This is a genomic window from Pseudomonas sp. AC355 (genome assembly GCF_979258205.1).
Window position 1 is genome coordinate 4942835 of record NZ_OZ409843.1, and the last position, 230686, is coordinate 5173520.

General features: G+C 60.9%; 187 protein-coding genes, 2 tRNA genes, 10 pseudogenes and 2 riboswitches (2 of these 201 cut by a window edge). Of the genes and pseudogenes, 122 read left to right on the forward strand and 77 right to left on the reverse strand.

The genetic code is table 11. From position 1 onward, the window contains the following. Positions 1 to 289, forward strand: partial view of a hypothetical protein gene (locus ACZ0AI_RS23000; protein ID WP_463563842.1) — the 3' portion only. 53 nt of this gene lie to the left of the window's left edge; the window shows 289 of its 342 coding nt (coding positions 54–342); its start codon lies beyond the left edge, outside the window; it ends in the stop codon at positions 287 to 289. A 121-nt stretch (positions 290 to 410) separates the two neighbouring features. Next, positions 411 to 1175 carry a YdcF family protein gene (locus tag ACZ0AI_RS23005; RefSeq protein WP_463563843.1) on the forward strand — a complete coding sequence of 255 codons (765 nt, stop codon included), beginning with the start codon at positions 411 to 413 and terminating at the stop codon, positions 1173 to 1175. A gap of 155 nt (positions 1176 to 1330) precedes the next feature. On the opposite strand, the pseudogene lnt reads toward ACZ0AI_RS23005, so the two are convergent. From lnt to miaB, 5 genes and pseudogenes are all read right to left on the reverse strand, one after another. Further along, a pseudogene (gene lnt / locus ACZ0AI_RS23010) lies at positions 1331 to 2849 on the reverse strand (apolipoprotein N-acyltransferase). Between the two features lie 55 nt (positions 2850 to 2904). Beyond that, entirely contained in the window at positions 2905 to 3741 is an 837-nt protein-coding gene (locus ACZ0AI_RS23015) for an HlyC/CorC family transporter (RefSeq protein ID WP_225834744.1), read from the reverse strand. Between the two features lie 25 nt (positions 3742 to 3766). Continuing rightward, positions 3767 to 4225, reverse strand: coding sequence for an rRNA maturation RNase YbeY (gene ybeY, locus ACZ0AI_RS23020; RefSeq protein ID WP_463563844.1), 459 nt, complete (start codon positions 4223 to 4225; stop codon positions 3767 to 3769). Next, on the reverse strand, positions 4222 to 5241 hold the full coding sequence (locus ACZ0AI_RS23025) for a PhoH family protein (RefSeq protein WP_463563845.1): 1020 nt from the start codon (positions 5239 to 5241) through the stop codon (positions 4222 to 4224). The genes ybeY and ACZ0AI_RS23025 overlap by 4 nt, the downstream gene beginning before the upstream one ends. Before the next feature lie 120 nt (positions 5242 to 5361). After that, positions 5362 to 6696, reverse strand: a complete 1335-nt coding sequence (miaB, locus tag ACZ0AI_RS23030) for a tRNA (N6-isopentenyl adenosine(37)-C2)-methylthiotransferase MiaB (RefSeq protein ID WP_463563846.1) — start codon at positions 6694 to 6696, stop codon at positions 5362 to 5364. A 211-nt stretch (positions 6697 to 6907) separates the two neighbouring features. Between miaB and ACZ0AI_RS23035 the strand changes: the two genes are divergently transcribed. After that, a complete protein-coding gene (locus ACZ0AI_RS23035; protein ID WP_463563847.1) occupies positions 6908 to 7231 on the forward strand; it encodes a DUF1820 family protein in 324 nt (107 codons plus the stop codon). Between the two features lie 60 nt (positions 7232 to 7291). On the opposite strand, the gene ACZ0AI_RS23040 is transcribed toward ACZ0AI_RS23035, so the two are convergent. From ACZ0AI_RS23040 to ACZ0AI_RS23055, 4 genes are all read right to left on the reverse strand, one after another. Beyond that, positions 7292 to 7840, reverse strand: coding sequence for a tetratricopeptide repeat protein (locus ACZ0AI_RS23040; RefSeq protein WP_463563848.1), 549 nt, complete (start codon positions 7838 to 7840; stop codon positions 7292 to 7294). Positions 7841 to 8111: 271 nt separating this feature from the next. After that, entirely contained in the window at positions 8112 to 9401 is a 1290-nt protein-coding gene (gene hemL, locus ACZ0AI_RS23045) for a glutamate-1-semialdehyde 2,1-aminomutase (RefSeq protein ID WP_463563849.1), read from the reverse strand. A gap of 22 nt (positions 9402 to 9423) precedes the next feature. Continuing rightward, positions 9424 to 10068 (reverse strand): thiamine phosphate synthase, encoded by a 645-nt coding sequence (gene thiE, locus ACZ0AI_RS23050; RefSeq protein WP_463563850.1) that lies wholly within the window; start codon positions 10066 to 10068, stop codon positions 9424 to 9426. Continuing rightward, positions 10068 to 10904, reverse strand: coding sequence for a bifunctional hydroxymethylpyrimidine kinase/phosphomethylpyrimidine kinase (locus ACZ0AI_RS23055; protein WP_463566007.1), 837 nt, complete (start codon positions 10902 to 10904; stop codon positions 10068 to 10070). Before ACZ0AI_RS23055 ends, thiE begins: the two co-directional genes overlap by 1 nt. A 429-nt stretch (positions 10905 to 11333) precedes the next feature. On the opposite strand from ACZ0AI_RS23055, the gene ACZ0AI_RS23060 reads away from it, so the two are divergent. The 3 genes from ACZ0AI_RS23060 to ACZ0AI_RS23070 all read left to right on the forward strand — a co-directional run bounded on the left by ACZ0AI_RS23060 (position 11334) and on the right by ACZ0AI_RS23070 (position 16424). Beyond that, positions 11334 to 13745 (forward strand): hybrid sensor histidine kinase/response regulator, encoded by a 2412-nt coding sequence (locus ACZ0AI_RS23060; RefSeq protein WP_463563851.1) that lies wholly within the window; start codon positions 11334 to 11336, stop codon positions 13743 to 13745. Positions 13746 to 14085: 340 nt separating this feature from the next. Then, positions 14086 to 15462 carry an iron-containing redox enzyme family protein gene (locus ACZ0AI_RS23065; protein WP_463563852.1) on the forward strand — a complete coding sequence of 459 codons (1377 nt, stop codon included), beginning with the start codon at positions 14086 to 14088 and terminating at the stop codon, positions 15460 to 15462. Between the two features lie 17 nt (positions 15463 to 15479). Further along, positions 15480 to 16424 (forward strand): methyltransferase, encoded by a 945-nt coding sequence (locus ACZ0AI_RS23070; protein ID WP_463563853.1) that lies wholly within the window; start codon positions 15480 to 15482, stop codon positions 16422 to 16424. Between the two features lie 37 nt (positions 16425 to 16461). Here the strand turns inward: ACZ0AI_RS23070 and dapC are convergent, their stop codons facing one another. Beyond that, positions 16462 to 17658, reverse strand: a complete 1197-nt coding sequence (gene dapC, locus ACZ0AI_RS23075; protein WP_463563854.1) for a succinyldiaminopimelate transaminase — start codon at positions 17656 to 17658, stop codon at positions 16462 to 16464. 233 nt (positions 17659 to 17891) lie between these two features. Between dapC and ACZ0AI_RS23080 the strand changes: the two are divergent. Next, positions 17892 to 18899: pseudogene (locus tag ACZ0AI_RS23080) on the forward strand (HAMP domain-containing protein); the annotation flags it as partial. 90 nt (positions 18900 to 18989) lie between these two features. Beyond that, complete coding sequence (locus ACZ0AI_RS23085) at positions 18990 to 19754, forward strand: methyl-accepting chemotaxis protein (RefSeq protein WP_463566008.1); 765 nt, start codon at positions 18990 to 18992, stop codon at positions 19752 to 19754. Between the two features lie 135 nt (positions 19755 to 19889). Here the strand turns inward: ACZ0AI_RS23085 and ACZ0AI_RS23090 are convergent, their stop codons facing one another. Continuing rightward, the gene (locus ACZ0AI_RS23090) at positions 19890 to 22586 is read right to left on the reverse strand and encodes a [protein-PII] uridylyltransferase (RefSeq protein WP_463563855.1); all 2697 of its coding nucleotides are present in this window, start codon (positions 22584 to 22586) and stop codon (positions 19890 to 19892) included. Positions 22587 to 22631: 45 nt separating this feature from the next. Beyond that, a pseudogene (gene map / locus ACZ0AI_RS23095) lies at positions 22632 to 23433 on the reverse strand (type I methionyl aminopeptidase). A 265-nt stretch (positions 23434 to 23698) separates the two neighbouring features. Here map and rpsB point away from each other — a divergent pair. From rpsB to ispD, 23 genes and pseudogenes are all read left to right on the forward strand, one after another. Next, positions 23699 to 24442 (forward strand): 30S ribosomal protein S2, encoded by a 744-nt coding sequence (rpsB, locus tag ACZ0AI_RS23100; protein WP_463563857.1) that lies wholly within the window; start codon positions 23699 to 23701, stop codon positions 24440 to 24442. A 130-nt stretch (positions 24443 to 24572) separates the two neighbouring features. Next, positions 24573 to 25436: a translation elongation factor Ts gene (gene tsf, locus ACZ0AI_RS23105; RefSeq protein ID WP_463563858.1), complete on the forward strand. Its 864-nt coding sequence runs from the start codon at positions 24573 to 24575 to the stop codon at positions 25434 to 25436. A 187-nt stretch (positions 25437 to 25623) separates the two neighbouring features. Then, positions 25624 to 26367, forward strand: a complete 744-nt coding sequence (gene pyrH / locus ACZ0AI_RS23110) for a UMP kinase (RefSeq protein WP_225834708.1) — start codon at positions 25624 to 25626, stop codon at positions 26365 to 26367. After that, positions 26364 to 26921: a ribosome recycling factor gene (gene frr / locus ACZ0AI_RS23115; RefSeq protein WP_463563859.1), complete on the forward strand. Its 558-nt coding sequence runs from the start codon at positions 26364 to 26366 to the stop codon at positions 26919 to 26921. The genes pyrH and frr overlap by 4 nt, the downstream gene beginning before the upstream one ends. 16 nt (positions 26922 to 26937) lie before the next feature. After that, positions 26938 to 27702: a polyprenyl diphosphate synthase gene (uppS, locus tag ACZ0AI_RS23120; protein ID WP_463563860.1), complete on the forward strand. Its 765-nt coding sequence runs from the start codon at positions 26938 to 26940 to the stop codon at positions 27700 to 27702. Continuing rightward, positions 27702 to 28517, forward strand: coding sequence for a phosphatidate cytidylyltransferase (locus ACZ0AI_RS23125; protein ID WP_463563861.1), 816 nt, complete (start codon positions 27702 to 27704; stop codon positions 28515 to 28517). Before uppS ends, ACZ0AI_RS23125 begins: the two co-directional genes overlap by 1 nt. Beyond that, positions 28514 to 29707 (forward strand): 1-deoxy-D-xylulose-5-phosphate reductoisomerase, encoded by a 1194-nt coding sequence (gene ispC / locus ACZ0AI_RS23130; RefSeq protein WP_463563862.1) that lies wholly within the window; start codon positions 28514 to 28516, stop codon positions 29705 to 29707. The genes ACZ0AI_RS23125 and ispC overlap by 4 nt, the downstream gene beginning before the upstream one ends. Continuing rightward, positions 29704 to 31056, forward strand: a complete 1353-nt coding sequence (gene rseP, locus ACZ0AI_RS23135; protein WP_463563863.1) for an RIP metalloprotease RseP — start codon at positions 29704 to 29706, stop codon at positions 31054 to 31056. Before ispC ends, rseP begins: the two co-directional genes overlap by 4 nt. 73 nt (positions 31057 to 31129) lie before the next feature. Continuing rightward, positions 31130 to 33490: pseudogene (gene bamA, locus ACZ0AI_RS23140) on the forward strand (outer membrane protein assembly factor BamA). Between the two features lie 48 nt (positions 33491 to 33538). Next, positions 33539 to 34042 (forward strand): OmpH/Skp family outer membrane protein, encoded by a 504-nt coding sequence (locus ACZ0AI_RS23145; RefSeq protein WP_463563864.1) that lies wholly within the window; start codon positions 33539 to 33541, stop codon positions 34040 to 34042. Then, positions 34042 to 35103, forward strand: coding sequence for a UDP-3-O-(3-hydroxymyristoyl)glucosamine N-acyltransferase (gene lpxD, locus ACZ0AI_RS23150; protein WP_463563865.1), 1062 nt, complete (start codon positions 34042 to 34044; stop codon positions 35101 to 35103). The genes ACZ0AI_RS23145 and lpxD overlap by 1 nt, the downstream gene beginning before the upstream one ends. A 48-nt stretch (positions 35104 to 35151) precedes the next feature. Further along, on the forward strand, positions 35152 to 35592 hold the full coding sequence (fabZ, locus tag ACZ0AI_RS23155; RefSeq protein ID WP_042555181.1) for a 3-hydroxyacyl-ACP dehydratase FabZ: 441 nt from the start codon (positions 35152 to 35154) through the stop codon (positions 35590 to 35592). Further along, positions 35589 to 36365 carry an acyl-ACP--UDP-N-acetylglucosamine O-acyltransferase gene (gene lpxA / locus ACZ0AI_RS23160; RefSeq protein ID WP_463563866.1) on the forward strand — a complete coding sequence of 259 codons (777 nt, stop codon included), beginning with the start codon at positions 35589 to 35591 and terminating at the stop codon, positions 36363 to 36365. Before fabZ ends, lpxA begins: the two co-directional genes overlap by 4 nt. 3 nt (positions 36366 to 36368) lie before the next feature. Next, on the forward strand, positions 36369 to 37502 hold the full coding sequence (gene lpxB, locus ACZ0AI_RS23165; RefSeq protein ID WP_463563867.1) for a lipid-A-disaccharide synthase: 1134 nt from the start codon (positions 36369 to 36371) through the stop codon (positions 37500 to 37502). After that, positions 37502 to 38110 carry a ribonuclease HII gene (gene rnhB, locus ACZ0AI_RS23170; RefSeq protein ID WP_463563868.1) on the forward strand — a complete coding sequence of 203 codons (609 nt, stop codon included), beginning with the start codon at positions 37502 to 37504 and terminating at the stop codon, positions 38108 to 38110. The genes lpxB and rnhB overlap by 1 nt, the downstream gene beginning before the upstream one ends. A 76-nt stretch (positions 38111 to 38186) precedes the next feature. After that, positions 38187 to 41726 carry a DNA polymerase III subunit alpha gene (gene dnaE / locus ACZ0AI_RS23175; RefSeq protein ID WP_463563869.1) on the forward strand — a complete coding sequence of 1180 codons (3540 nt, stop codon included), beginning with the start codon at positions 38187 to 38189 and terminating at the stop codon, positions 41724 to 41726. A 245-nt stretch (positions 41727 to 41971) separates the two neighbouring features. Next, on the forward strand, positions 41972 to 42922 hold the full coding sequence (locus tag ACZ0AI_RS23180; protein ID WP_463563870.1) for an acetyl-CoA carboxylase carboxyltransferase subunit alpha: 951 nt from the start codon (positions 41972 to 41974) through the stop codon (positions 42920 to 42922). Between the two features lie 79 nt (positions 42923 to 43001). Continuing rightward, positions 43002 to 44327 carry a tRNA lysidine(34) synthetase TilS gene (gene tilS / locus ACZ0AI_RS23185; RefSeq protein ID WP_463563871.1) on the forward strand — a complete coding sequence of 442 codons (1326 nt, stop codon included), beginning with the start codon at positions 43002 to 43004 and terminating at the stop codon, positions 44325 to 44327. Positions 44328 to 44622: 295 nt separating this feature from the next. Then, a complete protein-coding gene (locus ACZ0AI_RS23190) occupies positions 44623 to 46254 on the forward strand; it encodes a CTP synthase (protein ID WP_463563872.1) in 1632 nt (543 codons plus the stop codon). A 3-nt stretch (positions 46255 to 46257) separates the two neighbouring features. Further along, positions 46258 to 47103 carry a 3-deoxy-8-phosphooctulonate synthase gene (gene kdsA, locus ACZ0AI_RS23195; protein ID WP_463563873.1) on the forward strand — a complete coding sequence of 282 codons (846 nt, stop codon included), beginning with the start codon at positions 46258 to 46260 and terminating at the stop codon, positions 47101 to 47103. A 149-nt stretch (positions 47104 to 47252) separates the two neighbouring features. Beyond that, positions 47253 to 48542, forward strand: coding sequence for a phosphopyruvate hydratase (eno, locus tag ACZ0AI_RS23200; RefSeq protein WP_463563874.1), 1290 nt, complete (start codon positions 47253 to 47255; stop codon positions 48540 to 48542). A 157-nt stretch (positions 48543 to 48699) separates the two neighbouring features. Beyond that, positions 48700 to 48978 carry a cell division protein FtsB gene (ftsB, locus tag ACZ0AI_RS23205; RefSeq protein ID WP_463566009.1) on the forward strand — a complete coding sequence of 93 codons (279 nt, stop codon included), beginning with the start codon at positions 48700 to 48702 and terminating at the stop codon, positions 48976 to 48978. Further along, complete coding sequence (ispD, locus tag ACZ0AI_RS23210; protein WP_463563875.1) at positions 48975 to 49685, forward strand: 2-C-methyl-D-erythritol 4-phosphate cytidylyltransferase; 711 nt, start codon at positions 48975 to 48977, stop codon at positions 49683 to 49685. The genes ftsB and ispD overlap by 4 nt, the downstream gene beginning before the upstream one ends. Before the next feature lie 123 nt (positions 49686 to 49808). Here the strand turns inward: ispD and ACZ0AI_RS23215 are convergent, their stop codons facing one another. Next, positions 49809 to 50132, reverse strand: a complete 324-nt coding sequence (locus ACZ0AI_RS23215) for an HPF/RaiA family ribosome-associated protein (protein ID WP_463563876.1) — start codon at positions 50130 to 50132, stop codon at positions 49809 to 49811. 111 nt (positions 50133 to 50243) lie between these two features. Beyond that, on the reverse strand, positions 50244 to 51131 hold the full coding sequence (locus tag ACZ0AI_RS23220; protein ID WP_463563877.1) for a LysR substrate-binding domain-containing protein: 888 nt from the start codon (positions 51129 to 51131) through the stop codon (positions 50244 to 50246). A gap of 135 nt (positions 51132 to 51266) precedes the next feature. Here ACZ0AI_RS23220 and ACZ0AI_RS23225 point away from each other — a divergent pair, with 135 nt between their 5' ends. Then, positions 51267 to 52379: an S-(hydroxymethyl)glutathione dehydrogenase/class III alcohol dehydrogenase gene (locus ACZ0AI_RS23225; protein ID WP_463563878.1), complete on the forward strand. Its 1113-nt coding sequence runs from the start codon at positions 51267 to 51269 to the stop codon at positions 52377 to 52379. Between the two features lie 45 nt (positions 52380 to 52424). Next, on the forward strand, positions 52425 to 53270 hold the full coding sequence (gene fghA / locus ACZ0AI_RS23230) for an S-formylglutathione hydrolase (RefSeq protein WP_463563879.1): 846 nt from the start codon (positions 52425 to 52427) through the stop codon (positions 53268 to 53270). Between the two features lie 56 nt (positions 53271 to 53326). Here fghA and ACZ0AI_RS23235 read toward each other — a convergent pair whose 3' ends face one another. Further along, positions 53327 to 53872 (reverse strand): Dps family protein, encoded by a 546-nt coding sequence (locus ACZ0AI_RS23235; RefSeq protein ID WP_463563880.1) that lies wholly within the window; start codon positions 53870 to 53872, stop codon positions 53327 to 53329. Positions 53873 to 54207: 335 nt separating this feature from the next. On the opposite strand from ACZ0AI_RS23235, the gene ispF reads away from it, so the two are divergent. From ispF to rpoS, 7 genes and pseudogenes are all read left to right on the forward strand, one after another. Continuing rightward, on the forward strand, positions 54208 to 54681 hold the full coding sequence (gene ispF, locus ACZ0AI_RS23240; RefSeq protein WP_463563881.1) for a 2-C-methyl-D-erythritol 2,4-cyclodiphosphate synthase: 474 nt from the start codon (positions 54208 to 54210) through the stop codon (positions 54679 to 54681). After that, entirely contained in the window at positions 54678 to 55736 is a 1059-nt protein-coding gene (truD, locus tag ACZ0AI_RS23245) for a tRNA pseudouridine(13) synthase TruD (protein WP_463563882.1), read from the forward strand. The genes ispF and truD overlap by 4 nt, the downstream gene beginning before the upstream one ends. Then, positions 55724 to 56476 (forward strand): 5'/3'-nucleotidase SurE, encoded by a 753-nt coding sequence (gene surE / locus ACZ0AI_RS23250; protein ID WP_463563883.1) that lies wholly within the window; start codon positions 55724 to 55726, stop codon positions 56474 to 56476. The genes truD and surE overlap by 13 nt, the downstream gene beginning before the upstream one ends. Positions 56477 to 56505: 29 nt before the next feature. Beyond that, positions 56506 to 57141, forward strand: a complete 636-nt coding sequence (locus ACZ0AI_RS23255; RefSeq protein ID WP_225839846.1) for a protein-L-isoaspartate(D-aspartate) O-methyltransferase — start codon at positions 56506 to 56508, stop codon at positions 57139 to 57141. 22 nt (positions 57142 to 57163) lie between these two features. Next, positions 57164 to 58093 carry a polyprenyl-phosphate transporter gene (locus tag ACZ0AI_RS23260; protein WP_463563884.1) on the forward strand — a complete coding sequence of 310 codons (930 nt, stop codon included), beginning with the start codon at positions 57164 to 57166 and terminating at the stop codon, positions 58091 to 58093. A gap of 91 nt (positions 58094 to 58184) precedes the next feature. Continuing rightward, positions 58185 to 59003, forward strand: a complete 819-nt coding sequence (locus ACZ0AI_RS23265) for a peptidoglycan DD-metalloendopeptidase family protein (protein ID WP_463566010.1) — start codon at positions 58185 to 58187, stop codon at positions 59001 to 59003. Between the two features lie 108 nt (positions 59004 to 59111). Beyond that, a pseudogene (gene rpoS, locus ACZ0AI_RS23270) lies at positions 59112 to 60121 on the forward strand (RNA polymerase sigma factor RpoS). A gap of 131 nt (positions 60122 to 60252) precedes the next feature. On the opposite strand, the gene mqo reads toward rpoS, so the two are convergent. Further along, the gene (mqo, locus tag ACZ0AI_RS23275; RefSeq protein WP_463563886.1) at positions 60253 to 61755 is read right to left on the reverse strand and encodes a malate dehydrogenase (quinone); all 1503 of its coding nucleotides are present in this window, start codon (positions 61753 to 61755) and stop codon (positions 60253 to 60255) included. 829 nt (positions 61756 to 62584) lie between these two features. Between mqo and ACZ0AI_RS23280 the strand changes: the two genes are divergently transcribed. After that, on the forward strand, positions 62585 to 63169 hold the full coding sequence (locus tag ACZ0AI_RS23280) for a YajG family lipoprotein (protein WP_463563887.1): 585 nt from the start codon (positions 62585 to 62587) through the stop codon (positions 63167 to 63169). A gap of 70 nt (positions 63170 to 63239) precedes the next feature. Here the strand turns inward: ACZ0AI_RS23280 and ACZ0AI_RS23285 are convergent, their stop codons facing one another. Continuing rightward, positions 63240 to 64403, reverse strand: coding sequence for a 1-acyl-sn-glycerol-3-phosphate acyltransferase (locus ACZ0AI_RS23285; RefSeq protein WP_463563888.1), 1164 nt, complete (start codon positions 64401 to 64403; stop codon positions 63240 to 63242). 151 nt (positions 64404 to 64554) lie between these two features. On the opposite strand from ACZ0AI_RS23285, the gene ACZ0AI_RS23290 reads away from it, so the two are divergent. The 4 genes from ACZ0AI_RS23290 to ACZ0AI_RS23305 all read left to right on the forward strand — a co-directional run bounded on the left by ACZ0AI_RS23290 (position 64555) and on the right by ACZ0AI_RS23305 (position 66535). Then, complete coding sequence (locus tag ACZ0AI_RS23290; RefSeq protein WP_463563889.1) at positions 64555 to 64737, forward strand: CPXCG motif-containing cysteine-rich protein; 183 nt, start codon at positions 64555 to 64557, stop codon at positions 64735 to 64737. Next, on the forward strand, positions 64737 to 64997 hold the full coding sequence (locus ACZ0AI_RS23295) for a putative signal transducing protein (protein ID WP_463563890.1): 261 nt from the start codon (positions 64737 to 64739) through the stop codon (positions 64995 to 64997). Before ACZ0AI_RS23290 ends, ACZ0AI_RS23295 begins: the two co-directional genes overlap by 1 nt. A gap of 37 nt (positions 64998 to 65034) precedes the next feature. After that, positions 65035 to 65652 (forward strand): SOS response-associated peptidase, encoded by a 618-nt coding sequence (locus ACZ0AI_RS23300; protein WP_463563891.1) that lies wholly within the window; start codon positions 65035 to 65037, stop codon positions 65650 to 65652. A gap of 67 nt (positions 65653 to 65719) precedes the next feature. Next, entirely contained in the window at positions 65720 to 66535 is an 816-nt protein-coding gene (locus ACZ0AI_RS23305) for a M48 family metallopeptidase (RefSeq protein ID WP_463563892.1), read from the forward strand. A 97-nt stretch (positions 66536 to 66632) separates the two neighbouring features. Here the strand turns inward: ACZ0AI_RS23305 and ACZ0AI_RS23310 are convergent, their stop codons facing one another. From ACZ0AI_RS23310 to ACZ0AI_RS23320, 3 genes are all read right to left on the reverse strand, one after another. Further along, a complete protein-coding gene (locus ACZ0AI_RS23310) occupies positions 66633 to 67220 on the reverse strand; it encodes a TMEM165/GDT1 family protein (RefSeq protein ID WP_463566011.1) in 588 nt (195 codons plus the stop codon). A 90-nt stretch (positions 67221 to 67310) separates the two neighbouring features. Then, a riboswitch (yybP-ykoY riboswitch) is annotated at positions 67311 to 67465 on the reverse strand. A gap of 61 nt (positions 67466 to 67526) precedes the next feature. After that, positions 67527 to 68525: a methyltransferase gene (locus tag ACZ0AI_RS23315; protein WP_463563893.1), complete on the reverse strand. Its 999-nt coding sequence runs from the start codon at positions 68523 to 68525 to the stop codon at positions 67527 to 67529. A 75-nt stretch (positions 68526 to 68600) separates the two neighbouring features. Further along, positions 68601 to 69566 (reverse strand): 2-hydroxyacid dehydrogenase, encoded by a 966-nt coding sequence (locus ACZ0AI_RS23320; RefSeq protein ID WP_463563894.1) that lies wholly within the window; start codon positions 69564 to 69566, stop codon positions 68601 to 68603. Positions 69567 to 69712: 146 nt separating this feature from the next. Between ACZ0AI_RS23320 and ACZ0AI_RS23325 the strand changes: the two genes are divergently transcribed. After that, positions 69713 to 70342, forward strand: coding sequence for a LysE family transporter (locus ACZ0AI_RS23325; protein WP_463563895.1), 630 nt, complete (start codon positions 69713 to 69715; stop codon positions 70340 to 70342). Between the two features lie 32 nt (positions 70343 to 70374). Here the strand turns inward: ACZ0AI_RS23325 and ACZ0AI_RS23330 are convergent, their stop codons facing one another. After that, entirely contained in the window at positions 70375 to 71550 is a 1176-nt protein-coding gene (locus tag ACZ0AI_RS23330) for an acetyl-CoA C-acyltransferase (RefSeq protein ID WP_463563896.1), read from the reverse strand. A gap of 187 nt (positions 71551 to 71737) precedes the next feature. Here ACZ0AI_RS23330 and ACZ0AI_RS23335 point away from each other — a divergent pair, with 187 nt between their 5' ends. The 6 genes and pseudogenes from ACZ0AI_RS23335 (at position 71738) to ACZ0AI_RS23360 (ending at position 80258) form a co-directional block, all read left to right on the forward strand. Continuing rightward, positions 71738 to 73420, forward strand: a complete 1683-nt coding sequence (locus ACZ0AI_RS23335; RefSeq protein WP_463563897.1) for a fatty acid--CoA ligase — start codon at positions 71738 to 71740, stop codon at positions 73418 to 73420. A 226-nt stretch (positions 73421 to 73646) separates the two neighbouring features. Beyond that, positions 73647 to 75599, forward strand: a complete 1953-nt coding sequence (locus tag ACZ0AI_RS23340; RefSeq protein WP_463563898.1) for a DUF1302 domain-containing protein — start codon at positions 73647 to 73649, stop codon at positions 75597 to 75599. 28 nt (positions 75600 to 75627) lie between these two features. After that, positions 75628 to 76996: pseudogene (locus ACZ0AI_RS23345) on the forward strand (DUF1329 domain-containing protein). 326 nt (positions 76997 to 77322) lie between these two features. Beyond that, the gene (locus tag ACZ0AI_RS23350; RefSeq protein ID WP_463563899.1) at positions 77323 to 77967 is read left to right on the forward strand and encodes an MBL fold metallo-hydrolase; all 645 of its coding nucleotides are present in this window, start codon (positions 77323 to 77325) and stop codon (positions 77965 to 77967) included. 128 nt (positions 77968 to 78095) lie between these two features. Then, positions 78096 to 78752 carry an OmpA family protein gene (locus ACZ0AI_RS23355; protein WP_463563900.1) on the forward strand — a complete coding sequence of 219 codons (657 nt, stop codon included), beginning with the start codon at positions 78096 to 78098 and terminating at the stop codon, positions 78750 to 78752. Positions 78753 to 78935: 183 nt separating this feature from the next. Then, complete coding sequence (locus ACZ0AI_RS23360; protein ID WP_463563901.1) at positions 78936 to 80258, forward strand: GGDEF domain-containing response regulator; 1323 nt, start codon at positions 78936 to 78938, stop codon at positions 80256 to 80258. Positions 80259 to 80262: 4 nt separating this feature from the next. On the opposite strand, the gene ACZ0AI_RS23365 is transcribed toward ACZ0AI_RS23360, so the two are convergent. From ACZ0AI_RS23365 to ACZ0AI_RS23380, 4 genes are all read right to left on the reverse strand, one after another. Continuing rightward, the gene (locus tag ACZ0AI_RS23365) at positions 80263 to 81162 is read right to left on the reverse strand and encodes an acyltransferase (protein WP_463563902.1); all 900 of its coding nucleotides are present in this window, start codon (positions 81160 to 81162) and stop codon (positions 80263 to 80265) included. 135 nt (positions 81163 to 81297) lie between these two features. Next, positions 81298 to 83391 carry a phosphate acetyltransferase gene (gene pta, locus ACZ0AI_RS23370; protein ID WP_463563903.1) on the reverse strand — a complete coding sequence of 698 codons (2094 nt, stop codon included), beginning with the start codon at positions 83389 to 83391 and terminating at the stop codon, positions 81298 to 81300. 14 nt (positions 83392 to 83405) lie between these two features. Continuing rightward, positions 83406 to 84590, reverse strand: a complete 1185-nt coding sequence (locus tag ACZ0AI_RS23375; protein ID WP_463563904.1) for an acetate kinase — start codon at positions 84588 to 84590, stop codon at positions 83406 to 83408. Between the two features lie 10 nt (positions 84591 to 84600). Beyond that, positions 84601 to 84999 carry a DUF3565 domain-containing protein gene (locus tag ACZ0AI_RS23380; RefSeq protein ID WP_463563905.1) on the reverse strand — a complete coding sequence of 133 codons (399 nt, stop codon included), beginning with the start codon at positions 84997 to 84999 and terminating at the stop codon, positions 84601 to 84603. On the opposite strand from ACZ0AI_RS23380, the gene ACZ0AI_RS23385 reads away from it, so the two are divergent. Continuing rightward, positions 84892 to 85377, forward strand: coding sequence for an FKBP-type peptidyl-prolyl cis-trans isomerase (locus ACZ0AI_RS23385; protein WP_225834595.1), 486 nt, complete (start codon positions 84892 to 84894; stop codon positions 85375 to 85377). The genes ACZ0AI_RS23380 and ACZ0AI_RS23385 overlap by 108 nt on opposite strands. 137 nt (positions 85378 to 85514) lie before the next feature. Continuing rightward, complete coding sequence (locus ACZ0AI_RS23390; protein WP_463563906.1) at positions 85515 to 85997, forward strand: glutathione peroxidase; 483 nt, start codon at positions 85515 to 85517, stop codon at positions 85995 to 85997. 67 nt (positions 85998 to 86064) lie between these two features. Here the strand turns inward: ACZ0AI_RS23390 and ACZ0AI_RS23395 are convergent, their stop codons facing one another. After that, positions 86065 to 87270, reverse strand: coding sequence for a glycosyltransferase family 4 protein (locus ACZ0AI_RS23395; RefSeq protein ID WP_463563907.1), 1206 nt, complete (start codon positions 87268 to 87270; stop codon positions 86065 to 86067). A gap of 39 nt (positions 87271 to 87309) precedes the next feature. Further along, a complete protein-coding gene (cysZ, locus tag ACZ0AI_RS23400; protein ID WP_463563908.1) occupies positions 87310 to 88077 on the reverse strand; it encodes a sulfate transporter CysZ in 768 nt (255 codons plus the stop codon). Between the two features lie 244 nt (positions 88078 to 88321). Here cysZ and trxB point away from each other — a divergent pair, with 244 nt between their 5' ends. Beyond that, on the forward strand, positions 88322 to 89269 hold the full coding sequence (trxB, locus tag ACZ0AI_RS23405) for a thioredoxin-disulfide reductase (protein ID WP_463563909.1): 948 nt from the start codon (positions 88322 to 88324) through the stop codon (positions 89267 to 89269). 93 nt (positions 89270 to 89362) lie between these two features. Here trxB and ACZ0AI_RS23410 read toward each other — a convergent pair whose 3' ends face one another. From ACZ0AI_RS23410 to metG, 5 genes are all read right to left on the reverse strand, one after another. After that, positions 89363 to 89542: a PA3496 family putative envelope integrity protein gene (locus tag ACZ0AI_RS23410; RefSeq protein WP_225834585.1), complete on the reverse strand. Its 180-nt coding sequence runs from the start codon at positions 89540 to 89542 to the stop codon at positions 89363 to 89365. Between the two features lie 107 nt (positions 89543 to 89649). Further along, entirely contained in the window at positions 89650 to 90288 is a 639-nt protein-coding gene (gene nth / locus ACZ0AI_RS23415) for an endonuclease III (RefSeq protein WP_463563910.1), read from the reverse strand. 31 nt (positions 90289 to 90319) lie between these two features. After that, positions 90320 to 91660 (reverse strand): RnfABCDGE type electron transport complex subunit B, encoded by a 1341-nt coding sequence (locus ACZ0AI_RS23420; RefSeq protein ID WP_463563911.1) that lies wholly within the window; start codon positions 91658 to 91660, stop codon positions 90320 to 90322. 166 nt (positions 91661 to 91826) lie between these two features. Then, positions 91827 to 92630, reverse strand: coding sequence for a DUF4349 domain-containing protein (locus tag ACZ0AI_RS23425; RefSeq protein ID WP_463563912.1), 804 nt, complete (start codon positions 92628 to 92630; stop codon positions 91827 to 91829). Between the two features lie 235 nt (positions 92631 to 92865). Continuing rightward, positions 92866 to 94914, reverse strand: a complete 2049-nt coding sequence (gene metG / locus ACZ0AI_RS23430; RefSeq protein WP_463563913.1) for a methionine--tRNA ligase — start codon at positions 94912 to 94914, stop codon at positions 92866 to 92868. A 152-nt stretch (positions 94915 to 95066) separates the two neighbouring features. Between metG and ACZ0AI_RS23435 the strand changes: the two genes are divergently transcribed. Both ACZ0AI_RS23435 and apbC read left to right on the forward strand, forming a co-directional pair. Beyond that, positions 95067 to 95759: an OmpA family protein gene (locus ACZ0AI_RS23435; RefSeq protein WP_463563914.1), complete on the forward strand. Its 693-nt coding sequence runs from the start codon at positions 95067 to 95069 to the stop codon at positions 95757 to 95759. Positions 95760 to 95855: 96 nt separating this feature from the next. Next, positions 95856 to 96950, forward strand: coding sequence for an iron-sulfur cluster carrier protein ApbC (gene apbC / locus ACZ0AI_RS23440; protein WP_463563915.1), 1095 nt, complete (start codon positions 95856 to 95858; stop codon positions 96948 to 96950). 104 nt (positions 96951 to 97054) lie between these two features. Here apbC and ACZ0AI_RS23445 read toward each other — a convergent pair whose 3' ends face one another. After that, positions 97055 to 97264, reverse strand: a complete 210-nt coding sequence (locus tag ACZ0AI_RS23445) for a cold-shock protein (RefSeq protein WP_042555234.1) — start codon at positions 97262 to 97264, stop codon at positions 97055 to 97057. Between the two features lie 328 nt (positions 97265 to 97592). On the opposite strand from ACZ0AI_RS23445, the gene dcd reads away from it, so the two are divergent. Together dcd and ACZ0AI_RS23455 are read left to right on the forward strand one after the other, a co-directional pair. Beyond that, positions 97593 to 98159 carry a dCTP deaminase gene (gene dcd, locus ACZ0AI_RS23450; RefSeq protein ID WP_463563916.1) on the forward strand — a complete coding sequence of 189 codons (567 nt, stop codon included), beginning with the start codon at positions 97593 to 97595 and terminating at the stop codon, positions 98157 to 98159. A gap of 301 nt (positions 98160 to 98460) precedes the next feature. Beyond that, positions 98461 to 98688, forward strand: coding sequence for a hypothetical protein (locus ACZ0AI_RS23455; RefSeq protein ID WP_463563917.1), 228 nt, complete (start codon positions 98461 to 98463; stop codon positions 98686 to 98688). Between the two features lie 9 nt (positions 98689 to 98697). Here the strand turns inward: ACZ0AI_RS23455 and ACZ0AI_RS23460 are convergent, their stop codons facing one another. The 11 genes from ACZ0AI_RS23460 to ACZ0AI_RS23510 all read right to left on the reverse strand — a co-directional run bounded on the left by ACZ0AI_RS23460 (position 98698) and on the right by ACZ0AI_RS23510 (position 112653). Next, a complete protein-coding gene (locus ACZ0AI_RS23460; RefSeq protein WP_463563918.1) occupies positions 98698 to 99552 on the reverse strand; it encodes an ABC transporter ATP-binding protein in 855 nt (284 codons plus the stop codon). A 10-nt stretch (positions 99553 to 99562) separates the two neighbouring features. Further along, positions 99563 to 100408, reverse strand: coding sequence for a nitrate ABC transporter permease (gene ntrB, locus ACZ0AI_RS23465; RefSeq protein WP_463563919.1), 846 nt, complete (start codon positions 100406 to 100408; stop codon positions 99563 to 99565). A 15-nt stretch (positions 100409 to 100423) separates the two neighbouring features. Further along, positions 100424 to 101755, reverse strand: a complete 1332-nt coding sequence (locus tag ACZ0AI_RS23470; protein WP_463563920.1) for a CmpA/NrtA family ABC transporter substrate-binding protein — start codon at positions 101753 to 101755, stop codon at positions 100424 to 100426. Positions 101756 to 102222: 467 nt separating this feature from the next. Beyond that, positions 102223 to 103521 carry a nitrate- and nitrite sensing domain-containing protein gene (locus ACZ0AI_RS23475; RefSeq protein ID WP_463563921.1) on the reverse strand — a complete coding sequence of 433 codons (1299 nt, stop codon included), beginning with the start codon at positions 103519 to 103521 and terminating at the stop codon, positions 102223 to 102225. A gap of 83 nt (positions 103522 to 103604) precedes the next feature. Continuing rightward, positions 103605 to 104351 carry a uroporphyrinogen-III C-methyltransferase gene (gene cobA, locus ACZ0AI_RS23480; RefSeq protein WP_463563922.1) on the reverse strand — a complete coding sequence of 249 codons (747 nt, stop codon included), beginning with the start codon at positions 104349 to 104351 and terminating at the stop codon, positions 103605 to 103607. Positions 104352 to 104389: 38 nt separating this feature from the next. Next, complete coding sequence (locus ACZ0AI_RS23485; RefSeq protein ID WP_463563923.1) at positions 104390 to 107143, reverse strand: nitrate reductase; 2754 nt, start codon at positions 107141 to 107143, stop codon at positions 104390 to 104392. Continuing rightward, a complete protein-coding gene (locus ACZ0AI_RS23490; RefSeq protein WP_463563924.1) occupies positions 107143 to 108408 on the reverse strand; it encodes an NAD(P)/FAD-dependent oxidoreductase in 1266 nt (421 codons plus the stop codon). Before ACZ0AI_RS23490 ends, ACZ0AI_RS23485 begins: the two co-directional genes overlap by 1 nt. A gap of 435 nt (positions 108409 to 108843) precedes the next feature. After that, on the reverse strand, positions 108844 to 111315 hold the full coding sequence (locus tag ACZ0AI_RS23495) for a penicillin acylase family protein (RefSeq protein WP_463570132.1): 2472 nt from the start codon (positions 111313 to 111315) through the stop codon (positions 108844 to 108846). Positions 111316 to 111497: 182 nt separating this feature from the next. Then, positions 111498 to 111950 carry a DUF2489 domain-containing protein gene (locus tag ACZ0AI_RS23500; protein ID WP_463563925.1) on the reverse strand — a complete coding sequence of 151 codons (453 nt, stop codon included), beginning with the start codon at positions 111948 to 111950 and terminating at the stop codon, positions 111498 to 111500. Beyond that, complete coding sequence (locus ACZ0AI_RS23505; RefSeq protein ID WP_463563926.1) at positions 111940 to 112149, reverse strand: SEC-C metal-binding domain-containing protein; 210 nt, start codon at positions 112147 to 112149, stop codon at positions 111940 to 111942. The genes ACZ0AI_RS23500 and ACZ0AI_RS23505 overlap by 11 nt, the downstream gene beginning before the upstream one ends. Positions 112150 to 112155: 6 nt before the next feature. Continuing rightward, complete coding sequence (locus ACZ0AI_RS23510) at positions 112156 to 112653, reverse strand: LEA/WHy family protein (RefSeq protein ID WP_463563927.1); 498 nt, start codon at positions 112651 to 112653, stop codon at positions 112156 to 112158. 217 nt (positions 112654 to 112870) lie between these two features. On the opposite strand from ACZ0AI_RS23510, the gene ACZ0AI_RS23515 reads away from it, so the two are divergent. After that, positions 112871 to 113413 carry a hypothetical protein gene (locus ACZ0AI_RS23515; RefSeq protein ID WP_463563928.1) on the forward strand — a complete coding sequence of 181 codons (543 nt, stop codon included), beginning with the start codon at positions 112871 to 112873 and terminating at the stop codon, positions 113411 to 113413. Positions 113414 to 113421: 8 nt separating this feature from the next. On the opposite strand, the gene ACZ0AI_RS23520 is transcribed toward ACZ0AI_RS23515, so the two are convergent. Together ACZ0AI_RS23520 and ACZ0AI_RS23525 are read right to left on the reverse strand one after the other, a co-directional pair. Continuing rightward, positions 113422 to 113901, reverse strand: coding sequence for a YchJ family protein (locus ACZ0AI_RS23520; RefSeq protein ID WP_463563929.1), 480 nt, complete (start codon positions 113899 to 113901; stop codon positions 113422 to 113424). A gap of 2 nt (positions 113902 to 113903) precedes the next feature. Then, complete coding sequence (locus ACZ0AI_RS23525; RefSeq protein ID WP_463563930.1) at positions 113904 to 114401, reverse strand: DUF6231 family protein; 498 nt, start codon at positions 114399 to 114401, stop codon at positions 113904 to 113906. Positions 114402 to 114845: 444 nt separating this feature from the next. Here ACZ0AI_RS23525 and ACZ0AI_RS23530 point away from each other — a divergent pair. The 3 genes and pseudogenes from ACZ0AI_RS23530 to ACZ0AI_RS23540 all read left to right on the forward strand — a co-directional run. Beyond that, a pseudogene (locus ACZ0AI_RS23530) lies at positions 114846 to 115202 on the forward strand (OmpA family protein); the annotation flags it as partial. A gap of 152 nt (positions 115203 to 115354) precedes the next feature. Next, positions 115355 to 115654, forward strand: a complete 300-nt coding sequence (locus tag ACZ0AI_RS23535) for a DUF1145 domain-containing protein (protein WP_463563931.1) — start codon at positions 115355 to 115357, stop codon at positions 115652 to 115654. Beyond that, a complete protein-coding gene (locus ACZ0AI_RS23540; protein WP_463563932.1) occupies positions 115647 to 116411 on the forward strand; it encodes a collagen-like protein in 765 nt (254 codons plus the stop codon). Before ACZ0AI_RS23535 ends, ACZ0AI_RS23540 begins: the two co-directional genes overlap by 8 nt. A 50-nt stretch (positions 116412 to 116461) precedes the next feature. Here the strand turns inward: ACZ0AI_RS23540 and ACZ0AI_RS23545 are convergent, their stop codons facing one another. Further along, positions 116462 to 116926 carry a CopD family protein gene (locus tag ACZ0AI_RS23545; protein ID WP_463563933.1) on the reverse strand — a complete coding sequence of 155 codons (465 nt, stop codon included), beginning with the start codon at positions 116924 to 116926 and terminating at the stop codon, positions 116462 to 116464. A gap of 256 nt (positions 116927 to 117182) precedes the next feature. Here ACZ0AI_RS23545 and dinG point away from each other — a divergent pair, with 256 nt between their 5' ends. The 16 genes and pseudogenes from dinG (at position 117183) to ACZ0AI_RS23625 (ending at position 136007) form a co-directional block, all read left to right on the forward strand. Beyond that, on the forward strand, positions 117183 to 119327 hold the full coding sequence (gene dinG / locus ACZ0AI_RS23550) for an ATP-dependent DNA helicase DinG (protein ID WP_463566197.1): 2145 nt from the start codon (positions 117183 to 117185) through the stop codon (positions 119325 to 119327). A gap of 314 nt (positions 119328 to 119641) precedes the next feature. Then, positions 119642 to 121884: pseudogene (locus ACZ0AI_RS23555) on the forward strand (beta-agarase). A 47-nt stretch (positions 121885 to 121931) separates the two neighbouring features. Further along, entirely contained in the window at positions 121932 to 123077 is a 1146-nt protein-coding gene (locus tag ACZ0AI_RS23560) for a serine hydrolase domain-containing protein (RefSeq protein WP_463563934.1), read from the forward strand. Positions 123078 to 123261: 184 nt separating this feature from the next. Then, positions 123262 to 124005: an OmpA family protein gene (locus tag ACZ0AI_RS23565; RefSeq protein ID WP_463566013.1), complete on the forward strand. Its 744-nt coding sequence runs from the start codon at positions 123262 to 123264 to the stop codon at positions 124003 to 124005. Between the two features lie 48 nt (positions 124006 to 124053). Next, on the forward strand, positions 124054 to 124701 hold the full coding sequence (gene pdxH / locus ACZ0AI_RS23570; protein WP_463563935.1) for a pyridoxamine 5'-phosphate oxidase: 648 nt from the start codon (positions 124054 to 124056) through the stop codon (positions 124699 to 124701). A gap of 48 nt (positions 124702 to 124749) precedes the next feature. Further along, on the forward strand, positions 124750 to 125856 hold the full coding sequence (locus ACZ0AI_RS23575) for a sugar diacid recognition domain-containing protein (RefSeq protein ID WP_463563936.1): 1107 nt from the start codon (positions 124750 to 124752) through the stop codon (positions 125854 to 125856). A gap of 147 nt (positions 125857 to 126003) precedes the next feature. Beyond that, on the forward strand, positions 126004 to 127362 hold the full coding sequence (locus tag ACZ0AI_RS23580; protein WP_463563937.1) for a GntP family permease: 1359 nt from the start codon (positions 126004 to 126006) through the stop codon (positions 127360 to 127362). Positions 127363 to 127416: 54 nt separating this feature from the next. After that, positions 127417 to 128559, forward strand: coding sequence for a glycerate kinase (locus ACZ0AI_RS23585; RefSeq protein WP_463563938.1), 1143 nt, complete (start codon positions 127417 to 127419; stop codon positions 128557 to 128559). A 161-nt stretch (positions 128560 to 128720) separates the two neighbouring features. After that, a complete protein-coding gene (locus tag ACZ0AI_RS23590; RefSeq protein WP_225834497.1) occupies positions 128721 to 129185 on the forward strand; it encodes an outer membrane lipoprotein in 465 nt (154 codons plus the stop codon). A gap of 499 nt (positions 129186 to 129684) precedes the next feature. Further along, a complete protein-coding gene (locus ACZ0AI_RS23595; RefSeq protein ID WP_463563939.1) occupies positions 129685 to 132477 on the forward strand; it encodes a monovalent cation/H+ antiporter subunit A in 2793 nt (930 codons plus the stop codon). Further along, entirely contained in the window at positions 132477 to 132803 is a 327-nt protein-coding gene (locus tag ACZ0AI_RS23600) for a Na+/H+ antiporter subunit C (RefSeq protein ID WP_042555263.1), read from the forward strand. The genes ACZ0AI_RS23595 and ACZ0AI_RS23600 overlap by 1 nt, the downstream gene beginning before the upstream one ends. Next, positions 132803 to 134305, forward strand: a complete 1503-nt coding sequence (locus tag ACZ0AI_RS23605) for a monovalent cation/H+ antiporter subunit D (RefSeq protein WP_463563940.1) — start codon at positions 132803 to 132805, stop codon at positions 134303 to 134305. Before ACZ0AI_RS23600 ends, ACZ0AI_RS23605 begins: the two co-directional genes overlap by 1 nt. Continuing rightward, a complete protein-coding gene (locus tag ACZ0AI_RS23610) occupies positions 134302 to 134805 on the forward strand; it encodes a Na+/H+ antiporter subunit E (RefSeq protein ID WP_463563941.1) in 504 nt (167 codons plus the stop codon). The genes ACZ0AI_RS23605 and ACZ0AI_RS23610 overlap by 4 nt, the downstream gene beginning before the upstream one ends. Further along, positions 134790 to 135059: a K+/H+ antiporter subunit F gene (locus ACZ0AI_RS23615; protein WP_463563942.1), complete on the forward strand. Its 270-nt coding sequence runs from the start codon at positions 134790 to 134792 to the stop codon at positions 135057 to 135059. The genes ACZ0AI_RS23610 and ACZ0AI_RS23615 overlap by 16 nt, the downstream gene beginning before the upstream one ends. Before the next feature lie 13 nt (positions 135060 to 135072). Then, positions 135073 to 135406: pseudogene (locus ACZ0AI_RS23620) on the forward strand (Na+/H+ antiporter subunit G). 94 nt (positions 135407 to 135500) lie between these two features. Then, on the forward strand, positions 135501 to 136007 hold the full coding sequence (locus tag ACZ0AI_RS23625; RefSeq protein WP_463563943.1) for a GNAT family N-acetyltransferase: 507 nt from the start codon (positions 135501 to 135503) through the stop codon (positions 136005 to 136007). On the opposite strand, the gene ACZ0AI_RS23630 is transcribed toward ACZ0AI_RS23625, so the two are convergent. After that, a complete protein-coding gene (locus tag ACZ0AI_RS23630; RefSeq protein ID WP_463563944.1) occupies positions 136004 to 137614 on the reverse strand; it encodes an NAD(P)/FAD-dependent oxidoreductase in 1611 nt (536 codons plus the stop codon). The genes ACZ0AI_RS23625 and ACZ0AI_RS23630 overlap by 4 nt on opposite strands. 198 nt (positions 137615 to 137812) lie before the next feature. Here ACZ0AI_RS23630 and ACZ0AI_RS23635 point away from each other — a divergent pair, with 198 nt between their 5' ends. Next, positions 137813 to 138442, forward strand: a complete 630-nt coding sequence (locus tag ACZ0AI_RS23635; RefSeq protein WP_463566014.1) for a DUF998 domain-containing protein — start codon at positions 137813 to 137815, stop codon at positions 138440 to 138442. Between the two features lie 62 nt (positions 138443 to 138504). Here ACZ0AI_RS23635 and rlmF read toward each other — a convergent pair whose 3' ends face one another. Beyond that, positions 138505 to 139482 (reverse strand): 23S rRNA (adenine(1618)-N(6))-methyltransferase RlmF, encoded by a 978-nt coding sequence (gene rlmF, locus ACZ0AI_RS23640; protein ID WP_463563945.1) that lies wholly within the window; start codon positions 139480 to 139482, stop codon positions 138505 to 138507. Between the two features lie 199 nt (positions 139483 to 139681). Between rlmF and ACZ0AI_RS23645 the strand changes: the two genes are divergently transcribed. Then, complete coding sequence (locus ACZ0AI_RS23645; protein WP_463570103.1) at positions 139682 to 140149, forward strand: bacteriohemerythrin; 468 nt, start codon at positions 139682 to 139684, stop codon at positions 140147 to 140149. 254 nt (positions 140150 to 140403) lie between these two features. On the opposite strand, the gene ACZ0AI_RS23650 is transcribed toward ACZ0AI_RS23645, so the two are convergent. From ACZ0AI_RS23650 to ACZ0AI_RS23675, 6 genes are all read right to left on the reverse strand, one after another. Then, positions 140404 to 142233, reverse strand: a complete 1830-nt coding sequence (locus ACZ0AI_RS23650) for an SLC13 family permease (RefSeq protein WP_463563946.1) — start codon at positions 142231 to 142233, stop codon at positions 140404 to 140406. 79 nt (positions 142234 to 142312) lie between these two features. Further along, positions 142313 to 142609, reverse strand: a complete 297-nt coding sequence (locus ACZ0AI_RS23655) for a winged helix-turn-helix domain-containing protein (protein ID WP_463566016.1) — start codon at positions 142607 to 142609, stop codon at positions 142313 to 142315. A gap of 133 nt (positions 142610 to 142742) precedes the next feature. Next, on the reverse strand, positions 142743 to 145574 hold the full coding sequence (locus tag ACZ0AI_RS23660; RefSeq protein ID WP_463570104.1) for a valine--tRNA ligase: 2832 nt from the start codon (positions 145572 to 145574) through the stop codon (positions 142743 to 142745). A gap of 129 nt (positions 145575 to 145703) precedes the next feature. After that, positions 145704 to 146108, reverse strand: coding sequence for a DNA polymerase III subunit chi (locus ACZ0AI_RS23665; RefSeq protein ID WP_463563947.1), 405 nt, complete (start codon positions 146106 to 146108; stop codon positions 145704 to 145706). A 7-nt stretch (positions 146109 to 146115) separates the two neighbouring features. Then, entirely contained in the window at positions 146116 to 146535 is a 420-nt protein-coding gene (locus tag ACZ0AI_RS23670; protein WP_463563948.1) for a DNA polymerase III subunit chi, read from the reverse strand. 66 nt (positions 146536 to 146601) lie between these two features. Next, positions 146602 to 148101 (reverse strand): leucyl aminopeptidase, encoded by a 1500-nt coding sequence (locus ACZ0AI_RS23675; RefSeq protein ID WP_463563949.1) that lies wholly within the window; start codon positions 148099 to 148101, stop codon positions 146602 to 146604. 750 nt (positions 148102 to 148851) lie between these two features. Between ACZ0AI_RS23675 and pmrG the strand changes: the two genes are divergently transcribed. The 3 genes from pmrG (at position 148852) to lptG (ending at position 152092) form a co-directional block, all read left to right on the forward strand. Then, positions 148852 to 149622, forward strand: a complete 771-nt coding sequence (gene pmrG / locus ACZ0AI_RS23680; protein ID WP_463563950.1) for a lipopolysaccharide core heptose(II)-phosphate phosphatase PmrG — start codon at positions 148852 to 148854, stop codon at positions 149620 to 149622. A gap of 303 nt (positions 149623 to 149925) precedes the next feature. Beyond that, complete coding sequence (gene lptF, locus ACZ0AI_RS23685) at positions 149926 to 151038, forward strand: LPS export ABC transporter permease LptF (protein WP_463563951.1); 1113 nt, start codon at positions 149926 to 149928, stop codon at positions 151036 to 151038. Beyond that, the gene (gene lptG / locus ACZ0AI_RS23690) at positions 151031 to 152092 is read left to right on the forward strand and encodes an LPS export ABC transporter permease LptG (protein ID WP_463563952.1); all 1062 of its coding nucleotides are present in this window, start codon (positions 151031 to 151033) and stop codon (positions 152090 to 152092) included. Before lptF ends, lptG begins: the two co-directional genes overlap by 8 nt. Positions 152093 to 152206: 114 nt before the next feature. On the opposite strand, the gene ACZ0AI_RS23695 is transcribed toward lptG, so the two are convergent. The 3 genes from ACZ0AI_RS23695 to ACZ0AI_RS23705 all read right to left on the reverse strand — a co-directional run bounded on the left by ACZ0AI_RS23695 (position 152207) and on the right by ACZ0AI_RS23705 (position 153427). After that, positions 152207 to 152701, reverse strand: a complete 495-nt coding sequence (locus ACZ0AI_RS23695; protein ID WP_463563953.1) for an RDD family protein — start codon at positions 152699 to 152701, stop codon at positions 152207 to 152209. Between the two features lie 88 nt (positions 152702 to 152789). Continuing rightward, entirely contained in the window at positions 152790 to 153002 is a 213-nt protein-coding gene (locus ACZ0AI_RS23700; protein WP_010486675.1) for a cold-shock protein, read from the reverse strand. A gap of 340 nt (positions 153003 to 153342) precedes the next feature. After that, positions 153343 to 153427, reverse strand: a tRNA-Leu gene (locus tag ACZ0AI_RS23705). A gap of 113 nt (positions 153428 to 153540) precedes the next feature. Here ACZ0AI_RS23705 and queA point away from each other — a divergent pair. From queA to ACZ0AI_RS23735, 6 genes are all read left to right on the forward strand, one after another. After that, positions 153541 to 154590: a tRNA preQ1(34) S-adenosylmethionine ribosyltransferase-isomerase QueA gene (queA, locus tag ACZ0AI_RS23710; protein ID WP_463566017.1), complete on the forward strand. Its 1050-nt coding sequence runs from the start codon at positions 153541 to 153543 to the stop codon at positions 154588 to 154590. Positions 154591 to 154604: 14 nt separating this feature from the next. After that, positions 154605 to 155720: a tRNA guanosine(34) transglycosylase Tgt gene (tgt, locus tag ACZ0AI_RS23715; RefSeq protein ID WP_463566018.1), complete on the forward strand. Its 1116-nt coding sequence runs from the start codon at positions 154605 to 154607 to the stop codon at positions 155718 to 155720. A 39-nt stretch (positions 155721 to 155759) separates the two neighbouring features. Beyond that, a complete protein-coding gene (yajC, locus tag ACZ0AI_RS23720) occupies positions 155760 to 156089 on the forward strand; it encodes a preprotein translocase subunit YajC (RefSeq protein ID WP_225834455.1) in 330 nt (109 codons plus the stop codon). Positions 156090 to 156303: 214 nt separating this feature from the next. Further along, positions 156304 to 158172, forward strand: a complete 1869-nt coding sequence (secD, locus tag ACZ0AI_RS23725; protein ID WP_463563954.1) for a protein translocase subunit SecD — start codon at positions 156304 to 156306, stop codon at positions 158170 to 158172. Between the two features lie 9 nt (positions 158173 to 158181). Next, entirely contained in the window at positions 158182 to 159102 is a 921-nt protein-coding gene (secF, locus tag ACZ0AI_RS23730) for a protein translocase subunit SecF (protein ID WP_463563955.1), read from the forward strand. Positions 159103 to 159226: 124 nt separating this feature from the next. Further along, complete coding sequence (locus tag ACZ0AI_RS23735) at positions 159227 to 159772, forward strand: glycine zipper 2TM domain-containing protein (protein ID WP_463563956.1); 546 nt, start codon at positions 159227 to 159229, stop codon at positions 159770 to 159772. A gap of 96 nt (positions 159773 to 159868) precedes the next feature. Here ACZ0AI_RS23735 and suhB read toward each other — a convergent pair whose 3' ends face one another. Continuing rightward, complete coding sequence (gene suhB, locus ACZ0AI_RS23740) at positions 159869 to 160684, reverse strand: type III secretion system regulator SuhB (RefSeq protein ID WP_463563957.1); 816 nt, start codon at positions 160682 to 160684, stop codon at positions 159869 to 159871. A 143-nt stretch (positions 160685 to 160827) separates the two neighbouring features. On the opposite strand from suhB, the gene trmJ reads away from it, so the two are divergent. From trmJ to ACZ0AI_RS23845, 21 genes and pseudogenes are all read left to right on the forward strand, one after another. After that, positions 160828 to 161595 carry a tRNA (cytosine(32)/uridine(32)-2'-O)-methyltransferase TrmJ gene (trmJ, locus tag ACZ0AI_RS23745; RefSeq protein ID WP_463563958.1) on the forward strand — a complete coding sequence of 256 codons (768 nt, stop codon included), beginning with the start codon at positions 160828 to 160830 and terminating at the stop codon, positions 161593 to 161595. Continuing rightward, complete coding sequence (gene cysE / locus ACZ0AI_RS23750) at positions 161588 to 162367, forward strand: serine O-acetyltransferase (protein WP_463563959.1); 780 nt, start codon at positions 161588 to 161590, stop codon at positions 162365 to 162367. The genes trmJ and cysE overlap by 8 nt, the downstream gene beginning before the upstream one ends. Positions 162368 to 162515: 148 nt before the next feature. Then, entirely contained in the window at positions 162516 to 163013 is a 498-nt protein-coding gene (gene iscR, locus ACZ0AI_RS23755; RefSeq protein ID WP_463563960.1) for a Fe-S cluster assembly transcriptional regulator IscR, read from the forward strand. Between the two features lie 45 nt (positions 163014 to 163058). Further along, positions 163059 to 164273, forward strand: a complete 1215-nt coding sequence (locus ACZ0AI_RS23760) for an IscS subfamily cysteine desulfurase (RefSeq protein WP_463563961.1) — start codon at positions 163059 to 163061, stop codon at positions 164271 to 164273. 42 nt (positions 164274 to 164315) lie between these two features. After that, positions 164316 to 164702, forward strand: coding sequence for a Fe-S cluster assembly scaffold IscU (iscU, locus tag ACZ0AI_RS23765; RefSeq protein WP_002552476.1), 387 nt, complete (start codon positions 164316 to 164318; stop codon positions 164700 to 164702). 12 nt (positions 164703 to 164714) lie between these two features. Further along, positions 164715 to 165038 carry an iron-sulfur cluster assembly protein IscA gene (gene iscA / locus ACZ0AI_RS23770; protein ID WP_463563962.1) on the forward strand — a complete coding sequence of 108 codons (324 nt, stop codon included), beginning with the start codon at positions 164715 to 164717 and terminating at the stop codon, positions 165036 to 165038. Then, positions 165038 to 165565 carry a co-chaperone HscB gene (hscB, locus tag ACZ0AI_RS23775; protein WP_463563963.1) on the forward strand — a complete coding sequence of 176 codons (528 nt, stop codon included), beginning with the start codon at positions 165038 to 165040 and terminating at the stop codon, positions 165563 to 165565. Before iscA ends, hscB begins: the two co-directional genes overlap by 1 nt. Positions 165566 to 165619: 54 nt before the next feature. Then, positions 165620 to 167485, forward strand: coding sequence for a Fe-S protein assembly chaperone HscA (gene hscA, locus ACZ0AI_RS23780; protein ID WP_463563964.1), 1866 nt, complete (start codon positions 165620 to 165622; stop codon positions 167483 to 167485). Between the two features lie 3 nt (positions 167486 to 167488). Beyond that, a complete protein-coding gene (gene fdx / locus ACZ0AI_RS23785) occupies positions 167489 to 167830 on the forward strand; it encodes an ISC system 2Fe-2S type ferredoxin (RefSeq protein ID WP_463563965.1) in 342 nt (113 codons plus the stop codon). A gap of 15 nt (positions 167831 to 167845) precedes the next feature. After that, a complete protein-coding gene (gene iscX, locus ACZ0AI_RS23790) occupies positions 167846 to 168046 on the forward strand; it encodes a Fe-S cluster assembly protein IscX (RefSeq protein WP_463563966.1) in 201 nt (66 codons plus the stop codon). A 140-nt stretch (positions 168047 to 168186) separates the two neighbouring features. Continuing rightward, on the forward strand, positions 168187 to 168618 hold the full coding sequence (gene ndk, locus ACZ0AI_RS23795) for a nucleoside-diphosphate kinase (protein WP_463566201.1): 432 nt from the start codon (positions 168187 to 168189) through the stop codon (positions 168616 to 168618). A gap of 24 nt (positions 168619 to 168642) precedes the next feature. Then, complete coding sequence (gene rlmN / locus ACZ0AI_RS23800) at positions 168643 to 169791, forward strand: dual-specificity RNA methyltransferase RlmN (RefSeq protein WP_463563967.1); 1149 nt, start codon at positions 168643 to 168645, stop codon at positions 169789 to 169791. Between the two features lie 10 nt (positions 169792 to 169801). Beyond that, positions 169802 to 170566: a type IV pilus biogenesis/stability protein PilW gene (pilW, locus tag ACZ0AI_RS23805; protein WP_463563968.1), complete on the forward strand. Its 765-nt coding sequence runs from the start codon at positions 169802 to 169804 to the stop codon at positions 170564 to 170566. Next, entirely contained in the window at positions 170563 to 171564 is a 1002-nt protein-coding gene (locus tag ACZ0AI_RS23810) for a RodZ domain-containing protein (RefSeq protein ID WP_463563969.1), read from the forward strand. Before pilW ends, ACZ0AI_RS23810 begins: the two co-directional genes overlap by 4 nt. Before the next feature lies 1 nt (position 171565). Next, entirely contained in the window at positions 171566 to 172678 is a 1113-nt protein-coding gene (gene ispG / locus ACZ0AI_RS23815; RefSeq protein ID WP_463570107.1) for a flavodoxin-dependent (E)-4-hydroxy-3-methylbut-2-enyl-diphosphate synthase, read from the forward strand. Between the two features lie 20 nt (positions 172679 to 172698). Continuing rightward, a complete protein-coding gene (hisS, locus tag ACZ0AI_RS23820) occupies positions 172699 to 173988 on the forward strand; it encodes a histidine--tRNA ligase (RefSeq protein ID WP_463563971.1) in 1290 nt (429 codons plus the stop codon). 33 nt (positions 173989 to 174021) lie between these two features. Continuing rightward, positions 174022 to 174660, forward strand: a complete 639-nt coding sequence (locus ACZ0AI_RS23825) for a tetratricopeptide repeat protein (protein ID WP_463566019.1) — start codon at positions 174022 to 174024, stop codon at positions 174658 to 174660. After that, positions 174653 to 175804: an outer membrane protein assembly factor BamB gene (bamB, locus tag ACZ0AI_RS23830; RefSeq protein WP_463563972.1), complete on the forward strand. Its 1152-nt coding sequence runs from the start codon at positions 174653 to 174655 to the stop codon at positions 175802 to 175804. The genes ACZ0AI_RS23825 and bamB overlap by 8 nt, the downstream gene beginning before the upstream one ends. 116 nt (positions 175805 to 175920) lie before the next feature. Then, a complete protein-coding gene (gene der / locus ACZ0AI_RS23835; RefSeq protein WP_225834412.1) occupies positions 175921 to 177393 on the forward strand; it encodes a ribosome biogenesis GTPase Der in 1473 nt (490 codons plus the stop codon). A gap of 258 nt (positions 177394 to 177651) precedes the next feature. Beyond that, positions 177652 to 178330 (forward strand): annotated as a pseudogene (locus tag ACZ0AI_RS23840) (type 1 glutamine amidotransferase domain-containing protein). Between the two features lie 87 nt (positions 178331 to 178417). Then, positions 178418 to 179044, forward strand: coding sequence for a glutathione S-transferase family protein (locus tag ACZ0AI_RS23845; RefSeq protein WP_463563973.1), 627 nt, complete (start codon positions 178418 to 178420; stop codon positions 179042 to 179044). A 4-nt stretch (positions 179045 to 179048) separates the two neighbouring features. On the opposite strand, the gene ACZ0AI_RS23850 is transcribed toward ACZ0AI_RS23845, so the two are convergent. Continuing rightward, positions 179049 to 180518: an efflux transporter outer membrane subunit gene (locus tag ACZ0AI_RS23850; protein WP_463563974.1), complete on the reverse strand. Its 1470-nt coding sequence runs from the start codon at positions 180516 to 180518 to the stop codon at positions 179049 to 179051. Positions 180519 to 180608: 90 nt separating this feature from the next. On the opposite strand from ACZ0AI_RS23850, the gene ACZ0AI_RS23855 reads away from it, so the two are divergent. From ACZ0AI_RS23855 to ACZ0AI_RS23875, 5 genes are all read left to right on the forward strand, one after another. Then, a complete protein-coding gene (locus ACZ0AI_RS23855) occupies positions 180609 to 181223 on the forward strand; it encodes a TetR/AcrR family transcriptional regulator (protein WP_463563975.1) in 615 nt (204 codons plus the stop codon). 79 nt (positions 181224 to 181302) lie between these two features. Beyond that, positions 181303 to 182409: an efflux RND transporter periplasmic adaptor subunit gene (locus ACZ0AI_RS23860; RefSeq protein WP_463563976.1), complete on the forward strand. Its 1107-nt coding sequence runs from the start codon at positions 181303 to 181305 to the stop codon at positions 182407 to 182409. Then, a complete protein-coding gene (locus ACZ0AI_RS23865; RefSeq protein WP_463563977.1) occupies positions 182406 to 185486 on the forward strand; it encodes an efflux RND transporter permease subunit in 3081 nt (1026 codons plus the stop codon). Before ACZ0AI_RS23860 ends, ACZ0AI_RS23865 begins: the two co-directional genes overlap by 4 nt. A 42-nt stretch (positions 185487 to 185528) precedes the next feature. Continuing rightward, positions 185529 to 186821, forward strand: a complete 1293-nt coding sequence (gene fabF, locus ACZ0AI_RS23870) for a beta-ketoacyl-ACP synthase II (RefSeq protein WP_463563978.1) — start codon at positions 185529 to 185531, stop codon at positions 186819 to 186821. After that, the gene (locus ACZ0AI_RS23875; RefSeq protein ID WP_463563979.1) at positions 186818 to 188056 is read left to right on the forward strand and encodes a multidrug effflux MFS transporter; all 1239 of its coding nucleotides are present in this window, start codon (positions 186818 to 186820) and stop codon (positions 188054 to 188056) included. The genes fabF and ACZ0AI_RS23875 overlap by 4 nt, the downstream gene beginning before the upstream one ends. Before the next feature lie 355 nt (positions 188057 to 188411). On the opposite strand, the gene ACZ0AI_RS23880 is transcribed toward ACZ0AI_RS23875, so the two are convergent. Beyond that, positions 188412 to 190193, reverse strand: coding sequence for an NACHT domain-containing protein (locus ACZ0AI_RS23880; protein ID WP_463563980.1), 1782 nt, complete (start codon positions 190191 to 190193; stop codon positions 188412 to 188414). 609 nt (positions 190194 to 190802) lie between these two features. On the opposite strand from ACZ0AI_RS23880, the gene ACZ0AI_RS23885 reads away from it, so the two are divergent. Continuing rightward, positions 190803 to 192917 carry a TonB-dependent siderophore receptor gene (locus ACZ0AI_RS23885; protein ID WP_463563981.1) on the forward strand — a complete coding sequence of 705 codons (2115 nt, stop codon included), beginning with the start codon at positions 190803 to 190805 and terminating at the stop codon, positions 192915 to 192917. 12 nt (positions 192918 to 192929) lie between these two features. Here the strand turns inward: ACZ0AI_RS23885 and ACZ0AI_RS23890 are convergent, their stop codons facing one another. The 14 genes from ACZ0AI_RS23890 to ACZ0AI_RS23955 all read right to left on the reverse strand — a co-directional run bounded on the left by ACZ0AI_RS23890 (position 192930) and on the right by ACZ0AI_RS23955 (position 207852). Continuing rightward, a complete protein-coding gene (locus tag ACZ0AI_RS23890) occupies positions 192930 to 193727 on the reverse strand; it encodes an ABC transporter ATP-binding protein (protein ID WP_463563982.1) in 798 nt (265 codons plus the stop codon). After that, positions 193724 to 194776 (reverse strand): FecCD family ABC transporter permease, encoded by a 1053-nt coding sequence (locus ACZ0AI_RS23895; protein ID WP_463563983.1) that lies wholly within the window; start codon positions 194774 to 194776, stop codon positions 193724 to 193726. Before ACZ0AI_RS23895 ends, ACZ0AI_RS23890 begins: the two co-directional genes overlap by 4 nt. A 6-nt stretch (positions 194777 to 194782) precedes the next feature. Then, positions 194783 to 195889 carry an ABC transporter substrate-binding protein gene (locus ACZ0AI_RS23900; protein WP_463563984.1) on the reverse strand — a complete coding sequence of 369 codons (1107 nt, stop codon included), beginning with the start codon at positions 195887 to 195889 and terminating at the stop codon, positions 194783 to 194785. Between the two features lie 188 nt (positions 195890 to 196077). After that, positions 196078 to 196151 (reverse strand) — tRNA-Gly (locus ACZ0AI_RS23905). Positions 196152 to 196249: 98 nt separating this feature from the next. Next, positions 196250 to 197134 (reverse strand): alpha/beta fold hydrolase, encoded by an 885-nt coding sequence (locus ACZ0AI_RS23910; protein WP_463563985.1) that lies wholly within the window; start codon positions 197132 to 197134, stop codon positions 196250 to 196252. Between the two features lie 169 nt (positions 197135 to 197303). Then, positions 197304 to 197996: a pseudouridine synthase gene (locus tag ACZ0AI_RS23915; protein ID WP_463563986.1), complete on the reverse strand. Its 693-nt coding sequence runs from the start codon at positions 197994 to 197996 to the stop codon at positions 197304 to 197306. A gap of 6 nt (positions 197997 to 198002) precedes the next feature. Beyond that, on the reverse strand, positions 198003 to 198200 hold the full coding sequence (locus tag ACZ0AI_RS23920) for a cysteine-rich CWC family protein (protein WP_463566202.1): 198 nt from the start codon (positions 198198 to 198200) through the stop codon (positions 198003 to 198005). Next, the gene (locus ACZ0AI_RS23925; protein ID WP_463563987.1) at positions 198197 to 199672 is read right to left on the reverse strand and encodes a sensor domain-containing diguanylate cyclase; all 1476 of its coding nucleotides are present in this window, start codon (positions 199670 to 199672) and stop codon (positions 198197 to 198199) included. Before ACZ0AI_RS23925 ends, ACZ0AI_RS23920 begins: the two co-directional genes overlap by 4 nt. 108 nt (positions 199673 to 199780) lie before the next feature. Beyond that, positions 199781 to 203449, reverse strand: a complete 3669-nt coding sequence (uca, locus tag ACZ0AI_RS23930; RefSeq protein WP_463563988.1) for an urea carboxylase — start codon at positions 203447 to 203449, stop codon at positions 199781 to 199783. 295 nt (positions 203450 to 203744) lie between these two features. Next, positions 203745 to 204380, reverse strand: a complete 636-nt coding sequence (locus ACZ0AI_RS23935) for an urea amidolyase associated protein UAAP2 (RefSeq protein ID WP_463563989.1) — start codon at positions 204378 to 204380, stop codon at positions 203745 to 203747. A gap of 10 nt (positions 204381 to 204390) precedes the next feature. Then, a complete protein-coding gene (locus tag ACZ0AI_RS23940) occupies positions 204391 to 205119 on the reverse strand; it encodes an urea amidolyase associated protein UAAP1 (protein WP_463570110.1) in 729 nt (242 codons plus the stop codon). Between the two features lie 10 nt (positions 205120 to 205129). After that, a complete protein-coding gene (locus ACZ0AI_RS23945; RefSeq protein ID WP_463563991.1) occupies positions 205130 to 205900 on the reverse strand; it encodes an ABC transporter ATP-binding protein in 771 nt (256 codons plus the stop codon). Then, positions 205897 to 206712, reverse strand: a complete 816-nt coding sequence (locus ACZ0AI_RS23950; RefSeq protein WP_463563992.1) for an ABC transporter permease — start codon at positions 206710 to 206712, stop codon at positions 205897 to 205899. Before ACZ0AI_RS23950 ends, ACZ0AI_RS23945 begins: the two co-directional genes overlap by 4 nt. Positions 206713 to 206784: 72 nt before the next feature. Next, entirely contained in the window at positions 206785 to 207852 is a 1068-nt protein-coding gene (locus ACZ0AI_RS23955; RefSeq protein WP_463566203.1) for a putative urea ABC transporter substrate-binding protein, read from the reverse strand. A 67-nt stretch (positions 207853 to 207919) separates the two neighbouring features. Continuing rightward, positions 207920 to 208026, reverse strand: a riboswitch (guanidine-I (ykkC/yxkD leader). Between the two features lie 334 nt (positions 208027 to 208360). Between ACZ0AI_RS23955 and ACZ0AI_RS23960 the strand changes: the two genes are divergently transcribed. The 3 genes from ACZ0AI_RS23960 (at position 208361) to lapD (ending at position 211730) form a co-directional block, all read left to right on the forward strand. After that, on the forward strand, positions 208361 to 208813 hold the full coding sequence (locus ACZ0AI_RS23960) for a hypothetical protein (protein WP_463563993.1): 453 nt from the start codon (positions 208361 to 208363) through the stop codon (positions 208811 to 208813). Between the two features lie 331 nt (positions 208814 to 209144). Further along, positions 209145 to 209780 carry a cysteine protease LapG gene (gene lapG / locus ACZ0AI_RS23965; RefSeq protein WP_463566021.1) on the forward strand — a complete coding sequence of 212 codons (636 nt, stop codon included), beginning with the start codon at positions 209145 to 209147 and terminating at the stop codon, positions 209778 to 209780. An 18-nt stretch (positions 209781 to 209798) separates the two neighbouring features. Further along, positions 209799 to 211730 (forward strand): cyclic di-GMP receptor LapD, encoded by a 1932-nt coding sequence (gene lapD / locus ACZ0AI_RS23970; protein WP_463563994.1) that lies wholly within the window; start codon positions 209799 to 209801, stop codon positions 211728 to 211730. Here the strand turns inward: lapD and ACZ0AI_RS23975 are convergent, their stop codons facing one another. Next, complete coding sequence (locus ACZ0AI_RS23975) at positions 211731 to 212069, reverse strand: tryptophan synthase subunit beta (protein ID WP_463563995.1); 339 nt, start codon at positions 212067 to 212069, stop codon at positions 211731 to 211733. It lies immediately after the preceding gene. A 73-nt stretch (positions 212070 to 212142) separates the two neighbouring features. Next, positions 212143 to 227478 carry an Ig-like domain-containing protein gene (locus ACZ0AI_RS23980; RefSeq protein ID WP_463563996.1) on the reverse strand — a complete coding sequence of 5112 codons (15336 nt, stop codon included), beginning with the start codon at positions 227476 to 227478 and terminating at the stop codon, positions 212143 to 212145. 312 nt (positions 227479 to 227790) lie between these two features. Between ACZ0AI_RS23980 and ACZ0AI_RS23985 the strand changes: the two genes are divergently transcribed. Then, positions 227791 to 229137, forward strand: a complete 1347-nt coding sequence (locus ACZ0AI_RS23985) for a TolC family outer membrane protein (protein ID WP_463563997.1) — start codon at positions 227791 to 227793, stop codon at positions 229135 to 229137. 33 nt (positions 229138 to 229170) lie between these two features. Beyond that, positions 229171 to 230686, forward strand: the 5' portion of a protein-coding gene (locus tag ACZ0AI_RS23990) for a type I secretion system permease/ATPase (RefSeq protein WP_463563998.1). Its footprint extends 641 nt past the window's final position; 1516 of the gene's 2157 nt are visible here — the first part of the coding sequence; it begins with the start codon at positions 229171 to 229173; its stop codon lies beyond the right edge, outside the window.

Genomic DNA, 230686 nt, shown 5'->3' on the forward strand with positions numbered 1-230686 from the left:
GGAACGGCTGACTTCAGCACTTGATGAAGCCAGCAGCCTGGCGCGTTTATCCGCAGAGCCGCCGGCTGAAATGGAGGTGCGTGGGTTGTCTACTGCCGAGCTGGCACTGATCACCGCTTACCTGGCCAATGATCACGACTGGCTGAAGGATTGGCATGCCACCGCTGCACAGCAATATTCGTCTGCCGTGGTGTTTTCTGAGCCTATTCGACCACCGTTCAAGCGTCAGTCGCTCTTCTCTTGTGGGCAGCACTGGCATGCCTCTGCTGTGCTCTTACGCGATGCGTAACGTGCCGCTAATCGCCTGTTCGTAGATTTCGTCTGGCTGCCTTCATCACATTCAAAGGTGCCTCGGCTTGCGCTGAAACGCGAACAGACCCTAGGCTTCGACCCTTTTGTGGAGGTGCTCGATGCCGTTTCGCTACATGCTCAAGCAATTCTTCATGCCGCCCGGCATTCTCCTGCTGCTGCTCATGCTCGCCTGGTTTCTGCGGCGGCGCTTTCCGCGACTGGCGGCAGGCTGTTTCGCTATCGGGTTGGGTGGGTTGTGCTTGATGAGCCTACCGGTGACGGTGGAGTGGACGGCGCGACTGATCGAGCGTGAGCCTGCTTTGCTTGCGCAGCAGTGGGCTCAATTGGCGCAACGTGCGGACGCTATCATCGTCTTGGGTGGCGGGCGGGAGTCTGCAGACCCAGCGTGGGACGGTGATCAGCCCAGTGCCATAGCGTTGGAGCGTACCCGCTATGCGGCGCGTCTGGCCAAGGCGTCCGGGTTACCGGTGCTGACCACGGGCGGGCTGCATTTTGGGCGACCGCCGAGCGAGGCAGCGCTGATGGCTGAGGTGATGCGCGAGGATCTGAGTGTCGAGGTGCGCTGGCGCGAAGAGCGCAGCCGTACCACCTGGGAGAACGCAGTGGAAACTGCCGCCATACTCCAGCCTGAAGGTATCAAACGTGTGGTACTGGTCACCCAGGCCTGGCATATGCCCCGCTCGCGCTGGAGTTTCGAGCAGGCAGGCTTTGAGGTGGTGGCTGCGCCGGTGGGGTTTATCGGCGTGCCCAATGACCGCCCGCTAGGCGGTTGGCTACCAGAGGGCAAGGCTTTCTGGCAAAGCACCTTGCTGCTCAATGAAGTGATCGGTTCCCTTGCCTACCCACTGGTCTATGGGCGTTAAGCCGGTACTGGCACAGATGTGGCGGAAGCGGCCGTTCGTTGTGGGGCGCCAATTGGTGGGCTGAAGCCCACCCTACCCAAGATACGCGGCTGTAGGGTGGGCTTCAGCCCACCAAATCGAACGTCCGCTTTCGCCTTATGGCCGTCGTTGAGCCGTTACGCCACACCCTTGCGGCGTCGGGCCAAAGCCCAGCCCAACAGCAGGGTACACAGGATGATCAGTGGCCAAGAGCGCCATTGCAGGTACGGCGTCAGGTGCTGCATGGGCTGCACTTCACCGTAGAGGGTGCCTTGTTCGAACTGCGGCAGGCGCTCGGTGATGCGGCCGAAGGGGTCGATCAGCACGGTCACGCCATTATTGGTGGCACGGATCATCCAGCGGCCGGCCTCCAGCGCGCGCATCTGGGCCATCTGCAGGTGTTGCAGCGGGCCGATCGAGGTGCCGAACCAGGTGTCGTTGCTCACCGTTAGCAGCAGATCGCTCTGCGCGGAGAGGTTGGCGGCGAACTCGGGGTAGACCACTTCGTAGCAGATGAATGTCGCGATGCGATGCCCTTTGGCCTCCAGCAGTGGTTGATCGGCCGCGCCGCGGGCGAAATCGGACATCGGCAGGTCGAAGAAGGCGATCAGGCCGCGCAGCACTTCCTGCAGCGGTACGTACTCACCGAAAGGTACCAGCCGTTGTTTGAGGTAATCGCCGCTACCCTGGCCGACCACGCTAACGCCATTGTAGTAGCGCTGTTCGCCACGCTCGTTGGGCTGACGGATCGGCACGCCGGTAATCAGTGCACTCTGGCGGTCGCTGGCGAAACGATCCATCACGCTGAGATAGCCAACGGCTTGTTCCTTGAGCACCGGCACTGCGGTTTCCGGCCAGATCAGCAAATCGGTCGGTTTACTGCTGAAACTCATGTCGCGGTACAGCGCGAGTTGCGCATTGAGCTGTGCCGGATCCCACTTGAGGTTCTGTTCCACGTTGCCCTGAATGGCCGCAACGCTGAGCGGCTCGCCTGCCGGCGCCGGTCCAGGCGTGACCCTTGAGCAGCGCGCCGCTCAGCCAGGTCGCGATCAACAGGCCGAGTGCTGCAGCCAGTTGCGGCTTATGCCGATAGAGCCGCGTCAGGTTGACCAGCAGCGCCGCGCTCAGCGCCAACGCAAAGGACAACAGCCACACACCGCCCACTGGCGCGAGACCAGCCAGCGGGCCGTCGAGTTGGCTGTAACCGGCGTAGAGCCACGGGAACCCGGTGAGGAACCAGCCACGAAAAGCTTCCTGGACGACCCACAAGGCAGCGAACGTCAGGGCGTCCGTTACCGGCGATGCATTGCGGCGCAGCACTAGCGCCCACAGCCAGCCCAGCAGAGCAAAGAACAGACCGAGGCCGGCAACGAAACCCAGGGTCAGGAACGCCGCCAGAGGCGGTGAGGCTGCGCCGTAGTCGTGAATGCTCACGTACACCCAGCTGGTGCCGGAGGCGAATAGGCCGAAACCGTACCACCAGCCGCGCCACGCGGCCTGGCGCGGTGTCAGGTCGCGCAGTCCGCAGTAGAGCAAGGCGATCGACAGCAGCACCAACGGCCAGATGCCGTAAGGCGCCAGGGCAAGGGTGGTAAGTGCGCCTGCGAGGAGGGCGACCAGATTGCCGGGCCAGCCGGGGCGGAACAGTCGATTCATCGGGATGCTCGTGAGGGGAGTGAGAGGCGCCCTGTTTACAGGGCGCTACAACGCGTCAGCGGGCCAGCGGCGTTAGACGCAGCAGATGCACGCGGCGGCTGTCGGCATTCAGTACGCGGAAGCGGAACTCGCCGATCACCGTCACTTCGTTACGCTTGGGCAGGTGGCCGAAGGCGCTCATCACCAGGCCGCCGACGGTGTCGAACTCGTCGTCGGAGAAGTCGGTGGTGAAGGCTTCGTTGAAGTGGTCGATAGGCGTCAGCGCCTTGACCAGGAAGTCGCCGCTGGGCAGCGGTTTGACGTAGCTGTCTTCCTCGACGTCATGCTCGTCCTCGATGTCGCCGACGATCTGCTCGAGCACGTCTTCGATGGTCACCAGGCCGGCGACGCCACCGTATTCGTCGATCACCACGGCCATGTGGTTGTGGTTGGCGCGGAACTCGCGCAGCAGCACGTTGAGGCGCTTGGACTCTGGTACGAAAGTCGCCGGGCGCAGCATGTCGCGGATGTTGAAGTCGGGCTGGTCGGCTAGCAGCAGCGGCAGCAGATCCTTGGCGAGGAGGATGCCGAGCACGTCATCGAGGGTTTCGCCAATCACCGGATAACGTGAGTGCGCCGCTTCGATGATCACCGGGAGGAATTCTTTGGGAGACTGGCTGGCCTTGATGGTGACCACCTGGGAGCGCGGCACCATGATGTCGCGAACCTGCAGATCCGCGACCTGGATGGCGCCTTCGACGATGGCCAGGGCCTCGCTGTCGAGCAGTTTGTTCTGGTGCGCATCGCGCAGAACTTCCAGCAGTTCCTGGCGGTTCTTCGGCTCATGAGCAAAAGCCTGGGTCAGTTTATTCAACCAGGACTTCTGCTCGTTGCTCGATCGGTCTTCGCTCATGGGGGTTTACTCGGGATCCTTGCTTCTATTCGTCGCCGGCATACGGGTCGGGATGACCCAGCTCGGCGAGCAATAATCGTTCCAGCGCTTCCATCTCCTCGGCTTCCTCATCATCGATGTGGTCGTAGCCGAGCAGGTGCAGGCAGCCGTGTATCACCAGATGCGCCCAATGCGCCTCCAATGTCTTGCCTTGTTCGATGGCTTCGCGCTCGACCACTGGTACGCAGATCACCAGGTCGCCAAGCAGCGGGATATCCAGCAAATCATCAGGTACATCGGCGGGAAAGGACAATACGTTGGTGGCGTAGTCCTTGTGTCGCCAGGTGTGATTGAGCTCGCGGCCTTCGGCCTCGTCGACCAGGCGGATGGTCAGTTCCGAGTCTGCCGTGCGCTGGCGCAGGGCCAACTCACACCAGGCTTGAAAGGCACCCTCGGCGGGTAACTGGTCGCCGTCACTGGCGACCTGCAGATCCAGTTCGATCATGTGTCTGACCTGGCACCCGGGTCGTTGTCCGCCGGGCGGCGGTCGAAGGGCTTATGTTCGGTTTCGAAGCGCTCGTAAGCCTCGACGATGCGCTGCACCAGTGGGTGGCGCACTACGTCCTTGGGTTTGAAGTGAGTGAAGCTGATGCCCGGCACGCCATTGAGTACCTCGAGCACGTGAGTCAGGCCACTCTTGGTGCCGCGCGGCAGGTCGACCTGGGTGATGTCGCCGGTGATCACTGCCGTGGAGCCGAACCCGATACGGGTCAGGAACATCTTCATCTGTTCCATCGTGGTGTTCTGGCTCTCATCGAGAATGATGAAGCTGTTGCTCAGCGTGCGGCCGCGCATGTAGGCCAGCGGCGCGACCTCGATCACCTGCTTTTCGATCAGTTTGGCAACCTGCTCGACACCCAGCATCTCGTAGAGCGCGTCGTACAGCGGGCGCAGGTAAGGGTCGATTTTCTGCGACAGGTCGCCAGGCAGGAAGCCCAGCTTCTCACCGGCCTCGACCGCCGGGCGTACCAGCAGGATGTGGCGGATCTGCTCGCGTTCCAGTGCATCGACCGCGCAGGCCACGGCCAGGTAAGTCTTGCCTGTACCTGCCGGGCCGATGCCGAAGTTGATGTCGTGGTCGAGGATCGCTTTCACGTAAAGCTGCTGGTTGGCGCCACGCGGACGAATCATGCCCTTGCGGGTGCGCAAGGCGATGTGGGTGTGGGCGCTGGGGTTGTTCAGCTCCTCGATACCTGATTCTTGCAGGAACAGGTGCACTGTATCCGGCGATAGCTCGGCGCTGTCGGTTTCGCGATACAGGCGACGTATCAGGTTCTCGGCAGAGGTGGTTTGCCCTGGCTCGCCGAGCAGCTCGAACTGATTGCCGCGGTTACGGATCTCGACGCCCAGGCGTGATTCGATCAGGCGCAGATGCTCGTCGAATTGCCCGCTGAGGTTGGCGAAGCGCTTGGCTTCAAAGGGTTCGAGGGTGAAACGATGAGGTTCTATGGATGTATTCAAAGTTGTATTTTGGCCGCCAGTCGGCTGAGTTGAAGGCAGAGAATAGCGCTAGCCGTCGCCGGGGGAAAGCACGGTCGATGACCGTGCTGCGCTGGTGGCATGTTCTAGGGCGTCCTGCGCTCAGTGGCGCTCGATCAGCGTGCCACGCAATGAATGCGGCATCGCCTCGTCGATATGCACATCGACGAACTGGCCGATCAGCTGCGGGTTGTCACATGGGAAGTTGACGTAACGGTTGTTCTCGGTACGGCCCTGCAGCTTGCCGGGATCCTTTTTCGAGAAGTCGTTGACCAGAATGCGCTGCACGCTGCCGACCATGCGTCGGCTGTTTTCGAAACCCTGCTGGTTGAGGCGATTTTGCAAAATTTTCAGGCGCTGCTTTTTCACTTCTTCCGAGGTGTTGTCGACCAGATCGGCCGCCGGGGTACCGGGGCGCGAGCTGTAGACGAAGGAGTAGGAGAAGTCGAAACCGACCTCTTCCACCAGCTTCATGGTTTGCTCGAAATCTTTCTCGGTTTCGCCGGGGAAGCCGATAATGAAGTCCGAACTGATGACGATATCCGGCACTGCAGCCCTGAGCTTGCGGATACGCGACTTGTATTCCAGCGCGGTGTGGTTGCGCTTCATCGCCGCGAGAATACGGTCGGAGCCCGATTGCACCGGCAGATGGAGGAATTTCACCAATTCAGGGATCTCGGCATGGGCCTTGATCAGCGCGTCGGAGAACTCCAGCGGATGGCTGGTGATGTAGCGAATGCGGTCGATGCCATCGATAGCTGCGACCAGGTACAGCAATTCGGCGAAGTCGGTGATACCGCCTTCGCGATTGGTACCCCGGTAGCCGTTGACGTTCTGGCCAAGGAGGGTCAGTTCGCGCACGCCGTTTTCGGCTAGATGGATGATTTCGGTCAGCACATCGTCCAGTGGGCGGCTGACTTCCTCACCGCGGGTGTAAGGCACCACGCAAAAGGTGCAGTACTTGCTACAGCCTTCCATCACGGACACGAGCGCGCTGGGGCCGTCGACGCGTGGCTCGGGCAGACGGTCGAACTTCTCGATCTCGGGGAAGGAAACATCCACTTGAGCGATCCTGGTGCTGCGTGCCGCATCGATCATCTCTGGCAGGCGATGCAGGGTCTGTGGGCCAAAAACCACGTCGACATAGGGCGCGCGATCACGAATCGCCGCGCCTTCCTGGCTAGCCACGCAGCCGCCAACGCCGATCACCAGATCCGGGTTCTCCAGCTTCAATTCACGCCAGCGGCCCAGTTGAGAGAACACCTTGTCCTGGGCTCTTTCGCGGATCGAGCAGGTATTGAGCAGGATGATGTCGGCGTCTTCCGCGCGCTCGGTCACTTCCAGGGCCTGATGCTCGCCCAGCAGGTCGACCATGCGCGAGCTGTCGTACTCGTTCATCTGGCAACCGTGGGTTTCGATATAGAGCTTCTTGGTCATGGCACTGCCTGGAATAATTGGAAAATAGTGCGAGGGATTTTTAACGTCGCGGTAGCGAGGGCCCGCCTGTAGCCGGCCATAAATATGACCGTTCATTATAAGGGCCTTGGCCGACCGAGGCCACAAGCTATGGACAAGAGGAGGCGACCTCGTGCCCAGTAGGCGTGCTAAGATTCGCGCCCTCTTATTGACTGCCAGCCAATAGCTACCCATGACCAAGCGTGAACCGATCTACAAGGTGATTTTCCTCAACCAGGGCCAGGTGTTCGAAATGTACGCCAAGCAGATCTTTCAAAGTGATCTGTGGGGGTTTCTGGAAATCGAGGAATTCGTCTTTGGCGAGCGCACCCAAGTGGTCGTCGATCCCAGCGAAGAAAAGCTCAAGGCCCAGTTCGATGGCGTGGTGCGCAGCTTCGTGCCCATGCATTCGATCGTGCGCATCGATGAAGTCGAACGCCTGGGTACGCCGAAGATCAGCGAGGCCAAGGGCGGCGGTAATATCATGCCGTTCCCCATGCCGATGCCTGATAAATAAGCAACAGGCTGCAGGCTGCTGGCAACCCGTTGGTTGTGACGGGAGCCTGCCTGGCGTGACTTATTTCAGTGGGGCGAAAGGCGACAGGCCGTCGGCGGCCTGCAGTTCCTGCAGATAATTGCGGAAAATCTGCCCCAGCACTTGGGTGGCGACTTCGAGCTCGGCTCTTGGCATTTGCAGCGATACTTCGTCGGCGCTGTCCATGGCTTCGTCTGAGCCATTGACCGCGGCCATCTTCAGCACGATATAAGCCTGCACGTTATTGGCGGCCACACCTTCGCCACGGAAGAACATCATGCCCAGGTGATATTGCGCCTGCGCATGGCCTTGCAGCGATGCGCGCTCGAACCAGTTGAGTGCCTGGGGAAGGTCGCGCTCGGTAGCCCTGCCGTCGTAATAAAACTCGCCAAGCTCGTACTGCGCCTGAGCATCACCGCCTTCGGCAGTCTGCTGGCAGGCCTGCAAGGCGTCGGGCAGGTCTTCGGGGGCGACGTTCAGCGAACAGCTACCGGTCGCCGGGATCAGCAATGAGTTTCCGTCCGCCAGTGCAAGCAATGGCAGCAGGAGCAACAGGCAGCCCAGAGACAGGGTGCGGCCGGTGCGCTTCATGAAGATCCGAATACCTCGAGGTGCTGACAGGGTGGATGACGGCGAAGCAAATGCGTCCGCCATCACATTATGAAATAAGCCGCACCGTTCTTACAAAGTGTTTGGCGCCTTTTCTGCCCCATCGTGGCGCGCATCGACCGCTGTTAGCTGCGAATTGCGCCCCGATGCGGCTAAAACCGGCGGCTGATGCCTTATAGAGGATCAGCCGCAGAGCCACATGCTCGACCATTATGCGCGCGAATCAAGAAAAGCCGCGCATGCACGATCGAGATCACGCCTGCTTGAGGCTAGCGAACGCGCGTTCGGCGGCGTCCAGAGTCAGTTTCAGCTCGGCTTCGCCGTGGGCGATGGAGGTGAAACCTGCCTCGAACGCACTCGGTGCCAGGTACACGCCGCCTTCCAGCATCAGGTGGAAGAAGCGCTTGAAGCGTTCTGCATCGCTGGCCATTACGTCGTCGAAGGTGACGATGTCGTCGGCGCCGCTGAAATACAGGCCGAACATGCCGCCCGCCTGAGTGGTGACGAAGGGGATGCCGGCCGCATCGGCGCGCTCCTGCAGGCCCTGCAGCAGCTTGCTGGTGTAGTCGCTCAGTTCGGTATGGAAGCCCGGGCGGCTGATCAGCTTCAGGGTGGTCAGGCCGGCGGCCATGGCCAGCGGGTTGCCGGACAGTGTACCGGCCTGGTAGACCGGGCCGAGCGGGGCGATACGCTCCATGATCGCGCGCTTGCCACCGAAGCAGCCCACCGGCATGCCGCCACCGATGATCTTGCCGAAGGTCGACAGGTCCGGCGTGACGCCGTAATGCGCCTGGGCGCCGCCAAGGGCGACGCGGAAGCCGGTCATCACCTCGTCGAAGATCAGCACTACGCCGTGCTTGTCGCACTGCTCACGCAAGCCTTCAAGGAAGCCTGGCGCTGGCGGTACGCAGTTCATGTTGCCGGCGACCGGCTCGACGATGATGCAGGCGACCTCGCTACCGACCTTGCCGAGCATCTCGGCGACCGCGTCGATGTCGTTGAAAGGCAGGGTCAGGGTGTGCTTGGCGAAAGCCGCCGGCACGCCCGCCGAGTTCGGCACGCCCTGGGTCAAAGCGCCGGAGCCGGCTTTGACCAGCAGGCTATCGGAGTGGCCGTGGTAGCAGCCTTCGAACTTGATGATGCTGTCACGGCCGGTGTAACCACGGGCCAGACGAATGGCGCTCATTGTCGCTTCGGTGCCGGAGCTGACCATGCGCACCATTTCCATGGATGGCACCAGTACACAGACCAGATCGGCCATCTCGGTTTCCATGGCGGTCGGCGCGCCGTAGGAGAGGCCATGGTCGAGCTGACGGCGTACCGCGTCGAGCACTTCGGGGTGGCTGTGGCCAAGAATCATCGGGCCCCAGGAACCCACGTAATCGACATAGCGCTTGTCGTCCTCATCCGTCACGTAGGCGCCTTCTGCGTGCTTGAAGAACAGTGGCGTACCGCCCACGCTCTTGAAGGCGCGAACCGGCGAGTTGACGCCACCGGGGATGTGTTTCTGGGCGTTGGCGAAGAGGATTTCGGAGCGTGACATGGTAGAGCCTCTTGGAAATGAATTAGGCCGATTGGAACAGGGCGCTGAAGGCATGCGCGCGGCGCTCCACTTCGGCAGCTGAATCCGCGGCGAACAGGGCGTGGATCACCGCGATCATGCTGGCGCCCCTTTCGATCAAGGGGGCGGCGTTGTGCAGGTCGATGCCACCGATGGCGACGATCGGCAACTGCACGCGTGCCTTGGCGCTGGCCAGCAGGTCGAGCGTGGCCGCTGGTGCGCCGGGTTTTGTGTGGGAATTGAAGAAGCGCCCGAAGGCCACGTAGCTGGCGCCTTCGCGGGCAGCCTGTTCAGCCAGATCCAGGCGCGCGTGGCAGGTGCCGCCGATGACCGCCTTGCGTCCGAGCAGGGCGCGGGCCACGGCCAGCGAACCATCTTCCTGGCCCAGGTGCAGGCCGACACCCAAACGGGCGGCCAGCTCGGCGTCGTCATTGATGATCAGCGCCGCGCCGTAGCGTTCGCAGAGACCACGCAGGGCCTCGGCCTCGCGCAAGCGGCGGGCTTCATCATCGGACTTGTCGCGGTATTGCAGCACGCGTGCACCGCCAGCCAGGGCCGCCTCGACATAGGGCAGCAGCTTGCCGCCAGCGAGCAGTTGGCTATCGGTGATCGCGTACAGACCCCTTAGCTTGGCGCGGCGGGCGGGCATCAGGAGAGATCCAGCGGCAGGCGGCGAGGGATGAACTGGCCGCGGCCCGGTTGCTCGGCGTCGCGCAGGGTACGCCAGGTGTAATCCAGGGCGGTTTCGACTGCGCTGATAAGGTCTTGTCCCAAAGCTATTCGGCCAGCGAGGGTGCTGGCCAGGGTGCAGCCGGAACCGTGATAGCTGCCGGGCAGGCGTGGGCAGGTGAAGGTGTGCTGGCTGCCATCGCGCAGGTACAGACGGTTGTGCACCACATCGCTTTCGTCGCCATGGCCACCGGTGATCAGCAGGTGGCGGATGTGCGGCAGCAGCTTGTCCGCACATTCGTCAGCCGTGCCGTCTGGCAGTTCGGCGAGGATGCGTGCTTCCGGCAGGTTGGGCGTGGCGATGGTGGATACTGCGAACAACCGCTCACGCATGGCGAAGCCGACTTCGTCCTTGCCTAGCGCTCCGCCGCCGCCGGCACGCAGTACCGGGTCGCAGACCAGCGGCACACCCGGCAGTTTGTCCATGATCATCAGAACCGTCTCGACCATTTCCACCGAGCCGAGCATGCCCAGCTTGACCGCCGCTACCGGCATGTCGGCGATCACCGCATGGGCCTGGGCCAGCACCCAGTCGCGGTCGAGTACGCGAAAGTCGCTGACGTCGACGGTGTCCTGCACGGTCAGTGCGGTCACCGCAGGAGCCGCGTGGCAACCCTGGGCCAGCAGCGCTTCGATATCGGCCTGCAGGCCAGCGCCGCCGCTCGGATCGTGACCGGAGAGGCACAGTACCACTGGGCGCGAGGGGGCGAGTTGGGTAGTGCTGCGCGCATAATCAGGAATGCCGAAATCGATCATCTGTGTCACGGGTTCCGGTTGACGGGTACGGCGGCAGGCGCAGTACCTGGTTGATCGGGGTTCGCCGCAGCGGTTAGCTGGCGGCGTTTTCGTGGGGCGCGAGCTTAACATTTAATGAGTTACGGTGAGGCTGGATAGTCTCGCCGCTCAGGTGAGAGGCCAGTGCTATCGATGCTCCGGCATCCTATGTTGGATTTACACGCATACTGGTGTGCTACCCATCGAATGCCTGGCGGAGGTCGCCGCCGAGGCTCTACTGCGCTTACCTGCACAATGTACTCCCCGATTTTTCGTCGCCGTAGCGCTTGCGATAAAGCGCTGGCAGACTCTAGAGTTGCCGGCATTCCTATTTCGAGCCGTGCAAGCCAGTATCATCAAGAGGGCGTGGGGCCTTACGGTACTGCTCGACACAGCCATTAGCGGGGCTGCATGCGTTTTTTTCTGATCATTCTTCTGGCAGTTTGCCCGGTATTGGCGAGTGCTGCGCGGCCGGCCGTGTTCGACGAGAACACACGTGTCTTGCCGCTTGGCCAGATGATGTCCGTGTTCGAGGACGTGCGTGGCGACAAGACCATCGACGACGTTACCTCCAGCGCTCTGCAAGGCAGCTTTCGTGACCACGATAAATCGGTGCTGAACGCGGGTTATTCCCGATCCGCGTTCTGGTTGCGGCTCGATCTGCATTACTTGCCCCAGGACGGCTCCGTATCCGCTCGCCACCATCAGCACTGGCTGCTGGAGCTGGCTTATCCGCCGCTGGATCGCCTGGAACTTTACGAGGTGGGGGCCGATGGCCGCTTCCACCTGACGCAACGCACTGGCGATGCGCTGCCGTTCTCCAGTCGGGAAATTCGCCAGAACAACTACCTGTTCCCCCTCGACTTCAAGCCGGATCAGGTGCGGCGCGTCTACCTGCGTATTGAAAGCCAGGGCTCGATCCAGGCGCCGCTAACCCTCTGGTCGCCCACCGCCTATCTGGAAGAGCAGCCAGCGCGCATCTACATGCTGGGCATCATCTACGGTGTGCTGCTGGTGATGCTGATCTACAACCTGTTCATCTTTATCAGCGTCCGCGATACCAGTTACCTCTATTACATCCTCTATATCGCCTCGTTCGGGTTGTATCAGGTGTCAGTCAACGGTGCAGGTATCGAGTTCTTCTGGCCCGACAATCCCTGGTGGGCGAATGTTGCTACTCCATTCCTGATTGGCGCCACGGCACTGTTCGGCTGCCAGTTCGCCCGCAGCTTCCTGCAGACCTGCGAACACAGTCCTTGGATCGACCGCTGCCTGTTGCTGTTGATGCTCTGGGGCGCGGCGGTGATGGTGTTGGCGTTGACTGCCAGCTATGCCGTGTCACTGCGTCTGGCCACAGTTCTGGCGCTGGTGTTCACCCTGGTGGTGTCCGTCGCCGGGGTGTTGGCCTGGTTGCGCGGCATGCGGGTGGCGCGTTACTTCATCATCGCCTGGACGGCCTTTCTGCTCGGTGGCGTAGTCAACACGCTGATGGTGCTGGGCTACCTGCCTAATATGTTCCTGACCATGTACGCCAGCCAGATCGGCAGTGCGATCGAAGTCGCCTTGTTATCGTTGGCGCTGGCCGACCGTATCAACGCAATGAAGGAGGAGCGTGCGCGCATTTTGCAGAGTGCCACGGCCAAGCTGGAAGCGCTGAACCACGAGCTGGCCGACAGTAATCGCCTCAAGGACGACTTCCTGGCCACAGTGACCCATGAGTTGCGTACGCCGATGAACGGCGTTATTGGCTCCCTGGAGTTGATGCAGACCCTGCGCCTGGAACCGGAAGTCGAGCAATACCAGAAGACCGCGACGCGTTCGGCGCGGGACATGATGCAGATGGTCAGCGACATCCTCGCGCTCACCGAGTTGCAATCTGGCAGGCTCTATCCACGGCGCGAGACGTTCAGCTTGCGTGGCATGCTCGATGGGGTGTGCGCCAATTACGAAAGTCGCGCCCGTGACAAGGGTTTGGCCTTCGCTCTCGACCTGGATGAGCACCTGCCCGATACCGTGGAAGGGGATGCGGTAAAGCTGGCGCAAGGGCTTGGCTATCTGCTGGATAATGCCATCAAGTTCACGGCGGCTGGCAAAGTTCGCCTACGTGTACGTGGTAATGGCGAGGCGACGCTCGAGAGCTTGCCACTGAGCTTCGAGGTGATCGACGCCGGGATAGGCTTGGAGAATGTCCGCGAAACGGATCTGTACCGCCGCTTCCATCAGCTCGACACCTCGATGACTCGCCAATACGGCGGCCTTGGTATCGGCCTGAGCATCTGCAGGCAACTGGTCGATTTGCTCGGCGGTAGCCTGGCGTATGAGCCCAATCGTGCTGGTGCGGGCGGTAGCATCTTTCGTCTGGATCTGACGCTTGCCTTGCCGGTGCACAAGGGCGGTAGCGAGCCGGTGGTGCGCCGCGCCAGTGGCAGCGCCGTGCGCACACCAGAGCAATGCACGGTGCTGGTGGTCGAGGACAATGCCATCAACCAATTAGTGATTCGTGGCATGTTGCTCAAGCTCGGTTACCGTGTGCGCACCGCCGACAACGGCAGCGAAGCCCTGGAGTGCCTGCAGCGCGAGTCGGTTGACGCGATGCTGCTCGACTGCCAGATGCCGGTGATGGATGGTTTCGCTACCTGCCGGGCGCTACGTCTATTGCCCGGTTGTGCCGAAATGCCAGTGCTGGCGATCACTGCCCATAGTCAGTCCGGCGACCGCGAGCGCTGCCTGGCCGCCGGGATGAGCGACTACCTGGCCAAACCGGTGAAGTTCGACGAGTTGCGTGTGCTGCTGCATGACTGGGTGCTATGCCGCTCTGCCTGAGCCTGGTGTAGCCTGGCGACTTACCACCCATCAACCAGCCCGGCTGCACGCGGCCTGGCTTTTTCGTCTCTGCGTTTCCAGTCCGCTGATCGGTCACCTGGCTGTTATCGCGACTGACTGCCTTGCGCTGTGGCCATGACGCCCTGTGTCGCTACCGCCTATCCCTCAAGTTGAATCTTTCTTCGCGCAGCCTCCTCCTTATTCCATAAGGCCAAGACTGATTCTCGGGTCGAGCAGACCTGCAAATCGGTAAGGCGGCCACCCATGGAATCACCTGAGCGCTGCTCTCGAACCCTCCGTTTCGAAAGCGCCTTTGAACTGCCCACGCAAGGCTCCGACCATGACCACATTAATGCCGATTTTCACCACGCCTCGAGAAAGCTACAGCTTTCTGCCATCCGGTCCTGCTCGCACCCTCTACGAACGACTGTTGCAGCCCCAATTGGCTGATGGCGCTTTGCATCAGGCGCGCGGTTTTCTTGAGGCGCAACTGGAGGAGAGTGAGCGGCTGGCTTGCGACATGCCGGCTCAGCCGGAGGCGCTGCTGAGCTGGATGCGCGAGGGCGCGCAGCGCACCACCCAGGCTTATGCGCAGTATCTGCAGGCGCGACGTCAGGGTGAGCCAAGGCGCTATTTCAGCAATCGCGCCCACGCCGTGTATTTCCTGCGTCATGTGGCGCCTACCAAATTGGTCGATGGTGCCTGGCTCTATGGCTTGTTCAAGCACTGGCAGGAGCCGAGGCTGCGGCCGCTTCTGCGTACTTACCTTGAGGAACTGGGCGACGGCGTTCCTGCCATGAATCATGTGGTGCTGTACAAGCAGCTACTCAGCCAGAACGGTTGCGACGAGCTGGCCGAATTGGAAGACGAGCATTTTCTTCAGGGCGCCCAGCAACTTGCACTAGGCCATCTGGCTGACGAGTACTTGCCTGAGGTGATCGGCTACAACCTCGGCTACGAGCAACTGCCCTTGCACCTGCTGATCACCAGCTACGAACTGACCGAGTTGGGGATCGATCCCTATTACTTCCAGTTGCATGTGACTATCGACAACGCCAGTACCGGCCATGCGCAAAAGGCTGTGCAGGCTGTTCTGGAGAACCTGCCGGTGGTCGGTGACCGCGAAGCCTTCTATCGACGGGTGATGCGTGGTTACCAGCTCAACGACCTGGGCGTCGGTTCCACCGCAGTGATCGCCGCGTTCGATCTCGAAGAGCAGTTGTTGGGCATGTTCGAGCGCAAGCGCGAAGTCGCCACGCAGGTGCATTCCGACTATTGCCGAATCGAGGGGCGCACCGTCAACGAATGGTTGAGCCAGCCAGGGCAGGTGCACGGCCTGCTCGAGGCGCTGGAGAGACGTGGCTGGATTCGTCGTAACGAAGACCCGCAAAACAGCCGTTTCTGGCAATTGGTGCAAGGCGATCGGGCCGCCATGTTCGGCGTGTTCAATGCTTACGAACAACAACTGCTGCATGACTGGATTGCCGGCCACTGGACGCCGCCGCGCAGCCGCGGCCGTAACCGTCGAAGCGCTGCACAACCCGGTGTCCCGCAAATGGGTGGTCTAGATGACGAAACCCAGGCCCTGCATGCAACCCTGCGTGCACTGCCGGCTGGCCAGCAGCCGGAAAAGTTGATCGAGTTGATGTCGCCCGCTAGCCACTTCACCCCCGCAGGGTTGCTGGCCACACGCCTGTTCAATGACTATCTCCAGTAACCGTTGTCGGAGCACCGATGCTTAACGAACCACAGCAGGCACTACTGAAACTCGGCCAGGCGCTCACCGCGCGAGGCTACCGATTTACCACTGGCACACCGCTGACCCATGAGCGCATCAATGGTCGCGCAGGCAACGCGCTGGCCCAGGATCTGCCTGGTGTGTTCGGCTGGAGCCGCCCCTTCGTGCCCGGCCTGGTCGGCGCCGATCTGCTTGAATTGATGCGCGCCGCAGGGGTGCTAATGGAGGAGGGTGAGCAGCTGCGCAGCACCGTGCGTTATTCCAGCCTGGGCGAGCAGTTGTTCGTGCACTCGCGCTACCCGACCACCCAGGCCGATGCGGTGTTCTTCGGCCCCGATACCTATCGTTTCGTGCGGGCGGTCGATGCCTTTCTCGGATCGCCGTCCACTGCAACGATCAGCCGTGCGGTGGATATCGGTTGTGGCGCCGGGCCGGGTGCGCAAAGCATCGCGCTGGCGCGTCCGGCGGCCGAGGTGCTGGCCGTTGATATCAATCCCCAGGCGCTTACCTACACCCGCATCAACGCTGCCCTCGCGGGTGCCGACAATCTCAGGGCTCAGCACAGTGACCTGCTCAGGGACGTGCAGGGCGAATTCGATCTGATCGTCGCCAACCCGCCTTACATGCTCGACAGCGAAAGCCGCGCCTATCGTGATGGGGGTGGTGAACTGGGGGCGGGATTGTCGCAGGCTATCGTCGAGGCCGCAGTGACCCGACTGGCGTCAGGAGGCAGTCTGCTGCTCTATACCGGTGTGGCGATGACCGCTGGCGGGGATCCGTTTCTCGCCTACATCCAGCGTACGCTGGGGGACTCCTCGCTGGCCTGGCGCTATGAGGAAGTCGACCCGGACGTGTTTGGTGAAGAGCTCTCGAAGCCGGGCTACGAGGACGTCGAGCGAATCGCTGCAGTGGTGCTCACCGTTACCCGCACGGTGAGTTGACGGCAGCAGCGCCGCCCCGGAGGCGGCGCCACGCAGATTAGGCCTTTTCGATGAAACGACGGATACGCCGTGCGGCTTCCACGCATTCCTCGAGCGGTGCGACCAGTGCCAGGCGCACGCGGCCACTGCCCGGATTGAAACCATCGACGTCCCGCGACAGATAGGAGCCTGGTACCACGGTCACGTGCTCCCGGGCGAACAGTGCACGGGTGAATTCGGCATCGTCGCCCGGCGTCTTGGCCCACAGGTAGAAGCCGCCATCCGGACGTTGCACGTCGAGCACGCCATCGAGGATTTCCAACACGGCCGCGAACTTCTCGCGGTACAGGTCGCGGTTGGCGCGTACGTGATCCTCGTCCTGCCAGGCGGCGATGCTGGCCAGTTGGGTTTGTACCGGCATGGCACAGCCGTGGTAGGTGCGGTACAGCAGGAAGGCCTTGAGAATCTCCGCGTCGCCCGCCACGAATCCCGAGCGCAGGCCAGGCAGGTTGGAACGTTTGGAGAGGCTGTGAAACACCACGCAGCGTTTGAAGTCGCTACGGCCCAGCTCGGCGCAAGCGGTCAGCAGGCCCGCCGGCGGGTTGTTCTCGTCGAAGTACAGCTCGCTGTAGCACTCGTCGGCGGCGATCACGAAGTCGTATTGGTCGGCAAGGGCGATCATCTTTTTCAGCGTTGCCACGGGAATCAGCGCGCCCGTCGGGTTGCCGGGTGAGCAGAGGAAGAGAATCTGGCAGCGCTGCCAGACCTCGGGCGCCACCGCATCGAAATCCGGGTTGAAGCCGTGTTCGGCCAGGCACGGCAGGTAATGCGGCTGGGTGCCGGCAAGCAGGGCGGCGCCTTCGTAGATCTGATAGAACGGGTTGGGGCTGACCACCAGGCCGTCGACATCACGCTGGGCGACGGTTTGGGTGAAGGCGAACAGCGCCTCACGGGTGCCGTTCACCGGCAGCACGTGGCGTGCGGGGTCGAGCCAGCCAGCCGGCACCTTGAAGCGCCGCTCGCACCACGTGGCGATGGCTTCGCGCAGTGGCGCAATGCCCAGCGTGGTCGGGTAGACGGCCAGCTGTTCGAGGTTGTCGGTCAGCGCCTGGGCGACGAACGCAGGCGAACGGTGCTTCGGCTCGCCGATGGACAGGGCGATGGGCGAACGGTCGGCGGCGGGCTGTACGCTGGCGAGCAGGGCGCGAAGTTTCTCGAACGGGTAGGGCTGCAACTGGGCGAGGGCGTGGTTCATGATGATCCGACGTGTCCTTTATAGGGCGGCGACAAAGTTGCCGACACTAGCATGCGAGACCGCCCTAGGAAATTCCCTTTTGCCCGTCCGATTACCATCAGTTTGGGTCGCAATGCTGATGCTTGATGCCCTCAAGGCTTATCGATTTAAGCCGATAGCCTGACCGTAAGCCGTATCCAGCCCTACTTTCAGCGAGACCCTCTATGCGCACCCTCAAGTTCAGTCACAAGATCATGCTGGCGGCGTCACTGGTGGTCATTGCGGCCTTTGCGTCGTTCGCGTTGTACAACGATTACCTGCAGCGCAACTCGATTCGCGACAACCTGGCCAACTACCTACACGATGTCGGCCAGGTGACCACCGGCAACATTACCCACTGGCTCAACGGTCGCATGCAGTTGCTGGATAACCTCGCCGAATCGGTTCAGGACGATAGCGCCACCGATCCGCTGGCCAGAAACCTGCAGCACCGCAGCATTGCATCCGCCTTTCTGTATGCCTATTTCGGTCAGGCAGACGGCACCTATACCCAGTTTCCCGCCAGCGAACTGCCCGCCGGTTATGACCCGCGTCAGCGCCCCTGGTACAAGAGCGCTGCGGGCAGTAGCGGCCCGGGGCTGACCGAGCCGTATCTGGCGGCCGATCCTCGTGACGGACTGCTGATCACCATTACCCGCCCCGTCAACGCTGGCGGTAGCCTGCAGGGTGTGGTGGGTGGCGACCTCAAGTTGCAGACCATCGACGAGATCCTCAATTCCTTCGATCTGGGGGGTATGGGCTATGCCTTCCTGGTCGACGACAAGGGCACGGTGCTGCTGCATCCAGACAAGAGTCTGGTGCTCAAGAAGCTGCCTGACCTGTTCCCCGGTGGCGCGCCGCGCCTTGAGTCGGGGCTGCAGGACGTAGCGGCCGTCGATGGCAGCGCGCGTATCGTCACCTTTCTGCCGGTGCAGGGCTTGGCAGGGGTGCGCTGGTACGTTGGTCTGTCCGTCGATCAGGGCAAGGCGTTTGCTGCCCTGCAGGAGTTCCGTCTCTCGGCGCTGATGTCCACTGTCATCGGGGTGATTGCCATCCTGCTGTTGCTCGGCGCACTGATCCGTATTCTGCTGCGCCCGCTGCATGTGATGAGCCACGCCATGAGCGGTATCGCCGAAGGTGAGGGTGATCTGACCCAGCGTTTGAAGGTCGACTCCGGCGATGAGTTCGGCGAGCTGGCGGGTGCCTTCAACCGCTTCGTCGAGCGTATCCACGAGTCGATCCGTGAAGTGGCCTCGACCACCCGGGAAGTGCATGCCCGAGTCAGTACCGTGGTGGGAGCGTCCAATGCCTCCATGGGCAACTCCAGCGAGCAGGCCGCGCGTACTGACAGTGTTGCCGCGGCGATCAACGAGCTTGGTGCGGCCGCTCAGGAAATCGCTCGCAACGCCGCTGATGCGTCGGTACAGGCCAGCGATGCTCGTCGTGATGCCGAAGAAGGGCAGAAGATGGTTGAGCGCACGCTGGGTTCGATGGGCGATCTGTCGGACAAGATCCAGGCATCCGGCAGTCACATCGAAGTGCTGAGCCAGAAGAGCAACGACATCGGTCAGATTCTCGATGTGATCAAGGGCATTTCCGAACAGACCAACCTGCTGGCGCTCAACGCTGCCATCGAAGCAGCGCGTGCGGGTGAGGCCGGGCGTGGTTTCGCCGTGGTCGCCGATGAAGTACGCAATCTGGCGCAACGCACGCAGAGCTCGGCGCAGGAAATCCAGCAGATGATCGAGCAGTTGCAGGCTGGTGCTCGTGACGCCGTGGCGACCATGGGCGAGAGCCGTCGCTTCAGCGATGACAGCGTACGCATCGGTGGTCAGGCAGGCGAGAACCTGCGTGGCGTGACCCGTCGCATCGGCGAGATCGATGGCATGAACCAGTCCGTGGCCACCGCCACCGAGGAACAGACCTCGGTGATCGAAAGCTTGAACATGGACATCACCGAGATCAACACCTTGAACCAGGACGGCGTACGTAACCTGCAGTCCAGCCTCAATGCTTGTACCGAGTTGGATCAGCAGGTCGAGCGCCTCAAACAACTGGTGGACAGTTTCAGGATTTGATCCGGAGGCAGCGGGCAGCGGCTGCGCTTTTGCAGGAGCCGCGCCCTTGCGGCGAGTGCATGAGCGATGCGGCGTTGCCGCAAACGATTCGCACCGAGGGCAACGCTCCTGCGGGGAGTCTGCCCTCAGGCTACGCTAGATGCTGATCTGTAGCGGGCTTGGGTTACTCGTCGCCGACAGCTTGGTGATGATGGTCTGCTGCAGGCGTGCGCAAAGTTCCGGGTCGGACAGCGGCTGGTTGTTGGCGTCGGTGACGAAGAACACGTCCTCTACGCGTTCGCCCAGCGTTGCGATCTTGGCGTTTTGCAGCGACAGGTCGAAGTCCAGGAATATCCTTCCGACCTTGGCCAGCAGGCCAGGGCGATCCGGCGCGGTCAGCTCCAGCACAGTGACTGGCCGCTGGGCGTCGTTGTGGATGGTCACCTGCGGTGCAAAAGCGAAGTGCTTGAGCTGCCGTGGTACGCGGCGCTGGATGATGTTGGGGTACTCGTCCGGGTGCTTCAGCGTATCGATCAGGCTCTGACGGATCTGCTTGATGCGCTGCGGATTATCGCCGATGGAGCCACCTTCCACTTCCAGCACGATGTAGGTGTCGAGGGTGAACTGGCTGGTCGAGGTGAGAATTCGCGCGTCGTGAATGTTTAGGTTCAACTGCGCCATGGCAGCCACCGTCACCGCGAAGAAATCATGCTGATCCGGTGCGTAGATGAAAATCTGCGTGCCGCCTTCGAACTCGCGCTGCGTCGTTTCCTTGACCAGCACCAGCGGGCCGGCGTCGCTCGGGTGCTGGAGGATCGCATCGGTGTGCCAGGCCACATCGCTGGCCGTGTGGCGCAGGAAATAGTCATCGCCCAGTTGCGACCATAGCTGCTCGACGTCATCGGAATCGGTTCCACCGCGTACCAGAGTGTCCAGCGCCGCGTTCTGGGTCAGACGAATCTGCTCTTCGCGCTCCACTGGATTTTCCAGGCCGCGACGCAAGGCCCGCTTGGTTTCCGTGTAGAGCTGGCGCATCAGGCTGGCACGCCAGGAGTTCCACAGGCTCGGGTTGGTGGCGTTGATGTCGGCCACGGTGAGCACGTAGAGATAATCAAGGTGAACCTGGTCGCCCACGAACGCAGCGAAGTCGTGGATCACCTGCGGATCGGACAGATCCTTGCGCTGGGCGGTGGTCGACATCGCCAGATGGTTCTGTACCAACCAGACGATCAGCCCGGTATCCCAAGCCGGCAAGTGGTGACGCTGGCCGAACGCTTCGGCATCGATGGCGCCGAGCTCGGAGTGGTCGCCGCCACGGCCCTTGCCGATATCGTGGTAAAGGCCGGCCAGGTAGATAAGTTCGGGCTTGGGCAGCTTGTCGATCAGTTTGCTGGCAAGGGGAAATTTTTCCGCTAGCTCCGGCCATTTGAACTTGCGCAGGTGCTTGATCAGGTTGAGTGTGTGGGCGTCGACCGTGTAGATGTGAAACAGGTCGTGCTGCATCTGCCCGACGATATGGCCGAACTCCGGCAAGTAGCGGCCGAGAATGCCGTAGCGGTTCATGCGGCGCAGATTACGGTGGATGCCCTGTTCGCACTTGAACAGCTCGATGAACAGGCTGGTGTTGCGAATATCCTTGCGGAAATCGTCGTTGATCAGATGGCGGTGATCGCGCAGCAGGCGGATGGTGTCGGCGCACACACCACTGAGATGCGGGTGCTGAGCCATTAGTACGAAGATTTCGATGATGGCGAACGGCGTACGCTTGAATACATTCGGGTGAGTGACTTCGATATAGCCGTCACGAACCTGGAAGCGGCTATTCAGCGGTGTGGCCGGGCCGCTTTCGCCGGCGCGCAGAATTTCTTCTTCGAAGTGCTGGTTGATCAGGTCACTCAGTTCCGCGATGGCCATCACTACCCGGTAGTACTTCTGCATGAAGCGTTCGATGGTGCGCTTGGTATCGCCCTCGTCGTAGCCGAGCAGTTCGGCCACCTTGCTCTGATGGTCGAACAACAGGCGGTCTTCGGCGCGCCCTGCCAGCATGTGCAGCGCATAACGCACCTTCCAGAGAAACTCCTGGGAGGAGGCCAGCAGGGTATATTCGCTTTCCAGCAGGAAACCCTGACCAACCATCGCGTGCAGATTGAGCGTGCCGAAGTGTCGACGTGCAATCCACAGGATGGTCTGGATATCGCGCAGCCCGCCGGGCGAGCCTTTGACGTTGGGCTCGAGGTTGTACTCGGTGTCGTTGTACTTGGCGTGTCGGCTTTTCTGCTCATTACGCTTGGCCAGGAAGAACTCCTGGCTTGGCCACATGTGTGCGCTGGAGGTGACCTCCTGCATGCGCCCACGTAGATGCTCGTGACCGGCAATGGTGCGGCTTTCCATCAGGTTGGTGATGACTGTCAGGTCGGCGCGGGATTCTTCGGCGCACTCGGCGACCGAGCGCACGCTTTGGCCAACTTCCAGGCCGATGTCCCAGAGCAGGGTGAGGAAGCCTTCGATCGCGTCGCGGAAAGTTTCCTGATCGTCACTGCCAAGCAGGATCAGCAGGTCGATATCCGAATACGGGTGTAGCTCGCCACGACCATAGCCACCTACCGCCAGCAGGGATATTTCGGCATCCGTGCTCCAGGAAAAACGATTCCAGGCCTCCAGAAGCATCTGGTCGGTGAACCAGGCGCGATCCTCGACCAGTCTGCGCACGTCGCGGCCGCTACGAAAGCGCGCGTCGAGCACGTCGTGGGCGCGGCGAATGGCTTTCTTGAAGGCGCCGATGGGGCTGGACTTGAGCGCCAGTTCCGCCTGGAACTGGCCACGATCGAACAACTCGGAGTCTACCTGCGGCATACGGCGGCCTTCCTTCTATCTATAGGCTATAGGCGTGGTTCGAGATCAGGGAGAAACGCGTGCGATGGTGTCATCGTCGCGCAGGGTGAAGATCTCGTAGCCGTCGGCGGTGACCAGTAAGGTGTGCTCCCACTGCGCGGACAACTTGCGATCCTTGGTGATCGCGGTTGCAGCCGTCACCCAGTACGCGAGTTTCTGCACGGCCCTGGTTAATCATCGGCTCGATGGTGAAGGTCATGCCCTCCTTGAGTTCCATGCCGGTGCCAGCGCGGCCGTAGTGCAGTACCTGTGGCTCCTCGTGAAATACCGAGCCGATACCGTGGCCACAGAATTCGCGAACCACCGAGAAACCATGCTTCTCGGCATGCTTCTGGATCACTTCGCCGATATCGCCCAGGCGGGCGCCGGGGCGTACCACTTCGATGCCTTTGTACAGGCATTCCTGGGTGATGCGTGACAGTCGCTCAGCCCACTCCGGAACGCTGCCCACGTGAAACATGCGGCTGGTGTCGCCGTAGTAACCATCCTTGATCACGGTAACGTCGATGTTCATCACATCACCGTCTTTGAGTGGCTTGTCGTTGGGGATGCCATGGCATACCACATGGTTGAGCGAGGTGCAGATGGACTTGGGAAACCCAGGGCGGCCTGGTGCGGCGCCGTAATTGAGCGGCGCGGGAGTAGCCTTCTGCACGTTGACGATGTGGTCATGGCAGAGGGTATTCAGTTCGTCCGTGGTGACGCCTGGCTTGACGTGCTCGGCGATCATCTCCAGCACTTCGGCGGCCAGGCGGCCAGCGATGCGCATTTTCGCGATTTCATCGGGCGTCTTGAGGGTGACGGTCATGGTGATCTCTGTATCTTTATATATAAGCGCGACATGGTAACAGTTTGCGCCTGGAACCTTGAAGTCGCAGGGCTACACTGGGGCAGTCGCAAGCCTGTTTGAGGCTGTAGCTTGGGGCCACTTTTTATGGTATAAAACGCGCCGCTTTACGGGGCAGACCCCGAAAGCTTAACCCCACACACGTGTCGACACGATTTCCTGGGTGCCCGCAAGGGTTGGAAATTGGGACGCGTGGAGGCCTAACCCGACTTATCAAGGAACTACCATGTCCCAAGTCAATATGCGCGATATGCTGAAGGCCGGTGTGCACTTCGGTCACCAGACCCGTTACTGGAACCCGAAAATGGGCAAGTACATTTTCGGCGCGCGTAACAAGATTCACATTATCAACCTTGAAAAGACCCTGCCGATGTTCAACGACGCCCTGGCGTTCGTTGAGAAGCTGGCCGCTGGCAAGAACAAGATTCTGTTCGTCGGCACCAAGCGTTCCGCCGGCAAGATCGTTCGCGAAGAAGCTGCTCGTTGTGGCTCGCCGTTCGTCGATCACCGCTGGTTGGGCGGCATGCTCACCAACTACAAAACCATCCGCGCCTCGATCAAGCGTCTGCGTGATCTGGAAGTGCAGTCCCAGGACGGCACTTTCACCAAGCTGACCAAGAAAGAAGCCCTGATGCGTTCGCGTGATCTGGAAAAACTGGATCGCAGCCTGGGTGGTATCAAGGACATGGGCGGTCTGCCGGACGCTCTGTTCGTCATCGACGTTGATCACGAGCGCATCGCGATCACCGAAGCCAACAAGCTGGGCATCCCGGTAATCGGCGTTGTCGATACCAACAGCAGCCCAGAAGGCGTTGACTACATCATCCCGGGTAACGACGACGCCATCCGCGCCATCCAGCTGTACATGGGTGCCATGGCCGACGCCGTGATCCGTGCTCGCAGCAACGCTGGTGGCGCTACCGAAGCGTTCGTCGAAGAAGCACCGGCTGCTGAAGCTGCCGAAGGCTAAGCGGTAACGCAGAGCATCTAGTGTTATGCGCTGCGCAAAAAGGGGGCTAGGCCCCCTTTTTGCCACTCACAGATTTGATCGTCTGTTATGACAGGCGATGGTTGAAGACCTACCAAAGAGGATTTTCAAAATGGCAGAGATTACTGCAGCCCTGGTTAAAGAACTGCGCGAGCGCACCGCCCAAGGCATGATGGAATGCAAGAAGGCCCTGGTTGCCGCTGGTGGCGACATCGAGAAAGCCATTGATGACATGCGTGCTTCGGGTGCCATCAAGGCCGCCAAGAAAGCTGGCAACATCGCCGCTGAGGGTGCTATCGCCGCTCGCGTCGAGGGTGGCCGTGGCGTGATCATCGAAGTCAATTCGCAAACTGACTTCCTGGCTCTGCAGGATGACTTCAAGGGCTTCGTCAAAGACAGCCTGAATGAAGCATTCACTCAGAATCTGAGCGACGTTGCGCCACTGATCGCTTCTCGTGAGTCTGCTCGTGAAACCCTGGTGGCCAAGTGCGGCGAGAACGTCAATATCCGTCGTCTGGCCGCTGTTGCTGGTGAAACCGTTGGTGCCTACCTGCACGGCCATCGCATCGGTGTTCTGGTCGTCCTGAAGGGCGGTAACGACGAGCTGGCCAAGCACGTTGCCATGCACGTCGCTGCCTCCAACCCGGCCGTTGTTTCGCCGGATCAGGTCTCGGAAGAGCTGGTTGCCAAGGAAAAAGAAATCTTCCTGCAACTGAACGCCGACAAGATCGCTGGCAAGCCGGAAAACATCGTCGAGAACATGATCAAAGGCCGTATCAACAAGTTCCTGGCCGAAGCCAGCCTGGTTGAGCAAGCCTTCATCATGGATCCAGAAGTCAAGGTCGGTGATCTGGTCAAGAAAGCCGGTGCTGAAATCGTTTCCTTCGTGCGTTACGAAGTGGGCGAAGGTATCGACAAGGGCGAGACTGACTTCGCTGCCGAAGTCGCTGCCCAGGTTGCTGCCAGCAAGCAGTAATAGGCCGCTCAGTTAGTGCCCCAGAAGAGGCTGCCCGCTCACGCGCGCGGCCTCTTTTTCAAATGGGCTTTTTTTCAAAGCGGCGGTAGGTGCCTCGGGCACCAACGGTCGTGAGCGCTGTCGAAGCGCTCAGCATGGGCGGGCCACGGGGCTCGCACGTTTTCTTACGCCGCAGGAGAGACTGGTAATGGCTCAGCAGGTGAGTGGTCGTCAACCGCGCTATAAGCGCATTCTGCTCAAACTTAGCGGCGAGGCCCTGATGGGGTCGGAAGATTTTGGTATCGATCCCAAGGTGCTGGATCGCATGGCGCTGGAAGTCGGCCAGTTGGTTGGTATCGGCGTGCAGGTCGGCCTTGTGATCGGTGGCGGAAACCTGTTTCGTGGTGCTGCGCTAAGCGCTGCCGGCATGGATCGGGTGACCGGTGATCATATGGGCATGTTGGCCACGGTGATGAACGCGCTGGCCATGCGCGACGCGCTGGAGCGCTCCAACATTCCTGCGCTGGTCATGTCGGCCATTTCGATGGTTGGGGTCACCGATCACTATGACCGTCGCAAGGCCATGCGCCACTTGAAAACCGGTGAGGTGGTGATTTTCGCCGCAGGCACTGGCAACCCATTCTTCACCACCGACTCTGCTGCCTGCCTGCGAGCTATCGAGATCGATGCCGATGTGGTGCTGAAGGCAACCAAGGTGGATGGTGTGTACACTGCCGATCCATTCAAGGATCCGCATGCGGAAAAATTCGATCGCCTCACCTATGACGAGGTGTTGGATCGCAAGCTGGGCGTGATGGATCTGACGGCCATCTGTTTGTGCCGTGACCACAATATGCCGCTGCGTGTTTTTAATATGAATAAGCCGGGCGCCCTACTGAATATCGTCGTGGGTGGCGCTGAAGGTACTTTGGTCGAGGGAAGCAAAGAATGATCAACGAAATCAAGAAGGACGCCCAGGCGCGCATGCAGAAGAGCGTGGAGTCGCTGGCTAACGCATTCAGCCGCATCCGCACCGGCCAGGCTCATCCGAGCATCCTCGGCGGCGTGATGGTGCCTTACTACGGCGCGGATACTCCGCTGAGCCAGGTTGCCAACGTGACCGTGAAAGACTCGCGCACCCTGCAGGTCGTGGCGTTCGAGCGCAGCATGCTGGCTGCCGTGGACAAGGCGATCCAGAGCTCCGGTCTGGGCTTCAATCCGACCAACCTCGGCGAGCTGCTGCTGATTTCCATGCCAGCACTGACCGAAGAAACCCGCAAGGGCTTCACCAAGCAGGCACGTGATGCGGCGGAGGACGGTCGTGTGGCAGTGCGCAATATCCGTCGTGATGCCCTGAGTCAGCTCAAGGATCTGGTCAAGGAAAAAGAAATCAGTGAAGACGAAGAGCGTCGCGCTGCTGACGATATCCAGAAGTTGACCGACAAGTTTGTGGCCGAAATCGAAGCTGCCGTTAAGCAGAAAGAAGCGGATCTGATGGCCGTCTGACGGCCAGGAAGTCGCCATGGACAATTCCAAAGTCGGTGCCGCGGTGATCGTTCCGCGGCACGTGTCGGTCATTATGGATGGCAATAACCGCTGGGCACGCAAGCGCCTGCTGCCCGGTGTGGCCGGGCACAAGGCGGGCGTCGACGCGGTGCGTGCGGTGATCGAGGTGTGCGCTGAGTCCGGGGTCGAGGTGCTGACTCTGTTCGCGTTCTCCAGTGAGAACTGGCAGCGGCCTGCCGAAGAAGTCGGGGCTCTGATGGAGTTGTTCCTCAGCGCCTTGCGTCGGGAAACGCGTAAGCTCGATGAGAACGGCATCAGTCTGCGTATCATCGGCGACCGCTCGCGTTTTCATCCTGAGTTGCAAGCCGCCATGCGTGAGGCTGAAGCCAAGACGTCGGGCGCGCCTGGCGAAAAGCGCTTCATTTTGCAGATCGCGGCGAACTACGGTGGCCAGTGGGATATCGCCCAGGCTGCCCAGCGGCTCGCACGAGAAGTTCAGGGTGGGCATCTGCAGCCTGAGGACATTACTCCGGGTTTGCTACAGAGCTGCCTGGTTACGGGCGAGTTGCCACTGCCCGATTTGTGCATCCGTACGGGTGGCGAGCATCGGATCAGCAATTTCCTGCTTTGGCAGATGGCCTACAGCGAGCTGTATTTCTCCGACCTGCTGTGGCCGGACTTCAAGCACGACGCCATGCGCGCAGCGCTGGCGGATTTCGCCAACCGTCAGCGGCGTTTTGGCAAAACCAGTGAACAAGTCGAAGCCGAGGCCCGCGCCTGATGCTCAAGCAACGAATCATTACGGCACTGATCCTGTTGCCGATCGCCCTTGCAGGGTTCTTCCTGCTCGAAGGTGACGCGTTTGCGCTGTTCATCGCCGCAGTGGTCGTGCTCGGTGCCTGGGAGTGGGCGCGCTTGGCGGGTTTCGCCGCGCAGCCGCTACGCATTGCCTACGCAGCGCTGGTGGCATTGTTGCTTTACTTGCTGCACGGGCTGCCGGCGCTGGCGCCCTGGGTGCTGGGTGTTGGTGTCCTGTGGTGGGTGTTCGCGACCTTCCTGGTACTCAATTACCCGGATAGCAGCCGTTATTGGGGCGGCTTGCCGGGTCGCCTGCTGATTGGCCTGCTGATTCTGCTACCGGCCTGGCAAGGCCTGGTGGCGATGAAGCAGTGGCCGCTTGCCAACTGGTTGATTCTGGCCGTGATGGCATTGGTCTGGGTGGCCGATATCGGGGCTTACTTTTCGGGCAAACGCTTCGGCAAGCGCAAGCTGGCTCCGCAGGTCAGCCCTGGCAAGAGCTGGGAAGGTCTGATTGGTGGCCTGTTGATGAGTTTGCTGCTGACCGTCGTGGTCGGCGTGTACCGTGACTGGTCATCCGCACAATTTCTTATGGCGCTGCCTGCTGCGGCTCTGGTCGTGCTGATTTCTGTGGTCGGCGATCTCACCGAGAGCATGTTCAAGCGCCAGTCTGGCATCAAGGACAGCAGCAATCTGCTGCCTGGCCATGGCGGCGTACTCGACAGGATCGATAGCCTGACCGCGGCGGTTCCGGTATTTGCCGCGTTGCTGCTGCTCGTGGGTTGGGGCACATTGTGAGCCAGGTACAACGCATTACCGTCCTTGGCGCCACTGGCTCGATCGGCCTCAGTACGCTCGACGTCATCGCGCGCCATCCATCGCGTTATCAGGTTTTCGCGCTGACCGCGTTCAGCCGGGTGGCTGAGCTGGAAGCGCTGTGCGTGACTCATCGGCCACGTTTCGCCGTCGTTGCGGATGTGCAGGCGGCAAACGACCTGCAGGCTCGCCTGCGCCTTGCTAGCCTAGATACTCACGTGCTGTTTGGCGAGGCGGGGCTGTGTGAGGTGTCGGCGCACGCTGAGGTGGACGCTGTGATGGCGGCCATTGTCGGTGCGGCGGGTCTGAAACCCACGCTGGCAGCAGTGGAGGCGGGCAAGAAGGTGTTGCTGGCCAACAAGGAAGCGCTGGTGATGTCCGGCGCGCTGTTCATGCGTGCGGTGCGCCAGAGTGGCGCGGTGCTGCTGCCAATCGACAGTGAGCACAACGCGATTTTCCAGTGCCTGCCTCGGGATTATGCCCGCGGCCTGCAGCCGGTCGGTGTGCGCCGCATCCTGCTGACCGCCTCTGGCGGCCCGTTCCGCGAAACCACGCCCGAAGCGCTGCACGCGGTGACTCCCGAACAGGCCTGCGCTCATCCCAACTGGTCGATGGGGCGCAAGATTTCCGTCGATTCGGCCAGCATGATGAACAAGGGCCTGGAGCTGATCGAGGCCTGCTGGCTGTTCGATGCGCGTCCTGATCAGGTCGAGGTGGTGATCCACCCGCAGAGCGTCATCCATTCACTGGTCGATTACGTCGATGGTTCGGTGCTCGCCCAGCTCGGCAACCCCGATATGCGTACCCCCATCGCCCATGCGCTGGCCTGGCCGCAACGCATCGATTCCGGCGTTGCGCCGCTGGATTTGCTCACGGTAGCTCGCCTGGATTTCCAGGCTCCCGACGACGTGCGCTTCCCCTGTCTGCGCCTAGCGCGCCAGGCGGCGGAGGCGGGCGGTAGCGCGCCAGCCATGCTTAATGCCGCGAACGAAGTGGCGGTTGCGGCGTTTCTCGAAAGGCGGATTCGCTTTACCGATATCGCGCGTATCATTGACGGCGTTCTCGAGGCCGAGCCGGCTGCCGCGGTCGAGTGCCTCGACGCCGTGCTGGAGGCCGACCGCCGTGCGCGGGAGTTGGCTGGGCAGTGGTTGAATCGCGGAGAGGTGGCATGAGCGCACTGTATATGATCGTCGGTACCCTGATTGCGCTCGGGGTGCTGGTGACCTTTCATGAATACGGTCATTTCTGGGTGGCCCGACGCTGCGGCGTCAAGGTGCTGCGCTTTTCGGTAGGCTTCGGTACGCCGTTGGTGCGCTGGCATGATCGCCAGGGCACGGAATTCGTGATCGCCGCCATCCCGCTTGGTGGCTACGTGAAAATGCTCGACGAGCGTGAGGGTGATGTGCCCCCGGCGCTGGCTGAGCAATCTTTCAACCGCAAGACCGTTGGGCAACGTATCGCCATCGTGGCCGCAGGCCCGGCAGCCAATTTCGCATTGGCGCTGGTGTTCTTCTGGTTGGTGGCCATGCTGGGCAGCCAGCAGGTGCGTCCGGTCATCGGTGCGGTCGAGGCTGGGAGCCTGGCTCAGGTCGCCGGCCTGCAAGCTGGTGAAGAGATCATGTCGGTCAACGGCAAGGCGACTTCGGGCTGGTCGGCCGTCAATCTGCAACTGGTGAGACGCCTCGGCGAAAGCGGTGAGCTGACAATTACTACCCGTCCTGTTGATGGCGGTGCAGACACGCTGCGCCGTATCGAGCTGGATAACTGGTTACGCGGCGCGAATGAGCCTGATCCGATCGCTTCTCTGGGCCTGCGTCCGTGGCGTCCAAGTCTGGAACCAGTGCTGGCCGAGTTCGATCCCGAAGGGCCAGCGCAAGCGGCCGGTCTGCAGGTTGGTGATCGCCTGCTGGCGCTGAACGAGAAGTCGCTGGTTGACTGGCAGGATCTGGTCGACCAGGTACGGGCATTGCCAGGGCAATCGGTGTCGCTGTCGCTGGAGCGTGGTGGGCAGCGTCTGGATGTGCCCGTCACCCTGGCGAGCCGTGGTGACGGTGAAGCGGCCAGCGGTTACCTGGGCGCCGGTGTCGCTGCTGCCCAATGGCCTGCGGACATGCTTCGCGAAGTCAGCTATGGGCCGCTGGAAGCCGTCGGTGAAGGGGTATCGCGAACCTGGACAATGAGCGTCCTTACCCTGGATTCACTTAAGAAAATGCTGTTCGGCGAGCTCTCGGTAAAAAACTTGAGCGGGCCGATAACCATTGCTAAAGTGGCGGGCGCTTCGGCCGAGTCAGGTCTCGGGGACTTCTTGAATTTCCTCGCCTACCTGAGTATCAGTCTGGGCGTTCTCAATTTGTTGCCCATCCCCGTGCTGGATGGGGGGCATCTGCTTTATTACCTGGTCGAGTGGGTGCGGGGTCGTCCCCTCTCCGAGCGGGTGCAGGGTTGGGGGATGCAGATTGGCATCAGTCTGGTTATCGGGGTGATGTTGCTGGCTCTGGTCAATGACCTTGGGCGCCTGTGACCTCTGCTGAATTACATATCTTTCGTCTCGAACGACTGATTTCTTATCGTTAGTTGGAATAAGAAAGGACTTCATGAAACGTCTGCTGCTACCTGCGGTGCTTGCCGCATTGATGATCGCCGAAGTTCACGCCGAGTCCTTCACCATCTCCGATATTCGCGTTAACGGCCTGCAACGCGTTTCCGCGGGCAGCCTGTTTGGCGCGCTGCCCTTGAACGTGGGCGAGTCGGCCGACGACCGCACGTTGGTCGAGGCGACCCGCGAACTGTTCAAAACCGGCTTTTTTCAAGATATCCAGCTTGGCCGTGATGGCAACGTGCTGGTTATTACCGTGGTCGAGCGCCCGTCGATTTCCAGCATCGAGATCGAAGGCAACAAGGCCATCAGCAGTGATGACCTGCTCAAGGGCCTGACCCAGTCCGGCTTGGCCGAAGGCGAGATTTTCCAGCGCGCGACCCTCGAAGGTGTGCGTAACGAGCTGCAGCGCCAGTATGTGGCTCAGGGGCGTTACTCCGCGGAAATCGACGCTGAAGTGATCCCGCAGCCGCGTAACCGCGTGGCGCTGAAGATCAACATCAACGAAGGCACCGTTGCGGCCATCCAGCACATCAACGTGGTGGGCAACAACGTCTTTTCCGATGAAGACCTCAACGATCTGTTCGAGCTGAAGACCACCAACTGGCTGTCGTTCTTCCGCAACGATGACAAGTACGCTCGCGAGAAACTCTCCGGTGACCTGGAGCGGCTGCGCTCCTATTACCTTGATCGCGGCTACATCAACATGGATATCACCTCCACCCAGGTGTCCATCACCCCGGACAAGAAACACGTCTACATCACTGTCAACGTCGATGAAGGCGAGAAGTACACCGTGCGTGACGTTAAGCTCTCCGGTGACCTCAAGGTGCCGGAAGAAGAAGTCCGTGCACTGCTGCTGGTCAAGGAAGGTCAGGTGTTCTCCCGTAAGGTGATGACCACCACCAGCGAGCTGATTACCCGCCGTCTGGGGAACGAGGGCTACACCTTCGCCAACGTCAACGGCGTGCCTGAGCCACACGATGACGACAACTCGGTATCGATCACTTTTGTCGTCGATCCGGGCAAGCGTGCTTACGTCAATCGCATCAACTTCCGTGGCAACACCAAGACCGAAGACGAAGTGCTGCGCCGTGAAATGCGTCAGATGGAAGGCGGCTGGGCTTCGACCTACCTGATCGACCAGTCCAAGGTACGTCTGGAGCGCCTGGGCTTCTTCAAGGAAGTTAACGTCGAGACCCCGCAAGTGCCGGGTACTGATGACCAGGTCGACGTCAATTACAGCGTCGAGGAGCAGGCTTCCGGTTCTATCACCGCTAGCGTCGGCTTCGCACAGAATGCCGGTTTGATCCTCGGTGGCTCGATCACTCAGAACAACTTCCTGGGTAGCGGTAATCGCGTCAGCCTCGGTCTGACCCGTAGTGAATACCAGAGCCGTTATAATTTCAGCTTCACCGACCCCTACTGAACCGAAGACGGTGTGAGCCTGGGTTACAACGCCTTCTACCGCACCACTGACTACGATGAACTCGATGTCGATGTATCCAGCTACTCGGTCGATAGCCTGGGCGCTGGTGTCAACATCGGTTACCCGATCAGCGAGACTGCGCGTCTGACCTATGGCCTGACCGTGCAGCAAGACGAAATCAACACCGGCCGCTACACCGTCGACGAGATTTTCGATTTCACCCGTCAGGAAGGCGAGAAGTACCTGAACCTCAAAGCTTCCGTCGGCTGGTCTGAATCCACGCTTAACCGTGGCGTACTGGCCAATCGTGGTCACTCGCAGAGCCTGGTGTTCGAAACCACCGTGCCGGGTAGCGACCTGTCGTTCTACAAGCTCGATTACCGTGGCCAGGTGTTCAAGCCGCTGAGCGATACCTACACCATGCGTTTCCATACACAGCTTGGTTATGGTGGTGCGTTCGGATCTACCAGCAAACTGCCGTTCTATGAGAACTACTACGCCGGTGGTTTCAACTCGGTACGTGGTTTCGAAGACAGCAGCCTGGGGCCGCGCAGTACGCCAAGCACCGGTACGAACGAAGGCACGCTGGCTGACCCGGATCAGGATCCGCTGCCGTTCGGTGGTAACGTACTGATCCAGGGTGGTGCGGAGTTGCTGTTCCCACTGCCGTTCGTCAAGGATCAGCGCTCGCTGCGTACCGCACTGTTCTGGGATGTGGGTAACGTGTTCGATACCGATTGCAGTTCCGGACAGAAACGGCGTGGCGACAGCTGCGACATCGATTTCGGTAACCTGGCCAGCTCGGTTGGTGTGGGTGTCACCTGGATCACCGCACTTGGCCCGCTGAGCTTCAGCCTGGCGATGCCAGTGAAGAAACCGGACGACGCCGATACTCAAGTATTCCAGTTCTCCCTCGGCCAGACGTTCTAAGCGTCTGCTCATGAATCACGAAGACAGTTTTTCTGCAGGAGTTGCACCGTGCGTAAGTTGACTCAACTGGTTCTGTTAAGCGCTGCTCTGCTGGCAACCCCGGCATTCGCGGAAATGAAGGTTGCGGTACTCAATTATCAGATGGCGCTGCTCGAATCCGACGCAGCCAAGCGTTATGCAGTTGATGCCGAGAAGAAATTCGGCCCACAACTGAACAAGCTCAAGACACTGGAAACCGATGCTCAGCGCATTCAGGATCGTGTCGTCAAAGACGGCGAGAAAATGCAAACTGCCGAGCGTGAGCGCCTTGAGCTGGACTTCAAGCAAAAGGCCCGCGATTTCCAGTTCCAGTCCAAGGAGCTGAACGAAGCCAAGGCTGCTGCTGACCGTGAGATGCTCAAGAAGCTCAAGCCCAACCTGGACAAGGCTGTTGAAGAAGTCATCAAGAATGGCAACTTTGACCTGGTGCTGGAGCGTGGTGCGGTGATCGATGTCAAACCCCAGTTTGATATCACCCGCCAGGTTATCGAGCGCATGAACCAGATGCGTTGATGATGTCCACACCTGTATTCACCCTCGGTCAATTGGCCGAGCGGTTGGGCGCCACCTTGCGTGGCGCTGCGGATCAGACGGTCGACGGGCTGGCAACCTTACAGGATGCCGGCCCGTCTCAGCTGACGTTCCTGTCGAATGCTCAGTACCGCAAGCACCTACCTAGCTGCGAGGCCGCTGCCGTGTTGCTCACTGCCGCCGATGCCGAAGGCTTCGCCGGCAATGCGTTGATCGTGGCCAATCCCTATCTGGCCTATGCGTCGTTGTCGCATCTGTTCGATCGCAAGCCCAAAGCAGCGGCGGGTATCCATCCCACCGCCCTGGTGGCTGACGATGCTCAGGTCGATCCGAGTGCCGCTATCGGGCCTTTCGTGGTGATCGAGAGTGGCGCGAAGATTGGTGCCAGCGTATCGCTGGGCGCGCACTGTGTGGTTGGCGCTCGCTCCGAGATCGGCGAAGGTGGCTGGCTGGCACCAAGGGTGACGCTGTACCACGACGTGCGCATTGGCAAGCGAGTGGTCATTCAGTCGGGCGCGGTGATCGGTGGTGAAGGCTTCGGTTTTGCCAACGAGAAGGGCATCTGGCAGAAGATCGCCCAGATCGGTGGTGTGACCATTGGCGATGATGTCGAGATTGGTGCCAATACCACCCTCGACCGAGGTGCGTTGTCAGACACCCGCATAGGCAACGGGGTGAAACTGGATAACCAGATCATGATCGCGCACAACGTACAGGTCGGTGACAACACGGCGATGGCTGCCTGCGTTGGTATTTCCGGCAGCACCTCGATCGGCAAGAATTGCATGATCGCCGGCGGCGTCGGCATGGTCGGTCATATTGATGTGTGTGACGGCGTATTCGTTACTGGCATGACCATGGTCACTCGCTCGATCAACGAGCCGGGCGCCTATTCATCCGGTACCGCCATGCAACCTGCAGCCGAGTGGAAGAAAAGCGTGGCGCGCATCCGCCAGCTGGACGACATGGCACGGCGCGTGAAGCAGTTGGAAAAACAGCTTAACGCCGTGACCTCGAGCGGGAATGCCTCATCTGATGCCTGAGCCTGCTGATGGCGGGCTCTCTTCTTTTTATTACGGGCTTCTCTGGAAATGATGGACATTAACGAAATTCGCGAGTACTTGCCGCACCGTTACCCGTTCCTGCTGGTGGATCGGGTTACGGATCTGGATCTTGAAGGCAAGAGCGTTCGTGCCTATAAGAATGTCAGCGTCAATGAGCCATTCTTCAACGGCCATTTCCCCGAGCATCCGATCATGCCTGGCGTCCTCATCATCGAGGCCATGGCACAAGCGGCCGGTATTCTTGGTTTCAAAATGATGGATGTGAAGCCGGCCGACGGTACGCTCTATTATTTCGTTGGCTCCGATAAGCTACGCTTCCGTCAGCCAGTAGTGCCTGGCGACCAGCTGATTCTTGAGGCCAAGTTTCTCAGCAGCAAGCGCAGCATCTGGAAGTTTGAATGCAAGGCCACGGTCGATGGCAAAGAAGTCTGCTCGGCCGAAATCATTTGTGCGGAACGCAAGTTATGAGTTTGATTGACCCTCGCGCCATCATCGATCCCAGCGCCAAGCTGGCAGACGACGTCGTCGTCGGCCCTTGGTCGATAATTGGGCCCGACGTAGAAATTGGCGAGGGCAGCGTGCTGGGTCCCAATGTGATCATCAAGGGGCCTACCCGTATCGGGAAGCACAACAAGATCTATCAGTTTGCCTCGCTCGGCGAAGACACTCCTGATCGCAAGTACAAGGGCGAGCCCACGCGACTGGTCATCGGTGATCACAATATCATCCGTGAAGGCGTGACCATGCACCGTGGCACCATTCAGGATCGTGATGAAACTACCATCGGTGACCACAACCTGATCATGGCCTATGCCCATATTGGCCATGACAGCGTCGTCGGTAACAACTGCATTCTGGTCAACAACGTGGCACTGGCTGGCCACGTGCACATCGGCGATTGGGCGATCCTTTCCGGCTATACCCTGGTTCATCAGTTCTGCCATATCGGTGCGCATGCCTTTGCCGGCATGGGGGCAGCGATCGGCAAGGACGTTCCGGCTTACGTAACCGTGTCTGGCAACCCTGCCGAGGCGCGCAGCATGAACTTCGAAGGCCTGCGCCGTCGTGGCTTCAGCTCCGAGGCCATGCAGGCCCTGCGTCGTGCTTACAAGATCGTCTACCGTCAGGGGTTCACCATCGAAGAAGCGCTGGTGGAGTTGGAAGACGTGGCCAATCAGTTCTCCGAAGTAGCGGTGTTCCGCGACTCCATCCTGACCTCCAGCCGCGGCATCACCCGCTGACCCATGGCTGAGGTATTGCGTGTCGCGCTGGTCGCCGGCGAGGCATCCGGCGATATTCTGGGTTCAGGTCTGATGCAGGCCTTGAAGGCACAGCACCCCAACGTAGAGTTCATCGGTGTCGGCGGCCCGCGTATGCAGGCCGAGGGGCTGGTCAGCGACTTTCCCATGGAGCGCCTGGCGGTAATGGGGTTGGTCGAGGTGCTTGGCCGTTTGCCCGAGCTGCTGTCGCGCCGCCGCCGCCTGATCGCCAGTCTGATCGAGCGCAAGCCTGATGTATTCATCGGCATCGACGCGCCGGACTTCACCCTGGGTGTAGAGCTCAAGCTGCGTCGTGCAGGAATTCGTACCGTGCATTACGTCAGCCCGTCGGTATGGGCCTGGCGGCAGAAGCGCGTACTAAAGATTCGCGAAGCCTGCGACCTGATGCTTACGCTGTTTCCCTTCGAAGCACAGTTTTACGAAGCGCATCAGGTGCCTGTGTGCTTCGTTGGTCATCCGCTGGCAGATGCCATCCCGTTGCAGGCCGACCGCACTGCGGCTCGCGAACTGCTAGGGCTACCTCTGGAGGCGCCCGTGGTGGCATTGCTGCCAGGTAGTCGCGGCGGTGAAGTGTCACGGCTGGGCAGTCTGTTTCTTGATGCGGCGGAGCGCCTGCGTGCACTGCGTCCGGGTGTGCGTTTCGTATTGCCTTGCGCCAGCCCCGAGCGTCGCCAGCAGCTTGAGCAGATGCTTGGCGGTCGTGATCTGCCGTTACAGTTGCTCGACGGTCGCTCCCACGATGCCTTGGCTGCCTGCGATGCGGTGCTGATCGCGTCTGGTACTGCGACGCTCGAGGCGCTGCTGTACAAGCGGCCGATGGTGGTGGCCTATCGCGTGGCGCCGATGACCTTCAGCATTCTCAAGCGCCTGGTGAAGAGCCCCTACATTTCGCTGCCCAATCTGCTCGCCCAGCGGTTGCTGGTGCCCGAGCTGATCCAGGATGCTGCCACTGCCGAGTCGCTGGCTCAGACGGTGTCACCGCTGCTGGTCGATGGCGACGTGCAGACCGAGGGCTTCGATGCCATTCACCGCACCCTGCGACGCGGCGCCTCCGAGCGCGCGGCTGCCGCAGTGCTCGATCTATTGGGGCGTCGCTGATGCAAATGGGCCTGGATTTTTCGACCGTCGAAGAACTGGTCGCCGGTGTCGACGAAGTCGGTCGCGGGCCGCTGTGTGGCGCAGTGGTTACTGCTGCGGTGATTCTCGACCCGGCGCGGCCGATCCTAGGCCTCAATGACTCCAAGAAGCTCAGCGAGGCCCGGCGCGAGAAACTGTTCGATGAAATTCGCGAAAAAGCCCTGGCCTGGTGCATCGCCCGCGCTGATGTGGAAGAGATCGACCGCCTGAATATCCTGCATGCCACCATGCTTGCCATGCAGCGTGCCGTCGAAGGCCTGAGCGTCACGCCGAAACTGGCGCTGATCGACGGCAATCGTTGCCCCAAGCTTTCCGTCCCCAGCGCGCCTGTGGTCGGTGGTGATGCGTTGGTGCCGGCTATTGCTGCTGCCTCGATCCTCGCCAAGGTCAGTCGTGATCGCGAGATGCGTGAGCTCGACGCGCTGTATCCGGGTTATGGCATCGCCCTGCACAAGGGCTATCCGACGCCCGTACACCTCGAGGCGCTGATGCGCCTGGGCCCGACTCCCATCCATCGGCGCTCCTTCGCGCCGGTACGCCGCTTGCTGGAAGCCACAAGCGGTAGCTGAGCGTACTCGGCCCGCTGTCCATCCTTCCAGTTGCGGTACAATCCGCGTTTTGTCGCTTTTCCTGCAGGGCTTCTTCATGGCTGTTTCTTTCGTTCATCTTCGCCTGCACACCGAATATTCCCTGGTCGACGGACTGGTTCGCGTCAAACCGCTGGTCAAGGCGGTTGCCGGCTTGGCAATGCCTGCCGTGGCCGTCACCGATATGAGCAACATGTGCTCGCTGGTGAAGTTCTACAAAGCTGCCATGGGCGCCGGTATCAAGCCGATCTGTGGCGCCGATATCTGGCTTGCCAGCGCCTACGAAGACGGCCCATTGACCCGCATGACCCTGCTGGCGATGAACCCCAAGGGCTATCGCAACCTCACCGAGCTGGTGTCGCGCGGCTGGAGTGAAGGGCAGAGCAATGATCTGGTGATCATCCAGCGCGATTGGGTGAAGGCTGCCAGCGAAGGCTTGATTGCCCTGTCCGGTGCCAAGGAAGGGGAGATCGGCCACGCGCTGCTCGACGGCGAACTGGCCAAGGCTGAAGCACTGCTTCTGGAATGGCAGGCGGTGTTTCCTGAACGCTTCTATCTGGAATTGCAGCGCACCAGCCGCGTCAACGACGAAGAGCATGTGCACGCAGCCGTGGCCCTGGCAGACAAGATGGGTGCACCTCTGGTCGCGACCAACGATGTGCGCTTTCTCAAGCAGGGCGATTTCGAGGCCCATGAAACCCGCGTCTGCATCGGTGAAAGCCGCATTCTCGACGACGCTCGGCGGCCACGTATCTACTCCGACCAGCAGTACCTGAAGTCGCCGGAAGAGATGGCCGAGCTGTTCAGGGATCTGCCCGATGCGCTGGAAAACACTGTCGAGATCGCCAAGCGTTGCAATATCGAGGTAACGCTGGGCAAGTACTTCCTGCCGGACTTCCCGGTGCCGGAAGGCATGACCATCGATGAATATTTCCGCAAGGTATCGTTCGATGGCCTGGATGAGCGCCTTGAGGTTCTGCTGCCCAAGGACACCCCGGACTACGACGCGAAGAAGCAGGTCTACATCGACCGTCTGAATTTCGAGCTGGATATCATCATCCAGATGGGCTTCCCCGGTTACTTCCTGATCGTTATGGACTTCATCCAGTGGGCCAAGAGCAACGGTGTGCCGGTAGGGCCGGGCCGTGGTTCAGGTGCCGGCTCGCTGGTGGCCTATGTGCAGAAGATCACCGACCTCGATCCGTTGGCCTACGATCTGCTGTTCGAACGTTTCCTCAACCCCGAACGTGTATCCATGCCCGACTTCGACGTCGACTTCTGCATGGATGGCCGTGACCGGGTGATCGATTACGTGGCCGAGAAGTACGGCCGTAATGCGGTAAGCCAGATCATCACCTTCGGCTCGATGGCGGCCAAGGCGGTGGTGCGCGACGTGGCGCGGGTGCAGGGCAAGTCCTACGGCTTGGCGGATCGTCTGTCGAAGATGATTCCGTTCGAAGTCGGCATGACCCTGGAAAAGGCCTTCGAGATGGAGGAGCCGCTGCGCGACTTCCTCAAGAACGACGAAGAGGCCGCCGAGATCTGGGACATGTCCCTGAAGCTCGAAGGCATCGTCCGCGGTACCGGCAAGCACGCCGGGGGGGTGGTGATCGCGCCGACCAAGCTCACCGACTTCTCGCCGATCGCCTGTGACGAAGAGGGCGCCGGCCTGGTGACCCAGTTCGACAAGGACGATGTCGAATCGGCCGGCCTGGTGAAATTCGACTTCCTTGGCTTGCGTACCCTGACCATCATCAAGTGGGCGCTGGAGACCATCCACCGCGACCAGCGCGCCGCGGGCGAGCCGGAAGAGAAGCTGGTCAACATCGATTTCATCCCGCTCGATGACAAGCCGACCTATCAGATGCTGCAGAAGGCTGAGACCACCGCGGTCTTCCAGCTCGAGTCGCGCGGCATGAAGGAGCTGATCAAGAAGCTCAAGCCCGACTGCCTGGAAGACATGATCGCACTGGTGGCGTTGTTCCGCCCCGGCCCGTTGCAATCGGGCATGGTGGACGACTTCATCAACCGTAAGCACGGCCGTGCCGAGCTGTCGTACCCGCACCCGGATTATCAGTACGCAGGCCTGGAGCCGGTACTCAAGCCGACCTACGGGATCATCCTCTATCAGGAACAGGTGATGCAGATCGCCCAGGTCATGGGCGGTTATACCCTCGGCCAGGCGGACATGCTGCGCCGTGCCATGGGTAAGAAAAAGCCCGAGGAAATGGCCAAGCAGCGCGGCGGTTTCATCGAAGGCTGTGCGAGCAACAATATCAGCGCAGACCTGGCGGGCAACATCTTCGACCTAGTGGAGAAATTCGCCGGTTACGGCTTCAACAAGTCTCACTCGGCTGCCTATGGTCTGGTTTCCTACCAGACAGCCTGGCTGAAGGCGCATTACCCCGCGCCGTTCATGGCTGCTGTGCTGTCGGCGGACATGCACAACACCGACAAGGTGGTGATCCTCATCGAGGAATGCCGCAACATGAAGTTGCGCATTGATCCGCCGGATGTGAACGCCTCCGAGTACAAATTCACCGTCAGTCATGACGCGAACAATGTGCCGCGGATTCTTTATGGCCTGGGCGCGGTCAAGGGCGTCGGCGAAGGCCCGGTGGAGGCCATTGTCGAGGCGCGCCAGGACGGTCCGTTCAAGGATCTGTTCGACTTCTGCTCGCGGGTCGACCTCAAACGCATCAACAAACGCACCATGGATGCATTGATTCGCAGTGGTGCGCTGGATCGCCTGGGCCCGCATTTTTACGACGAGATCAAAGCCTATCAGGCCAACATCGACCGTAACCGTGCGGTGTTGCTATCAGCGATGGAGGAGGCCGTTCAGGCCGCCGAGCAGACCGCGCGCAGCCATGACAGCGGCCATATGGATCTGTTTGGCGGCGTGTTCGCCAGTCCCGAGGCGGACGTTTACGCCAACCATCACCGCGCCAAGGAGCTATCGCTCAAGGAGCGCCTCAAGGGCGAGAAGGACACCCTTGGGCTGTACCTGACCGGCCACCCGATTGATGAGTATGAAAGCGAAGTGCGGCGTTTCGCTCGCCAGCGCATCGTCGACCTCAAGCCTGCACGGGATACCCAGACCGTCGCCGGCCTGATCGTCAACCTGCGGGTGATGAAGAACAAGAAAGGCGACAAGATGGGCTTCATCACCCTGGACGACCGTTCCGGGCGCATCGAAGCCTCGCTGTTCGCCGAAGCCTTTTCCAGCAATCAGGCACTGCTGCAGAGCGATGCCCTGGTGGTGGTGGAGGGGGAGGTCAGCAATGACGATTTCTCCGGCGGCATGCGCCTGCGCGCCAAGCGGGTGATGAGCCTGGAAGAGGCGCGTACCGGCCTGGCCGAGAGCTTGCGTGTGCGCGTCCAGGCCAGCGAATTGAAAGGTGATCGTCTACGCTGGCTGGGTGATCTGTGCCGCCGTCATCGTGGCGCCTGCCCAATTACCGTGGATTACACCGGCGCCGACGCGAAAGCCTTGCTGCAGTTTGGCGAGGACTGGCGAATCGACCCGGCCGACAGCTTGATTCAAGCTTTGCGTGACCAGTTCGGACGAGAAAACGTCTTCCTGCAATACCGCTAGAATTGCGGCGCTGAAATGCGGGGCCAAGGCTCCGCACGACGCCCGTGACACTGCATGATAGCCGCCGACGCGACCAAATCCCTGCGGGTTTGGCTGCCGAGCGAATGCCAAGGTGCATTTGCTGGCAGATTCGCTGCCGGAAGTGCCTTGCAAGTGTCGACCTGAATGCGCCTGTTCCTATAAGGTAGGCGCCAAATGGATACACGCTCCCCGGCCCTGTGGCCGTCGACGCATGACGGATGCCTATGAACCCGAATTATCTCGATTTCGAACAGCCGATTGCCGACCTGCAAGCCAAGATCGAAGAGCTTCGCCTGGTTGGTAATGACAACTCCCTGAACATCGGCGACGAAATCGCCCGTCTGCAGGACAAGAGCAGCACGCTGACTGAAAGCATCTTCGGCAATCTGACCAGTTGGCAGATCGCCCGGCTTGCTCGCCACCCGCAGCGTCCTTATACCCTGGACTATCTGCAGCACATCTTCACCGAGTTCGACGAACTGCACGGCGATCGTCACTTCTCCGACGACGCTGCCATCGTGGGTGGTGTTGCGCGCCTCAATGGCCAGCCGGCCATGGTCATCGGCCACCAGAAGGGCCGTGAGGTTCGCGAGAAGGTGCGCCGCAACTTCGGCATGCCGCGTCCAGAAGGCTACCGCAAGGCCTGTCGCCTGATGGAGATGGCCGAGCGCTTCAAGATGCCGATCCTGACCTTCATCGACACGCCAGGTGCTTATCCGGGCATCGATGCAGAAGAGCGTAACCAAAGCGAAGCCATTGCCTGGAACCTGCGAGTGATGGCGCGCCTAAAAACCCCGATCATCGCCACCGTAATCGGTGAGGGCGGTTCCGGCGGTGCATTGGCCATTGGTGTGTGCGACAGCCTGAACATGTTGCAGTACTCGACCTATGCGGTGATCTCGCCGGAAGGCTGCGCCTCGATCTTGTGGAAAACCGCCGAGAAGGCGCCGGATGCTGCCGAAGCCATGGGCATCACTGCCGAGCGCCTGAAAGGCCTGGGTATCGTTGACAAGGTGATCGCCGAGCCTCTGGGCGGTGCACACCGCGATCCGGCCGCTGCCGCCGAATCCATCCGCCAGACCCTCAGCGCTCAGCTTGAGGATCTCAGTACGCTCGACACCGACGCCCTGCTGGCGCGTCGCTACGAGCGCCTGATGAGCTACGGTATCGCCTGATGCCGGCGTGCCCTGCAGGCATGCGAGTTGCCGACCTGGCAATGCGCATGTCTGCAGGGGCGCTCCGCTAAACCGCAGCATGTCCTTCGAATCGGCTCTGCTTGCGCGCATCGCTGCGTGGCGTAAAGCATCGGCTTGGCGAGTCGCTTTCTCTGGCGGGCTCGATTCCACCGTGCTTCTGCATGCGCTGGCAATGGCTGCTCGAAGCCATGCGCTGCCACCCATTTCCGCTATCCATGTGCATCACGGCTTGCAGGCTGCGGCCGACGGCTGGCCGATGCATTGCCAGCGCTTGTGCGATGAGCTGGGCGTGCCGCTGCATGTCGAACATGTGCAGGTAGCGTCTGGTGCCAGCCTGGAGCAAGCTGCTCGTGACGCGCGCTATGCAGCGTTTTCCGCGCAGCTGAATCGGGGCGAGGTGCTGCTGCTCGCTCAGCATCAGGATGATCAGGCGGAGACCGTTCTCTATCGTCTGTTGCGCGGTGCTGGTGTGCGCGGGCTTGCTGCGATGGCGGCAAGTCGCCCGCTGGCCGCCGGGCATGCCGTTCGTCCTCTGCTGGCTGTACCACGCAGTGCGTTGGAGGCTTATGCCGAGGCATATGGCCTGCGCTGGGTGGAAGACCCTTCGAATGCAGACAGCGGCCTTGCTCGAAACTTTCTACGCCGGGAAATCCTGCCGCGCTTGCACAAGCATTGGCCTAAAGCGTCCCAGGTGCTGGCTCGTACGGCGGAGCATCAGGCCGAGGCGTTGGAGTTGCTGCAGGAGCTCGCCGAACTTGATTTGCAGCGAGCCCAAGCGTCGCCCGGTTTCGATTGGCTGGACGTTCCCTGTCTCGATCTGCAGGCGTTGCGCGGACTTTCCGATGCTCGTCAGCGCAACGTGCTGCGCCACTGGCTGGCAGATTTCACCCGCTTGCCCGATAGCCGCCATTGGCGGGGATGGTTCGATCTGCGTGATGCGGGGGCCGATGCCAGTCCAGTCTGGCGGCTGGAGAGCGGTGAGTTGCGCCGTCACGGCAGTTATCTGTTCTGGCTCAGTGCTGGCTGGGCTGCAGCCTGGTTGGGCCAGGCGCAGCCCTGGCCTCTGGTTGAGCAGCCACTGGCGTTGCCAGGTAATGGTCGCGTCTGGCTCGAGGGTGCCATACCGGTGGGCCGGTTGAGCGTCGGCTATCGTCAGGGAGGCGAGATTCTCGAGGTGCCAGGGCGCGGTCGGCGTGACCTCAAGCGTCTTCTGCAGGAGGCTGGCGTGCCCGAGTTCATTCGTGGGCGCATCCCGCTGCTGCTATGCGACGGACGGCCCGTGGCTCTCGCCAATCTGCTCGCCGGCCCCGGCTGCGGCACGCTTCACTGGCAGCCCGAGCAGATCGATCCGCCTCTTGATGGGGCTGTCGATTCTCGCGCGTAAGGGCCGGCTGCTGTAAGCGTGTCGCAGGTACGAAGCCCCAGGCTAGAGGCTTTTCGGGGTTGGATGTGCATCTCGTTTCAGCAGCTTTTGCCCTGCTTTGGGTTTCGCGTTCTTCCCCCCTCAGGACGTTTCCGGTAGACTACGCTCCCGTCTCTATTCAGGTATTCGCTGCTTCTTCAGAAGCGGTGGATGTTTGCTATTTGCCGGCATGGTTCGCCATGTTTGCTAAGGTGAACCAAGGCCTTCTCTGCTCCCCGGCGGCTCGACCGCCACTGCTGACTTCTTAGGGTTTTTCATGACGCGCTTCATTTTCGTCACGGGTGGTGTTGTTTCTTCATTGGGGAAAGGCATCGCCTCGGCATCCTTGGCGGCAATCCTGGAGGCGCGGGGCCTGAAGGTCACGATGCTCAAACTGGATCCCTACATCAACGTCGATCCGGGCACCATGAGCCCGTTTCAGCACGGTGAAGTGTTCGTCACTCACGACGGTGCCGAGACCGATCTCGACCTGGGTCACTATGAGCGGTTCATCCGCACCACGATGACCAAGAGCAACAACTTCACCACCGGCCGCGTCTACGAAGACGTGCTGCGCAAAGAGCGCCGTGGTGATTACTTGGGCGCGACCATCCAGGTCATCCCGCACATCACTGACGAGATCAAGCGCCGCATCATCAAGGGTGCCGGCGACGCTGACGTCGCCATGGTCGAAATCGGCGGTACCGTGGGCGATATCGAGTCGCAGCCGTTCCTCGAGGCGATCCGCCAGCTGCGTTTCGAAGTGGGCGCCAAGCGCGCCATGCTGATGCACCTGACGCTGGTTCCGTACATCGCCACCGCAGGCGAAACCAAGACCAAGCCGACTCAGCACTCGGTCAAGGAACTGCGTTCCATCGGCCTGCAGCCGGACGTACTGGTGTGCCGCTCCGATCACCCGATCGACCTGTCGTCGCGCCGCAAGATCGCCCAGTTCACCAACGTCGAAGAGCGCGCAGTAATCGCCCTTGAAGACGCCGACACCATCTACAAAATCCCGGGCATCCTGCACTCGCAGGGGCTGGATGATTTCGTCGTCGAGCGTTTCGCGCTGGAATGCCGCGGTGCAGACCTGTCCGAGTGGGATCGCGTGGTCGATGCCAAGCTGAACCCGGAAAAAGAAGTCAATATCGCCATGGTCGGCAAGTACATGGAGCTTCTGGACGCTTACAAGTCGCTGATCGAAGCGATGAGCCATGCCGGTATCAGCAACCGTACCAAGGTCAACCTGCGTTACATCGATTCCGAAGACATCGAGAATCAGGGTACTGCGCTGCTCGAGGGCGTCGATGCCATCCTGGTTCCGGGCGGCTTCGGCTTGCGTGGTGTGGAAGGCAAAATCACCACTGTGCAGTACGCCCGTGAGAACAAGATTCCTTACCTGGGTATCTGCCTCGGTATGCAGGTAGCCGTCATCGAATTCGCCCGTAACGTGCTGGGCTGGAGCGATGCCAACTCCACCGAGTTCGATATCGCCAGCAAGCACCCAGTGGTCGGTCTGATCACCGAGTGGCAGGACGCGACCGGCGCGACCGAGCAGCGTACCGAAGCCTCCGACCTTGGCGGCACCATGCGTCTTGGCGCCCAGGATTGCCAGCTGCTGAGCGGCTCCAAGGTTCATGACTGCTATGGCAAGGACGTGATCGTCGAGCGCCACCGCCATCGTTACGAAGTGAACAACAACCTGCTGCCGCAACTGATCGAAGCTGGCCTGAAGGTCACTGGTCGTTCGGGTGATGGCGCGCTGGTGGAAGTGGTCGAGAGCGCGGATCACCCGTGGTTCGTCGCCTGTCAGTTCCACCCGGAATTCACCTCCACGCCGCGTGACGGCCACCCGCTGTTCAGTGGCTTCGTCAACGCTGCACTGGCGCACCAAGCGAAGAAGGCCTGACCCATGGCTCAGAAGACCATCCGCGTTGGCGCGATCGATGTCGCCAACGACAAGCCGTTCGTGCTGTTTGGCGGCATCAACGTGTTGGAGTCCCGCGACCTCGCCCTGCGTGCCTGCGAAGAATACGTGCGGGTTACCGAGAAGCTCGGCATCCCTTATGTGTTCAAGGCAAGCTTCGACAAGGCCAACCGTTCGTCGGTGAGTTCCTTCCGTGGCCCGGGCCTGGAAGAGGGCATGAAGATCTTCGAGGAAGTGAAGAAGACCTTCGGCGTGCCGGTGATCACCGATGTGCACGAACCTCACCAGGCGCAGCCGGTGGCGGACGTTTGCGACATCATCCAGTTGCCGGCTTTCCTGTCTCGGCAAACCGATCTGGTGGTGGCCATGGCCAAGACCGGTGCGGTGATCAACATCAAGAAGGCGCAGTTCCTCGCGCCCCAGGAAATGAAACATATTCTCGCCAAGTGTGTCGAAGCCGGGAACGATCAGCTCATCCTCTGTGAGCGTGGTTCCTCCTTCGGGTACAACAACCTGGTGGTGGACATGCTGGGCTTCGGCATCATGAAGTCCTTTGAGTACCCGGTATTCTTCGACGTCACCCACGCTCTGCAGATGCCGGGCGGCCGTTCGGATTCCGCTGGCGGGCGTCGTGCCCAGGTGACCGAGCTGGCCAAGGCCGGCATGAGTCAGGGGCTGGCGGGGCTGTTCCTCGAGGCGCATCCGGATCCGGAAAACGCCAAGTGCGATGGCCCGTGTGCCTTGCGTCTCGACAAGCTCGAGCCGTTCCTGGCGCAGCTCAAGCAGCTGGATGATCTGATTAAGAGTCAGGATCCGATCGAAACCGCCTGATCGGCGTTTTTCACGGTTCGCTTATCTGTTTCACCGCCCGGCCTTTTGGCCGGGTTTGTCATGTCAGCCCGGTCTGCCGTTGATCGTGCCCGGTGCTGGCAGCCGAATGCAGCAGTGCGTTTTCGACAATTTCTGGAGAGCTTACAAGAATGGCAAAGATCGTCGACATCAAGGGTCGTGAGGTTCTCGACTCCCGTGGCAACCCCACCGTGGAAGCGGACGTAATCCTCGACAATGGCATCGTCGGCAGCGCCTGTGCGCCTTCCGGTGCCTCCACCGGTTCGCGCGAAGCGCTGGAACTGCGTGATGGCGACAAGAGCCGTTACCTCGGCAAGGGCGTTCTCAAGGCCGTTGGCAACATCAATGGCCCGATCCGCGATGCACTGCTGGGCAAGGATCCGGTCGACCAGAAGGCTCTGGACACGATCATGATCGATCTGGACGGCACCGAGAACAAAGCTACCCTGGGCGCCAACGCCATCCTCGCCGTCTCCCTGGCAGCCGCCAAGGCCGCCGCTCAGGATCAGGATCTGCCGCTTTACGCGCACATCGCCAACCTCAATGGCACTCCGGGCCAGTACTCCATGCCGGTGCCGATGATGAACATCATCAACGGCGGCGAGCATGCCGATAACAACGTCGATATCCAGGAATTCATGGTGCAGCCGGTCGGTGCGAAGACCTTCTCCGATGCGCTGCGCATGGGGACTGAAATCTTCCATCACCTGAAGGCTGTTCTCAAGGCCCGTGGCCTGAGCACGTCCGTGGGTGACGAAGGTGGCTTTGCGCCGAACCTGGCCTCCAACGAAGACGCGCTGTCGGCCATTGCCGAAGCCGTAGCCAACGCCGGTTACACCCTGGGCACCGACGTCACCCTGGCACTCGATTGTGCGGCCAGCGAATTCTTCGAGGACGGTAAATACAACCTGTCTGGTGAAGGCAAGTCGTTCGACGCCGAAGGCTTCGCTGACTACCTGAAAGGCCTCACCGAGCGCTTCCCGATCATCTCCATCGAAGACGGTCTGGACGAGTCCGACTGGGCTGGCTGGAAGATCCTCACCGACAAGATCGGCAGCAAGGTGCAACTGGTTGGTGATGACCTGTTCGTGACCAATACCAAGATTCTCAAGCGCGGCATCGACGAGTCGATTGGTAATTCGATCCTGATCAAGTTCAACCAGATCGGCACCTTGACCGAAACCCTGGAAGCCATCCAGATGGCCAAGGCCGCTGGTTACACCGCGGTCATCTCGCACCGCTCCGGTGAAACTGAAGACAGCACCATCGCCGATCTGGCTGTCGGCACTGCCGCTGGTCAGATCAAAACCGGTTCGCTGTGCCGTTCGGATCGCGTATCCAAGTACAACCAGTTGCTGCGTATCGAAGAGCAACTGGGCGCCAAGGCGCCGTACCGTGGTCGCGGCGAGTTCCGCGGTTAAGGTAGGTTTGCGTGGCGAGGTGGCCAACACCTCGCCCTGCGGATCCTGTCCAGATCTGCCGAGTCGACTTCACGGTCTTGTCCGATGCCGATGACGCAGGGAGAATCGACAGATGTCCGCAGCAGCGACCCTTTCTTATCCGAGTGCCTCACCTGCCATGCGTAGTCCCTACTGGCTGTTTCTCTTTCTCGTTCTGGTACTCGCGGGGCTGCAATATCGTCTGTGGGTAGGCGAGGGCAGTCTGGCGCAAGTTACTGATCTGCAGCATCAGATTGCCGATCAGGAAGGCGAGAACGAGCGTCTGCTCGAGCGTAACCGCATCCTCGAAGCGGAAGTGATGGAGCTGAAGAAAGGCATGGAAACCGTCGAAGAGCGCGCCCGCCACGAACTGGGCATGGTCAAGGATGGCGAAACCCTTTATCAGTTGGCTGAATGAACACACCTGATCTGCCGTCCTTCTGGGCGGTGATTCCGGCCGCCGGCATCGGCAGCCGCATGCGCGCCGACAAGCCAAAGCAGTATCTGCAACTGGCCGGCAAAAGCATTCTCGAACATACCCTCAATTGTTTTCTCGATCATCCGTGCCTGCGTGGCGTGGTGGTCAGCCTGGCCGAGGACGACCCGTTCTGGCCGAACCTGAGTTGTGCTCGCGACTCGCGCATCCACATTGCCAGCGGCGGTGCCGAGCGCGCCGACTCGGTGCTCAATGCGTTGCTGCGTCTGGGTGAGCTGGGTGCCAGTGAACAGGATTGGGTGCTGGTGCACGACGCCGCACGACCCAATCTGGCGCAGTCCGATCTCGATCTGCTGTTGGCCGAGTTGGCTGACGATGCGGTCGGCGGGCTGCTCGCCGTTCCCGCTCGGGATACCCTCAAGCGTATCGGCAGCGATGGACGCGTGCGCGAAACCATCGATCGCTCGGTCATCTGGCAGGCCTACACGCCGCAGATGTTCCGTCTCGGTGCCTTGCAACGCGCGCTCGCCGAAGCATTGGTTTCAGATGTCGCAGTGACCGATGAAGCCTCGGCCATCGAGTGGGCCGGTCAGTCGCCACGTCTCGTTGAAGGCCGGGCGGATAACCTCAAGGTCACCCGCCCGGAAGACTTGCACTATCTGGAGCGCCTGTGGCGCGGTCGGAGCTAACGCCGAATTAAGGCGATCCTGTAGGAACCCGCTTGCGGGCGAATGGCTCAGGCGGCACCGTCAATGCGGTAATGCCGCTATCAATCGTGCCGAGGCGGCGCTCCCACTGGCGGTGAACTGCTCTCAGTGAATCCACTTGTTGGCGTTCTTGCCAAGGTTGCGATCGAGCACACTGGTTAGCCTGTTCATGGCGCCGTCGATGGCCTGCTGCATTTCACAGGCATCGAAGGAAACCGACATGGGGTCGCGCCCCTTCATGCGCGCTTCTACCTTGCAGCGTTTGTCCTGAGGGCCGCTTTTCAGGGCGTTTTCGTCGGAGAGATGAATTTCCACGCGGGTGAGATATTCCTCATAGCGCTGTAACTTGTCTCGTACTCGACCTCGGATATCCGTCTTGAATGCCATCGAGGTGTCGACGTGTTTTCCGCTGTTGACCATGACCTGCATAACCATCTCCTCATGCTGGTGGGTTCGCAACGGCCCGAACAAGGGCCTCATGATTTACGACGGGGAGATGGCGACAGAGGTTCGCTGGCGGTTGTCACAGCATATGAGTGGCTAGGTGTATTCGACTCGTTGGCTCAAACCGTCACGTAACGCATCGATCAGTTGCCTGACCTTGGGCGACAGATGCCGTTGTTGCGGGTAGAGCGCCCACACCGCGGTATTAGGTGGCTGGTGATTGTCGAGCAGGGACACCAGGGCGCCACTGCGCAGGTGTTCGAGCACGTAATAGTCGGGTAACTGACACAGGCCCAGCCCGCCCAGCGCCGCATCCAGCACCGCCTGGCCGCTGTTGCAGCGCCAGTTGCCCTGAACCCGTTGCGAGGCTTCACGGCCGTCGAGCTGGAATGTCCAGACATCGCTGCTGCCCACCAGGCAATTGTGTCGAGCCAGCTCCGAGAGGCTGTGCGGGCGACCGTAGCGCTGCAGGTAATCAGGCGATGCGCACAGGTACATGCGTCGCGGCGCCAGGCGCGTGGCAAGCATTCGCGAGTCCTGCAGGCGACCCAAACGAATGGCGATGTCGAAGCCGTCCTGGAGCAGATCCAGGGTGCGGTTGCTCAATTCGATATCCACGGAAAGCCGCGGGTGGCGGGCGGCGAATGCGGTGACCAAGGGCACGATGAATCGCTCGCCGTAGGCCACCGCACAGGTCATGCGCAGCAGCCCCTTGGGCTCGCCGCCCAGATCACCAATCGCATTGAGCGCTTCCTCACGTGCATCCTGCAGGCGCTGGCAATGCTGCAGAAAGGTCTGGCCCGCCTCGGTCAGCGCCACTTTGCGTGTAGTGCGATAGAACAGCCGGGTATGCAGGCGTTCTTCCAGGCGGGCGATCTGTCGGCTCACCTGGGATGAGGACAGGCCCAGGCGTTCGGCTGCCGCCGTGAACTGGCCGCATTCCGCGACGGCGACGAATTCGTCCAGCCCCTCCCAGCGATTCATGTCTTTCCCCTGTTTACTTGGTAAATGGCTGATTGTCCCTGAATAGCAATAATGTTTTGCATTCTGCCTGATTATCTCTGTTCGCGTGTCTACTACACTCTCTCCCCATCGCTATCCCATCAGGAGATTCTGGACATGATCAAGTCGCGCGCCGCCGTAGCCTTTGCGCCCAACGAGCCGCTGAAAATCGTCGAAGTGGATGTCGAGCCGCCCAAGGCAGGGGAAGTGCTGGTGCGTATCGTCGCTACCGGTGTTTGCCACACCGACGCCTATACGCTGTCCGGTGCCGATTCCGAGGGTGTATTCCCCTCGATCCTCGGCCATGAAGGTGGCGGCATCGTCGAAGCCATCGGCGAGGGTGTGACGTCGGTGGCCGTGGGTGACCACGTGATCCCGCTGTACACGGCCGAATGCCGCAAGTGCAAATTTTGTCTGTCCGGCAAGACCAACCTGTGCAGCTCGGTGCGTGCCACCCAGGGCAAGGGCCTGATGCCCGACGGCACCTCGCGCTTCAGCTACAACGGCGAGCCGATCTACCACTACATGGGCTGCTCGACGTTCTCCGAATACACCGTGCTGCCGGAAGTCTCCCTGGCTGTCATTCCGAAGGAAGCGCCGCTGGAAAAGGTTTGTCTGCTGGGCTGTGGCGTGACCACCGGTATCGGCGCCGTGCTCAACACCGCCAAGGTGGAAGAGGGCGCCACCGTGGCCATCTTCGGTCTGGGTGGCATCGGCTTGGCAGCGATCATTGGTGCGAAGATGGCCAAGGCCTCGCGCATCATTGCCGTCGACATCAATCCGGCCAAGTTCGACGTGGCCCGCGAGCTGGGTGCGACCGACTTCGTCAATCCGAAGGATTACGACAAGCCGATCCAGGACGTGATCATCGAGTTGACCGATGGTGGCGTGGACTACAGCTTCGAGTGCGTCGGTAACGTGCAATTGATGCGTGCCGCACTGGAATGCGCGCACAAGGGCTGGGGTGAGAGCGTGATCATCGGCGTGGCCGGTGCCGGTCAGGAAATCAGCACCCGTCCGTTCCAGTTGGTGACCGGTCGCGTCTGGCGCGGTTCGGCTTTCGGCGGCGTCAAGGGTCGCACCGAGCTGCCGAGCTATGTGGAAAAGTCGCAGAGCGGCGAAATCCCGCTGGATACCTTCATCACCCACACCATGGGGCTGGAGCAGATCAACGACGCGTTCGATCTGATGCACGAAGGCAAGAGCATCCGCACTGTCATTCACTTCTGATTGAGCTAACCCGATGCGCCGAGTGCGCATCGGGCGGAGATGCCCATGACCCTTGAAATCGTTTCCAGCAACAAGAGCTTTGGCGGCTGGCACAAGCGCTACCGTCACCGCTCCACGTCGCTCAACTGCGACATGGTGTTCGCCGTCTATCTGCCGCCGCAAGCCGAGAAGGGCGCCAGGCTGCCGGTGCTCTATTGGCTTAGCGGGCTGACCTGTACCGACGAGAACTTCATGCAGAAGGCAGGCGCCCAGCGCATGGCTGCCGAGCTCGGCCTGATCATCGTCGCCCCCGACACCAGCCCGCGCGGTGATGGAGTGCCGGACGACGCCAATGGCGCCTACGACTTCGGCCTGGGTGCCGGCTTCTACGTCAACGCGACGCAGGAGCCTTGGGCGCGTCACTACCGCATGTACGATTACGTGGTGCAGGAACTGCCGGCGTTGATCGAGGCCAACTTCCCGGTATCGGATAAGCGCGGCATCGCCGGGCACTCCATGGGCGGCCATGGCGCGTTGATCTGCGCGCTCAAGAATCCGGGCCGTTACGCATCGGTCTCGGCCTTTTCGCCGATCACCAATCCGCTGAACTGCCCGTGGGGTGAGAAGGCGTTTTCCAACTATCTGGGGGAAGACCGTTCGCGCTGGCGCGAGTGGGATGCCAGCGTGCTGATCGCCGATGCGGCGGAGAAGTTGCCGATTCTGGTGGATCAGGGTGACCGCGACGATTTCCTCGATGGCCAGCTCAAGCCCCATGCGCTAGAGGCGGCGGCCAAGGCGGCGAACCATCCGCTGACCCTGCGTCTGCAGCCGGGGTATGACCACAGCTACTACTTCATCGCCAGCTTCATCGAAGATCACTTGCGCCATCATGCCGAGGCGTTGGCTCGCTGAATGAAAAAGGGCGCTGCCGGTTTAACCGGCAGCGCCCTTCTTTTTGCTGCTACAGATCACTCACCCAGGCTGGATCTCAGCATCCAGGCGTTCTGCTCGTGCACGCCGATGCGCGCTACCAGCATGTCGTGGCTGAACAGGTCACCGGCTTCTTCCGCCAGTTCAGCGAATTCGCTCATGCGCCGAGCCACTGCTTCGTTGTCCTTCACCAACTCGGCGATCATCTGCGCAGTCGGCTTGTGGGGCGCCTCGTTGTCGATGACGGTGAGCGCGCGGAAGGTTTCCCCGCCGGTTGGCGCCAGTTTGCCCAAGGCACGAATGCGCTCGGCGAGCTCGTCAGCGGCCTGATGGATTTCGTTGTACTGCGCGTCGGTCAGCTTGTGCAGACCATAGAAGTTCGAGCCTTGCACGTTCCAGTGCACGCCCAGGGTCTTGACGTACAGGGTGTAGCTGTCCGCCACCGCCTTGGTCAGTGCTTCAGCGACCTTCTCGCGGGCAGCGCCATCGACGCTGGTATTGATGGCCAGGCCATCACCCTTGAGTTTCTGTGCGCTGGCTTTCGCCTTGGTTTTTGCTGCTGTCGGTTTGCGTGCTACGGCCATGATGGTCTCCATGGTTGCTAGAAATGTTTTGCTACTTCTTGTCGACTATCGGTAGGCCGAGAACATTCCAACATTTTTGCGATAGAGAGTTTGCGAGGGCAGTGGAGGTGGTAGCTGCTTTGCGGTTTTCCTCTTTTTCACGTCGCCCGTACGCTCGCGCACTGACGCCATTAGCAACCCGTGCCGGAGTGCTACGTTTTGGCTCAGCGTGGAGATCACTGAAAATGGGTAGGCGGGAGTGGGTTTTATTCCATTGACTGCTTCAGCAGCCGGGCAAGTCCGCCTCCAGTTGTTCTTTCGGGTAGAATCGGCCTTTTTTGCGAGGGCGTCGGTTCATGCGGATTGGCCACGGTTACGATGTGCACCGCTTCGGCGATGGGGATTTCATTACCCTGGGCGGTGTGCGTATCCCCCACAAGTTCGGCCTGGTTGCCCACTCGGATGGCGATGTGGTGCTGCATGCCCTTTCCGATGCCTTGCTCGGCGCCGTGGCGCTCGGTGACATTGGCAAGCATTTCCCGGATACCGACCCTAACTTCAAGGGCGCTGACAGCCGTGTGCTGTTGCGCCATGTGCTGGGGCTGGTGCACGCCAAGGGCTGGAAGGTTGGCAACGTCGACGCCACCATCGAAGCTCAGGCGCCAAAGATGGCTCCGCATATCGAAGCGATGCGCCGGCTGATCGCCGAGGATCTGCAGGTCGAACTGGATCAGGTCAACGTCAAGGCCACCACCACCGAGAAGCTGGGTTTCGTGGGCCGTGAAGAAGGTATCGCGGTGCATGCCGTGGCCTTGCTGGTCAGCGCATGACCGAACTGGAACTGCTCGGCCCGTGGGCCTATGGCGAGCCCTGTGGACAGGCCGTACTGAAGGCGGTCGCCGAGGATTTTCAGGTCGACGAAGTGCTGGATATCGAATTGTCCGGTGCTGGCGAGCATCTGTGGCTATGGGTCGAGAAGCGTGGCCTGAATACCGAGGAGGCGGCAATCCGCCTGGCGCGTGCCGCCGGTGTGCCGGTACGAATGATCAGTTATGCCGGGCTGAAGGATCGCCAGGCGCTGACTCGGCAGTGGTTCAGCCTGCATTTACCCGGCAAGAGCGATCCCGATCTGGGTAAGGCTCAGGACGAATCCCTGGTGATCCTCAAGCAGGTTCGACATTCGCGAAAGCTGCAGCGCGGCGCCCATGCTGCCAATGGTTTCATCCTGCGCCTGACTGCCTTGCAGGCCGATCAGGCGGCGCTGGACGAGCGTCTGAAAACTATCGCCGCCCATGGCATCCCCAATTACTATGGTGCTCAGCGTTTTGGTTACGAGGGCGGCAACGTCGCCCATGCCCGGCATTTTGCCGAGCGCAAGGAGCTGCCGGAAAAGCGCAATGTACGTTCGCGGGTGCTTTCGGCGGCGCGTAGCTTCCTGTTCAACCGGGTGCTGGCCGAGCGAGTCGCCGCCGGTACCTGGAACCAGGCGCAACCCGGCGATCTACTGGCATTCACCGACAGCCGCAGTTTCTTCGCCGCCAGTGAGGCTGAGTGCCAGGATCCCCGTCTAGCCCAACTGGACTTGCATCCGACAGGGCCGTTATGGGGCGAGGGCGCATCGCCAGCAGGCGGAGCTACCCAAAATCTTGAGCAGAGCATTGGCGATGCCGAGTCGCAGCTGGCCATATGGCTCGCAGAAGCGGGCATGGCGCACGAACGGCGTATCCTGCGCCTCCCCATTAGCGGTTTGACGTGGCATTATCCCGAGCCTGACATTCTGCAACTGGAATTCGTCCTGCCGGCTGGATGTTTCGCCACTGCTCTGGTGCGCGAAATCGTCGACCTTTTGCCTGCAGGGCAGACGGACAACCCATGCGTATTCTGATTTCAAACGATGACGGCGTGGCCGCACCGGGCCTCGCCGCGTTGCACGCTGCGCTGGCTGATTACGCCGACTGCACGGTGATCGCTCCCGATGGGGATCGCAGCGGCGCGAGCAGTTCGCTGACCCTCGACCGCCCGTTGCATCCAAGTACTCTGGCCAACGGCTACATCAGCCTCAACGGTACGCCGACCGATTGTGTGCATCTGGGGCTCAATGGCTTGCTGCCCGAGGTCGCCGATCTGGTCGTGGCAGGTATCAACCTGGGCGCCAACCTGGGCGATGACGTGCTGTATTCCGGTACCGTGGCCGCTGCCCTCGAAGGGCGTTTTCTGGCCCGTCCAGCATTCGCCTTCTCATTGATCTCGCGTTCGACCGAGAACATGCCGACCGCTGCCTATTTTGCCCGTAAGCTGGTCGAAGCCCATGAGCACTTCGACCTGCCACCGCGCACGGTCTTGAACGTCAATGTGCCCAATCTGCCGCTCGAACATATCCGTGGCGTGCAACTGACCCGGCTTGGCCATCGTGCCCGTGCTGCTGCGCCGGTGAAGGTGGTCAACCCGCGTGGTAAGGAAGGCTACTGGATCGCCGCTGCCGGCGATGTGGAAGACGGTGCACCGGGCACCGATTTCCACGCCGTGATGCAGGGCTACGTTTCGGTTACCCCCTTGCAGCTTGATCGCACCTACCAGGACGGCCTGAACCGTCTCAAACCCTGGCTGGAGGGGCTGATGACATGAATCGGGAGCACGACCGCCACGGGATTGGCATGACCTCTCAGCGCACTCGCGAGCGCCTGATCCAGCGCCTTTACGATGAAGGCCTGTCGAACGCTCAGGTGCTCGAGGTGATTCGCCGCACGCCGCGCCACCTGTTCGTCGATGAAGCCCTGGCTCACCGTGCCTATGAAGATACGGCCCTGCCGATCGGCCATAACCAGACCATCTCGCAGCCCTACATGGTCGCGCGCATGAGCGAATTACTGCTCGCCGCCGGGCCGTTGGACAAGGTGCTGGAGATCGGCACGGGGTCGGGTTACCAGACGGCGATTCTGGCTCAACTGGTCGAGCGGGTGTTCACGGTCGAGCGTATTCAGGGATTGCAGGAACGGGCCAAGGAACGACTGGTCAAACTGAGCCTGCGCAACGTGGTCTTCCGTTGGGGCGATGGCTGGGAGGGCTGGCCAGCGCTGGCGCCCTACAATGGCATCATCGTGACGGCTGCCGCATCCGAAGTGCCTCAGGCCTTGTTGGATCAACTGGCCCCGGGCGGGCGTCTGGTCATTCCTGTTGGTACAGGCGACGTTCAACAACTGTTACTGATCATTCGTGAGGAGCAGGGTTTCTCTCGGCACGTACTCGACGCAGTTCGGTTCGTGCCGCTGCTTAACGGCCCGCTGGCCTGATTCAATCAATACGGAAGGATGCATGAAGAAAACGTTGTTGTTGTATGCCAAAGGGATAGCCATGGGCGCTGTCGACGTGGTGCCCGGGTTTTCCGGCGGCACCGTTGCCCTGATCACCGGTATATACGACAAGCTTCTCGCCTCGTTCGCGGCCTTACCCGAAGCGCTCATGCTGTTTTTTCGCGGGCGCGTCAAGGACGCCTGGCAGGCCTGTAACGCCAGCTTCCTTCTTGTGGTCATGCTTGGCATCCTCAGCAGCATCTTCACCCTGGCACGGGCGATCAGCTATCTGATGAGCGAGCACCCGGTGCCGTTATGGGCGTTCTTCTTCGGTCTGGTGCTGGTTTCTGTCTATCTGGTGGGGCGCGAAGTCAGTGTGTGGCGAGCCAACAGGCTGGTCTGCTTCGCGATAGGGCTGGCATTTGCGCTGTGGATCACGCTCGCTGTGCCCATGCAGCTTTCCGCAGACCCGCTGATGCTATTCATTGCCGGTGCCATCGCGATCAGCGCGATGATTTTACCGGGCATCTCTGGCAGCTTCATTTTGGTGTTGCTGGGGCTTTACCCAGTCGTGTTGGGCGCAATCAAGAATTTCGATCTGGCGGTACTGGCGATATTTTGTGCCGGCTGTGTGCTGGGGCTATTGATGTTCTCCAAGGTGCTGAGCTGGCTGTTGGCGCACATGCGTGACTTGACCATGGCCTTTCTGGCCGGGCTGATGCTTGGCTCACTGGTCAAGGTGTGGCCATGGAAACAGACGCTTACCTGGCAAACCAACCGTCATGGTGAATCGTTTCCCCTCGAGCAGGTCAATCTATTGCCTTGGCAGTTCGCTGACGTCAGTGGTGAGGAGGCGCAGTTGTTGCTGGCCATCGCTCTGAGTGGCTGCGCCATCGTGTTGGTGTTGGGTGTGGAATGGCTGGCGCGTCGCCGTCAGTTGGAAGAAGTCTGACGTTTCGGCGTTCGTTACAGGTCGCTCGAGGCCGTCTGCAAGGGAGATACGAGTGAGTTTCACAGCCAATCAAGGGCGCTATTCCTCGTGCATGCTACGCAACCTGCTGGCTCTGGCAGTGCTGGGTACCGTGCTGGCCGGTTGTGCCAGTTCGCACTCCGGTAATGTGCAGGTAGTGGATCGCAACAACGCTGCAGCACAGCGCCAACCGGTGACGTCTGGGCAATATCGTGTGCAACGAGGAGACACACTTTACTCGATCGCCTTCCGCTACGGCTGGGACTGGAAAGCGCTGGCTGCTCACAACGCAATTGCGGCCCCCTACATGATCCGCGTCGGTCAGGTGATTCGCTTCGGGTCGGGTAGCTCGAGCAGGTCGGTGGCGACTTCATCATCGTCTGCCAACACTCCGGTCGTGACTACGCCAAACCGGCCAACCACGCCGGTTCAGGCGCCTCCTGCGCAGACCACTACGCGGCCTTCAGCACCCGTCGTAGTAACGCCAGCGACCACGCCAGTGGAGCCCGTACAGCGTTCTGCATCGGGTTGGGCATGGCCTGCCAGTGGTGCGATTATCGGACGATTTTCCTCAAACGGTAGTTTGAATAAAGGCATTGATATAGCCGGGGAATTGGGACAGCCTGTCCTGGCTGCGTCTGGTGGATCCGTTGTCTACGCCGGGAGTGGGTTACGGGGCTACGGTGAATTGGTGATCATCAAACACAGCGATACCTACGTGAGTGCCTACGGTCACAACCGAAGGCTGTTGGTACGTGAGGGGCAGCAGGTCAAAGTCGGGCAACAGATTGCCGAGATGGGTTCCACGGGAACTGACCGGGTGAAGCTTCACTTCGAGATTCGCCGCCAGGGTAAGCCTGTAGATCCAATGCAATACCTGCCACGTCGTTGATCTGTCGCTCGTTCGCCCCTCATGTGGGATGGATGAGCTCAGGTGTTGCCAAGGAATAAGGCGCATCGGGGCTTGCTGGTCGAACTCAGCAAGGGACGGAATAATAAAATGGCACTCATTTCTAAAGAAGCGCCGGAGTTTGACATCGACGATGAAGTGCTCCTGATGGAGCCCGGCATCGATCTCGACGATGGGGCTGACGAGCAGGCAGGCAAAAAGACCACTGCACGTACCAAGGCCAAGCAATCCACCGGCAGCAAGCAACACAAGCATATCGACTACACCCGGGCGCTAGACGCCACTCAGCTTTACCTCAACGAAATCGGTTTTTCCCCCTGCTTACCCCGGAAGAGGAAGTGTTCTTCGCGCGTCTGGCGCAGAAGGGCGACCCTGCCGGCCGCAAGCGCATGATCGAGAGCAATCTGCGCCTAGTGGTCAAGATTGCCAGGCGCTACATCAACCGTGGGCTCTCCCTTCTAGACTTGATAGAAGAGGGCAATCTCGGTCTGATTCGGGCGGTTGAAAAATTCGACCCAGAGCGTGGTTTCCGGTTTTCCACCTACGCCACCTGGTGGATTCGGCAGACAATCGAACGGGCGATCATGAATCAGACTCGCACCATTCGTCTGCCCATCCATGTAGTCAAGGAGCTCAACGTCTACCTGCGCGCCGCGCGTGAACTGACGCAGAAGCTCGATCACGAACCGTCCCCTGAAGAAATCGCCAACCTACTGGAAAAGCCGGTGGGCGAAGTCAAGCGTATGCTCGGGCTCAATGAGCGCGTGTCCTCGGTGGATGTGTCGCTTGGCCCAGACTCTGACAAGACGCTGCTCGATACCCTCACCGATGATCGGCCTACCGATCCCTGCGAGTTACTGCAGGACGATGATCTTTCTCAAAGCATCGATCAGTGGCTCTCGGAGCTGACCGACAAGCAACGTGAAGTGGTGGTGCGCCGTTTCGGTTTGCGTGGCCATGAGAACTGTACGCTTGAGGAGGTTGGCCAGGAAATCGGTCTGACCCGTGAGCGGGTACGGCAGATCCAGGTGGAAGCACTCAAGCGTCTGCGCGAGATCCTCGAGAAGAACGGCCTGTCTGCTGACTCTTTGTTCCAGTAAACCCCGGCCTGCCAGGCCTTGTGCCAGTCAGCTCTGCTGACTGGCTTTTTATTGGGCGTGGTTTGCGCTGGCAGCTGTGCACAAAAAACGGCGCCTAAATAGGCGCCGTTTCTGTGTTCACGCTCGAGCGATCAAACCTGCTGCAGTTCTTGCAGTTGCAGTAGAGCGTCCGACTGCGACTGCACCGCACGATACTGCTCGGCATCGCTACTCAGCACGGCATAAGGTGCTGGGAAGATTTCGTGCAGCTTGCTGCTCCACTCTGCCGAAGCGGTCTTCTCGGGGAAGCAGCGGCGGATCAGGTCGAGCATGATCGAGACCGTCACCGACGCGCCCGGAGATGCCCCTAGAAGAGCGGCAATGGAGCCGTCCTTGGCCGCCACCAGCTCGGTACCGAATTGCAGAATGCCGCCTTTTTTGGCGTCTTTCTTGATGATCTGTACACGTTGGCCGGCAATCTCCAGGCGCCAGTCACTGGCCTTGGCTTCCGGGTAGAAGCCGCGCAGCGTATTGAGGCGTTGCTCCTGAGACTGCATGACTTCCTTGACCAGGTAACGAGTCAGGTCGAAGTTGTCGCGAGCCACTGCCAGCATCGGGCCGATGTTGTTGAGGCGTACCGACATGGGCAGGTCGAGGAACGAGCCCTTCTTCAGGAACTTGGTGGTGAAGCCGGCGTAGGGCCCGAACAGCAAGGACTTCTTGCCGTCGACGACGCGGGTGTCCAGGTGCGGCACCGACATGGGGGGCGAGCCCACTTCGGCTTGGCTGTACACCTTGGCCTGGTGCTGGTTGACCACTTCCGGATTGTCGCAGCGCAGCCACTGGCCGCTGACGGGGAAGCCACCAAAACCCTTGCCTTCCGGAATGCCCGACATCTGCAACAGAGGCAGAGCACCGCCGCCAGCACCAAGAAACACGAACCGGGCCTGGATCTCACGGTGAGTGCCGTTTTTTTGATCCTTGGTGATCACGCGCCAGCCTTGCTCGTTGCGCGTCAGGTCTGTAACTCGCTCGCTGCAGGTCACACTTGCGTTGCCCTGTAGCGCCAGGTAATCCAGCAGACTTTTGGTCAGCGCGCCGAAATTGATGTCGGTGCCATTGGCTACGCGGGTTGCTGCAATCGGCTCATTCGCGCTGCGGCCAGGCATCATCAGTGGCATCCACTGAGCCATGGTGTCGCGATCGTCGCTGTACACCATGTCTTCAAAGGCATGGTGTACACGCAGGGCTTCGAAGCGTTTCTTCAGATAATCGACACCTTTCTGGCCGCGCACGAAACTGAGGTGTGGAACCGAGTTGATAAAGGTCTTCGGCGAACCGAAGGTGCCTTTTTTGACCAGGTAAGCCCAGAACTGTTTGGATTCCTCGAACTGGGCGTTGATGCTCACCGCCTTTTTGATGTCGATGGAACCGTCAGCGGACTCGGGGGTGTAGTTGAGCTCGCACAGGCCAGCGTGGCCGGTACCTGCGTTGTTCCACGGGTTGGAGCTTTCCACCGCGCCGGAATCCATCGCTTCCACGATTTCCAGCTTGATGCCCGGATCGAGCTCTTTGAGCAGCACGGCCAGCGTTGCGCTCATGATGCCGGCTCCAACCAGCACTACATCTACAGCTTCGTAATCGTTCTGCGCCATTGCCACATCTCCAAAAAATCAGCGTCCAATCGATGGCCTTCGGCCTGGGCGTCGAGTGCGCCTGTCAGCGGTTGCAGAGCTGTCCTGGGGATCCGGGTGACGGGAGGGGGTCGCCTTGTCCTGCCGCAAGATGATTCATATGTTCGCCACACTCTTGTGAAGTTATTGAAACCGTTTTTTTCACGTTCTTTTGGAACGCGAACCTCAAAAGTTCATGTGCCTGTTGGGCCTTCCTCGGCGACAGATGTTCCGCGAAAACGCGAGAACCGCTGCATGGCGCGAAGAGGGCTGTCGATATCGAGCAGCACGAAGTGGGCGACTCTCTGTGGCGTTGCCGATGGCATGAAGTGCATCAGCGGTACGGCGAGGCCGATCAGGAGGCGTCCTTATAATCGGGGCGCGATTATAAGGCGAAAGTAAGAAAATTGATCGGCTGAGTATGACTTTTATTACGCACGCCGTTCGGCGCGCAAGCGTCGAGGTAGCTGTTCAACGCTGGATAAAGGCGCTTTCCGGGAGAGGCGAGTCAAGCCAGGTCAGGCGTTGTTCGTTGACCTCATACCATCTCGTAGGCCCCGGTGGCTGGGCGCTCTGTCGGAATGCACGGCAGATACCATGCTCGTCGAGGCAGGCAAAGATGCGGATTCGTGGGGGATTGGTGACGTTTTCCAGTCGTGTGCGCATCAAACAAACTTCCATCATGCAAAGCGACCAAAGTCTTATACCGGCAGCATGTGACAGGTACATGACCGGAACCGCGCTCACCCATTGCAGGTCGATTGGTTATACTTCGCGGCGCCTTATGCGCCCCCTCCATGGAGAACCGAATATGCATCGCCTGTTGTTTAGTCTGGTTGCCGTTATCAGTCTGGCTCTCGTCGGTTGTGCCCACAGCCCTCAACAACTCAGCCCGCAGCCCAAGCTCATCGGGTCTTTGACCCCAGTTGGTCAGGGCCAGCCTGTGGTCGTGCGTGTCGTTGACGGTCGCCCATCCCCGGTTCTGGGAACCCGTGGTGGGCTGTATCCGGAGACCAGCGCTATCAGCGTGACTGGCCAGGATGTACTGCCCAAGTTGCAGGCTCAGGCCGAAGCAGCGGTGCGCCTGTTGGGTTTCACTCCATCCGCTAACGCTTACAACGCGCCACAGCTGACCTTGACCCTGGCTGAGCTGAAATATCAGTCACCCAAAGAAGGTCTGTATGTCACCGAAGCTGACATGACTGCCACCTTCCGCGCCGACGTGCAGAACAGCAACCGTCGTTACAGCGGCCGCTACGGTGCATCCCTGAACCAGCGCTTTGGCATGGCGCCGAACCAGGAAACCAACACCAAACTGGTCAGTGACGTGTTGAGTGATGCGCTGACCCGAGCCTTCAAGGATCCGACCCTTTCGCAGATACTCAGCGGTCAATAAGTAAGTCGTGTTGCAAGAAAAAGCCCCGAGATATCGGGGCTTTTTCGTTTCTGCTGTCAGTGCCCAGCTATCAGAGAGGGATACCAGCCTTGATGCGATACTGATTGCGTACCGGCATGGCGTACTGCAGTACCAGATAGGGCTGCTGTTCGCTCGGGCAGTTGCTCAGGCGCTTTTGCCACTCCTCTTTGGCCGCAGCCAGTTCGTCAGTGTCGAACAATGCTTCGGCCGCCGGCACATCGAGCTGCGGATCACGTTCGCTCCACATGGCATACGCCAGGTAGTGCACGGGGAATAGGCGGTAGCCGGTGAGGATGTGCGCATCGGTGATGATCGCCAGTTGTTTGGCATCCTGGAAACCGCTGGTCAGCGGATCGCCAAAGTGCACGTGTACACGGCCTTTGTAGCCGGTGATGCCTAGGGCGATGCTCTTGTCATCTTCGCCTGGTTGTTTGGTGTAGCTACCGGTGGTCGCACGGGTGTACAGCTCAAGGGCCTTGGCCTGGTCGCAAGGATCATACTCGTAGCTGATCGACACCGGCGTCAGCTTGAGGCTGCCGATAACCTCGGCGAATGGCTCGTCCTTGCGGCTCATGTGGAACATCTTGAGAATCGCCGAATCGGTGCGGTCGTCACCGTCTTTGGCTCGGCCTTCGGCTTGAGCGATCCAGATCGACTCGCCATCGTTGCGAATCGAGTGGCTGATGTAGGCTGACAGCAATTGGTAAGCCGCCAGCTTTTCTCGGCGGCCACTGATCGAGCGGTGCACGATAAAGCTTTTGTTCAGACGCATCAGGTCGCTGACGAAGGGTCTCTGCAGCAAGTTGTCGCCGATCGCGATGCGTGGCGTTTTCAGCCCCGCGTGGTAAACCGCGTAGTTGACGAAGGCCGGATCCATGACAATGTCGCGGTGATTGGCCAGAAACAGATAGGCACTGCCGGACTTGAGGGTTTCTACACCCGAGTAGGTTACGCCATCGGTGGCTTTCTCGACGGTACGGTCGACGTAGGGCTCGATGGTGTCCTGCAGCGCGCTCACCGAATTGATGGCGCGGAACTGCGACCGCAGTCGATGAGCTATAAGAGGTTTGAGCAGCCAGCCGAATGATCCCGCCAAGCGCGGGAAACGAAACTGGGTAAGGATGTCGAGGAACGCATCGTCTGCCAACAGGCGCGCCAGAACGGCTGGAATTTCCGCGTCGGCGTAGGGTCGGATGCTATCGAATTCGCCCATCAATGATCTCTTGTGGTTGTCGCTGCGATTGAGAGGTTGAGCCCCTTCGAGGAGAGCGGTTGCTGTTCGAGCCTTTGAGGCGCAACGACAGCCGACCAGGGGGCAGCAATAGACCGCCGATTATACCCTGCAAGTCACAAGGAGGCGCCCTATGCTGGAAACACAGGATTACCAATGCCCTTATTGCGGTGAGCCGGTCGAAGCCGTACTGGATCTATCGGCGGGGGATCAGCAGTACATCGAGGACTGCCCGGTGTGTTGCCGGCCAATCGTCTTCTCGCTCAGTACCGATGGTGTGGATTGGCAACTGGACGTGCACGGAGAGAACGACTGATGAAGCGCATCTACGAGCCCCAGGATCTGATGGAGGGTGAGTTGTTAAAGGGCATGCTCGCCAGTGAAGGTATTCAGGTGCATCTGGTTGGCGGGCATCTGGTTGGTGCGGTAGGCGAGCTGCCGGCCTGTGGCTTGCTCGGGATGTTGGTTGAGGATGACGATGCTGAGCGCGCCCGTCAGTTGATCGGCGAGTACAATGGCGCGCAACCGCTGCCCGGTGACGAACCGGATAATTTTCAGGGTGTGTTGCTGTGTTAAGGCAGTGTCGCGCCCACTCCTCCTGATCGGGTCACTCATGAGTGGACGCTTTGCCCTGTTTCGCTGGACGCCTGCCTTTGCTGCGCTACCCGGTTTTCCCGTTGATCAACAGCCACACTGGAATTTTGCACCGGGCGCCCAGGTGCTGCTGCAGCGTGCCGACGGCGACCAGCGTTCGCTGGTGCGCGCTCGTTGGGGGCTGACGCCTCCCTGGCTCAAGGATTTGTCGAAAACGCCGGCTCATGCCCGCGCTGAGACGCTGGTCGATCAGCCCATGTTTCGCGAGGGCTTTCGCCTGCGTCGTGGGTTGATCCCGGCGAACGGCTTCTACGAGTGGCGCGGTGCCGCTCGCAAGCGGCCCTATTGGTTGAGTGGTCAGGACTCATTGCTTTTTTTCGCGGCCGTTTGGGAGGCCTACCCGGTCGAAGGGCATGTCTACCTCAGCACTGCCATGGTCACTCAGGCCGCCGCCACGCTGCGTCGCCCGCTGATTCTGAATGAGCAGGATCAACAGCGCTGGCTGGCCGTGGATACGCCAATGGAGCAGCTGCAGGCACTGCTCGTCGGTACGTCACCGGCACTGCGGGAACGCGTATTGAGCAACCTTGTCAATGATCCGAAGCTTGATGGCCCAGAGTGTCTTACGCCCGCCTGATCGCTCAACTTGCGAGCACCTCTAACAGCCCCTAGCATACGTCGCTCAGTTCTCAGGGAGATCCAGCATGAAATCGTCGTTGTCTTTCACTACTTTGGCTGCGGCCTTGCTGCTGGCGGGATGCCAGTCCGTTAACACCACCAGCGGTGGCGCAGTGGGTGTCGAGCGCAAGCAGTACATGTTCAGTGCGTTGTCGACCGATGAAGTCAACCAGATGTATGCCCAGTCCTACCAGCAGACGCTCAGCGAAGCGTCTACTCAGGGCGTGCTGGAGAAGAACAGCGCAGATGCCAAGCGTCTGCAGCGCATCGCCGACCGTTTGATCAAACAGGCGCCGCTGTTCCGTCCCGATGCCGCGCAGTGGCAGTGGGAGGTCAATCTGATCGACAGCCCGGAGCTGAATGCCAACTGCGGCCCGGGCGGCAAGATCATTTTCTACACGGGCATCATCGATAAACTGAAGCTTACCGATGACGAGATCGCCGCGGTGATGGGCCACGAGATTGCCCACGCTTTGCGTGAGCACGGTCGAGAGGCGATGTCCAAGGCCTATGGTGTGAACCTGGCCAAGCAGGGCGCTGCTGCGTTGCTGGGCGTAACGCCGGATAAGATGGCACTGGCTGACGCAGCGGTGAACTACGGTATGACGCTGCCTAACAGCCGTAGCAATGAGAACGAGGCTGACCTGATCGGCCTGGAGCTGTCGGCGCGGGGTGGATTCAACCCCAATGCCGCGGTCTCGCTGTGGGAGAAAATGGCCAAGGCCAGCGAGGGCTCGCCGCCTGAGTTCATGAGCACTCACCCGGCGTCATCAAGCCGCATCGCGTCGTTGCAGGCGGCCATTCCGAAGGTGATGCCGCTTTATCAGCAAGCGAAGAAGTGATCTAGGGCCTGTTGTCTTCATTGGATGACAGGCTGTAGCGCAGTGTTCAGTCGTTCGATGATAGCGGTGACCTGCGTCATCGCTAATGCGGGAGCGGTTAACTGCTTATAACACCACTCAAGAGCATCGCCTGGTAGGCCGCGTAGAGTGCCAGTGCCGCGAAGGCGGTAGCGGCCAGTCGACGAATCAGGTTGAGGGGCAGGCGATCTGCAGCGAAGTTGCCGGCCAGTACTACCGGTACGTTGGCGATCAGCATGCCCAGAGTGGTGCCGATGACCACCATGATGAAGTGCGGATACTGGGCGGCGAGCATCACGGTCGCCACCTGGGTCTTGTCGCCCATCTCGGCCAGGAAGAAGGCGATCAGGGTGGTCAGGAACGGGCCGTAGCGTTTCAGGTTGGAGCTTTCGTCATCGTCGAGTTTGTCTGGAATCAGCGTCCACAGCGCCACGATGATGAACGAGGCGGCGAGTATCCAGCTTAGCAGCGCGGGAGAGAGTAGCCCCGCGACCCAGTTACCGACTGCGCCGGCCACCAGGTGATTGGCCAGGGTGGCGACCACCATGCCCCAGATGATCGGCCACGGCCTGCGGAAGCGCGCCGCCAGCAGCAACGCAAGCAGCTGCGTCTTGTCGCCGATTTCCGCCAGGGCAACGATCAGGGTGGGAACGAAAAGAGATTCCAGCATCAGGTTTCCTAAAGGGGCGGGTAGACACGGCTATGACACGTACAGCCTTCCCGCCCCGGGTAAGGTGTTCGTGTCATAGGTCTTGTCAAACCCTGCGCGGCACTCGTGCTTGCTGTGGCCGAGTGGCGCAGACCCGTCTTGGCGGGTCTTGGGTCGCACGCACCATGGTCAGCTGACCAAGTATGTTGATGCATGCCGGGCGAGCTGGCGCTCGCGGGAGACTACTCCCCTAGGACGCGCGCATTCTGCCCAAGTAGGGCGCGTTGGGCAAGGCCTGCGCCGCTGTGCCGCAGGCCCGACGCTTCAGCGGCTGAGCGCTTGGTAGATGCGGAAACCCTCGGCATCGGCCAGGGTGTGGCAGGTGCCGATATGTTGCTCGATCAGCGGCGGGTATTTGAGGAAGCGGTTGGCCACCAGGCGAATCTGCCCACCCTTGCGCAGGTGTTTGCCGGCCTGACGCAGCAAGTCTTCGCTGGCCTGGTAATGGGTATGCACGCCCTGGTGGAACGGTGGGTTGCTGAGGATTGCGCTCAGCTCGGAGGGCGCCGCAGCGATGCCATCACCGCTGATGACGTCTGCTTCCAGGCCGTTCGCGGCCAAGGTCAGGCGACTGCTGGCGACGGCAAACGCATCGACGTCCAGCAGCGTGACGTGGCTGTCTGGATAGCGGCGTTTGAGTACCGCACCTAGCACGCCGGCGCCACAGCCGAAGTCCAGCAAGTGGCCGCTCGGCAGCTCGCTCAGGTGTTCGAGCAGCAGGGCGCTGCCGATGTCCAGCCGGCCGTGGCTGAATACCCCGGGAAGGGTGATCACCTCGAGCAGTCCGTCATCGAGCTGCAGACTGTAGTGCTGCGCCAGCGTGGAGAGATCCGGGATGGCAGGGGCCTGCTCCACACGCACTTGCCACAACTGGCAGTGGCGGGCGCTGTCGAGCTTGCGCGGCGTGCCGTAGGCGGCCATCTGTTTGGCAGCGCGCTCGACACCAGCGCGCTTTTCGCCGACCAGGTAGAGCACGCCGCCTGGCAGACGGGCAGCCAGAGCGTCGAGCAGGTAACCGGTCAGCTCGCGCGACTTGGGCAGAAACAGCACGGCAGAGTCGAAGCTGGCCTGCGGCGGGGTCACCCCAAAGCTGCTGCGCTCGGCGAAGCGAGTTTCGAGTCGGCCGTGGTCGCCTGCGTGCCAGCTCCAGCCAAGGGCTTGTGGCAGTTGCCCGAGCAGGTCATCGGCCGGGAGCCCCGCGAGCAGTATCGGGCCGTTGAACAGCTCGGCCTGACGCAGCAGCACTTCACTTCGCGGATCCATGAGATCTCCCCGGCAAAAGCGCGAAGGGTAGGGGCGCCGGCTTCAAGCTGCAAGCCCAAAGCTGGAGGCGAACCGTCAGTTCACTTGGCGCTTTGCCTGCCCTGACAGAAAGCCTGCCGCATTTTCCGCCAGTTGCCCGACGATCCGCTGACGCGCCTCGCGGCTGCCCCAGGCGCTATGGGGCGTGATAATCAGGCGAGGAATGTCGGCAGCCAGCAACGGGTTGCCATCACGGGGCGGCTCCTGAGTCAGCACATCGGTGGCTGCACCGCCGAGTTTGCCTGCACGCAGGGCGTCGGCCAGGGCCTGCTCGTCGATAAGGCCACCACGGGCGGTATTGATCACGAAAGCACCGGGCTTGAGCAAGTCCAGCTCGCGGGCGGTAATCAGGTTGCGGGTCTGCTCGGTCAGCGGGCAATGCAGGGTCAGTGCATCGACCTGGGGCAGCAGTTCGTCCAGCGGCAGGCGATCCGCCCGCGGCGGGCGGCCTGGCAACTGCCCGTAGAGCACGCGCATACCGAAGGCTTCGGCGAGCCGGGCAACGGCACCGCCGAGTTCACCATGACCGAGCATGCCCAGGGTCTTGCCTTCGAGTTCGACGATCGGATGGTCGAGCAGGCAGAACATCGGTGATTGCTGCCAGCGACCGGCGCGGATGTCGCGTTGGTAATCCGCCAGGCTGGTGGCCAGGGCGAGCAGCAGCGTGAGGGTGTGCTGCGCGACCGAGGGCGTGCCGTAACCCTGGCAGTTGCAGACGGCGACGCCATGGGCCCGGGCCGCGTCCAGGTCGACATTGTTGGTACCGGTGGCGGTTACCAGTACCAGCTCGAGATCCGGGCAAGCGGCGAGCACCGAGGCGTCGATCACTGCCTTGTTGACGATTGCCACGCGGGCGCCCTGCAGCCGTTCGAAGACCTGCTCCGACGTACTCCGCTCGTGCAATATCAGTTCGGCGAACTGCTCGCGCAGCGGGCTCATGTCCAGATCGCCGAGGTCGAGGGAACGGTAGTCGAGAAATACTGCGCGGCCGGTTTTGCTCATCAGCTGTACCTTTTCTGGCGGTCTTGTTGGGAAGTAAAGTGCAGCCTATCAGAACCTGTTCGCTGTCTGCGGCAGCTTGACCCACCCAAGGGTGAAGCTCGACCATTGAAGGCCGTCGACAGTTTGAAGCCCAATGCGGAGCCGCTATGTACTGGATGGAATTCTTCACCGTCGCCCTGATTCACCTGCTGGCCGTGGCCAGCCCCGGGCCGGACTTCGCCATCGTGGTGCGCGAAAGCGTGGCGCACGGTCGCCGCACGGGTGTGTTCTGCGCGCTGGGCGTAGGCATGGGGATTTTCGTTCACGTGGCGTATTCGCTGCTGGGGATCGGCCTGATCGTTTCCCAGTCCATCGTGTTGTTCAATGCCTTGAAGTGGTTGGCTGCCGCCTACTTGTTATACATCGGTTTCAAGGCGCTACGTGCCAGGCCGGCGACTGCGGATGCCGCGCAGAATCAGGCTCCAGCGGTTGCGCGAACGCCTCGCGGGGCCTTCGTCACGGGTTTCGTCACCAATGGCCTGAACCCCAAGGCGACGCTGTTCTTCCTGTCGCTGTTTACCGTGGTGATCAACCCACACACCCCGCTGCTGGTTCAGGGCGGTTACGGTGTCTACCTGGCCGTGGCCACCGCACTGTGGTTCTGCCTGGTCGCAATGCTGTTCAGCCATCAGCGGGTGCGTGATGGCTTTGCCCGCATGGGCCACTGGTTCGATCGCCTGATGGGCGCCGTGCTGGTCGGCCTGGGTATCAAACTGGCCTTCACCGAGTTGAAGTGAAGAGCGCAGGAGCGCTCCTCCTTCACTGAGCGCTAGATGATTTCCACGGCGATTGCCGTCGCCTCGCCACCTCCAATGCACAGCGAGGCGATGCCGCGCTTACCACCGGTTTGGCGCAGTGCGTTGATCAGCGTGATGATGATCCGCGAGCCGGTCGAGCCTACCGGGTGACCTTGGGCGCAAGCACCGCCGTAGATGTTCACCTTGGCATGATCGAGGCCGTGTTCACGGATGGCCAGCATGCTGACCATGGCGAAAGCTTCGTTGATCTCGAACAGGTCGACCTCGTCTTTCTGCCAGCCGGTTTTGCGCAGCAGGTTGCTGATGGCGCCGATCGGGGCGAGGGTGAACTCGCTGGGATCCTGGCTCTGCGTTGCGTGGGCGACGATTCGAGCCAGCGGCTTGAGACCGCGCGCCTCGGCCTGCTCGGCACTCATCAGTAGCAGCGCGCTGGCGCCATCGGAGATCGAGCTTGCGTTGGCTGCAGTGATGCTGCCGTCCTTGCTGAAGGCCGGCTTCAGGTTCGGAATACGGTCTATCCTGGCGCTCAGCGGTTGCTCGTCCTCGCTTATCTGCGTATCGCCCTGGCGGGTGCTCAGAGTGACGGGCACGATTTCATCGGCCAGCAGCCCGGCGGTCATGGCGTGCTGTGCGCGGCGCAATGACTCGATGGCATAGGCATCCATGGCTTCGCGTGTGATGCCATAGCTATCCGCGGTTTCCTGGGCGAAGGAACCCATCAGGCGGCCCGTGCGGGCGTCCTCCAGGCCGTCGAAGAACATGTGATCCTTGACCTCACCATGGCCCATGCGCAGGCCTCCACGTGCCTTCGGTAGAAGGTACGGGGCATTGGACATGCTCTCCATGCCGCCGGCGATCATTACCTCGTTACTGCCAGCCTTGATCAGGTCGTGGGCCAGCATCACCGCTTTCATGCCGGAACCACAGAGTTTGTTGAGGGTGGTGCAGCCTGTGGCGCTGGGCAGGCCGGCGGCCAATGACGCCTGGCGTGCCGGCCCCTGTTTGAGGCCCGCGGGCAGCACGCAGCCCATGATCACTTCCTGCACATCGGCTGGCGCGATACCGGCTTTGGCTACCGCTGCGCGGATCGCGGTAGCGCCTAGCTCCACGGCGCTGACTGTCGACAGGCTGCCCTGGAAGCCCCCCATAGGCGTGCGTGCGCCGCTGACGATGACAATATCTGACATGCTTTTACCTCGATCTTCAGGAATGGGGCGAAACAGGCACTGTGGTCTTGGGCTAGGGTTGAAAAGTCATCCTATCGACTAATTTGAGCGGGTTCGTGCTCGCGGTACTGTCGGCCGAGATGCCAAGACACACCCTGGTTTCGCTTCATATCGTCGCTACCCACAATAGTCCATAACAGGTGAGCCCATGCTGCAGACCCGCATCATTCCTCCCGCTGCCAATGCCCATCAATACCCGCTACTGATCAAGCACCTGCTGTTCTCTGGCTGTCGCTATGAGAAAACCCGCGAGATCGTCTATCGCGACACCTTGCGCTACAGCTACGCGACCTTCGCCGAGCGGGTGGCGCGTCTGGCCAACGTGCTGGGTCAGGCAGGGGTCAAGGCTGGGGATACGGTGGCGGTGATGGACTGGGACAGCCACCGCTATCTGGAGTGCATGTTCGCGGTGCCGATGATCGGTGCGGTGCTGCATACCATCAATATTCGCCTGTCACCCGAGCAGATCCTCTACACCATGAACCACGCCGACGACCGTTTCGTACTGGTCAACAGTGATTTCGTGACGCTTTACCAAGGCATTGCCGATCAGCTCACCGGTGTCACCGGCACGCTGCTGCTGACCGATGGTGACGACTCCCGTGCAGAACTGCCAAACCTGGTCGGTGAGTACGAGGCGCTGCTGGCTGCTGCCAGCCCGGCATACGAATTCGCCGATTTCGATGAGAACTCGGTGGCCACTACCTTCTACACCACGGGGACAACCGGCAACCCCAAGGGCGTGTACTTCACCCATCGCCAGTTGGTGCTGCACACCCTGTCCATGGCCTGCACCGTCGGCAGCCTGGACAGCATCCGCCTGATGGGTAGCGATGACGTGTACATGCCGATCACGCCGATGTTCCACGTGCATGCCTGGGGCGTGCCCTATGTCGCCACTTTGTTGGGGGTGAAGCAGGTTTACCCGGGCCGTTACGAGCCGGAAATGCTCTGCAAGCTGATCAAAGGCGAGCAGGTGACTTTCTCCCACTGCGTGCCGACCATCCTGCAGATGCTGCTCGGCGCCCCCGGTGCCCAGGGTTACGATTTCAAGGGGCTGAAGATCATCATCGGTGGCAGCGCCCTGAATCGCGCGCTGTATGACGCAGCTAAGGCGAGCGGCATCGAGCTCACAGCAGCCTATGGCATGTCGGAAACCTGCCCGCTGATTTCCTGTGGTTACCTCAACGAGGAGTTGCTTGCCGGCAGTGAAGACGAGCGCATCACCTATCGCATCAAGGCCGGCATCCCGGTGCCCCTGGTGGAGGCGGCGATCATGGACGCCGACGGCCAGCGACTACCAAACGATGGCGAAACCCAGGGTGAGCTGGTATTGCGCTCCCCCTGGCTGACCCAGGGCTACCACCGCGAGCCGGAAAAGAGCGAAGAGCTGTGGGCGCATGGCTGGATGCACACCGGCGATGTGGCGACCCTGGACGCCATGGGCTTCATCGACATTCGCGACCGCATCAAAGATGTGATCAAGACCGGTGGTGAGTGGATCTCCTCGCTGGAGCTGGAAGACCTGATAAGTCGCCATCCTGCAGTGCGTGAAGTCGCGGTGGTTGGCGTGGCCGATCCGCAGTGGGGCGAGCGGCCGTTCGCGCTGGTGGTGGCGAAGGAGGGGCAGGCGCTGGACGCGAGAATTCTCAAGGAGCACCTCACGCCTTTCGTCGAGCAAGGCCACATAAACAAGTGGGCCATTCCCACTCAGGTCGCGCTTGTTACCGAAGTTCCCAAGACCAGTGTGGGCAAGCTGGACAAAAAGCGTATTCGCGTCGACATCGCGCAATGGCAGGCAGCAGGAAGTGAGTTTCTGTCGACCCTGTAAGGCACGAATTTCAACGGCAAAAATGTGACTGATCAGTCAAACAAGCGTTTGGCTTGCTAATTGCTGGTTTCAAGCCATTCTTGGCTTGTCACGGATGGGACTGATCCGTCGAAACCTGCGAGCCAGAGTGTCTCGAGCACTGTAAAGCACTCTTTCGGGTGATCACTTGGCAAGGCTCGCTGGCTATAGTCAATCAGCCATAACAAAAACAAATGGAGTAGCGTCGATGACCAACACAACAAGGCCGTTCTGGCGTCTGGCAAAACTGCCGCTGGCCGTCAGCCTCGCATCAGCTCTCGCCAGTCCGGCATTCGCCGTCAATTTCAATATCGGGGAGATCGAAGGGCAATTCGATTCGTCGCTGTCGGTAGGGGCCAGTTGGTCGACGTCCAAAGCTGATAGCAACCTGATCGGTTCCAATAATGGTGGCGATGGCCTATCGCAGACTTCCGATGATGGTCATCTGAATTTCAGACGCGGGAAAACCTTTTCGAAAATCTTCAAAGGTATCCATGACCTCGAACTCAAGTATGGTGATACCGGTATTTTCGTCCGCGGTAAGTACTGGTACGACTTTGAGCTCAAGGATGAAGGCCGCGAGTTTAAAGATATTAGTGATTCCAATCGCAAAGAGGGTGCAAAGTCCTCTGGTGCCGAACTGCTCGATGCATTTGTTTACCACAACTACTCCATTGCTGATCAGCCAGGTTCGGTTCGCTTAGGCAAGCAGGTGGTGAGCTGGGGGGAGAGCACTTTCATTCTGAATAGTATCAATGCGATCAACCCCATCGATGTATCTGCATTTCGCCGCCCGGGAGCCGAAGTCAAAGAAGGTCTGATTCCGGTCAATATGTTCTACGTTTCGCAAAGTCTGACCAACAACCTGTCAGTCGAAGCGTTCTATCAATTGGAGTGGGATCAGACCGTAGTCGATAACTGTGGAACCTTCTTCTCGCAAGCTGATATCGCGGCAGATGGTTGTAACAATAACCTGGCGGTCTTATCGCCGGCATTGGGGCAGTTTTCACCCATAGCTGCGGGAGCGGGCTTTGGTTACCAAACAACTTCTGAAGGCGTCATCGTCCCTCGTTCTGGTGATCGCGATGCGCGAGATAGTGGTCAGTGGGGAACTGCGTTCAGATACTATTTCGAGCCGCTTGATACAGAGTTTGGCGCCTATTTCATGAACTACCACAGCCGGGCGCCTATTTTTAGTGCGCAGGGGGCCCCAGGGGCAGCTTATGCTGCAGCTACGGGGGTCGGACAAGCTGTAGGTGGTGCAGTTGCTGGGCAACTCATCGCGCAATGTGCTGCTTTGCCTCCTGCTAACCAACCAGCATGCTTTGCGGCCATTCCGGCTGCTGCAGCTGCAGCAGGCAGCGGTGCAGCGAGCGGGTTGGTAGCGGGTAATAGCAACTACTTCATGGAATATCCCGAAGATATTCAACTGTATGGCCTTAGCTTCTCTACCACCTTGCCTACTGGTACTGCTTGGAGTGGTGAACTCAGCTACCGGCCTAATGCGCCAGTACAACTGAATAGTACCGATATTCTTTATTCGGGTCTGACCCCGTTGGATCCGGATGTTTCGGTTCTCCCGGGCACCCCGGGTATGGATCAGCATGGTTATCGTCGCAAGGAAATCACTCAGTTCCAGACAACGTTGACGCACTTCTTCGACCAAGTAATGGGAGCGTCGCGCTTTACTCTGGTTGGTGAGCTCGGGGTAACTCATGTTGGCGGTTTGGAAAGTACTGACAAAGCACGTTACGGCCGCGATCCAGTATATGGCCCAGGCCCTTTACCTAATAACAGGTGTGCAACTCTGAACCAAAGTACTTTGGGCGGTGCTAGTGGCAAGAATGTTAGTCGCTACTGTGAGAATGACGGTTTCGTTACCAGCACCTCGTGGGGCTATCGCGCGCGCGCCATCTGGGAATATCCGGATGTTTTCGCTGGCGTGAACCTCAAACCCAATGTCGCCTGGTCTCATGACGTTAGTGGCTACGGCCCTAATGGTTTGTTCACTGAAGGTGCCAAGGCGGCTAGTCTCGGTCTGGATGCCGAATATCAGAACACCTATACCGCAAGCTTGGCTTATACAGACTTCTTCGGTGGCAAATACAACACTCTGGTTGACCGCGACTTCCTGGCCCTCAGCTTCGGTATGAGCTTCTAAGCGCCCGTATTCATAGGAAAATGCATTTATGAACACAACAAAAAGACTGTTACAGACCGGCGCTCTGACCTTGTCGCTGCTGGCCTGTGGCGTGATGGCGGCAGTGTCTTCGGACGAGGCGGCCAAGCTGGGTAGCACGCTGACGCCGCTCGGTGCAGAGAAGGCTGGTAATGCTGATGGCAGCATCCCGGCATCGAACAGGCGGGTTGCCGGTCAATGCGGGCGCCGTAGACGCTGGTGGGTTCCTGGCTGACCCGTTCCCTAACGAGAAGCCACTGTTCATCATCACGGCGCAGAACGTCGAGCAGTACAAAAACAAGCTCACACCTGGGCAATACGCGATGTTCAAGCGTTACCCGGAAACCTATCGCATGCCGGTGTTTACGACCCATCGGACGGCAACGGTTCCGGACAACATCATCGCTGCGACCAAAAACAATGCGACGAATACCACACTGCTGCCAGGCGGTAGTGGTTTGCAGAACTTCCAGATGGGCAATCCATTCCCCATCCCCAAGGACGGTCTAGAGGCGATCTGGAACCACATCACCCGCTACCGTGGTGCCAGCGTGCAGCGCAACGTGGTGCAGGTAACGCCGCAGGCCAATGGCTCGTTCAGCCCGGTCAGCTTGCAGGAGGAGTTTGCTTTCCGTGCGCAGATGCCCGGTGTCGATACCAGTCAGCCGAGCAATATCCTGTTCTACTTCAAGCAGCGGGTAACGGCGCCTTCGCGTCTGGCCGGCAACGTGTTGCTGGTGCATGAGACTATCGACCAGGTGAAGGAGCCGCGCATGGCGTGGCTGTACAACGCCGGCCAGCGTCGGGTGCGTCGTGCACCGCAGGTGTCCTATGACGGCCCGGGTACTGCAGCCGATGGCCTGCGTACCTCGGACAACCTGGATATGTACAACGGTTCGCCGGATCGTTATGACTGGCAGTTGCTGGGCAAGAAGGAAATCTACATTCCTTACAACAGCTACCGCATTGATTCGCCGAAACTGAAGTACAGCGATATCGTCAAGGCTGGGCACTTGAACCCGGATCTGACCCGCTATGAGCTGCACCGCGTCTGGCATGTGACCGCTACCTTGAAGCAGGGCGAGCGCCACATCTACGCCAAGCGCGACTTCTACATCGACGAAGATACCTGGCAAGCTGCTGCCATCGATCACTACGATGGTCGCGGCACACTGTGGCGTGTAGCTGAGTCTCACGCTCAGTATTACTACGACAAGCAAGTTCCCTGGTATGCCGTGGAGGCCATTTATGACCTGCTGTCCGGGCGTTACTTGGCTCTGGGTCTGAAGAACGAAGAGAAGCGTGCTTACCAGTTCGACTTCCCTGCTAAAGAAAGTGATTACACGCCGGCAGCGTTGCGTCAGTCTGGCGTTCGCTGATCCAGGTGAGTGATGGAAAAGCCGGCCTTGGGGCCGGCTTTTTCTTGCCTGCTGCAAATGTTTTGTATCGAACAGGAGTGTTTGCATACCGATTTCCGTGTGCGGCGCTGAAGGATTGCCACGGCTGTGCGATTCAGCGGCATTTGAATAATTCAGGCTGCGGATCCGACGCTCTGAAGAATCCGGGGCGGGGGGCTCAACTACCGGCTCATCGATCTACATCACCGCGGCCTCGTTCTTTTGATCCGAGCAAGGCTGCTCCACTGCCCGAATCCTTTGCGGCTAGAATCTGCGCTTGGCCCGCCAGCAGCTTTACAGGAACACCCATGCAAACCACACCGCCAGCTCTCATTCGCGAAACCTTCCCCGTCGGGCCTTTGCAGTGCAACTGCACCATCATTGGCGACCCACTGACTGGCAAAGCCATCGTGGTCGATCCAGGCGGCAATCCTGAGTTGATCATGGCGCGCTTGGAGGTGCTGGGCTTGAAGGTTGTGAGCATCATTCACACCCACGCTCATCTCGATCACTTTCTCGCCTCGGGGCAGATGAAAGAGAAAACCGGGGCGACGCTGCACCTGCACAAGGACGACCAGTTTCTCTGGGAGAACCTGGAGATGCAGTGCCAAATGTTCGGTGTGCCTTACACGCCTGTTCCTGCACCGGATCATTGGCTGGCGGATGACGAGGAATTGGCCTGTGGGTGTGGCGTCGCACTGCACACGCCGGGGCATACGCCAGGCTCCATGAGCTTCTGGTTTCCCGCGGCCAAGCTGCTGATTGCCGGCGATACGCTGTTCCGTCGAGGTATTGGTCGCACCGATTTGTGGGGCGGGGACTATGCCGCCATCGAACGCTCCATCAAGCGCCGTTTGTATAGCCTGGATGAGGACGCCACCGTAGTGACCGGCCATGGTGCGGACACTCGGTTAGGTGACGAGATGCGTGAAAATCCATTCGTGCGTGCTTGAAAAAACAAGCGTTTACAGATTTTTACCAGTTTGATTGTTAGGCTTGGTCGGGAACTTGGCCCTGTTTGGTGGCTCGAACCCGCGGGCAAAGGTCTGTTACTACACGCAACAATACAAAGGATTCGTTCATGAAGAAGTACCGCTTTCTGGTCGCCGCGACCGCTGTACTCGCCATTCTGTCCGGCTGTACGGCCAACCCCTATACCGGCGAAAGCCAGGCTGGCAAGGCCGGGATTTATGGTGGCGTTGGTGCCCTGGCAGGCGCCGCGGTTGGTGCCGCGACCTCTAGCAAGAAGGATCGTACCAAGGGCGCATTGATCGGTGCGGCCGTAGGTGGCGCCGCGGGCGGTGGCTATGGCTACTACGTCGATACCCAGGAAGCCAAGCTGCGGCAGCAATTGCAAGGCACGGGCGTTCAGGTGCAGCGCAATGGCGACGATCTGACCCTGATCATGCCAGGCAATATCACCTTTGCCAGCAACTCGGCGGACATCTCCGGTAGCTTCTACCCGACGCTGAATTCCCTGGTACTGACCTTCAAGGAGTTCAACAAGAACGGCGTGAACATCGTCGGTCATACCGATAGCACCGGTTCCGCTGACCTGAACCAGAACCTGTCAACGCGTCGTGCTCAGAGCGTGGCGTCGTACCTGTCGGCCAATGGGGTTCCAGCGTCGCGCATCTCTGCCTACGGCGCTGGCCCGAACCAGCCGATTGCCAGCAACGCTAACGAAGCGGGTCGCGCGCAGAACCGTCGTGTAGAGATCAATCTGCGTCCGCTGTAACGGCTGCAGGTTCATCTGAAAACCCCGCCTCGGCGGGGTTTTTCATGCCTGCGATTCTGCTCTCGTGTACGTGGATATGTTGCCGGGCGTGGCTAGACTGTGTGGAGCAATAGTCGAACGTCATGCGCGGTGGTCGATGTCGGGCACCCGCCTTGGTACGCAGTCGTGGCCATGGAGGTAGGTGTGCAGGATCAGGATGAGACGCTGGTAATCCTTGTCGTCGATGACCGCTGGGACAATCTGGAGGACATGCAGGAGCTACTGGAGGAGATTGGCCGGCCAGTGCATTGCGTCGACTCCGGTGCCAAGGCCCTTGAATTTCTGGCGCAAGGTCATGTGGGCCTGGTGCTGCTCGATGTGCAGATGCCACGCATGGACGGTTTCGAGGTGGCGCGGCGCATGCGTGATGATTCGCGCACGCGCTTCACGCCGATCATCTTCATCTCCGGGATGATCCAGACCGATGACGTTCTCAGTCAGGGTTACGGCGCCGGTGCGGTGGATTTCATTTCCAAGCCGGTGCAGCCGGCGATCCTGCTGCACAAGGTGCGGGCACTGCTCGAACATGAGCAGTATCGCAGCGGCCTGTTACGCCTGAGCCAGCAATTGGAGCGCGAGCGCGCCTTCAATGCGTCGATTCTGGACAACACCGCCGAAGGCATCATGGTGGTGGGGGACGATGGACGCGTGCGCTTCGCCAACCCGGCGATCACCAGAATGCTTGGCTGCCAGGATGGCGAACTTGCCGGCAGCGAGTTGCTGGCCTGGATCGATACACCTCGCGAGGAGCCCTGGCAGACATCGAGCTTCTACCAGCATTGGCAGCGTCGGGAAAACCTGCGCATGCATGATGCCAACCTGCGTACCCGGGATGGACATAGCGTGCCAGTAGCGCTGTCCTGCTCACCTTTGCCGGATGACCAGAGCGCGATGATTCTGCTTGCGCTGGACATGTCGGTGGTGCGCGACCTGCATCACCAGCTCGAGTCACTGGCCATCACTGATGCCTTGACGGGTTTGCTCAACCGGCGCGGATTCCTCCAAGAGCTACAGGCCGCTATTTCGCGTAACGAGCGCACGGGCCAGAGCGCCGCGTTACTTTATCTCGACCTGGATGGCTTCAAGCACATCAACGACACCCTGGGCCATGAGAGGGGTGATCAGGTGTTGCGTTGGGTCAGTGTGCAGCTCAAGACCTGCCTCAGGCCTTACGACCATCTGGCGCGGATTGGTGGCGACGAGTTCACGGTCATCATCGACAGCCTGGGCAGCCCGACTGATGCTGCATCCGTGGCAGAGAAGTTGATTGAGCAGGTGTCCAGCGAGCAGAGTTTTCAAGGCGAATTGTTCCGCCTTGGTGTCAGTATCGGTATTGCGTTATTGCCCGCCGATGGCAAAACCATCGAAGAGGTGATGCGCGCAGCAGATACCGCAATGTACGCGGCCAAGCGAGGAGGGAGGCGGCAATTCTGCTTTTACCGCTCCGATGTGCTTCCGGTGAGCTGAGTGCTTATGGATGCTGCTGATGCAACCGTGCCAACTGGGTGTCCTTGTCCTGCCAGAGAGCGTTGATCCATTGCTGGAATTCCTTGCGATAGTCTTCGTCCTGATCATAAGCGCGGCCGATGAAGTGCGCGGGGATCGGTAGCTGTTCGATGAGCACCACCACGTCCTCCAGTTGGCCGCTGAGCAGCGCCCAGAATCCCGGGCTGCCCTTGGGATAATGCAGGGTGACGTTGATGATGCCGTGCAGTTGCTCGCCCATGGCGTCGAGTACGAAGGCGAGGCCACCCGCTTTGGGCTTCAACAGATAACGGTAAGGCGACTGCTGTTCTCGGTGCTTGGCCGGAGTCAGCCGGGTGCCTTCTACGAAGTTGAAGATGCCCACCGGGTTGTTGCGGAACTTGGCGCAGGTGCGCCGGGTGGTCTGTAGATCCTTGCCCTTTTTCTCCGGGTGCCTGGCCAGGTATTCCTTGGAGTAGCGCTTCATGAACGGGAAGCCGAGCGCCCACCAGCACAGCCCGATCACCGGCACCCAGATCAACTCCTGCTTGAGGAAGAATTTCAGCGGGCGAATACGCCGGTTGAACAGGTATTGCAGCACCAGGATATCCACCCAGCTTTGGTGGTTGCTGGTTACCAGGTAGGAGTGCTGATAGTCGAAACCCTGCGCCCCTTCGATGTGCCACCGAGTGTTGCCCAGAAGCTGCATCCAGACCTTGTTGCAGCTGATCCAGCCTTCGTGGATGAAGGTCATCAGTCGGTCGCACCCGCGCTGTATTACAGTCAACGGTAGGATGATGCGCAGCAGCGTGACGGCAAACAGCGGCCAGCACCAGAACAGGGTATTGAGGGCTAGCAGGGCGCTGCCCAGCAGGCCGAGTAATGGGGCAGGCAGAAAGTGCAGCATGGACGCTCGAACCTCTTGCAGGTTGGGCCCCGTGCATGGCTGCGGGGCAATTTCCGCACAGGTTAACGATTGGTGATGGAACTGCAAGCCGATCCGAACGCGAGCCGCATTGGCCGCGTTCGAAGTGGCTGCACCTCACTGGCGCATGTTGGCGGCCTGAATGGCGGTGAGCGCGATGGTGAAGACGATGTCGTCGACCAGCGCCCCGCGGGACAGGTCGTTCACCGGCTTGCGCAGGCCCTGCAGCATAGGGCCGACACTGATGCAGTCAGCGCTGCGCTGCACCGCCTTGTAGGTGGTATTGCCAGTATTCAGATCGGGGAAAATGAATACTGTGGCGCGACCTGCCACCGGGCTGTTGGGAGCCTTCTGCCGGCCGACGCTCTCGATGGCCGCGGCGTCGTACTGCAAAGGGCCGTCGAGGAGCAGATCCGGGTTGGCCTGACGGGCCAGGCGGGTCGCCTCGCGAACCTTCTCCACTTCCTCGCCACTACCGGAATCCCCGGTGGAATAGCTGAGCATGGCCACGCGCGGAGGAATGCCAAAGGCTTGGGCCGAGCTGGCGCTTTGCAGCGCGATTTCGGCCAGTTGCTCGGCATTGGGATCCGGGTTGACCGCGCAGTCACCGTAGACCAGCACCTGATCCGGCAGCAGCATGAAGAACACCGAAGACACCAGGTTGTAGCCGGGTGCGGTCTTGATCAACTGCAAGGCCGGGCGAATGGTGTTTGCGGTGGTGTGCACGGCGCCGGATACCAGACCGTCGACCTCGTCCAGAGCCAGCATCATGGTGCCCAGCACCACCGTGTCTTCCAGTTGGGCGCTTGCCATGGGCGCGTTGAGGCCTTTGCCCTTACGCAGCTCGACCATCGGCTCGACGTAACGCTCGCGGATCAGATCCGGGTCGAGGATTTCCAGGCCTGGTGGCAGTTCGATGCCAAGTGCCTGAGCCACCGTATGGACTTCTTCGGGTTTGGCCAGCAGCACGCAGCGGGCGATACCACGAGTTTGACAGATGGCGGCAGCCTGTACGGTGCGAGGCTCCGCGCCTTCGGGTAGGACAATGCGCTTGTTCGCGGCCTTGGCCTGCTGCACCAGTTGATAGCGGAATGCGGGGGGCGAAAGGCGCAATTCACGAGGGCTGCCGCAGCGAGCAGCGAGCCAGTCGTGGTCGAGGTGGCTGGCGACGAAATCGGCGACCTTCTCGGCGCGCTCCTTGTCGTCGACCGGAATCTCCTTGTTCAGGCGATTCAGGTTGGTGGCGGTGTCGTAGGAGCCGGTGCTCACAGTCATCACTGGCAGGCCGCTTTGCAGCGCGCCACGGCACAGCTCCATGATGCGCGGGTCGGGAGCGAAGTCGCTGCACAGCAGCAGACCGGCCAGCGGCATGCCGTTCATGGCCGCCAGGCTGGCGGCGAGAATGATGTCGTCGCGGTCGCCCGGCGTGACTACCAGCGTGCCTGGCTTGAGCAACTGCACGGTGTTGGCCACGGCGCGAGCGCAGAGGACGATCTTCAGCATGCGTCGCTGTTCATAGTCGCCGGCGTTGAGCACGCGGGCACCAAGCAGTTCGGCGATATCGCGGGTGCGCGGTGCATTCAGTTCGTCGAGCCAGGGAATGCAGCCGAGTAGGCGGAATTCCGGGTGACGCAACAGCGACGAGTGTTCGCGCAGGCGTGCGGCGAACGCGTCCAGGCCGTCGTCACTGCGGACTTTGTTGAGGATCACCCCGAGCACCTTGGGGTCTTTCGGCCCACCGAACTGCTGGGCTTGGATTTCCACGCGGTCGCATAGCTCACTGAGGCTTTCCTGCTCCGGCGCGGAAACCAGGATCACGTCGGCATCCAGGCTCTTGGCCAGGTGGAAGTTGACCCGGGCCGCGTAACTGGCCTGGCGCGTTGGCACCATGCCTTCCACGATCACCACGTCCTTGTCCTTGGCGGCCTCTTGATAGAGGCTGATGATTTCCTCGAGCAGTTCGTCCAGATCGCCATCGCCGAGGCGTCGCTCGACATGGGCCAGGGCCAGCGGTTTGGGAGAATGCAAGCCGTGGGTTCGGGCAACCAGCTCGCTGGAGCGTTCCGGGCCGGCATCGCCCTGGTGCGGCTGGGCGATGGGCTTGAAGAAGCCGACCTTGAGGCCGGCGCGCTCAAGCGCGCCAACCAGGCCCAGGCTGATGGATGTGAGGCCGACGCCGAAGCCGGTCGGTGAGATGAAGAAGGTGTGCATGGGGTTCTCCGTGGTCAGTCGAGCAGCGCCAATGTGTCGAGGGCGATCTGGCGCTCTTCGTTGGTGGGCACCACCAGCACCCGAATATGGTCTTGCGCATGGATAGGGCCGCTGACGCCACGCAGGCAGCGCTCATTAGCGGTTTCGTCCAGTTTCAGGCCGAGCAGGCTCAGGTGTGCGACCGTCTTGCTACGAATTAGCGGTGAGTTTTCGCCGATGCCGCCGGTGAATATCAGCCCGTCCAGGCGCGGCAGAGCGCAGCTCATGGCCGCCAGGGATTTGGCCAGGCGATAGCAGAACACTTCGATGGCCAGGGTCGCGCCGGCATGCCCTTCATTACGGGCCTGTTCCAGGCTGCGCATGTCGTTGGACAGGCCGGATAGGCCAAGCAGGCCGCTATCGTGATTGAGCATGCGATCGATCTGCTCCAGGCTCCAGCCCAGCGTACGGGATAGATGGCTGTGCAGGTTGGGGTCGACATCACCGCTGCGGGTACCCATCACCAAGCCTTCCAGAGGCGTCAGGCCCATGCTGGTGTCGCGGCTCTGGCCGTTGACCACCGCGCAGGTCGAGCAGCCATTGCCCAGGTGAGCGACTAGCCAGGCGCTGTCGTCGACGGGCAGGCCGGTCAGCTCGGCTGCGCGGGCACTGACGAAACGGTGGCTGGTGCCATGAAAGCCGTAACGGCGCACGCCGTGGTCGCGGTACAGATTCTCCGGCACCGCGTAGCGGAAGGCATGCTCGGGCAGGCTCTGGTGAAAGGCTGTATCGAATACGGCAACCTGGGGCAACTGCGGGTACAGCGCCAGCGCCGCTTCGATACCCAGCAAGCCCGCTGGGTTGTGCAGGGGGGCCAGAGGCGCTACGGCACGAATCGCCGCGATCACTTGACCGTCCAGACGCTGGGCACTGGTGAAGTGTTCGCCGCCGTGCACCACGCGGTGGCCGATGCCATGCAGATGACCACCGGTGGCTTCCTGCACACGTTGCAGCAGATGAGCCAGAGCCGCGCGGTGGTCGTCTCTGGGAATCGCCTGGCTGTGCTTTATGTCATCGCGTTGCCAGTGCAGCACGGCGTCCGCACTGCCGAGACGTTCCGCCAGTCCGCTGATGGCGAACGTTTTCTGGTCGGGGTCGACCAGGGCGAATTTGATGGAGGAGCTACCGCAGTTGATCACCAGAATATTGCGTGCGGGCATTCAGAAGTCCTTAGCGTTCGGCTAGCGCTCCGACACACCAGCCACAGGTGAAGTTCGTGCCGATACGTGCGCGCCGTTGCGCGGCATCGAGCACCCAGGCGCGATTTTGCCAGGGAGGCTGATGGCGCAGGTGTTGAGTATGGCCACAAGATAAGACAGCCACCCAGTAGCCGTCGTGATCCTGCTCAAAACCGACCAGGGTAATGCCCGGTGCGGCCCGCCCGTCTGGGGTTGGGTCGCTTTCGCATCGTCCCTTGGTTACAATCTCACGTTCATTTTCCTCGAGCAAAAGGTTCGCCCCATGCAGATCGCCGCCAACAAGGCCGTTTCCATCGACTATACCCTGACCAACGATGCCGGTGAGGTAATCGATAGTTCCGCTGGCGGCGCGCCGCTGGTTTACCTGCACGGCGCTGGCAACATCATCGTCGGCCTTGAGAAGGCGCTGGTCGGCAAACAGGCCGGTGACGAAGTGAACGTCTCCGTCGAGCCCGAAGAAGCCTACGGCGAATATAGTGCCGAATTGGTCGCCACCTTGAACCGCTCGATGTTCGAAGGCGTCGATGAGCTGGAAGTCGGTATGCAGTTCCATGCCTCCGGCCCGGATGGCGGGATGCAGATCGTCACTGTCCGCGAGCTGGACGGAGACGACGTGATCGTCGACGGTAACCACCCGCTGGCCGGCCAACGCCTGACCTTCGCCGTCAAGATCGTCGACGTGCGTGATGCCAGCGCCGAAGAAGTCGCCCACGGTCACGTGCACGGCGAAGGTGGTCATCACCACTGATCCGTATGTCGGCAGTCGATCTTTCGCTGCTGGCCGCTGGTCATCCGTGACTGCTAAGCTGCAGCCACGAAAAGGCGCCTTTTCAGGCGCTTTTTTTGTCTATTTTTTATCTGTTTTCGCGTTACCCGGAGCACACCATGAGCGCCTTTCACGACTTGACACTGCACGCACTGGATGGCCAGGAGCTGCCCCTGGCACCGTTCAAAGGCCAGGTCTTGCTGGTGGTCAACGTCGCCTCAAAATGCGGGCTCACACCTCAGTATGCGGGGCTGGAGCATTTGCAGCAGGCCTATGCTGCGCAGGGTTTCAGTGTGCTGGGTGTGCCGTGCAACCAGTTCGCGGGCCAGGAGCCGGACAGCGAGTCGGCAATCGCCCAGTTCTGCAGCTTGAACTACGGCGTCACCTTTCCGCTGAGCAGCAAGCTGGAGGTCAACGGTAGCGGTCGTCACCCGCTGTATCGGCTGCTGGCGGGCGAGGGGGCTGAGTTCCCCGGTGACATCACCTGGAATTTCGAAAAGTTTCTGGTCGGTCAGGATGGTCGCGTGCTGGCGCGCTTCTCGCCGCGTACTGCACCTGATGATCCTGCCCTGATTCAGGCCATCGAGAAAGCGTTGGCCTGAATAAAAGAGGCCGCCTGGTTGGCGGCCTTTTCCTGTGTACTGTTGCTGCCTGGCCTCAGCACTGGCTCTAATGCGCTCGTTTCGTCTCGATAGCCACTGCAGCGGCGCGCGCAGCGGTTTGTCTGTCGTTGCCGTGGATCGCGTTGCGCAGATGGTCTTCGAACTGTTCGATGATCGATGACCAACTCTGCCTGGCGGCGTGCCGGCGGGCATTGAGGCGCACGCGTCGCAAATTTTCCCTGTCTTCGATCAGCCAGTGTGCCGCTTCGATGAACGTTCGTTGATCATCGGCGCTGGCCAGCATGCCGTTATGGCAATGCTCGATGTGCTGAGCGGCGGCGGCCTGATCGAAGGCGACCACGCCCAGTCCTGCCGCCATGGCTTCGAGCAGCACATTGCCGAAGGTCTCCGAGAGGCTGGGAAACAGGAACAGATCGCCGCTGGCGTAGTGCTCTGCCAGCGTTTCGCCGCGCTGTATGCCGCAGAATAATGCGTCCGGTAGCCTCTGCTGCAAGCTGTCGCGTTGCGGGCCGTCACCGACCATGATCAGCTTGAGCCGTTGCCCTGTGTGTTGTCGCTGCAGGGCCTGGAAGGTGCTGACCAGCAGATCCAGGTTCTTCTCCGCGGCCAGTCGACCCACGTGCAACACGGCAATGTCCTGCTCGCTCAGCCCCCAACTGTGGCGTAGTTCGTCGCTGCGCCGGGCGGGGTTGAACAGTTGGGCATCGACGCCACGGGCGAGCAGTTCCAGGCGCTCGAAACCGCGCCGTTGCAGCTCGCAGCGCTGGCTGAGGCTGGGCACCAGGGTCATGCGCGAGGCGTTGTGAAACCAGCGCAGGTAGTTGGTCAGCAGCCGTGTCAGCAAGGTGATGCCGTAATGCCCGGTGTACTGCTGGAAGTTGGTGTGAAAGCCACTGATCACCGGGATACGCAGGCGCCGTGCGGCTCTCAGGGCAGACAGGCCCAGCGGCCCTTCGGTGGCGATGTAGAGCACGTCCGGGCGTTGCCTGCGCCATAGGCGCAGCAGCTTGTGCCGCGCCGACTGGCCCCATTGCAGGCCGCGGTAGCCGGGCAGTGGCCAGCCACGCGTTAGCAGCAGGTCGTCATCGTTGGCCGCAGTCGCATCGGCGGTCTGTCTTGGACGTATCAACTGCAGGCGGTGACCACGCGCGCGCAGCCCGGTGACCAGATGGCCGAGGGTATTGGCCACTCCGTTGATTTCCGGGCTGAAGGTTTCGCTGACCAGGGCGATGAATAGCGGGGGAGTGCTCATGACAGCAGTCTGGGCCGCTGTCATGTAGCGTTTGTGACATCAGTGTGGCGTTTTCGTGACGCTCCGCGCGCCATCGCTGACGCCGCCTTCACGCACCCAGAACAGCGTCGCGCCGGCGACGGCTGCCGGCATCATCAGGATGTTTACGAACGGAATCAGCAGCGCCGCGTAGGTGATACCGCCGAAGCCCAGCGACTGCCAGCGCTTTTCGCGCAGCCAGGCGAGCATGTCCTGCCAGCTGACCTTGTTGTTGTCGGCGGGGTAGTCGATGTACTGGATGGCCATCATCCACACGCCGAACAGCAGCCACAGCGGTGCGGCGACCAGGTTGACCACCGGGATGAAGGACAGTATCAGCAGGCCCAGTGCCCGCGGCAGGAAGTACGCCAGTTTGCGTCCTTCACGGCTCAGGGTGCGCGGCACCATGGCGATCAGCTCGCCCCAGCTGAATGGCGGGAAATTATCCTCGCCACGCACCACCACCTCGACTTTCTCGGCGAGAAAGCCGTTGAACGGCGCAGCGACGATATTGGCCAGCATGGTGAAGGTGAAGAACACCATCAGCACCACCAGGATCACGAACAGCGGCCATAGAATGTACTGCAGGAAGCTCAGCCAGCTGGGTAGGTTCGGCATGAAGGTATCCACCCAGCCACTGAACTGCTGAATGGCAAAGCCGATCATCAGGCTGAACAGGATCAGGTTGATCGCCAGCGGCAGCAGCACGAACAGTCGCAGGCCGGGGCTCAATACCAGCTTCAGGCCCTCACTGAGGTATTGCGGGCCGGACAGCACGGGGGCGCGCATGTAGGTGTCTCCAGAAAGTGAACGTCGCGCGACCTTACCCATTTTGCCGCCCCCGGGAAAGCGCGGCAGCGTTACCGCTGGCGTCATAGGCTGCGGCTATGCAAGGGATTGGCAAAGTGCATTTCCGTCCCCGTTGTGGTGACCCGTAGTCTTCGCGCATCCCTTTCTGGAGCCGCTTCTGACAGATCCTTGCCCGTTGCCGATGGCTCCGTTTTCCCGGCAGTCATGCCCTGAGGAGTTTGTGATGTCCAGTACGCGGCATGCTCGTGTGATCATTCTAGGCTCCGGCCCTGCCGGCTACAGCGCGGCAGTGTATGCCGCGCGCGCCAACCTCAAACCTCTGCTGATCACCGGGCTGCAGGCCGGTGGCCAACTGACCACCACCACGGAAGTGGATAATTGGCCCGGCGATGCCCACGGCCTGACCGGCCCGGATCTGATGCAGCGCATGCAGGCCCACGCCGAGCGGTTCGAAACCGAAATCGTCTACGACCATATCCAGGCGGTTGATCTCGCAGCGCGGCCGTTTACCCTGGTGGGCGACAGCGTTTCCTACACCTGCGACGCGTTGATCATCGCCACGGGTGCCAGCGCCCGATATCTGGGACTGCCCAGCGAAGAGGCGTTCATGGGCAAGGGCGTGTCGGCCTGTGCCACGTGCGACGGCTTCTTCTACCGCAATCGTGAGGTTGCGGTAGTCGGTGGCGGTAATACCGCCGTGGAGGAAGCACTGTACCTGGCCAATATCGCCAGCCGGGTGACGCTGATTCACCGGCGCAACGGCTTCCGGGCGGAGAAGATCCTGCAGAACAAGCTGCAGGCGCGGGTTGCCGAGGGGCGCATCGTACTGGCACTGAATGCCGAGGTGGATGAAGTGCTTGGTGATGTCTCCGGGGTTACCGGTGTACGCCTGCGCGAGCGCGACGGTGGCACTCGGGACTTGGTGGTGGATGGTCTGTTCGTGGCCATCGGGCATACGCCGAACACGGCGCTTTTCGAAGGCCAACTGGCGCTCAGGGATGGTTATCTGCAGGTCAATGGCGGGCGTGATGGCAATGTCACAGCGACCAATATTCCAGGCGTGTTCGCTGCCGGCGACGTAGCGGACAGCGTGTATCGCCAGGCGATTACCTCGGCGGGCGCTGGCTGCATGGCTGCGTTGGATGTAGAGCGCTATCTGGACGGGCTCTGATTGTCGAAACTGAGCCTGGCTTGAGCTATGCCCTGAACGAAGATGCCCGTATCGATTGATACGGGCATCTTTTTATCCGGCTCTGATACCGGCTTACAGATCGAAATCGTATTCGGCCAACTGCTTGTGCAGGCGTCGCTCCTCGAGAAAATTATCGATGATGCGTCGCTTGGTCAGGTTGGTTTTCGCCACTTCCACGGGTGCTTCGCTGTTGTCCGTTTCGTCACTGACGAAGTCGTCTTCCAGCTCCAGCTCTTCTTTGCCGTTGCTCATGCGCTTCACTCCTGGCTACAGGGGCCATTTGCCGACCTTATAAGGGCAAACGTGAGGCGAGTAAAAAAGATTTTTTCAATCGACTCATACAAGGAGTATATGAAGCCTCAATCGTCAGAGGTCTTTAGTTTGTATTCGCACAGGTCTTCGATCCGGCAACTGCCGCAGCGTGGCTTGCGCGCCTGGCAAACATAGCGGCCATGCAGGATCAACCAGTGGTGGGCATCGAGGAGAAAATCCTTGGGTACAAACTTCAGTAGTTTCTTTTCGACCTCCACCACATTCTTGCCTGGCGCGATGCCGGTGCGATTGCTGACCCGGAAAATGTGCGTGTCCACCGCCATGGTCAGTTGACGAAAAGCAGTATTGAGCACCACGTTGGCGGTCTTGCGGCCGACGCCTGGCAGCGCCTCCAGCGCTTCACGGGATTCCGGAACCTGGCTGCCGTGTAGCTCGACGAGCATGCGGCAGGTCTCGATGACGTTTTTGGCCTTGCTGTTGTACAGGCCAATGGTCTTGATGTATTCGCTGAGCCCTTCGACACCAAGGGCCAGAATCGATTCCGGGGTATTGGCCACCGGATAGAGTTTGGCGGTGGCCTTGTTGACCCCGACATCGGTGGCCTGAGCGGAGAGAATCACCGCGATCAGTAGTTCGAAGGGCGTGCTGTAGGCCAGCTCGGTCTTCGGTTCCGGGTTGTCTTCGTGCAGGCGGCGGAAGATTTCAAGGCGTTTGGCGGCGTTCATCGTCAGGGCGGTTCACGGTAGTCGGCGCGCTCTAGGTGGCGCTGATATGCGCTTGCAGCCGGCGTTCGGCGACGGCAAGGCGTTCGAGTGCTGCATTCAGGGTGTCGCTTTCAGTGTTTGTGCTGCGTTGCAGTCTTTTCACGTCAGCACGGGCGTAGGCCAGGTCGGTTTTCAGCTGGCGCAGTTCGGTGCTCACGCCGGCCTTGTCGACCAGTACCCGCTGGGGGGCAGGTTTGCCGCAGTGCTGCTCGGCATCGTGCAGCGCCTGCTGCGCCGCGGCGTAATCTGTCCGCAAGGTACTCAGCAGGGCGTCATCGACGCCTCGCCGTTCGCCGGACTGCAGCGCTGCGCGGCGGTTGGCGACTTCGATCTTGGCTTGCTTCAGCGCCTGCTCCCCGGCATCGGGCGTCTTGCCGGAGGTGTTGGGCAGCAGCTCGTCCAACTGCCGTTGCGCCTGCTCGGCTGCCTGGCGCAGCGTATCGAGTTGCACTCGCTGGGTTTCGTCCGGCGTTTCGCCAAAAGCCTTGAGGGCCTTCTGCAACTGAGCACGGCTCATTGCCGCATCGATCTTTGCCCGTTTCAACGCGCCATCGTCGCTGGCTGGCGCGACAGCGATCGTTGATGACGAGTCGTGCTGAGCCGCCTGCAGTGCCGCCGCGGCCTGCTCGCTGGCGCTTTGCAGGGCATCCAGCTGCGCTGCGAACGGTGAGTCGGGGTGCATGGCCACCTGCTTGCGGATCTTTTCGTAGGCGACCTTGGCCATCGATGCTTCGATTTTCAGGCGCTTGAGCCGAGCGGTTTGATCGTCATCGTTGGCTGTACGGGTAACGGCTGCCTCCAGCTCTGGGCGCGCGACCGGCGTGCTGCGTGCGGCGCGGCGGCGCGCATCGTCGCGAGCGAGGCGGGCGAGGCGTGCCTGATGGCGAGCGCGAAACTGGTCGGCACGCTCACGCTGAATGGTCGCCTGCGGCGTAGCCAAGGTGATCAGGTCGATGCAGTCCACCGGGCAGGGCGCAATGCACAGTTCGCAACCCGTGCATTCGTCGCTGATCACCGTGTGCATCAGTTTGGCGGCGCCGACGATGGCGTCCACCGGACAGGCCTGGATGCATTTGGTACAGCCGATGCACTCGGCCTCGCGGATCACCGCTAGCTGCGCGGGAGTTGCCGGTAATGCCAGTGGCAGTTCCGGAACCTGCAGCAGGTTGGCCAGCGCGTGAATGGTGGCGGTGCCGCCTGGTGGGCACTTGTTGATCGCTTCGCCGGCAGCGATTCCCTCGGCATAGGGCTGACAGCCTGGGTGGCCACATTTGCCGCATTGCGTCTGCGGTAGCAGGGCGTCGATGGCGGCTATACGCAGGGCGTTGCTCATGCTCCAGGCACACAGCGTCGCTCGCACGGGGTCGGCCCGTGGGAGCGCATGCAGGAGAGGTCGCGAGAGTCGATCATGGGTGTTGCAGGTCTGGCTGAAGCGTTGGCCGTGCATTATCCGGCATGCGCCGTGCCCGGTACAGCGGCACGGCCACGTCAGCGCGCATTCAGACCTTATTGCGGGCGCGGCTGGCCTTGCGCCATAGCCAGCGGATCAGCAGGGCCAGCGGGAACAGGATGATGACGAAGGGAATGCCGTAGCCGAGCAGCTTGAGGGCTTCCGTAGCGCCTTCGGTGGCATTGTCGAGCATGCCGCCAGCGGCTTCGCCGATACGCGCCAGACGGCCGATCGTCTCGCCCTCGGTGCTGAAACTCAGGGTCAGCAGGTTCGTCGTCAAACGGCGTTGCTGCTGGGCCGACTGCTGGGCTGTGCCTGCCAGCTGTACCTCCACCTCGGCCAGTTCGCGGGCCAGGGCGAGCATGTCGCTGACGCTCAGGTCACCACGGGCCTGGTATTGCAGCAGGGTTTTCTGCTGTCGCTCCAGGCGCTGGCGTTGCTGCTCGGTATCGCTGACGGCCTGGGCCAGGTCTTCGGCGCGTGTATGGCGGCTCTGCAGCTCGCCGCCTTCACCGGCAAAGCCGACCAGCGGCTCGACGCCAGCCGGAGCGATGCGCACGGTAATGCTGGCGGCTTGGTAGTGGCCCTGGCTCTGCTCGATGGCCAGCAGGTCGCACTGGCCGAAACGCTGGCTGCTGCACGCTTCGCGTACCGCCGCCAGGCGTGATTCGACCTGCTCGACGGGCAGGCGAATGCCCACGCTATGCTCGTAGGCGAGGAACGCGCCCTGCTGCGCGCTTTCACCCAGCAGCGCAGCACCCGCGGGCAAACGGTTTTCGCCGGATGGCGAGCAGCCGCCGAGTATCAGCAGGAAGGCAAGCAGGACGAGCAGTAGGTGGCGGCGGAGAAACATCCTTGTACCTCGAGAATTGTTGACGGTGGTTGCCTTGCGCCTGTCAGGGCAGCATCAAGGCGGAGGTGGAGCACATCCTGATCGTTCCTCACGCTCTGCGTGGGAACGCCTCTCGGACACTCTGCGTCCGATGTCGAATGCTGGTGGCCGGCCCAAGAGGGCGCAGAACGCTATGCCCAGGACTCCCACGCGGGAGCGTGGGAGTCATCAGTTTTGCAGAGCGCCAGGCGGTTGTTTACTTGACGCGTTGACCCGGCTTGGCGCCGCTGTCCGGGCTGAGCAGGTAGATTTCTTCGCCGCCAGGGCCAGCAGCCAGCACCATGCCTTCCGACACGCCGAACTTCATCTTGCGTGCTGCCAGGTTGGCCACGTACAGCGTTAGGCGGCCTTCCAACTTGCTTGGGTCTGGGTAGGCGCTCTTGATGCCGGAAAACACGTTGCGTTTCTCGTCACCGATATCCAGGGTCAGGCGCAGCAGCTTGTCGGCACCTTCGACGAACTCGCACTTCTCGATCAGCGCGATACGCAGATCGACCGCTGCGAAGGCGTCGAAGGCGATTTCGGCGGCCAGCGGATCCTTCGCCAATTCACCATTGCCTCGGGGAGCGTCCTCCTGCGGGGCGTTGGCGGCGGCCAGGTCTTCCTTGGAGGCTTCGACCATGGCTTCGACCTTGGCCGGCTCGATGCGGCTGAGCAGCGGGGTGAACGGATTCAACTGATGATCGGCCAGCAGCGTGGCCAGGTCATTCCATGCCAGCGGTGCGACGTTGAGGAACGCCTCGGCGTCGCGGGCCAGATGCGGCAGCACCGGCTTGAGGAGGATCACCAGTTGACGGAACAGGTTGACGCCCAGGGCGCAGATCGCCTGCACCTCGTCGGCCTTGCCTTCCTGCTTGGCCAGCGACCACGGCGCCTTGTCGGCGATCCAGGCATTGGCCCGGTCGGCCAGGGCCATGATTTCACGCATGGCGCGAGCGAAGTCGCGGCTCTCGTAGGCGTCGGCGATGCTGGGTGCGGCGCTCTGGAAAGCATTCCACAAATCTGGCTCAGGGTTGGCCGCAACCAATACGCCGGCATTGCCCTTGTGGATGAAGCCGGCGCAACGGCTGGCGATGTTGACCACCTTGCCGACCAGATCCGAATTGACCTTCTGGATGAAGTCCTCGAGGTTCAGGTCGAGGTCATCGACGCCGCGACCGAGCTTGGCCGCGTAGTAGTAGCGCAGGTATTCCGGGTTGAGGTGATCCAGATAGGTGCGCGCCTTGATGAAGGTGCCGCGCGACTTGGACATCTTCTGCCCGTTCACGGTCAGGTAGCCGTGCACGTTGATGGCGGTCGGTTTGCGGTAGCCGGCACCTTCGAGCATGGCAGGCCAGAACAGGGCGTGGAAGTTGACGATGTCCTTGCCGATGAAGTGGTACACCTCGGCGCTGGAATCCTTGTTCCAGAACGCATCGAAATCCAGCTCCGGGCGACGCGCGCAGAGGTTCTTGAAGCTGGCCATGTAGCCGATCGGCGCATCCAGCCAAACGTAGAAATACTTGCCCGGCTCGTCGGGAATTTCGAAGCCGAAGTAGGGTGCATCACGGCTGATGTCCCACTCGTGCAGGCCACCATCGAGCCATTCGGCGAGCTTGTTGGCGACCGACTCCTGCAGCGTGCCGCTGCGCGTCCATTGTTGGAGCATTTCCTGGAACTGCGGCAGCTTGAAGAAGAAGTGCTTGGAGTCCTTGAGCACCGGCACCGCACCAGAAATCGCCGAGCGCGGGTCTTTCAGTTCGGTGGGCTCGTAGGTGGCACCGCATTTTTCGCAGTTGTCGCCGTACTGATCGGGCGTCGCGCATTTCGGGCAGGTGCCCTTGATGAAACGGTCGGCCAGGAACATGCCTTTTTCCGGGTCGAAATACTGGGTCACCGAGCGAGTGGCAATGTGGCCATTATCACGTAGCGCCTTGTAGATCGACTCCGACAGCTCGCGGTTTTCCGGCGAGTGGGTGGAGTGAAAATTATCGAACTCCACCAGGAAGTCGGCGAAGTCACCGCTGTGCTCAGCCTTGACGCCGTCGATCAGCTGTTCGGCGGTGATGCCTTCCTTTTCTGCACGCAGCATGATGGCCGAGCCGTGGGCATCGTCCGCGCAGACGTAGATGCACTGGTTGCCGCGCAGTTTCTGGTAGCGCACCCACATGTCGGTCTGGATGTACTCGAGCATGTGGCCAAGGTGGATCGAACCGTTGGCGTAGGGCAGGGCGCTGGTAACGAGAATCTGGCGAGCTTGGGACATTGTCAGGCTGTCATCGGGTGAAGGGAGGTCGGTCACTATAAAGTAACCGGGCGCGTTCCGGCCAGCGGGCAAATAGCGCTGACATCGACTTGAATTTAGAGGCGTAAGCGGGTTCCAACGGGAACCTTCCGCTCCCAGCAAGGAGATGAACCATGCTTGCAGTTTTACGTCCGCTCGCCTGCGCCACCGCTCTGGCCCTGTTGGTTGGCTGTGCCTCGAGCAACCCTTACGACAACGCCGGTGGTGGCGCAGCTAGTGGCGGTGGCCACCGCACTGCTACCTACGGCGGCCTGGCAGCGCTTGCCGGTGCGGCAGTCGGCGCTGCAGTCAGCCATGATGATCGCGGCAAAGGCGCTGCCATCGGTGCCGTGCTCGCCGGCGCTGCGGGTGCCGGCTATGGCTATTACGCCGATCGCCAGGAGGCCGAGCTGCGCCGCAGCATGGAAGGCACCGGTGTGGAGGTGCAGCGTCAGGGCGATGACATCAAGCTGATCATGCCCGGCAACATCACCTTCGCTACGGATTCTGCGGATATCGCTCCCAGTTTCTATGCACCGCTGAATAACCTGGCGACTTCGTTCCAGCAGTTCCAGAACAACAGCATCGAGATCGTCGGTTACACCGACAGCACCGGTTCGCGTCAGCACAACATGGCGCTGTCGCAACGTCGTGCGCAAAGCGTGACCAGCTACCTGACTGCTCAGGGCATTGACGGCAGCCGCCTGTCCAACCGTGGTGCCGGCCCGGATCAGCCGATTGCCGACAACGCCAGCGCCGATGGCCGCGCGCAGAACCGCCGTGTCGAGGTGAATCTCAAGCCACTGCCCGGTCAGCCCGTGCAGTGAGTGTTGATGGCTGGCGGCCCTTCGGGTCGCCGGTCTGCATCCGGCTGGTAGCTCGGGTAGGATAGGCGTCTTTTCCTGCCATCTCCGGAGCCAAGCATGAGTGCTGATATCCGCGCCGCGGTCGAAGCCGTATTGCGCCAGTACACCGATCCCCATCTCGATCAGGATCCGCTCAGCGCCGGCTGCGTGCGCACTATTGACGTGCTGGGCGAGCAGGTCAGCGTGAAGCTGGAACTGGGTTACGCTGCCGGCCTGTTCAAGCAGGGCTGGGCGCAACTGCTGCAGCTGGCCATCGAAAATATCGAGGGTGTACGCAGCGCCAGCGTAGAGGTGGAGTGTGTTATCGCCGCCCACAAGGCGCAGGCTCAAGTGCCGGCCCTGGCCAACGTCAAGAACGTGATCGCCGTGGCGTCCGGCAAGGGCGGGGTGGGCAAGTCGACCACCGCTGCCAACCTGGCCCTGGCATTGGCCCGTGAAGGCGCGCGGGTGGGCATTCTCGATGCCGATATCTACGGCCCGAGCCAAGGCATCATGTTCGGTATCCCTGAAGGTACGCGGCCTCAAGTACGTGATCAGAAGTGGTTCGTGCCGCTCGAAGCCCATGGCGTACAGGTGATGTCCATGGCTTTTCTCACCGATGACAACACGCCGGTTGTGTGGCGCGGGCCGATGGTCTCCGGGGCGCTGTTGCAACTGGTCACCCAGACCGCCTGGGATGACCTCGACTATCTGGTCATCGACATGCCGCCCGGCACGGGCGATATCCACCTGACCCTGGCGCAGAAGGTTCCGGTTGCGGGGGCGGTCATCGTCACCACACCGCAGGATCTGGCCCTGCTCGACGCCCGCAAAGGCGTGGAGATGTTCCGCAAGGTGAACATTCCGGTGCTCGGCGTGGTGGAGAACATGGCCGTGCACATCTGCTCCGGCTGTGGCCATGCGGAGCATCTGTTCGGTGAGGGTGGTGGCGAGAAACTGGCCGCCCAGTTCGGTGTCGATCTGCTGGCTTCCATGCCGCTGTCCATGGCCATCCGCATGCAAACTGACGGTGGCAAACCGACGACCATCGCTGATCCGGAAAGCCAGATCGCCATGCTCTATCAGCAGATTGCCCGCCAGGTTGGGGCACGCATCGCTTCGAGCGCGGCGACCGCCCAGGCCATGCCGACCATCGTCATCGCCGACGATTGATCGCAGTAGCGCGTCCGCCTGGCGGGCGCGCTGCATTACTCGCTGCATAAAATGCAGGCATAAAAAAACCCCGCCGAAGCGGGGTTTTTTATAGAAAGAGCAGGTTAGATAACCTGAACTTCCTCAGCTTGCATGCCTTTCTGACCACGAGTGGCCACGAAGGAAACTTGCTGGCCTTCTTTCAGGCTCTTGAAGCCATCGCTCTGGATAGCTTTGAAGTGTACGAACAGGTCGTCACCGGATTGCGGAGTGATGAAGCCGTAGCCTTTCTCATCGTTGAACCACTTAACGGTGCCATTCTGACGATTGGACATGTGATGTCTCCTAATATCTAAAGAAATAACAGCCCTGGATAAAACCAGGCCGGGACTGAGTGCAACGAGTACTAGGAGTCGGACGATGTTTGGATCGAAATCTAGGCATCATGTAGCGATTCGCGGTGACACATGCAGCACAGTGGGGTCACCATACCCGCTTTCTTCGCTAAGTGCGAATGGTCTGTCAGTCTTTTTGCGATTTCCTGGCATTCAGCACTGCGGCCTCTTGTTCAAACGGCCTGTCAAGAGGCTTTGAACCCTGTCGCTCAGCCCGGTAAGATGCGTTCACTTTTTCACCGCACAGACCTTCTAGGACGGCCCCGCCATGAGCATCAAATCGGACAAGTGGATTCGCCGCATGGCCCAGGAACACGGCATGATCGAGCCGTTCGTCGAGCGCCAGGTGCGTAATGAAGGCGGCTTACCGCTGATTTCTTACGGGGTGTCGAGCTACGGTTACGACGTGCGCTGCGCCGATGAATTCAAGGTCTTCACCAATATCAACTCGGCCACCGTAGACCCGAAGAATTTCGACGAGAAAAGTTTCGTCGATATCAAAAGCGACGTGTGCATCATCCCGCCGAACTCGTTTGCGCTGGCACGTACCGTGGAATTCTTCCGCATTCCGCGCAACGTATTGACCATCTGCCTGGGCAAGAGCACTTATGCGCGCTGCGGCATCATCGTCAACGTCACGCCGCTGGAGCCGGAGTGGGAAGGGCATGTGACGCTGGAATTCTCCAACACCACCACGCTGCCGGCGAAAATCTACGCCAACGAGGGTGTGGCACAGATGCTGTTCCTTGAGTCCGACGAGGCCTGTGAGGTGTCGTACAAGGATCGGGGCGGCAAGTACCAGGGGCAGCGCGGTGTGACGCTGCCCAGGGCCTGATACGGCACGTGGAGTGCGATTCGAAAAAGCCGGGTGTTTCCCGGCTTTTTTGTGGGCGAGATTTCTCGCCTGCGGACGAGCACCGGGTAGGCAGTCAGTGACGTGGGGACAAATTGCAGGCAAAAAAATGGGCGCCATGGGCGCCCGGAGAAATCAATCGATGCCTAGTTTCTGAGTGGAGGTACCCGGCTAAGTTCATTCGGATTTATAGGTCGAACTGTTCACCCGCGGCCGGTCTACATGGTTATGACGGTGCGCAAGGTTGTGTGCCAGCCGCAAAACTACCCGCTGGAGACTCACTATGAGCCAATGGAATATCGCCTACAGCCGAGATGAGGCGGCCGAAGTCCTCAAGGTCAAATCGAAAGACAAACCCAGCCTCGAGCAGGCTGTGATCTGGCTGCTGGAGTGGGCCGAAGAGAACCTGGAGCGCCTCGAACCGAAGGAGCTGCCCCGTGAGGAGCAGACTCCCGCAGTTCGCTTGGAGGAGCGCTTCGGCATTACCGTAACGGGCATTGCCCGCGACTGATCGCAGCATCTAGGCGCGAGCGCGCTCCTTGCCGGCCGGCTCTTTAGCTGCGGCAGCGCGGCGTGCGCTCATGGGTTCGACCTTGCGCTGTTTCTCGTGCAGGAAACTCAGCACGGCATGCCGATAGGCGTTGTAGCGCGGGTCGTCAGCCAGAGCGATGCGGTCACGGGGCCGCGGCAGATCGATGGTGAGGATTTCGCCAATGGTCGCCGAAGGGCCGTTGGTCATCATCACGATGCGATCGGAAAGCAGCACGGCTTCGTCGACGTCGTGGGTGATCATCATCACCGTGTTGTGCAGCTCGCTCTGGATACGCATCACTTCGTCCTGCAAGTGGGCGCGGGTCAGGGCGTCGAGTGCGCCGAAGGGCTCATCTAGCAGCAGCACCTTGGGTTCCATGGCCAGCGCGCGGGCAATGCCTACACGCTGCTTCATGCCGCCGGAAATTTCGCTGGGCCGTTTGTGCAATGCGTGGCCCATGCTCACCAGCTCCAGATGATGCAGCGTCCAGTCGCGGCGCTCGGCCTTGTTCTTGGTGCGTTTGAAGACCTTGTCGACGGCCAGTGCGACGTTTTCCTGCACCGTCAGCCAGGGCAGCAGCGAATGGTTCTGGAACACCAGGCTGCGATCCGGGCCGGGACCACGAACCTCCCTACCATCGAGAATCACCGCGCCGCTGCTGGAATCGGTCAGGCCGGCGACGATGTTCAGCACCGTCGATTTGCCGCAACCGGAATGGCCGATGATAGAGATGTATTCGCCACGCTCGACGTTGAGGTTGATCTGGTTCAGTACGTGGGAGCTGACGCCGTCACGCTCGAAGTACTTTTCCACATGTTCGATGCTCAGGTAGTGCTTGCTCATGTCTGTCTCCTCAGGCCGATGTGCCACGGGTGATGCGGTTGCCGACGAACAGCACCAGGCGGTCGAGCAGGAAGCCGACCACGCCAACGTAGACCAGGGCGAGAATGATGTCGCTGATACGCGAGGCGTTCCACGCGTCCCAGATGAAGAAGCCGATACCCACGCCACCAATCAGCATCTCTGCTGCGATAATCGCCAGCCAGGAGAGCCCCACGCCAATGCGCAGCCCTGAGAAGATGTAGGGGGCGGCGGCAGGCAGCATGATCTTCTGGAAGTACTCCAGGCCATTGAGGCGCAGCACTTTGGCGACGTTGCGGTAGTCCTCGGGGATGTTGCGAATGCCCACCGAGGTATTGATGATGATCGGCCAGATGGCAGTGATGAAAATCACGAACAGCGCCGATGGGTGACTGTCTTTGAAGCCGGCCAGCGACAGCGGCAACCAGGCCAGCGGCGGCACGGTACGGAGGATCTGGAACAGCGGGTCGAGACCACGCATGGCCCAGGTCGACTGGCCGACCAGCACGCCCAACGCTACACCGACCACGACTGCCAGGGCATAGCCGTAGGCCACCCGCTCGAGGCTGGCGAGCAGTTGCCAGGCCATGCCGACGTCGGTGCCGCCATTGTCATAGAACGGATTGACGATCAGCTCCCAGGTGTCTTCGATGACCTGGCTGGGTGGCGGCAGCGATGCAGTGGGGCCACTGCACAGCAATTGCCAGATCAGCAGCAGTGCTGAGGTGATCACCAGCGGCGGCAGTACCGATTGCATCAGCGTGGTCGACAGTCGTTTCAGCCAGCTTGGAGCGATGACACCAGCCGGCAGGGCCAGCGATTTTACGGGCGCATTCATGGAGCGTTCCTCCGGTTAGGCCTTCAGGGACAGGTTGTCGAGATAGGCTTGCGGGTTCTGCGGGTCGAAGGTCTTGCCGTCGAAGAAGGTCTCGATGCCGCGCGACTTGGATTGCGGAATCTGCTCGGCAGGTACCGCCAGCTCGGCGGCGGCCTGGCGCCAGATGTCCTCGCGGTTGACGGTGTTGATCAGTGCCTGGCTGTCGAAGTCCTTCGGCAGGTAGCCCCAGCGTTTGTTTTCGGTCAGGAACCACAGGTCGTGGCTCTGGAAGGGGTAGGAGGCGAACTCGCTCCAGAAGCGCATCAGGTGCGGGCTGTTTTCCACCACGCGGCCGTTGCCGTAATCGATGTTGCCCTGCAAGCGTGCCAGCAGATCCTTGGCGGGAGCGCCGATCCAGCGGCGTTTGGCGCAGATCTCGGCGACCTGTTCCTTGTTCTCCGCCGCTTCGCAGAACATTTGCGCTTCCATCACCGCCTTGAGCAGCGCACGGGTGGCGTTGGGGTTGGCGTCGACGTAATCGGCGCGCAGCGACAGGGCTTTTTCCGGGTGGTTGGCCCACAGCTCGCCGGTGGTTACCGCGCTGTAGCCAATGCCCTGGTTGATCAACTGAGCGTTCCATGGCTCACCGACGCAGAAGGCGTCCATGCTGCCGACCTTCATGTTGGCGACCATCTGCGGTGGCGGGATGACCACCGTCGGCAGATCCTTGTTGGGTTCGATCCCACCAGCTGCCATCCAGTAGCGCAGCCACAGGTCGTGGGTGCCGCCTGGGAAGGTCATCGCCGCTGCAATCTTCTGGCCTTTTGCCTGCTTGGCGGCAACGGCCTGCTTGAAGGCGCTGGCGTCGGTGCCAAGCTTTAGATCCTGGTATTCCTTGCTGATGGAAATGCCCTGACCGTTGAGGTTCAGGCGCGCGAGGATGTACATCGGCAGCGGGGTATTGTTGGTGGTCACCTTACCGGCGGCCATCAGGTAGGGCATCGGTGTAAGGATATGGGCGCCATCGATGCCGCCACTGCCGGCGCCGAGCACCAGGTTGTCGCGGGTGGTGCCCCACGACGATTGCTTGAGCACCTCTACGCCGGTCATGCCGTGCTTGGCGAACAGACCCAGTTCATCGGCCACGAACAACGGTGCGGCGTCGGTCAGGGCGATGAAGCCGAGCTTGGCCTTGGTGGTTTCCAGGCCGTCGCTCCCCGCAGCCCATACCGCACTGCTCAGGCCCGCAGGTAGCATGCTCATCAATGCGCTGCCGCCGAGCAGACCCATGGATTGTTTGAGGAAGGTACGACGTGGCTGATTGGTACTGTCGTCGATGCTCTGCAGTGTACGTGGCTTGTCGTCCATATCGTTTTCCCCAAAAGGCACGCATAAAAAAACGGCGTCACTCTCATGGCAGCGCGCGGGCTGTATGAGGGTGGACGCCGTTGTCCAGGATTTGGATTGTGGAGGGGCAGAGCCTGCCTCCCTGTTACGGACATAGCAGGTTGCATGCCAGTAGCTGGCACCGGTGGCCTGGCTGGTTGACAGCTGCCCTTGAGTACTTGGTGTATCTGCGTTAACTGCTTGAGCAGGAAAGGTTTTCAGCCTGTGCCGGACGATTTCTTCGAGGCTGCGCCTGATCAGTTCGGAGGCTGGCGCCGCACAGCAGCGGGGCGTCGATCGCTTGCCGTGCGCGGCGTAGGTGCATGGATGCCAGAGTCTTTATTGCAGGCACTTTTCCCGGGCATCGCCTTTCAGTGCTGGGCTACAGGGGCGGAGTGGGTCGTAGCCTGTGGTTGAGCGCAGCGATACCCAGGGCCGGTAAGGCTCATTCAGGCGCGGTCGCTGCGCGGATTTTCCTGGGCCTTGCGGGCGGCGAAGGCGAGCAGGCTCTGGGCGACGTCGACCAGGCGCATGCTGCGCTCCATAGCGGATTGGCGCAGGCGTGCGTAGGCATCTTCTTCACTGAGCCGGTAATCGTTCATCAGCAGCTTCTTGGCCCGCTCGATCACTTTGCGTTCGTTGAGGGTTTCGCGGGTTTCCTTGAGCTCGTCACTGACTCGCTGCAGGCGTTGGTTCTGTTCGTGCAGCAGGTCGAGCACCGAGCGCGTCAGGTGGTTGCCCACCGAATCCTGAGATGCACTGTCCAGGGTGCTGCTGTGCACGCTGAACAGCAGCGCCTGATCGCTACCAACATCCATCTGCCCCAGACGCTTGAGCAGCGTGCGATGGTTGTCCAGGTCAGCATGGGCTTCGGCGATGCTGCGGCGGCAGTGTTCCAGCAGGCGATTGGCGAGGTGGTTTTCCACTTCCTTCATGGCGTCGATGCGTCGGGTATTGAGTTCGAACCACAGCTCACACAGGCTCGGATCGACCGTGGCATTGGCAGACGTGCGCTTGGCGATGCCGCGCAGGCTGATTACCTGGGCGACGGTGTCGCCGCTGTGAATCTGTTGCCACAGGGCCCCCGCCTCTGCATCGGCGAACTCGCTGAACACATCGAAGCAGCGCTCCTGGCCGTCTTCGAGATGCTGCAGGCGCTCCTGCAACTCGGCATCGAAATGCCCGCGCGAGAAGCCCTCGACACCCGCGGCGCGCTCCTGACCGGCCAGCTCCTTGCCCTGCATGAAGTTGAACATGGCCACCAGCAGCCGGGTGATGCCTGGGTCGACTGCGGTATCGGCGGCTTCGAAGACCACGGCCATCAACCCGCCAATCAGCCGCGTGAAGGCTTGGGTGGCCAGGCGTGGCGTCGGCTGCAGCTCGCGGATGCGGCGGCGCAGGCCGGGCAGTTCGTCCAGACCATGCAAGACATAAGCGATGCGGTTGAACAGGCGGGCACGATCCGCGGCATTGGCCTGAGCGGTATCCATGGCCATGAAGCATTCGTGTACCTGACGCTCTACGGCGGCTGACTCGGCACTGTGTGCGTCAAGTTGGTGCAGATAATGGCTCGATTGGTTGCCCAGATAGATGTTGGAGTAGCCCCGTTCCTTCTGCAGCTGGTGCACCAACTGACTGACATTGGTCACCAGTTGGCAGGTGAAGGACAGGCTTTCCAGGCCCTGCAGCTCGCAGCGGCGGGCGGCGAGCATGAATCGCAGGGCGGCAGGCATGGTGGTGTCAGGCATGAGGGCAGTCTTTCAGGCAGTACGGTTGAACTAAAACAGTGCAAATAGCAGTCCAGTTGCATAGACCGGACTGTCGTAAGGGGTCAGGCGCTGCGTACCTCAAGTTCTCGCGCAGCATCCATGGCAGCGCCAACCACATCGCCGATGACCAGAATGGCCGGGCTTTTCAGCTTGAATGCCAGTGCAGCGTCGGCCATTTCCAGCAGCGTGCTGCGGCACTCGCGTTGATCCGGCAGCGAGGCGTTCTCGATCATCGCCACGGCGGTGTGCGCCGCCATACCGGCATCGAGCAGATGCTGGCGGGTATCGGCCAGAGTAGCGATGCCCATGTACACCACCAGCGTCGTGCCGCTGTCGGCCAGTGCCTGCCAGTTGGGCGAGCTGCCATCCTGGGTGTGGGCGGTAACCAGAGTGACGCCGCGAGCGATGCCGCGCAGGGTCAGGGAGATGCCGCAGCGGGTCGCCGCAGCCAGGCCGGCGGTGATGCCGTTGACGATCTCGCAATGCACGCCGCGGGCGGCCAGCCAGTCGGCTTCTTCGCTACCGCGGCCGAAGATGCACGGGTCGCCGCCCTTTAGGCGCGCAACCACCTTGCCTTGGCGGGCATAGCGCAGCATCAGGCGATGGATGAAGGCCTGGGGCGTCGAGCGGCAGCCGCCGCGCTTGCCCACGCGGATCACCCGGGCGTCGGGACAGTGCTGCAACACCTGCGGATTGACCAGGTCATCGATCAGCACCACGTCGGCCAGGCCGAGGGCACGCACCGCCTTGAGAGTGAGCAGTTCCGGGTCGCCTGGGCCGGCGCCGATCAGCCATACGCTTGGGTTCATCGCGGTATTCCTTCTGTCTAGGTTCAGCCCAGTCTTCGCTAGGCTTCGATGGTCTGTAGCGCCAGCAGGCGCTTGATTTCAGGTACGCAGGAGCCGCACTGGGTGCCGCAGCCGAGATTCTGTTTGAGCGCGATGAGGTCGCAGCCGCGCTGGATGCCCTCGCGTACTGCCGTCTCGCTGACATTCATGCAGGTGCACAGGGTCTTGCCGGTCTGCCGGCGGCTCTGGCCGGGCGGACTTTCCACCGGTGCCAGCAGCCAGCGGCGCAGGCCGCGGCCGTTGTCGTCATCGAGTGAGGTCTGGTTTTGCCAGAGGTCACGCAGCCAGCCGCGTGCGCGGGTCTCACCGCTCAGGGAAAAGCCTGTCAGGCGACCGCCGTCGATACGCGCGCGCTTGTGAATGGGCAGGGCGCCTGGGTCGCCACGAGGGTCGTCGTAACGGATCACCGGCCCTTCGGCCAGGCCCAGTTGCTCCTGAAGTTGTTCGAGTAATTCGGCATCGGGTGCGTGATGGTGGGCGACGCGCATCACCAGCGCCGAGGTCTCGCGACCGGCCAGGCCGAAGCTCGCGTAGGCGAAGGTTTCGCACAACGGGCGCAAGGCTTCCAGGCGTTGCTGAACGTCACCTTCGACCAGCGCGTGGAATGTCCAGGGCAGGTCGATGGGCTGCACGTCGATCCCGGCGTGTTTCAGCTCCGGCTGCTTCGACAGCGGATCGAACGCTGGCAAGGTCAGGGCGTTGATGCCGAGGCCTTTGAGAAAGCGATCGCCCCAGTGCATAGGCAGAAAAGCCTGGCCTTGCTGCAGGCTGGCGTCGGCCTGGACGCGCACCACCAGCGCGCCGCGGCGGCTGCGCACCTCGACCAGTTGGCCGCTCTGCAGGTGCCGCTGCGCCATGTCTTGCGGGTGCAGGTCGAGCAGCGGTTCTTCGACATGGGCGAACAGCCGTGCCGCGGTGCCGGTGCGGCTCATGCCGTGCCACTGATCGCGCAGGCGACCGGTATTGAGCGTCAGTGGATACTGGCTGTCGCGTTGCTCTTTAGCCGTTTGATAGGTCTCGGCGATAAAGCGCGCGCGGCCGTTGGCGCTTGGAAAGCGGCCGTCGCCATAGAGTCGCGGCGTGCCGTTTTGCGCACCTTCGGGAAAGGGCCATTGCTGCGGGCCGCGTGTCTCCAGTAGCGCGTAGCCGAGGCCACAAAGATCCAGATCCCGGCCACGGGTCAGCACCTTGTATTCCTCGAACAGCTGCTCGCTATTGTCGAAGGCGAAATGCCCGGAAGGCACGCCCGGCAGGCGAGCTTCCAGGCGCCTGGCGAAATCGCAGGTGATCGACCAGTCGGCCCGCGCCTCACCAGGGGCAGGCACGGCACGGCGCACGCGGCTGACGCGGCGCTCGGAGTTGGTCACCGTACCTTCCTTCTCGCCCCAACTGGCAGCAGGCAACAGCAGGTCGGCGTAGCGGCAGGTTTCGGTGGTGAAGAATGCCTCCTGCACCACCACGAACGGGCAGTCGCTCAAGGCTTTGTGGATGCTGTGTTGATCCGGCATGGACTGGGCCGGGTTGGTGCAGGCGATCCACAGCGCCTTGATCTTGCCGCTGCCCACCGCCTCGAACAGTTCGATGGCGCTGAGCCCCGGGTTTTGCGGCAGTGTTTCGACGCCCCAGTAAGCGGCGACTTCGGCACGGTGCTGCGGGTTGGCGACCTCACGGTGACCGGGCAGCAAGTTGGACAGGCTGCCGGTTTCCCGACCGCCCATGGCATTCGGCTGGCCAGTGAGGGAAAACGGCCCGCTGCCGACCTTGCCGATCTGCCCGGTGGCCAGGTGCAGGTTGATGATAGCGGCGTTCTTTGTGGTGCCGGCGGTGGACTGATTGACGCCCATGCACCACAGCGACAGAAAACGCGGTGAGCTGCCGATCCACTCCGCGCAGCGACGCAAATCCGCTTCGCTGATTGCGCAGAGCTGGGCGACGCGCGCGGGCTCGTAGTCGGCGACCAGCGCTTGCAGCGCCCCAAAGCCTTCGGTGTGCGCGGCGATGAAGGCGTGGTCGATACGCCCTTGTTCCAGCAGCAGATGCAGTACGCCGTGCAGAAGTGCCACATCGCTGCCGGGTGCGATGGCCAGGTGCAGATCGGCGAGGTCGCAGGTGTCGGTGCGCCGTGGGTCGACGACGATGACCTTCATCTGCGGGTTGCCTGCCTTGGCCGCTTCCAGGCGGCGAAACAGGATCGGGTGGGCATAGGCCATGTTGCTGCCGATGATCAGCAGCGTGTCGGCCTGCTCGATGTCTTCGTAGGAGCAGGGCGGTGCATCGGCGCCCAAGCTGCGCTTGTAGCCGACCACGGCCGAGGACATGCACAGGCGTGAGTTGCTGTCGATATTATTGGTGCCGACCAGGGCGCGGGCCAGCTTGTTGAAGGCGTAGTAGTCCTCGGTCAGCAGTTGCCCGGAGATATAGAAGGCGACGCTGTCCGGGCCGTGCTCGCGGATCGTTTCGGCGAACACATCGGCAGCGTGATCCAGAGCGTTGCTCCAGTCGGTGCGCGCACGGGCCAACCCTTTGCCGAGACGCAGTTCGGGGTACAGGGCGCGGGCCGCGATGTCTCCGGTCAGGTGCAGCGAGGCGCCCTTGCTGCACAGTTTGCCGAAGTTCGCCGGGTGTGCAGGATCGCCGCTGACGCCGAGAATGCGCTCGCCGTCGTGCTCGATCAGCACGCCGCAGCCGACGCCGCAGTAACAGCAGGTCGAGGCGGTGGTGTGCGTCGCGGCGCCGAGTTGTAGAGCGCCCATCAGGCCGCTCCCTGCAGGAGAATCGGCTCGGCGCTGCAGGCGGGTGACAGGCTGTTCACCGCATCTTCGCCAAACATCAGCATGTCGCGGATATGCGCGACCTTGCGGCCTTCGCGGATCAGTTGCAGGTACCAGGCGCCATCGGCGGTATCGCCATACAGGCAGGCGCCGACCAGCACGTCGTTCTTGAGCACCAGCTTGCGATAGCTGCCGGTGACCGGGTCGTCGAGAATGATGCTTTGCGTGCCTGGGCCGCCAGCGAAGTCACCGGCGGAGAACAGGTCGATACCAGTGACCTTGAGTTTGGTGGATGTCAGCGAGCCGAGATAGCGGCGAAAGCCCTGCATGGCCAGGTGGCTGGCACATACCCGCGCCTGTTCGAACAGCGGTGCCACCAGGCCGTAGGCGACGCCACGGTGGCTGACGCATTCGCCAACCGCGTAGACCCGGGGGTCGAAGCTCTGCAGGGTGTCGTTGACCAGGATGCCGCGGGCGCAGGGCAGGCCGGCACGCTGGGCCAATTCGATGTTGGGGCGAATGCCGGCGGCCATTACCACCAGGTCGGCAGGCAGTTGCTCGCCATCGCTGAAACGTACGGCGCTGACCCGGCCAGTGTCGGTGCCGATCAAGTCGGCAGTCTGCTTGCCTAGGGCGAAGTGCAGGCCGCGTCGCTCCAGAGCGTTTTGCAGCAACTTGCCGGCACGCTCGTCGAGCTGGCGTTCCAGCAAGGTGGCGCCGTTGTGTACCACGCTCACGTCCATGCCTCGTAGCTTGAGGCCGTGGGCGGCTTCCAGGCCAAGCAGGCCGCCGCCGATGACCACTGCGCGGCGGTGCAGGTTGGCGCTGTCGAGCATGCAGCGGGTGTCGGCGATGTCGCGGTAGCCGATCACGCCGTCCAGTTCGTTGCCCGGTATCGGCAGGATGAATGGCCGGGAGCCGGTGGCGATCAGCAGGCGGTCATAGTCGGCACAGCTGCCATCATCGGCGATCACCCGGCGGTGCACGCGGTCGATCTCCACCACCTTGCGGCCAAGCAGCAGCTGAATGCCGTGCTCGGTGTACCAGCTCAGTTCGTTGAGCACGATGTCATCGAAGGTCTGTTCGCCCGCCAGCACCGGTGACAGCAGGATGCGGTTGTAGTTGGGGTGCGGCTCGGCGCCGAACACGGTGATGTCGTAGAGATCAGGGGCGATCTTGAGCAGCTCTTCCAGCGTGCGTACGCCGGCCATGCCGTTGCCGATCATCACCAGTTTCAATCGTTTCATCCGCTACCTCCGTGGCCCTGAGTGAATCGCGGCAAACAACAAAATGGCCGGGAGCCATTTTTGACGTCGGCTCCGCCGACGGCCCGTAGGGTGTCCGCCAGGGATGGCGGGGCACAAAAAAGGCGTCCTGCACGCTGAGTGCAAGGACGCCTTTGTCCGATCCCGATTCGTTTCGGGGAGCCCTGCCGTCTACCGGCGTGCTCTATGTCTGCAAGAACATGAGCAGGGAGTGTGCCAATTGCTCGAGAACGGTCGGGCAGGGTGAGGAAATGACTGGAGTCAGGGGGAGCGGTGCCGTGACCCAGTGTGGCCTCGTTCCTGGCCTCCGAGGGGGCGGGTTATGACGCAGCCGGCGTCATGTCAATCGATGCCGGCCGCGTCTGATTCATCCTTCTTTCTGCGCGTTGTTGGTGCATTGCGCACCTGGGTTGTGCGTCAGGGCGTCAACAGCAGGCGTTTGCTGCCGTAGGTCTTTTCCAGGTTCTGCTGTTGCACTGGGAAGCTCAGGTACTTGGCGCGGCGCCAGGCATCGATGCCGTCGGCATAGTGCGGGCTGGCCGGGTTGCCGGATTGCCCTGAACTGTTGAGGCCAATCATGGGTTCCTCGCGGCCGAAGTCGACGATCATCCGCATGCTGGGGATCAGCCAGGTATCGAAGTCCTGGCCCCAGTTGTAGGCCGAGACGTTCAGCGTGCTGTGGTCACCACCGGCGGGGTAGGGGCCACGATCCAGATAACCCTTCAACGAGCCGATGCTGGTGCGCTGGCCGGCGCTCAGGTAGGGCGCCATCTGCGTGCTGCCGCTCAGCCACTCGTAAGTGTGCAGCTTGCCCCACTGCCAGGCAGTGCGTTCACCGCCCAGGCGCTGCTCGAGCATCTCGATGCTGGCCGCCAGGCTGCGGGCGAGAATTGCTGGCTTGTCTTCCTTCTGCGGGGTGCGCACGTCGTCCCAGAAAGGGCTGTCTTCACGACCGAGCAGGTGATCGGCCTGCGCTGAATAGGAGAGGTTGGCGTTATTCACCAGGGCTTTCCAGGCTGCTGAGGTTTCCGGGCCGAGCTCGTCGAGGAAGATCTGTCGGGCGCTTTCGTGCAGGAAGGCGCTGTACACGGCTGCGTCCGCGGAGGTCGCGGAGAGCTTGCCGTCGAAGGCCATCAACCTGCTCAGGGCTTCACGCGCTTTGCCACGCTGGGCCTCCGGCAGGCGGTCGATGGCCTTGCGCAGTGGTTCGGCCATGTTCTGCGCTTCGAACATGTTCTGCAGCTTGGCGGCGAACAGCGTGGTCTGGTCGTACTGCATGGCAATCATGCTTTGCGTGTCATGGCGGCCACTGCCGGCCAGCTGCGCGATGCGCTCGTAGCGCTCCGGGGCGTACCAGGAGTTGGACAGCTGCATGCCATAACCACGCGGCACGCTGCGTTGGTTGGCGCTGCCCAGCCAGCCCTGCTGCGGATCCTGATCGTAGGGGTGGAGCATGGGGTCGGCGAAGCCATCCCATTCATAGCGGCTGTCCCAGCCTGGAGATGGCACCAGGCCCTGGCCGCCGCGACGATTGGGGAAGCGCCCGGTGACCTGCCAGCCGATATGTTCGGCATCGGCGAACACCAGGTTCAGCGGCATGGCACGGATTTCCCGAGCTGCCTCGAAGGCCTGTTCCACGGATTGTGCGCGGGACAGGTCGAAGAAGGCGTCGAGGCTGGCGTCGTCCTCGAACTGGGTGGTCTGCAGCGCCAGGCCGTAGCCGCTTTGCACCTGCAGGGGCTGCAGCGGATGTTTACGTTCGCCCAGCACGCTGTTAAGCAGCGGACCATGACGGGTTTCGTAAACCGTCTCGCGAATCGGTTTCTGGCCCTTGATGATGAAGGTTTCCTGGCGCTCCTGGGCCGGCTGCCATTTGCCATCGGCCAGATACAGCAGGCGATTGCCTTCGCGCTTGACCTGTTCGAGGAACAAATCCTGGTTGTCGCCCATGACCATGGTCATGCCCCAGGCCAGCTTGCCGTTGAAGCCGGCAACCACCGCCGGCATACCGGCGACCGTTACCCCGGAGGCCTGAAATTTCGGCGCGCGAATCTGCACGAAGCTCCATACCGAAGGCAGCTCGATCGGCAGATGGGTGTCGTTGGCCAACAGGCTCTTGCCGCTGCGGCTGCGCGAGGGGGCGATGGCCCAGTTGTTCGAGGCAGCGACGCCGAGCATGTGCCGCTCGGACACTTGGGCGGCGGCTGTCTTCATCGCTTGGAGCCCCGGAATGTTGCCGCCAAGCGCCAGGCCCTTGAGCTTTTCTGCTTCCTCGAACGGCAGCGGCTCGTCCGGGTAGGTAGGCAGCAGCCAGGCCAGTTTGTCGGCGCCGACTTTCTGGGTGATGGTCAGTGCCGCAATCTCCTCCTGCAGGTTCACCGACAGGCCGAAATTGAGCAGGCAGAAGATCATCACCGAGTCTTCCGGCTTCCAGTAAGGCGGCCGATAGCCGGCTTCGGCCAGGTCCATCGGCAACTTGTCGCGGTAGCGGAACAGGTAGGCGTTGACGCCCCGGGCATAGACTTCGAAGAACGCCTTCATCCGTGGCGAGGCATTCTTGTAGAGCACCTCGGCGCTCTTCTTGAGGTTCACTGCGCGCATGAACCTGTCCATTTCCAACACGCCAGGGCCGGCCATTTCCGCCAAGCGACCTTCGGCCATCAGGCGCAGGCTGACCATCTGGCTGAGGCGGTCGCTGGCGTGCACGTAGCCGAGGGTGAACAGGGCATCGTGAAAGGTATGGGTCTCGATCAGCGGCATGCCAAGCGGGTTGCGGCGTACCGAGGCGGTCTGCGCCAGCCCCTGCACGCGGAAGGAGCCCTGATCCGGGTGCACGCTGTTGCGGTAACGGCTGTCGAGTAGGGACTGGCAACCGCTCAGCGCAACCATGCCGGTAACGATGCCAGCGAGGCTCAGGGTGGCGAGAGGACGGAAAGCGCGCGGCAGCATGCGGCGGACTCCTGAAGGGGAAATGGCGGCGGTGGGCGGGCCGGAATGGCGCTAAAGGTAGAGAGCGGCATGGCGCCTGGCAAGTGGCGCGGTAATCGGAGCGACGGTCGTCGCCCCAGGGACTATGGACGGGCGCTCAATCCGTCGTCGAGCAGCCAGCGGGCAGCCTCTCGAGCTTGCTGGTCGTGAGCCTGGGTCAGCTCGGCGAAACGACTCTCGTGCTGGCGGCGTTCGGCCCGGCTCAGGGCTTTCCAGTCGGCATGGGTGGGCACGTGTGCAGTCGCTTCGTAGAGCTGCTGAAAGACCTGGGTCTGGCGTGTCAGGCTCAGCTCGCTGTCGTAGTTGTCGAGCAGCAGCTTGATGCGGATAGCCCCTTCGATCAATGGCAGTTGGCCGTCGAGCAAAGAACTGGCCAGCATCCGCAAATCGTCGTGCAGGCGTTGCCGCTGGGTGCGGCGCGTTTCGGCCTGGTGACGCTGTCTGGCCCAGACCTGGCGCCACAGATAGATGGCATACAGAACCAGGGCGCCGACAGTGAGTGCCGCAAGCAGGATCAGCAGGTGATCAGGCGCCATGACACTTCTTGAATTTCTTTTCGCTGCCGCATGGGCAAGGATCGTTACGGCCAACGTCCTTCAGAGCGTTGCGTACCGGCTCCTGAGGCGCGTGGTTGCAATGCGGGCCGTGCACATGGCCATGGTCGTGACTGTGATCGTGAGCATGATCATCATCGTGTGCGCAGTCGGGGCCATGAATGTGGGGTTGTTGGGTCATGCTGAGTTACTCCGGAAGAAAATCGCCGGGAATTATCTCGCCATTACGCGCCATGTGCACGCGGCGGCCGAAGAATAATCCAGTTCTCACTTCACCCTGCAGGCGATAGCGGATTGGCTCATCAGGCTGCTCAAGCAATTTGACCACTTGGCGCACGTGGCGCCATAGGTTGGTGCGCACAGGTACGTCGAACTCAAGGTGCCCATTTGCGGGCACGGTAAACCAAACCTCCGACTCGCCATCGGCCAGCAGCACGTCATTGAGATGCACCACGTAGCTGAGGCCGCGTACTGGCAGGCTGACGTTGTTGGGGTTGTCGATGCGGAAACGCAGGATAAAGCGCTGTTCGAGCAGCTTGGCTTTCACCACGTTGACATCCACCAGGCGCACATCAGGGTCTTCGAAGTTGTCCGAAAACCACGTCGAGCAGCCGCTCAATACCGAGCCCAGGCCAAGGAATACCATTAGGCTAATAATTCTTATCATTTGCGCCTGAGAAAACATTTCATACTCCGTTCGAGGCCTCAGTGTAACAAGAGACGGCTTTGCTGCCCTAGGGGCTGTCGTCATTTCATTGCGAGCGCTTTACTGGGAGGTCTACGAGGAAATGCCGACAGACTCTCGTGTGCTCGCAAAAAGCTGCGTCATACTGGCCTGCATGCATTTAGGTTTTATTGCTGTGGCCAAAACAGCACACGAAACGACAGAAAGGAGCGTGGTGATGGCGCGATATGAAATCGCATTTTCCGGTGAGCTGGTGCCTGGTGCCCAGTTGGAAACCGTACAGGCCAACCTGGCCAAGCTGTTCCAGGCCGATGCCCAGCGTATCGCCCAGCTGTTTTCCGGGCGGCGGGTGGTGATCAAGAACAATCTGGACGAAGCCGCTGCCGAGAAGTACCGCAGCACCCTGGAGCGCGCCGGGGCACGTGTCGAGGTGGTCGATACCGAGCCTGACATCATCGAAGAGATCGAACTGGCGCCACCACCACCGGCGGAACCCGTAACTCAGGTGGCCAGTCAGCCTCAGGGTCGCTTGCAGGTGGCGCCGCGTGATGAGTACATGGCGGCCTTCGCGGATGTAGATGCGCCGGATTTCGGCGTTGCCGCACTGGGCGCAGATCTACAGGATGCGGCACCTGAGGCGGTCGAGCCCGTGCTGGATTTGTCGCAGTTCAGTCTCGCGCCGGTGGGCAGCGACATGGGCCAGGCGAAGGCCCAGCCTGCTGCAGCGGCTCCGGATACCTCGCACCTCAAGCTGGTGTGAGGTTGCAGTTATAGATAGCCGGCGCAGCATTTCTTGAACTTCTGCCCGCTGGCGCAAGGACAGGGATCGTTGCGCCCGGCCTGCAGCCCTACGGTCGGGTCGATGAAATACCAGCGGCCCTGATTCTGCACGAAAGCGGAGCATTCACGGTGGCTGTGCTCGCCGGCGGCGTCGTGCCAGCGGGCGATGAAGGTCACCCTGGCATGCTCGGGTTGGCCACCCAGCAACTCCGAGTATTCAACCTCCAGACCCAGCCAGGTGCTTTGCAGGCTCCAGGCGCGGATGCCTTCCACGTCGAGTTTCGCCTGCTGGGCGGGCAACGAAGTTGCCACCAGATAGTCGATGTTGCCGAGCACGTAGGCGCTATAGCGCGAGCGCATCAGACTCTGCGCGCAGGGCGCTGGCGTGCCATCGTGATAGCGGCCGCAGCAGCCCTGCAACGAGTCGCCGCTACCGCAGGGGCAGCCCGCCGGGGCTTCGATCTCCATCCTTACCACCAGTACTTGCCAAAGTTTTCCGGGTTGGCCCAGAACTTGGCATTCAGCCAGTCGGGGGCCTGCTTGTAGTCGAGCAGATCGTAGGTGAACAAACTGAGGATCTGTTCATCGCGCGCGAAGCGTTCGCTGACATGCAGCGCGAGGCCGAAGAAATCGGTGTCTTTCCAGCCGCTTGCCTGCAGGTCGACCAGCACGGCCATGCGGCTGGCATTCAAATTGCGTATACCCCCGAGCAGTTGCAGGCCCTCGCGTTTGGGCATGTGCTCCAGGCAATCGACCACGATCGCGAGATCGAAACGTTGTCCGGCCAGTTCGGCGGGCAGGTTGCCTGTGGCGGCATGGGCGATCAGGCTCTGTGGGTGAGCTTGCCTGAAGGCATTGACGGCAGGTTGTTCGCTGGCGCCAATTAGCAGCAGGCGTTTGGGCTCATAGCGCTGCAGTAGAGCTGCCAGCGATTGTTGTGGCGTACGGGTAGAAGTGATGTGGCTCATCGAAAACCTCGAAGGAATCACAAAAGACTACCGCGCACGGATGCAATCAACTAGAACTGTTCGTTCTGCTTGGCTGTCGTAACGCTGCTGGCAGATTTTAAAACGGGCGTCTTTAATCCAGAGTGTCGGTTTTAGCGCCGATTTCCATTAGGAGACTTGCATATGAGTATTACAAGGAAAGCGGTACCCCTGATCATTGCGTCGACCCTTCTGACGGGGTGTGCTGGTGTCCAGAAATCCGACTGGCCAACCTGTGCCGCCGTGGGTGGCGTCAGTGGTGCTGCGCTGGGTGCTATCGAAAGCTCGGCCTGGGCGGGTGGTGGTGCAGTAATCGGTGCAGGCTTCGCTGCCGCTTATTGCTGGGTACATGGGGCTGATGGCCAGGAAGAACTGGTGATGGTTGAAGAAACCATCGTCGAAGAGCCGGTGATGGTTGCTGAGCCGGTCGCTGAAGCGGTACGTGTCGAGCTGGACGTGAAGTTCGATTTTGACAAGTCTCAAGTCAAGCAAGAAAGCCTCGGTGATATCCAGAGCCTGGCTGACTTCCTCAAGCAATACCCGCAAACCTCTACTGTGGTTGAAGGCCATACCGACTCCGTTGGTACTGACGCTTACAACCAGGCTCTGTCCGAGCGCCGTGCGAAGGCCGTGCGTGACGTACTGGTCAATCAGTATGGTGTCGGCGGTACCCGCGTGAACGCAGTCGGCTATGGTGAAAGCCGTCCGGTTGCTGATAACGCCACTGAAGAAGGCCGTGCGATCAACCGTCGCGTGGAAGCGGAAGTCGAAGCACGGCCATAAGCCAGCCTCGACATTCGTGAGAGTCCTGACCGGCTTCATGCCGGTCAGGAGCACGATGCCACGCAATGGGCATCGTTTTCGTCAGGCCCTCTGGTTTCCTTACCCGCAAACACAGTAATGTGCCGCACACTCATAAGCGGTCGGGGCGGGGAATGAAGACTATCGCGGGGCTGGGCAAACTCTTGGCGACACTGTTCTGGTGTGTCGTGCTTGCCAATCTGATCGACCCATACGCTCAACCTTTCGCCCAACTGCTGACGTTCGCTGGCGCTGCCGTACTTGCGTTGCATGTCGTCGAGCTGGCGCTGTTCAATGGGTTGCTTCGCGCCCAGCCGCGAGTCGCCGTGGCGCGAGCGCAGGTGCTGGCCTTCGGCATCTTCCAGATATGGACACTCCCGGCAGCTGCCATCACGGCTGTGCAGGTGAGCCCCGAGGAGACCGCTCATGCGTAAGCTGATCCTGTTGGCGGCCCTCTGCTGCCCATTGCTGGCGTTGGCCGAGGCAGTTATCGAAGTCGATTCCCACAACTTCATGCGCCTGCCTGCGCAGGGCAGCGTGCTGCAATTGAAGCGCCTGACGATTGCCGACAACGGCACCTTGCTGGTGCCGGTCGGTGTGAGCGAGTTGCGCATCGACGAACTGTATCTGGGTCATGAAGCGCAGATTGCCATCGCACCGTCCAACGACAGCCTGCATCTGGATATCGGCTCCGGCGAGATCGCCGCGGGCGCGCAGATCAGTGCGCCGGGGGCGCCGGGTACCGCCCAGCGTGCTGCGCTACCTGGGCGTACGCTGGTCATTCGCCTACAGGCGGTCAACACCGATCAGTGGTTGCTTGATGCCCGTGGCGGTCGCGGCGCTTCTGGTTATGCCGGGCTGGACGGCGCCGACGGCAAGGCTGGTGGGTGTGCCTGGGGACAGGCCAGTGAAGGCCATAATGGTCAGAACGGCACCGATGGGCATCCCGGCGCGCCGGGTGGGCAGGTACGTCTGGAGGTTCCGACGGATTTCCCCATCGAACATTTGCAGGCGCGGCTCGAAGGCGGTGCTGGCGGCCCGGCTGGTGTTGCAGGCAACGCTGGTGCTGGTGGCGCGAGTAAAGGCTGCTGGATCTACAGCACTAGCGGTGCTCGCGATGGTCGGCCCGGCATGGCAGGCCAACCCGGCGCGGCCGGGCATGACGGGCGGCTGGATATCGTACGTTTCTGATCAGCGCTTGAGCGCTGTTTGAGTGCCGATGCGCAGCTTTTGACCAGGCTCTAGAAGCTGGGGCGGGCTGCGGCGATCGCCACCACTGCCAGCCCCAGTAGCAGGTTGATTGCGACCAACCGGCGGATACGGCCCAGTATGGTGCCCCCCGCCGGCCAGTCCTGGGCTTCCACTGCGCGGCGCAACGCCGGCAACTGCAGGGCCTGGATACGCAGGAACAACGCCAGCATCGCCAGGTACAGCCCCATCATCACGTTCACATAGCGTGGCGCGCCATCGAAGCCGCTGAAGCCCATGTGCAGCATGCCGACCCCGCTGATCGGCAGCAGCACAACCGCGACCCACACCCAAACGAAGAAACGACGAAACACGTCCAGCCACAGCGTCAGTCGCTGCGCGGGCTGCAGCGTGGCGCCGGTCGCTGGGCGCAGTACCATCCAGGCGAAGAACATGCCGCCGACCCAGATCAGCGCAGCGAGTAGGTGCAGGGTGTAGATGAGGGAATAAGGTTGCATTCATGTACTCCGGTTACAGGCCTGATCATGTTGCATTGGCTGGTGCGCACCTAGTCTTGCGCGAAGGCGCGACACTGGCTTGGCTGCGGCTCGATGGCCAGTTGCAATACGCTGATCGGGTTTCAGAAAGTCTGGCCAGGCGCTGCTCTTCATCCGGTTTCGGCAAGCGAGTCAGCGCGCGGGCGATTGGCGCGTTATGATAGCGGCCGTTTGCAAACACTGAAAATATATCCAGCCTTTTTAGCCTAAGTTCTTCATGCTCAGTACCGAACTCAAGTCCCAGATCCAGGGCGCCTATTCCCGTTTTCTCGAGTCCAAGGGGCTCAAGCCGCGCTATGGGCAGCGCCTGATGATCGCTGAAATAGCCAAGGTGCTCGGTACCATCAAGACCGATGACGAGGAGCGCCGTATTGGTGAGCCTGCCGTTGTCGCGGTGGAGGCGGGCACCGGTACCGGCAAGACGGTCGCTTACAGCATGGCGGCTATCCCTATCGCCAAGGCGGCGGGTAAGCGGTTGGTGATCGCCACGGCCACCGTGGCCTTGCAAGAGCAGATCGTGCACAAGGATCTGCCGGATCTGATGCGCAACAGTGGGCTCAGTTTCAGCTTCGCGCTGGCCAAAGGCCGCGGCCGTTATCTGTGCCTGTCGAAACTCGACGTATTGCTGCAGGAAGGTCAGGCGCAGAGTTCCACCGCTCAGTTGTTCGAGGAAGAAGGTTTTCGCATCGACGTCGACGAAGAAGGGCAGAAGCTCTTCACCACCATGATCGAGAAACTCGCCGGTAATAAATGGGACGGTGACCGTGACAGCTGGCCCCAAGAGCTGGAAGACAGCCGTTGGGCGCAACTGACCACCGATCACAGTCAGTGCACCAGCCGGCACTGTCCCAACTTCGGCCAGTGCGCCTTCTACAAGGCCCGCGAAGGCATGGGCAAGGTCGACGTTATCGTCACCAACCACGACATGGTGCTGGCGGATCTCGCCCTGGGCGGCGGTGCGGTGCTGCCCGATCCACGCGACACCCTTTATGTGTTCGACGAGGGCCATCACCTGCCGGACAAGGCCATCGGTCATTTCGCTCATTTCACCCGGCTGCGCTCAACCGCCGACTGGCTGGAGCAAATCGCCAAGAATCTCAGCAAGCTGCTGGCCCAGCATCCCCTGCCGGGTGATCTCGGCAGGCTGATCGAGCAGGTGCCGGAGCTGGCGCGCGAGCTCAAGACCCATCAGCAGTTCATGTTCAGTGCCTGTGAACAGGTCGCTGACTTCAAGCCGGGCGAGGACATGGAGGGGCGCGAGCGGCCCCGCCATCGCTTTATCGGTGGGGTCGTGCCCGAACACCTGATCGAACTGGGCCTGGAGTTGAAGAAAGGCTTTTCCAAACTCACCGACCTGTTCACCGGCGTGACCGAAAAGCTCAAGGAGGCCATGGACGGCGAGGGCAGCATCGGTATCGCCAGCCATCAGGCCGAAGAGTGGTACCCGCTGTTCGGCAGCTTGCTGGCGCGCTCCAAGGGCACCTGGGAGCTGTGGCTGGCGTTCACCAGCGAAGATCCGGAAGACAGCCCGCCGATGGCGCGCTGGCTGACCCTTGCCGATAGTGGTGCGTTGTTCGATATCGAGGTCAATGCCAGCCCGATCCTCGCCGCCGAAACCCTGCGGCGCAATCTGTGGAACGTGGCCTATGGTGCTTTGGTGACCTCGGCGACACTCACTGCTCTGGGCACCTTCGACCGTTATCGCATGCGTGCCGGTTTGCCGAAGGTGGCCGTTACCGCGGTCGTGCCGAGCCCGTTCCACCATGCCGACGCAGGCGTGTTGCGGGTGCCGGATCTGAAGGCCGACCCACGCAATGCCGCTGAGCACACGGCTGCGATCATCCGTGAGTTGCCTGGGTTGGTGCAGGGCTCGCGCGGAACCCTGGTGCTGTTTTCCTCGCGCCGGCAGATGCAGGACGTGTTCGATGGTTTGGAGCGCGACTGGCGCAAGCGGGTGTTCATTCAGGGCAACCTGTCCAAGCAGGAAACCCTCAACAAGCACAAGGCGCGGGTCGACAGCGGTGAGGAGAGCGTATTGTTCGGTCTTGCCAGTTTCGCCGAGGGTGTTGACTTGCCTGGCGCCTATTGCGAGCACGTGGTGATCGCCAAGATTCCCTTCGCCGTGCCGGATGATCCTGTCGAGGCAGCGCTGGCGGAGTGGATCGAGGTCCGGGGCGGTAATCCGTTCATGGAAATCTCCGTGCCCGACGCCTCCTTGCGGCTGGTTCAGGCCTGCGGGCGCCTGCTGCGTACCGAAGCTGATCGCGGCACCATCACCCTGCTGGATCGGCGGGTGGTCACTCAGCGTTACGGCAAGGCGATTCTCAACGCCTTGCCGCCGTTTCGCCGGGAAATCTCCTGACGCCGTCCCAGTGACGGCGTAAAAAAACAGGCACCAAAATGGCCCTTAATCGACATGCGGGCTTTGCGGTCAGGCCCCCATCTGGCGCACTATTGCCGCTTCGCGCGTGAAGCGCGACAAAGGGCTCGTGGCGGGACTGTCGCGGGCCATTCTTATCTGTCGAGTTGCGGGGAGAAGGGGTCTTGAAGGTCAACACCTGGCTGCTGTCGGCCGATCGTTCGGTGCAGTGCGAAGCGCGCGCGTCCACCGACGGTCTGGTTTCCAAAGTACTGTCACTGTGCATCGCTGCAGCCCGTCCTCGACAACCCCTGGCGATGGGGCGCCTGGCGCTGGTCGCGTTGCTCGGCCTGCCGGCGATGGGCAGCGCCGCTGACCGGCAGGAACTCTTCAATTTCGTGCGTCCGATGGATGCGGTGCAGGTCGGCGGCGACAACGCCTACCTGCCCAGCGTCACTGCGGAAAGCGCTGCAGAGGGCGAAATCCTGCGCCGCGCCACGTTCAATCCGGGTGAGCGACCGACCTTGCGCCTGACGCCGCAGAGCGGCAATTGGGACTGGTCGAGTCGAGTGCCATGAGCCTGCGGGTGCAGAACGCCATGGACTGGGCGCTGACCGTTGATGTCAGCATCGAAAGCGCTGACGGCAAGCGCCTGACCACTCAGATTGCATTGCCAGCCGGGCCGGCCCAGACGCTGCTGGTGCCGCTGGGCGCCACCTCGCCGCGGGCACAGGGTATGCGTGCCGGTGCCGTGATGCCGTGGCGTCATGATGGGCGCCTGCTGCTGTTGGCGGAAACCGTGAGTGGTGAGATCGATCCGGCCAAGGTCACCGCGGTAACACTCTCCATCCCCAATCCACAAGCTGCTCAGCACCTGCTGCTGGGCCGTTTTGGTGTGCGTGACAGCGCCGACCTGGAAGAAGCCTACCGCGGTATCGTCGACAGCTACGGCCAGTTCACCCGCCGCGACTGGCCGGGCAAGATCAAGAACGACGATCAACTGCGTCAGGGCGTCGCTCAGGAAGACAAGCAGTTGCAAGCCTGGCAGGCCGATCGGCCGAAGCAGGACAACTACGGCGGCTGGATTGGCGGGCCGTCCTTCGAGGCCAGCGGCTTTTTCCGTACCGAGAGGCGTGCCGGGCGTTGGTTCCTGATCACTCCAGAGGGCAATCCCTTCTATTCCCTGGGTGTTAACACGGTCATTGGCAGCGAAAGCCAGACCTACATCGAAGGCCGTGAAAAGATGTTCAGCGCGCTGCCGGCTGAAGGCGAACCGCTGGCTGCGTTCTACGGCAGCAGCGACAACCAGTCCGATACCGGCGCCAATCGTGGCCGCGCCTTCGACAGTGGCCGCTGGTACGATTTCTACGGTGCCAACCTGCAGCGCACCTATGGCGCTCAGGAGCCTAAAGTCTGGCGCGAGCGGGCGCAGAATCGTCTGCAGGCCTGGGGGTTCAACACCCTGGGTAACTGGAGCGAGAGCGATTTCGCCGTCGACAAACGCATGCCGTATAGCATTCCGCTGTCCATTCACGGTGACTACGCGACCATCAGCACCGGGATCGATTGGTGGGGCGGCATGCCCGACCCGTTCGATCCTCGATTCGCCATGGCCGCCGAGCGCGCCATCGCCATCGCCACCCGTGATCATCGTGACGATCCTTGGGTGATGGGCTACTACGCCGACAATGAACTGGCCTGGGCAGGGCCGGCGGACGATCCGCTTTCGCGCTACGCGCTGGCATACGCGACATTGCGTCTGACCACCGACGTGCCGGCCAAGCGTGCCTTCCTGAAGCAACTGCGCGACAAGTACCGCAACCAGGAAGGGCTGTCGAAAGCCTGGGGTATCGAGCTGAAGGCCTGGGAGTTGATGGAGGATCCGGGCTTCCAGGCGCCGCCGATAAACCCGGCCTACCCGGCCATCGAAAACGACATGAAGCGTTTCCTGCGTCTGTTTGCGGATACCTACTTCAAGACCATCGCCGATTCGCTCGACTGGCACACGCCGAACCATCTGCTGCTCGGTGGTCGTTTCTCCGCCAGCATCCCCGAAGCGGTGGAAGCCTGCGCCGAGTACTGTGACGTGCTGAGCTTCAACTTCTACACCCGCGAGCCACAGCACGGTTACGACTTTGAAGCGCTGCGCAAACTCGACAAGCCGATGCTGGTCACCGAGTTCCACTTTGGCTCTCGCGACCGTGGCCCGTTCTGGGGCGGCGTCTCCGAGGTGTACAAGGAAGAAGAGCGCGGCCCAGCCTATGCCCACTTCCTGGAGAAGGCTCTCGAAGAGCCGCAGATCGTTGGCGTGCACTGGTTCCAGTACCTCGATCAACCGGTAACCGGGCGCTTGCTCGATGGCGAGAACGGTCACCTGGGGCTGGTGGCGATCACTGACAAGCCATGGGACGGCTTCGTCAAGGCGGTACGCAAGGCCAACCTGAGCGTGCCGACCAAAGTGCTTGAGGACGCCGCCAAGGAGCCGCAGCCTGAAGCAGTACCTGTCAAGGACGCGGTAGCTGAGCCTGAAGCCAAGCCGGCGGAAGCGCCCAAGCCTTAACTATCGGGCGCCAGGCGAGCCTGGCGCCTCCCTCGCAGGAGCAAGCAGTGCAGATTCAGGGTTACTTCGACCTCAAGTTCGAAGCAGTGAAAGACGCCTTCGCCGAACTTTTCAACGATCCTCAGGAGCGCGGTGCAGCGCTCTGCGTGCAGGTCGGCGGTGAAACCGTGGTAGACATCTGGGCCGGGGTCGCCGACAAGGACGGCCAGCAGGTCTGGCACAGCGATACCATTCTCAACCTGTTTTCCTGCACCAAAACCTTCACGGCGGTTACCGCGCTGCAGCTGGTTGGCGAAGGCAAGCTGGAGCTGGATGCCCCGATAGCTCGCTATTGGCCGGAATTCGCGGCAGCGGGCAAAGAGCGCATCACCTTGCGCCATCTGCTTAGCCATCAAGCCGGTCTGCCGGCGATACGCGAAAACCTGCCAGCCGAAGCGTTGTATGACTGGCAAACCATGACTACCGCGCTGGCGGCCGAGGCCCCCTGGTGGGCGCTCGGTGAAGGGCATGGTTACGCGCCGATCACCTACGGCTGGCTGATCGGCGAGTTGATCCGGCGCATCGAAGGGCGTGGCCCAGGCGAGTCGATCGTCGCGCGCACCGCCAAACCGCTGGGCTTGGATTTCCATGTTGGCCTGGCCGATGAGGAGTTCCACCGCGTGGCGACCATCAGCCGAGGCAAGGGCAATGTCGGCGATGCTGCGGCGCAGCGCATGCTCAAAACCATGATGAGCGATGCTCAGGCGATGACTACGCGGGCGTTCGCCAACCCGCCGTCGATCATGACCAGTACCAACAAGCCTGAGTGGCGGCGCATGCAGCAGCCCGCTGCCAATGGCCATGGCAATGCCCGTAGCTTGGCTGGCTTCTATAGCGGTTTGCTCGATGGCAGCCTGCTCGACAGCGAACTGCTGGCCGAACTCACCCGTGAGCACAGTGTTGGTGAAGACAAGACGCTGCTGACCTCGACGCGTTTCGGCCTTGGCTGCATGCTCGATCAACCTGCTGTAGCCAATGCCACTTATGGCATGGGGCCGGGCGCTTTCGGCCATCCCGGCGCTGGAGGCTCGACCGGTTTCGCGGATCCGCAGCGTGATGTGGCTGTGGGTTTCGTTACGAATAACTTGGGGCCGTTCGTCTTAATGGATCCGCGGGCACAGAAACTTGCAGGTATCTTATGCAAGTGTTTTTAACAATCGCGGCTAAACTCTTGCGCAATATGGCTTTTAGCTGCTGACTCCGGGTTGCCCCGGGTGACTTCGACCGATTAGATGTGGATGACCGATGCTTTCCTACAAGACTTGCGCGCTGGCGCTTTGCGTTCTGTTGACAGGTTGCTCCCTGTTCGAGAAGAAGGAAGACCCCAAGCCCGCGCCGATGCCGCCGCCCGAGGTGACTCAGGCTTGGCTGGATGAGTACGAGCCGCTGGTGCGTGAGGCTGTCAAGGACAGCAACTTCGAAATCGAGCGTCGCGAGAACCTGTTGGTCGTCACCGCGCCAGTCAAGGGTTCATTCAACCCGGATCGGCCGGGCATGCTGCTGCCGGTCACCCTCGGCCCGATCACTCGTGTAGCCAAGGTGCTGGAAAAAGACAGCAAGGTCGGCGTTCTGGTACTGGGCCATGCTGACAGCAGCGGCGCCTTGGAAACCAACCGCGAGTTGAGCCACGAGCGTGCACGAGCTTTCACCGCCATCTTCCGCCTCAGCGGCCTCAAGCAAGATCGCCTGATGGTCAAAGGCATGGGGCCGGACATGCCGCGTGCAGCCAACGACAGTGCCAATGGTCGTGAGCTGAACCGTCGTGTGGAAATCCTCCTGACCCGTCAGGATACCCTGCGCGCGCTGATCGCCCAGTACAGCCGTCCCGATCCGGCCCCAGCGGCCGCCGATGCTACTGCTGTTGCCGTTGCAGACAAGCCGGCTGCCAAGGCTGACGCAAAACCTGCCGCCAAGGTGGCGAGCAAACCCGCTGCCAAGGCCGTGGCCAAGGCACCTGCCAAACCGGCAGCAAAACCAGCGGCTAAACCCGCAGTAGCCAAAGCCACCGCCAAGCCTGCAGACAAGAGCACCACCAAGCTGGCCGATGCCAAGAAAGTGGTTGCCTCAGATCAAGCCAAATAAGCGTTACACCTTTAGACTAGGGTCTTTGTCGCTTCCGAGAGCATTCTCATGACTCAGACCCTGGCCGACATGCGCCGTGACTATACCCGTGACGGGTTGAGTGAGGATCAGGCTCCACTGGAGCCCCTCGCGCTGTTCAGAAGCTGGTTCGCCGATGCGGTGAAAACCGAGCAACTTCCTGTAGAACCCAACGCCATGTCCCTGGCGACCGTCGATGCTGAGGGTCGTCCGCACTGCCGTGTGCTATTGCTCAAGGGGCTCGATGAGCGGGGCTTCACCTTCTTCAGCAATTATCAGAGCGCCAAAGGCGAGCAGTTACAGGCTAGCCCTTTCGCTGCACTGACCTTCTTCTGGCCGGCCCTGGAGCGCCAGGTACGTATCGAAGGCCGGGTAGAACGGGTTTCGCCTGCCGAGTCCGACGCCTACTTTCAGGTGCGCCCACTGGGTAGCCGCCTGGGCGCCTGGGCGTCGCCACAGAGCCGGGTGATCCATGACCGTGCCGAGCTGGAGGGGCTGCTGGCGCAGACCGAGCGACGTTTTGCCGATCACGCTCCCGAGTGCCCACCGCACTGGGGCGGATATCGCCTGCTGCCCGAGCGAATCGAATTTTGGCAAGGCCGTTCCAGCCGGCTGCACGACCGTCTCGATTATCGCCGCGAGGGCGAAGCCTGGTTGCGTCAGCGCCTGGCTCCCTGAGGCCATTCATTCTGCCTACAATGGCGGCTTCCTTCCGGAGGCCGCACGATGCTCGAACTCGATTCCACCCTGGCCCAGCACATCGTTGATCGAGCCATGGCCATCCTGCCGTACAACATCAATGTGATGGATGCCCAGGGCATGATCATCGGTAGCGGTGACCCGGCGCGCCTGCATACCCGGCATGAAGGCGCGCAACTGGTTCTGGCCAATCGACGGGTGGTGGAGATCGACGAGCAGGCCGCGACCTGTCTGCGCGGTGTGCGCCCGGGCGTCAACCTGCCGTTGCTGCATGCCGATGATCTGATCGGCGTACTGGGCATCACGGGGGCGCCCGAGGTGGTACGGCCCTATGCCGAGCTGGTCCGCATGGCCGCGGAGATGCTGGTCGAGCAACGCCAGGTACAAGCCGAGCGTCACTGGCAGCGGCATCAACTGGATGCCTGGTTGCGCCAGTTGTTCGACCCGACGGTTGCCCTCGGTTCGCTGGCGGCGGATGCCGAGCGCCAGGGCCTGGCACTCGGCTGGCCACGTCAGGTGTGCCTGTTGGAGTTGCAGGTGCAGGGCGAACCCTTGGCGCAGCAGGCACGCCTGCTCGGCGTGCTGACCGGCAAGAGCGAGCATTTGTGCGCACCACTGGGCATGCGCGAGTTGCTCTGGTGCCGGCCATTGGCGGCAGGCCGTGCTGACAGCCACTGGCTGGAAAGCGCCGATGAGCGGGGCTGGGGTGTGGCTCGTTTGCTGGTCAGCGACCCGGTGCACTCGCTCGGACAACTGCGCCAGGCTTGTCTGGCATTGCGTGATCTGCAGGCCTTCGCCCGGGCGCGCCATCCGTCACAGCGCCTGGTGTGCCTTGAGCAGCATCGTCTGCCGACGCTGCTCTATGCCCAGCGCAACAGCTGGCTACTGCAGGGCTGGCTGGCGCCGTTGAAACAGGTGCTGGCCCAGGACAGTAACGGTACGCTGCGTGAAACGCTCGAGTCCTGGTGTGCCCATCATGGTCAGGTACAGAGCTGCGCAGCGGCTCTGGGGATTCATCGCAATACCCTGCGTTATCGCCTTGAGCGCATCGCGGAACTCAGCGGCGTGGAACTGACCCGGCTGGACAGTCTGCTGCAGCTGTCTTTGGGCTTGGGGCTGATCAGTCCGGATTGACGTGGGCGCTGGAAATGATGCGTCTGCACAGTAACTGGTCTGCGCTTTCCGCTTTGCGTTGTGCGGGTGAACAGGGTGTCTCCCTGTGCCGCTGGGTGACAATGCACGGCACCTGGTAAATCACATAACAACAATGAGGACGCCGGCATGGCTCTGGTTCTGATCCTGGTCGCACTGATCGCGTTTATCGTGCTCTCGACCACCCGTCTTAAGCTGCATCCCTTTCTCGCCTTATTAGCGGCTGCTCTGATTGCTGGTTTTGCCTATCAGCTGCCTCATCAGGACATTATCAAGACCATTGCCACCGGTTTTGGCGGCATTCTCGGCAACATCGGTATCGTGATCGTGCTTGGCACCATCATTGGGGTCATTCTCGAGCGCAGCGGCGCCGCCATTACCATGGCTGAAACCGTGATCAAGCTGCTTGGCGAACGCTTTCCCACGTTGACCATGTCTATCATCGGTTATCTGGTTTCCATTCCAGTATTCTGCGACTCCGGCTACGTCATTCTCAACTCGTTGAAAAATGCGCTGGCTGCACGCATGAAGGTATCGGTTGTTGCCATGAGCGTGGCCCTGGCCACCGGTCTGTACGCGACGCATACCTTCGTCCCGCCGACGCCTGGGCCGATTGCCGCCGCTGGTAATCTGGGGCTTGAGTCGAGCCTGGGGCTGGTGATCGCCGTTGGTCTGTTCGTTGCGATGGTGACCGCCCTGGCAGGCATGTGGTGGGCGAACCGCTTCGTCGGCAAGGATATCGCCCTGGTGGATGACGGTACACCGTTGCCTAGCGCCGAGGACTTCGCTGACCTGAGAGCCAAATACGGAAAGTTGCCGAGTGCTGCGCAGGCATTCGCACCGATCTTCGTTCCTATTCTGCTGATCTGTCTGGGTTCCATCGCTGTCTTTCCGAGCAAGCCTTTCGGTGATGGCGAGGTATTGGCTGTCTTGCGCTTCTGCGGTCAGCCGGTCGTCGCTCTGTTGATCGGTCTGCTACTGGCCTGCACGTTGCTCAAAGGCAATGGCAAGCGCCAGAATCTTCACGATCGGGTTGCCGAGGGTATCGTTTCCGCCGCCCCTATTCTGCTGATTACCGGTGCGGGCGGTGCGTTTGGTGCAGTGCTGAGTGCATCATCTTTGGGCGGATACCTGGGCAGCACCCTCTCTGCGCTGGGCGTCGGGTTATTCATGCCATTCCTGGTCGCTGCTGCGCTGAAGACAGCCCAAGGATCGAGCACGGTTGCTCTGGTAACCACGTCCGCGATGGTTGCTCCGCTGCTGTCGCAACTCGGCCTGGATAGCGAGATGGGGCGTGTGCTGACCGTCATGGCTATCGGCTCGGGAGCGATGACGGTGTCGCACGCCAACGACAGCTTCTTCTGGGTAGTTACCCAGTTCAGCCGCATGCCGGTGGCCGTCGCTTATCGTGCGCAAACAGTTGCCACTCTTATCCAGGGCGTGGTCGGCATGCTCACCGTCTGGCTGCTCAGCCTGGTGCTGCTGTAAGCGTTTTCTCTTCGGAGCGCCTGCGGGCGCTCCGCCGTTTTTGAGGTTGTCTCCATGAAAATCGTCATCGCTCCTGATTCGTTCAAGGAGAGCCTGAGTGCGCCCGACGTGGCCCAAGCCATCGCCCGCGGCTGGCTCGCCGTTTACCCGGATGCCGAGATCGCCTTGTGCCCCATGGCCGACGGCGGCGAAGGTACGGTGGATGCCGTGCTGGCAGCCACTGGCGGCGAGCGCCGCGAATTGAGCGTGCAAGGGCCGTTGGGTAAGTCGGTACAGGCTCACTGGGGTTGGCTGGGCGACGGTACCGCAGTGATCGAAATGGCGGCTGCCAGCGGTCTGCACTGGGTGCCGAGTGCGCAACGTGATGCGCGGGTGACCAGCAGTTACGGCACTGGAGAACTGATTCGTGCAGCGCTGGATGCCGGTGCTACGCGGATTATTCTCGGCCTTGGTGGCAGTGCCACCAACGATGGTGGCAGCGGTCTGCTGCGTGCATTGGGCGCGCGCTTTCTCGATGCAGGTGGCAGCGAGTTGCGCCCGGGCGGGGCAGCACTGGCCACGCTGCAGCGCGTCGACCTCAGCGCACTGGATCCCCGTCTGCAGGATGTTCAGGTCGATGTGGCCGCAGATGTCGATAACCCGTTATGCGGCCCTCAAGGCGCTTCGGCTGTCTTCGGCCCACAGAAGGGCGCCAGCCCGGAGCAGGTCAAGGAATTGGACGCCGCATTGGCGCGTTTGGCCGAAGTGGTCGGCGAAGCGCTTGGCGAAGACTTCAGCACCTTCCCTGGTGTTGGCGCTGCCGGTGGCCTGGGTTTCGCTGCCAAGGCTTTTTTCGGCGCTCGCTTTCGTCCGGGCATCGAGCTGGTCGCTGAGCTGTCCGGGCTTGCCAGCGCGGTGAAGGGAGCTGATCTGGTCATTACCGGAGAAGGGCGCCTGGACGCCCAGAGCCTGCACGGCAAAACGCCGGTTGGCGTAGCGCGGATAGCTCAGGCTCAGGGCGTCCCGGTAATCGCTTTGGCCGGCAGTCTCGGCGAGGGTTATCAGCGGGTGCGTGAGGCTGGTATCGAGGCCTGCTTCAGCTTGGCGCCCGGGCCGATCAGCCTTGAACATGCCTGTGCCCAGGCGGCGCAGGAGCTGGAGGCGCGGGCTGCCGACCTCGCCAGGTTCTGGCGCCTAGCGCAGGCTGCGCGTTGCTGATTGAGCCGATCATGACGTATATGGACTGTGACGAACGTGGCCGATTGCTGTCTATACTCCTGTACCGCTGCTGAACGGGTGATGCAATTTGTTGGCACTCACCGTGACCGTCCTGGCAGCCGTGCTGTCATAGCGTTATCAGTCCAGTCTGGAGAATCGTCATGCATAAACCTGGTATTTTCGTTGTCCTGTTTGCCGCAGCGACTCTCACTCTCGGCGGTTGCGCATCAAGCCTGACCGGCGACAGCTATTCCCGCGATGAAGCGCGCGCCGTGCAGACCGTGCGCATGGGCACCATCGAATCCCTGCGTCCGGTGAAAATCGAAGGCACCAAGACGCCAATCGGTGGTGGCGCGGGTGCCGTGCTCGGTGGTGTGGCAGGCAGCGGCGTTGGTGGCGGTCGTGGTTCGGCCGTGGCCGCAGTGATCGGCGCGGTAGCCGGTGGTCTGCTGGGTGCTGCAGCCGAAGAAGGCATTACCCGTACCCAAGGTGTTGAAATCACCGTGCGTGAAGACGACGGCAGCATGCGCGCCTATGTGCAGGCCGTTGAGGAAAACCAGATCTTCCGCGTTGGCGAGCGCGTACGCATCATGACCGTCAATGGCACCAGCCGTGTGACCAACTGATGCTTGGTTGACGGCGCTCAGAGCGTCGTTAGTGCCGCTGCACGAAGGCCGGGTCGGCTTGCCGATCCGGCCTTTTTTGTGGGTGATATCGCTGGTAAAGCGCTATCTAGAGCATTTGAAATATTTTTGGGAAATACTGCTCTGGAATCGTCTGAAGATAGTTTTAGTAATAATTCTATCCATGACGTGCAGTCGATAGTTAAGCATAATCGCGGACGCTTTCCCCGTCAGCGCGCTCGTGGCCCGCGACTGTAAAAACAAGTCGAACGCCGCAGGTGTTTAGCCAGTCAGTTAGAGCGACCGCAGTTTATGCGGAGATTGATCGAAACTGACTTGGCATGCTCCGAGTTGGACTGCTACGGGCGGTTTCTCCGCCTGCTGGGTTGGCATCACGCACACCACCATCGCAGGGATCGGCCGGACGCCAGGCGCCCGGTATTCTGGCACACACTAACTGGCCGTCTGGCGGCATGACGGGCTTGTACAAGGGGTTTAGTGTATGGCGCTTGCGCTGATCATCGCCTTACCATTTCTAGGCATATTTCTGCCGTTGCTGGCTGACCGCATGGGGCGCTCGCTCTGTGCCCTGGCGGCTGCGATGGGGCCAGCGGCTGCGCTGATCCTGCTGTGGCTGCAGCAGCCTGCGGTGTTCGCTGGCGAAGTACAGATCGTCCGCTATCCATGGCTGTCGGATCTTGGCTTGGATCTGAGCCTGCGCCTGGACGGCCTGGGTTTTCTGTTCGCCTTGATGATTCTCGGCATTGGCTTGCTGGTGATCCTCTACGCCCGCTATTACCTGGGAAAGCAGGAGCCGATGGGGCGCTTCTTCGCCTACCTGCTGCTGTTCATGGGCGCCATGTTAGGTGTGGTGCTCTCGGAAAACATGCTGTTGATGATGGTGTTCTGGGAACTGACCAGCCTGTCGTCGTTCCTGTTGATTGGCTTCTGGAGTGGCAGCTCGGATGCGCGTCGCGGCTCGCGCATGGCCCTGACCGTCACGGGCGGTGGTGGCCTGGCCTTGCTGGCGGGGATTCTGTTGCTTGGCAATATCGTCGGCAGCTTCGAACTGACCCAGGTCCTGGCGGCTGGCGATGTAATCCGTAACCACGCCCTGTACCCGGTTACGCTGATCCTGATCCTGTTGGGCGTGTTTACCAAGTCTGCGCAATTTCCCTTCCATTTCTGGCTGCCCCAGGCGATGGCGGCACCTACCCCGGTGTCGGCCTATCTGCACTCGGCGACCATGGTCAAGGCCGGCGTGTTCCTCCTGGCGCGCTTTTACCCGGCTCTGGCCGGCACCGAATGGTGGTTCTATCTGGTCAGCGTGACGGGCATGGCGACCCTGCTGTTCGGTGCTGGCATGGCGTTGTTCCAGCACGATCTCAAGGGGCTGCTGGCCTACTCGACCATCAGCCACCTCGGGCTGATCACTCTGTTGTTCGGCTTCAATACCGATATTTCCTCGGTTGCGGCGGTGTTCCACATCATCAACCATGCGACCTTCAAGGCCTCGCTGTTCATGGCCGCCGGGATCATCGACCATGAAACCGGAAGCCGCGACATGCGGCGTATCGCGGGGCTATGGAAGTACATGCCGCACACTGCCGTGCTGGCTATGGTAGCTGCATCGGCGATGGCCGGGGTGCCGCTGCTGAACGGCTTCCTGAGCAAGGAGATGTTCTTCAGCGAGACACTCAATCAGAATCTGCTCGGTATCTTCAACTGGATGATTCCTGCTGCCGCGACACTGGCCGGGGTGTTCTCGGTCGCCTACTCGCTGCGTTTCATCCACGATGTGTTCTTCAACGGCGAGCCGAAGGATCTGCCCAAATATCCGCCCCATGAGCCGCCGCGCTATATGAAGATTCCGGTGGAGGTTTTGGTCTTCATCTGCCTGCTGGTGGGCATGCTGCCGGCCTACACCGTGGCGCCGCTGCTGGCCTCCGCGGCCTCGGCAACGCTGGGTGGCGAAGTCCCTTATTACAGCCTGTCGATCTGGCACGGGTTCAACCTGCCGCTGGGCATGAGCGTGATCGCTCTGGTGGGCGGGATCATCGTCTATGTCTGTCGCGAGCCGCTGTTCCGCTGGTACAACGGCATGCCGGAGGTCGATGCCAAGGAGATGTTCGAGCTGCTCATAAACCGGCTGGTAAAGGCTGCTCGCTGGGTCACCAGGTTGCTTGAGAGTGGTTCGCTCCAACGCTATATCGCGCTGCTGCTGTGCAGCGTCCTGGCGCTCATCACCGTTGCTCTGTCGTCGATGGACTCGCTGGGCGGTGAGATACCGCTATCACCATTCGATGGCATTACCGTGCTCGGCATGTTGGTGCTGTGCGTGATGGCCGTGCTCACGGTGGTGTTCCACCGCAATCGCCTCAAGGCGCTGATGACCCTGAGTTGTGCCGGGCTGATGGTGGCCCTGGCGTTCGCCCGGTATTCCGCACCGGATCTGGCATTGACCCAACTCTCCGTGGAAGTGGTGACCATCATCCTGCTGGTACTGGCGCTGTTCTTCATGCCGGATCGTACGCCGATGGAGTCGAGCAGCCTGCGTGGCCTGCGTGACGTGCTGCTGGCCGGTGGTACCGGTATCGCCGTCGCGCTGCTGGCTTACGCAGTCATGACGCGCCCCTACGACAGCATCGCCTCGTTCTTCCTCGAGAACAGTGTCAGTGGCGGTGGCGGTACCAACGTGGTCAATGTGATTCTGGTCGACTTCCGCGGTTTCGATACCCTTGGCGAGATCGGTGTGCTGGCCATTGCCGCGATAGGCATCTACGGCTTGCTGGCCGGGCTGCACCTGCCACATCCGCTCAACGACCCTAACGGCAAGCCCTGGTCGCTCGACAGCCACCCGATGATCCTCGACAGTATTGCCCGTGTGCTTCTGCCCATGGCCCTGCTGGTGTCGGCCTTCATCTTCCTGCGCGGGCACAACCTGCCTGGTGGCGGCTTCATCGCCGGCCTGATCACTGCTGTCGCCCTGATCCTGCAGTACGTGGCCCATGGCGTCGAATGGACGCAGCGGCGCATACCCTGGAGCTTCCACAGCATCGCCGGGCTTGGCGTGATGATCGCCGCACTTACCGGCCTTGGCAGCCTGGCCTTTGGCGCGCCGTTCCTGACCTCGGCCTTCGACCATTTCCATCTGCCGCTGATCGGTGAATTCGAGCTGGCTACCGCACTGTTTTTCGACCTCGGCGTGTATCTGGCTGTGGTCGGCTCCACGCTGCTGATCCTGTCCAACATCGGTCACGTCAGTCAGGACGAATCGAGCAAGGAGGTACTCTGATGGAAGCGCTATTCGCCATTACCCTGGGCGTGCTGGCCGCCAGCGGTGTGTACTTGCTGATGCGCGCGCGTATCTACCCGGTGGTCATGGGCCTCACTCTGATCTCCTATGCGGTCAACCTGTTCCTGTTCGCCATGGGCCGTCTGGGTACCGGTGTGCCGGCGGTGATCGGCAAGAGCAGCGAACACGGTGACCCGATTCCCCAGGCGCTGGTGCTCACCGCCATCGTCATCGGTTTCGCCATGACTGCGTTCGTTGTGGTGCTGTCGCTGCGCGCGTTGGGCGAGCTGCGTACCGACCATGTGGATGGGGAGGAGCCGCGCTGATGAATCACGCGTTGATCCTGCCCATCCTCATACCGCTGTTCACCGGCAGCCTGCTGCTGGTTCGCTCACAGTTGTCGCTGACGGCCAAGCGCTGGATTTCCCTGCTGGCCACCTGGGCACTGTTGCCACTGAGCGTCTGGCTGGTAGTGCAAGCGGACGCCGGTGCACTGCAGGTCTATGCCCTAGGCAACTGGCAGGCACCTTTCGGCATCGTGCTGCTGCTCGACCGGCTGGCGGCGCTGATGTTGCTGGTCACCGCGGTGCTGGCCAGTTTCGCCATGCTGTATGCCGTGCGTGGCGACGATGAGCGCGGGCCGAACTTCCACGCTCTGATGCAGTTCCAGTTGCTCGGTATCAACGGTGCGTTTCTTACCGGCGATCTGTTCAACCTGTTCGTGTTCTTCGAAATTCTGCTGATCGCCTCTTACTCGCTGCTGGTCTATGGCGGTGGCCCGAAGCGGATCAAGGCGGGCATGCATTATGTGGTGCTCAACCTGGTGGCCTCGTCGTTCTTCCTGATCGGCGTGGGCATGCTCTATGGCTTGCTCGGCACCCTGAACATCGCGGATCTGGCGCTGAAGGTTGCCGACGCCGATGCCGACCGTCAGCCGCTGATCGCTGCTGCCGGCTACCTGCTGCTGATCGTGTTCGGCCTCAAGGGCGCCATCCTGCCGCTGTATTTCTGGTTGCCCAACGCCTATGCGGCCGCCACGGCGCCAGTGGCCGCGCTATTCGCGATCATGACCAAGGTTGGTCTGTATGCGGTGATCCGCGTCTTCACCCTGGTGTTCGGCAGCGAGGCGGGCGAGCTGGCCCACTTGGTCGACTACCTGCTGTGGCCGCTGGCTGCACTGACCCTGGCGGCCGGTGTGATCGGCGCCCTGGCCGCGCGCAGCCTGGGTCGATTGATCGGCTATCTGGTGATCGTTTCGGTCGGTACCCTGCTGGCGGGCGTTGCCTTGGGCACGGCGCAGAGCCTGAGTGCCGCGCTCTATTACCTGATACACAGCACCTGGGTGTGCGGTGGCTTGTTCCTGCTTGCCGACCTGCTGGCACGTCAGCGTGGCGAGATTGGCTTGCGGCTGCGCAAAGGGCCACAACTGCTGCGACCGAAACTGCTCGGTGGGTTGTTCTTCATCGGTGCCATTTCCGTTGCCGGCCTGCCGCCGTTCTCGGGCTTTCTGGGCAAGCTGATGTTGCTGCGCTCGGTGCAAACCGGTAGCGAGGCGTTGGTGCTCTGGCCTGTGGTGCTGGTCGGTGGGCTAGGCATGGTGATCGCCCTGGCGCGCGCCGGTAGCACGCTGTTCTGGCGCTGCAGCGGGGAACCGGCGTCGGCTGCCGAATTCGACTGGGTTCGCGCCCTCGCGGCCATCGGCCTGCTGGCGGGCGGGCCGCTTCTGGTCGTTGCGGCGCAACCGATCTATGCGTACGTGCAGGCCGCTGCGCAGCAGTTACTGGATGTCGATAGCTACCTGCAGATCGTGCGCGGAGGTGCTGTATGAGCCTATCCAGATGGTTCCCCAACCCCATGCTCATCGTGCTGCTTACGGTGATCTGGCTGTTACTGGTCAACTCCCCGAGTTTCGGTCACCTGTTGCTGGGCGCATTCCTTGGTTGGGGCATCGCGCTGCTGTGTCGCGATTTCATGCTCGACGTGCCGCGGCTGCGCCGGCCTTTGTTGCTGTGTCGTTACCTGCTGATGGTGCTCTGGGACATCGTGCTCGCCAATCTGCATGTCGCGCGATTGGTGCTGGGCCCCACGCGCAAGTTGCGTCCTGCCTTCGTCGAGGTGCCAATGGCCATCGAGAACGAATTCATGCTCTCGGTACTTGCCTGCATCGTATCGCTGACCCCCGGAACCGTGTCCTCCGGCCTCAGCGGTGACCATAAAATCCTGCTGCTACACGGCCTGGACGTGGCTGATAGCGAGGCACTGATCGCCCAGGTCAAGTTGCGCTATGAAGCCCCGCTGATGGAGATTTTCGAATGCTCGCCTACGTGATACCTCTGTGTTTGGCGCTGCTCGGCGTCGCTGTCCTGCTCAACGTGATTCGCCTGGTCAAAGGTCCTGACATGCCGGATCGGGTTCTGGCCCTGGATACGCTGTACATCAATGCCTTGGCGTTGATCGTGATATTCGGCATCTGGCTGAAGTCGGATCTGTTTTTCGAGGCGGCGCTGCTGATCGCCATCATGGGTTTCGTCGGCACCGTGGCAGTAGGCAAACACCTGCTGCACGGCGAGATCATCGACTGAGGAGCGTATTGCCATGCCATTCTGGATCGAAGCACTGGTGGCGTTTTTTCTGCTGGTCGGCTGCTCGTTTGCGCTGATCGGCGCCATCGGCCTGTACCGTCTGCCGGACTTCTTCACCCGCCTGCACGGTCCTGACCAAGGCCACCACGCTGGGGGTGGGCAGTATGATAGTGGCGTCGATGATCTTCTTCGGTAATCACGAGGAAGGCCTGAGCTTCCACGAACTGCTGATCGTCATGTTCCTGTTCATCACCGCCCCGGTCAGTGCCCACATGCTCGCCAAGGCGGCGATGCAGCAGAAGGTCAAGCTGGTGCGTCGTACTCGCGGGCGGCCTTGGGAGTCCTGAACTGGGCTGCCCGTTTGCCGCCTGACTGTGTCTGTCGGCGGCTCTGCATCACGCCTACACTGCATCAGCACTATCCCTGAGGGAGGCCTGGCAGATGCAGTGGCAACCACGTACGGCGACCGCCGCTGACATCGAAGCGCTCTGTGCGCTGATCTTCGAACACGGCCCCAATACCTGGAATCATTTACCGTACGCAGAGGTGACTGCCCATTTGCAGGGCATCGCCGATGGCAGCACGCGGGCGTTGTTGGCGGAAGGTGAGGGTGGGCTGCTGGGGTTCGTCAGCCACGTGCGTACCACCTGGTTCCATGAGTATCAGCCCCTGAGCCGAAGCGATGACGAGCATGCCTATATTTGCGAAGCCGTTACCCATAGGGACATGGCGGGGCGCGGGCTGGGTTCGGCGTTACTGCGCCAGGTGGTGACGGATATCCGCAGCGAGGGCATCAGCGATATCTATATCGACCGCCATGAAGAGAACGCGGCCTCGGCGGGCATGATGCGCAAGGCCGGGTTCGTCGAGATCAGCCGTTACGATGATCCCGAACGCCGGCCCAACGGCTCGCAGCGTACTACCTTGTGCCGCTGGCAATCCGCCTAGTCGGCCAGTAGTGCTCGTGCCACGCCTTCCGCAACGCGGATGCCATCGACACCGGCGGAGAGAATGCCGCCGGCGTAACCTGCACCTTCGCCTGCCGGGAACAGACCACGCACGTTGAGGCTCTGCAGGTCTTCACCGCGGGTGATACGCAGCGGCGAGGAGGTACGGGTTTCGATGCCGGTAAGCACCGCATCGTGCAGATCGAAGCCCCTGATCTGCTTGCCGAAGGCCGGCAGTGCCTCACGGATCGCCTCGATGGCGAAATCCGGCAGCGCCGCTGCCAGATCACCCAGCTTGATTCCCGGTTTGTAGGACGGCTCGACGCTGCCCAGAGCTTCGCTCGGTTTGCCAGCGATAAAGTCGCCTACCAACTGTCCCGGTGCTTCGTAATTGCTGCCGCCCAGCACGTAGGCATGGGACTCCAGACGCTCCTGCAGCTCGATACCTGCCAGCGGGCCACCCGGGTAGTCCTGCTCCGGGGTGATGCCGACGACGATGCCAGCGTTGGCGTTACGCTCGTTGCGCGAGTACTGGCTCATGCCGTTGGTCACCACTCGATGCGCCTCGCTGGTGGCAGCGACCACGGTGCCGCCCGGGCACATGCAGAAGCTGTACACCGAACGGCCGTTCTTGGCGTGGTGCACCAGCTTGTAGTCGGCTGCGCCAAGCTTCGGGTGACCGGCGTATTTGCCGAGGCGGGCGCGGTCGATCAGCGACTGCGGGTGTTCTATCCGGAAACCCACCGAGAAGGGCTTGGCTTCCATGAACACGCCGCGCTTGTGCAGCGCGCGAAAGGTGTCCCGCGAGCTGTGGCCGAGGGCCAGGATGACGTGGCGGCTGTGCACCTGTTCGCCGTTCTCCAGTTCCACGCCGACCAGTTGACCGTCTTCGATCAGCACATCACTGACACGTTGCTGAAAGCGTACTTCGCCGCCCAGTGCCTTGATCTCTTCACGCATGCTGGCGACCACGCCAGTCAGGCGGAAGGTACCGATATGCGGCTTGCTGACATAGAGGATCTCCTCCGGCGCACCAGCCTTGACGAATTCCTCGAGCACTTTGCGGCCGTAGTGGTTCGGATCCTTGATCTGGCTATACAGTTTGCCATCGGAGAAGGTGCCTGCGCCGCCTTCGCCGAATTGCACGTTGGACTCCGGGTCGAGCACGTTCTTGCGCCACAGACCCCAGGTGTCCTTGGTGCGCTGGCGCACTTCCTTGCCACGTTCGAGGACGATCGGCTTGAGACCCATCTGTGCCAGCAGCAGGGCAGCAAAGATGCCGCAAGGGCCGAAACCGATCACCAGCGGGCGCTGTTGCGGTTGTTGTTCTGCAGGAATGCTCAGCGGCTTGTAACGCACGTCCGGGGCGATGCCGAGGTTGCGGTCGTTGTTCAGGCGCGCCAGCAGCGCCGCTTCGTCGCGCACGCTGAAGTCGATGGTATAGATGAAGGGCATGTCGCCGGACTTCTTGCGGGCATCGTAGCTGCGCTTGAACACGCTGAACTCGAGCAGTTCGCTGTCTTCGATAGCCAAGCGCTCGACCAGGGCAGGGCGCAACGCGTCGTCCGCATGGTCGAGGGGCAGTTTCAGTTCGGTGATGCGCAGCATGTGAAGTCTACCTATCAGGGCCGGAGGTCACCCGGCAGCTTTTCGAGGGCGGCGATTATGGACGAAAAACGCTCGTCAGGCTGCAGTTCGCGTGTCGCAGTCGACGGGCAGCGGCAATAGGCTCGGTGTTCGGGTGTGCCCGTTTAAGGATCGGCTGCGTCAATGCCTGGTACTCCACTGGCGCAAAAGGACATTCGCATGCAGTCGCACAGGACATTGACCCTTGGTTATCTAGCTGGCCTCATCACGCCTCTCTGGCTGGCGCTTGGCGTGGCTCTGGCTGGCGCGCTTTATCCCGGTTATAGCCACTTCGATCAGGCCATGAGCCTGCTCGGCGCCGAAGGTGCACCCACTCAATTCATCTCGCCGCTGATCAACAACTTCCCGTTGGGTGCGCTGTTCATGCTGTTCGGCGTCGCCGTGCTGCTGAGCTTCGATAACCATTGGGCGCGCTTCAGTGGCGTGCTGATCATCCTCCACGGCCTGGGTAGCTTCGGCACCGGCTACTTCGCCTGTGACGCAGGTTGTGCGCCGCAAAGCCCGTCGACCAGCCAGAACCTGCATAACCTGGCGGGGCTGGTCATGGCGCTCAGTCTGTTGCTTGCCAGTGCACTGTGGGTCTATCTGGGTCGCCGCCTACTCGGCTCCCGGCGGTTTTCCTGGTTCTCTCTGCTGTGCACGCTAGTGGCGCTCGGCACCCTGCCGTTGATGGCGGCCGCCGTGCAAAGCGGGCAGGGTTTCGGCCTCTATCAACGCATCAATTACGGGGTGTCGCTGCTATGGCTGGCCGCGCTGGCGCTGATGTTGATGCGCCGATCAAGGTTCTAGCTCGCATTCGTTAACGGTGTGCCTGTGCCGCTGAGGGCGCTTGTGTCCAGGCCCCAGCAATTTCAACGAGCCTGCAGCCAGCGCTGACGCTGTTCGGCATCGTGGAACGTCCAGGCCACGAAGCGGCTCTGCTTCTGGCCCTGGCTCATTTCCACGGTGCGCGTTTCCAGGGCGCCGACTTTCTTCAGCGTGGCGTACACACCGGGCAGGTTGCCGGATTTGGAAATCAACGTGCTGAACCACAGCACCTGCTCGCGGTGGTCGGCGCTTTCGCGAATCAGCCTGGCGACGAACGCCGCTTCGCCGCCAGGGCACCACAGTTCAGCAGCTTGGCCGCCGAAGTTCAGCACCGGCAGCTTGCGTTTGGGTTCGAGCTTGCCGAGGTTGCGCCATTTGCGCTTACTGCCGCTGGCGGCTTCGTCTGCCGAGGCATGGAAGGGCGGGTTGCACAGGGTCAGCTCGAAGCGCTCTTCAGGGGCCAGCAAACCGCTCAACACATGCCCCGCATCCGGCTGCAGGCGCAATTCGATCTGTTCGCTCAGGCCGGGATTCGACTGCACGATGGCCTTCGCCGAGGCGATTGCCTGAGGCGCGATGTCGGCCCCCAGAAAATGCCAGCCGTACTCGCGGTTGCCGAGCAGCGGGTAGATGCAGTTGGCACCCACGCCGATATCCAGCGCCCGCACCGCCGCGCCTCTGGGGATCTCGCTGGCATTGTCGCTGGCCAGCAAATCGGCCAGGTAATGCAGATAATCCGCGCGCCCGGGAATGGGCGGGCACAGGTAGTCCGCCGGGATGTCCCAGTGCGTGATTCCGTAGAACTGCCGGAGCAGGGCGCGGTTGAATACCTTGACCGCCGCCGGGTTGGCGAAATCGATGCTCTCCTTGCCGTACGGATTGATGATCACGAACGCTGCCAGTTCCGGGCTGGTCTTGATCAGCGCCGGAAAGTCATAACGCCCCTGATGGCGGTTGCGCGGATGCAACTGGCCCTTGTCGGCTGAGGGGGCGGATGATTTCGGTGGGCGTTTGGCGGGCATGCTGATGGATCACGGAAAGGGCGAGGCGCGCATTTTCCCACAGGCGGTAGCGGCGTGCTTGCCGGCTTTTTACAGAACCATCGGAAAACCGCTGCCAGCCGCCCTCAAGTGTCGGGATGCGCACTGACCCAGGTCAAAGGGCTGCTGACTGCTCAGCCCTAGACTGGCTGCATCTAGGGAAATGACAGGGAGGCCGGACATGGCCTATCTCAGATGGACCGATGACCTGAACACCGGAATCGCGGTGATCGACGGCCAGCATCGGCGCATCGTCGACATGATCAATGAGTTGTACGTCGCGCAGCAGAATGGCGCCCGCGAGGGCGTGGCGCTGGTGATCGAGGAACTGGTGGATTACACCACCTCGCACTTCGCCTTCGAGGAAGCGATGCTCGAGGAGGCCGGCTACGTCTTCACCAAGGCCCATAAGCGGGTGCACGACATTTTCATCAAGCGGGTCGACGACTACCGCACGCGATTCAAGCAGGGCGAAGACGTCTGCGATGAATTGCGCAGCCTGCTCGGGCGCTGGCTGTTCGGGCATATCCGCAACGACGACCAGAACTACGTGGCCGCAGTCACCGAAAACCTGCGCCGCCTGGCCGCCGACAGGAGCGAAGATGGCTGGTTGAGCCGCGCCAAACGTCGATTCTTCCGCGCGGCATAGCGGACGGTTTCAAGGGGATAGCGGTCGCTCATCCCTTAGGGTGGATCGGGGCGCGTAGCTGACGCTCTTTTGTTGATTGCTCCCACGCTCCAGCGTGGGAGCCTGGGCCAGGGCGCTCTGCGCCCGCTTCCCTAGCCTGCGGGGACGCAGAGCGTCCAATGCATTCCCACGCGGAGCGTGAGGAACGATCTGATCACCTGTCCACACCGAACGGCCGCTCCCGCCTTTAATCCCGCTGCTGTCTTTTCCGTGAGCTAGAGCGGAAATATCCACGGCACCATCACCACGCTGACGATCATCACCAGGATGGTGAACGGCACGCCGATGCGCACGAAATCCCCGAAACGGTACTGGCCCGGCCCAAGCACCAGGGTATTAACCGGCGACGAGATCGGCGTCATGAACGCGGCCGAGGCTGCCAGGGCGACGGTCATGGCGAAGGGTACGGGTGAGGCGCCCAGCGCCTGGGCCGTGGCGATCGCCACCGGGGCCATCAGCACCGCTGTTGCGGTATTGGAGATGAACAGGCCGATCAGGGCGGTAACGGCGAACAGGCTGGCGAGAATTACGCGCGGCCCGGCTTCGCCAAGCGCCCCGACCAGGCCGTTGACCGCCAGGTCGATTCCTCCGGTTTTCTGCAGGGCCAGGGCGAAGGGCAGCATGCCGACGATCAGGATCAGGCTCGGCCAGTGGATCGACCGGTAGGCACTGGGCATGTCGACGCAGCGGAAGGCGCCCATCAGCAGGCAGCCGATCAGTGCGGCCATGACGTTGGGCACCAGGCCGCTGATCATCAGACCGACCATCACCGCCAGGCTCAGCAGCGCATAGGGCGCCTGGCGCACGGCGGGGGCCACCTCATCGACCTCGGCGGGCAGGCTGAGTACCAGAAAGTCGCGATTGAGGCTTTGCAGGTGATGGATACGCTTCCAACTGCCGGCCACCAGCAGGGTGTCGGCATGGGTCAGCTTCTCATCCACCAGCAGGCCTTCGAGCGCCTGGCCGTGACGGCGCAGGCCAACCACGTTGAGCTTGTAGCGGCTGCGCAGACCGAGCTCCTGAATGGTCTTGCCCGGCAGCTGCGATTCCGGCGGCAACGCCACTTCGGCCAGCCCCAACTCGTGGGAGTGCACGCTGTAGTAGGAATTGCGCAGCGGCAACGCTTCCAGGCCCAACTCCTGATAGGCGCCAAGCAGGGCGATGGCCGGGCTGGCCAGGTCGACCAGCAGCACGTCGCCGGGCTGCAGTTGAGTATTGCCGGTGGCCATCAGCAGCAGGTTGCGGAACTGCCGCTGACGCTCCACGGCGATCACGTTGATGCCGTACTGCGAGCGCAGGTGCAGCTCGTCCAGCGCCTGGTTGGCAAGTGGTGAGTCGGCGCGTACGCGCAGGCGCCGTTCGCGTTCGTGGAGGCGGTAGCTGTTAGCCAGATCGCCAAGGGTCAGGCGCGGCGCTGCCGATGCGTCGCCATCGACGTCACGTTGCAGCCAGCGACGTGTGGCGAGCATGTAGAGCACGCCAAGCACCAGCACGGTCAGCCCGATGGGCGTGAAGCTGAAGAAGTCGAAGCCCGGCAGGCCCGCGCGCAGCAGCTCGCTGTGCACCACCATGTTCGGCGGCGTGGCCACCAGGGTCAGCATTCCGCTGATCAAGCCGGCGAACGCCAGCGGCATCATCAATCGGCCCGGGGCGATCTTCAGCCGCGCCGCCACACCGAGCACTACCGGGATGAAGATAGCCACCACGCCGGTAGAGCTCATCACCGAACCGAGTCCGGCTACTGCCACCATCAGTAAGACCAGCAGACGGGTTTCACTGCTGCCGGCCCTGGCCACCAGCCAGTCGCCGAGGCGGTAGGCGATTCCGGTACGCACCAGGCCTTCGCCGATCACGAACAGCGCGGCAATCAGGATCACGCTGGGGTCGCTAAAGCCGGCCAGGGTTTCCTGGATGCTGAGCACGCCCGTGATCGGCAGGGCGACGATGATCATCAGTGCGACCACGTCCATGCGCGGTTTGTTGATGACGAACAGCACCACTGCGCTGAACAGCAGGCCGAGCACCATGAATAAGTCGAAGGTCATTCTGGCTCCTTGCCCCGATCTGCTGCCTTGGCCGTTACTCAGGCCTTAGCGCGAGATCGTATGAGTTTCCTGCAGTGTTTCAGGGATAGCCGAGGACAGCCTTGATCTGCTGCAGGTTGGCGGCGATCCAGCGTTTGTCGATGGCGCCCCAGTCGCGGATCACGTAGTGACCGGCGTTGTTGCGCTCGCCGTCCTGCTGCTGGAACTGGCAGTCGATATCCAGCTCCTCCAGCGCGCTCAGGGTGTCCTGGGCGGTGCGCCGTGGCATGCCGGTGGCGGCCATCAGGGCTGGCACGCTATCGGCGGCGCCACTGTCGATCAGCCAGGCGACGTAGAGGCGGCGGTAGAAACTGGTCTTGGTCTTGCTCACGTCCATTTGCAGGGGCCCGATCATGTGAGGAGCTTCGAGGATACTGCGTGCCGGGCCGGGATAACAAACAGGCTGGCCACAAACGACAACGGCCTGCCGGGCTTTCGCCACGGCAGGCCGTTGTCAGTTGCGCGCTGGTTTAGAGGCTGGCGATCTTGCCGCGCTGCTCCACCAGATTGGCCAGCGCCTGCTCGGCCTCGGCCAGCTTGGCGCGCTCCTTCTCCAGTACTTCAGCCGGAGCCTTGGCGACGAAGCCCTCATTAGCCAGCTTGCCGCCGATCCGCTTGGCTTCACCTTCCAGGCGCTGGATTTCCTTGTCCAGGCGCGCCAGTTCGGCTTCCTTGTCGATCAGCCCGGCCATCGGCACCAGTACCTGCATGTCGCCGACCAGGGCGGTGGCGGACATCGGCGCTTCTTCACCAGCTGCCAGTACCTTCACCGACTCGAACTTGGCCAGTTTGTTGAGCAGCGGGGCGTTGTCGTTCAGGCGTCGCAGGTCTTCGGTGTTGGCGTTGGCGAGAATGACGTCGATGCGCTTGGCCATGGAGATCTTCATCTCGCCACGGATCTGCCGCACGCCGAGCATCAGTTGCTTGACCCACTCGATGTCGCCCTCGGCCGCCACGTCGATACGGCTTTCGTTAGCCACCGGCCAGGGTTGCAGCATCAGCGTCTCGCCGCTGACGGCGGCCTGGCCCTTGATGCGCTGCCAGATTTCTTCGGTGATGAACGGCATGAACGGGTGAGCCAGACGCAGGATCACTTCCAGCACACGCACCAACGTGCGGCGGGTGCCGCGCTGGCGCTCAACTGAGGCGTTCTCGTCCCACAGCACCGGCTTGACCAGTTCCAGGTACCAGGCGCAGTACTCGTCCCAGACGAACTCGTACAGGGCCTGGGTCGCCAGGTCGAAGCGGAAGGCGTCGAGGTGGCGGGTCACGTCCTGCTCGCAACGCTGCAGGGCGGAGATGATCCAGCGATCGACCGGTGACAGATCGACCGCTTCGCCATTGATGCCGGTGTCCTGGCCATCGGTGTTCTCGATGACGAAGTTGGCGGCGTTCCACAGCTTGTTGCAGAAGTTGCGATAGCCCTCGACGCGGCCCATGTCGAACTTCACGTCACGCCCGGTGGTGGCCAGCGAGCAGAAGGTGAAGCGCAGGGCGTCGGTACCGTAGCTGGCGATCCCTTCCGGGAACTCGGCCTTGGTCTGCTTGGCGATCTTCTCGGCGAGCTTGGGCTGCATCATGCCGCTGGTGCGTTTGGCCAGCAGGGTGTCGAGGTCGATGCCATCGACGATGTCCAGCGGGTCGAGGACGTTGCCCTTGGACTTGGACATCTTCTGGCCCAGGCCGTCGCGTACCAGACCGTGAACGTACACGGTCTTGAACGGGATCTGCTTGGTCAGGTGGGTCGACAGCATGATCATCCGGGCAACCCAGAAGAAGATGATGTCGAAACCGGTGACCAGCACGTCGGTCGGGTGATGGGTCTTCAGGAAGTCGGTCTGCTCAGGCCAGCCGAGGGTGGAGAAGGTCCACAGGCCGGAACTGAACCAGGTATCCAGTACGTCGTCGTCCTGGCGCAGGGCGATGTCGCCCAGGTTGTGCTTGGCGCGTACTTCCGCTTCGTCACGGCCGACATAGACGTTGCCCGCCTGGTCGTACCAGGCCGGAATGCGGTGGCCCCACCAGAGCTGACGGCTGATGCACCAATCCTGGATGTCGCGCATCCAGCTGAAGTACATGTTTTCGTACTGCTTGGGTACGAACTGGATTTCACCGTTCTCGACCACTTCGATGGCTTTCTCGGCCAGCGGCTTGGTGGACACGTACCACTGATCGGTCAGCCACGGCTCGATGATGGTGCCGGAGCGGTCGCCTTTCGGCACCTTCAGGGCGTGGTCGTCGATCTTTTCCAGCAGGCCGAGGGCATCGAAGGCGGCGACGATTTGCTTACGCGCTTCGAAGCGATCCAGGCCGGCGTATTCGGCAGGCAGGCTGGCATCGAGCAGGGCGTTGACGCTGCCGTCGATGTTGAAGATCTGCGCACCCGGCAGCACAGCTGCGTCCTGGTCGAAGATGTTGATCAGCGGCAGGTTGTGGCGCTTGCCGACCTCATAGTCGTTGAAGTCGTGGGCCGGGGTGATCTTCACGCAGCCGGTACCGAATTCCGGGTCGCAGTAATCGTCCGCGATGATCGGGATGCGGCGGCCAAGCAGCGGCAGTTCGACGTACTGGCCGATCAGGGCCTTGTAGCGTTCGTCTTCCGGGTTCACGGCGACGGCTGCGTCACCCAGCATGGTTTCCGGACGCGTGGTGGCGACGATCAGGTAGTCGGCGCCTTCGGCGGTCTTGTTGCCGTCAGCCAGCGGGTAGCGAAGGTTCCACAGGTGGCCCTTCTCGTCGTGGCTTTCAACTTCCAGATCGGAAATGGCGGTGTGGAACTTGGTGTCCCAGTTGACCAGACGCTTGCCGCGGTAGATCAGGCCGTCCTCGTGTAGGCGCACGAAGGCTTCCTTGACCGCCTCGGACAGGCCGTCGTCCATGGTGAAACGCTCGCGCGACCAATCCACGGACGAGCCCAGGCGACGGATCTGCCGGGTGATGTTGCCACCGGACTCGGCCTTCCAGTCCCAGACCTTGTCGAGGAATTTCTCGCGGCCGAGATCATGGCGATCGATACCCTGAGCGGCCAGTTGACGTTCCACCACCATTTGCGTGGCGATGCCGGCGTGATCAGTGCCCGGCTGCCACAGGGTGTTGCGACCCTGCATGCGGCGGAAGCGGATCAGGGCATCCATGATCGCGTTGTTGAACCCGTGGCCCATGTGCAGGCTGCCGGTCACGTTCGGCGGCGGGATCATGATGGTGTAAGGGGCACCGGAACCCTGCGGAGCGAAGTAGCCCTTCGCCTCCCAGTTTTCGTACAGGGCGGTTTCGATGGCGTGGGGCTGGTAGGTCTTGTCCATGCGTGGCGGGACCCTTCTGGCGTCTGATCGGAAAAGCCGAGCAGTATAACGAACCACCGTATAGTTTTCCTCCGCTCTCGAGGCTATCGGTCGAGCGGAGAGGGGCGTTTGGCTAGCGCTTGAGGGGTGTTATCGACGTTGTGGTAGCAAGCGGTGCAGGCGTGCTTGCAGGCGACGCTTGAGTTCGGCTTCGATCTGCGGCACGAAATCATCGATCACATCCTGCAGCAGCAACTGAGCGGCGGCGCGCAGTTCGCTATCGAGGCGGTTGATTTCGTTATCCCGGCCAATGGCGCGCTGCACGGTTTGGCGCAACTCATTTTCGGAGGCCATACCGGTCGAAGTGCCGCTCGCGGCCGATGGTTGCGGGTTAGGTGCGGGTGCAGGCACTACATCCGAGAGCAGCGGAATATCGTCGGGGTCGAATTTCTCGGTCAGCAGGGGCGGATCGAGATCGTCGCCCAGCAGTTCGCGAATCGATTCGAGATCGTTCAGCAGGGCGCCGGGTTTTTGCGGTGGGTTCAGATTGTCCATGGGGGCTTTACAGTTCGACACGTTTGGGATCATAGCCCCGTTGACGGTAGCTGCGGAAATTCTCCCGGCAGGCGGTCAGCAGGTCGGGTTCCTGGTTGACGATCTCGATCACCCGACTGAAGTGCTCGATGTGCGGGCTGAGCGTGCTGCCCAGGTTGATCAGCACGCCTTGAGTTGCCTCGGGCGCTTCATCAACACCGATCACGATGGGCGATTTCGGGTCGTCCTGATGCAGGTCGTGGGGGATGAAGCTTTCCTGGCGGGCCCGCCACAGCAGCTCGTCGAGCTCTGTGCATTGTGCGGCGTCGCTGCCGCGCAGGAACACTGGCAAACCATGACGCCAGGCCTTGCCGGCGAGCTGGCAGGCCGCGCGCAGGCGCTCGGCCGTGGTGCTCGACGACAGTACGTAGAATTCTATTCGGGGCATGAAGGTATCCGCAGACAGCCATCAGGCAGTGCGCCGCCAGTGGGCGGCGCACTGCTCAGGCTGCTATCAGCGCTGCTCCTGCGGTACGCGATCGAGCAGGTACTGGGTCAGCAGGGGCACTGGGCGGCCAGTGGCGCCCTTGTCCTTGCCGCCGCTGATCCAGGCTGTACCGGCGATGTCCAGGTGGGCCCAGCGGTAGCTCTTGGCGAAGCGCGACAGGAAGCAGCCCGCAGTGATGGTGCCGGCCTTGGGGCCGCCGATATTGGCAATGTCGGCAAACGGGCTATCCAGCTGCTCCTGGTATTCGTCGTACAGCGGCAGCTGCCAGGCGCGATCATCGGCGTGGCGGCCTGCAGCGAGAATCTCGCCAACCAGGTCGTCATCGTTGCCCATCAGGCCAGATACATTGCTGCCCAGGGCGACGATGCAGGCGCCGGTGAGGGTGGCGATATCGATCACTGCTTGCGGCTTGAAGCGCTCGGCGTAAGTCAGGGTGTCGCACAGCACCAGACGGCCTTCGGCGTCGGTGTTGAGGATCTCCACGGTCTGTCCGCTCATGGTGGTGACGATGTCGCCTGGGCGGGTGGCTCCACCGCTGGGCATGTTCTCGGCACAGGCGAACAGGCATACCAGGTTGATCGGCAGCTGCAGCTCGAGCACGGCGCGCAGGGTACCGAACACGCTGGCGGCGCCGCACATGTCGTATTTCATCTCGTCCATGCCAGCGGCCGGCTTGATGCTGATGCCTCCAGTGTCGAAGGTGATGCCTTTACCGACCAGTACGTAAGGTTTGTCGCTCTTCTTCGCGCCCTGATAGTTGAGCACGATCATCCGCGGCGGCTGATCGCTGCCCTGAGCGACGGCGAGGAAAGCACCAGCGCCGAGCGCCTGCAGCTTCTTCTCGTCGAGGATGTCGACCTTGAGGTTTTTGTGCGCCTTGGCCAGTTCCTTGGCTTGCTCGGCCAGGTAGCTGGGGTGGCAGATGTTCGGCGGCAGATTGCCCAGATCCTTGGTCAGCGCCATGCCGATGGCGATGGCGCAAGCCTCGGTGGTCGCGCGCTCGACGTCGGCGACACTGGCCTTGTCGGTGATCAGGGTGATTTTCTTCAGCGCGCCAGGCGTGGATTTCTGGCTCTTGAAACGGTCGAACTGGTAGCCAGCGTCTGCCAGGCTTTCCACTAGCAGACGCGCCTTGCCATAGGCGTCGCGGTTCTTAACCTGAACATCCTGCAGGGCGAGCAGGGCATCGCTGCCACCGAGGTTCTTCAGTACCGTGTAGACGGCTGCGATCAGTTTACGCAGTTGGCGATCGGAAAGTTCGGCGTCTTTCCCGGTGCCGACCAGCAGTACGCGCTCGGCCTTGAGGTTCGGCAGACCGTGGGCCAGCAGGGTTTGGCCAGGCTTGCCGGCCAGGTCACCGCGCTTGAGTAGAGCACTGATCGCGCCGCCGCTGGCAGCGTCTACCGCTTTGGCGGTGGCGCCGAGGATTGCACCTTCACCAACTGGAATGACCAGGGTGGCGGTTTTCAATGTTTCCGGGCGAGCGCTTTTGACAATAAATTCCATGCGTGGTGTCCCCAAGGCAACGAGTCGCGGATGCAGGATGATTTACAGGGTTTTCTCTAACGCCCTGTATTCAAAGGCTTTAACTGAATTCCTGGTTTTGCTGTACCGATTTTGTAGCAGTCGACAGCTTAACCAACTCTGACCAGTCACCCTTGAAATTGATCCATTCGGTGCAGGTGCTGAGTGGCACTTCTATCGTGTGTCCGGGCTGATTGGCAATGTTGGCAATAAAGGCCACATCCATTCCAGCCATAAGGCACATGGTCGCGTAAGTGTGTCGGGTATCGTACAGGCGGTGTTGGCGGATGCCCAGCGCCTTCAGGTCTGTACGGAGAGTCACCCAGCCGTAGCAGAGCGTTGCACGGGGTGCGGTTCTTGATGCGTTTAGACACTTCGCCGTCTACCGTGCTCTGCCGGTGGTGCGGCGATTTTCTGTGGATCGATTTCTCCCACGCTTCGCCCCGCGTATTCGCTTCTACAGCCTGAATTTCGTACGCGCAGGTTGCTCCGTTCGTCTACACACGATTTCGCTTGAGCCTCTCCGGGGAGTGTCTTGGCTCTGGTCAGGTATTCGGTGTGCTCGGCCAACTTAGGCTGCCCAGGCGGTGTGCTTAAGAGCGAAATGCTCGCATCAGGAATAGGGCGGTTCAGTTAACCATTCCTGTTTCGCAACTATTCACAGTGCTTGAGTTCAACTAAGGCTCACCCTGCGTGGCAATGGCCACTCGTGGCCCGGAATTAGGAGTCTTCATGTTCAACGTTCCACTGCTTAGCCGTTCCCGGCAATGGTTGCGCACGCTCAGTGCCTGCCAGCGCAAGCGTGCATTTACCTGGGCAACAGCGGCTTCTCTGGTGGTTGCAGCGGGCGCGTTCATTGTTCATCCCCCCGAAATAGCAGACCTTTCAGAAGAAAGCAGGCATGAGCTGCCCAACCTGTTGGCCCAATGGGAAAGTGGCGATGTGATTGTTTTGCTCCGCCATCTCGAGCGGTGTGACAAGGAAGACCATCCATGCCTGCAAGGTACGGAAGGTGTGACCTCCAGGTCGGTGGTGGTTGGAAATCTTCTCGCAGAGCGTTTCAGCCAATTAGGTCTCGGCAAAACCGACATTTACAACAGCCCACTCGCTCGAACTGCACAGACCGAGTCAATCGTTTTTGACGATGTCGGTATAGATGAAGACTGGCTGTATAAATGCAGAGAAACGATGCTCAAGGACGCGCTACAGCATAAAGCTCCGGGTAAAAACCTGGTTCTGGTTACCCACAGCAGCTGTATCTCCGCGTTCGAGCAGGCGCTGGGCTACGACAGTGAAACGCCTGAATATGGAACTTCGTTGTTCTTTACCAAGGCATCTGAGCCTGATTCCTTGAATGTGCTGGGCTTTCTCGATGCGGATGATTGGGGTGTCGACCTGGGCGCTGAGGCAGGAAAAGTTGGCAAGGTGGGCTATCAAGGCCATGACGGCAGGCAAGTAGCGCAGAAAACACCACCGCCGTATCTACGCGAGTTGGATATATAGGCTGGATCCCGGTACGTGCACGGACCCAGTTGCCGCGCGGCAGAGAGATCTAGGGGTTACCTCTGGTATCCAGCGGAACATACCAATAACTATTTGCGCCCACGCCGCACGTAACCGCTCTGCTGAATGCTTACGCGTGGCAGAGTCTTTGTGGCTGGCACGGCTTTATGTGCAGTGACACGCCAGCTTAATCGCAGGATAATAACGGCAATTTTTCGGCCGGTTCGCTTAACGCGCGCACCAGCATGCAGTGCGGTTAGTTCGAGTACAGCCGCCTGAGCCTGACAACCCTGGAGTGTCTGTTTGATCGTCTTCCGATATTTGTCCCGAGAGGTTCTGGTTACCTTGAGTGCGGTCAGTGCCGTGCTGCTGGTGATCATCATGAGTGGCCGCTTCATCAAGTACCTGGCCCAGGCGGCTCAGGGGATGCTCGATCCGGGCGTACTGTTTCTGATCATGGGCTTTCGTCTGCCCGGCTTCCTGCAACTGATTCTGCCGCTGGGGCTGTTTCTGGGTTTCCTGCTGGCCTACGGGCGTTTGTACCTGGACAGCGAGATGACCGTGCTGTCGGCGACCGGCATGAGCCAGCAGAAGCTGTTTATCTACAGCCTGGCGCCGGCCACTGTGGTGGCGCTGCTGGTTGCCTGGTTGAGCATGGGGCTGGCGCCTCAGGGCGTTTCCCAGGTCGCCAAGATCTTCAATGAGCAGGATGCGCTGACCGAGTTCGATACGCTGGTGCCCGGGCGCTTTCAGTCCATGCGCAATGGCTCGCGGGTCACCTACACCCAGGAGCTGTCGGAAGATCGCACCGAGTTGGGCGGCATCTTCATCTCCGACAAGCGCTTGTCCCGTGCAGGTGACAAGGAGCGCGGCATCACCGTGCTGGTGGCCGAGAGTGGTCGTCAGGAAGTGCAAGCTGACGGCAGCCGTTATCTAATTCTGGAAAACGGCTATCGCTATGACGGCAATCCGGGACAGGCCGATTACCGCGTCGTGCAGTACGACACCTACGGTGTGTTGCTGCCCAAGCCTTCGGTGACCGCAGACATCAGCGAGCGCGAAGCCATACCCACGTCGCAGCTGTTCGGCAGTGACGAGCCGCGTCTGCAGTCTGAACTGCAGTGGCGTCTATCCATTCCGTTGCTGGTGTTCATCGTCACCTTGATGGCGGTGCCGCTGTCTCGGGTCAACCCGCGTCAGGGGCGCTTCCTCAAGTTGCTCCCGGCGATTCTGTTGTACATGACCTACCTTGGTTTGCTGGTTGCTGCACGCAGTGCGTTGGACAAAGGGCGCATTCCGCCAGCAATCGGCCTGTGGGGAGTGCACCTGCTGTTCCTGCTGATCGGTCTGGCCCTGCTGTATTGGGAACCGATGCGTCTGAAGCTGGTAAGTCGTCGGGAGAGCGCTCGTGGTTAAGCTGGATCGTTACATTGGCGCGCAGGTGCTGTTCGCCATTCTGGCTGTGCTCGGCATCATCGTCGGCCTGGCCCTGCTGTTCGCCTTCATCGACGAGTTGGGTGATATAGAAGGTAACTACGGCCTGGGCGATGCCCTGTGGTACGTCTTCCTCACCGCGCCGCGGCGCATCTACGACATGCTGCCCATGGCTGCGCTGGTGGGGTGTCTGATCGGCCTGGGTACTCTGGCCAGCAACAGCGAGTTGACCATCATGCGTGCGGCTGGCGTGTCCATCGGGCGCATCGTCTGGGGCGTGATGAAGCCGATGCTGGCGCTGATGCTGGTCGGCATCCTGATCGGTGAGTATGTCGCCCCTTGGAGCGAGAATCAGGCCCAGGCGGGCAGGGCCATGGCACAGGGTGGTGGCGAAGCGCAGACCTCGAAGCGGGGCATGTGGCACCGTCAGGGGCAGGAGTTCGTGCACATCAATGCCGTGCAGCCTGATGGCGTGTTGTTCGGTGTGACGCGTTACCGCTTCGACGATCAGCGTCGTCTGGAATCGTCCAGCTTTGCCCGTCGCGCTACCTACGAAGGTAGCTACTGGCAGCTGGAAGATGTGGCCACCACCCAGTTCCACGAGCGCAGCACCGAAGTGCTCAAGGCGCCGAGCGAGCGTTGGGATATCGAGCTCAATCCGCAACTGCTGGGCACCGTGGTGCTGGAGCCCGAGGCGCTGTCGGTCAGTGGTCTGTGGCGCTACATCCATTATCTGAAAGAGCAGGGCCTGAACAATGGTCAGTACTGGCTGGCGTTCTGGACCAAGGTGCTGCAGCCGCTGGTCACCGCTGCGCTGGTGCTAATGGCGATCTCCTTCATTTTTGGCCCGCTGCGCTCGGTCACCCTCGGCCAGCGCGTGTTCACCGGTGTGTTGGTTGGCTTCGTGTTTCGTATTGCTCAGGATCTGCTGGGGCCTTCGAGTCTGGTCTTCGGCTTCTCGCCGCTGTTCGCGGTGCTAATCCCTGCGGGTATCTGTGCGGTGGCAGGCTTCTGGCTGCTGCGCCGAGCTGGCTGATCTATCGCATCGCGCCTTCTCCTGTCTGGCGGGGGAGGGCGTGGTGCATGCTTTGAGCCTTTTCTTTGTGCGGGTATTCACCTTGCCGATGGGTGCCGTTAGTTGCTCTTCTCGCTACTTGCGATGCGCGTTCTTCGGCAGTTGCACGGTAACGCTATCCGAGTAGTGGTCGTGCCAGCTGCATTTGCGTTTGTCGAAGAGCACCCACAGGTAGCCCAGGCCCAAGGCCAGTCCCGAAACAAGTGCGACCAGAAACCGTAGCAATGCTTGCCACAGGCTGATCGCCGTGCCGTCCTTATTTTGTACGCGTATGCCCCAGACCTGCATGCCTAGTGTCTGGCCGCTGTGCGTCCAGAATTTGGCGAAGAACCCGAACAGGCTGATTAGCAGCAGGGTGGATAGCAACGGGTCACCGTCCAGTGCTCCTGCGTCTGACCATTGGCGTAGTTGTGCTTCGCCGTAGATCGCCATCTGAATCAGTTTGTAGATGAAGGTGACGACGATCAGCAGGGCAATGCACAGGAAACTGTCGTAAAGCACCGCAGCCAGGCGGCGGCCCAGGCCGGCTGTGGGGAAGTCACCTTGCGGGCGCAGTGCATGTTTTGGCATGGAGGGCTCGTGATGTGGGGGCAGGCCATACTAAATTGCAGGCATAAAAAAACCCCTGATATGCATCAGGGGTTTTTCAAGCAGCGGCTTATTCCTGGACTTGAACCTGGTCAGCCTGCATGCCTTTTTGACCTTGTACAGCGACGAAGCTAACTTTTTGGCCTTCTTTCAGGCTCTTGAAGCCGTTACCTTCGATAGCGCGGAAGTGTACGAACAGATCCGGACCGCTTTCTGGAGTGATAAAACCAAAACCTTTCTCGTCGTTAAACCACTTGACGGTACCGTTCTGACGATTCGACATGTCTCTTTTCCTTGGAACTAGAGTTGATGACAGCCTCCATATATAGAGGACTGAATACTGGTTGCAAGGAGTGTGGAAGTCGAACGGGATGTAGCGGATCTTGAGCGATCTACTGCATCAGGTCACGATTCTCGGCGACCCATGCAAACACAGTGGCTGAACTCTACGCTAACTCTGAAGCAAATGCCAACCCCTCGGCCACGCATAATCCCACGTAAGATTCGTGAGGCTTTTGGGCGAGTTTCGAGTTGGTTTTTATAATGGCTAATTGCGCGAAGAGGAGTCGCGCAGCACAGCTTTGCTGCGAACTGTCACAAGTAGGTAACAGTTGAAGGATATATGGTGCCCCGGGGGAGACTCGAACTCCCACTTCTTTCGAAAACGGATTTTGAATCCGCCGCGTCTACCGGTTCCGCCACCGGGGCACAATCGCGGCGCAGTATAGGGAGCAAGTTGCCGTTGGTCAATGCACTTGCGTGGTCAGCGTGTAGGAATTCCGGTAAGCTGCTCCGCCCTGCAAGACGACACCTTTTCCTCCATGCGCGTTGCCGACTTTCATTTCGAACTGCCAGATGAGCAGATCGCCCGCCATCCCCTTGCCGAACGCCGTGCCAGCCGTCTGCTGATTCTCGACGGTGCCAGTGGCGCGCTCGCTCATCGGCATTTCGCCGACCTGCTCGAGTACCTGCGCCCGGGTGACCTGATGGTGTTCAACAACACCCGCGTGATTCCGGCGCGGCTATTCGGCCAGAAGGCGTCGGGTGGCAAGCTCGAGGTGCTGATCGAGCGCGTGCTCGACGAACATCGGGTGCTAGCCCATGTGCGTTCCAGCAAGTCACCCAAGCCAGGTTCGACGATTCTCATCGAGGGTGGTGCTCAGGCGCAGATGGTGGCGCGCCACGATGCACTGTTCGAACTGCGTTTCGACGAGGCGGTACTGCCGCTGCTCGAACGTGTCGGGCACATGCCGTTGCCTCCTTATATAGACAGGCCGGATGAAGGCGCGGATCGCGAGCGCTATCAGACCGTCTATGCGCAGAAAGCCGGTGCCGTAGCGGCGCCTACCGCAGGCCTGCATTTCGACGATGAGTTGCTGGCGGCCCTGCGCGAGAAGGGTGTCGAAAGCGCCTTCGTCACGCTGCACGTCGGCGCAGGAACCTTTCAGCCGGTGCGTGTGGAGCGTATCGAAGATCATCACATGCACAGCGAGTGGCTGGAGGTCGGCCAGGACGTGGTCGACGCAGTGCAGGCCTGCCGTGCCCGCGGCGGTCGAGTGGTTGCCGTGGGCACCACCAGCGTCCGCTCGCTGGAAAGTGCAGCTCGCGATGGTGAGCTGAAGCCGTTCAGCGGTGATACCGACATCTTCATCTATCCCGGTCGGCCATTCCACGTGGTCGATGCCCTGGTCACCAACTTCCATCTGCCCGAATCGACCCTGCTGATGCTGGTGTCGGCGTTTGCCGGCTATGCAGAAACCATGGCGGCCTACGCTCAGGCGGTGGCCGAGGGATATCGCTTCTTCAGTTACGGTGATGCCATGTTCATCACCCGCAATCCCGCGCCACGCGGGCCCGAGGATCACCTATGACGCGCAGCTGCCGCATGTCCTTCGAACTGCTGGCCACCGATGGCAAGGCCCGTCGTGGCCGCCTGACTTTCCCCCGTGGCGTGGTCGAGACCCCGGCCTTCATGCCGGTCGGCACCTATGGCACGGTAAAAGGTATGTTGCCGCGCGATATCGAAGCCATTGGTGCGCAGATGATCCTCGGCAATACCTTTCACCTGTGGCTGCGCCCAGGTACCGAAGTCATCAAACGTCATGGTGACCTGCATGATTTCATGCAGTGGCAGGGGCCAATCCTCACCGACTCGGGCGGCTTCCAGGTTTTCAGCCTGGGGGCGATGCGCAAGATCAAGGAGGAGGGCGTGACCTTCGCCTCGCCGGTCGATGGTTCCAAGGTGTTCATGGGCCCGGAAGAGTCGATGCAGGTGCAGCGCGATCTGGGCTCCGACATCGTGATGATCTTCGACGAGTGCACGCCGTATCCCGCCGAGTTCGATATGGCCAAGACCTCCATGGAGCTGTCGCTGCGCTGGGCCAAGCGTTCCAAGGTCGCCCATGGTGACAGTACCGCGGCGTTGTTCGGCATCGTTCAGGGTGGCATGCACGAGTCGTTACGCATGCGCTCGCTGGAAGGCTTGAGCGAGCTGGATTTCGACGGCCTTGCCATTGGCGGTCTGTCGGTCGGCGAGCCGAAGGAAGAGATGATCAAGGTGCTGGATTATCTGCCAGGGCAGATGCCCAGCGACAAGCCGCGTTACCTGATGGGTGTCGGCAAGCCGGAGGATCTGGTCGAAGGCGTGCGCCGTGGCGTGGACATGTTCGACTGCGTGATGCCGACGCGCAATGCGCGCAACGGCCACCTGTTCATCGACACCGGCGTGTTGAAAATCCGCAATGCGTTTCACCGTCACGATGACTCGCCGCTGGATCCGACCTGCGACTGTTACACCTGCAAACACTTCTCGCGCGCCTATCTGCACCATTTGGATAAATGCGGAGAAATGCTCGGCAGCATGTTGAATACAATCCACAACTTGCGTCATTACCAGCGCCTTATGGCTGGTTTGCGCGAGGCAATTCAACAGGGTACATTGGCCGCCTTTGTCGATGCCTTCTACGCCCGGCGCGGTCTGCCAACGCCGCCGCTGGAATGATGATTCGATGGCTAAAAAATCTTTCAACAGGAGTGTCAAATGAGCTTTTTTATTCCCGCTGCCTACGCTGATGCTGGTGCTGCCGGCCCGGCTGGTTCCGGTTTCGAGTGGATCTTCCTGGTCGGCTTCCTGGTCATCTTCTATCTGATGATCTGGCGCCCTCAGGCCAAGCGTGCCAAAGAGCACAAGAGCCTGCTTGGCAATCTGCAGAAGGGTGACGAAGTGGTAACTTCCGGCGGCATCGCCGGCAAGGTTTCCAAGGTCAGCGACGATTTCGTGGTAATCGAAGTGTCCGACACCGTCGAACTGAAGATCCAGAAAGGTGCCATCGCAGCAACCCTGCCTAAGGGCACGCTGAAAGCCATCTGATGACGGTTGAAAAACTACCTGCGTTGCCATCGCTGCGTTAAAAACAAGCTCGGAATGCTCATGTACCAAAGTACACTCCGCTTCCTCGCCTGTTTTTGCCTTGCGCTGGCTGCCTCGCCTACGTTTTTCAGCAGTTTGTTGACTATCTGTTCCAGTTTTATCCATCCCGCGGGGCGCAGATTGCGCCCCGCGTCATAAGCGGGCGGCGTCATTCATGCTCAACAAATACCCTCTGTGGAAATACTTGCTGATCGCAGCGGTACTCGGCATCAGTCTGATTTATTCCGCACCCAATCTCTACCCTGATGATCCGGCCATCCAGATCAGTGGGGCCAGCACGGCGCAGGCCATCGAGCAAGCTGATCTCGATCGTGTCAGCAAGGCGCTGGGCGACGCAGGTATCCAGGTCAAGGCATCGAGCGTTGGCGAGCAGGGCCGTAACGGCCTGCTGCGTCTGACCAAGCAAAGCGACCAACTGCCGGCCAAGGACATCGTGCGCAAAGCGCTCGGCGACAACTATGTAGTTGCCCTCAACCTGGCCCAGACCACCCCCGACTGGCTGCGTAATCTGGGTGCGAGCCCGATGAAGCTCGGCCTCGACCTTTCTGGCGGTGTGCACTTCCTGCTCGAAGTCGACATGGACAAGGCGCTGGACGTTCGTCGCCAGGTCTATGAAGGCGAGCTCAAGAGCCTGCTGCGCAAGGAGCGTGTGCGCTATCGCAGCATGCCGCAGCAGGGCGGCGCCATCCAGTTGGGCTTCGCTGACAGCGAGACCCTGGAAAAGGCCCAGCAGCTGATCCGCAAAGATTTCAACGATTTCGAATTGAATGCTCAGGAGCGTGCTGGCCAGCAAGTGCTGCGCGTAACCATGACGGCAGCCAAGATCGCCGAGATTCGCGAATACTCGATCCGCCAGAACCTGACCACCGTGCGTAACCGGGTCAACGAACTAGGCGTCGCCGAGCCGCTGGTTCAGCGTCAGGGTGCCAACCGCATCGTGGTCGAGCTGCCAGGCGTGCAGGACACTGCCGAAGCCAAGCGTATTCTCGGCAAGACCGCCAACCTCGAATTCCGTCTGGCGGCTGACCCGAATGCACCGCGTGGCACCACCGAGCCGTTCGGCTTCCGCGAGGAAGGTCGTCCGCCGGTGCAGCTCGAGCGTGAGCTGATCATCACCGGTGACCAGGTGACCGACGCCCAGGCCAGCTTCGACGAGAACGGTCGCCCGCAGGTGAACATCCGTCTGGATGGCCATGGCGGTGACCTGATGAACCGCGCGACCCGCAGCAACGTCGGGCGCAGCATGGCGGTGATCTTCATCGAGCAGCGTCCGCTGACCCGCTACGTGAAGCAGATGGTCGATGGCGTCGAGCAGGAAGTACAGGTCGACTCCTTCAAGGAAGAGAAGCAGATCATCAGCCTGGCGACCATCCAGTCGCCGCTGGGTAGCCAGTTCCGCATCACCGGCCTGAACGGCCAGGGCGAGTCATCCGAGCTGGCGTTGCTGCTGCGTGCCGGTGGTCTGGCTGCACCGATGTATTTTGCCGAAGAGCGCACCATTGGCCCTAGCCTGGGTGCCGAGAACATCGTCAAGGGCATCGAGTCCACTGAGTGGGCGATGGTCTTCGTGTCGCTGTTCATCATTGCCATTTACCGATTCTTTGGTGTCTTGGCGACCGTGGCGCTGGCCTTCAACCTGGTCTTGCTGATCGGCCTGATGTCGGTGATCGGGGCGACTCTCACGCTGCCTGGCATCGCCGGTATCGTATTGACGCTGGGCATGGCGGTGGATGCCAACGTGCTTATCTTTTCTCGAATACGAGAGGAGCTGAACAATGGGCTGTCGGTGCAGCGGGCGATTCACGAGGGGTTCGATCGAGCCTACTCCGCCATTCTCGACAGTAACCTGACGACCTTGCTGGTCGGTGCGATTCTGTTCGCGCTGGGTACTGGGCCGGTGAAGGGTTTTGCTGTGACGTTATCGCTGGGCATCATCACCTCGATGTTTACCGCGATCATGTTCACTCGCGGCATGGTCAACCTGATCTTTGGTGGCCGTAACTTCAAGAAATTGTGGATTTGAGGTGAGATCATGAAGTTACCATCGCGCATTCCTTTCATGGCGATACGCAATATTGCGTTCGCCATTACCGTGGTTATCAGCCTTATCGGCTTGGGTAGCCTGTTCAAACATGGTCTCAATTTCGGCCTGGACTTCACTGGCGGGACGCTGATCGAGCTGACGTACGAGCAGCCAGCGGATCTGGAGTTGATCAAGCGTGAGCTGGGTCAGGCTGGCTACAACGATGCAGTGGTGCAGAGCTTCGGTTCCACCACTGATGTGCTGGTGCGCCTGGCTGGTGACTCCGCCGATCTTGGTAGTGAAGTTGCCACGGCCCTGCGCAAGATCGATGGAGATACCTCGTTCGAGGTCAAGCGCGTCGAATTCGTCGGCCCTCAGGTTGGTGAAGAGCTTCGCGATCAGGGTGGCTTGGCGATGCTTTTGGCGCTCGGCGGGATCCTGTTGTACCTGGCGTTTCGCTTTCAGTGGAAGTTCGGTATCGGTGCCGTCGGCTCGCTGGCGCACGACATCATCGTGACCCTCGGTATCCTGGCTTTCTTCCAGGTGCCGTTCGATCTGACGGTGCTTGCGGCGGTGCTGGCGATGGTGGGCTACTCGCTCAATGACACCATCATCATTTATGACCGTATTCGCGAAAACTTCCGCGTAATGCGCAAGGCCGACATCATCGAGAACATCGACGTTTCGGTTACTCAGACGCTGCTGCGTACCATCGCCACTTCATTGTCGACGGCCATGGCGCTGATCGCTTTGCTGGTGTTCGGTGGCGATAGCCTTGGTGGCTTTGCGCTGACGCTGCTGATCGGTGTTGTGGTGGGTACCTACTCCTCGGTCTATATCAGCGCTCCCGTGCTGATCTGGTTGAAGCTGACCTCCGAGGATCTGATTCCACCGGTGGCCAATGCCGAGGGCGTTGACGAGCGTCCTTGAAGTTGTGACGCTCGGCTCAGTGCAGTGGATATAAGCGGGCGACAAGGGAACTTGTCGCCCGTTTTGCGTTTCCAAGGCAGGGAGTAAAGCGCAAGTGCGCTGCAGTTGTGATCAGGAGGTTCGCATGAACAAGTCATTGTTGGTTGGAGCTGTATTGGGTGCTGTTGGTGTCACAGCAGGTGGCGCGGTTGCGACCTACAGTTTGGTCAGCGGTGGGCCTCAGTACGCCGAAGTCCTGGCGGTGAAGCCAGTGACTGAAACCATCAGGACGCCGCGTGAAGAATGCAAGGACGTGGCCGTTACCCGCCAGCGTCCGGTTCAGGATCAGCATCAGATAGCAGGTACCGCTATCGGCGCCGTGGTCGGTGGTCTGCTCGGTAACCAAGTCGGTGGTGGTAACGGCAAGAAGATCGCTACCGTGGCAGGTGCCGTCGGTGGTGGTTACGCAGGTAACAAGGTGCAGGAAGGTATGCAGGGCCGCGATACCTATACCACCACCGAGACGCGTTGCAAGACCGTGACCGACTCCAGCGATAAGATCGTTGGCTATGACGTGAAATACGATCTCGATGGCAAGATCGGTAAGGTGCGAATGGACGAAGAGCCGGGCAGCAAGATCCCGGTGCGCGATGGCAAGCTGGTGCTGGCCGATTCTGAGGCGGACGAGTGATTCGCTCAGCTTGATGCATAAAAGGCGCTCTCAGGAGCGCCTTTTTCGTGGGCAATAAAAAACCGGCGCCAGGCCGGTTCTTTATAGGTGCACCTATTAACGCTTGAGCGATGCCGAGAGATGCGGCTGGATCGCGGTCAGTACGGCCTTGAAGCACTTGGTGTTGCCGGCGACGATCTGACCCTTCTCGAGGAATTCATGACCACCGCTGAAATCGCTGACTAGGCCGCCCGCTTCCTGGATCAGCAGGGCGCCTGCGGCCATGTCCCACTCGGATAGGCCGAACTCCCAGAATGCGTCGAAGCGGCCTGCGGCAACGTAAGCCAGATCCAGACTGGCGGCACCCGCGCGGCGTACGCCTGCGGTCTGGCCTACCAGGCTACGGAACATGCCCAGGTAGTTCTCGAGATTGTCCAGTTGGCTGTCGCGGAACGGGAAGCCGGTGCCCAGCAGGGCGCCTTCCAGGCTCTTGCGATTGCTCACGCGTAGGCGACGGCCGTTCAGGGCTGCGCCACGGCCGCGGCTGGCGGTAAATTCTTCCTGGCGCACCGGGTCGATAATCACTGCATGCTCTAGGCGGCCGCGGTATTTACAGGCCAGGCTTACGGCGAAGTGCGGGACGCCACGGATGAAGTTGGTAGTGCCATCCAGTGGGTCGATGATCCATTGGTAATCGGCGCCTTCGCCGCTGCCTTCCAGCAGGCCACCTTCTTCGCCAAGGAAGCTGTGAGTTGGGTAGGCCTTGCGTAAAGCCTGGATGATCATCAGCTCGGCTGACCTGTCGATCTCGGTGACGTAGTCCTTGGCGTCCTTTTCATCTACAGAGATGACGTCCAGGCGTTCGATGGAGCGGAAGATCATTTCACCGGCGCTACGGGCTGCGCGCAGCGCGATATTCAGCATGGGCTGCATGGAAGTTCACCTGGGGTCGTAATAAAGCCGGCCATTCTAGCAGAAAAGCATCTCGCTTGAAGTGCCGTCGGTGTGCTGCGTGGCATAAAGCGGGGGGCTTCTGTAAGATTTGTCACCTTATTTATCCGACGCGGGCGTCTCCCTTGTTGCAGAACATTCGAGTGGTACTGGTCAATACCAGCCATCCCGGCAATATCGGCGGGGCGGCTCGTGCCATGAAAAACATGGGGCTGTCGCGGCTGGTCCTGGTCGAGCCGCGTCAGTTTCCGAGTGAGGAGGCGGTGGCGCGGGCATCTGGCGCTACCGATATCCTCGATTCTGCCCAGGTGGTTTCGTGCCTTGAAGATGCACTGGTCGGCTGCAGTCTGGTATTCGGCACCAGCGCCCGTGAGCGGCGCATCCCCTGGCCGCTGATCGATCCGCGCGAATGTGGCGTGGCGGCTGTGGAAAAGGCCTTCGCTGGTGGCGAGGTGGCGCTGGTATTCGGTCGCGAGCACGCCGGCCTGACCAACGAAGAGCTACAGCGCTGCCATTTCCATGTACATATTCCGTCCGATCCGGCATTCAGCTCGCTGAACCTAGCTGCCGCTGTGCAGGTGCTGACCTACGAAGCGCGCATGTCGGCTTTGGCGCTGGAAAACGCGCCTCGCCAGGAGGTCGCTGCCGACGAGGGTGATCAGCCGGTGACCGCTGACGAGATGGAGTCCTTCTATGGGCACCTCGAAAAGTCGTTGGTAGAGATTGGTTTTCTCGACCCGGTAAATCCGCGTCATCTGATGAGTCGTCTGCGTCGGCTGTACGGCCGCAGCGGTGTGACCAAGCTGGAAATGAACATCTTGCGCGGCGTGTTGACTGAAACGCTCAAGGCGGCGCGTGGCGAGCACCATAAGCGGGGAAAGACTGATGTTTGAGCGCATGCGGGAAGATATTCAGGGTGTTTTTCATCGTGATCCGGCAGCGCGCAATGCGTTCGAAGTGGTCACCTGTTACCCCGGATTGCATGCGGTGTGGCTGCATCGGGTGGCTCACGGGCTGTGGTTGTCGGGTTGGAAATGGCTGGCGCGCAGCGTGTCGAATTTCAGTCGCTGGCTCACCGGCATCGAAATTCATCCGGGTGCGGTGATTGGTCGGCGTTTCTTCATCGATCACGGCATGGGCATCGTCATTGGTGAAACTGCCGAGATCGGCGACGACGTGACGCTCTATCAGGGTGTGACCCTGGGTGGCACCAGCTGGAACAAGGGCAAGCGTCACCCGACGCTCGAGGACGGCGTGGTGGTGGGTGCTGGTGCCAAGGTGCTTGGCCCGTTCACGGTCGGTGCTGGTGCCAAGATCGGTTCCAATGCAGTGGTCACCAAGGCGGTGCCAGCCGGTGCGACGGCAGTGGGGATTCCGGCCAAGATAATCGTCAAGGACGATGGCGGGCTAGAGGCGCAACGCCAGGCCATCGCCGACAAGCTGGGTTTCGATGCTTATGGCGTCAGTCAGGACATGCCGGATCCGGTGGCGCGGGCGATCGCGCAGCTGCTCGATCACCTGCATGCGGTCGATAATCGTCTGGAAGGCATGTGCGAAGCGCTCGGTGCGCTGGGTAGTGATTATCGCGCCAAGGATTTGCCTGAGTTGCGCGCCGAAGACTTCGATGGCGTGTGCAAGGGGCAGGGTGACAAGCCGGCCGCCTGATGCGTGGTGTGCATAGCTTTGCTATGATCCGCCGCCGTTTCAGGCGTGCAATGCGTCTAAACCTGAGTGTTTTGGTAGGACTTATAGTTGACTTAAATACTCGGGAATAGGATAATTGCGCCACATTGTGATTCCTTGGTAACCCTTCATGCGACTGACTACCAAAGGCCGATACGCCGTGACTGCCATGCTCGATCTGGCGCTGCATGCGCAGAACGGGCCGGTATCCCTCGCCGATATCTCTGAGCGCCAGGGTATTTCTCTCTCCTACCTTGAGCAGCTGTTCGCCAAACTTCGTCGTGGAAGTCTGGTTTCCAGTGTTCGTGGCCCTGGTGGTGGTTATCAGCTGTCGCGCAACATGCAGGGTATCCAGGTCGCTGAAGTGATCGATGCGGTCAACGAATCCGTCGATGCGACCCGTTGCCAGGGGCAGGGCGGTTGTCACTCCGGCGACATCTGCCTGACTCACCACCTGTGGTGCGACCTGAGCCAGCAGATTCACGAGTTCCTTAGCGGCATCAGCCTGGCCGATCTGGTTACTCGCAGCGAGGTCCAGGAAGTCGCCCAGCGCCAGGATCAGCGCCGCTGTAACAGCAATGGCAGGGTGCACCATCTAGATAAGATTGAAGCGTCCACCGTCGATTGAGCACGCAAGGCGCCGGCCTGATACCTGATTAGGAGATACCGAAAAATGAAATTGCCGATCTACATGGATTACTCCGCGACAACGCCGGTCGACCCGCGTGTTGCGCAAAAAATGATCGAGTGCCTGACCAACGAAGGCAACTTCGGTAACCCGGCATCGCGTTCCCACGTGTTTGGCTGGAAAGCTGAAGAGGCGGTTGAAAACGCTCGCCGTCAAGTTGCCGAGCTGGTCAATGCCGACCCCCGCGAAATCGTCTGGACGTCCGGTGCCACCGAATCCGACAACCTCGCCATCAAGGGTGTTGCCAGCTTCTACGCAAGCAAAGGCAAGCACCTTATCACCTCGAAGATCGAGCACAAGGCGGTGCTCGACACTATGCGCCAGCTTGAGCGTGAAGGCTTCGAGGTCACCTACATCGAGCCCCGCGAAGATGGCCTGATCACGCCGGCCATGGTCGAGGCTGCACTGCGCGATGACACTACTCTGGTGTCGATCATGCACGTCAACAACGAAATCGGCACCGTCAATGACATCGCTGCGATCGGCGAGATGCTGCGGGCGCGTGGTGTGTTCTTCCACGTCGACGCCGCCCAGTCGACCGGCAAGGTCGAGATTGATCTGCAGACGCTCAAGGTCGACCTGATGTCCTTCTCAGCGCACAAGACCTACGGCCCGAAAGGCGTCGGCGCTCTGTACGTACGCCGTAAGCCGCGTATCCGCCTGGAGGCTCAGACCCACGGTGGCGGCCACGAGCGCGGCATGCGCTCCGGCACCCTGGCGACCCATCAGTGTGTCGGCATGGGCGAAGCCTTCCGCATCGCCAAGGAAGAAATGGCCGCAGAGAACGCCAAGGTACTGGCCCTGCGTGATCGTTTCTTCAAACATGTCGATGGCCTGGAAGAGTTGTACATCAACGGCAGCATGACCGCCCGTGTACCGCATAACCTGAACCTCAGCTTCAACTACGTCGAAGGTGAGTCGCTGATCATGGCCCTCAAGGATCTGGCGGTATCGTCCGGTTCGGCCTGTACCTCGGCCTCTCTGGAGCCTTCCTACGTGCTGCGCGCCCTGGGCCGCAACGACGAACTGGCGCACAGCTCGATTCGCTTCACCTTCGGTCGCTTCACCACCGAAGAGGAAGTCGACTACGCCGCGGAGAAAGTACGCGAGGCAGTCACCAAGCTGCGCGAACTGTCGCCGCTCTGGGATATGTTCAAAGAAGGTGTCGACATTTCCAAAGTGGAATGGGCAGCACACTAAAAGCTGCCGGTGAGCGGCGCCTGATGAAAGAGGATTGATAACATGGCTTACAGCGAAAAGGTCATCGACCACTACGAGAACCCGCGCAACGTCGGCAAGATGAACGCGGAAGATCCTGATGTCGGCACCGGCATGGTCGGCGCACCGGCCTGCGGCGACGTGATGCGTCTGCAGATCAAGGTCAATGAGCAAGGCGTTATCGAAGACGCCAAGTTCAAGACCTACGGCTGCGGTTCCGCCATTGCGTCCAGCTCCCTTGCCACTGAATGGATGAAGGGCAAGACGCTGGACGAGGCGGAAACCATCAAGAACACCCAACTTGCCGAAGAGTTGGCATTGCCGCCCGTAAAAATTCACTGTTCGGTACTCGCCGAGGACGCCATCAAGGCGGCCGTGCGCGACTACAAGCAGAAGAAAGGTTTGCTCTAAGGAGGTTCGTCGATGTCCATCAGCATGACTCCAGCTGCTGCCCAGCATATTCGTCGCTCGCTTGACGGCCGTGGCAAGGGCGAGGGTATTCGCCTGGGTGTGCGCACTACAGGCTGCTCCGGCTTGGCTTACGTGCTGGAGTTCGTCGACGAAACCGCCAGCGAAGATCAGGTGTTCGAGAGCCATGGCGTCAAAGTGATCATTGATCCCAAAAGCCTGGTTTACCTCGATGGCACCGAGCTGGATTTCGTCAAGGAGGGGTTGAACGAAGGCTTCAAGTTCACCAACCCGAATGTCCGTGGCGAGTGTGGCTGTGGCGAAAGCTTTAACATCTGATGAGTAGTTCTGGCCCCTGTCACTTCGCCCTGTTCGAATTGCAGCCGAGTTTCCGTCTGGATCTTGACCTGCTCGCGAGTCGTTATCGCGAGCTGGCTCGCGGGGTGCACCCTGATCGTTTTGCTGACGCTTCCGAGCGTGAGCAACGTCTGGCGCTGGAGCGTTCGGCGAGCCTCAACGAGGCCTATAGCACGCTCAAGAGCGATTCGCAGCGCGCTCGCTACCTGCTGGCGATGCGTGGGCCCGAGCTGCCGTTGGAGGTCACCGTGCAGGATGCTGACTTCCTCATGCAGCAGATGCAGTGGCGCGAAGAGCTCGAAGAGTTGCAAGACGATGCTGATCTGGCAGGGGTTGCGGCCTTCAAGGGACGTTTGAAGATCGCCAAGCAACACCTCAACGATAGCTTCGCCGAGGCCTGGGAGGACAATGCGCGCCGAGAAGAGGCCGAACGCCTGATGCGCCGCATGCAGTTCCTCGACAAACTTTCCCACGAGGTGCGTCAGCTGGAAGAGCGCCTCGACGATTAATCCGCGTACGGCTGCCGTGGCCGTGCCTGATACCCAGATAAGCACCGACTAACTATGGCTTTATTGCAGATTGCTGAGCCCGGACAGAGCCCACAACCACACCAGCGTCGTCTGGCTGTAGGGATCGATCTGGGCACCACCAATTCCCTCGTCGCAGCCGTGCGCAGCGGCGTCAGCGAGCCGTTGCCGGACAGTGAAGGGCGCCTGATTCTGCCCTCGGCCGTGCGCTACCACGCCGATCGTGTCGAGGTCGGTGAAACGGCCCGGCGTGACGCGGCCAGCGACCCCTTCAACAGCATCCTGTCGGTCAAGCGCCTGATGGGGCGCGGCCTTGCCGATGTGAAGCAGTTGGGCGAGCAATTGCCTTACCGCTTCGTCGCTGGCGAGTCGCACATGCCGTTCATCGACACCGTGCAGGGGCTGAAAAGCCCTGTGGAAGTGTCCGCTGACATCCTTCGAGTGTTGCGCCAGCGCGCCGAGGCGACTCTGGGTGGCGAGCTGGTGGGGGCGGTGATAACCGTTCCAGCCTATTTCGATGATTCCCAGCGCCAGGCTACCAAGGACGCTGCGCGTCTGGCCGGCCTGAGCGTGCTGCGCCTGCTAAATGAGCCCACTGCTGCTGCGGTTGCCTATGGCCTCGACCAAAACGCCGAAGGCGTGGTGGCGATCTACGACCTGGGCGGCGGCACCTTCGATATCTCCATCCTGCGTCTGACCGGTGGTGTGTTCGAGGTACTGGCTACCGGTGGCGACAGTGCCCTGGGTGGTGATGATTTTGACCATGCCATCGCTGGCTGGATCGTCGAGCAGGCTGGGCTGTCCGCCGATATCGCGCCGGGTGCCCAGCGCAGCCTGCTGCAGACGGCCTGCTCCGCCAAGGAAGCGCTGACCGATGCCGAGAGCGTCGAGGTCGTGCATGGGCAGTGGCGCGGTGTATTGTCCCGCGCCGGTTTCCAGGCGCTGATCGAGCCGATGGTGGCGCGCAGCTTGAAAGCCTGCCGCCGCGCCGTGCGTGATTCCGGTGTCGAGGTCGAAGACGTCGGTGCCGTGGTCATGGTCGGTGGTTCGACTCGTGTGCCGCGTGTGCGCGAGGCGGTCGGCGAGCTGTTCGGCCGTCAGCCGCTGACCGATATCGACCCGGATCAGGTGGTCGCCATCGGTGCGGCGATCCAGGCCGATGCGTTGGCCGGCAACCGCCGTGCAGACGGCGAAGAATTGCTCCTGCTGGACGTCATTCCGTTGTCTCTGGGGCTGGAAACCATGGGCGGGCTGATGGAGAAGGTGATTCCGCGCAACACCACGATTCCCGTGGCGCGTGCACAGGAATTCACTACCTATAAAGATGGCCAGAGCGCCATGATGATCCATGTGCTGCAGGGCGAGCGTGAGCTGATCAGTGATTGCCGCTCCCTGGCGCGTTTCGAGCTGCGCGGTATTCCGCCGATGGTGGCGGGTGCGGCGAAGATTCGTGTGACCTTCCAGGTGGATGCCGACGGTTTGCTCAGCGTCAGTGCCCGCGAGCTGGCGTCGGGCGTCGAAGCCAGTATCCAGGTCAAGCCGTCCTACGGCCTCACCGATGGTGAGGTGGCGCGTATGCTCAAGGATTCCTTCCAGCATGCCGGTGGCGACAAGGCCGCCCGCGCGCTGCGCGAGCAGCAGGTCGACGCACAGCGTCTGCTCGAGGCGGTCGAGGCTGCCCTGCAGGTCGATGGCGAGCGGCTGCTGGATGCCGAAGAGCGCACGGTGATCGACCTGCAGATGCAGGAACTACGTGATTTGTTGACTGGCACCGATGGTGTGGCCATCGAGCAGCAGACCAAGCGTCTGTCGCAAGTGACCGATGCTTTTGCAGCCCGGCGTATGGATTTGACGGTAAAAGCCGCGTTGTCCGGGCGCAACCTGAATGAGATTGAGGGATAACTGATGCCGCAGGTGATTTTTCTGCCCCACGAGAAATACTGCCCGCAAGGGCTGGTCGTGGAGGCGCAGCCTGGTACTTCCATTCTGGAGCTGGCCCACGAGCACCATATCGAGATGGAAAGTGCCTGTGGTGGTGTATGTGCCTGCACAACGTGCCACTGCATCGTGCGTGAGGGTTTCGACTCACTGAACGAGGCCGATGAGCTCGAAGAGGACTACCTGGACAAGGCCTGGGGGTTGGAAGCGCAGTCGCGTCTGGCCTGCCAGGCGCTCGTTGGTGAAGAAGACGTGACCGTCGAAATTCCCAAGTACTCGCTCAACCATGCCGCCGAAGCGCCGCACTGATCAGGAAGCCCACGCATGAGCCTGAAATGGGTTGATGTTCTCGAGATCGCCATCCAGCTGGCCGACGGCAAGTCGGAAGTCGATCCCCGTTACGTGAATTTCGTCCAGCTGCATCGCTGGGTGGTCGAGCTGCCGGAGTTTTCCGACGACCCGCAACGCGGCGGTGAAAAGGTGCTCGAAGCCATTCAGGCTGCGTGGATCGAAGAATCGCAGTAACGCCTCAGGGCGGTTTTTTGCCGGCCCGGATGTGCGGAGTGGGTGCCAGTACGGGCACCGCTCTTATGCTTTTGACTGGAACCCGCGTATAATTCGCGGGTTTAATTTTTGGCTTTAATCCACCGTTTCTGGAGTTTCACATGGCTGTTCAACGCACTTTCTCCATCATCAAGCCTGATGCCGTCGCTAAAAACGTTATCGGCGAGATCACCACTCGTTTCGAAAAAGCCGGCCTGAGCATCGTCGCTTCCAAGCAACTGCAACTGTCCGAGCGCGAAGCTGCTGGCTTCTATGCCGAGCACAGCGAGCGTGGTTTCTTCAAGGATCTGGTTGCATTCATGACTTCCGGTCCTGTCATCGTTCAGGTTCTGGAAGGCGAAAACGCCATCGCCAAGAACCGTGAGCTGATGGGCGCTACCAACCCGAAAGAAGCTGCTGCCGGCACCATCCGTGCTGACTTCGCTGTTTCCATCGACGAGAACGCTGTTCACGGTTCCGACTCGGAAGCTTCCGCTGCTCGCGAAATCGCATACTTCTTCTCCGCTACTGAGGTAAACGCTCGCATTCGCTAAGGCGAAGCGTGCGAAGGTGACGTCATGACCGACACGAATGGCAAAATCAACCTGCTGGGCCTGACCCAGCCGGAAATGGAGCAGTTCTTCGACAGCCTCGGAGAGAAGCGCTTTCGTGCCGGTCAGGTCATGAAGTGGATTCACCACTTTGGCGTCGATGATTTCGCCGCCATGACCAACGTCGGCAAGGCCTTGCGCGAGAAGCTCGAGGCCGCTGCCTACATTCGCGGGCCCGAAGTGGTCAGCGAAGACATTTCTACCGATGGCACCCGCAAGTGGGTCGTGCGTGTGGCGTCGGGCAGCTGCGTGGAAACCGTGTACATCCCCCAGGGTGGGCGTGGCACTCTTTGCGTTTCCTCGCAAGCCGGCTGTGCTCTGGACTGCAGCTTCTGCTCCACGGGCAAGCAAGGTTTCAACAGCGACCTCACCGCGGCCGAGATCATCGGCCAGGTGTGGATCGCCTGCAAATCGTTCGGCAGTGTGCCGGCGAAGATCGACCGTGCCGTCACCAACGTGGTGATGATGGGCATGGGCGAGCCGCTGCTGAACTTCGACAACGTCGTCGCTGCCATGAAAATCATGATGGACGACCTTGGCTACGGCATCTCCAAACGCAAGGTGACCCTGTCGACCTCCGGCGTGGTGCCGATGATCGACAAGCTCGGTGAAGTAATCGACGTGTCTCTGGCGCTGTCGCTGCACGCGCCAAACGACGAACTGCGTAGCCAGCTGGTGCCGATCAACAAGAAGTACCCACTGGAAATGCTGCTGGCTGCCTGCAAGCGTTACGTCTCCCGTCTGGGCGAGAAACGTGTGCTGACAATCGAGTACACCCTGCTCAAGGACGTGAACGATAAACTCGAGCACGCCGAGCAGATGGTTGAGCTGCTGGCGGACATACCCTGCAAGATCAACCTGATTCCGTTCAACCCGTTTCCCCATTCGGGTTACGAGCGTCCAAGCAACAACGCCATTCGCCGTTTCCAGGAACTCTTGCAAAAAGCCGGACATAACGTCACGGTGCGCACGACTCGCGGTGAAGATATCGATGCGGCTTGTGGGCAACTGGTCGGTCAGGTCATGGATCGTACCCGCCGCAGTGAACGCTACATCGCCGTGCGCCAGTTGAATGGTGACGCGGATGCTCCGCGTCCTACCGCCAGTCGTACCTGAGAGGATCTCCATGACCGTGCTGCGTTCCCTGCTGTTTCTGCTGAGTGCAAGCCTGCTCACTGCCTGTGTCTCCACCGGTGACGTCGACCCGATGAAAACGTCCGAAGGCCGCAAGAAGGCCTACGACTCTTTCGTCCAGCTTGGCATTGGCTATCTGCAGCAGGGTGAAACCGGGCCGGCCAAGGTGCCGTTGAAGAACGCGCTGAATATCGATTCGTCCGCCCCCGATGCCCACGCCGTGCTGGCCCTGGTGTTCCAGCGCGAGATGGAACCGAAACTGGCTGATGAACATTTCCGCAAATCACTGTCGAACAACCCCAAGGACGCACGGCTGCTGAACAATTACGCAGGCTTCCTGTTCGAGCAGAAACGCTACAAAGAGGCACTGGATCGCTATAGCCTCGCCGCCGAGGACAGCCTCTACCCAGAGCGTGCCCGGGTGTTCGAGAACCTCGGTATGACCGCCATGATGCTCAAGCAGCGTGACGAGGCCAAAGCCTATTTCGAGCGTTCGCTACGCCTCAACAGCCGCCAGCCGCGTGCGCTGCTGGAAATGGCGAGCCTTTCTTACGAAGACAAACAGTATGTGCCGGCGCGCAGCTATTACGAGGGCTACAGCGCCATTGCCGAACAGAACGCCCGCAGCCTGTTGTTAGGCGCGCGACTGGCCACGATCTTCGAAGATCGTGACCGTGCCGCCAGCATCGGTTTGCAGTTGAAACGTCTTTATCCCGGTACGCCGGAATACCAGCAATATCTGTCGGAGCAAAGATGAAAGCGGCCCAACCTGAAGTTGTAGCAGCTCATCACGTCAATCCTGGTGAAGCACTGCGTGCGGCGCGTGAGAGCAGGGGCTGGTCGGTCGCGGAAGTCGCGACCCAGCTCAACCTCACGTCAACGCGCCTGACCCAATTGGAAGCTGGCGAGTTCGATAAGCTGCCAGGTAATACATTCGCCCGTGGTTATATTCGCGCCTATGCCAAGCTGCTCGGCCTGGAGCAGGCGCCGCTGGTTGCCGACTTCGACCAATTCACAGGCAGCAATGCGATTGGCAGCAGTGTGCATGCACTCGGCCATATCGAAGAGCCAACGCGGTATTCGCAGAGCATCCTGCGCCTGGTCAGCTTCCTGTTGCTGGTCGGGGTGGGAAGCGCCTGTTTCTACTGGTGGCAGGATCAAGGCTGGCAGCTCGACGATCTGAAAAATGTTGGCATGGGCCACGTGGAAGTCGATGGCGCCGATGGCAATACGCAGATCCATACCCTTGATGAGCCGGAAGATCAGGCTGTGGCCGCAGCACAGAATCAAGGTGCCACCGAACTGCCGCTGCCGAGCGTTCCTGCCGAGCAGTCAGGCAACTCAGCCGACACCACGCCGGAAGCCACTGCCAGCGAACTGCTGGAACAGAACCCTCCGGCTGATACAGCCCAAGCGCCTGCCGAGGCGGGCACGCCAGCTAGCCCAGCCGCCCCTGCTGCTGCCGCCCCTGCGCCAACAAGCGCTCAGCCGCAGGCTCCGGTCGCCGCTGGGGAAGGTTTGGTGAGCCTGAAGTTCACCGCTGACTGCTGGATTCAGGTGACCGACGCCAACGGAAAAGTGGTCGCCAGTGGCCTGAAACGTGCTGGCGACAGCCTTGATGCTCGCGGCCAGGCGCCGCTCGAGCTGCGTCTGGGTTTCGCCCGCGGCGTTCAGGTTAGCTACAACGGCGCGGCCGTTGATGTGGCGCCGCACATTTCCGGTGAAACCGCACGCTTGAAGTTGGGTGGGCAGTAATATGCATGGTGAATCGCCGATCAAACGTCGCCTGTCGCGCAAGATCTGGGTGGGCTCGGTTCCGGTAGGGGGTGATGCACCCATTGCCGTGCAGAGCATGACCAACACCGACACCAATGATGTTGCCGCGACCGTCGAGCAGATTCGTCGTCTCGAAGCGGCTGGCGCCGATATCGTACGGGTATCTGTGCCGGACATGGACGCTGCCGAAGCCTTTGGCCGTATTAAAAAGCTGGTCAACCTGCCGTTGGTGGCGGACATCCACTTCGATTACCAGATCGCCCTGCGTGTGGCTGAGCTGGGCGTCGATTGCCTGCGTATCAACCCCGGAAACATCGGTCGTGAAGACCGCGTTAGAGCGGTGGTCGAGGCGGCCCGTGACAAGGGCATCCCGATCCGCATCGGCGTCAACGCCGGTTCGCTGGAAAAGGACCTGCAGAAGAAATACGGCGAGCCGACTCCAGCAGCGTTGGTAGAGTCCGCGCTGCGCCATGTAGAGCATTTGGATCGTCTGAACTTCCCGGACTTCAAGGTCAGCGTAAAGGCCTCCGATGTGTTCATGGCCGTCGAGGCGTATCGCCTGTTGTCCAAGCAAATCGAGCAACCGCTGCACCTGGGTATCACCGAAGCGGGTGGCTTGCGCTCCGGTACTGTGAAGTCCTCTGTCGGCCTGGGCATGCTGCTCGCCGATGGTATTGGCGACACCATCCGTATTTCTCTGGCCGCCGACCCGGTGGAAGAGATCAAGGTCGGCTTCGATATTCTCAAGTCGTTGCGCCTGCGTTCGCGGGGCATCAACTTCATCGCCTGCCCAAGCTGCTCGCGCCAGAACTTCGACGTGGTCAAGACCATGAACGAGCTGGAAACCCGCGTCGAGGATCTGCTGGTGCCGCTGGACGTCGCCGTGATCGGCTGCGTGGTCAACGGCCCGGGCGAAGCCAAGGAGGCACACATCGGCCTCACTGGCGGCAGCCCGAACAACCTGGTCTACATCGACGGCAAGCCCGTTTCGAAACTGACCAACACTAATCTGGTGGATGAGCTGGAAAGGCTGATCCGCACAAAGGCGGCCGAGAAGGTCGCAGCCGACGCGGCCGTGATCGTGCGCGGCTGATCCGTGCTTAAGGAAAACAATTGAGCAAGTCCCTGCAAGCCATTCGTGGCATGAACGATATCCTGCCGCAGCAGACCCCGGCCTGGCGTTACCTGGAAACTACTCTGGCAGAGCTGCTGGATAGCTACGGCTACCAGGAAATGCGCCTGCCACTCCTCGAGTTCACCGAACTGTTCGCCCGCGGCATCGGCGAGGGTACCGACGTGGTCGACAAGGAGATGTACACCTTCCTCGACCGCAATAACGAATCGCTGACCCTGCGCCCCGAAGGCACTGCAGGCTGCGTGCGCGCGGTACTCGAGCATGGCATGACCGGTGGCGGCCAGGTGCAGAAGCTCTGGTACGCGGGCCCCATGTTCCGCTACGAGAAGCCGCAGAAGGGCCGGTATCGCCAGTTCCACCAGATCGGCGTTGAAGTCTTCAATCTGCCTGGGCCGGACATCGATGCCGAGCTGATCACCCTGACCTGGCGCCTGTGGAAGCAATTGGGTCTGAGCGATGCGGTGACCCTGCAGCTCAACAGTCTGGGTTCCAGCGAAGCCCGTGCGGTGTATCGCGATGCACTGGTGGCCTACCTGCAGGAGCGCTTCGATCAGCTCGATGAAGACAGCCAGCGCCGCTTGACCACCAACCCACTGCGCATTCTTGACAGTAAGGTGGCCGCGACTCAGGCGCTGCTTGCCGACGCACCGACGCTGCACGACTACCTGGACGAAGAGTCCCGCTTGCATTTCGAGGGCCTCAAGGCACGTCTCGATGCGGTCGGTATCGCCTACCAGATCAACCCCAAGCTGGTACGTGGTCTGGATTACTACGGCCGTACGGTGTTCGAGTGGGTCACCGACAAACTCGGCTCCCAAGGCACCGTGTGTGCCGGTGGCCGTTACGATGGCCTGATCACCCAGTTCGGCGGTAAGCCGACGCCGGGTGTTGGCTTCGCCATGGGCGTCGAGCGTCTGGTGCTGCTGCTGGAAACCCTGCAGCGCGTGCCGGCCGAGCTGAGCCGCCCGGCTGATGCCTTTATTTGCGCCTTTGGCGAGCCCGCCGAGTTGGCAGCGCTGGCCCTGGCGGAAAACCTGCGTAACGAAGTTCCGGGGCTACGCCTGCTGGTTAACGCCGGTAGCGGTAGTTTCAAGAGTCAGTTCAAGAAGGCCGACAAGAGCGGCGCTACCTATGCGCTGATTCTGGGTGAGGACGAACTGGCTGCTCGCGTGGTAGGTTGCAAACCTTTGCGCGATGACAGCGAACAACAAAGCATTGCCTGGTCGGATCTTGCCGGCCATCTGGCGTCCTGCACCCAGCAGGCTTGAGCGATTTAGCGATTAAGGAGTATTGGGGTGGCGTTGAATAGCGATGATGATGAACTGGCCGGCTTCAAGGACTGGTGGCAGCGCAATGGTAAACCGCTGATAGCGGGCGGTGCCCTGGCGCTGATCGTGGTATTCGGCTGGCAGGCCTGGCAGAAGTACCAGAGCAATCAGGCTCAAGGTGCTTCCATGCTCTACCAGCAACTGCTGGAATCGGCCCTGACCCCGAGCGGTCAGCCTGACGCGGCCAAGGTGGCGGCGTTGGCAGGCCAGTTGAAGAGTGATTTCGGCGGTACTCAGTACGCTCAGTACGGCAGCCTGTTCGTGGCCAAGGTCGCGGTCGAGACTGGCAAGCTGGACGATGCTGCCAGTGAATTGCGCAGCGTTGTCGACAAGCCAGCCAATGACACCCTTGGCGAGCTCGCTCGTCAGCGTCTGGCTCGCGTGCTGGCTGCCCAGGACAAAGCCGATGAAGCCTTGAAGCTGCTTGAAGGCGACGCTGACAATGCTTATCTGGCCAGCCGCGAAGAACTCAAGGGTGACCTGCTGGTGAAGTTGGGCCGCGCCGATGATGCCCACGCTGCCTATGTGAAGGCCAAGGGTGCGCTGTCTGAAGAAGCTGCCGTGGGTGGTCTGCAGATGAAGATCGACGACCTGGCCAAAGGGGATGCATGACGTGATGCGTTGGAAGAATGTCGCACTGCTGGCCCTGGCCGTTCTGGTCGTTGGTTGCAGCAGCAACAGCAAGAAAGAACTGCCACCTGCCGAGCTTCCCAAATTCAAAGAGGAAGTGAAGCTGCAGAAAGAGTGGAGCCGTTCGATCGGTAACGGTCAGGGCGACATCTACAACATGCTCGAGCCTGTGGTCGATGGCGAGCAGATCTTCGCCGCTGATGTCGAAGGCCTGATCGTCTCCATGGAGCGCACCACCGGTAAGGTGTCCTGGAAGAAAGAACTCGAGGCACCGGTTTCCGGCGGTGTGGCTGCTGGCTACGGTATGGTTGTGGTCGGCACCCTCAAAGGTGAAGTGATCGCGCTCGATTCGTCCACTGGTGAAGAGAAGTGGCGCTCCAAGGTGCCGAGCGAAGTTCTCTCTGCTCCGGCCATCAGCAGCGACACCGTGCTGGTACAGACTCAGGATGACACGCTGGTTGCCCTGGACGCCTACAGCGGCCAGCAGCGCTGGATCTTCGAAAATACCCCGGCGGTACTGACTCTGCGCGGCACTGGCAGCCCGGTACTGACCAACCAGTTGGCCATCGCTGGTCTGTCGAGCGGTAAGGTCATCGCCCTGGATGCCCAGCGTGGCATTCCAGTCTGGGAGCAACGTGTTGCTATCCCGCAAGGCCGTTCCGAGCTTGATCGTATTGTTGATATCGACGGTGGCCTGCTGCTGTCCGGTGGCCAACTGTACGTAGTGACCTACCAGGGGCGTGTCGCTTCTCTCGATCTGGAAAGCGGCCGTGTGCTGTGGCAGCGCGAGGCCTCCAGCTCCATGGGTGTGGCGCAGGGCTTTGGTAACGTCTATGTGACCCTTGCCAGCGGCACCGTGGAAAGTATTGACGAGCGTTCGGCTTCGGCCCTGTGGAGCAACGATGCCCTGGCCCGTCGCCAGCTGTCGGCGCCTCAGGTGTTCTCCAGCTATGTCGCGTTTGGTGATCTGGAAGGCTATCTGCACCTGATCAGTCAGGTCGATGGCCGTTTCGTCGGCCGTATCCGCATTGACAGCGACGGCCTGCGTACTCGTCCGCTGGTCGTCGGCGACTGGCTGTATGCCTTTGGCAACGGCGGCAAACTGGTGGCGTTGACCATCAAGTAAAGCCCGGCTCCGCTTGTCCGGTATGGCCGGGCAAGCGGAGCAGATAGCGCAAGATTTGTGGCCGCTGCCTGTGCAGCGGCTTTTGTATTTTCTGAAATAACGAAGTGGAGAGCCGAATGGTTCCCGTAATTGCCCTGGTGGGCCGGCCGAACGTCGGCAAATCCACCCTGTTCAACCGCCTGACCCGCACCCGCGACGCGATCGTCGGTGACCTTTCGGGTCTGACCCGCGACCGCCAGTACGGCGAGGCCAAATGGCAGGGGCGTACCTATATCGTGATCGACACCGGTGGTATTTCCGGTGACGAAGAAGGCATCGACGCAAAGATGGCCGAGCAGTCCCTGCACGCCATCGAAGAAGCCGACGCCGTGCTGTTCCTGGTCGACGCCCGTGCCGGGCTGTCCGCCTCCGATCAGATGATTGGCGAGCACCTGCGCAAGCGCAACAAGCGCAGCTTCCTGGTGGTCAACAAGGTCGACAACATAGACCCGGATCTGGCCCGCGCGGAATTCGCCCCGCTGGGCATGGGCGAAGCCCTGGCCATCGCCGGTGCCCATGGCCGTGGTATCACCCAGATGCTCGAAGCGGCACTGGGCAGCTTTCCCAAGGATGCTGGCGAGCTGGCTGACGGTGAAGAACCTGAAATCGTCGCCGAGGGCGAGGAGCCCAAGCGTATTCCCGGCCCGAGCGAGAAGGACGGCATCAAGCTGGCCATCATCGGTCGTCCCAACGTCGGCAAGTCGACCCTGGTCAATCGCATGCTCGGCGAAGATCGGGTCATCGTCTACGATCAGGCCGGCACCACCCGCGACAGCATCTACATCCCGTTCGAGCGCGATGACGAGAAGTACACCCTGATCGACACTGCCGGCGTGCGCCGCCGCGGCAAGATCTTCGAAGCGGTGGAAAAGTTCTCGGTGGTGAAAACCCTGCAGGCGATTCAGGATTCCAACGTCGTGGTGTTCGTCATGGACGCCCGCGAAGGTGTGGTCGACCATGACCTCAACCTGCTCGGCTTCGTGCTCGAGAGTGGTCGTGCTTTGGTCATCGCGCTGAACAAGTGGGACGGCATGGAGCCCAGCGAGCGTGAATACGTGAAGACCGAGCTGCAACGCCGGTTGTTCTTCGTGGACTTCGCTGACATTCACTTCATCTCGGCGCTGCATGGCACCGGTGTGGGTCATATTTACAAGTCGGTGCAGGCCTCGTTCCAGTCGGCGATCACGCGCTGGCCGACCAACCGCCTGACCCAGATCCTCGAAGACGCCGTGGGCGACCATGCGCCGCCGATGGTCAACAACCGTCGCATCAAGCTGCGCTACGCTCACCTGGGTGGCGCCAACCCGCCGTTGATCGTGATCCACGGCAACCAGGTCGATGCGGTGCCCAAGTCGTATATTCGCTACCTGGAGAACACCTACCGTCGTGTACTCAAGCTGGTCGGTACGCCGATCCGTATCGAGTTCAAAGGTGGCGAGAACCCGTATGAGGGCAACAAAAATACCCTTACGGATCGCCAGGTGAACAAGAAGCGTCGCCTGATGAGCCACCACAAGAAGGCCGAGAAGAAGCGCAAGGACAAGCGCTAGGGCGAGCGGCAAGCGAGAACAGAAAACACCGGCGTAATGCCGGTGTTTTCGTTTATGTCCTGTGTCCCTCAAGAAGGGCCGTAGCCCGCTTATGGCGGTTTGCAAATATCGAGATTCGCCAAAGCGGTGGGCCGCTGGTGACGGTGTTCCTACTCAGGCGCGTACTGCTACTTGCAGCATAAACTGCAAAGCTTCGGGCACTCCGTGGCTCTTTAGGCGACTAATCCAGAACCCTACGGCCACAAGAAGGATTTCATGATGAAAGTATTGATGGTGCTGACTTCCCACGATCAGCTCGGCAACACCGGCGAGAAAACCGGCTTCTGGCTCGAAGAGTTCGCGGCCCCGTACTACGTGTTCAAGGACGCTGGCGCCGAGGTGGTGCTGGCTTCACCGGCCGGCGGCCAGCCACCGCTGAACCCGAAAAGTGACCTGCCGGATTTCCAGACCGAGCACACTCACCGCTTCAAGGCCGACCCTGCTGCACAGCAGGCCCTGGCCAATACCGTCAAGCTGGACACCATCCGTGATGCGGACTTCGACACCGTGTTCTACCCAGGCGGCCACGGTCCGCTGTGGGATCTGGCCGAGTCGAAGCTGTCCATCAGCCTGATCGAGGCCTTCGAGCGCGCCGGCAAGCCTATCGGCTTCGTCTGCCACGCCCCTGGCGTACTGCGTCACGTCAAAGCCGCCGACGGCTCGCCGCTGATCAAGGGCCGCCGCGTCACCGGCTTCACCAACGGTGAAGAGGCTGCGGTTGAGTTGACCGACGTAGTGCCGTTCCTGATCGAGGACGAGTTCCAGAAGCTTGGTGGCCTGTACGAAAAAGGTCCAGGACTGGGCGCCCTTCGTGATCGAAGACGGCAAGCTGATCACTGGCCAGAACCCCGCCAGCTCGGAAGACGTCGCCAAGGCGCTGCTCGCGCAACTCAAGTAACCGCTGAGCGAGGCTGAATCGCCTGTGCAGATGCTGCACGGGGATTCAGCCTTTTCCTGTCAGCTCGACGATCGACAAGGACATCCGATGATCACGCTTCACCACCTCAATGCCTCGCGCTCGTTGCGCATTCTCTGGCTACTGGAAGAAATCGGTGAGCCTTACAGGCTGGTTCGCTATCAGCGAAACCCCGCCACCCATCTGGCCCCGGACTCTCTCAAGCAGATTCACCCGCTGGGCAAATCACCGGTCATCGAAATCGACGGGCAGTTGCTGAGCGAGTCAGGGGCGATAGTCGAATACCTGATCCGTCGCTTTGCGCCACGGCTGGAGCCGGATTTCAGCTCGCCGGCTTATCTTCACTACCTGCAGTGGCTGCACTTTTCCGAAAGCTCGGCGATGGTGCCGGTGCTGCTGAAGATCTTCACCCGCTTCGAGCAGGACGCCGGCACCACGCTGTCGTTCCTCGGCGGCTATACCCAGACCGAGTTCGACAAGGTGCTGGGTTACCTGGATGAGTTTCTGGCCGACAAGCACTTCGTGCTCGGCGAGACGCTGTCCGGCGCGGACTTCATGCTGGCCTTCGTAGCGATCACCGTGGTGGAGCAGTTGGCCCTGGGCGAGCGGTATCCCCACCTTGCCGCCTACTTGCAGCGTCTGACTGCACTGCCAAGCTGGCAGCGAGCCGTAGCGCTGGAAGGTCAGCAGGGCTGAAGCATCAGCCGCTAACGCCGCTGTCGGCTACTTCCGGGTGAGCTTGCGGCTGCCAGCCGCCGCCCAGCGCACGGAATGCCGCTATCGCGGCGCGGGCCGACTCAATCTGCGCCTGCGCTCTCGCGTCGGAAGCCTGGAGCAGCGTCTCGTCGGCGTTGAGCACATCGATCAAGCTGGCCGTGCCGTTCTGATAAGCGATGAATGAAGATTGCCGGGCACGCGTCAGCGATGTTTCTCCCGCGATGAGGGTCGAGGCTTGAGCCTCTCGGTTCACCAGGGCAGAGAACGCATTCTCGACGTCTTCTGTCGCGCGCAGCACTGAGAGGCGATAGCTGGCGAGCGCTTCGGCTTCCTGGCCCTTGGCCTGATCGATCTGGGCATTGATGCGGCCGAAGTCGAAGAGCCTCCAGCGCAACCCCAGAACGCCCGCCGATTGGCTGGCTCCGCTGCTGAACAGGTTGCCGCCCGAGGTGGTCGCGCTGCCGATCAGCGCACCGAGTGAAAACTTTGGGTAATACTCGCTGATCGCCACGCCGATGCGCGCATTGGCAGCCTTGAGTTGGCGCTCGGCGGCGATGAGGTCGGGGCGGCGACGCAGCAGGTCGGCCGGCGAGCCGGTTTCCGAAATCTGTGGTGCCCGTGGAATTGCACTGGCTGCAGACAATTCGTCACGGTGCGTGCCTGGCGGTGCGCCGAGCACCACATCCAGCGCGTTCATGGCTGCATCTAGCCCTGCCTGTAGCACCGGTACGCTTGCCCGAACCTGCGACAGTTCGCCCTCGGTCTGATGCATCTGGAACTCGGCGGCGAGGCCTCGGCTGTGCAGCAGACGAACTTTTTCCAGCAAGTCCTCCTGGGTTTTGACCTGACGCTCGGCAATCTCGAGGCGGGCCTGCAAGCCACGAATGGCCGTGTAGACATCCGCGGTTTGCGCGGCGATGGCCAGCCGGATGGCGACTACGCCAGCCTCGGATGCCTGATACTCGGCGACTGCGGCCTCCCGGCCACGACGCAAGCCTCCGAACACATCCAGCTCCCAGCTCGCTTCGAGGTTGGCCTCATAGCTATTACCATAGCGGTCATAGCCAGGCGTGGAGTCGAGCACCTGGCCGAGTGGCGTTTCCACTGACTGGTAGGCGCGCGCGGCTTGTCCGTTGATGCTGCCGGAGGGGAGCAGCGCCGCATTGGCTGCACCGAGCCCGGCGCGTGCCTGGGAAACACGAGCCTGTGCCTGTGCCATATCCAGGTTCTGCTCCAATGCCTTGGCGACCAGACTGCTCAGTAGCGGGTCACCGAAGCCTTCCCACCACTGTGCAAAGTTGGCGGGCTTGGCGTCTGGCCGTTGCTCTACGGCGGCCTGGCCGAGATAACGATCAGCCAGCGGAGCGTCCGCTCGCTGATAGTCCGGGCCGACCGCGCAACCTGCGACCAGGCTGGTGCTCACCACGATAGCGAGAATACGGAAGGGAGGCATAGCGTTCTCTCAGGCGAGATATAGGGTGTGACCATATTATAGATTGGTCACTTGCTGTCAATCAGCTCACCATGGAGTTAAGCTGCAGGCATGAACGAAAATATGAATACGCCATCCACGCGTGGGCCGTTGGATCATGATGTCCGCGATCAGGTCATCAGTGCGGCGACCAAGCATTTCGGCCACTACGGTTACGAGAAGACCACCGTGTCCGACCTGGCCAAGGCCATCGGTTTTTCCAAGGCCTACATCTACAAGTTCTTCGATTCCAAGCAGGCCATCGGTGAGGTGATCTGCTCGAATCGACTGGCCATGATCATGGAAATCGTTGATGCCGCCATCGCCGATGCGCCGACCGCGTCCGAGAAGCTGAGGCGTCTGTTCCGCTCGATTTCAGAGGCAGGTAGCGATCTTTTCTTCCACGACCGCAAGCTCTATGACATCGCTGCGGTCGCTTCGCGCGATCAGTGGCCGTCGGTCAAGGCTCATGAACTGCGCATCCGCGCAATCATCCAGCAGATCCTTCTCGATGGGCGTGAGGCGGGTGAATTCGAGCGCAAGACGCCGCTGGACGAAACCACCAACGCGATCTTTCTGGTTATCCGCCCGTACGTGAACTCCGCTCAGTTGCAGTACAACCTCGACACCGTTCCCGAGGCGGCCGTGCATCTGCCTGCTTTGATATTGCGTAGCTTGGCGCCGTAGATAATCTTTGTGACCATTGACAATATTGGTCACAGGTCAAAGAATGTGGTTCCCGTATTGCTCTTGAGTAATGGAACCCATGCGCCTCAAGCCCGCCACCTTCGTCGTTTGTTTATTGCCTGTCGTCCTGGTGGCGTGCGGCGATTCTTCCGTCAGCAAAGACCCACGTAACAAGCCGCCTCTGGTCAGGACGGCATCGGTCGAGCGTTCGGCCGATGTCGCTCGCACGTTCACCGGGGTCGTCGTTGCTCGTACCCAGAGCGATCTCGGCTTTCGCGTTTCCGGGAAGATACTCGAGCGTCTGGTCGATACCGGGCAGACGGTCAAGCGCGGCCAACCGCTGATGCGCCTCGACCCGGTCGACCTGCAACTGCAGGCGCGTGCGCAGCAGGAGGCGGTTGCTTCCGCCAGGGCACGAGCCAAGCAGACGGCTGATGACGAGGCGCGCTATCGCGGTCTCGTCGCGGCAGGTGCGGTTTCGGCATCGGCTTACGATCAGATCAAGGCAGCTGCTGATTCCGCGAAGGCGCAGCTCAGTGCGGCCCAAGCCCAGGCTGACGTCGCGCGCAATGCCACGGGCTACGCGGCATTGCTGGCCGACGCCAATGGCGTGGTGATGGAAACACTGGCCGAGCCCGGACAGGTGGTCAGTGCCGGGCAACCGGTGGTGCGCCTGGCACGCGCTGGCCAGCGCGAAGCCATCGTGCACCTCCCCGAAACCCTGCGCCCGGTGCCGGGCTCCACGGCCCAAGCCATTCTGTATGGCGACAGCGGCGCTGCCGTTACGGCCAAACTGCGTTTACTCTCCGAGGCCGCTGATGCCACCACCCGCACCTTCGAAGCCAGGTACGTGCTCGACGGCGCGCTGGCGAACGCGCCGCTCGGCTCGACCATAACCCTGGGCATCGCCGAGGGAAAAACACCTGAGCAGGTTCTGCAGGTGCCGATTGCCGCCCTTCATGATCCAGGCAACGGCTCGGGCGTATGGGTGATTTCCGGCGAACCGGCGAAAGTGTCCTGGCGTCCCGTTAAGGTGCTGGCCATTGGTGACGATGCGGCGCGTGTCGCCGGCAAGCTGGTATCCGGTGAGCAGGTCGTGGCATTGGGCGCGCACCTGTTGCGCGACGGTGAGGAAGTCAGGGTTGCCCCGACTCAGAACGCCCGTGTAGCCGGGAGTCAGCCATGAGCGAAGGGCGCTTCAACCTTTCTGCACTTGCGGTACGCGAGCGCTCCATCACGCTGTTCCTTATCTTGCTGATCGCCGTGGCCGGGACGCTGGCGTTCTTCCAGCTGGGCCGCGCGGAAGACCCGCCGTTCACGGTCAAGCAGATGACGATCATCTCCGCCTGGCCGGGCGCCACCGCGCAGGAGATGCAGGATCAGGTCGCCGAGCCGCTGGAAAAGCGCATGCAGGAGCTGAAGTGGTACGACCGCACCGAAACCTATACGCGCCCGGGGCTGGCATTCACCATGGTGTCGCTGCTCGACAGCACGCCGCCTTCGCAAGTCCAGGAGGAGTTCTACCAGGCCCGCAAGAAACTCAGTGATGAAGCCAAGACGCTGCCTGCCGGTGTCATCGGGCCCATGGTCAACGACGAGTTCTCGGACGTGACCTTCGCGCTCTTCGCGCTGAAGGCCAAGGGCGAACCCCAGCGGCAGCTGGTACGCGACGCCGAATCGATGCGTCAGCGCCTGCTGCATGTTCCGGGCGTGAAGAAGGTCAACATCATCGGTGAGCAGGCCGAGCGCATCTTCGTGTCTTTTTCTCACGACCGGCTGGCCACGCTGGGCGTCGCGCCGCAGGACATCTTCGCTGCACTGAACAGCCAGAACGCACTGACGCCTGCCGGCTCCATCGAAACCAGCGGGCCACAGGTGGTGATGCGCCTCGATGGCGCTTTCGACAAGCTGGAGAAGATTCGCGACACGCCGATTAGCGTGCAGGGGCGGACGTTGAAACTGTCCGATGTCGCCACGGTGGAACGTGGTTACGAAGACCCGGCAACCTTTCTGGTTCGTAACGCCGGCGAGCCTGCGTTGTTGCTGGGCATCGTGATGCGCGAGGGCTGGAACGGTCTCGATCTGGGGCAGGCACTCGACGCTGAAACGGCATTGATCAACGAAGGCATGCCATTGGGCATGACGCTCACTAAAGTTACCGATCAAGCGGTCAATATCAGCTCGTCCGTTGATGAGTTCATGGTCAAGTTCTTCGTCGCGCTGCTGGTGGTCATGCTGGTCTGCTTCATCAGCATGGGCTGGCGCGTGGGCGTCGTGGTCGCCGCTGCCGTGCCGCTGACGCTGGCCATCGTCTTCGTGGTGATGGCAGCCACGGGCAAGAACTTCGATCGCATTACCTTGGGCTCGCTGATTCTTGCCCTCGGGCTGCTGGTGGACGACGCCATCATCGCCATCGAAATGATGGTGGTGAAAATGGAGGAGGGCTACGACCGCTTCAAGGCGTCGGCCTATGCCTGGAGCCACACGGCCGCGCCGATGCTCTCCGGTACGTTGGTCACCGCTATCGGCTTCATGCCTAACGGTTTCGCACAGTCCACAGCCGGCGAGTACACCAGCAACATGTTCTGGATCGTCGGCATCGCCCTGATCGCCTCCTGGGTGGTCGCGGTGGCGTTCACCCCCTACCTGGGCGTGAAGCTGCTGCCGCAGATCAAGCAGGTCGAAGGCGGCCACGCGGCCATCTATGACACCCGCCACTACAACCGCTTTCGCAAGGTGCTGGCCGTCGTCATCGCTCGCAAGTGGCTGGTGGCGGGCGCGGTGGTGATGTGCTTCGTCGTCGCCGTGGTTGGCATGGGCCTGGTGAAGAAGCAGTTCTTCCCGACCTCCGACCGCCCCGAGGTGCTGGTCGAAGTGCAAATGCCTTACGGCACGTCCATCGAGCAGACCAACGCCACCGCGATCAAGGTCGAGAGCTGGCTGCGAGGACAGGAAGAAGCCAAGATCGTCACCTCTTACATCGGCCAGGGCCCGCCACGCTTTTACCTGGCAATGGCGCCCGAACTGCCTGATCCGTCCTTTGCCAAGATCGTCGTGCTGACGGACAGTCAGAAGGCGCGCGAAACGCTCAAGCAGCGCATACGTGAAGCGACATCCGAGGGCCTGGCCCCGGAAGCACGGCTGCGCGTCACGCAACTGGTGTTTGGCCCGTACTCGCCATTCCCGGTGGCTTATCGGGTAATGGGGCCCGATCCCGCTCGGCTGCGCGAAATCGCCGCCGAGGTTCAGGGCGTGCTGCAGGCCAGCCCGATGATGAGAACGGTCAATACCGACTGGGGCCCACTGGTGCCGACGCTGCACTTCTCGCTGGATCAGGATCGTTTGCAAGCTGTCGGGCTGACCTCCAACGCGGTTGCGCAGCAGTTGCAGTTCCTGCTGTCGGGCGTGCCGATCACGGCAGTGCGCGAAGACATTCGCTCCGTGCAGGTGGTGGGGCGCGCAGCGGGTGATATCCGTCTCGATCCGGCCAAGATAGAAGGGTTCACGCTGGTCGGGGCTGCCGGTCAGCGCATCCCGCTCTCGCAAATCGGCGAGGTCGATGTGCGCATGGAAGACCCCATCCTGCGCCGCCGCGACCGTACGCCCACCATCACTGTGCGTGGCGACATTGCCGAAGAGCTGCAGCCGCCAGACGTTTCCGCAGCACTCAGGAAAGAGCTGCAGCCGATCATCGACGGACTTCCCGACGGTTATCGGATCGAGATGGCGGGCTCCATCGAAGAGTCGGGCAAGGCCAGCCAGGCGATTCTGCCGCTGCTGCCGATCATGATCGCCCTGACGCTGTTGATCATCATCCTGCAAGTGCGCTCGATCTCGGCCATGGTCATGGTGTTCCTCACCTCGCCGCTGGGGTTGATCGGCGTGGTGCCGGTTCTGCTGCTGTTCCAGCAGCCGTTCGGTATCAATGCCCTGGTTGGCCTGATCGCGCTATCGGGCATCCTGATGCGCAACACGCTGATCCTGATCGGGCAGATCCACCACAACGAAAGCGAGGGGCTCGACCCGTTCAATGCCGTCGTCGAGGCCACGGTACAACGAGCCCGGCCCGTATTGCTGACCGCACTGGCGGCCATCCTCGCCTTCATCCCGCTGACCCATTCGGTGTTCTGGGGCACGCTGGCTTACACGCTGATCGGCGGGACGTTCGTCGGCACCATCATGACCCTGGTGTTCCTGCCGGCGATGTATTCCATCTGGTTCAAGATTCGCCCCCACACCGCCAATGCCCAAGCGCCAGCCTGATGCCAAACGAGGCGGGCGCATACCGAGCACGAGGAGGCTGTAATGATCGATTTCCAAAGACATAAACGCATCGTGGTCACCGGCACCGGTATCGTCGGGCCGCTGGGTTGTGGTGTAGACGAGGTCTGGCGCCGGCTGCTGGCCGGGCGCTCGGGCATTGCCACGCTGCCGACAGAGATCACCGAAGGCACCGGTGTAACCGTGGGCGGGCAAGTGCCGACGCTGGAGGACGATGCCGTCGCCGGGTATCAACCCGAGCTGATCATCCCCAGCAAAGAACGCAAGAAAATGGATCGCTTCATCGAGTTCGCCCTTGTCGCCGCGCATGAAGCGCTGCAACAGGCGGGCTGGCACCCGACCAGCGAAGCAGAGCAGCAGCGAACGGCGACCATTATCGCCTCCGGTGTGGGTGGCTTCGGTGCCATGGCTGAAGCCGTGCGGATTACCGATTCGCGCGGGCCTCGCCGGCTCTCGCCGTTCACCGCACCGTCGTTTCTCGCCAACATGGCGGCGGGGCACGTCTCGATCCGTCACGGCTTCAAAGGGCCGCTCGGCGCGCCGGTGACCGCGTGCGCTGCTGGCGTGCAGGCCATTGGCGATGCTGCTCGGCTGATCAGAAGCGGTGAAGCGGATATCGCCATCTGTGGTGGTACGGAAGCGGCCATCGATCGCGTGACCCTTGGCTGCTTCGCGGCGGCCCGTGCGCTTTCGACCGGCTTTGCCGAGCGGCCGCAAGAGGCGTCGCGGCCCTTCGACCGTAACCGCGATGGTTTCGTGATGGCCGAAGGCGCCGGGTTGTTGGTGATCGAGTCGCTCGAGCACGCCCTGGCACGCGGCGCCACGCCGCAGGCTGAACTGGTGGGCTACGGCACCAGCGCCGACGCCTACCACCTTACGGCCGGCCCGGAAGATGGCAGCGGCGCCCGTCGCGCCATGCAGCAAGCGCTCGCCCAGGCAGGCCTGAACGCCGCCGATGTGCAGCACATCAATGCCCACGCGACATCGACCCAGGTTGGCGACAAGGGCGAACTGGCGGCCATCCGCTCGCTGTTCGGCCATGATTCATCCGTCGCGATCAGTTCGACCAAGTCCGCCACCGGCCATCTATTGGGCGCGGCAGGCGGTATCGAAGCGATCTTCACGGTGCTGGCGCTGCGTGATCAGATCGTGCCGCCCACCTTGAACTTGGGCGAGCCCGATGAAAGTGCGGAAGGGCTCGATCTGGTCGCGCTCAGCGCCCGTAAGATGCCCATCACCCACGCGCTCTCGAATGGCTTCGGGTTTGGCGGCGTCAATGCCAGCATACTTTTTCGCCGCTGGGAGGCAACGCCATGAGCGTCGACAGTCAACCGGTGGCAATCGATGCCGCAACGACCCGCGAAGGCAGCCCGGCATTGACGGGTAAAATCGTCGCCTTGCTGGCGAGCCTCTCTGCGATCAGCATCCTCTCCACCAACATCATCCTTCCCGCGTTCCCGGAAATCGGCCAGCAGCTTGGCGTTTCCTCTCGGGAACTGGGGCTGACCCTCTCCAGTTTCTTCATCACCTTCGCATTCGCTCAATTGGTGGTGGGGCCGCTGGCCGATCGGTACGGGCGCAAGAGACTGGTTCTGGGCGGGCTTGCGCTATTCGTGATCGGCACACTGGTCGCAGGCTTTGCCAGCAGCCTTGATGTGCTGATTGCGGGGCGCGTCACACAAGCGCTCGGGGTCTGCGCTGCCGCCGTGCTGGCGCGGGCCATTGCCCGTGATCTGTTCGAGGGCGAAACCCTGGGGCGCGCGTTGTCGCTGACGATGATTGCCACCGCGGCAGCACCCGGATTTTCGCCATTGCTCGGCAGCGTGTTGACCACTGCTCTGGGATGGCGGGCGATCTTCTTGATGGTCGGGATAGCCGCCGTTGTCATCGGATTTTTCTACGCCCGGGGCCTTGGCGAAACGCTGCCCCGTGAACGCCGAGTCGCGCTCTCGGCACCACGCGTGGTGGCCGCTTACGGCAGATTGCTCCGCGACGGCAAATTCATCCTGCCGGCCGCCTCGGTGAGCCTGTTGATGAGCGGCTTGTTCGCCTCCTTCGCTGCCGCACCGGCGATCCTGATGAGCGGGATGGGCCTGTCTTCACTGCAGGCCGGGCTGTACTTCGCCGCCACCGTGTTCGTGGTGTTCGCTGCCGGCATGGCAGCCCCACGCCTGGCCCACCGCTTTGGCAGCCGCACGATCACCACCCTGGGCCTTGCCACCGCATTGGTGGCTGGCAGCCTGCTGCTAATCGGGCCAAACAACCCCGGCTTGGGCTGGTACTCGATATCGATGGTGATATTTCTCTGGGGAATGGGCCTCGCTAACCCACTGGGCACCGCAATCACCATGGGCCCCTTCGGCAAGGAAGCGGGCCTGGCCTCCGCGCTGCTCGGCTTCCTGACCATGGGCGCCGCCGCGATCACCACCTGGCTGGTATCGGTACTGGAGTTCGCGCCGGTAACTACGCTGGGCGCAACCCAGGTTGCGGTTTGCCTTGTTGCGGTGGTGTTGTTCACGTTGAGTAGTAGAGCTGTTAAAGCGTCGAGTTAGAAAACTGCTGGAAAGGGAGCGGGGTATGTTCTTTGCGAGTTAGCGAGGCTTCGATGGGTTATCGCCACCCTTGAACATCGCCCACAAAAAAGCCCTGTAAAAACAGGGCTTTCATGTTTCTGGTCTGGTCTGGTCTGGAACGGGATAAGGGAATCGAACCCTTTTCTAGCTCCCGCAATGCTCCGCAAAGGCCCTGCATTGCTCGCTTGGCCGCGGATTCTACACGCTTTACTCCGCTTTGCACCGCAGTGATGTCGACACTTTTTCGACAGGTTCTTGATAGAGCCGCGGGGGGGGGGGGCGGCCCATTCTGTGTTCAGGTAGTAAAGGTTTACGAATAGTTCACAGGGGAAACTTAAGCGAAAATCTCATGTTTTTTATCTTCTGCATCGACTATCGCTTGATGCTTTTTGATTTCGCTTAACATGTCCTGTTCTACTTCACTTAGCACTGTCCAGATTTCTTTGGTGTCGAAGTTGTTTAAGAATGCTTTAATTGAAATGCCAAGCATTCCGTCGCCGCTTAGATTTATTTGACTCGCCATGGGTGTTTCTCTTGTGGCTCTGTAGGTGGCTAATCTATTTTCAGCTGATATTTGTGTGTAAGCATTATTAAATAGTCCACGTATTATTAGTGCGTCGTAATAATCTCTCTGAGATATTCCTAATGTTATCGACTTTAGCTCATGGCCGCTAATGCCGAAATGAAAGTTAGGTAATCTGTACTCTAGATACGTTATTAAGCCTTCTTGCGTTTTATTTGCAAGTAGTTTCGAGATTGATAATAGCTGCTGCGGATAATTTTCTAGTACATAGTCTCGCGCATATCTATAAGAGTCAATGTTGCTTAAAAAGTTTAATATCGGTGACCACTTGGGGAAATCAAAATGAACTTGTTCGTAAAACTGTTTTGATACCGGGTCGCTTGAGCTCTTAATAAAAGAAGCTGCATGGTATTCCATGATGCTCTTGTGAAGAAATGTATCAATTCCGATACCGTCCTCTAGCATTAAGCAAGCTACTTTGACTATGTCGCTCCTGAAATCTTCTACTTCGCATTTTGCATCTTGAGTATATCTAAGTGCTTTGTTGAAGCAGTTTTTGAAATCATCAGATTTTACTGATCTTGATCCTACGTCTTGCACTATCATAAAGCAAAAAGCGTCGAATAATTTTTGAAGCTTTGATTCGGATAGCTTGCTAAAGTGTCGTCGTTCAAAACCTGCCTTTAGTCTGTCATGTCTACTGAATACAGTGTTGAAAAGCTTTTCAAAGAAGTCGGGAAGTGTTGAAGGTATTTCGCTTTCTGACTCATAGACTATCACTAGCAATGTGAGCATCAGTGGTGTGGTTATGACTCCCTTAATATTCTCGGGGGCGTTAGATATAGCATCTGTAATCAGGAATCTTCTGGTTGTATCGGGTATTAGTTTTTTTAAAAAACCTTCGTACTCTTCTTCTTTTAAAGTCTCTAGAGAATATACTTCAAAGCCTGCTAGGCTTTGTATGTCATGAAAGGGTCTTGAGGATATTATTATCCCAAGCTTTTCGTATTTTTTTCTTAGGCGCTCTATCGATGATATAACTTTATTATTTAAGCCTGGTGTTACCTCATCATAGCCGTCAAGTATTATGTTGATTCTTGCATTTCTTGCTAGGTAATCAAAAGTTTCTTGAGCGCCATCGATCCCTAAAATATCTAGATATTCGGTGATCAATTTTTCGAGCGGTGTTTCAGATGTAACTGTTCTGAGCTCTATAAAAATCGGTATAAATCCACTCTCAAGTGCTTTTATGCAAAGATGTCTAAGTAGTATTGATTTTCCTTGGCCTACCACTCCTTCAACTATAGCTCTTTCTGTAAAGCAAATATCTACCCCGTGAGGTTCTATGTTGTATCGGCCTTGTCTCATTTTGAGAGGGTAGTAAAAGCTATCAATCAGTATTCCCTTGTCTTTCTCCCATAAGGTTTTTACGGTGTTGATATCGATGATATGTCGAGCAAGGCGTTCTGTGGACTGTTTAATATCCCATTCTGTTTTTTGGCTCTTGAAGATTTTTATTCCGCTTTTTATGGCTGCTTTGATTATTGGTGAACAGGATTTTATCAGTGTGGCGAGTAATATTTCGCTAGGCATACGTTCTACCTCGAGTGCGCTATTCTTAAGTGGTTCTCGGGTGTATTTAGTAATTTTTTTAGTTTCTTTTGGGGCTTAGTTACAAACTTCCCGTTTTTTAGAGCATTTCTCTTATTTGGCGCTTGATCATTTTGCTGCCACCAGAATTGGCACTGTGCTGACTGGGAAAAAAGGGGACGGATTTATTTATGAGCCGCCAGCTAGCCGCCAGCTGGCTCGGTGTTGGAACTAAAATAACTCTTTCACCTTTTCTATGGTACTGGAGTTCGCGCCGGTAACGGCGCTGGGCGCCACGCAGGCGTCCGTCTACCTTGCCACGATGGTTGTTGTTCACGCCTGGCAGCAGATTCTGTCGTATATCTATGCGCTGATTTATCGCTGTAATCGCCTTTCAAGATAGCTATGGGGGCTATGCGAGTCGGGCTCAGTGGCTGGCACTGATGGGTCTCAATGGGGCGGGTCTGCTCACGATCCCGGCGTCTGTGGTCTTCATCCTTCCTGCCCCTGTGCGCTCACAGATCCGCCGTCTTGCATTTGATTCTTCGGTGCAATTGTTAGTGAATATCAACTGGATTAGAATCGCGGCCCTTCCTACCAGGACCGCCTCTCATGCGCTGGAATCACGCCTCAATCTGCCTGCTGTCTCTCTGTTCCGTTGGCGTTCATGCCGCAACGTTAGCTGCGTCAGAAGGCGCGGCAGTCGAGCTTCCGGATTCCGTCATCACTGGCTCCAGCGAGAGTGCTACGGGCCCTGTGCTTGGTTATGGCGCCACGCGTTCGGCCAGCGCCACGCGCACCGATACCGCCTTGCACGAGACGCCGCAGTCGGTGAGCGTGGTATCCCGTGATGTGATCGAAGACATCTCCGCGACTCGCTTGCAGCAGGCGCTGGATCAGGCGGGTGGCGTAGGCCGCGCCAACAACTTTGGCGGCCAGGGGCTGACCACATTCACGGTGCGTGGTTTTACCACCGGCGAGTTCTACCGCAATGGCTTCCCGATCAATCGCGGTTATCCCAACTCGCCAGACGCCAACACCCTGGAGCGAGTCGAAGTGCTGCGTGGCCCAGCCGCGACCCTCTATGGTCGCGGTGATCCCGGTGGCACTTTCAACGTCATCACCAAGCAGCCATTGGCCGAGCAGCGTACGACGGTTGGCAGCCAGTTCACCGACCAAGGTTTGCGCCGTGGCACACTGGACACCGGCGGCCCGCTCGACGAGGAAGGCCGACTGGCGTATCGCCTGAATGTCATGGCCGAAGGGGGTGACAGCTTTCGTGATGACGTGGAAAGCGAGCGCTATGGCATCGCGCCGGTGCTGAGCTGGCAGGTGTCGGACGACACGCGCATCGTTCTGGAGGGTGATTTCATGCGCAACAATCACCCGCTGGATCGCGGCCTGACCCATTACCCGACCCAGCGCGGGCAGCCCAGCCACTCGACCTATTACTGGGAGAAAGGCACCGACAACAAACTGCACAACGATAACGCCATGGTGCAACTGCGCTTCGAGCATCAGCTCAATGAAGACTGGGCATTGAGTGGCGGTTATCAATACCTCGACGGCTCGCTCAAGGGCAATGCGGTCGAAGCCAATGGGGTTGCGGCTGATGGCGTGACGCTCAACCGTAACTTCAACTACCGCAAACTTGAATGGACCGACCATGACGTGCAGCTGCACCTGACCGGTAACTTCGATACTTTCGGTTTCGGCCACACCCTGATCACTGGTGTGGAATACGAGAACTACGATTACCAGTCGATCATCAATCGCTCCACCGCTGCGTATCCGATCAATATCTTCAACCCGGTTCTCGGCCAGCCGCGCCCGGCGCTGGGCAATATCACCACTCATGATCGCGAAAAGCTGAAGACCTGGGCGGCTTTCGTGCAGGATCAGGTAGCCCTGACCGAGCGCCTGAAAGTGCTGGGCGGCGTGCGCATCGAGCGCTTCGAGCATGATTATGATGATCTCAGGCCGGTGAACGCCGACTGGGATATGGCCGACAACGCCGTGACCCCGCGGGTCGGCGTTATCTACGACCTGACCGACAGCGTCGCCGTCTACGCCAACGCCTCCAAGTCGTTCAAGCCCAACTCCGGCGCGGCGCGTCTGGGTGGCGGTTTTGATCCGGAGGAGGGCAAGGCCTACGAGCTGGGCATGAAGTGGGCAGCGCTGGGTGGCTTGCTGAGCATCGATACGGCGGTGTTCCACGTCACCAAGGAAAACGTACAGACCGTCGACCCGGTCGACCCAGCCTTTCGGATTGCCGCGGGTGAAGTGCGCAGCCGTGGCTTCGAGGTGAACGTGGCGGGTGATCTGACGCCCGAATGGCGAGTCATCGGCGGCTATGCCTACACGGACTCCGAGGTGACGCGTGACAACTCGCTACCGCGCGGCACCCGCCAAGCCAACATCCCGCGCAACAGCTTCAACCTGCTGAGTGTGTACGAGTTCCGCGATGGCGCGCTGCGTGGCTTGGGCCTGGGCGCCAACTTCAAGTACGTGGATGATCGTGCCGGCCAGACGGCGGCGCAGACCTACACCATGGAGAGTTACGCGGTTACCGATTTGCTGAGCTTCTATCAGGTCAACGAGCACCTGCAGCTGAATCTCGATGTGCGTAACGTGTTCAACAAGGGCTACGAAGAAGGTGCCTTCAACGCCTACGCCTACCCGGGTGAGCCGCGCACCGTACAGACAGGGTTCGCTTACACCTTCTGATGGCTGTTCCGGTCAGGCGTCTACGCACGCCTGGCCGGATAGCGGTTGAACCACGGGGCGGTTCTGTCGATCCCGCAGGATGTCGACGGTGACCCCGTAGGTTGCCTTGATCAGCTCAGCGGTGATGATCTCGCCCGGATGGCCGTTGGCGGCCAGCTTGCCATCGACCAGCACCAGCAGATTGTCGGCGTACTGACACGCCAGATTGAGGTCGTGCAGAACGACCACCGTTACCAGGTTCCTGGCGCGCGTTTCATGCTGCACGCGGTCGAGCAGGGCGACCTGATGGCGCAAATCCAGTGCGCTGACGGGCTCATCGAGCAGCATGACTTTCGGTTCGCGCATCAGCACCTGAGCGAAGAAAACCATTTGCCGCTGGCCGCCGCTGAGTGAGCCGATCCCGCGACCGGCCAGGTGAGCGATACCTACCTGGCCGAGCTTCTCCATGGCGCGCTGCAACAGCGCGTCATCGAGGCGCAGGCCGATCTGGCCCAGGTTGCCCAGCACCACGACCTCGAGCACAGAGAGTGACACCTCGGTGCTGCAGTCCTGGGGCATATAGGCGAAGTCTTCGCGCCAGGCTTGCAGTACTCGGCGCGAATGCCGGCTGCCAGCGAGGCTCTGCTGCCCCTGGGTAATACGTCCGCCTGCCAGCGGCAAGTCGCCCATCAGCGCACGCAACAAGGTGGTCTTGCCGGTGCCGTTGGGGCCCAGCACGACATGAATGGCGCCCGCCTGAAGATTGGTGCTTAGCCCGTTGATGATGGTTCGCCCTGTGCGGGCGATACTGAGTTCGTCGAGCTGGATCATGCTCTGCCTCGCTGTGGTGCGAATATCAACCAGAGCAGAAATGGCACGCCGACGATGGCCGTCACGATACCAATCGGGAACAGTGCGCCGGGCAGGATGGACTTGGACAGCACCGATGCAGCCGACAGCATGAAGGCGCCGCAGAGCGCGGAGAGCGGCAGCAGGAAGCGCTGATCTTCGCCGACCAGCAGCCGCGCGATGTGTGGGGCTACCAGCCCGACGAAACCGATTACGCCAACGAAGCTGGTCGCCGTTGCGGTCATCACGGCGACGAGTATCAGAATCTTCAGGCGCAGCCAGCGGATGTTCACCCCCAGGCTCACCGCGCGCGCCTCACCCAGGCTCAGGGCGGCCAGTTTCCAGGCGTCACCCATAAGGATCAGGCAGCAGGCCAAGGTGACCACCGCGGTGATGGTCAGGGTCGTCCAGGTGGCTTTGCCCAGGTTGCCGAACAGCCAGAAGAGGATCTGCTGGGAGAGCTCCGGCGAGGACAGAAACTGTACGAGCGAGAGCAGCGATTGGAAGAGGAACAGCATGGCGATTCCTCCCAGGATGATCGTATGGCTACCGGCCTGACGCAGCGTTGCCAGCGCGAACAGGAACAGAACCGCCAGCATCGAAAAGGCAAAAGCCCCCAGTGGCACGCCGACCAAGGCGCCCAGCCCGAAGCTGCCGAAGGCCAGGCTGAGGGCTGCACCAAACCCCGCTGCAGCTGCCATGCCCAGTGTGTAGGGGCTGGCCATGGGGTTGTTCAGCAAGGTCTGCATCTGCGCGCCACCGGCGCCCAGAGCAGCGCCAACGGCGAGGGCCATGAGTGCTACCGGCAGGCGCAGATCACGTACGATGGTGTCGGTCATTGGCTGGCGATCGCCAATGTTCAGCAGCGATTGCAGCACTTCCCAGGGCGACAACAGCGAAGGCCCCGTGGCGATATCCAGTACCAGGCAGCCGCCGCACAGAAGGACAAACAACAGGCAGTTGCGCCAGCGTTTGCGCTCACGCAGGCGGTGCTCGGCAATGGCGTCTTTTTCGAGCGTCGATAGGGTCATGGGTAGTTAATCATGGAGGCCGATGGCGTACGTACCTTCGGGGGCCACTGGCAAATACGTACGGTGGTAGTTCAGGTAGTTGGCCACGGGGTCGAGATCGGCGAACAGCTCCGGGTAGAGCTGCTTGGCGATGAATTGCAGCATGGCGAAATCGCCCAGGCTGCGAGACGCACCTTGGTAAACCCCGTACAGCCGTCCATCGCGGATGGCAGGCAATTGCGCCCAGCCTGGGCGAGAAGTAAACGCCTGCAGTTGCTGGCGCGCCGTCTCGGCTTTTACACCGGGGCCCATGGAAAGCGCGGTTGGGTTGCTGTTGTCTTCGCGCCCGGAGATGACAATGACCTCAGGGCGGGCAACCAGCACCTGCTCAGGATTGATCGGCCCCCACCACTCCACGAAGGGAGCAGCAATATTATCGCCACCCGCGGCTGTCGCCAGGGCGCCCCACATGTTCTTGCCGTAGGTGAACGAGTATTCGGCCGGCCCCTTGTTACCGAATTCGAGGTAGATGCGCGGCTTGGGTTTGTGCGCATCGGCAATACGCTTTTCCACGTCCTTGACGGCGGTTGTATAGAGGTCGGCCAATTCCCGTGCCCTGGCTTCTTGCCCGGTCACGGCACCCAGCAGCAGGGTGGAGGCGACGTGCCGCTCCAGGGTCTGCGCGTTGTAGTCGATGACCAGCACCGGTACACCGGCCTTTTCCAGACGGGCCACTTCATCTGGCAAACCCTGGAACTGCCAAGCCGTCAGCACCACCAGATCCGGGTTCAGGCTCAATACTTTCTCGACCGAGAAACTCTGCGTTTCCACCTCGCCTACATCGGCAAGGCGATCAATGGCTGGGCGATGAGCGACGTGCAGTTGCCAGTTCAACGGCACCTTCTTTTCCCAGGCGCCCCGGGAAATACCCACCACCGAGTCAAACGCCGAATCACCGCCTACGGCTATGTAGTCTTCGAAGTTGAAGCCCAGAATTACCCGCTTGGCCGGCAAGGGCGCCGTGACGCTGCGGCCCAGTACATCGACCACCTGTCGAGACTCCGCGTTGGAAAGGCTAGAGAAAAGAAAAGCGAGAAGCATTACTGCTAATGGATAAGCGCGTTGCTTGGTCATCTTTCTCATCCGGTTCATCTCGCTCGGCGGATCTGGCGTTTGGTCTGGGTGTCGCGCCCCATCTGTTCTACCTGACGGGCACTTGGGCGTGGGCAGGGGCAACTCTCTGCCGAAGTTCTGCAAAGCAGAGCGGCTCCCGCCCAGATACAAAAAAGCCCCGCAAGAGCAGGGCTTTGATGTGTGCGATCTGGAGCGGGCTAAGGGAATCGAACCCTCGTCATGAGCTTGGGAAGCTCAGGTAATGCCATTATACGAAGCCCGCTTTTGCGTGCGTCTTTATACCGGAAGTCGCCTGCGAAATGAAGCCCGCGTCGGCCAGAAATCTCCCTGAAGCGGTATGCGGGCTCTGTTTTGTGCTGCTCATACGGCCATGGCGTGCTGCAGATCTGGGTAGCGGGCGTAGCGCCGGCTGCCGGCGGTGCTGCCTTGCAGAAAGCCGAGCAGGGCGTTTTGGGTATGCAGCCAGGCGCCTTTGTGTTCCATGTCGATGAAGTGGCCGGCGTTGTCGACGGTGGCGAACTGGCAGTCGTGGATGTGCCGGGCGAACAGGCGGGCGTCGCTCGCGCTGGTGTATTCGTCGTGTTCGCCGTTGATGAACAGCAGCGGGATATCGATGCTGCCGAGGCGATCCGTGTGGCAGTGAGCCTGCATGTGCAGTACCTGCCTGATGTGTGCGGTCATCTGCCGGTATTCGTGGTGGCTCAGGCTGCTGATGTGTTTGTGGTTGTAGCGCTTGAACAGCGAGGGCAGGTATTTGCCGATGGTGTCGTTGACCAGGTGGCCGACCTTGTCGCTGTCTTGGTGGTTCAGGCACGCCAGGGCACGGCCCAGGTAGCCGAGCATGGGCGCATTGAGCACTGGCGAGAAGGAGGCGAACACCGCTTTTTCCAGACTGGCCGGGCGTTCGCAAAGGGCGAGCATGCTGGCGATGCCGCCCCAGGAGAAGGCCATCAGATGCTGCGCCTGGTAGTAGTCGATGAGGTTCAGCAGGATGGCCGCTTCGTCTTCCTTGCTGATGCAGTGGTCGTTGCGGTTGTGCGGTTTGGAGTGGCCCGCGTAGGGCTGATCGTAGAGCACCACGTTGAACTGGGTGCCGAGGTATTTGACCGTTTGCGCGAAGGAGGCGGTCGTCGACAGCGAGCCGTTGACCAGGATGATGGTCTTGCTGGCTGCGGGGTTGGTGTGGAATTCGGTGTGTACCTTGTACGTCCCGTGGACATTGACGACAGCGGTTGCTGGCTTCATGGGGATTCCTTCCTGGCGCAAGGATGAATGGGGCTGACGGCGATGCCGTTAGCCGTACACGTCGAATGCATAGGAAAGCGCCACGGCATGACAGGCCGATGTCAGCCAGGAGAATCTTGTTGTTTATAAGCCAGACGGTCGGAACCTGGATTAACCGTCCCGTCGTTGATCAGACGCTGTCGATTTCCGCCTGAGTGAGCGGCCGATAGGCGCCCGGCGGCAGGGCAGGGTCGAGTTCGATGGCGCCAAGGCTCTCACGGTGCAGGCCGATGACCTTGTTCTGGAAGTGCCCGAACATGCGCTTGATCTGGTGGTAGCGCCCTTCGTGCAGGGTCAGCCTGGCGTGGTGTGGCGCTTCGATTTCCAGCAAGGCAGGGCGGGTGGTCAGATCCTCAAAGGCGAAGTACAGGCCATTGGCGAACACCTCGATGGCTGTCGGGTCGATGACCTGCTCGGTTTCCACCTTATAGACCTTGGCGTGGCTGCCGTCGGGGGCGGTGGCGCGGCGTGACCAGAGGCCGTCGTTGGTGATCAGCAGCAGGCCGCTGGTGTTGAGGTCGAGGCGCCCGGCGAGGTGCAGCTCGTGTTTGTCGGGCTCGTCCAGCAGGTCGAGCACGGTGCGGTGTTCCGGGTGGCTGGTGGCGCTGACCACGCCGACCGGTTTGTGCAGCATGAAATAGCGCGCTGCTTTGCCGGCCTGGAGAACCTCGTCATCGAGTTCCACGCGGTGGAAGTCACGCACCTCGGCGCGGCTGTCGCGGCAGACTTGGCCGTCGATCCGCACTCGTCCTTCGGCGAGCAGCAGGCGGGCGTGCTGGCGGTTGAAGCGTGGCAGGTTGCTGAGCAGGCGGTCGATGCGCATGGCCGCTCAGCTGTTTTCCGCAGGCAGGGCCTGGGCACAACGCGGACACAGGCAGGCGCGGTCCAGCGCTTCGGGCGGCAGGTCGCGCAGGGCCTTTGGCTCGACCTTCACCTCGAAGCACCAGCAGTGGCTGACTTCAGCGTCGCTGTCGGCCTGGGCGCAGCGGTTGAGCTGGCCACAGGCGGGGCAGAGGCTGGTGTTCACTGGGTTTCTTCGCACATGCGGTTGCGCCCGGCCTGTTTGGCCCGATACAGCGCGCGGTCGGCGCGGGCGATCAGTGCCTGCAAGTCGTCGCCTTCCTGCAGGGTCGCCAGGCCGATGCTGGTGGAGGTGTGCAGGTGCTGGCCGGCGAATTCGAAGGTGCTGCTGGCGGTCTGCTGGCGGATCTTCTCGCCCAGTTGGCGGGCGGAATCCAAGGCGGTGTCCTTGAGCAACAGGATGAATTCCTCGCCGCCCCAGCGGCAGATGATGTCGGACTGGCGCAGGTTCTGCTGCAGGTGGCGAGCAAAGCCGCGCAGCACGGCATCGCCAGCCAGGTGGCCGTGGCTGTCGTTGAGCTGCTTGAAACCGTCGAGATCGAAAAGCAGGGCGCACAGCGTGCTCTGGCTGCGCCGCGCTTCCTGAATGGCCTGGTTGGCCAACAGTTCGAAGCCGCGGCGGTTGGGCAGTTCGGTCAGCGAGTCGGTGGTCGCCAGGGCGGTGATGCGCGCCTGGTAGCGGCGCAGTACCAGCGTCACCAACACCAGCACGATCAGCGTGACTACGCCGCAGATCAGCAGATTGAGGTACAGCGACTGACGAATGCCGGCCACGGCGCCGGTCTCGTGTTTGTCGACGAACAGGTACCAGTCCAGCTCGGGAATGAAGCGCACGTTGAGGAAATGACCGCGGCCATGTTCCTGATAGAAGAAGTCGCCGCTCTGCGGGTGCGGCAGCTTGCCGTGCAGGTCTTCGAGGCCTTCCACCTCGCTCAGCTGGTCACCGATGCGCGCGCCCATCGGGCCGCCGCTGGCGCCGGTAAGCACGATGCGCCCGTTGGTGTCGACGAAGTACACGCTGCGGTCGTAGCGCTGTTGGTACTGGTCGATCAGTTGCACCACGGCGTCCACGGTCAGGCCGACGCCGGTGGCACCGATGAAACGGTGCTGGTAGTCGAAGACCTTGTAGTTGATGAACACCGTCATGCGGTCCCCGTTGGCCATGTCGATATCGACATTGATCTCGTAGGGCTCCTTCATGTCGCGCAGGCGGTAGTACCAAGCATCACGGCTGGCCTGTTCGTCGATCTGTTTCAGCACGCCCTTGGCCTGGTAGTAGGTCTTGCTCTGCTCGGAGACGAAGAAGCTGGTGACGGTGCCGTAATGGCTTTGCACTTCCTGCAGGTAGCGGGTCATGGGCTCGAGGTTCTGCTCGCCGCCGAGCACCCAGTCACGCAGGAACGTATCGCGGGACATCATCGAGGAGATGAGGATGGGGCGTACCAGATCCTTCTGGATTTCCGAGTAGACGTTGTCCGAGGTCAGCGGCAACTCGGTGTTGACGATGTTGTCGCGTATCGAGTCGAGGGCCGCGTAATAGCTGGCCAGCGAGGTGGCGATGAAACCGCAGCCGAGCAGAACGAGGAGCAGAAACACCAGCGAGCGTGGGCTGGCAGTTTTGGGTGACGGTGATGGCATCGTGCTGGCTTCTTGGTGAGTGCCGCAATGCTAGGCGTGGTGCCGCTCAGGCGCAAGCCGAGCAGAGCGAAGACAGCGGGTTCGCTCTGCTGTGCTCACGGTTTTTACTCAGACTGTATGGGCCTCCTCGATGACGGCCACGCGCTGGCCGGCCCGCACCGGCGAGCCGGGTTGCACGTGGATTTCTCTGACCACGCCGGCGAAGGGCGCGAGCAGGGGGATTTCCATTTTCATGGATTCGAGGATGACCAGTACGTCGCCCGCCTGGACGTGGGCATCTTTCTCGACCTGAACCTGCCAGAGGTTGCCGGCGATATGGCTGTCGACGCTGTGCTGGCCGGCGCCCAATGGCGCGTTTTCGCTGGGCTCGGCCACGCCTTCGTCACTTTCGAAGTGCGCCTGGCCGGAGTCGATCCAGCGCTGGCGCTCGGCGGCAAAGGCGCTGCGTTGCTGGTCGCGGAAGGCGGCGATGCCGTCTGCTTCGTCCGTGAGGAAGCGTTGATAGTCTGCCAGGGCCAGTTCGCTGTGTTCGATGCGCAGGTCGAAGCGGCCCAGGGGGAAGTCGCGGCGAATGCGCAGCAGCTCGTCCGGGCTGACCGGGTAGAAGCGAATCTGGTCGAAGAAGCGCAGCAGCCAGGGCTTGCCGTCGAAGGCGGCAACCTCACGGTAGCGGTTCCACATCTGCAGAGTGCGGCCGACGAACTGGTAGCCGCCTGGGCCCTCCATGCCATAAACGCACATGTAGGCGCCGCCGATACCTACCGAGTTTTCGGCCGTCCAGGTGCGCGCGGGGTTGTACTTGGTGGTGACCAGGCGATGGCGCGGGTCGAGCGGCGTGGCCACCGGTGCACCGAGGTAGACGTCGCCCAGGCCCATCACCAGGTAGCTGGCATCGAACACCGTGCGGTGCACTTCGTCGAGGTTGGGCAGGTCGTTGATGCGGCGGATGAATTCCAGGTTACTCGGGCACCAGGGCGCGTCCTTGCGCACGGTGGTCATGTACTTGTCGATGGCCAATTGGCAGGCCGGGTCATCCCAGGACAGTGGCAGATGGACGATGCGCGACGGCACCTTGAGGTCGCCAGTGGCGCACACGGCGTCCCACTCGCCAGCGACGATATCGAGCAACTGCTGCAACGGCAGGGTTTCCGGCTGGTAGTGCACCTGCAGGGAACGGATGCCGGGCGTCAGGTCGATCACCCCGGCGATGTCCTTGGCCTGCAGCGCCTGCATCAGCGCATGACCACGGAAACGCAGCACCAGATCCAGCTCCGGTTGGCCGATTTCCAGCAGCAGGTGCGTGTCGCCTGAGAGGCGTGCGACCAGCCGCGTGTCGTCCTGGCCGATATCCAGCACGATGGGACTTTGTAGCCCGGATGCAATCGGGGTCATGGTCGCGTCTGTGGGAGCGGCTTCAGCCGCGATGCAGGCAACACCGGTATCGCGGATAAATCCGCTCCCACGGAGGGTGGTGCATTCGATGGCACTGGTTTTGGCCAGCTCCCGCGCCGTGGCGATATCCACCGGCACGAAGCGCACCTTGTCGCCGGCCTTGAGTTGGCCGAGCTGCCAGAGGTCGGCTTCGATGATGGTCACCGGGCAGACGAAACCGCCGAGGCTGGGGCCGTCGGGGCCGAGGATCACGGGCATGTCGCCGGTGAAATCCACCGCGCCGATAGCGTAGGGATTGTCGTGGATGTTGGACGGATGCAGGCCCGCTTCGCCGCCACTCTCGCGTACCCATTCCGGCTTGGGGCCGATCAGCCGCACGCCTGTGCGGCTGGAGTTGAAATGCACTTCCCAGTCGGTGCCGAGAAAGGTGTCGATGTAGGCCGGGGTGAAGTATTCCGGTGCGCCGTGAGGGCCGTAGATCACGCGCATTTCGCGCACGGCGGGCAGGGCAGTACAGAGTTCGTCTGGTAGTTGCGCGCCGGCTTGCGTGGTGTCGAGCGGCGGCAGGTGCAGCACGTCTCCGGCACGTAGGGCCCGGCCAGCGTGGCCGCCGAACTGGCCGAGGGTGAAGGTGCTCTTGCTGCCCAGGTAGTCAGGCACCTGAACGCCGCCACGTACGCTCAGGTAGCTGCGCGCACCAGCACCGGCGATGGTGCCGAGCGCGAGGGCGCTGCCGGCGCGGATCAGCAGGGTAGTGTTCAAGGGCTGGGCCACGCCGTCGACGCTGAGCGGAATCTGCGCGCCGGTAACCGCCACCAGCGCGTCGGTGTTGAAGCGTAGGGTCGGGCCGCTCATGGTGATTTCCAGGCCGGCGGCGCCTTCCGGGTTGCCGAGCAGGCGATTGCCCAGGCGCAGAGCGCGACTGTCCATCGGCCCGGACGGCGGCACGCCGACTGCCCAGTAGCCGAGGCGACCGGGGAAGTCTTGCACGGTGGTCTGGGTACCGGCAGCCAATACCTCGAAGGTGCTGGCCTGATAGACCAGATTCTCCAGGCAGCGTGTCCAGGGTGAGCCGCTGGCGAAGGGCGTGTCTGCAAGGATCTGGCGCAGGTAGTCGCGGTTCGACTCCACGCCGTACAGCAGCGATTCGCCCAGGGCGGCGTCAAGTGCACTGCTGGCTTGGTCTCGGGTTGGCGCCCAGGCGATCAGCTTGGCGATCATCGGGTCGAAGTAGGGTGGAATCTCGCAGCCCGCTTCGACCCAAGTGTCGATGCGCAGTGACTGGCCGTCGGCAGACGGAAATTGCACGGCGGTGAGCAGGCCAGGGCTGGGCTGGAAGTCGCGACCGGGATCTTCGGCATACAGCCGCGCCTGGATGGCATGGCCGCTGGGTTTCAGGCCCTCTGCCAGCTCATGCAGAGGCGCCAGATCGCCGGCTGCCAGTTCGATCATCCAGCGCACCAGATCAACGCCCCATACCTGCTCGGTGACGCCGTGCTCGACCTGCAGGCGGGTATTCACTTCGAGGAAGTAGAAGCGCTCTGCCTCGCTGTCGTAGACGAACTCGACGGTGCCGGCGCTACGGTAGCTGACCGCCTTGGCCAGTTTGATCGCCGCCGCGCAGAGCTCATCGGCCATGCCGGCAGGCAGGTTGGGTGCCGGGGTTTCTTCCAGCACTTTCTGGTTGCGCCGCTGCACCGAGCAGTCGCGCACGCCGAGGGCGAGCACGTTGCCCTGGCCATCGCCGAATACCTGCACTTCCAGGTGGCGGGCACGCTGGATGTACTTCTCGATGAACACGCCACTGTCGCTGAAGTTGTTCTGCCCAAGGCGCTTGACCGCGTCGAAGGCCTCGCTCAGTTCCTCGGCTGAACGGCACACACGCATGCCGATACCGCCGCCGCCAGCGGTGCTCTTGAGCATCACCGGGTAGCCGACCTGTTCGCCGGCGACCAGCGCGGCGGCGAGGTTTTCCAGCAGCTCGGTACCTTCGAGCATGGGTACGCCGTGCTGTTTGGCCAGTGCGCGGGCGGTGTGCTTGAGGCCGAAAACGCGCAGTTGCTCGGGCGTGGGGCCGACGAAGGCGATACCGGCCGCTTCGCAGGCCTCGGCGAAGGCGGCGTTTTCGGAGAGGAAGCCGTAGCCGGGGTGGATCGCCCTGGCGCCACTGGCCTTGGCGGCCGCGAGGATCTTGTCGACCACCAGGTAAGTGTGTGCGGCAGGGCCGTCGCCGAGGGAGAAGGCTTCGTCGGCCTGCTGGATGTGCAGGCTGGCCACGTCCGCTTCGGAATAGACGGCGACGCCTTTGACGTCGAGCGCGCGCAGGGTACGCAGGATGCGGCAGGCAATGGCACCGCGGTTGGCGATCAAAAGTTTTTCGAACATATCGGCTCCCGAGGCCGTTCGAAGCTGCTGCGCTCCGGCCTCGTTGAACGTGGCGGGCCGTCCCGCCGGTAATGGGGCTGCACCACGGTCGTCCGGGGTGGGGAATTCTTTTTGGCCTCACTCGGTTCCCGTGGGAGGGGCTTTAGCCGCGATGTTTTCAAGGTCAAGAGCGTCGCGGCTAAAGCCCCTCCCACAAAGGATTTCGTTTGTTAGGAGGCCGGTGTTTTGTCTCGGGGCGTAGGTTGCAGCACCTGCCCACTCCTGCTCTGGCACAGGGCGAACAACCAGCGTCTGATCATTCCCATACCAGCACCTCCGCAGGCGTCGGGTTCCAGCCGTTGCAGGGGTTGTTGAGCTGCGGGCAGTTGGAGATCAGCACGATCACGTCGGTCTCGGCGCGCAGTTCGACGTACTTGCCGGGCGCTGAGATGCCGTCTTCGAAGGTCAGCCCGCCGTCGGGGGTGACCGGCACGTTCATGAAGAAGTTGATGTTGGCGCCGATGTCGCGCTTCTCCAGGCGACCGTCGTGCAGGCTGGCGCGCAGAAAGTTGTCGCGGCAGCTGTGCATGAAGCGCTTGTCGAGCGCGTAGCGCACCGTGTTGCTCTCTTGGGCGCAGGCGCCGCCGAGGGTGTCGTGGCGGCCGCAGGTGTCGGCAACGATGGTCAGCAACGGCTTGCCGAGGTTGGAATAGAGCACCGTGCCAGCAGTCAGGTAGACGTTGTTCTGCTTGCGCAGGGTGCGCTGCGGGTCGAAGCGTTCGCGCGGGTTGTTGGCGGCGAAGAACAGCGTGTCGATCGCCTGGTTGCCCTCCAGGTCGTGCAGGCGCAGGGTTTGCCCGGCATTGACCTCGAACAGGTAGGGCTCACCCGCCGCGATGGTGTGGCGGAACGCGGCGGTCTCGGGCTGCAGGTTGCTTTCGATCAGGCTCATGTCGGCACCCTCAGAGGTAGTTGCGTTCGGTGTTGTGAAATGCGCGGCCGTTTTCCGGGCGCGAGGTACGACAGAGCACGCTGATGCCGTCACTCTTGACCTTGCTCCAGGCAAGCTGCACCGGCTTGGGCGCGTACTGTGGGTTGGGGTCCATCGGGTGTTGCAGGGCGGTGAGCACCACCAGGGTGTCCATCGGTGCATACAGCTCGATGTAATCGCCGGCCTGGCTGTTGTCGCCGTGAAAGCGGAAGGCGCCATCGGCATCGACGTCCACGCGGCTGAACAGGTTGAGGTTCATCAGCAGGTCCTGCAGGTTCAGGTTCCACTTGCCCATTTCCACCAGCAGATTGTCCACGCCGTTGCGGAAGAAGCCGTTGCGCAGTTCCTGGTAGCGACCCTGGCCGTATTTCTCGGTAACTTCATCGGCCGAGAGCACGCCGCCGAAGCTGTCGTGCCAGCCGCAGGTGTCGGCGGTAATCGCTGCCAGCACGCGACCCATGTCCGAGTACAGACAGTGGCCCGCGGTGAGCTTGGCGGTGTGCTGGCCCTTGAGAGTGTCCGGCAAGTTGAGGCGCTCGCTTTTCTCCGCTGCGTTGAACAGCAGCAGGCTGACGTTGGCGCCGCCTTCGAGGTCGGTGATGCGCAGCAACTGGCCGCGCTTGAGCACGAACGAGGTGTGCCCGCCGCCAGGGACGGTTTCCTCGTAGAGGGTAGGGCGAAGGGTGAGGGCAGCAGTCATGGCAGTCTCCTTACAGGGCCGGCGCAAGATGCGCCGGCAGTGACGCGATGGCGCTTTTGCGATCGCTATTCAGGGGGATGTCGTAGGTGATGCGCGCGCCGAAGGCATTCGGTGCGTGCGGGTCGATACGGGTCTTGTCGAACACCATCAGGCGGGTGCCGAGGCTGAAGCCTTCGGCGAGATCGTGGGTGACCATGAACACCGTCAGCCCGGTTTCGCGCCACAGCTCCAGCAATAGGGCGTGCATGTCCTTGCGGATGCCGGGGTCGAGGGCGCCGAAGGGTTCGTCGAGCAGCAGTACGCGCGGCTTCATGATCAGCGCCTGGGCGATGGCCAGACGCTGCTGCATGCCGCCGGAGAGCTGGCTGGGGTACTTGTCCAGGGCATGGCTGAGGCCGACTTTGCCGAGGATCGCCGCCGCCTGCTCGCGAGCGTCACGCTTGGCCGCGCCGAACAGGCGACCGAGCAATGGCGCGCGCGGCAGTTCCAGGCCGATGGCGACGTTGTCCAGCACGCTCAGGTGCGGGAACACCGAATAGCGCTGGAACACCACGCCACGGCTGGCATCCGGCTCGCCCACGAGTGGCTCGCCACCCAGCAGGATCTCGCCCTTGCTCGGCCGCTCCTGGCCCAGCAGCAGACGCAGGAAGGTCGACTTGCCGCAGCCGGACGCGCCGACCAGGGTGCAGAATTCGCCCTCGGCGATGGACAGGTTCAAGCGCTCCAGAACGATCTGGTCGCCATAGGTCTGCCAGACATTTTTCACTTCAATGAAGCTCATGCTTTGGCCCCCTCGTACCAGGGGAAGCACAGCCGCGTCAGCTGACGCAGGCCGAGATCCATTAGCCAGGCGAGCAGGGTGATCCACACCACGTAGGGCAGGATCACGTCCATCGCCATGTAGCGGCGCACGAGGAAGATGCGGTAACCCAGGCCATCGGTACTGGCGATGGCTTCGGCAGCGATCAGGAACAGCCAGGCGGAGCCCAGCACCAGGCGCAGGGCGATCAGCAGGCGCGGTAGCAGCTGTGGCAGCACCATACGCAGGATCAGCGTCCAGGTGCTGGCGCCGAGGGTCTGGGCCTTGATCAGCAGTTCCTGAGGAATTTCCCGAGCGCGCTGTTCCAGGTCGCGGGCCAGGATCGGGGTGATGCCGATGACGATCAGCATCACCTTGGACAGTTCGCCCAGGCCGAAGACGATGAACAGGATCGGCAATATCGCCAGCGGCGGCACCATCGACAGCACGGTGAGCAGCGGTGACAGCGGCGCCCGCAGCAGCGGCAGGATGCCGGCAGCGATGCCCAGGCAAAGCCCCACCAGCGCAGCGATGCCGATGCCCATGCCGAGGCGCGTCAGGCTCGACGCGGTGTCTTGCCAGAAGGCGTAGCCACCGGTGCGCTTGTCTTCGGTGAAGGCCAGGCGGTCGACGGCGGCGATCATCTGGCTGGCGCTGGGTAGCAGCTTGTCGTTGGGGTTCTCCGCCAGGCGCTGCGCCGAGCCCATGAAATAGGCGAACAGCAGCAGTGCGAAGGGCAGCAACACCAGCAGCAATCGGCCGGCCCTGTCGGGATGTCGGTTGATCAGGCGCATAGAAGTCTCGGGGTCTGCGGTCGCGTCTCGAGGTTCGTGCCCACGCCTAGCGAGGGCACGCTCAGTCCTGCTTCAGAGCTGGCCGTCGGCGGCCATCTGCATGTAGGTCGTATCGAAGCGCAGCTTGAGGTTGCCCTGGTCGCCGGTGCTCACATCGTTGGCGAAGGCCATGCCGACCGCATCAGCGCTCTGCGCGCCCTCGCCGAGCAAGCCGTGGTCGAAGGAGAACGCGGCGACCTTGCTCATGGTTTCTGGCAGGCGTGGGCTCTTGGCGAAAGCCACGGCATCCTTGGCGCTGTAGAACATCTTGGTGGCGGCGAGCTGTGTTTCGTACCCTTTGACATCGGTGCCGGACGCCTTGGCCATATGCTCACGGGCAGCCTGGCCAGCCGCGTTGCTATCACTCATGGTCGCCATGATTTCGTACCAGGCGCCGGTCAGTGCTTTGCCGAGGGCAGGGTTGTCCTTGAGGGTGTCGCTGTTGACCACCATCAGGTCGATGATTTCGCCGGGGATCTGGCTGGAGTCGAACACCTTGGTCACGCCGGGCGTGGCTTCGATCTCGGCGAGCAGCGGGTTCCAGGTGGTGACGGCAGTGACGTCCGGCGTGGTGAAGGCGGCGACGATGTCGGCGTCCGAGGTGTTCACCACTTTTAGATCGCGCTCGCTGAGGCCAGCCTTTTCCAGGCCACGGGCGAGCAGGTAGTGCGATACCGAAAGCTCGACCAGATTGACGTTCTGGCCCTTGAGGTCGCCCAGGGTTTTCTTCTCACCCTTGAGCACGACGCCGTCGTTGCCGTTGGAGAAGTCGCCGACGATCAACGCCGTGCTGTCCACGCCACCTGCGGCGGGGATGGTCAGAGCGTCCATGTTGGTCATGGTGCAGCCGTCGAATTGGCCGGCGCTGTATTGGTTGATCGATTCGACGTAGTCGTTGATCTGCACGACATCGATATTGATACCGTACTTCTTCGCCCACTTGTCGACGATGCCTTGGCTGGCACCATATTCCCACGGCATCCAGCCGGCATAGATGGTCCAGCAGACACTGAAGCTGTCCTTCTGAGCGGCCTGACTATTGAAGCTGATGGCGGCAACGAGGCCGGCGGCGAGAACGGAGAACAGACGGGGCTTGTGCATAGGGAACCTCCAGTTCGAGAAAGGGCGGGCAGGAGTGCGCGGCGGTTTCCCCATTACTGGGGGCGCGTTCTCCCGGGCTTTTGTCCCGCCGTGTAACCCCTCGAGGAGGTCGCCAACTCTCGGACCAGTCATTCGCCTGATTGTTGACGAACCGGAACCCTAGTCAGCTATTGCAAATTGTGATGCCGCTGTCCCCGGCTACTGCCGGGGACTTTCCTGCACATAAGGGAGTAAGCGAGGATCGTGCCAGGCACCGAAGAGCCGTCTAGCCTGGTGCTGCGCGCATTTTTCGGAAAATTCGGTGCGCTTTGATGGTGCGCGATTGGCGCTGGATGAGCAGTTTCGGCGCGTGTCTTCAGTGCATCCGCCAGGCAACGTTGAAATCATTTGTAGCGACTCACCGACGAGCGGAGCGGATTCGGCTGGCGCCGGGTTGTCTGATGGATTGGGAACACTCCCGGCATCGGCAGCCGCCGATGTGCGTTTCGCGGTCGAAGGAGGCCGCCCCATGATCCGTAAATCCATGCTCGTTGCGTTGTTGGGTTTCTCGCTAACCGGTTGTGCCGTTTATGGCGGTGGTTATCGAGATTATGATCGTCAGTATTACCCTGGTGCTCACGTACAGCGTTCCCAGGTTTATGGGGCGCCGCGTGTGTATGTCTACGAGGATCGTCGCTACGACCGCCGTTATGAACGTCGCTATTCGCCGCCACGGCATTATGCGCCGCCTCCACCGCCGCGCTATTTCAACCAACCCGAGCGCTATGATCCGCGCTACCAGAACCGCCACGACCGCAATCGTGGCGACTACCGCCCGTCACCACGCCCGGGCTGGGAAGGGCAGCGTCATCACTATCAGCAGCAACAGCGGCATCGCTCCCCTCCGATGCAGTGGCAACAGCGCGAAGCGCCTCAAAGCATTCAGCGCATCCAGGGCGGCGGCTGGAACCGCGAGCGATGATCCTCATCCCACCTGAGCCCCACTTGATGCGCTCCTGGAGCGCATCATCACGTTCGTCGGCTGCAGGGCACCTCAAAAAATTAGCGAGGCAGTCAGCGCAAGGCAAGAACAGGCGAAAAGCGCAGTTTACGAGCTGTAAATGAGCTTTTTTAGCCTGTTTTCCACGCAGCGCTGACAACGTAGGTAGTTTTTAGATTGCCCTGTAGTGGCATCTGGCAATTGTTTTTTACCCGCATGCGCCGCACCATGACGTTGTTGCTTGTCTGGAAGCATTGTCGTGGCCATCGGCGGTTCTGGCGCTCTCTCAATCCGTTACCACTGGCCCGTGCTGGTGGCGTTTTTGCTCGCCTTGTTTCTGGCGGCTGGCGGGTTGCAAGCACAGTGGGATTTCCAGCGTATCGCCGCCCGTGCCGAGCAGCTTTATGGGCCACTTGGCGCCGGTAAACCCCGCATCGATGCCTGGCAGCGCCTGCTCGACGAGCAGCGTGATGCCAGCGAGGCCGACCAGCTCAAGGCCATCAACCGGTTTTTCAATCTGCAGCTGCGCTTTCGCGATGACCAGGAAATCTGGGGCGTTGCGGATTATTGGGCGACCCCGATCGAGGCTCTGATGCGCGGCGCTGGCGATTGCGAAGATTACGCCATCGCCAAGTATTTCAGCCTGCGTGAACTGGGTGTGCCGAGCGAGAAGCTGCGCATCACCTACGTCAAGGCAGTGCGTCTGAACCAGGCACACATGGTGCTGACCTATTACCCCACCCCCACCTCCGTGCCACTGGTGCTGGATAACCTGATCGATGCCATCGACCCGGCGACCGAGCGCCGTGACCTGGTGCCCGTGTATGCCTTCAATGCCGAGGGGCTTTGGGTGCCAGGGCCAGCTGGCGGTAAGCAGGTTGGGGACAGCAAGCGCCTTTCGCGTTGGCAGGATTTGTTGAAGAAAATGCGTGCCGAAGGGTTTCCCTGAGGTGTAAAGGAGTCGTTCATGTCACTGTTCAAGCAGTTGTGTGTAGCTATCTGCGTGTTGATGCTGGTGAGTTTCGCCGCAAGCGTCGTGGTCAACGTGGAGAGCTCGCGCGAGCAGCAGGTCAATCAGTTGCGCGCTCATGCCCAGGATGCCGCCACGGCCCTGGGCCTGTCGCTCGGCTCGCACCTGGACGATCCGGCGATGCTTGAGCTGATGGTCAGCTCGATTTTCGACAGTGGTTATTTCGAGAGTATTCGGGTTATCGGTACTGACGAGAAGGTGCTGACCGAGCGCTCCGGTGCGAACCTCGGCGCGGGCGCGCCACAATGGTTCGCCAATCTGGTGGATCTGGCGCCGGCTCAGGGCGATGCGATCGTCAGTGACGGCTGGAACCAGGCGGCCCGGGTCGAGGTGATCAGCCACCCATACTTCGCTATCGCCAAGTTGTGGCAGACCGCCTACGCCACCTTCCTGTGGTTGGCGCTGATCAGCCTGCTGTGCATCGGCCTGGGCGTGTTGCTGCTCAAGCGTCAGTTGCGGCCGTTGGAGTATATGGTCGAGCAGTCCAATGCCATCGCCCGTCGGGAATTTCTCAGTGCACCTAACCTGCCGCGCACGCCGGAGTTTCGTCGGGTGGTCAACGCCATGAACCAGATGGTCGAGAAGCTCAAGGCGCTGTTCGACGAAGAGGCTTCGCGCAGCGAGAAGCTGCACGCCGAGGCCTATCAGGACAGCCTGACCGGGCTGGCCAACCGCCGTTATTTCGACCTCGACCTGCAGGCCCGGCTGACGGGCGAAGAGCGGGCCAGCAGCGGTGTGCTGTTCCTGCTGCGGGTCAATGACCTGATCGGCCTCAACCAGCGCATCGGTGGCCAGCGCACGGATCAACTGCTCAAGGCCGTGGCCGAGCAGTTGCAGCATGTCAGCCAGGGGCGATACCTGCTGGCGCGCAACCGCGGCGGCGAGTTCGCACTGCTGGCCGCTGGCATCGATCGCCAGGAAGCCGAGCAACTGGCCGAACAACTGAGTAATGGCTTGCTCTCGTTGCAGCAGACCGGCGCCAGCGACTGTTTCCCGGTGGCCCATATCGGTATCACCACCTTTGCTGCAGGTGCTTCGAGCAGCGAGCTGTACAGCGCGCTGGATGCGGCGTTGGCCGAAGCAATCAGCCAGAACCGCGAGCATTGGGCGTTCGTCGAGCATCGCCAGCGGGCCTCGGTGAGCGATGAGCACAATGATTGGCACAGCCTGTTGGACACGGCACTCGAGCAGGGGCGTTTCCTGCAGTACGTACAGCCGGTGGTCAGTGCGGCTGATCCGACCCAGGTGCTGCATAACAAGGTGCTTGCTCGTTTGCTGGACGAGCAGGGCGAGACCATCGCCGCTGGGCGCTTCCTGCCGTGGCTGGAACGCTTCGGTTGGACTGCGCGCCTGGATCTGGTGATGCTCGACGCCCTGCTGGCGCAGTTGCCCGATCATGAAGGCAAGGTGGCGCTGAGCCTGTCGGGTATTACCGTGCGCGACCCTCAGGCGCTACAACAGATTTACGAGCGCTTGCGGTTGAACCCGGAAGTGAGCGGCCGGCTGATTCTGGAACTGGACGAGGGGCAACTGCCCAGCGCGGCGGAGCTCGAAGCGATCACCCGCAAACTGCGCAGCCTGGGCGTCGAGCTTGGCCTGCAGCATTTCGGCGGGCGTTTCAGCATGATCGGCAACCTGGCGAAGTTGGGCCTGGCTTACCTGAAAGTGGATGGCAGCTTCATTCGAGGCATCGATCAGGAAAGTGACAAGCGCCTGTTCATCGAAGCCATGCAGCGAGCGGCCAACAGCATCGATCTGCCATTGATCGCCGAGCGGGTCGAAACCCGTGGAGAGTGGGAGGTATTGCGCACGATGGGGGTCAGCGGTGTACAGGGCCGCCTGTTCAGCGAACCTGCAGCCTGGGCGTGATCAGATCAGGCCCCGTTCCTCTTCGTTGATCAGGCGGTTCGCGCCGCCCAATGCATCGCGAGCGCGGCTACGGCCCAGCAGTTTGCTCTGGGCCGCTTCCGGCAGGTCGGTGATGCGCACCACGCCTTTCTTGATCAACAGATCGATCAAGTCTTCCAGCACGCGGATCATGTCCAGGTCACTCTGCTTGAGCTGCAGCAGGCTGCTTTCCACGTTCTGGTTGGAAAACCAGGAGCGCGCCTCCTCGCTGTCGGCAGGCAATTCGCCGTTCATTCCTTCGAAAGGTTCGGGCTGCACACGCTGCAACTCGCCCTCCGCATTACGTTTTATATAGAACACGCACCTACTCCCGATAAACCTGTGCCTACAGCTTAGCGCCACGCCACGAAAGTGTGGCGGGGCATTGGGCCTATCATGGATCGACTTTGATCGTGTGGTTGGCGATCAGGGTGTTGATGTCGTAGCTCGGCAGGCTGGCGTGGCCCAGATCGATCTGCACATCGGCTTTGGCGGCAACCTGTTGCGTGGTGGTATCGCCGTTGCTGAACTCGCCTTTGGTGCTGATCAGCAGGGTGGAGCTACCGTTGTCCGTTACCAGTTTCAGGTAGCTGTCCAGGTTGTTGCTGTGATCCTGCAGCAGGGAACTGAGGTCGATGGTATCGCCCTCGGCCACGCTGAAGTCCTTGATCACGTCCTTGCCGAAATCACCTTTCTGCCAGACGAAGGTATCGGCACCCGCGCCGCCGAACAGGATATCGTCACCCGCGCCGCCGATCAGGAAGTCATTGCCGCCCTGACCGTAGAGGATGTCGTTACCGGCACCGCCATACAGGTGATCTGACCCGCCACGTGTATCACCCGCCACGTTGAAGGTCTCGTGGTTGGCGCGGATGTAGTCGTACAGGTCGGCATTGCTTGGCGCGACACCGTTCTTGAGCTCCAGGAAGGTTTCCAGGGCCTTCACACCAGCGCCATCATGCAGCTCGGTTGGTTTGACCGGGTTACCGTCAACTCCCCACTTCAGGCCATCGGTGTTGATAACGTCACCAAAGATGATGTCGTTGCCATCGCCACCGTAGATGGTGTCGTTGCCGACCGTAACCGGAACGTAGGCGTTGGAGCCGCCGTGCAGGGCGACCGAGAGTTCATCGGCCGAGTTGACGATCTCGACCTTGCCGACCGGCACTTTGGTGTAGTCCACGCGTGTGATGTTGTCGATCGACATCGAGGCATTGCTGAGGTTGAACGACTTGTCGTCGACACCGAAAGCCAGGCGATAGGTACCTGCACCCACCACCGATGTTTCCACGCTCGTCCAGTTGCCGCCGGTAGTACCACCACCGGTTTGTACATCGACCCAGGCGCCACTCACAAACTGCTGCAGCTTCCAAGAGAGTGAATCGCCGTTGCCGGTATCCGTTGTGCCATAGGCGAACCTCAGACTACTGAAGGCACCTTCGGCAACCGTCATCGTCGGAGTCGCGGCAGTCACGGGCGTCCCACCCCATGTATCACGAATGACCAGCGTGTCCGAGCTGCGGCTCACCGAGCCACTGTTGCCACCGGTTCCAGACGTTTCCCAATTGGCCAGGTTGTTCCAACTGCTTGTGTTGTTGTTGAAGTTGGCCAACGTGGCCGTCGAGCCATTGGCCAGATAGGTGGACGCTGGCGAGTCCGTGGTGTTGTCGAACAGGCTGAGGTTCTTTTCGCTGATCCCAGTGCCAATGCCAATGGCGTGCACGGCGCTCTTGCCAGCCAATACGTTGAAGGTATCGAGCGAGCCAAGTAGCACGTCATTGTTGGTGGTGGAGCCGTTGCCACTGACGGTCGTGGTATTGCCGTTGTAGTAGAAGGTCGGGTCACCATCGGACAGGAAGAACGTCAGGTTTTCATAGCCCGCTACGGCAGTTTTACCGGCAGCAGTCTGGGCATCGAACCAGGCAGAGGCCTCCTTGAACGAGCTTTCATAGTTGGTGCCGCCGTTAGCGGTGAGTTTCTGGATGTCCGCCAGCAGACTATCGAGCTTGGCACCGCTCTGAAGATCGGAAACCTTGGCACTCAGGGTCACTTCCCCTGCAAAGCCGACCAGCGCGATATTGATCACGCCATCGTGGCCGGCAAGGGTTTTCACGAAGCTGGTGAGTGCTTCCTTGGTCAACGTCATCCGGTTGCCCTGCATACTGCCGGAGGTGTCGACCAGCAAGGCGATGTTGTAGTTAGTCGCTGGCTGAATGGTCGTCAGCGTACCGCCAGCATCACCCAGCAGTACGTCATTACCGCCACCGCCGCGAATGGTGTTGTCGCCATTGTCGTTTGCACCGTCACCGGCCAGATGGATCACGTCAGCCGGTTTGGTCACCTTCAAGGTGGCTGTAGCGGTATCCGAGCCGCCTTTGCCGTCGCTGATGGTGTACTGGAAGGTGGCATCGCCGTAGAAGCCTTCCTTCGGCGTGAAGATGACGTTGCCGTTGTTCAGGCTGACAGTGCCGTTGGTGGCGTTCTGCACGCCAGTAATGGACAGTGCGTCACCGTTCGGATCGGTGTCGTTGCCGAGCAGGGTGCTGCCGGCAATAGTCAGGCTATCACCGGACTCGACCACCAGGCTCGAAGTTGCCGGCACGTGATAGAGCATGTCCGAGTCGACGACCTTGTAGGTGCCGCCCTGGCCGAGCTCGACCTTGAGGCGTGCATCGCCGCCCTGATCCCAATAGATGATCTCGATTTGCTGGGCACCGGCCTGAGCCGCAGTGATGGTGAACGAGTTACCGGTAGCGGTACCGGTCGACTGGATGTTGTTGAACTCGGCGACCACCTGCCCGTTGATACGGATGCTGTATCCGTCGTCCGCTGTCACCCTGAACTGATAGGTGCCGGCCGCCAGATTCATGTAGCCGCTCATCTTGATGATGGCGTCGGAGGTGTTGCCCGGGTCAGTCGACAGCGAGTTGGCCTTGGTGCCATTGCCCGTGGTGGTGTTCACTCCCAGGAAATTCTGCAGGTTGGTGCCATTACCCAGACCGGACGCATTGCTCAGGTTGCCGTAATCCAGTGTGGTGGCGTTGAAGGTCGCCGATGGATTATGGCTGTCGATGAACTGGCGAACCTGACTCAGGTTGGTCAGGTTGGCGCCATCGTTGCCCGCGCCAGTGCCCGAGTCGTTATAGCCGTAGTACTCGGCTTTCAGGCCCGTGACCTTGGTGTAGCTGTCGTCCTTGGCATCTGGTGTGCCGTCTATGATGCCGCCGGTTGCGGTTTGCCCGCCGATCTCCAGTCTCACCGTTTCCAGCGGTTCCGCGACCACGTTGTCGGCAAGTGTCTGTACCGTCACCGAGAAATTGGTGACCCCGGCCGGTACGGTGATTTTCCCGGTGCTTGCGTCGTAGGTCACACCATTGCTGAAGCTCTGGCCGGTCAGCTTGTAATCGACATTCGCAGTCGCCGTGCCGCTGGCGTTGAAGGACAGCGAAGTAGGCGTCGAGCTGGCATTGCTCAAGGTGACGTTGAAGACCAGGTTGTTGCCTTCGACCACATTGTCATCAGCCGTGCCGGCCTGGCCAACCTCGATGGTTCTGACGGTCGGTACCGCATCGTTGTCGAAGATGGTCGCGGTGCCGGTCTTGCCGCCTACGGTCAGGGTGAAGGACTCGGTCTGCTCGTAAACGGTGTCATTGATGGTCGGCACGCTGACGGTGAAGCTGGTCACGCCAGCCGGCACGGTGATCTGACCGGTGGTGGCGTTGTAGGTCACCCCATTGCTGAAGCTCAGGTTGGTCGCGTTGTAGTCGCTACCTGCTACAGCTGTACCAGGGGTCAGCGCGAGGCTGAAGGTGGTCGGCGTGCTGCTGGCGTTGGTGAGGTTGACGGTGAAGACGGCGTTGTCGCCTTCATCCACCTGGCCACCGGTGCTATCTACCGCAGCACTGACGGTGCTGACGGTAGGAGTGGCGTCGTTGTCGATGATCGTACCGGTGCCGGTCTGGCCACCCACGGTCAGGCTAAAGGTTTCGGTCGGTTCACTGACGGTGTCATTGATGGTCGGCACGGTGACCGTGAAGCTGGTCACCCCAGCCGGTACGGTGACGGTTCCGGTCGCAGCGTTGTAAGTCACCCCATTGCTGAAGCTCTGGTTGGTCAGCGTACCGTTGTAATCGCTACCTGCAATCGCGGTACCGGCATTCAGCGCCAGGCTGAAGGTGGTTGGCGTGCTGCTGGCATTGGTCAGATTGACGGTGAAGACGGCGTTGTCGCCTTCGTCGACCTGGCCACCGGTGCTATCGACGGCAGCACTGACGGTGCTAACGGTAGGAGCGGCGTCGTTGTCGATGATCGTAGCGGTACCGGTCTTCCCACCGACATTCAGTGTGAAGGTCTCGGTTGGTTCGCTGACGGTGTCATTGATCGTCGGTACGGTGACGGTGAAGCTGGTAACGCCTGCCGGCAGGGTGACCTGGCCAGTGGTGGCGTTGTAGGTCACTCCGTTACTGAAGCTTTGGTTGGTCAGCGCCGCGTTGTAGTCGCTACCTGCTACAGCTGTACCAGGGGTCAGCGCGAGGCTGAAGGTGGTCGGCGTGCTGCTGGCGTTGGTGAGGTTGACGGTGAAGACGGCGTTGTCGCCTTCATCCACCTGGCCACCGGTGCTGTCTACGGCAGCACTTACCGTGCTGACGGTAGGAGCCGTATCGTTGTCGATGATGGTAGCGGTGCCGGTCTGGCCACCTACGGTCAGGCTGAAGGCTTCGGTTGGCTCGCTGACCGTGTCATTGATGGTTGGAACCGTGACCGTGAAGCTGCTGACGCCAGCTGGCACCGTCACTACGCCGGTACTTGCGTTATAGGTCACGCCGTTGCTGAAACTCTGGTTGGTCAGCGTGCCGTTGTAATCGCTACCCGCCGTCGCGGTACCGGCATTCAGCGCAAGGCTGAAGGTCGTGGCAGTGCTGCTGGCATTGGTCAGGTTGACGGTGAACACGGCGTTATCGCCTTCATCGACCTGGCCACCGGTGCTGTCCACCGCCGCGCTGACGGTGCTGACGGTCGGCACGGCATCGTTGTCGATGATGGTGGCGGTGCCGGTCTGGCCACCCACGGTCAGGCTGAAGGTTTCGTTCGGCTCACTGACGGTGTCATTGATAGTCGGCACGGTGACCGTGAAGCTGGTCACCCCAGCTGGTACGGTGACCTGGCCGGTGATGACGTTGTATATCACGCCGTTGCTGAAACTCTGATTGCTTAGAGCCGCGTTGTAATCGCTACCGGCAGTCGCAGTACCTGGGGTCAGCGCCAGGCTGAAGGTGGTTGGCGTGCTGCTGGCATTGGTCAGGTTGACGGTGAACACGGCGTTATCGCCTTCGTCCACTTGGCCACCGGTGCTGTCTACGGCAGCACTTACAGTGCTGACGGTAGGAGCGGCATCGTTGTCGATGATGGTAGCTGTGCCGGTCTGGCCGCCCACAGTCAGACTGAAGGTTTCGGTCGGTTCACTGACGGTGTCATTGATGGTCGGCACGGTGACGGTGAAGCTGGTAACGCCTGCCGGTACGGTGACGGTTCCGGTCGCCGCGTTATAGGTCACACCATTACTGAAGCTCTGGTTGGTCAGCGTACCGTTGTAATCGCTACCTGCAGTCGCAGTACCGGCATTCAGCGCCAGGGTGAAGGTAGTCGGCGTGCTGCTGGCGTTAGTCAGGTTGACGGTGAACACGGCGTTATCGCCTTCATCCACTTGGCCACCGGTGCTGTCCACTGCAGCACTGACGGTGCTGACGGTAGGAGCTGCGTCGTTGTCGATGATGGTGGCGGTGCCGGTCTGGCCACCCACGGTCAGGCTGAAGGTTTCGTTCGGCTCACTGACTGTGTCATTGATGGTCGGCACGGTGACGGTGAAGCTGGTAACGCCTGCCGGTACGGTGACGGTTCCGGTCGCCGCGTTATAGGTCACACCATTACTGAGGCTCTGGTTGGTCAGCGTACCGTTGTAATCGCTACCTGCAGTCGCAGTACCGGCATTCAGCGCCAGGGTGAAGGTAGTCGGCGTGCTGCTGGCGTTAGTCAGGTTGACGGTGAACACGGCGTTATCGCCTTCATCCACTTGGCCACCGGTGCTGTCCACTGCAGCACTGACGGTGCTGACGGTAGGAGCTGCGTCGTTGTCGATGATGGTGGCGGTGCCGGTCTGGCCACCCACGGTCAGGCTGAAGGTTTCGTTCGGCTCACTGACTGTGTCATTGATGGTCGGCACGGTGACGGTGAAGCTGGTAACGCCTGCCGGTACGGTGACGGTTCCGGTCGCCGCGTTATAGGTCACACCATTACTGAGGCTCTGGTTGGTCAGCGTACCGTTGTAATCGCTACCTGCAGTCGCAGTACCGGCATTCAGCGCCAGGGTGAAGGTAGTCGGCGTGCTGCTGGCGTTAGTGAGGTTGACGGTGAAGACGGCGTTGTCGCCTTCGTCCACTTGGCCGCCGTTGCTGTCCACTGCAGCACTGATGGTGCTGACGGTCGGCGCCGCGTCGTTGTCGATGATGGTGGCGGTGCCGGTCTGGCCACCTACGGTCAGGCTGAAGGTTTCGTTCGGCTCACTGACGGTGTCGTTGATGGTCGGCACGGTGACCGTGAAGCTGGTCACCCCAGCTGGTACGGTGACCTGGCCGGTGATGACGTTGTAGATCACGCCGTTGCTGAAACTCTGATTGCTTAGAGCCGCGTTGTAATCGCTACCGGCAGTCGCAGTACCTGGGGTCAGCGTCAGGCTAAAGGTGCTTGGCGAGCTACCGGCATTACTAAGGGTGACGGTGAATACTGCACTGTCACCTTCGTCGACCTGGCCGCCAGCGCTATCGACGGCTGCACTGACGGTACTGACAGTCGGAGCTGCATCATTGTCGATGATAGTTGCGGTGCCAGTTTTCCCGCCAACAGTTAGTGAGAAGGTTTCGGTTGGCTCAGCGATGGTGTCGTTGATGGTTGGTACGGTGACAGTGAAGCTAGTCACCCCTGCCGGAACGGTAACAACTCCGGTTAGAGCGTTGTAGGTTACCCCGCTGCTGAAGCTTTGATTGTTCAGAACAGCGTTGTAATCGAAGCCAGCTAAGGCAGTGCCAGAGTTCAGGGCGAGGCTAAAGGTAGTCGCCGTGCTGCTGGCGTTAGTGAGGTTGACGGTGAATATGGCGTTGTCGCCTTCATCCACTGGGCCGCCGGTGTTATCGACAGCGGAGCTGACGGTGCTGACTGTCGGTACTGCATCGTTGTCGATGATGGTCGCAGTACCCGTCTTCCCACCAACAGTCAGCGTGAAGTTCTCGGTCTGCTCATAGACGGTGTCGTTAACGGTCGGCACGGTCACGGTGAAGCTGGTGACGCCAGCTGGCACGGTGACGGTTCCGGTTGCAGCGTTGTAGGTCACGCCATTGCTGAAGCTCTGGTTGGTCAGCGCCGCGTTGTAGTCGTTGCCTGCAGTTGCTGTTCCAGGATTCAGCGCCAGGCTGAGGGTGGTTGGCGTGCTGCTGGCATTTGTCAGGTTGACGGTGAAGACGGCGTTATCGCCTTCATCGACCGGGCCACCAGCGCTGTCGACGGCTGCACTGACAGTGCTGACAGTCGGCGCGGCATCGTTGTCGATGATAGTTGCGGTACCGGTCTTCCCACCAACGGTCAGTGTGAAGGTCTCGTTCGGTTCGCTGACGGTGTCGTTGATGGTCGGTACCGTGACCGTGAAGCTGGTCACGCCAGCCGGAACGGTGACAGTTCCGGTCGTTGTGTTGTAAATCACACCATTACTGAAGCCCTGATTGGCCAGGGCTGCGTTGTAGTCGCTGCCCGCAGTCGCGGTACCGGCATTCAGTGCCAGGCTGAAGGTGGTTGGCGTGCTGCTGGCATTGGTCAGGTTGACGGTGAATATGGCGTTGTCGCCTTCATCCACTTGACCGCCGGTGCTGTCCACTGCAGCACTGACGGTGCTGACGGTAGGAGCGGCATCGTTGTCGATGATGGTCGCAGTACCCGTCTTGCCGCCCACGGTGAGAGTGAAGTTTTCGTTCTGTTCATGAACGGTGTCATTGATGGTCGGCACGGTGACGGTGAAGCTGGATACCCCAGCCGGCACAGTGACCTGGCCAGTAGAGGCGTTATAGGTCACGCCATTGCTGAAGCTCTGATTGGTCAGCGTACCGTTGTAATCGCTACCCGCGGTTGCAGTACCGGCATTCAGCGCCAGGCTGAATGTCGTAGTGGTAATGCTGGCATTTGTCAGGTTAACGGTGAAAACAGCATTGTCTCCTTCATCCACCTGACCACCGTTACTGTCGACGGCTGAGCCGACTGCGCCGATGCCGGGAGCAGCATCGCCGGTGACGTTCACGGTCACAGTTGCTTTGCTGGTTCCTCCGTTGCCATCACTGATCGTGTAGCTGAAGGAAGCTGGGCCGTAGTAATTGCTCGCAGGCGTGAAGGTAATCGTGCCGTTTTCGTTAAGCGTAACGGTGCCGTGCTTGGGATTGTCCACGCCGATGATACGCAGGCTATCTCCGTCTGCATCGGTATCGTTGGCGAGCAGAGTGGCCTGCGAAATCGTCAACGCATTGTCTTCCGCAGTGACCAGGGCAGGGTTGGCCTGCGCCGGAGAGAAACTGCCCAGCTGTTGATACGGGCCGCCACCGAAACTCAATGTTGGTTGCAATACGGCCTGACCACCTTGATCCCAATAGATGATTTCAATGGTGTGCGAGCCAGACTCATTAATGGTGAACGCACCATTGTTGGTACTCGGTGACTGGTTGCCGTCGAATCTGGACACGATCACGCCGTCGATCGAGATGCTGTATCCATCATCTGCTTTAACTTGGAATTGATAGCTTCCAGCCTGCAGTTGCAGCGTGCCGCTGAGTTTTATGATGGCGTCGCTGCTGTTCTCCGGATCAACATTCAACGATGCGGCGTCAGAGCCGAGGAAAGACTGCAGGTTGTTGTTACCCCCAAGGTCACCACCACTCAGGCTGTAGTTGATGTTCTTCGCTACGAACGCAGCATCGGGTGAGTTAGCGGCGATAAATGCACGTACCTGAGTCAAGGAACTCAGGTTGCCGCCGTCAAGGTTTGCACCTTCGTGGTAGGCGTAATACTGACCTGTGAGCCCCGACGCGGTACCTGGGTCATTAACCGCGATTGGATCCTGGTTGGCGATAATGGTGACTTTCTGGGTATCAGTGGCACCTACGTTACCCGCGGTATCGATTACACGAACTTGGTAGTTATGATCACCCAGCGAGAGGGTGCGGCCATCTGCGTAATCCCAGCTGCCGTTGCTGACGTTCAGGTCAGTCCAGGTAGTGCCGCCATCCACGCTGATCTGGGCTTTTTCGCCAGAGGCCAGAGCACCGACGGTACCGCTCACGGTCAGTGTGCTGTCACGTGTGATGAAGTCACCAGGTGTTCCGGTGTCGTCAGATATTTTGACGATATCGATTGCCGCTACGGGCGGCGTGATATCGACGCTGTAGGTTTCGGTGTCCCTGCCAATGCCTATATTGCCGGCGGCATCGCTGGTACTGACGCTGGCATCGATGGTGCGGTCGCCATCAGCTGCCAAGTCGGCGCCTGGGACGTTGATGCTGAAGGTTTTGTCAGCCAGAACCTGACCAGTGAAGGCCTTGCCATTGACGGTCAGGGTGACGGTATCGCCAACTTTGGCGTCGCCGCCAACGGTGCCGGTAACCGGGATCTGCTGGCCGGACTCAACGAGGTTGATCACGTCATCGGCGGTGATGTTGGCATCGAGGCTGATGGTCGGCACTGGTGCAGTGGTGTCGACGCTGTAGGTTTCGGTATCTCTGCCAATGCCGATATTGCCGGCGGCATCGCTGGTGCTGATGCTGGCATCGATGGTGCGGTCGCTATCAGCGGCCAGATCCGAACCTGGCACATTGATGCTGAAGCCCAGCGTGCCGTTGGTGTTGGTCACCAAGCCGGTGAAGTTCTTGCCGTTGACGGTCAAAGTGACGGTATCACCAACTTTGGCGTCGCCACCGACGGTGCCGGTGACCGGGATTTGCTGGCCAGACTCGACGATGTTGATCACGTCATCGGCGGTGATATTGGCATCGAGGCTGATGGTCGGCAGTGGAGCGGTGGTGTCGACGCTGTAGGTTTCGGTATCTCTGCCAATGCCGATATTGCCGGCGGCATCGCTGGTGCTGATGCTGGCATCGATGGTGCGGTCGCTATCAGCGGCCAAGTCAGCGCCTGGCACATTGATGCTGAAGCCCAGCGTGCCGTTGGTGTTGGCCACCAGGCCAGTGAAGGTCTTGCCATTGACGGTCAGGGTGACGGTATCGCCAACTTTGGCGTCGCCGCCAACGGTGCCAGTAACCGGGATCTGCTGGCCGGACTCAACGAGGTTGATCACGTCATCAGCGGTGATATTGGCATCGAGCGAAATGGTCGGCACCGGAGCGGTGGTGTCGACGCTGTAGCCTTCGGTGTCGTTGGCGGTACCGACGTTGCCGGCGGTGTCGGTGGTGCTGACGCTGGCGGAGATGGTTTTGCCAGCATCGGCGACTAAGTCGGCACCAGGGACATTGATGCTAAAGCCCAGCGTACCGTTGGTGTTGGTCACCTGGCCGGTGAAGGTCTTTCCATTGACGGTCAGGGTTACGGTATCGCCAACCTTAGCGTCGCCGCCGACGGTGCCGGTGACCGGGATCTGCTGGCCGGACTCAACGATGTTGATTACGTCATCGGCGGTGATATTGGCATCGAGCGAAATGATCGGCACTGGAGCAGTAGTGTCGACGCTGTAGCCTTCGGTATCCGAACCAACGCCTACGTTACCGGCGGCATCGGTGGTGCTGATGCTGGCGGTGATGGTCTTGCCAGCGTCCGCTACCAGGTCGGCGCCAGGAACATTGATGCTAAAGGTTTTGTCAGCCAATACCTGACCGGTGAAGGTTTTGCCGTTGACGGTCAGGGTAACGGTATCGCCAACTTTGGCATCGCCACCGACAGTGCCGGTAACCGGAATCTGCTGACCGGACTCAACGAGGTTGATCACGTCATCGGCGGTGATATTGGCGTCGAGGCTGATGGTTGGTAGTGGGGCGGTGGTGTCGACGCTGTAGGTTTCGGTATCTCTGCCAATGCCGATATTGCCGGCGGCATCGCTGGTGCTGATGCTGGCATCGATGGTGCGGTCGCTATCAGCGGCCAAGTCAGCGCCTGGGACGTTGATGCTGAAGCCCAGCGTGCCGTTGGTGTTGGCCACCAGGCCAGTGAAGGTCTTGCCATTGACGGTCAGGGTGACGGTATCGCCAACTTTGGCGTCGCCGCCAACGGTGCCGGTTACCGGGATTTGCTGACCGGACTCAACGATGTTGATCACGTCATCAGCGGTGATATTGGCATCGAGGCTGATGGTCGGCAGTGGGGCTGTGGTGTCTACGCCGTAACCTTCGGTGTCGTTGGCGGTGCCAACGTTGCCGGCGGCATCGGTAGTGCTGATGCTGGCGGTGATGGTTTTGCCAGCGTCGGCGACCAGGTCAGCGCCTGGGACGTTGATGCTGAAAGTCTTATCGGCCAATACCTGGCCGGTGAAACTCTTGCCGTTAACGGTCAAGGTGACGGTATCGCCAACTTTGGCGTCGCCACCGACGGTGCCGGTGACCGGGATCTGCTGGCCAGACTCAACGATGTTGATCACGTCATCAGCGGTGATATTGGCATCGAGGCTGATGGTCGGCACCGGAGCGGTGGTGTCGACGCTATAGCCTTCGGTATCCGAACCAACGCCTACGTTACCGGCGGCATCGGTGGTGCTGATGCTGGCGGTGATGGTCTTGCCAGCGTCCGCTACCAGGTCGGCGCCAGGAACATTGATGCTAAAGGTTTTGTCAGCCAATACCTGACCGGTGAAGGTTTTGCCGTTGACGGTCAGGGTAACGGTATCGCCAACTTTGGCATCGCCACCGACAGTGCCGGTAACCGGAATCTGCTGACCGGACTCAACGAGGTTGATCACGTCATCGGCGGTGATATTGGCGTCGAGGCTGATGGTTGGTAGTGGGGCGGTGGTGTCGACGCTGTAGGTTTCGGTATCTCTGCCAATGCCGATATTGCCGGCGGCATCGCTGGTGCTGATGCTGGCATCGATGGTGCGGTCGCTATCAGCGGCCAAGTCAGCGCCTGGGACGTTGATGCTGAAGCCCAGCGTGCCGTTGGTGTTGGCCACCAGGCCAGTGAAGGTCTTGCCATTGACGGTCAGGGTGACGGTATCGCCAACTTTGGCGTCGCCGCCAACGGTGCCGGTTACCGGGATTTGCTGACCGGACTCAACGATGTTGATCACGTCATCAGCGGTGATATTGGCATCGAGGCTGATGGTCGGCACTGGTGCAGTGGTGTCGACGCCGTAACCTTCGCTATCAGACGCAGTGCCAATGTTGCCGGCGGCATCGGTGGTGCTGATGCTGGCGGTGATGGATTTGCCAGCGTCCGCTACCAAGTCGGCGCCAGGGACGTTGATGCTGAAAGTCTTATCGGCCAATACCTGGCCGGTGAAGGTCTTGCCATTAACGGTCAGGGTGACGGTGTCACCGACCTTGGCGTCGCCACCGACGGTGCCGGTTACCGGTATTTGCTGGCCAGACTCGACGATGTTGATCACGTCATCGGCGGTGATATTGGCATCGAGGGTGATGGTCGGCGCTGGTGCAGTGGTGTCGACGCCGTAACCGTCGCTATCAGACGCAGTGCCAACGTTGCCGGCGGCATCGGTGGTGCTGATGCTGGCGGTGATGGATTTGCCAGCGTCCGCGACTAGGTCAGCGCCAGGAACGTTGATGCTGAAAGTCTTATCGGCCAATACTTGACCGGTGAAAGTCTTGCCGTTAACGGTCAGGGTGACGGTATCGCCAACTTTGGCGTCGCCGCCAACGGTGCCGGTAACCGGGATCTGCTGGCCGGACTCAACGAGGTTGATCACGTCATCGGCGGTGATGTTGGCGTCGAGGGTTATGGTCGGCAGTGGAGCTGTAATGTCGATAGCACCGCTGTCGTTAGCGTTGCCAGTGTTGCCAGCCGGATCGGTGACCGCGGCATCAACGGTGTACGGGCCTTCAGTCAGAGGCTGGGTCAACTCAACGCTGTAGGTATTGTTAGCCAATACCGGCGTGGTCACTGTGAAGCTTGTGCCGCCCTGAGTAATGGTCAGCGTGACGATGCTGCCAACCGGTGCATCGGTAGTACCGGTGATGGTTGGCGTGGTGTCATTGCTGACGGCTGGTGCATCGACGGTGATGATCGGAGCCGTGGTGTCGATAGCACCCGAGTCAGTAGCGTTGCCAGTGTTGCCAGCCGGGTCAGTGACTGTGGCATCAACGGTGTACGGGCCTTCGGCCAGCGCCTGCGGGATATCGACGGTGTAGGTGCCGTCTGCCAATACCGGCGTGGTCACTGTGAAGCTTGTGCCGCCCTGAGTAATGGTCAGCGTGACGATGCTGCCAACCGGTGCATCGGTAGTACCGGTGATGGTTGGCGTGGTGTCGTTGCTGACGGCTGGTGCATCGACGGTGATGATCGGAGCCGTGGTGTCGATAGCGCCCGAGTCAGTAGCGTTGCCAGTGTTGCCAGCCGGGTCAGTGACTGTGGCATCAACGGTGTACGGGCCTTCGGCCAGCGCCTGCGGGATATCGACGGTATAGGTGCCGTCTGCCAATACCGGCGTGGTGACAGTGAAGCTTGTGCCGTTTTGAGTGACGGTCAGCGTAACGATGCTGCCGACTGGCGCATCGGTGGTGCCAGTGATGGTAGGGGTGGTGTCGTTGCTAACTGCCGGGGCATCAACTGTGATGACGGGTGCAGTGGTGTCGATAGCACCGCTGTCGTTAGCGTTGCCGGTGTTGCCGGCAGGATCGGTGACTGCGGCATCAACGGTGTACGGGCCTTCAGCCAATGGCTGGGTCAACTCGACGGTGTAAGTGCCACCTGCCAGTACCGGTGTGGTCACGGTGAAAGTGATCGCGCCTTGGGTAATGGTCAGGGTCACGATGCTGCCGACCGGTGCATCGGTAGTACCGGTTATGGTCGGCGTGGTGTCGTTGCTGACGGCTGGGGCTTCGACAGTGATGGTCGGAGCTGTGGTGTCGATAGCACCGCTGTCGTTAGCGTTTCCGGTATTGCCAGCCGGATCAGTAACCTGAGCGCCGACGTTATAAGGGCCCTCAGTCAGAGCCTGCGGCACATCGACGGTATAAGTTCCGCCAGCCAAAACCGGTGTAGTCACGGTAATGACGGTGCTGCCTTGGGTGATCGTTAGCGTGACCGTGCTGCCAACCGGCGCATCGGTAGTGCCGGTGATGGTTGGGGTCGTATCACTGCTGACGGCCGGAGCATCGACAGTGATTGCCGGAGGCGTAGTGTCGATAGCGCCACTGTCGGTAGCGTTGCCAGTATTGCCAGCCGGATCGGTAACTTGGGCACCGACGGTATAAGGGCCTTCAGCCAAAGCCTGTGGAACGTCCACGGTGTAAGTGCCGCCAGCCAAAACCGGTGTGGTGACGGTAATGACGGTGTTGCCCTGAGTGATCGTCAGCGTGACCGTGCTGCCAACTGGCGCATCGGTAGTACCGGTAATGGTCGGCGTCGTGTCATTGCTGATGGCCGGAGCATCGACGGTAATTGCCGGAGCAGTGGTGTCGATGGCACCGCTATCAGTGGCCGAGCCGGTGTTGCCAGCCGGATCAGTAACCTGAGCGCCAACGGTATAAGGGCCTTCAGCCAGGGCCTGCGGCACATCTACGGTATAGGTGCCGCCGGCCAAAACCGGTGTAGTGACGGTAATGACGGTGTTGCCCTGAGTGATCGTCAGCGTGACCGTGCTGCCAACTGGCGCATCGGTAGTACCGGTAATGGTCGGTGTAGTGTCATTGCTGACAGCTGGAGCATCAACGGTGATCGCCGGAGCAGTGGTGTCGATAGCACCGCTATCGGTAGCGTTGCCAGTATTGCCAGCCGGATCGGTAACCTGGGCCCCTACGGTATAGGGGCCTTCAGCCAACGGTTGTGGCACATCGACGGAGTAGGTGCCATCAGCCAGAACCGGCGTAGTCACGGTGATGACGGTGCTGCCTTGGGTAATCGTGATCGTGACTGTGCTGCCTACAGGCGCACTAGTCGTGCCGGTAATGGTCGGCGTCGTGTCATTGGTGATTGCCGGAGCATTGACGGTGATGACGGGGGCGGTGGTGTCCGGATTGTCAGTGGCAGTCGCCGCAGTGTTGGTAAAGATGTCCGGGTCGTTATCTTCGATAAGGTTGAAGCCTGGTGTGCCAGGGCCTGCAGTTTCAAAACCGATCGTCGGATCGACGCGCAGGGCGGTTTCATTCAACATGACTGCGCTATGGCCGCCGCCAGCACTACCGCCACCACCACCCGCTCCTGGGCCTGCTGCGGTCGGCTCCAGATCGGTGGTCGGGTCGAAGCCGGCAGCCAGCGCCTGTTCGAGTTCGCTGCTCGCTGCCTGGTTTGCGCTATCGGCAACGGCCTGCGAATCAGGATTACCCGCTTGCCAGGAGCTATTCGCGCCCAGAGTGACGACTTCGCCATCCGCCATTTCCAGAGTAACGGAGCCGCCATCCGCAGTGGTGACTTGCTCACCGGCGAACACGCGATCGCCTTCGAAGACCTGGCGTCTGAACCCGTCAACCGACATGACGAATACCTGACCGATCAGCGATTTGATGACAGCGGCGAAATTACTCATAAAAACAGCTCCATGCGCGCATGCGCGAGGTAATCCTGTGAAATACGTCTATACCGGTTATAGCGGATATTGCAAAAAACGGATCGTCATATAATTGGCGAGTATTAATGAGTGAATCAATTTCGCCAGACTATTGACCCTTCGGGTCTGATCATAAACAATCGCACACGGTGATGTCACTTTGATATTTTCAGATTTTTGGCGCGCCGTGAATCGTTGTAAACCAAGCGGCAATGATAGGCTGTCGGCTAGTCGTGCAGCGACTTGATATATACCGACGAAGTGTCGGTTTTTATAGGGAATTCATAGATCATGCGTTTCATTGCCATTCTTCCTCTTGCCCTCGCGATTTCCGTTTCGGCCCAGGCGCAAACACTCACCGAGGCCATGCAGAATGCACTCAACGTGCATCCTGAAATCCAGTCGGCTATCAACGCCCGGATGGCGGTCGAAGAGGAAATGAAGGTTGCCAAGGCTGGCTACCTGCCGCGGGTCGAGCTGCAGGCTGGATATGGTCGCGAAGGTACTGACAACAACAGTACCCGCGGCGTTGATGATCGCGGCTATCGCACCCTCAATCGCTCCGAATCCAGCCTAACCGTGCAGCAGATGCTGTTTGACGGTTTCGCCACTCGCGGGGAAGTGGCCCGTCAACGTGCGACGGTCAACGCCCGTGCCTATGCGTTGCTGGCGAACTCCGAGCGCACTGCGCTGGAGGTCGCCCAGGTCTATCTCGAAGTACTGCAGCGCCAGGATCTCATGCGTCTCGCAGAAGAGAATTTGCGCAGCCACGAGCGTATTTACGACCAGATTTCGTTGCGCAGTGAGCGCGGGGTAGGGCGTATGGCCGATCTGGATCAGGCCGAAGCCCGCCTCGCGCAGGCGCGAAACAATCTGCTTACCGAGCAGACCAATCTGGCTGATGCGCAGGTGACTTATTTCAGCGTAGTGGGACGCGAAGCTACTGACTTGAGCATGCCCGACAGCATGGGTGTGCATCTGCCTGAAAACTTGACCGCCGCCCGTGACGAACTGATGGCCAACAACCCCAATATCAGTTCTGCCGAGGCCGATGTGAAGGCCACTGAGGCCCAGTATCAGACAGCCAAGTCTTCTTTCTACCCACGCCTGGATGCTGAGCTGTCGACTGGCGCGAACCACAACGTCGATGGTGTGGAAGGGCAGAGCAACGAATGGCAGGCGATGGTGCGCATGCGTTACAACCTTTACGCGGGTGGTAGCGACAGCGCCAACGTGCGCTCCAAGGCTTACCTGAGTAACCAGGCCATGGATATCCGCAATAACGCATTGCGGGTTCTCAATGAAGAAGTCGGCCTGGCCTGGAACGCATTGCAGAATGCCCGTGCACAGTTGCCGATCGCCCAGCAGTACGTCGATCACAGCTCCCGAGTACGCGACTCTTATCAGAAACAGTTCGGCCTGGGCGAGCGTACTTTGCTCGATCTGCTGGATAGCGAGAACGAGTACTTCACTGCTGCCCGTCGTCTGGAAGAAGTGCGCTTCACCGAGTTGTTCACCCACTACCGGATCAAGGCAACCACGGGCACGTTGCTCAAGAGCCAGGGCATCGCGGCGCCAGTCGCTTCGGTACCGCTGGATATCATCAAGGCCGATGTGCAACTGCCCAAGTTGAACTAGAGTCAGGTTTTTCAGGTAAAGGGTAATTGTGCAGTGGCAGTAGAACCTGATCCGTCCCAGCCGCGTAACGATCCTCGGGATCGTTACGATGATCCCTTGCTGGATAGTCTGCTGTCCTTGTGCAGTCTTCATCAGAAGTCCGTTAGCAGGGCCATGCTCACCGCTGGGCTGCCCCTTCCCAAGCAGCGCCTGAGCGCCGAACTGTTGCCGCGTGCAGCGGCTCGTGCCGGGCTGCAGGGGCGCTGGTTGCGCCGCAGTCTGCAAAAGATCCCCGAATTGGCGATGCCCGCGCTGTTGCTGTTGCGCGATGGTCGCAGCGCCTTGTTGCTGGGCTGGGAGGCCGATGGGCAGGCGCGAATTATGCCCAGCGAGACCGAGGGTGGCGAGGTTCGGGTCAGCGTCGAGACCCTGGCTGAGGATTACAGTGGGCGCGTGTTCTTCGCCCAGCCTCAGCACAAATTCGACTTCGCCCGTGGCGAGCTGATCCCCCGGGCGGGTTCCTGGTTCCGTGACACCCTTATGCGATCGCGCTGGTTGTATATCGACGCGGTCGCTGCCAGCTTGCTGATCAATCTGATCGGCCTGGTCACCCCATTGTTCGTGATGAACGTCTACGACCGCGTGGTACCGAACCAGGCGGAAGCGACCCTGTGGGTGCTGGCTGTTGGTATTTGCGGGGTGTTCATCTTCGATCTGCTGCTCAAGACACTGCGTGGTCTGTGTCTGGATCTGGCGGGCAAGAAGACCGACATGATCGTCTCGGCCACTCTGTTCGAGCGGATCATCGGCATGGCGATGAAGCATCGACCGGCGCGGGTCGGCAGCTTCGCCCAGAACATTCACGAATTTCAGAGCCTGCGTGATTTCCTCGCCTCACTGACGTTGGCCAGCGTTATCGACCTGCCGTTCACCGTCCTGATTCTTGCCGTAATCGCCTATCTCGGCGGGCATCTGGTATGGATTCCGATCCTGGCGTTCCCGCTGGTCGCCCTGATTGGCTGGGCCCTGCAGCGGCCCTTGGCACAGACCATGGAGCGCAGCATGGCGCTGGCTGCCGAGCGCCAGTCCGGGCTGATCGAAAGTCTGGCCGGCCTCGATGCGGTGAAGGTCAATAATGCCGAAAGTGAACGCCAGTATATGTGGGAGCAGACGATCGGCACCCTCGGGCGTTTCGAATTGAAGGCGCGCATGTTGTCGAGTCTGGCGATGAACTCGACGTTGCTGCTGCAGCAATTGGCGGGTGTGGTAGTCATCGTGCTCGGTGTGTACCAGATCATCGCCGGCAACCTGAGCATGGGTGGTCTGATCGCCTGCTACATGCTTAGCTCGCGAGCCCTTGGGCCGTTGGCGCAGGTGTCCGGTTTGCTGATCCGTTATCAGCAGGCCCGCGTGACCCTTGAATCCGTCAATCACATGATGGAGCTGCCCCAGGAACGCCAGGCCGATGAGCGCCCGCTCAAGCGTCAGACGCTGCAGGGTGGGATCGAATTCCGTCAGCTGGATTTCCATTACCCCGATCAGCAGCAGGCCGCGCTGCAGGGCATCAATC

Excerpts from the sequence above, each read along its gene's own strand:
- ACZ0AI_RS23645 (WP_463570103.1), top strand. The coding sequence starts at position 139,682 with ATGGCCTATCTCAGATGGACCGATGACCTGAACACCGGAATCGCGGTG.
- nth (WP_463563910.1), bottom strand. The coding sequence starts at position 90,288 with ATGAACGCCGCCAAACGCCTTGAAATCTTCCGCCGCCTGCACGAAGAC.
- ACZ0AI_RS23475 (WP_463563921.1), bottom strand. The coding sequence starts at position 103,521 with ATGCCTGACACCACCATGCCTGCCGCCCTGCGATTCATGCTCGCCGCC.
- ACZ0AI_RS23055 (WP_463566007.1), bottom strand. The coding sequence starts at position 10,904 with ATGATCGATTTCGGCATTCCTGATTATGCGCGCAGCACTACCCAACTC.
- metG (WP_463563913.1), bottom strand. The coding sequence starts at position 94,914 with ATGTCCCAAGCTCGCCAGATTCTCGTTACCAGCGCCCTGCCCTACGCC.
- hscA (WP_463563964.1), top strand. The coding sequence starts at position 165,620 with ATGGCTTTATTGCAGATTGCTGAGCCCGGACAGAGCCCACAACCACAC.
- frr (WP_463563859.1), top strand. The coding sequence starts at position 26,364 with ATGATCAACGAAATCAAGAAGGACGCCCAGGCGCGCATGCAGAAGAGC.
- pdxH (WP_463563935.1), top strand. The coding sequence starts at position 124,054 with ATGACTCAGACCCTGGCCGACATGCGCCGTGACTATACCCGTGACGGG.
- ACZ0AI_RS23955 (WP_463566203.1), bottom strand. The coding sequence starts at position 207,852 with ATGCACAAGCCCCGTCTGTTCTCCGTTCTCGCCGCCGGCCTCGTTGCC.
- ACZ0AI_RS23695 (WP_463563953.1), bottom strand. The coding sequence starts at position 152,701 with ATGCCAAAACATGCACTGCGCCCGCAAGGTGACTTCCCCACAGCCGGC.
- ispF (WP_463563881.1), top strand. The coding sequence starts at position 54,208 with ATGCGGATTGGCCACGGTTACGATGTGCACCGCTTCGGCGATGGGGAT.
- ACZ0AI_RS23330 (WP_463563896.1), bottom strand. The coding sequence starts at position 71,550 with ATGTCAGATATTGTCATCGTCAGCGGCGCACGCACGCCTATGGGGGGC.
- ACZ0AI_RS23595 (WP_463563939.1), top strand. The coding sequence starts at position 129,685 with ATGGCGCTTGCGCTGATCATCGCCTTACCATTTCTAGGCATATTTCTG.
- ACZ0AI_RS23065 (WP_463563852.1), top strand. The coding sequence starts at position 14,086 with ATGACCACATTAATGCCGATTTTCACCACGCCTCGAGAAAGCTACAGC.
- ACZ0AI_RS23090 (WP_463563855.1), bottom strand. The coding sequence starts at position 22,586 with ATGCCGCAGGTAGACTCCGAGTTGTTCGATCGTGGCCAGTTCCAGGCG.
- ACZ0AI_RS23660 (WP_463570104.1), bottom strand. The coding sequence starts at position 145,574 with ATGGACAAGACCTACCAGCCCCACGCCATCGAAACCGCCCTGTACGAA.
- ACZ0AI_RS23940 (WP_463570110.1), bottom strand. The coding sequence starts at position 205,119 with ATGACTGCTGCCCTCACCCTTCGCCCTACCCTCTACGAGGAAACCGTC.
- ispG (WP_463570107.1), top strand. The coding sequence starts at position 171,566 with ATGCATGGTGAATCGCCGATCAAACGTCGCCTGTCGCGCAAGATCTGG.
- hscB (WP_463563963.1), top strand. The coding sequence starts at position 165,038 with ATGAGTAGTTCTGGCCCCTGTCACTTCGCCCTGTTCGAATTGCAGCCG.
- truD (WP_463563882.1), top strand. The coding sequence starts at position 54,678 with ATGACCGAACTGGAACTGCTCGGCCCGTGGGCCTATGGCGAGCCCTGT.
- lpxD (WP_463563865.1), top strand. The coding sequence starts at position 34,042 with ATGATGTCCACACCTGTATTCACCCTCGGTCAATTGGCCGAGCGGTTG.
- dinG (WP_463566197.1), top strand. The coding sequence starts at position 117,183 with ATGCTCAGTACCGAACTCAAGTCCCAGATCCAGGGCGCCTATTCCCGT.
- ACZ0AI_RS23490 (WP_463563924.1), bottom strand. The coding sequence starts at position 108,408 with ATGAAACGATTGAAACTGGTGATGATCGGCAACGGCATGGCCGGCGTA.
- ACZ0AI_RS23650 (WP_463563946.1), bottom strand. The coding sequence starts at position 142,233 with ATGACCTTCGACTTATTCATGGTGCTCGGCCTGCTGTTCAGCGCAGTG.
- ACZ0AI_RS23495 (WP_463570132.1), bottom strand. The coding sequence starts at position 111,315 with ATGGTTGCGCTGAGCGGTTGCCAGTCCCTACTCGACAGCCGTTACCGC.
- ACZ0AI_RS23350 (WP_463563899.1), top strand. The coding sequence starts at position 77,323 with ATGCAAACCACACCGCCAGCTCTCATTCGCGAAACCTTCCCCGTCGGG.
- ACZ0AI_RS23335 (WP_463563897.1), top strand. The coding sequence starts at position 71,738 with ATGCTGCAGACCCGCATCATTCCTCCCGCTGCCAATGCCCATCAATAC.
- ACZ0AI_RS23625 (WP_463563943.1), top strand. The coding sequence starts at position 135,501 with ATGCAGTGGCAACCACGTACGGCGACCGCCGCTGACATCGAAGCGCTC.
- ACZ0AI_RS23355 (WP_463563900.1), top strand. The coding sequence starts at position 78,096 with ATGAAGAAGTACCGCTTTCTGGTCGCCGCGACCGCTGTACTCGCCATT.
- ACZ0AI_RS23665 (WP_463563947.1), bottom strand. The coding sequence starts at position 146,108 with ATGGACAATCTGAACCCACCGCAAAAACCCGGCGCCCTGCTGAACGAT.
- yajC (WP_225834455.1), top strand. The coding sequence starts at position 155,760 with ATGAGCTTTTTTATTCCCGCTGCCTACGCTGATGCTGGTGCTGCCGGC.
- ACZ0AI_RS23980 (WP_463563996.1), bottom strand. The coding sequence starts at position 227,478 with ATGAGTAATTTCGCCGCTGTCATCAAATCGCTGATCGGTCAGGTATTC.
- lpxA (WP_463563866.1), top strand. The coding sequence starts at position 35,589 with ATGAGTTTGATTGACCCTCGCGCCATCATCGATCCCAGCGCCAAGCTG.
- ACZ0AI_RS23540 (WP_463563932.1), top strand. The coding sequence starts at position 115,647 with ATGCGTAAGCTGATCCTGTTGGCGGCCCTCTGCTGCCCATTGCTGGCG.
- secF (WP_463563955.1), top strand. The coding sequence starts at position 158,182 with ATGAAGTTACCATCGCGCATTCCTTTCATGGCGATACGCAATATTGCG.
- rnhB (WP_463563868.1), top strand. The coding sequence starts at position 37,502 with ATGCAAATGGGCCTGGATTTTTCGACCGTCGAAGAACTGGTCGCCGGT.
- miaB (WP_463563846.1), bottom strand. The coding sequence starts at position 6,696 with ATGACCAAGAAGCTCTATATCGAAACCCACGGTTGCCAGATGAACGAG.
- ACZ0AI_RS23865 (WP_463563977.1), top strand. The coding sequence starts at position 182,406 with ATGAGCGAAGGGCGCTTCAACCTTTCTGCACTTGCGGTACGCGAGCGC.
- ACZ0AI_RS23915 (WP_463563986.1), bottom strand. The coding sequence starts at position 197,996 with ATGCGCATCGACCGCCTGCTCAGCAACCTGCCACGCTTCAACCGCCAG.
- ACZ0AI_RS23590 (WP_225834497.1), top strand. The coding sequence starts at position 128,721 with ATGCATAAACCTGGTATTTTCGTTGTCCTGTTTGCCGCAGCGACTCTC.
- ndk (WP_463566201.1), top strand. The coding sequence starts at position 168,187 with ATGGCTGTTCAACGCACTTTCTCCATCATCAAGCCTGATGCCGTCGCT.
- ACZ0AI_RS23875 (WP_463563979.1), top strand. The coding sequence starts at position 186,818 with ATGAGCGTCGACAGTCAACCGGTGGCAATCGATGCCGCAACGACCCGC.
- ACZ0AI_RS23215 (WP_463563876.1), bottom strand. The coding sequence starts at position 50,132 with ATGCAGGTCATGGTCAACAGCGGAAAACACGTCGACACCTCGATGGCA.
- ACZ0AI_RS23845 (WP_463563973.1), top strand. The coding sequence starts at position 178,418 with ATGATCACGCTTCACCACCTCAATGCCTCGCGCTCGTTGCGCATTCTC.
- ACZ0AI_RS23060 (WP_463563851.1), top strand. The coding sequence starts at position 11,334 with ATGCGTTTTTTTCTGATCATTCTTCTGGCAGTTTGCCCGGTATTGGCG.
- ACZ0AI_RS23890 (WP_463563982.1), bottom strand. The coding sequence starts at position 193,727 with ATGATCCAGCTCGACGAACTCAGTATCGCCCGCACAGGGCGAACCATC.
- ACZ0AI_RS23910 (WP_463563985.1), bottom strand. The coding sequence starts at position 197,134 with ATGAAGCCAGCAACCGCTGTCGTCAATGTCCACGGGACGTACAAGGTA.
- ACZ0AI_RS23505 (WP_463563926.1), bottom strand. The coding sequence starts at position 112,149 with ATGACCCAACAACCCCACATTCATGGCCCCGACTGCGCACACGATGAT.
- ACZ0AI_RS23460 (WP_463563918.1), bottom strand. The coding sequence starts at position 99,552 with ATGAGCAAGCACTACCTGAGCATCGAACATGTGGAAAAGTACTTCGAG.
- ybeY (WP_463563844.1), bottom strand. The coding sequence starts at position 4,225 with ATGATCGAACTGGATCTGCAGGTCGCCAGTGACGGCGACCAGTTACCC.
- ACZ0AI_RS23860 (WP_463563976.1), top strand. The coding sequence starts at position 181,303 with ATGCGCCTCAAGCCCGCCACCTTCGTCGTTTGTTTATTGCCTGTCGTC.
- ACZ0AI_RS23585 (WP_463563938.1), top strand. The coding sequence starts at position 127,417 with ATGAAAATCGTCATCGCTCCTGATTCGTTCAAGGAGAGCCTGAGTGCG.
- ACZ0AI_RS23630 (WP_463563944.1), bottom strand. The coding sequence starts at position 137,614 with ATGCTGCGCATCACCGAACTGAAACTGCCCCTCGACCATGCGGACGAC.
- ACZ0AI_RS23280 (WP_463563887.1), top strand. The coding sequence starts at position 62,585 with ATGCATCGCCTGTTGTTTAGTCTGGTTGCCGTTATCAGTCTGGCTCTC.
- ACZ0AI_RS23300 (WP_463563891.1), top strand. The coding sequence starts at position 65,035 with ATGAGTGGACGCTTTGCCCTGTTTCGCTGGACGCCTGCCTTTGCTGCG.
- ACZ0AI_RS23315 (WP_463563893.1), bottom strand. The coding sequence starts at position 68,525 with ATGGATCCGCGAAGTGAAGTGCTGCTGCGTCAGGCCGAGCTGTTCAAC.
- ACZ0AI_RS23035 (WP_463563847.1), top strand. The coding sequence starts at position 6,908 with ATGACCAAGCGTGAACCGATCTACAAGGTGATTTTCCTCAACCAGGGC.
- eno (WP_463563874.1), top strand. The coding sequence starts at position 47,253 with ATGGCAAAGATCGTCGACATCAAGGGTCGTGAGGTTCTCGACTCCCGT.
- iscR (WP_463563960.1), top strand. The coding sequence starts at position 162,516 with ATGCGACTGACTACCAAAGGCCGATACGCCGTGACTGCCATGCTCGAT.
- ACZ0AI_RS23670 (WP_463563948.1), bottom strand. The coding sequence starts at position 146,535 with ATGCCCCGAATAGAATTCTACGTACTGTCGTCGAGCACCACGGCCGAG.
- ispD (WP_463563875.1), top strand. The coding sequence starts at position 48,975 with ATGAACACACCTGATCTGCCGTCCTTCTGGGCGGTGATTCCGGCCGCC.
- ACZ0AI_RS23235 (WP_463563880.1), bottom strand. The coding sequence starts at position 53,872 with ATGGCCGTAGCACGCAAACCGACAGCAGCAAAAACCAAGGCGAAAGCC.
- tgt (WP_463566018.1), top strand. The coding sequence starts at position 154,605 with ATGTCCTTCGAACTGCTGGCCACCGATGGCAAGGCCCGTCGTGGCCGC.
- ACZ0AI_RS23615 (WP_463563942.1), top strand. The coding sequence starts at position 134,790 with ATGCTCGCCTACGTGATACCTCTGTGTTTGGCGCTGCTCGGCGTCGCT.
- trxB (WP_463563909.1), top strand. The coding sequence starts at position 88,322 with ATGTCCAGTACGCGGCATGCTCGTGTGATCATTCTAGGCTCCGGCCCT.
- ACZ0AI_RS23455 (WP_463563917.1), top strand. The coding sequence starts at position 98,461 with ATGAGCCAATGGAATATCGCCTACAGCCGAGATGAGGCGGCCGAAGTC.
- ACZ0AI_RS23545 (WP_463563933.1), bottom strand. The coding sequence starts at position 116,926 with ATGCAACCTTATTCCCTCATCTACACCCTGCACCTACTCGCTGCGCTG.
- ACZ0AI_RS23410 (WP_225834585.1), bottom strand. The coding sequence starts at position 89,542 with ATGAGCAACGGCAAAGAAGAGCTGGAGCTGGAAGACGACTTCGTCAGT.
- ACZ0AI_RS23375 (WP_463563904.1), bottom strand. The coding sequence starts at position 84,590 with ATGCCCGCACGCAATATTCTGGTGATCAACTGCGGTAGCTCCTCCATC.
- der (WP_225834412.1), top strand. The coding sequence starts at position 175,921 with ATGGTTCCCGTAATTGCCCTGGTGGGCCGGCCGAACGTCGGCAAATCC.
- ACZ0AI_RS23985 (WP_463563997.1), top strand. The coding sequence starts at position 227,791 with ATGCGTTTCATTGCCATTCTTCCTCTTGCCCTCGCGATTTCCGTTTCG.
- hemL (WP_463563849.1), bottom strand. The coding sequence starts at position 9,401 with ATGTCACGCTCCGAAATCCTCTTCGCCAACGCCCAGAAACACATCCCC.
- ACZ0AI_RS23580 (WP_463563937.1), top strand. The coding sequence starts at position 126,004 with ATGGCTCTGGTTCTGATCCTGGTCGCACTGATCGCGTTTATCGTGCTC.
- ACZ0AI_RS23520 (WP_463563929.1), bottom strand. The coding sequence starts at position 113,901 with ATGGAGATCGAAGCCCCGGCGGGCTGCCCCTGCGGTAGCGGCGACTCG.
- pmrG (WP_463563950.1), top strand. The coding sequence starts at position 148,852 with ATGTTCAACGTTCCACTGCTTAGCCGTTCCCGGCAATGGTTGCGCACG.
- queA (WP_463566017.1), top strand. The coding sequence starts at position 153,541 with ATGCGCGTTGCCGACTTTCATTTCGAACTGCCAGATGAGCAGATCGCC.
- ACZ0AI_RS23600 (WP_042555263.1), top strand. The coding sequence starts at position 132,477 with ATGGAAGCGCTATTCGCCATTACCCTGGGCGTGCTGGCCGCCAGCGGT.
- ACZ0AI_RS23365 (WP_463563902.1), bottom strand. The coding sequence starts at position 81,162 with ATGCTGCACTTTCTGCCTGCCCCATTACTCGGCCTGCTGGGCAGCGCC.
- pilW (WP_463563968.1), top strand. The coding sequence starts at position 169,802 with ATGACCGTGCTGCGTTCCCTGCTGTTTCTGCTGAGTGCAAGCCTGCTC.
- ACZ0AI_RS23285 (WP_463563888.1), bottom strand. The coding sequence starts at position 64,403 with ATGGGCGAATTCGATAGCATCCGACCCTACGCCGACGCGGAAATTCCA.
- ACZ0AI_RS23070 (WP_463563853.1), top strand. The coding sequence starts at position 15,480 with ATGCTTAACGAACCACAGCAGGCACTACTGAAACTCGGCCAGGCGCTC.
- lpxB (WP_463563867.1), top strand. The coding sequence starts at position 36,369 with ATGGCTGAGGTATTGCGTGTCGCGCTGGTCGCCGGCGAGGCATCCGGC.
- rlmN (WP_463563967.1), top strand. The coding sequence starts at position 168,643 with ATGACCGACACGAATGGCAAAATCAACCTGCTGGGCCTGACCCAGCCG.
- ACZ0AI_RS23895 (WP_463563983.1), bottom strand. The coding sequence starts at position 194,776 with ATGACCCTATCGACGCTCGAAAAAGACGCCATTGCCGAGCACCGCCTG.
- dcd (WP_463563916.1), top strand. The coding sequence starts at position 97,593 with ATGAGCATCAAATCGGACAAGTGGATTCGCCGCATGGCCCAGGAACAC.
- bamB (WP_463563972.1), top strand. The coding sequence starts at position 174,653 with ATGCATGACGTGATGCGTTGGAAGAATGTCGCACTGCTGGCCCTGGCC.
- ACZ0AI_RS23485 (WP_463563923.1), bottom strand. The coding sequence starts at position 107,143 with ATGGGCGCTCTACAACTCGGCGCCGCGACGCACACCACCGCCTCGACC.
- ACZ0AI_RS23420 (WP_463563911.1), bottom strand. The coding sequence starts at position 91,660 with ATGAGCAACGCCCTGCGTATAGCCGCCATCGACGCCCTGCTACCGCAG.
- ACZ0AI_RS23040 (WP_463563848.1), bottom strand. The coding sequence starts at position 7,840 with ATGAAGCGCACCGGCCGCACCCTGTCTCTGGGCTGCCTGTTGCTCCTG.
- ACZ0AI_RS23225 (WP_463563878.1), top strand. The coding sequence starts at position 51,267 with ATGATCAAGTCGCGCGCCGCCGTAGCCTTTGCGCCCAACGAGCCGCTG.
- ACZ0AI_RS23445 (WP_042555234.1), bottom strand. The coding sequence starts at position 97,264 with ATGTCCAATCGTCAGAATGGCACCGTTAAGTGGTTCAACGATGAGAAA.
- ACZ0AI_RS23005 (WP_463563843.1), top strand. The coding sequence starts at position 411 with ATGCCGTTTCGCTACATGCTCAAGCAATTCTTCATGCCGCCCGGCATT.
- cysE (WP_463563959.1), top strand. The coding sequence starts at position 161,588 with ATGTTTGAGCGCATGCGGGAAGATATTCAGGGTGTTTTTCATCGTGAT.
- fabZ (WP_042555181.1), top strand. The coding sequence starts at position 35,152 with ATGATGGACATTAACGAAATTCGCGAGTACTTGCCGCACCGTTACCCG.
- rlmF (WP_463563945.1), bottom strand. The coding sequence starts at position 139,482 with ATGCCCGCCAAACGCCCACCGAAATCATCCGCCCCCTCAGCCGACAAG.
- tsf (WP_463563858.1), top strand. The coding sequence starts at position 24,573 with ATGGCAGAGATTACTGCAGCCCTGGTTAAAGAACTGCGCGAGCGCACC.
- ACZ0AI_RS23260 (WP_463563884.1), top strand. The coding sequence starts at position 57,164 with ATGAAGAAAACGTTGTTGTTGTATGCCAAAGGGATAGCCATGGGCGCT.
- ACZ0AI_RS23265 (WP_463566010.1), top strand. The coding sequence starts at position 58,185 with ATGCTACGCAACCTGCTGGCTCTGGCAGTGCTGGGTACCGTGCTGGCC.
- secD (WP_463563954.1), top strand. The coding sequence starts at position 156,304 with ATGCTCAACAAATACCCTCTGTGGAAATACTTGCTGATCGCAGCGGTA.
- dnaE (WP_463563869.1), top strand. The coding sequence starts at position 38,187 with ATGGCTGTTTCTTTCGTTCATCTTCGCCTGCACACCGAATATTCCCTG.
- kdsA (WP_463563873.1), top strand. The coding sequence starts at position 46,258 with ATGGCTCAGAAGACCATCCGCGTTGGCGCGATCGATGTCGCCAACGAC.
- cysZ (WP_463563908.1), bottom strand. The coding sequence starts at position 88,077 with ATGCGCGCCCCCGTGCTGTCCGGCCCGCAATACCTCAGTGAGGGCCTG.
- ACZ0AI_RS23885 (WP_463563981.1), top strand. The coding sequence starts at position 190,803 with ATGCGCTGGAATCACGCCTCAATCTGCCTGCTGTCTCTCTGTTCCGTT.
- ACZ0AI_RS23015 (WP_225834744.1), bottom strand. The coding sequence starts at position 3,741 with ATGAGCGAAGACCGATCGAGCAACGAGCAGAAGTCCTGGTTGAATAAA.
- tilS (WP_463563871.1), top strand. The coding sequence starts at position 43,002 with ATGTCCTTCGAATCGGCTCTGCTTGCGCGCATCGCTGCGTGGCGTAAA.
- ACZ0AI_RS23810 (WP_463563969.1), top strand. The coding sequence starts at position 170,563 with ATGAAAGCGGCCCAACCTGAAGTTGTAGCAGCTCATCACGTCAATCCT.
- ACZ0AI_RS23855 (WP_463563975.1), top strand. The coding sequence starts at position 180,609 with ATGAACGAAAATATGAATACGCCATCCACGCGTGGGCCGTTGGATCAT.
- ACZ0AI_RS23320 (WP_463563894.1), bottom strand. The coding sequence starts at position 69,566 with ATGAGCAAAACCGGCCGCGCAGTATTTCTCGACTACCGTTCCCTCGAC.
- cobA (WP_463563922.1), bottom strand. The coding sequence starts at position 104,351 with ATGAACCCAAGCGTATGGCTGATCGGCGCCGGCCCAGGCGACCCGGAA.
- ACZ0AI_RS23610 (WP_463563941.1), top strand. The coding sequence starts at position 134,302 with ATGAGCCTATCCAGATGGTTCCCCAACCCCATGCTCATCGTGCTGCTT.
- dapC (WP_463563854.1), bottom strand. The coding sequence starts at position 17,658 with ATGAACCACGCCCTCGCCCAGTTGCAGCCCTACCCGTTCGAGAAACTT.
- ACZ0AI_RS23385 (WP_225834595.1), top strand. The coding sequence starts at position 84,892 with ATGCAGATCGCCGCCAACAAGGCCGTTTCCATCGACTATACCCTGACC.
- thiE (WP_463563850.1), bottom strand. The coding sequence starts at position 10,068 with ATGCCCGCCCGCCGCGCCAAGCTAAGGGGTCTGTACGCGATCACCGAT.
- ACZ0AI_RS23510 (WP_463563927.1), bottom strand. The coding sequence starts at position 112,653 with ATGTTTTCTCAGGCGCAAATGATAAGAATTATTAGCCTAATGGTATTC.
- ACZ0AI_RS23180 (WP_463563870.1), top strand. The coding sequence starts at position 41,972 with ATGAACCCGAATTATCTCGATTTCGAACAGCCGATTGCCGACCTGCAA.
- fdx (WP_463563965.1), top strand. The coding sequence starts at position 167,489 with ATGCCGCAGGTGATTTTTCTGCCCCACGAGAAATACTGCCCGCAAGGG.
- uca (WP_463563988.1), bottom strand. The coding sequence starts at position 203,449 with ATGTTCGAAAAACTTTTGATCGCCAACCGCGGTGCCATTGCCTGCCGC.
- ACZ0AI_RS23255 (WP_225839846.1), top strand. The coding sequence starts at position 56,506 with ATGACCTCTCAGCGCACTCGCGAGCGCCTGATCCAGCGCCTTTACGAT.
- ACZ0AI_RS23880 (WP_463563980.1), bottom strand. The coding sequence starts at position 190,193 with ATGCCTAGCGAAATATTACTCGCCACACTGATAAAATCCTGTTCACCA.
- ftsB (WP_463566009.1), top strand. The coding sequence starts at position 48,700 with ATGCGTAGTCCCTACTGGCTGTTTCTCTTTCTCGTTCTGGTACTCGCG.
- ACZ0AI_RS23515 (WP_463563928.1), top strand. The coding sequence starts at position 112,871 with ATGGCGCGATATGAAATCGCATTTTCCGGTGAGCTGGTGCCTGGTGCC.
- ACZ0AI_RS23960 (WP_463563993.1), top strand. The coding sequence starts at position 208,361 with ATGATCCGTAAATCCATGCTCGTTGCGTTGTTGGGTTTCTCGCTAACC.
- apbC (WP_463563915.1), top strand. The coding sequence starts at position 95,856 with ATGAGTGCTGATATCCGCGCCGCGGTCGAAGCCGTATTGCGCCAGTAC.
- ACZ0AI_RS23900 (WP_463563984.1), bottom strand. The coding sequence starts at position 195,889 with ATGACCAAGCAACGCGCTTATCCATTAGCAGTAATGCTTCTCGCTTTT.
- ACZ0AI_RS23605 (WP_463563940.1), top strand. The coding sequence starts at position 132,803 with ATGAATCACGCGTTGATCCTGCCCATCCTCATACCGCTGTTCACCGGC.
- iscU (WP_002552476.1), top strand. The coding sequence starts at position 164,316 with ATGGCTTACAGCGAAAAGGTCATCGACCACTACGAGAACCCGCGCAAC.
- ACZ0AI_RS23340 (WP_463563898.1), top strand. The coding sequence starts at position 73,647 with ATGACCAACACAACAAGGCCGTTCTGGCGTCTGGCAAAACTGCCGCTG.
- ACZ0AI_RS23125 (WP_463563861.1), top strand. The coding sequence starts at position 27,702 with ATGCTCAAGCAACGAATCATTACGGCACTGATCCTGTTGCCGATCGCC.
- ACZ0AI_RS23735 (WP_463563956.1), top strand. The coding sequence starts at position 159,227 with ATGAACAAGTCATTGTTGGTTGGAGCTGTATTGGGTGCTGTTGGTGTC.
- ACZ0AI_RS23565 (WP_463566013.1), top strand. The coding sequence starts at position 123,262 with ATGCCGCCGCCCGAGGTGACTCAGGCTTGGCTGGATGAGTACGAGCCG.
- uppS (WP_463563860.1), top strand. The coding sequence starts at position 26,938 with ATGGACAATTCCAAAGTCGGTGCCGCGGTGATCGTTCCGCGGCACGTG.
- surE (WP_463563883.1), top strand. The coding sequence starts at position 55,724 with ATGCGTATTCTGATTTCAAACGATGACGGCGTGGCCGCACCGGGCCTC.
- ACZ0AI_RS23935 (WP_463563989.1), bottom strand. The coding sequence starts at position 204,380 with ATGAGCCTGATCGAAAGCAACCTGCAGCCCGAGACCGCCGCGTTCCGC.
- fabF (WP_463563978.1), top strand. The coding sequence starts at position 185,529 with ATGATCGATTTCCAAAGACATAAACGCATCGTGGTCACCGGCACCGGT.
- iscX (WP_463563966.1), top strand. The coding sequence starts at position 167,846 with ATGAGCCTGAAATGGGTTGATGTTCTCGAGATCGCCATCCAGCTGGCC.
- ntrB (WP_463563919.1), bottom strand. The coding sequence starts at position 100,408 with ATGAATGCGCCCGTAAAATCGCTGGCCCTGCCGGCTGGTGTCATCGCT.
- rpsB (WP_463563857.1), top strand. The coding sequence starts at position 23,699 with ATGTCCCAAGTCAATATGCGCGATATGCTGAAGGCCGGTGTGCACTTC.
- ACZ0AI_RS23425 (WP_463563912.1), bottom strand. The coding sequence starts at position 92,630 with ATGTTTCTCCGCCGCCACCTACTGCTCGTCCTGCTTGCCTTCCTGCTG.
- ACZ0AI_RS23925 (WP_463563987.1), bottom strand. The coding sequence starts at position 199,672 with ATGCCATCACCGTCACCCAAAACTGCCAGCCCACGCTCGCTGGTGTTT.
- rseP (WP_463563863.1), top strand. The coding sequence starts at position 29,704 with ATGAGCGCACTGTATATGATCGTCGGTACCCTGATTGCGCTCGGGGTG.
- ACZ0AI_RS23435 (WP_463563914.1), top strand. The coding sequence starts at position 95,067 with ATGCTTGCAGTTTTACGTCCGCTCGCCTGCGCCACCGCTCTGGCCCTG.
- pyrH (WP_225834708.1), top strand. The coding sequence starts at position 25,624 with ATGGCTCAGCAGGTGAGTGGTCGTCAACCGCGCTATAAGCGCATTCTG.
- fghA (WP_463563879.1), top strand. The coding sequence starts at position 52,425 with ATGACCCTTGAAATCGTTTCCAGCAACAAGAGCTTTGGCGGCTGGCAC.
- ACZ0AI_RS23950 (WP_463563992.1), bottom strand. The coding sequence starts at position 206,712 with ATGCGCCTGATCAACCGACATCCCGACAGGGCCGGCCGATTGCTGCTG.
- ACZ0AI_RS23700 (WP_010486675.1), bottom strand. The coding sequence starts at position 153,002 with ATGTCGAATCGTCAGAACGGTACCGTCAAGTGGTTTAACGACGAGAAA.
- ACZ0AI_RS23525 (WP_463563930.1), bottom strand. The coding sequence starts at position 114,401 with ATGAGCCACATCACTTCTACCCGTACGCCACAACAATCGCTGGCAGCT.
- ACZ0AI_RS23635 (WP_463566014.1), top strand. The coding sequence starts at position 137,813 with ATGCAGTCGCACAGGACATTGACCCTTGGTTATCTAGCTGGCCTCATC.
- iscA (WP_463563962.1), top strand. The coding sequence starts at position 164,715 with ATGTCCATCAGCATGACTCCAGCTGCTGCCCAGCATATTCGTCGCTCG.
- ACZ0AI_RS23655 (WP_463566016.1), bottom strand. The coding sequence starts at position 142,609 with ATGGACGTGAGCAAGACCAAGACCAGTTTCTACCGCCGCCTCTACGTC.
- ACZ0AI_RS23190 (WP_463563872.1), top strand. The coding sequence starts at position 44,623 with ATGACGCGCTTCATTTTCGTCACGGGTGGTGTTGTTTCTTCATTGGGG.
- ACZ0AI_RS23220 (WP_463563877.1), bottom strand. The coding sequence starts at position 51,131 with ATGAATCGCTGGGAGGGGCTGGACGAATTCGTCGCCGTCGCGGAATGC.
- ACZ0AI_RS23760 (WP_463563961.1), top strand. The coding sequence starts at position 163,059 with ATGAAATTGCCGATCTACATGGATTACTCCGCGACAACGCCGGTCGAC.
- ACZ0AI_RS23390 (WP_463563906.1), top strand. The coding sequence starts at position 85,515 with ATGAGCGCCTTTCACGACTTGACACTGCACGCACTGGATGGCCAGGAG.
- ACZ0AI_RS23085 (WP_463566008.1), top strand. The coding sequence starts at position 18,990 with ATGGGCAACTCCAGCGAGCAGGCCGCGCGTACTGACAGTGTTGCCGCG.
- ACZ0AI_RS23850 (WP_463563974.1), bottom strand. The coding sequence starts at position 180,518 with ATGCCTCCCTTCCGTATTCTCGCTATCGTGGTGAGCACCAGCCTGGTC.
- ACZ0AI_RS23500 (WP_463563925.1), bottom strand. The coding sequence starts at position 111,950 with ATGGCGCCTGATCACCTGCTGATCCTGCTTGCGGCACTCACTGTCGGC.
- ACZ0AI_RS23470 (WP_463563920.1), bottom strand. The coding sequence starts at position 101,755 with ATGGACGACAAGCCACGTACACTGCAGAGCATCGACGACAGTACCAAT.
- ACZ0AI_RS23305 (WP_463563892.1), top strand. The coding sequence starts at position 65,720 with ATGAAATCGTCGTTGTCTTTCACTACTTTGGCTGCGGCCTTGCTGCTG.
- lapD (WP_463563994.1), top strand. The coding sequence starts at position 209,799 with ATGTCACTGTTCAAGCAGTTGTGTGTAGCTATCTGCGTGTTGATGCTG.
- ACZ0AI_RS23575 (WP_463563936.1), top strand. The coding sequence starts at position 124,750 with ATGCTCGAACTCGATTCCACCCTGGCCCAGCACATCGTTGATCGAGCC.
- ACZ0AI_RS23290 (WP_463563889.1), top strand. The coding sequence starts at position 64,555 with ATGCTGGAAACACAGGATTACCAATGCCCTTATTGCGGTGAGCCGGTC.
- ACZ0AI_RS23945 (WP_463563991.1), bottom strand. The coding sequence starts at position 205,900 with ATGAGCTTCATTGAAGTGAAAAATGTCTGGCAGACCTATGGCGACCAG.
- pta (WP_463563903.1), bottom strand. The coding sequence starts at position 83,391 with ATGCACACCTTCTTCATCTCACCGACCGGCTTCGGCGTCGGCCTCACA.
- ACZ0AI_RS23535 (WP_463563931.1), top strand. The coding sequence starts at position 115,355 with ATGAAGACTATCGCGGGGCTGGGCAAACTCTTGGCGACACTGTTCTGG.
- mqo (WP_463563886.1), bottom strand. The coding sequence starts at position 61,755 with ATGGCGCAGAACGATTACGAAGCTGTAGATGTAGTGCTGGTTGGAGCC.
- ACZ0AI_RS23325 (WP_463563895.1), top strand. The coding sequence starts at position 69,713 with ATGTACTGGATGGAATTCTTCACCGTCGCCCTGATTCACCTGCTGGCC.
- ACZ0AI_RS23395 (WP_463563907.1), bottom strand. The coding sequence starts at position 87,270 with ATGAGCACTCCCCCGCTATTCATCGCCCTGGTCAGCGAAACCTTCAGC.
- ACZ0AI_RS23675 (WP_463563949.1), bottom strand. The coding sequence starts at position 148,101 with ATGGAATTTATTGTCAAAAGCGCTCGCCCGGAAACATTGAAAACCGCC.
- ACZ0AI_RS23295 (WP_463563890.1), top strand. The coding sequence starts at position 64,737 with ATGAAGCGCATCTACGAGCCCCAGGATCTGATGGAGGGTGAGTTGTTA.
- suhB (WP_463563957.1), bottom strand. The coding sequence starts at position 160,684 with ATGCAGCCCATGCTGAATATCGCGCTGCGCGCAGCCCGTAGCGCCGGT.